We start from the raw sequence: 226203 nt of genomic DNA, 5'->3' as shown, positions 1-226203 counted from the left end.
ATGACGAACTACACCGCGAACGTCGCGCAGCCGCCGCTCGAGGCGCGGTTCGAGGCGCACGCGTGGGCGGCCTAGCGCGACGCGCGGGGAAGCCTGCGCTCGTCGCGCAGGCTTCGCGGTCAACTGTCGGTGCCGGGATTGTGCAGCGCCTGCGATATCGCCGCGCGCAATTCGATCGCCTGATACGGCTTGTGGAGCACCGGAAACTCCGTGCCGTCGATGTCGTTTCTCGCGATGGACGTGTCGGCGTAGCCCGTCGTCAGCAAGACGCGCAGCAGCGGCTTGCGGCGTTTCGCTTCCTGCGCGAGCATCACGCCGTTCATGCCTCCGGGCATGATGAGATCGGTAAAGAGCAGTTCGATCTGCGCGTCCCCGCCCAGTATCTCGAGTGCGTCATGCGCCCCGTGTGCGACGCGCGTCTTGTACCCGCCTTGCTGCAGGATCATCGCGGCGACTTCGGCCACATCGGGCCTGTCATCGACAACGAGGATCGTCTCGTTGTGCGCGGACTCGGCGACACGCCGGTGCCGCTGCTCGATGGATGGTTCCGCCGCCACCGCCGGAAAGTAGAGCCGCACTGTTGTGCCGTGGCCCGGCTCAGAGTAGATATCGACCGCGCCGCCCGATTGTCTCGCGAAGCCATAGACCATCGACAAACCCAGGCCCGTCCCCTTTCCTTCTTCCTTCGTCGTGAAGAACGGGTCCATCACATGCGCAAGAATATGGGCAGGAATGCCGGTGCCGTTGTCGCTCACCGACACCCAGACATACTCGCCGGGCGTCAGTTGCGCGAATCCGATGGGCCGTCTATCGGTCAGCGACAGATTGCCGGTGCGCACCGTGACTTGAGGCTTGTCCTTGCCGTGCAGCGCGTCGCGCGCGTTCAGAAGCAGATTGAGCACTGCCACTTCCAGTTGCGAAGCGTCGAGCTGACAATTGCGCAGCGCGGGGTCCGGCACGAAGTTGAGCGCTCCGCTGTCGCCGAACGTGTTTTCCGCAAGTTCCCGAATGTCGGCGAGCCGCGCGTTCAAGTTGATGACTCGGCCGCGCAGTTCCTGCTTGCGCGCGAATGCGAGCAGTTGCTGCGTCAGCGTGGATGCACGCGTGATGGCATCGCGCATCCGTTCCACCGGCATCACGAACCGGCTGAGATCGAACCGCTCTTCGATGCCGAGCTTCATCACATCGACATAGCCGCTCATCACCTGCAACAGGTTGTTGAAGTCGTGCGCGATGCCCCCAGTCAACTGCCCGAGTGCTTCCATCTTCTGCGATTGCCTCAGCGCCTCTTCCGCGTCGCGGCGGCGGCTGATATCGAGTTGAGAGGCGAAGAAATACACGATCTCGCCGGCCTCGTTCCTGACCGGCGAGATAAAGAGTGCGTTCCAGAAGGTCGATCCGTCCTTGCGATAGTTCAGCACCTCGATATTGATTTCGCGGCCCTGCTGGACGGCGTCGCGAATCTCGGACACGGTGGCCTGGCTCGTCTCCGGCCCCTGCAGGAGCCGGCAGTTCTGCCCGATCAATTCCTCGACGCTGAAGCCCGTCAGATTGAGGAATGCGGAGTTCACGAAGACGATCGGGTTGTCCGGCTGATTCGGGTCGGTGACGAGCATGGGCATGCGTGTCGTCGAAACAGCCGCGAAGAAGATATCGTTCGAATGGTCGCTGAAGGATGGCCGTACGTTGCTTACGGTGGGGCGCTCGATGTTCAATTTTTGTCCTCGTTTTAGCCGCATCCACCGTCTTGGCGGTGCGCGAGGACCGCCGAAACCCGGCGATGTGTCGACGAGGATTCTAGCTTGCGGCGCCGAACGTTGTTGCGTTCGCGTAGACGTGAATCACGCTCGCGGCGCGCCGCTCAACTGCTCGTCTATCGTCCTCGTCAGCGGCGACTGCACGTCGCCCGTGTGCTTCGTCTCGACAGGCTCGATCAGCACGATCCAGCATTCTTCGTCGGCGACCGGGTTATGCAGCGTGCCGCGCGGCACGACGTGCATGGAGCCCGCTGGCAAATGCACGGCTCGGCCGCCTTCGTATTCGATGGTGAGATTGCCGCGCACGACGAAGAAAAGCTCGTCTTCGTTCGCGTGGTCGTGCCACGCGAGTTCACCACGCACCTTGGCGACCTTCACATACTGATCGTTGACCTGCGCGACGACTTTCGGCGATCAATATTCGCGGACATCGCTGAACGCGGGATCACGGCAACTGATTAGCTTTACTGAATAACAGGCAAGACGTTTGGTCGAGCGTGACGCGGACTCTAGCGCATAAGCGGACGATCTGCCCGATTTACCGTCATTCGATGAGTGCCGCGAGTTCATCCGCAGTGCCCAACGGAAACGATGCCTTGAGGTGCGCGAGAAAAGCCGACACGCGCGTGCTCAACAAACGCCTCGACGGATACAGCGCCCACAACGCAATCTCCGGCCCGTCGACATCGCCCCAATGCGCCAGCTTGCCCGCGGCGATATCCCGGCTCACCAGCGACAGCGGCAGACAGGCGGCGCCCACGCCGAGGCGAACGGTGTCGCGCACCATGACGAGCGACGACAGCTGCGCGACCGGCTCGATGAGGATGCGCGCCTTTCCGCGCGCGCCGATCACGTCCCAATACGCCATGTCTTCGGGCGTGCCCCGAACGACCGCGCGAACGCTGGATTTCGCAGCGGGTCGCTTGAGTCCCGGCTTGGCCACGACGACGAGCCGGTCGCGCAAGAAGATGCGCCCGACGAGCGTCTCGTTCGGTTCGGGATTGACGCGGATCACGAGGTCATACCCTTCTTCGACCATATTGACCGGGCGATCTTCTGTCGTCACCTCGATGCGGACCTGCGGGTACTTGAGGACGAACGACGCGACCAGCTTTCCCATGGCTATCTGCGAGAAGAGCGCGGGCGCGCTGATGCGCAAGCGGCCGCGCGGCTCATCGCTACCGGATGCAATGGCGGCGGCGCTTTCGTTGAGTTCAGCGAGGAGCGCACCTGTGCGCTCGTAGAGCGCGCGGCCTTCCTGCGTGAGCACGACGCCGCGCGGCCCGCGTTCGAAAAGCCGAATGCGAAGGTCGTTTTCGAGTTCGGTGACGCGGCGCGAAAGCGTCGCCTTGGGCCGCTCGGACGCGCGAGCGGCTTCCCCGAAGCTGCCGTAACGCGCGACAAGATTGAAGTCAGCGAGAGCGAGAAGGTCCATGCGGGTCCTAGTCAGCGTTCCATGGGTGTTCCATGAGTGAGACGCCTCGTCTCTATATCACATCTTCCGGACAGTCAGCGGATCACTTACCTTAGGTGCATGCCAACCACTTGAAGGAGTTCCACCATGACTATTCTCGTTACCGGCGCCACCGGCCGCGTCGGCCGTCAGGTCGTCGAACAACTCGTCAGCCGCCATGCGGACGTTCGCGTGCTCGTGCGCGATCCATCGAAAGCGCAATTCCCGGCAGAAGTGACGGTCGCACTGGGCGATATGCTCGATATCGATTCGCTTCGCCGCGCCTTCGCCGGCGTGCGCACGCTGTTCCTGCTCAACGCGGTGGCGGGCGACGAGTTCACGCAGGCGCTGATTACGCTGAACATCGCGCGGGAGTCGGGCGTCGAGCGCGTGGTGTATCTGTCGGTCATGCACGCGGACCGGTTCGTCAACGTGCCGCATTTCGCCGTGAAGTCCGGCGCCGAGCGCATGATCGAGCGAATGGGTTTCAGCGCGACGATCCTGCGCCCGGCGTACTTCATCGACAACGAACTCATGATTCGGGACGTCGTCGTCGATCACGGCGTTTATCCGATGCCGATCGGGAGCAAGGGCGTCGCCATGGTCGACACGCGCGACATCGCGGAGGTCGCGGCCATCGAACTGTTGCGTCGCGACGAGGCGGCCGCGGATCTTCCCGTGGAGGTTATCGATCTCGTCGGACCGGACACATTGACGGGCTCCGCGCTGGCGTCCATCTGGTCCGACGTGCTCGGCCGGCCGGTGGCGTACGGCGGCGACGATCCGGGCGGGTTCGAGCAGAACCTTAGCAGCTTCATGCCGAAGTGGATGGCGTACGAGATGCGCCTGATGGCCGAGCGTTATGTCAGCGACGGCATGGTGCCGGAAGCCGGCGACGTCGAACGCCTCGTGCGCATGCTGGGGCGTCCGCTGCACACGTACCGCGACTTCGTCACGCAACTGGCGGGTTGAGCGGCGCGGTTGCCGATTGACGAGGACGAATCGGCATCCGCGGGTGCCGATGAAGGGAAGCGTCGGCGGCGCGTTGGGAAGCTATCGTGGTCCCCCCGACAGGAATCGAACCTGTATCTAGCGCTTAGGAGGCACTCGTTCTATCCATTGAACTACGGGGAGCGGACCGCACGTCCCGCCTAACCAATGCGCACTAAGCGTCGTCCGGGCGGGCGGGAGCGCAGAGTATAGCAAACGCATTCGACGGCCATGCGCACCCCGACCGAAAAAGCATCGGCGCAAAGGTTTGGCGACACAACTGCGGGTTTGTCCCTATCAAGTTCCACGCGAGCGCGCCGCCATCGGACACATGGACCCCACATCCGATATCAAGCCCCAGGGCGCGTTTTCGGCGTTGCTGGCAGACCAGGACCTCGCGCATCTTCAGAAGGTGCTGCGTCGTTCGCTGTCTTGCGATCTCGGCGGTCCATTGCTGCCGCCCTCGTATTGGCGCGAGCGGCTGGCTGCCATCACGCGGCAGGCACACCTGTCGCATACGCAGATTCAGATCGTCCACCGGCTGTATCTGGTGATCGATGCGTTCGAAGCCGCGTCGGCCAAGAGCGATGCCGATGCCGAACACCCCGCGCCCGACAATCCGCTCGCCGCGTCAGGCGCTTGAGCGGCCCTTCGGTCAGTGCCGGTGCCGGAGCCACCACTCGCGCAGCGAATGGCCCGGCGCGGCCGCGCGCGTCGCTGCTTTCCCGCGCTGCGCCCGCCTCTCGCGATATTCGTCGCGCCAGTCATGCGCGAGCAACACGAGGCCGATCGCGGCGAGCGCCGCGACGCCGATGAGGATGTCGGAGAAATCGAGCATGGCGCCCTCCCGCTTGCGGCTGCCGTCATGCTTTCATGATAGGCGGCGCGCGGCGCAAGTCGGTGGCATTTACGCGCCAGGTTTCCTATGCCGCCTGCCGAGCGCGCTGTTGCTGCGCGTGCGCCGCGAGCCGCACCGCCGCGTTCGCCGCGCCGTAGCCGTCGTAGCCGCCGCGCCGCTCGATCACTTCGAGAAAGAAGCGCTGATCGAGCTGCTCCGTGTAGGCGTGGAAGAACTCGCCGCCGCGCTCGTCCCGGTCGTAGAGGATGTTGTGCTCGCGCATCGCGTCGATCTGCTCGTCGGGCAGGCCGTAGCGCGCCACGAGATCGTCGTAGTAATTGCGCGGAATGCGCAGGAACTGCACGCCGTCCGCCTCCAAGCGGGGAATCGCGTCGAAGATGTCGGGCGTGCTGAACGCGACGTGATTCAACCCAGAGCCGCGATACGTCGAGAGCGATTCCGACACCGCCGTGAAGCGGTCCATCGACGCGTTGAGCGCAATGCGCACCGAGCCGTCGCGGCTTCGCACCGCGCGGCTGCGCACGAGCCCGTAAGGATCGGGCACGAGCACGCTCGCTTCCGTCTCGAAGCCGAACGCGCTGCGGAAGAAAAGCACCCACGTATCGAGCGCCTCGGCCGGCAGCGAAAGGCACACGTGATCGATGCGCGAAAGCGGCCCGACTTCGTAAGGGCCGTCGATATCCGTCAGCACGAAGTCCGATTCCCATAACGTCGGCGCGCCCGGCGCTTCATCGACGAGATAATCGAGGCTGCCGTCCGGCGACTGCACGCCCGGCACCACTCGCTCGTTCGGTCCCACGCGGCCCGAGAACGGCTTCGAGCCGTAAGCGGCGGCGCGCTCGAACGCGCATTTGGCGTCATCGACATGAAACGCCGACGCGCACAGCGACAAGCCGTGCTGCTGAAAGAACGCGCTCGCGAACGAATCGGCTTCCGCGTTCAGCACGATCGATCCCGCGCCGTGCCGATACAGCGTCACGTCCTTCGACCGATGCGTGCCCGCGAGCCGGAAGCCGAGCTTGCGCAGCCAGTCGGCGACGTGCTCGCGCGTCGTGTCGTCCACGGCGAATTCGAGGAACTGGAAGCCGATGTGCGCAGGCGGCGCGGGCGGATCGAAGAGTTCCGCGCGCGCGCGCTCGCCCATGCGCGCACGCGTCTGCTCTTCGAGAAAGCGCAACGAGCGATGCCCGTCCGCCGCGGTGATGGCGGTCGGCGCGGCGCGAAAGCCGTCGTTGAAGATTTCGAGCGACAGCGGCCCCGTGTAGCCCGCCTCGAGGACGCGCGCCGTGAATCCGGCGACATCGAATGCGCCCTGCCCCGGAAAACAGCGATAGTGGCGGCTCCATTCGAGCACGTCCATCGAGAGCACGGGCGCATCGGCGATCTGCACGAAGGCGATGCGATCGCCGGGAATAGCCGCGATTTCATCGACGGAATCGGCAATGGACAGCGTATGGAAGCTGTCGAGCACGAGACCCAGGCTCGGGTGATTCACGGCATCCACTAGCCGCCACGCGTGCTTGTACGAGTTGACGTGCCGGCCCCACGCGAGCGCCTCATAACCGACGATCACGCCGGCTTCCTCGGCGAGGCGTGCGAGCACGCCGAGCTGATCGACGATGAGCGCGTCGTCGGCGACGGTGTCCGGCGACACGTTGCTGCACGCGAGCATGCGGTCCGCGCCCAGTTCGTGCATCAGGTCGAACTTGCGTTTGGCACGCTCGACGTTTTTCGCGAGCCGCTCGCCGCTCACGCCCTCGAAGTCGCGAAACGGCTGGAACAGATAGATGGCGAGGCCCAGGTCGTCGCAGATACGCCGGACGTCGGCGGGCGTGCCGTCGAAGTAGAGCAGATCGTTTTCGAAGATCTCGACGCCATCGAAGCCCGCCGCGCGAATCGCCTTCAGCTTTTCGACGAGCGTCCCGCTGATGGATACCGTCGCGATGGATGTCGGGATGGAACGCGGCATCGCTGCCTCCTCTGCATTTCGTTGCGGGGTGAACCGTTAGAGTGTAGGCGCTCTGCACGCAGTCCACGTCATTGTGTGCGAGCATAACAAACTAACTAGATGGTACAAAATACGTGAAAATACCGAAGGACAGGATACGCGCGCACGCGCACACTGCGCTTGCAATCGCCGCACTGCACCATCGCGCCCTCTTTACTGCTGTACGCTACGTGCGAGCGTCTAGCCTCAAGCCTCTTCTCGCGGGAGCACTCGCATGACCAGCAAAACTTCGTATCTGATCGGACTGATCGGCTCGGGCATCGCCGGATCGCTGACGCCCGCCATGCACGAGCAGGAAGGCCGCGTGCTCGGGCTGAACTACGTGTATCGGCGCATCGACCTGCAGGCGCTGAAGCTCGAGCCGTCCGCGCTTCCCGACTTGTTGATCGCCGCCGAGCGCATGGGCTACGACGGCCTGAACATCACGTATCCGTGCAAGCAAAGCGTGATCCCATTGCTCGACGAGCTCGACCCCGACGCCCGCGCGCTTGGCGCCGTGAATACCGTCGTGCTCCGGGAGGGCAAGCGCATCGGCTACAACACGGACTGGTCTGGCTTCGCGCGCGCGTTCCAGCGCGGCCTGCCGGATGCGCCGCTCGGTCGCGTCGTGCAACTGGGCGCGGGCGGCGCGGGCGCGGCGGTCGCGCATGCGGCGCTCGTCACGGGGGCGAACGCGCTCACGCTGTTCGACTCGGACGAGGCGCGCGCATCGTCGCTCGCCGCGGAACTGGCGGCGCGCTTTCCGGATCGCGAAGTGACGAGCGGCGGCGACCTGCGCGAGACGTTGCGTCCGGCCAACGGCCTGATTCACGCGACGCCGACCGGCATGGCGAAGCTGCCCGGCATGCCGCTGCCCGCGGAGTATCTGCACAAGGACTTGTGGGTGGCGGAGATCGTCTACTTTCCGCTCGAAACCGAGCTGCTCAAGACGGCGAAGGCGCTCGGCTGCCGCACGGTGAGCGGCGGCGGCATGGCGGTGTGTCAGGCGGTGGATGCGCTGCGCATCTTCACGGGACGCGAGCCCGACGCCGAGCGCATGTTCGCCCACTTCCAGACCTTGCTGCCCGCTGACGCGAAGTAAGCGCGGCATCTAGAACAAAACGGCGGCCTCGCAAGAGAGCCGCCGTTTGTCTTTAGCCTTCGCGCCGCATGTAGCACAGCACCGCTTCGATAATCATCTCGCGATGCCGCGCCCGCGAGCGCGGCCCGGACGGATCGCGCCCGAATGCGGCACTCCACGTATGGCGGTTCGCCACGCGATGAAAGCAAAACGAGCTGATCATCAGATGCAGGTCGAGCGGCTCGACATCGTCCCGAAAACGCCCAGCCGCGACGCCTCGCGCGATGAGGTCTTCGAGTGTCTTGACGACTGTGGCATTGCGCGATTTGAAGGTCTTCGACTGCTCGACATACTTCGCGCCGTGCACGTTCTCGATCGTCACGAGGCGCACGAAATCGCGATGTTTGTCGTGGTAGTCGAACGTGAAACCGATAAGCTCGCGCAGCGCCTGTTCGGGGTCCATCTCCGCGAGTTCGAGTTCCTGTTCCAGCGCGCGGATATCGCCGTAGACTTGCTCCAGCACCGCCTCGTACAGCCCTTCCTTGCTGCCGAAGTAGTAGTACAGCATGCGCTTGGTAGTGTTGGTGCGCTCCGCGATGGCGTCGACGCGCGCGCCCGTGAGGCCCATCGCCGAAAATTCCTGCGTGGCGATGTCGAGAATATTGCGCTTAGTCTCCTCTGGATCGTACTTGCGTCGCCCCTCCGATCCGGCCGGCGTGGACGCAGCACTGGCGGCCTTGCTCACCTCGGTGGCGGCCTTGCTTGCTTTTTTCATGTTTGCGTCTGAGAACGGCATTGGGAAACGATTCTAGCATGGGGGTCATAGCCTTCTTGGCCAAGGAAAGCCCTTCTTTTCAAGGCTTCATCTATACTTTTTCGATGCCCGATTCCCTCACTCGATTTCACTCATTCCGCATGCCGCGTCCCGCAGTTTGCGCCGCATGCTTGGCCCTGTTTTGCACGCTCTGCGCAAGTGTGTCGGCGCAAACGCAGCTTCCGCCGGGCCATCCATCGAGGCCGCAACTGCTCGCGGCCGAAGGCGTGATGACGAGCGCGAACATCGCGCGCGGCGCGGCCGATATCTGCCACATCGATGCCGCCAAGGTCGCGCGCTTCAAGGACGCTGCGCGCGCCAATTTCGTGGACGCGCCTGACTTCGATGCCGAATGGACGCTCGGCTATCGCCAGGCGCAAGCGACGGTAGACCGCTTCGACAAGCTGAAGACGAGCAATCCGGCCGAGTACAAGAAGGAAATCGACGAGGCGTGTCCCGCGCTCAACCGCGGTATCGACGAAGTCACGCAGCCGCAATAGCGGCGGGCGCCTGTATCGAGCATCGCGGCATGGCGCCTCTTAATCCGCGTATATCGCCGATGAGCCGCCCGCAGTAATTCGGGGGCGGATGCTACACTCGACGCGCTCCCCCGGCGCTCGCTCTATTGCGGGCACATTCGCTGCGTGGCTTCGCGCAATCGAAGAAGCGCCACGCGCTGCGGGGCACGCTTCTATCGCTCATCAGGAGGCACGACTCTCATGGCTGATTTCCGCATCTGGTCCGACGAATTTCCAGCGAACGGTTTCATGACCCGCGCGCAGGAACTCGACATGCAGGCGTTCGGCACGTCGGGCGAGAACATCTCTCCCGCGCTCCAGTGGGAAGACCCGCCCGCCGACACCAAAAGTTTCGCGCTCACCGTCTACGACCCGGACGCGCCCACGGGCAGCGGCTTCTGGCACTGGGTCGTGGTCAATATTCCGGCCGATGCGCGCTCGCTGCCGCGCAATGCCGGCAAGGCCGATGGCAGTCTGCTTCCTGCGGGCGCGCTGCAACTGCGCAACGACTACGGCACGGTCGGCTTCGGCGGGGCCGCGCCGCCGCGCGGTGACAAGCCGCATCGCTACATCTTCCGCATTCACGCGCTGCAGGCGGAAAAGCTGCCGCTCGACCTCAACGCGACCAACGCCGTCGCGCGCTTCATGACGCACCTGAATGAAATCGATTCGGCGACCTACACGGGTCTCTACGAACTCAAGTAACGCGTGAGCCACGCATGCCGGGCCGCATGTTCGATCACGCGGCCCGACGCCACAAGCGATTTGAAAACGGCGCGACGTACAATGCGCCGCCTTGCCACTCAAGATCCGTCGATGGATTCCGATCAAGGCCTGCCCCTTCCCCAGCGCTATTGGGCGATTGTCGTCGTCGCGCTCGGCATCACGCTCGCGGTGCTCGACGGCGCGATCGCCAACGTGGCGCTGCCGACCATCGCGCGCAATCTGTCGGCGACACCGGCCTCGTCCATCTGGGTCGTCAACGCGTATCAACTCGCCGTCACCATCTCGCTGTTGCCGCTCGCCTCGCTCGGCGACCGGATCGGCTACCGGCGCGTGTATCTAGGCGGCCTCGCGCTCTTCACGCTCTCGTCGCTCGGCTGCGCGCTTTCCGGATCGCTGGTCGCGCTTACTCTCGCGCGCGTCGTTCAGGGCTTCGGCGCGGCCGGGATCATGAGCGTGAACACGGCCATCGTGCGCATCATCTATCCGCAGAAGCAACTGGGGCGCGGCGTCAGCATCAACGCCACGGTGGTCGCGATCTCGTCGGTGATCGGTCCGACCGTCGCGTCGGGCGTGCTGTCGGTGGCGTCGTGGCCATGGCTTTTCGCGATCAACGTGCCGATCGGGCTCGCGGCGCTCGCCATCGGCATGAAGTCGCTGCCGCGCACGCCGGGCCACCGGCAACCGTACGATTACGTGAGCGCCGTGCTCAACGCGCTGTTCTTCGGCATTGCGATCGTCGCGGTCGATGGACTCGGGCACGGCGAGCATCGCCCATTCGTGATCGCAGAATTCATCGCGACCGGCGTGATCGGCACGATCTTCGTGCGGCGGCAACTGAACCAGAGCGCGCCCCTCTTGCCCGTCGATCTGCTGCGCATTCCGGTGTTCGCGCTGTCGATCGGCACGTCGGTGTGTTCGTTCTGCGCGCAGATGCTCGCGTTCGTCTCGCTGCCGTTTCTGCTGCAGGACAGCTTCGGCATGAGTCAGGTCCAGACCGGCTTTCTGATGACGCCGTGGCCGTTCGTGATCGTGTTCGTCGCGCCGCTCGCGGGCGTGCTGTCTGACCGCTATCCCGCGGGGTTGCTCGGCGGCATCGGGCTGGCGGTGCTGACCGTGGGACTCGTTCTGCTCGCGACGGTCGGCGGGCATCCGGGAGCCTTCGACATCAGCTGGCGCATGGCGATCTGCGGGCTCGGCTTCGGCCTCTTTCAGTCGCCGAACAATCGCCAGATGTTGTCGTCGGCGCCGCGTCATCGCAGCGGCGGCGCGAGCGGCATGCTCGGCACCGCGCGCTTGACCGGGCAGACGCTCGGCGCCGCGCTCGTCGCGTTGATCTTTGGCGTGGAGCCGCATCGCGGGCCGTTGATCGCGCTCGGGGTCGCGGCGGTGTTCTCGGCGGCGGCGGCTGTTGTCAGCATGCTGCGGCTTGCCAGCAAGCAGAGCGTCGAAGCCGCGTGACGCGCGGCGCGCTTCTCTTTGACTGAAGCGCCATCGCGGGTCGCTTGATCGCTCGGCGTGGCAGCGGCATTTGCGGCGGCTGTCAGCATGCTGCGACTTGCCAGCAAGCAGAGCGTCGAAGCGGCGTGACGCGCCGCGCTCGTCTTTGACCGAGACCGCATCGCGGGTCGTTGGTCTCGCTCGGTGTCGCGGCCGCTTCTTTGGGGGCGGCGGTCATCAGCATCGTGCGTCTTGCGAGCAACCACAGCGTCAAAGCGGAGTGACGCGCCGCGCTCGTCTTCGACTAAGACCGCATCCTGGGCCATTGGTAGCGCTCGGCGTCGCGGCGGCGTTTTCGCCGGCGGCGGCTGTCCTCACCATTCTGCGGCTTGCCAGCAAGAGTAGCGTCGAAGCGGCGTGACGCGCGGCGCTCGTCTTTGACCGAGACCGCATCGGGGGTCGTTGGTCTCGCTCGGTGTCGCGGCCGCTTTTTTGGGGGCGGCGGTCATCAGCATCGTGCGTCTTGCGAGCAACCACAGCGTCGAAGCGGCGTTACGCGTCGCGCTCGTCTTCGACTAAGACCGCATTGTGGGCCATTGGTAGCGCTCGGCGTCGCGGCGGCGTTTTCGCCGGCGGCGGCTGTCCTCACCATTCTGCGGCTTGCCAGCAAGAGTAGCGTCGAAGCGGCATGACGCGCGGCGCTCCTCATTGACGAAATCCGCATCGCGGGCCGTTGGTCGCGCTCGGCGTCGCGGCGGCATTCTCCGCGGCGGCGGCCGTCAACATGCTTCGTCTTTCCAGCAAGCACAGCGTCGAAGCGTCGTGAGACATGCTGCTCTCGTCCTCCTACTTCGGCCGCATCGCGGGCCGTTGATCGCTCGGCGTCGCGGCGGCATTCTCTGCGGCGGCGGCTGTCGTCAGCGTGCTGCGCATCACCAGCAAGCACAGCGTCGAACCGGCCTGACGCGCATTCCCGCTGCAACTCGCCCGCCATCCATCACGCCCGCTTCTGCATCCATTGCAAGCAATAACGCGATCAATTGGGCACAACCCTTGCTCCCCTTTCGTTCGTGAATCCGCGCGTGAATCTGCCGCGCGACCATCCGAAACGAGCAATGACAGGAGTGTGTTCATGGCGATTTCCCTCAACGGCTACAAGGTAGCGATTCTCGCCGTCGACGGCTTCGAGCAGGCCGAACTCGTCGAACCGCAGCGCGCGCTGAAGGAAGCCGGCGCCCAGGTCGACGTCATCTCGCAGAAACCGGGCGAGATCCAGGGTTTCAAGCACGTCGACAAGGGCGACACCGTGAAGGTGGATCGCACGCTCGACGAAACGACCGCCGCAGACTACGACGCCGTCGTGTTGCCGGGCGGCGTCGTGAATGGCGACGCCATCCGCCTCGACGCGAAAGCGCAAGCCTTCGTCAAGGAAGCCGATCAGGCGAAGAAGCCGATCGCCGTCATCTGCCACGGCGGCTGGCTCCCGATCTCGGCGGGCATCGTCGCGGGCCGCACGATGACGAGTTGGCCGAGTCTTCAGGACGACGTGCGCAACGCGGGCGGCACGTGGGTCGATCAGGAAGTGCAGATCGACGGCAATCTCATCACGAGCCGCAAGCCCGACGACCTGCCGGCTTTCAATCAGGCGCTGATCGAGGCGCTCAGCAAAGCGCGCGCTGCCTGAATGCGCCGGCTCGACCCACGAACCGGAGCCACGCCGATGCCACGCCAAAGCCGTTTCATCGCCCGTCTCAGCGCCCTTCTGTTCGCGGCCTGCGCGACCATCGCTCAGGCGCAGACCGAAGACGCCGCGAGCGCCAGCACGCCTGCGAACGCGCCGCCATCGCAGAAGCTCTCGGCGACCGACCAGCAGTTCATCCAGGACGCCGGCACCGCGGGCGCGACCGAAATCGCGGCAAGCAAGCTGGCGCTCACGCGCTCGGGCGACAAGGACGTGAAGGACTTCGCACAGCGAATGATCGCGGATCACGCCAAGCTCGCGCGCAACCTCGATGTCATCGCGAAGCGCCACGGCATCACGTCGCCGCCGAGCGCGGATTCGTCGGTCACAGGCAGTCTGCAAAATCTCAAGGGGGCCGACTTCGACAGGGCCTATATTGAGAAAGTCGCGCTCGCCGCGCATCAGAAGGCGGTCGAGCTGTTCGCGAAGGAGAGCGAAAAAGGCAACGATGCCGCGTTGAAGGCGGCGGCGGCGAAGGCACTGCCGATCCTCCGTCACCACTACGCGATGGCGCAGCAACTAGCCAAGGCGAAGGCGTCATGAGCGCCGGGCACCTTCTCGACCGCGCGGACGCACCATGCGTTCGCGCGTCCGCCGGCCCTCGTCCGGCTTATGAGGACTCGACCATGCACATCACGTTTTCCGACGATCCCCCCGTCTACAACGGCGACGATCTTGCCATCCACTTCACGGCGCTCGTCGATGGCGAAGCGGTCGTCTGCTCGATCAGCGCCGAGGCGCTGGAAGACCACTTCGGCGCGAAGTCGCCGCGCGAGGAAGACCTGCTACCCGCGTTCGAAAGCGGCGCGGCGCGCATTCGCGCGGTGTGCGCCGAAGCGCTCGACGACAACGGCGGCCAGTCGGTCGTGTTGCGCAGCGGGCTCTTTCGCGTGGCCGGCATGGAGCCGGAATGATTCCGCGCGCGTCTATGAACGGCTCCGGCGCCGCGCGAGCCGCATTCGCGGGCCACATCCGCGGGCCACACCCGATTAACCGATACTAAAAAGGAGGAAACATGTCCCTGATCATCGCGGGCCGGTTCCAGACTTTTCCTGACGCCGAAACGGCTGCCCAGCGGCTCTTCGCGAACGGCTTCGTGGAAGAGGACGTCACGCTGTTCTTCGTGAACCCGAGCGGGCAGCACGCGCGCTTTCCAATCGGCGGCGACGTCCATACCGACAAGGGCGCGGGCGCCGCGCCCAAAGGCGCCGGCAAGGGCGTGACCATCGGCGCGGTGATCGGCGCGGTCATCGGCGCGGCGATCTTCGCCGTGTTCAAGGCGCCCCTGCTCGTGTCGGTCGCGGCTGCCGGCGTCGGCGCGTATATCGGCTCGCTCGCGGGCGCGATGTCGCACACGAAGAAGAAGCCGGGCGCGGCCGCGCAGCCCGAGGAAGAACCCACGCGTCACTCCGGCGTGCTGGTGGCCGTGCATGTATCGCCCGAGACGTATGACCGCGCCGCGAACATTCTGCGTGAAGCCGGCGGGCTGGACATCGAACGCGCGTCGGGCCGCTGGAAGCAAGGCCGCTGGAGCGACTTCGATCCGCTCAAGCCGCCGCAACCGGTCTGATTGTTACCGTCCGAATCGCATTCAGAAAAGCCGAAGCGCCCGGTTCTCGCCGGGCGCTTCTTCGTGATTCTTTGTTCTGCGCAGCCATGCGCCGCATCAGAGCCACAGCCGCTCGGTCTGCGTCGGCTCTATATGCGCGCGCGGGCGGCAATCTGCAGGGCGCGGGCGCGCTCGCGTCGAGCCGTGCGGCGACGGCTCGCATAGCTGCGAGTAGGCTGCACGCATAGCCGAAGCAGCCGCCGAAGCAGCGGACCGGTCGATCGCTTCTGCACGTACGTGCAGCGTGATCGCCGACGCCACGATCGCAATGAATACGAGAAGCTCGCGATTGGCGAGCGCGCGTGACCATTTCATCGTTTCTCCTGTTGCCTTGTCGCTGCGCGCCCTGCGTGGGACGCGTCGTGATATTTGCGGCAGACGGCCAGCAATGCCCGTGCCGAAGCATACGTCCGTCCGGGCACGCGACGTGCAATACGTACCCGGCAAGCGCGCGCCTCGCACTGGGGCTGCGTCCAACGCAACTTCGTTACTAAAAGGAGGTGTATATGAGCACGAACGTCGTATCGGTACTGAATGACCTCATCGAAACGTCGAAGGACGGCGAGAAGGGCTTCCTCAAGGCCGCTGAAGACACGCGTGACCCGAGCCTCAAGCTGTTGTTTCAGAACCGCGCGGAAGCCTGCGCGCAAGGCGCCATCGAACTGCAAGGTCTCGTGCAGCGTCTGGGCGGCAAGCCGGAAACCGGCGGCTCGATCTCCGGCGCGCTGCATCGCGGCTGGGTGGATGTGAAGTCGGCGGTGACGAGCCCGACCGATCACGCGGTTCTCGCGGAATGCGAACGCGGCGAGGACGCGGCGAAGAAGAACTACCGCCAGGCGCTCGACAAGGACCTGCCGGCCGATATCCGCGCCGTGGTCGAACGGCAGTATCAGGGCGTGGTCGAGAACCACGACCGCATCCGCGATCTGCGAGATCAGTACGCAGCTGCGAAGTCCTAAGCCGAAGTCCTAAGCGCTACCCGCTGTCATAGGCCATCGCCGCTTTCATGCGGCGATGAAAGCAAAACGGCCACTTACGTGGCCGTTTTGTCGAGCGCGCGCCGCAGGCTTAGTGCGGCTGGCCCTTGTCGTTCGTGCCGAGCGACGAAGCGGCAGCCGCCGCCGACGCGCCCTTCAGCTTGTGGCTCTTGTTCTGCTGATGCAGATACGTGCCCTTCTTCTTCGCATGCGCGCCGGAAGCCGCGTCCGTCGTCGCGGCGCTGTCCGATGCCTGCGCGAACGCCGTCGTCGCGAATGCGAGCGCCAGCGCGCCGACCAATGCCATCTTCTTCGTCTTCATCAAGAGCTCCTTTTGCCGGGGCCTTCCAGCGCCGCAGTACGGCGCTTCTTGCCGCCTCTAGTGACGCCTGAACGGGCCGTCTGTTTTTAGGGTGTCAACGATGCTGCGAGGTGATGCATCTTCTGCTTCGAGCCGCGAGCGGAATGACCGCCTGATGCGCAAACCCGCGCCCGGAGCCCGGAGTGCAGCCTTCTTCGGCCACACAACGGACCCCTGCGCGGGTTCGTTTGCTCGCGCCCTGACCCGCCGAGGCAGGCCGGGCATACGAACTATGCCATCACTTTCGTGTTAGTCGGCAGCAATTTTAAGATGGTTCTTCACGGATGCAACACCCGAGACTTCCTTGACAACCTGCTCGGCATTGGTCTTGTCTTCCGCCGACGGCACCGTGCCGGTCAGCGAAACGACGCCGCCGCGCGTCTTCACGTGGATGTGCGTCGACTTCACATTCTTGGCGCTGAGCAGTTCGGCCTTGACCTTGGTCGTGACCGCGCCGTCATCCACCTTCTTGCCGACCTGATCCATTTTCTGGCCAACGGACGATTCCGAGCCCGAGGAGGACGACGTCGAGTTGGTCTGGGCGCCTGCGTTGAGCGCGAACACGACGCACGCGATACCGCCGGCTGCTTTGAGGAATTGAGTCGTCTTCATAGTGATACTCCTTGTTTTCAGTTTTGGTCTTGCGCCCCGGTCTTACCCGCTCGTTGGCGGACATGGATGGAGCGCCCCGTTTGTGTTGCTGGTCTGGTGCGTGTTGCAGTTGCGTCATCTCGGCCGGCGTCGCCGCGCCGACCGCGAGGACCGTGACGCAACATGCGTGCCGGGTCGCGTCCGACGAAGGCAGCGTTCGGCGGCGAACACGTTGGCAAGGCTGAAGTCTGCGGGCTCTCAGCGTTTTCGATGACGTCGCGCGCCATGCCGCCGAGGGCGGCGACAACCCCGCGCGCTAAGCCTCGCCCGGCGCGGTGCTTTTGTCTGAGCCCGTGTAAAAACTGCGTGAAAGTGGCCTTCCGCACGCATCAATGTGGCGCTCGTCGAGAGAAAAAACTCAAGCTCAGCATGGCTTTAGCAATCGATGGCATAGCTGTTGCTTTAGGTGGTCGACACATACATCGACCCCGTCAAGAACATCGAGGATTAGCAAGCAATGCCGCCTTCACTCGAACTCCGCACCAAGCAAAGCCTTGCGCTCACCCCGCGCCTGCAGCAGTCGGTACGCCTGCTGCAGCTTTCGTCGCTCGAATTTCAGCAAGAGCTGCGTAACGCGCTGGATACCAACCCCTTCCTCGAATACGACGAGTCGCAAACCGAGGACAACGCGCTCGGCGCGGACAACGGCAACTCGATGAGCGACACCGCGCTCTCGCCCGCCGCCGACAGCCCCGCCGAGGCGCCGCTCGCCTCCGAAACCAGCATGGACGGCGATTCGGGCGCGGACAGCGGTTCGCGCGACGACGCCATCAGCGAATTCTCGTCCGACCCGTTCGGACGCAACGCCTCGCGCAATAACGGCGATGGCGAAGGCTCCGATCCGGCCGACTGGGTCCGTATCGAACCGTCGCTGCACGAAACGCTGCACGACGCGCTGCGTCTTTATCAGCTCAACGAACGCGATCGCGCGGTCGCGCAGCTCATCATCGAGGCGCTCGACGACGACGGCTATCTGCGTCAGGAATTGAGCGAACTGGCCGATGTCGTCGACATCGAGCCGGCGATCAACGAGGACGAACTCAATATCGCGCTCAAGCTCGTGCAGTCGCTCGACAAGCCGGGTGTCGGCGCGCGCAATCTGTCCGAATGCCTGACGCTGCAACTCGACGCGATGCCCGAAGACACGCCGGGCCGCGACGTGGCGCGAGAAATCGTCGGGCATCATCTCGAGCGGCTCGCGCGCCGCGAGCAGGCCGAGTTGCAGAAGAAGATCGGCTGCAGCGCCGAAGAACTGCGCATCGCGTGCGCGCTCGTGCGCCGTCTCGACCCGAAGCCGGGCGAGAACTACGGCCAGAGCGAAGACAACTACGTGGTGCCGGACGTGATCGTGCGTCAGGTCAAGAAGCAGTGGGTGGTGACCATCAATCCGGCGGTGCTGCCCCGCGCGCGCATCCATCGCATGTACGCGGAACTCTTCGCGCAGTCGGCCGGCGCGAGCCGTTCGCCGCTCGCGCAGCAGTTGCAGGAAGCGCGCTGGCTGATCCGCAACGCGCAGCAGCGCTTCACGACGATTCAGCGCGTGGCCGAATGCATCGTCTCGCATCAGAAGGCGTTCTTCGACTATGGCGAGATTGCGCTGAAGCCGCTCGTCCTGCGCGATGTCGCCGATGAGCTCGGCCTGCACGAATCGACCATTTCTCGCGCGACGGGCAACAAGTACATGTCGACGCCGCGCGGCATCTTCGAGTTCAAGCACTTCTTCCCGCGCGAACTCAGCACGGAAAGCGGCGGCACGTGCTCGGCCGCCGCGGTGCGCGCGCTGCTGAAGGAAATGATCGCGAAGGAAAACACGCGCGATCCGCTGTCAGACGTGAGTCTCGCGAAGATGCTCGCCGATCAGGGCGTGATCGTCGCGCGCCGCACGGTGGCGAAGTATCGGCATCTGATGAAGGTGCCGCCTGCGGAACTGCGCAGGCAGGCTTGACGGCAGAACGCCGCAAGCAGTTTCCGCGCTCCCTGCACTCAGCGAAGACCCGGTCAAGCGAATCGCAGAGCAGCACAGCAGGAAGCGCCATGTCGGGCCGCCCACATCGGGCGGCCTTTTTTTCGTCAGCGCCAGCCGGACTCGCGATGCGTGCGCTTGCGCGCCGCCGTCGCGGAAAGCTCGGCGCCTAGCAAGAAGACCGCCGCCGAGTAGTAGAGCCACAAGAGAATGACGGCGAGCGATCCCGCCGCGCCGAACATGTTCGCCGTGCCCGCGTGTTGCACGTAGAGCGCGAAAAGCCGCTTGCCGCCTTCGAACAGAAGCGCGGCGGCGGCTGCGCCGAGGGCGGCATCGCGCCAGCGCATGCGCGTCGTCGGCAAGAACTTGAGCAGAACGGAGAACGCGAGCATCAGCATGGCCAGCGAAATGGCGTGGCGCGTGAGGCTCGATAGCACGACGAACGGATTGCCGTCGCCGAGCGCCCAATGGCCGAGCACTTCGACGGCCGCGTCGAGAAGCAGCAGCGCGACGACGAGCAGCCCCGCGCCGACCACGAGCGCGAATGACATCACCCGCACGCGCAACAGGCCGACGATGCTCTCGCGCGTGCTGACGATAGGCGTCGGCCAGATGACGTTGAGCGCGCTGTGCAGCGACGAGAACGTGGCCGACGCGCCGACCAGCACGCCCGCGATGGACAGCACCGCCGTGCTGCGCGCCATGTCCGCGTGCCGCGCGTTCGCGACGATCGCTTCGAGCGTACGCGCGGCATCCGCGCCGACGATGCCGCTGATTTCATCGAAGAGGCGCCCCTGCACGGCGTCCGCGCCGAAGAAGATGCTCGCCACCGCGATCACGATGACGAGCGTCGGCGCAAGCGAGAACGCCGCGAAGAACGAGATAGCCGCCGAGAACATCAGGCAGTGGTCCTGAATCCACTGCGTGACGGGATCGGCGACCCACGAAAGCCAGCCGAAGCGCGTGGTGCGGCCTTCGGCGAGCGGTGTCATCGAGTCGGGAACGTGGCGGTTCATCGGCAAGGGCGGCGCAAGCGTGCGCTTTCGTGGTTCGACCGCCGATGTTAGCGTTCCCGGGCGATGCGCGCGTAAAAAGGCGCGAGCGGAATGATCCGCGCGCGCCTCTTTCTGCGGCCGGCCGGCCGCAACCGTCAGACGTCTTCCTCGTCGGCGTCCGGATCGACGGCTTCGTCGTCGGCCAGATCGGTGATCTCCGTTTCATCCTCCACGCCGTCGGGCAGGATGTCCGCGTTCGCGAAGAGATTGTTGTCGCCGTCGGCCGATGCGTCTTCGCCCGTGCCGGAGCGGTCGCTGTCGCTGTCGAGCTGCGCATCCGACAGGCCGAGCGCGTGGGCATCGAGTTCGTCTTCGATGTCGCCCGGACGGCGCATTTCGCCCTGCACGTCAGAGCCGGAGTCCGAAGAATCGCTCGGGCCGAGCGCGCCGGTGCCGTGCCCCTTGCCCCATTCCGTGCCGCCTTCTTCCGGTGGATTCAGTGTGCTTCCAGTCATCATCGATCTCCTTCGAGTGTGTCGCATAGGAGATCGCAAGGACCGTTCCGCGGTTGGCATCGCCCAAGTGAAAAGCCCCGCGCTTTTCGCAAAGCGCGGGGCCGGGAGGCGTCGAACGCGAGTCTTACGCGCGCGCGGCGCGTTTCGCTTCGGAAGCGCCCTGCTTCACCGTCTTGACTGTCTTCGCGGTGACGGACGTCGCCGTCGCGACGCTGCGCAGATCCGACAGGAAGGAATCGCGCCAGACGGAGAGGTTGTTCTTGCGCAAAGGCGCCATCATGTCGGCGTGGCGCGCCTGGCGTTCGGCGAGCGGCATCGAGAGCGCGCGCTCCAGCGCCTCGGACATCTGCGAGAGATCGAACGGATTGACGACGAGCGCGCCCGGCAACTGATCCGCCGCGCCCGCGAACTGCGAGAGCACCAGCGCGCCCGGGTCCTCCGGGTCCTGCGATGCGACGTACTCCTTTGCGACCAGATTCATGCCGTCGCGCAACGGCGTCACATAGCCGACCTGGGACAGCCGGAACAGCGCCATCAGCAGGTTGCGTTCGTATTTGCGATTGAGGTACTGAATCGGCGTCCAGTCGAGCTGCGCGAAGCGCCCGTTGATGCGCCCCGCCTCGCCTTCCAGATTCTGGCGGATGCGCTGGTACGTTTGCACGTCGGCGCGCGTCGGCGGCGCGATCTGCACGAGCGACACGCGGCCGTGCCAGCCGGGCGCGTTCAAGAGAAGCCGCTCGAACGCCTGAAAACGCTCGACGAGACCCTTCGAGTAATCTAGCCGGTCCACGCTCATGATGAGCTTGCGGCCGCGCATGGAGTCGCGCAGGCTCTTGACCTGCTTGCGCGTCGAGTACTGCTCGGCGGCCTTCGCGATCGCGTCCGGATAGATGCCGATCGGATACGCGCCCACCTTCAGCATGCGCCCGAACGCTTGCAACATGCCGTCGTCGCTAAAGTGGCCGCGGCCGCTGCGCTCGATGTAGTCGATGAACGACTGCTTGTCGCTCTCCGTCTGGAAGCCGACGACATCGAACTGGCATAGCGCCGTCATCAGCTCCTCGTGCGGCGGCACCGTGCGCATGACTTCGGGCACCGGAAACGGAATGTGCAGGAAGAAGCCGATAGGGTTCGTCACGCCGATCTTGCGCAACTCCTGCGCGAACGGCAGCAGATGGTAATCGTGGACCCAGATGATGTCGTCCGGCTGCAGCAGCGTCTTCAGCTTCGCGGCGAGCGTCGCGTTCACGCGCATGTAGCCCGCGTACTCTTCGCGGTCGAAGCGCGAGAGGTCGTTGCGATAGTGGAAGGTCGGCCAGAGCGTCGCATTGGAAAAGCCGCGGTAGTACTGGTCGTAGTCGCGCCGCGTGAGCCCGACGGTGGCATAGGTCACGTTGCCGTTTTTCTCGACAACGGGCGCGGCCGCTTCGCCGACGATCTCGCCGCTCCAGCCGAACCACACGCCGCCCGTCTCCTTGAGCGCGTCCAGCACGCCGATCGCGAGCCCGCCCGCGCTGGGCTTGCCTTCCTGGACCGGCGCGACGCGATTCGATACCACGATCAATCTGCTCATTACGGCGTCACTCCATCAGTTATTCGTTGCTGCTCGAATTGGCGACGTAGAAACATGCAAGTCTTATGCCTTTTTGCTCCGTATGGAGTGGGAAATTCGTATCGAGATGTTACGGGCGCACGAAAACACGCGGCGAGACGCGGCCGCGTAGAACTTTATGCTTGTGATGAATATGCCGAATGCGTCGGCGTTCACGCGTCCTGCTCGGAGCCGAGGTCGCGCTGATAGTCGATGCCTTCGGAGCGCACGCCGCCCTGGTTGTGTTCGCCATCGGGCGGAACGCCAGGCGCAGGGCGGTTCTGACCGGCCGGGTCATGATGCGCGGGCGGCGTGACCGACGTCGGCGCGGCGCCGTTTTTCGCGGCTTCGGCGCGGGCTTCGCGTTTGGACGAATGACGCGCGGAGCGTCGCAGTGCGGGATGCCTCATTGATGCCTCCAGAAAGAAGGCCGTCGCGAATGGACCTCGGCGGCGTCCGACCGATGCGCTGCTGGCGTTTGCCAGCAGTGCGTTTCAGAAGAAATGACCGGAAGCCATCGGCGTAGCCGGTCATTGGTACTTTGTCTGTTGTAATCCCTACGTTCGGGATGGAAGTTTGTTCAAGGTTTGCACGGCTTCGGTGAATTGGCCGAATAAACCTCAGCCGACGTGCGGCGTTTCGTTCGGCCCCGGCGGCGGGTCGCCGATCGGCTGCGTCGGCGGCTCGGGCGGGTCGCGCGTCGGGTCTGGATTCGTATCGGGCGGAATCGGCGTCGGCGGCGGCTGATCGGGCGGCGTCACCGGCGGGTCCGGCGGCTGTGGCGTCTGCGCACTGATCGGCGCGCGGTCGGAGGCGAAATCGGACATTGCGGGCTCCTTGCGGTCTTGTGATCGTGGTTGCATCCTCGTCCGAAGGGCGGCTGGGGTCCGGTCGAACGCGGATGTCGCATGGATCGGCAGCAAGGGTTATGCCCCTGATTTCACCTCGGCCGACGCGTCCATTCGTGTCATTATCGTTGCTGAAAGCGCGCCTGCCAACAAAAACGCCCGCGCTTTTTGCAAGCAGCGGACGTTGTTTTCATGTGAAGATAACCGACGTTCAGCGATTTTCGCTTTCCGATTCGTTCACGTCTCCGCCTTCGCCGACGGCCGCCTTGTTCGCATCTTCACCGTACTCCACGAGCCGGTTGTAGAGCGTTTTCAGGCTGATGCCGAGGATTTCCGCCGCCCGCGTCTTCACGCCGCCGCATTGTTCGAGCGTCGCGAGAATCAGCTGCCGATCCGCCTGCGCAAGCGAGGTCCCGAACGGAATCGTCACCGCCGTACCCGACGAAGGCCGCGATAACGAGATTTGCAGCGGGACGGTTGCCGTGCTGTCGGAATCGGAGCCGGACATGATGTAGGCGCGCTGCACATAGTTCTTCAGTTCGCGCACGTTGCCCGGCCAGTTGTACGACGCGAGCATCTCGCGCACCGCCGGCGGGAAGTCCTTCTTCGTGTTGTAACGCGCGTTCAGCTCGTCGAGGAACGCCTGTCCGAGCAGCTCCACGTCCTTGCCGCGTTCGCGCAGCGGCGGCAGGTTAATCGGGAACACGTTGAGCCGGTGGTACAGGTCGAGCCGCAGCTTGCCTTCGAGCACGGCCTGCTCCGGATCGCGGTTCGTCGCGGCGATCAGGCGCACGTCGGTCTCGATTTCCTTCGTCGTGCCGACGCGCATGAACATGCCCGTCTCCAGCACGCGAAGCAGCTTCACCTGCAGTTCGATCGGCATTTCGGTGATTTCGTCGAGGAACAGCGTGCCGCCGTTCGCCCGCTCGAAATAACCCTTGTGCTGACGATCCGCGCCCGTGAACGACCCGCGTTCGTGGCCGAACATTTCGGACTCGATCAGGTTCGGCGAGATCGCGCCGCAGTTCACCGCGATGAACGAATGCTTGCGGCGCAGGCTGAGTTCGTGCAGCGTCTGGGCGGCGACTTCCTTGCCCGTGCCCGATTCGCCGATCAGCAGTACGGAGGCCGCCGTCGGCGCGACGCGGCCGATCTGGTCATAGACCGTCTGCATGGCGGGCGAATTGCCGAGCATCAGCCCGAAACGGCCCATGCGCCGCAACTCGCCGCGCAGCGTGCCGATTTCCGCCTTCAGATCGCCGGCGCGCGGCAGGCGCGACAAAATCGCCTTCACGCGCTGCATGTTGATGGGCTTGACGAGGTAATCGGCGGCGCCCATCTTGAGCGCGCTCACGGCGGATTCCACCGTCGCATGCCCGGTGATGACGATGAATTCCACGCCGGAGCGCGGATCGAGATCTTCGAACAGGTCGACGCCCGTTCCGTCGGGCAGTTTCAGATCGGTGAAAACGACGTCCGGCGTCTGCCGCACGAGCTGGATGCGCGCTTCGCGCAGATCGCTGGCGGTGGCCGTGGTCAGTCCGTCTTCGCCGATGATCGCGGCTAGCGCCTCGCGGGTACTGGGATCGTCATCGACAATCAATACGTGTGGCATTGCGTCTCGAATTCTTCCAAAGCGTTTCAGGGTCACACGCCGCGTAGCAGCGTGGTCTTCTCCGGGCGACTGGGGCCGTCCGGGCCGGTGCGTCTGGCGGGTCGGGTGCCCGTAAGGCTAAAACCCGACCGCGAAGCGCAGAAAACAGATTAATTTCCGAAAGTTCCGCACGCTTGGGTCTCTGAGCCGTAAGTTTTTCCAATTCGCAACTTATGGCAGAGGTTCAATGATTATAAGGGTTTATCAAGATAAAAACGCACGCCGCGAGGGCGTGCGTTTTATTGCGTGAGGATCGCGAAGGATTCGGCGGATCAAGCCGATGCGCCAACCGCGTGGTGTCGATGCGAATTGCGCGATCAGCTTTTCGGGAAATGCCACGCGTCAGGCGTCCCGCCGACGACGTACTTGCCGCCGCGCGAGCGTGCTCCTTGCCAGCGGTTTGCGCCGCTGACGGCACGCCGCCCGTTTGCGTCCTGCGACTGCATCCATTTCCAGGCGAGTACGCTGCCGACCGCGAAAAGCGCCCCGAACACTCCAATCGATGACCGTGCCATTGTTCTTCTCCCCCGTGTCGTTAAGTTCGATGCCGCACGCCCGCTAGAACGGGCGAACGATCCGCGTGATTAACGCGAAATGATTGCGGCGAGCAGGAAACCCGCGGCAGCCGCCATGCCGAGCGATTGCCACGGATTCTCGCGCACGTACCGCTCGGTGCAGTCGATGCTCGCGCGATAGCGGCTCTGCGCGTTCGCCTGCGCGTCTTCGAGCGCGGCGCGGGCCGTGTCGGCGTGATCGCGCAGACGCGAGCGCAGTGCCTCGACGCCCTCGCCCGGCAGCGCCGACGACAGCCGCAACAACTCTTCCGAGTCGTTCAGCAGCACCTTGATGTCTTCGATGATCTTCTGCTTGCCCAACGCAAGCTGGACAGTCGTGTGACTCATGAATCAGTCCTCGCCAAGTGGGTCTTCCGCACGATTGCGGATCTCAATAAAGCTACAGCGGCCAGGCGACTACTGCGCCTTCGGCACCGTCACGGCCAGCGGCCGATGCGCGCCGCTCCCCGTCATGCGCGCGCGCAGCCGCCGGATGATGCCGCTCGCCGTCAGCGCGCCGCCTGCCACGCCGAACACGAGGCTCGTCACGTTGGCGGCGCGAGCGAGCGCGGGCGTGCCCGCCGCGTAGCCGAGCACCGCGCACATCAGCGCCGTCACCAGCGCGACGGCCGCCCAGTGATAGATGTCGATCGGTTCGCCCGCCGCGAGTTCCTGCCGATCGCCCGACGGCCGCGCGCCCCTGTCGCGAGCCAGCCGCGTTTGCGCCGAATCGCGGCGCTCGTCGGCGGCAACATCGAAATCGAAAATGTCTTCCATGATGTGCTCGACCTCTCCCGTTGCCCGTTTGTTCGGCTTCCCGTCGCGGGCATTCGAATAAGGATGAGTACGTAGGAGCAGCTTCTGTGCCATTCAGGCGAGGAGCGGCGCCCGCGTGCGGCGCAGTCGCAAAAGGCCAAAAAGAAAGCATGGTCGTCGGGTAAGTCTTACGCCGTGGCCTTGTAAATTCGCGGCGCGCACGGAGAACCTTTCCGGATATCGCGCACGGCCCCAAACGCAATCAGACAAATTGCCATCCGACCGACGGCACGCATTGCCGCAATATCGTCGCGAATGGTTAAATAGCGTTTATGAGATAGAGTCGCATGGCGAAACATCGAGTCGCGCCGCGACTCCGGACTGACGCTTTCGAGGGCAACCGGCTCATCGCCATCGGGCGCAAGGCAGCGCAGCGCGTCAGCACCACCGCGCCGCTGCCGACGCCCGACGCCACGGACCCGCCCGGCCGCGCCGGACATCAGCCGATTCGAGCGACCGCGCGCGTCCACGGGCGGCACGTCAGCCGAAGGCGCCGCGCGCCGCTCGCCCATCACATTCGCAGAACTCAGGAACTATCAGGACCTATGGCGTCAACCGATCTTGACCCGCCGCTTGTCGCAGGCGAAACACCGGCGCAGAAAAAGCGCTCTGCGGGGGACGTGCCGGGTTTGAAGTCTTACGGACTACTGTACGGCTCGTCGCCCGTCATGCTGGAGCTGTACGCGCAGATCGAGCGCGTCGCCGCCACCGACGCGACCGCGCTCATCATCGGCGAGTCGGGCACCGGCAAGGAGCTTGTCGCGCGGACGATTCACGACAACAGCGCGCGCAAGGACGCGCCGTTCATCGCCGTCAACTGCGGCGCGATTCCGGACAACCTGATCGAAGCCGAGCTCTTCGGCCACGAGAAAGGCAGTTTCACGGGCGCGGTGCAGGGACGCATCGGCTATTTCGAACATGCGAACGGCGGCACGTTGTTCCTCGACGAAGTGACCGAAATGTCGCCGGTGCGTCAGGTCAAGCTGCTGCGCGCGCTGGAAACCGGCACGTTCTTTCGCGTCGGCGGCAATGATCTGATCAGTTCGGACGTGCGCGTGATCGCCGCGACGAACCGCGATCCGGTCGCCGCGGTCAAGGAAAACGGGCTTCGCGAAGACCTGATGTACCGTCTCGCCGTGTTCCCGCTGCGCGCGCCGCCCCTGCGCGAGCGCGACGCCGACCGCGAACTGCTCGCCCAGCATTTCCTCTCCGAAATGAACGCGCAGGAAGGCACGAACAAGGTTTTCAGCAAGCGCGCGCTCGATGTGCTGCGCACGTATTCGTGGCCCGGCAACGTGCGCGAGTTGAAGAATACGGTCTATCGCGCGTTCATCCTCGCTGAGAAGACGGTCGAAATCGCGCATCCGCACCTGGCGTCGCGGGTGAAGAAGCCCGTCACGCAGGGCGATGCCATGAACGTGTGGGTCGGCACGCCGCTCGCGGACGCGCAGAAGCAGATCATCCTCGGCACGCTCAAGCACTGCGGCGGCGACAAGCGGCGCGCGGCCAAGGCGCTCGGCGTCAGTCTCAAGACGCTGTACAACCGCCTCGGCGCGTATGAAAACGAAGACACCGACGCGAGCGACACCCCTTCAACCAGCGAAAGCTGATTCTCGTCTCACCGCCGCAGGAGGCCGTCGCAGCCTCTCGCGGCGTCCTTCTCAGACGGCCCGCGTTACGAAATCCGCAACGCGTTCCCGCCGCTTGCAAATTCTTGCAATTTTCTCGAAGCGGTAATTAGAGGCATGCTTCAAAATGCCCGAAGCCCGCGACAGGACTCGCATCCGAGTGCCTGCTCGAAGGAACGTCGGCTGCGGCCTTTCGGAAGACCGCAGCGAGAAAAAACGGCAGACGAAGGAAAAGCAATATGCAGATTGGTGTCCCCCGGCGCGGCAAGCGCGCCGCCGCGCTCGCCGCGATCACGAGCGGCGTCATTGCGTGCCTGACGCTCAGCGGATGCAATTCCCTCTATAGCGAAGGCGCGACAGCCGGCGCGGGTATCGCGGGCGCGGCCGTAGCGGCCAAGGTGACGGACAACGCCGCCGTGGCGACCGGCATCGGCTTAGGCGCGGTAGCGGCGGCGCGGGCGGGCGTGCAGTATACGCAGCGCATCGTACACACGGATACGCAGGACAAGATCGCGGCTGTCGCCGGCCCGCTCGCGGTGGGCGCGGTGGCCCCGTGGGTCGTGACGCATTCAATCCCGCTCGAAGAAGACGAAAAAGGCCGCGTGACGGTCAGCCGCACGATCAGCAGCGGCGCGCTCGACTGCAAGGAAATCGTGTTCTCCGTCGATCGCGACGCCACCAAGGACCGCCCCGCCGACAGCGCGTTCTACGTCGCCTCCGTCTGCCGCGACGGAGCCAAGTGGAAATGGGCGTCGGCCGAACCCGCCACGCCGCGTTGGGGCTCGCTGCAATGACGGTGCGGCTCGCAGTTCATCCCGCGCTGCGCATCTCACTTGCCGTGGCGGTCGCCGCCGCGTGCGTGACGATGAGCGGATGCGCGTCCATCGGCGCGGCCACAGGCGCGGTCGCGGGCATCGCGACCGGCGCCGTGACGACGAATCCGGCGATCGGCTTAGGCGTCGGCATCGCGGTGCAGGCCGCCACCGACGAAGCCGTGAAGCGCGTGTCGAAGTCGCTGCATACGGATCAGCAAGTAGCCATCGCGGCTGCGGCGGGCGTATCGGCCGTCGGCGAGACGCGCCCGTGGAAGGTCAAGCACACGTTGCCGATCGAAAACGGCCACGGCGATGTGCGCGTGCTGCGCGAGTTCGACAACGCGCTCGCAAGCTGCAAGGAGTTCGCGTTCTCCGTCGCGGACGGCGACGATGCGAACGCGCACGCCGAGTGGTTCGTGGCGAGCGCGTGCAAGCAGACGGAAGGCTGGAAGTGGGCGTCGGCGGAGCCTGCGGTCGAGCGTTGGGGGAATTTGCAGTAGGCAACACGCGTGGCGTACGCAAAAAAGCGCGGCTTCCGTTTTCGGGAGCCGCGCTTTTTATTTGGGCCATAGAACCGCGTAATCTGGTTGGGCGTCTACTCGCGTTTTCCGTGGTGAAGGACGACGATGCAGACGCACCCACGCCACAAAAGCCGAGCGACAAACCGCCCGTTCAGGCCTCCACATCCTCCAGACTCAGCATCTCCGTCTGGTCGTTATACGAAAAGATCTCGCCATAACGCCCCCAGTCGATGACCGCATCGAGCGTCTCCTGCGCGGCTTTATCGGAGAGAAAGTCCTCGAGTTCCTGCTCGAAGCGCACGCGCGGCGCGCGATGCCCCGGCCGCTCGTTGAGCACCTTCTTGATGCGCGCGGCGAGCGGCACGTGCCGCAGCAAGTGCTCGGCGAACATCATCTTGCGTTCCTGCGTGCCGAATTCCGCGAACACGCGGGCCTGTGGCGTCAGGTAGATGTCGCCTTCGCGCACGTCCGCGAAACCGAGATGTTGCAGCACTTCGGCAATCGGAAAGAGGTCGTCCACTTCAAGATGCAGCGTCCGTGCGATTTCCGGCATGTCCGCGCGGCCGTGGTACGGCTCGGCGGCGAGCGTTTCGATCAGACCCGCCATCAGATTCGTCGACACGGACGGCAGCCAGCTTCCCAACTCAAGCCCCTTCCTCTTCGCGTCGTCGAGCTGGCGGGCGGTCATCTTCGCGTAGATGTCGTCCACCAGGCGCCGGAACGCCGGGTCCAGCCGGTTGCGCGGGTGCTTGAACGGCACCTTGATCTCGGCCATCACGCGGCCGGGATTCGACGACAGCACGAGAATGCGGTCGCACATGAACACCGCTTCTTCGATGTTGTGCGTCACGATCAGCACGGACTTGATCGGCAGACGCCCCTGCGTCCACAGATCGAGCAAGTCGGTGCGCAGGTTTTCGGCGGTCAGCACGTCGAGCGCGGAAAACGGCTCGTCCATCAGGAGCAGCGTCGGATCGACGACGAGCGCCCGCGCAAAGCCCACGCGCTGCCGCATGCCGCCCGACAATTCGCGCGGATAGGCGTTTTCGAAGCCGTCCAGACCGATCAGGTCGATAGCGGCGAGCGCCCGCTCGCGGCGCTCTCGCGCGCCCACGCCCTGCGCTTCGAGACCGGCCTCCACGTTTTGCAGCACGGTCAGCCACGGAAAGAGCGCGAAGGTCTGGAACACCATCGCGACGCCCTTCGCCGGGCCGCGCAACGGCTCGTTCAGATAGGTCACTTCGCCGTCGGTCGGCTCGATCAGTCCGGCGATGATGCGCAAAAGCGTCGACTTGCCCGAGCCCGAGCGCCCGAGCAGACCGACGATCTCGCCTTCGCGCAGCGAGAGATTCGCGTCGTCGAGCACGAGCAGTTCGCCCTGCGTCTTGTTGAAGCCGCGGCTCACGTTCTGCACGCGCAGAATCTCCGCGCCGAGACGCGGCGGCTTCTGCGACGCCGACGCAGGCGCGCCGGCGGGCGTGCCGGGAGTGCGCACCGCCGCCTGCTGGGCGGGCGTCTGAGTGTTTTTAAGGTTCTGCATCGGAACTCGTCCTCAATCCAGTCGAAGCCGCGCTTCGGCGTAGGCGTACAGCGGGCGCCACAACAGGCGGTTGAACAGCGTCACGAAGAGCGACATCACCGCGATGCCGAGAATGATCTTCGGGTAGTCGCCATCGGCCGTGTTCTGCGCGATATAGGCGCCCAGTCCGTGCGCGACGACGCTGGTCTTGCCCCACGACACCGCTTCCGCGACGATGCTCGCGTTCCACGCGCCGCCCGAAGCGGTGATCGCGCCGGTGACGTAGTACGGGAAAATGCCCGGCAGCATGGCCTTCTTCCACCACTGCCAGCCGCGAATCTGGAAATTCGTCGCGGCTTCGCGGTAATCGTTCGGATAGGCCGACGCGCCCGCGATCACGTTGAAAAGGATATACCACTGTGTCCCGAGCACGATGAGCGGCGACAGCCAGATGTCCGGGTTCAGATGCCAGCGCACGATCACGACGACGAACACCGGAAACAGCAGGTTCGCCGGGAACGCCGCAAGGAACTGCGCGAGCGGCTGAAACTTCTCGGCGAGCGCCGGGCGCAGGCCGATGAGCACGCCGATCGGCACCCAGATCACCGAGGCAATCGCGATCAGCACCACCACGCGCAACAGCGTGATGAAGCCGAGCACGAACACATGCCCGACCTCGCCCCAGGTGACGCCCGTCGCGACGAACGACACCACCTTCCAGACGACGTACGCGGTAATCACGAGCACCGCCGCGCCCCAGGCGATATCGCCGGCGCGCGTCGACGACACCGGCGCGCGCAGCGGCAGCTTCACGCCTTGCAGCGACGGCAGTTTGATCGGCACGCGCGCGGCTTTGGCGAGAATCCACCCCGCCGGAACGAGCAGGCGGTGAATCAGGCGCGTGCGGCGAATGAGGTCGAGCAGCCACGACTCCGGCGCGTTGCCCGAACTCGTGTTCTCCATGCGGAACTTGTCCGCCCACGCGACGAGCGGGCGGAACATCAACTGGTCGTAGGCGAGAATCACAACGGTCATCGCCAGAATCACCCAGCCGATCGCGCCGAGGTTGCGCTCGCCGATGGCCGCCGCGAGATATGCGCCGATGCCCGGCAGCACGATGCTGCGATTGCCGACCGTGATCGCCTCGGAGGCCACGACGAAGAACCAGCCGCCCGACATCGACATCATCATGTTCCAGATGAGGCCGGGCATCGAGAACGGCACTTCGAGCTTCCAGAAGCGTTGCCAGTTGGTCAGGTGAAAGCCGCGCGAGACTTCGTCCAGGTCGCGCGGCACCGTGCGCAGCGACTGGTAGAAGCTGAACGTCATGTTCCACGCCTGGCTCGTGAAGATCGCGAAAATGGCCGCGCACTCCGCGCCGATCACGCGCCCCGGGAAAAGCGCGAGAAAGAACGTGACGGTAAAAGAGATGTAGCCGAGCACCGGCACCGACTGAAGGATGTCGAGAATCGGCACGAGCACGAGCGACGCGCGCCGGCTCTTCGCGGCGAGCGTGCCGTAGGCGAGCGTGAAGACGAGCGACGCGACCATCGCGGCCAGCATGCGCAAGGTCGTTCGCAACGCATATTCGGGGAGATTCGCGGGGTCGAGCGAGATCGCCTGCGTCTGCAGGGTCGAGATGGGCGCGAGCGTTTCGTGAAAGCCGACAGCGGCGAGCGCGATGATGCAGATAATCATCGGGAACGCCACGAAGTCCCAGCGGTTGGGCAGGAGCCGCCAGGCGGACGCGTTCGCCGTGCGATTCAGATTGAAACCAAATTCCATTCAAGGCCCTCCCCGTAAGGCTGTGTTACGACCGCGCACGGCGCGGATGATGCTCGAGACGGCTAGTGCCGTCGTCCGGGCGAGCCCCCTCACCTTCGTTGCCGCGACGGCGCGCGATGGCGCACGACGGGTTCAACAGGTTCAACGCGTCCGGCCGCCCGGCGGACGACACGCGCTCGCGCTGAACCGAGCGACACTACACCACTCACGATGACAGGCACAACCTTCGCGCCGAACTTTGGCTCGCGGCGTGCGGCTTCTGTTGCTCATCGGCACGGCCGGGCCGAACTGAAGGGCCGGCGCAAACCGGCGCGCACCGCTTCATCCTTGCAGCGCGCTTTCGGCCCGCCATCGCGCCGAATGCAGGCACAAGCGAGCCGCCGCGGCAAGCAAACCGCGCGGTTGCGAGGCAATGTGTTGGGCGAACGCCGTTCGCATTAATAAGGCGCTTGATAGACGACGAAAAACATCGTCCAATCTGGGCTTGTCACAAACAATAAATGAGCGCCGATGCAATGCGAGACGCCAAGAACGAGTCGGAAGGCCGTCCGACGGACACGAGACACCTTTCTGGCCGCACGCCCGAAGCTCGCGCGCATGCACAGACCGCCGCCGCGCCTGACAGACGCAATGAACGCGCCCGGGCAAGCCGGCTGACCGCCCGCCTCAGGGCGGCGATTATCGCGTTTTTGGCCCGTGTCGGCGAGTCCCCGCGCGAATCGGAATCGGCCACGCTTGGGGCGCAGCTTCTCGCGGCCGCGTCGCGGGCACGCGCCGAACACCCGATGGCCGCGGCGTGACGCCGCGACACGGGCCAGACCGATGAAAAAGCTCCTCCTGCACCGTGCCATCGCGACGCTTTGCCTCGCGTTGCTCGCGCTCGGGTGCTGGGTCGCCGCCGGCCTGCTGTCGGACCGCATGGTACAGCAGGAGATGGCCGCCACCGTGCGCACCGAACGGCAGATGGCGGCTTCCATCGTCGACAACATGGCGCAGATCATCGCGAGCGACCTCGCCATGTCCCGCGCCATTCCCGCGACGCTCGCGCAGATGGACGTCACGCAGCGCGCGCTGTCGGAGTCGCGGCGTTACGCGTCGAGCGTGAAGGCGACGGAAACCGTGCGGCGCGAGCAATGGATGGCCCGGCCCGGACTCGACAAGGTGAACCGCTTCCTGCACGACGCGCAGGGCTTCTCCGGACTCGACTCCCTCTGGCTCGTGAACGAACAGGGTTACTGCATTGCGTCGAGCAACGCGGGCGAAGACAACAGCTTCATCGGCTACGACATGAGCGGTCGGGCCTATGTCGTGCGGGCGCTGCTCGGCGGTTTCGTCGAAATGTACGGCGTCGGCCGGCTGTCGGCCGAACCGGGCATCTTCATCGCCGCGCCCGTGTACCAGGACGGGCTCTTGGTCGGCGCGGTGATCGCGAAGGTGAGCATCGACCGGTTGCGGCACTGGGTGTCGCGCCCTGGAACCTTCGTCACCGACGAAAACGGCGTCGTGGTGATGGCGCACGACGGCCGGCTCGAATATCAGGCGATGCCGGATGCGGCTATCGCGCGCATGACCGCCCGCGAGCGCCTCGAACACTATCGACGCGACGCGTTCGCGCCGCTGCGCATAGAAAACGTCGGCGAGCGCATGCGGCAGTCGGCGCCCTGGCTCGCGCCCGCGCTCGCGAAAGGCTTCTTCGCCGTGAACGGCGACACCGTGCCCTCGCTGTACGACGAGCGCACCGGCCTCAACTCGGGCTTGTCGGCGCATATCGTCCACCCGCTCACCAGCTGGACCGAGATCACGCGCAACCATAGCCGCGACCGCCTGCTCGTGTTCCTTACGATGCTCGGCGTCGTGACGCTCGCCGTGGTGATCGCCACCTCGTATTCTCGCGAGCGCAGGCTGCATCGCGCAACGCGCGATCTGGCGGAGCAGTTGCAATCGGCCAATACGCTGTTGTCGGCCGAAGCGCGCCACGACGCGCTCACGGGCGCCCTGTCGCGCCGCTATTTCCTCGATACGCTGCGGCAAGAGGTCGAACTGGCGCGCTCGACCGGCACGCCGCTGTCGGTCGCCATTGCCGACCTCGACCATTTCAAGCAGATCAACGACCGCTACGGGCACGCGTCCGGCGATCGCGCGCTCGAGCATTTCGCGGAAGTCTGCCGCGAGCAGCTTCGTCCGAGCGACGCGATCGGGCGGCTCGGCGGCGAGGAATTCGGCATTCTGCTGCCGCAGACGTCGCTGGCCGATGCGCAAGCCGTGCTCGAACGGCTGCGCAAGCGCTTCCATCACGAACACTGCGCGCATTTGCCGGACGATGCGGTGCTCTCGGTCAGCATCGGCATCACCGAACAGGCGAGCGACGACGCGCTCGAATGGATGCTCTCGCGCGCCGATCTCGCGCTCTACGAGGCGAAGTCGCGCGGGCGCGACCGCAGCGAAGTGCGCCCCGCCGACCCGCCGCCCACGCGCCACACCGAAGACTCGCTCGCCGGCAAGTAGCGCCGCCGGCATCTCCCTCGTCGCCACGCGGACATGTCCGCGCAGGTATCATCGGTCCTGGGTATCGACTGCGTGGCTGTTATCGGGAGGAATGCATGAAGGGAAATCTGGTCATCGTGTGCCGCGATCAGGATGCTGAAACGTTCGACCAATTGCTCGCGGAGTACGGGTCGTTCCAGACGCGGCTGTCGTCCACCGCGTGGTATCTGAAAATCGACCTCGCGCCGGAAGTGATTCAGGAGGAAATCCTGTCGCGGCTCGGCAAGTACACGACGCACTACATCTTCGAGGCGTCCACCGTGACGTACAACACGGTAGATAGCGAGGCGGCCTCGGCGCTTCAGACGCTGTTCGACTGAGCCTCGCGGAATTACGGGCGCGTGGTCAGAACGCGCGCTCCTCGTGCGGCGATCCGGCGCGGCGCGCCGTGACCGTCCGCGCGGCGGGATCGAACGGGAAGGTCATCGCGACCTGCAAGCCGCCATCGACCTGATTGCCGATCTCGCACTCGCCGCCCGCGCGCCGCGCGAGCCGCTCGACGATGGCGAGCCCGAGGCCGCTATGCCCGCTGCCGCCGCGCGCCGGATCGAGCCGCACGAACGGGCGGCTCGCCTTGATGAGATCGTCGGGCGCAATGCCCTTGCCGTGGTCCGACACGGACAGCACCCAGCCTTTCGCCTCGCGCCGCGTCTCGATGACGATGGGCGGCGCGCCATAAGCATGCGCGTTATCCAGCAAGTTGGAGAGCAAGCGGTCGAGCGTCGCGGCCGGCAACACGAAGCCCGGCCCCGCTTCGAGCTTCAGACGCACGGTATCCGCGCCCGGCGCGACCGCGCGATACGCCCGCGCAACGCGCTCGCACTGCTGATCCACCGCGACGGGCTCGCTGCCGTCCGCGCGGTCATGCGCGAAGACCAGAAACTGATCGACGATATGCGCCATGGAATCGACGTCGCGCACCACGCCGTCGCGCGTCTTTTCGTCGTCCATCATCTCGGCGCGCAGGCGCAGGCGCGCAAGCGGCGTCTTCAGATCGTGCGCGACGCCTGCCAGCATCACGGCGCGGTCGCTCTCGCTTTGCGACACTTCGCGCACCATCTGATTGAAGCCGTGCGTGAGCTGACGCAACTCGCGCGGGCCGCGCTCAGGCACGGGCGGCGTGGGCTGCCCGCGTCCGAAGCGCGCGACCGCCTGCGCGAGCGAGCGCAGCGGCGACTGCAACTGCCACGCGGCGAAGAGCGCCGCCAGCACCGCCGTCAAAAAGATAATGGCAAGCCACACGAGCATGCGGTCGCGCGAGCGCGGCGGGCGCAGCGGCTGCACCGGCACGACGATCCAGCCCGCGTCCTTCGCGCCGTGGACCCAGACGCTCGGCGGCGCGCCGGGCGGGCCGGGGCGCACGTCGGTGCCGTCGGGCAAGCGGTCTTTCATGTCCTCGATGAAACGTGAGAGCGGACGCGGAAGCTCGTCGCCGCTCGCGGGCTGCGGCACATCCGCCGCTTGCAGTGGCACGATGCGCACGCGCGAGGGCAACGGCTGTTCCGGATTGTTCGCGATGTGCTGCCGCACCGCTTCGACCAGGAACGCCGCTTCCTCGACGGCATAGCGCGTTTGCGAGTAGTCGCGCTCGACGCGGATGACGGCGAACCACGCGAGGTGCGAGAGCACCAGCACGCCGATGACCAGAACGACCAGCCGGCCGAACAGCGAATCAATGGGCCGGCGCATTTTGCTCGCCGTCGGGCACGAACACGTAGCCGCGTCCCCGCACCGTCTGAATGAAGCGCGGCGCGGAAGGATCGCTTTCCAGAATGCGCCTCAGGCGCCACACCTGCACGTCGATGCCGCGGTCGGTGCCGTCGTATTCCGGACCGTGCAGCAGTTCGAGCAGGCGCTCGCGCGTGAGCGTGCGCATCGGGTGATTCACGAAAATCTTGAGCAGCGCGAATTCGCTGCCGGAGAGCGTGATCGGCTTTTCGTCGTGCTGCAGCGTGCGCGACTGGAAGTCCAGGCGGAAGCGGCCGAACGAATACGGCTCGCGCTGCTCGGGCGCGGCGGACGGAATGGTGCGGCGGCGGCGCAGCACGGCCTGCACGCGTGCGAGCAGTTCGCGCGGGTTGAACGGCTTGCCGAGGTAATCGTCCGCGCCGAGCTCCAGACCGACGATGCGGTCCACGTCGTCCGCGCGCGCGGTCAGCATGATGACGGGAATGTCGTCGCCCGATGCGCGGAGCTTCCGCAGCGCCGTCAGGCCGTCGACGCCCGGCATCATCAGATCGAGAACGATCAGATCGGGGCGCTCGCGCTCGATACGGCGTTCGAGCGAACCGGCGTCGTGCAGCACCGATACTTCGATGCCCTGCCGGACCAGATAGTCGCGCAAGAGGTCGCGCAGTTCGGCGTCGTCGTCGACGACAAGGATTTGTGTAGTCATGAGAGGGAGTTTAGCGCGTGAGTCCCGGCCGGTCGGCGGCCCGCGCACGGCAAAGGGTTACGGGGTGTTACGGCGAAAGCAGCGCGTAAACCAGCGTAATACGAAACGCCGAGCCGGTAACACGCGCGCCGGGACGAGCCACTACGCTGTGTCTCACCGACCAAGCGCGGCCTCAACGAAATCCGCGCATTCGGCTCCGACATCAATCAGGGAGTCTCACGATGAGCAAGCAATATCGCATTCTCGCCGCCGCTGCTACCGCACTCGCGCTGACCTTCGGCGCGGCCCACGCCGCCACCAACGACGCGCCGAACGCGCCGCCGCCCGGCGCCCCGGCCATGATGGGCGGGCCCGGCGGTCATCACATTGAAATGCGCATTCAGAAGCAGCTGGACGAGCTGCACGCTCAGCTCAAGCTGAATACGGATCAGGAAAGGCTCTGGCAAACGGCCATCGACACGATGAAGCAGAATCACAAGGCCATGCGCGAAAGCCATCGCCAGATGCGCGAGCAGTTCCAGTCGATGCAAAACCAGCCGATTCTGGATCTGAACGCGATGCACGCCGCGCATCAGAAGCTCGAGCAGCAGCAAATGCAGTTGCACGAGCAGACGGCGACCGCCTGGCTCAACTTCTATAACTCGCTGAACGACCAGCAAAAGACGACCGTAAGCACGGCGCTCAAGCAGCACTTCGCCCGCATGCGCGAGCACCAGCAGAAGATGCACGAACGCTGGGGCAAGCATCGCGGCGGGCCGGACGCGGCTCAGGGCGCGCCGGGCGCATCCGCGACCGCGAAACCGTAAGCGGTACTCGCAGGCGCAAAAAAACCGCGGGCGCGAGCCCGCGGTTTTTCACATCATCGACAGCCAATTACGCCAGATCGAACAGCAGCACTTCGGCCCGCTCGCCCCCGTCGATCGTCACTTTGGCGATGTCCTCGATCTTCGCGGCATCGCCCGCGCCGAGCGCCTCGCCGTTCACCGACACCTTGCCGCGCGCCACATGCACATACACGCGGCGGCCCGCCGGCACGTCGAACTCGGCGCGCTCGTCGCCATCGAACAGGCCCGCGAAAATCCGCGCGTCGGCGCCGATCTTCACCGAGCCGTCCGTGCCTTCGGGCGAAGCGATCACGCGCAGGCGGCCGCGCTTTTCGTCATCGGTAAAACGCTTTTCCTCGTAGCCCGGCGCGCCGCCCGGCGCATCCGGAATGATCCAGATTTGCAGGAAGTGCGCCGTTTCGGTCGGCGAGCCGTTGAACTCGCTGTGCCGCACGCCGGTGCCGGCGCTCATGCGCTGCACGTCGCCGGGGCGGATGGTCGATCCGTTGCCCATGCTGTCGCGGTGCGCGAGCGCGCCTTCCAGCACGTAGCTCACGATCTCCATGTCGCGATGACCGTGCGTGCCGAAGCCCTGTCCGCCCGCGACGCGGTCTTCGTTGATCACGCGCAGCGCGCCGAAGTGGACGTGCTCCGGATCGTGATAATCGGCGAACGAGAAGGTGTGATACGAGTCCAGCCAGCCGTGGTTAGCGTGACCGCGTTCGTTGCTGCGGCGAATCTCGAACATGTTGTGCTCCCGGTGTAGACGTTGAACTGCGATGGAGACAATGTAAGGGCGGCCGCCTGCCGGAACAACGAGCGCAACGGCACTACACCGTCCCGCCGATGGAGGTAATCGGACTTGTCCGGCTATCGCCGCGCGCACGCCGGGTTCGGGTAAAATACCGCGCTTTTCGGGTGGCGGCGTCGCGGCAGCGCCTTCGGAAACACGGGCATTCGGGACATTCGCGGCATCCACGACAATCGCGGCATTTGCGTTTTGGGCGTGCTCGCCAATTTTGGCCACCTAGAATACGGACCGCCGGCGCCCGCGCCACGAGCGGCGCCGGAAAGAAACGAGACCATCCGCGTCGGGGCTTCATCGAGGTAACGCCGGCGAGCCGCGCGTAGGCGGCCAAATTCGGCGGCCAATGCGGCGGCGAATTTCGGCAGCGAAGCGCGGCGGGCGAGCCGCTTCGTGCGCGCGTGGAATGGGCGCACCTTACCAAGGAATCACCATGTTGCAAGGCTACGGTCCGCTGATCCTCGCGGGCACCTGGCAGACCGTCAAGCTCGCGGTGCTGTCGCTGGCGTTCGCCTTCGTGATCGGCCTCATCGGCGCGGCGGCGAAGCTCTCCAAGAGCCGTATCGCGTCGGGCATCGGCACGGTCTATACGACGCTGATTCGCGGCGTACCCGATCTCGTGCTGATGCTGCTGCTCTTCTACAGCATCCAGATCTGGCTGAACCTGCTCACCGACCAGCTCGGCTGGGATCAGATCGATATCGATCCGTTCCTCGCGGGCATTCTCGTGCTCGGCTTCATCTACGGCGCGTATTTCACCGAGACGTTCCGCGGCGCGTTCCTATCGGTGCCGCGCGGCCAGCTCGAAGCGGGCGCGGCGTACGGCATGACGCCGTGGCAGACCTTCTCGCGCATCATGTTTCCTCAGATGATGCGCTTCGCGCTGCCGGGCATCGGCAACAACTGGCAGGTGATGGTGAAGGCGACCGCGCTCGTGTCGATCATCGGCCTCGCGGATGTGGTGAAGGCCGCCCAGGACGCCGGCAAAGGCACGCAGCGGTTCTTCTTCTTCACGCTGCTCGCGGGCGTCGTCTATCTCGCCATCACCACGATCTCGAACTTCGTGCTGATCTGGCTGGAGCGGCGCTACTCCATCGGCGTGCGCAAGGCGGACCTGTAACCAGCGGCATTCGGATATCCAGCCTTATTCCAGTATCAAAGAGCGGCGGACTTCATGATCGAAATCATCCAGGAATTCTGGAAGAACTACCTTTTCACCGACGGCTACCGAATTACCGGTCTCGCCATCACGATGTGGCTGCTCGTGGTGTCCATCGGCCTCGGGTTCTGCCTCTCCGTGCCGCTCGCCGTCGCGCGGGTGTCGAAGAACAAGCTGCTCTCGCGCAGCGTCTGGCTGTACACGTACGTGTTTCGCGGCACGCCGCTCTACGTGCAGTTGCTGCTCTGCTATACGGGCCTTTACAGCCTGCAAGTCGTGCGCGATCACGTACTGCTTTCCGAGTTCTTCCGCAGCGGCATGAACTGCACGCTGCTCGCGTTCACGCTCAACACCTGCGCGTACACGACGGAAATCTTCGCCGGCGCGATCAAGGCGACGCCCTATGGCGAGATCGAAGCGGCGCGCGCTTACGGCATGTCGAGCTTCACGCTGTATCGCCGCGTGATTTTGCCCTCGGCGCTGCGCCGTGCGCTGCCTTACTACAGCAACGAAGTCATTCTCATGCTGCACGCGACGACCGTCGCGTTCACGGCGACCGTGCCGGACATCCTGAAGATCGCGCGCGACGTGAACTCCGCGACGTATCAGTCGTTCCAGGCGTTCGGCATCGCTGCCCTGCTCTATCTCGTCATTTCGTTCGCGCTCGTGTGGCTGTTCCGCCGCGCCGAACATCGCTGGCTCGCGTACCTGCGGCCGCAAGGCAAATAAGTCAGGCAATCGGGCTACAGGACCGCACATGAATTCCCAGAAGCACAAGCTTTTCGTCGATGACATTCACAAGCAGTACGGCAGCAACGAAGTTCTGAAAGGCGTCTCGCTGAAGGCGAACGCCGGCGACGTGATCAGCATCATCGGGTCGTCGGGATCCGGCAAGAGCACGATGCTGCGCTGTATCAACTTTCTCGAGCAGCCGAATCGCGGGCGCATCTTCGTCGACGGCGCCGAAGTGCGCACGATGTTGGACAAGACCGGCGCCTTGAAGGTCGCGGACGCGAAGCAACTGCGGCAAGTCCGCTCGAAGCTCTCGATGGTGTTTCAGCACTTCAACCTCTGGTCGCACATGAACGTGCTGGAGAACGTGACGGAGGCGCCCGTGAACGTGCTCGGCCTGCCGAAGAAGGAAGCCGAGGATCGCGCCCGCACGTATCTGGAGAAGGTCGGGCTCGCGCCGCGACTGGAGAAGCAGTATCCGTCGCATTTGTCGGGCGGCCAGCAGCAGCGCGTGGCGATTGCCCGCGCCCTCGCCATGCACCCGGACGTCATGCTCTTCGACGAACCCACGTCCGCGCTCGACCCGGAACTCGTCGGCGAAGTGCTGAAGGTGATGCAGACGCTCGCCGAGGAAGGCCGCACGATGATCGTCGTCACGCACGAAATGGCGTTCGCGCGCAATGTGTCGAACCACGTCGTGTTTCTGCATCAGGGGCGTATCGAGGAGGAAGGTCGCCCGAACGAGGTGTTCGCTCAGCCGAAGAGCGAGCGGCTCAGGCAGTTTCTTTCGGGTAGTCTCAAGTAGCTGCCGCACACTCTTGGAAAGAAAAAGCGCCCGCGAGGCGCTTTTTTTTCGCCGCCGCGCCCCGCCCGGCGGCCCTTCCAGCCCATTTCTGCCACCTAGCGCCGACACGTTCGCGCGTCAATAGGCGTCAAACCTGACCCCGAAACTTTCCCAAGCGCGGAGCCTTGCTGGATAAGGCTTTGCAGGCCGTTTCCCATGCTTTGGGTCGCGTCCACGCCACAATGGCTTTGCGTTTTTGACACACCGCATCCGTGAGCGTCAAATTCCTTTGGCGAGTGTGACGTAATTTGTTAAATTGGTAACTAAAGTACCAAAACGAAGTGCACAAAAAGTAGTTTTACTTCAAAACAAAGTGAGGAAACGCCAGTCGACGGACCGGCGTCAGATTCGCGCCCACGACGCGCGAGTCGTCACGAGCACTGTCGTTACGCGTGTGTCGTTCCTCGAAAAACAATTTCCGGTTGGATGCGCCCGCATCGAACCGCACACGGCAGCACTTGGTTCTATTTCTTGACAGGGTTGGAGGAGATGATGAAGAAAGCTTTGCTCGCGGCAGCAGCACTGCTGACGTTCAGCGCGGTGGCTCAGGCTCAAAGCAGCGTGACGCTGTATGGCCGCCTGGACGCCGGCCTGGAGTACATGAACGGCGTGCCGACCGGCGTCGGCGCCAACGGCGCGGCCACCGGCTCGTCGCACCGCTTCCGTGCGGAAAGCGGCGACTGGGGTACGAGCCTCTGGGGCATGAAGGGCGTCGAAGATCTGGGCGGCGGCTATCGCGCCGTGTTCCAGTTGGAAGGCAGCTTCAACACCATGACGGGTCAAGGCCCGGGCGGCGGCGGCCTCTTCAATCGTTGGGCGACGGTCGGTATCGCGAACAACAACTTCGGTACGCTGCTGTTGGGCCGCGAACTCTTCATCGCTAACGGCGTGTGGGACTTCGATCCGTTCGGTCAGTCGAACTGGTCGTCGGCTTCGCTGGTGCGTGGCCGCAACTGGCCGCAGTCGAGCAACAACATTTCGTACCAGTCGCCGAAGTTCGCGGGCTTCGACTTCTACGGCCAGTACGCACTGTCCAACGCAACGAACTGGAACGGCAACGGCACGACGCCGCAAGGCCGCGAAGGTGGCGCGTACATCACGTACACCACGCCGCTCTTCCAGATTCGCGGCATGTACGACGAAATCCGCAACCCGGCCAACGGTACGCTCGGCGGCGCCTACAACGCGCTCAACGGCGGCACGAACAACGGCAACGGCGTCTACGCGTACTCGCGCGAATACACGGCGATGTTCAACTTGTTCCTCGGCCAGTTCAAGGTTCAGGGCGCTTACCAGGCGATCCGCTCGTCCGGCATGGTGGGCCAGTTGCCCGGCCAGCCGACTACGCTCGACCACGAATGGGGCGGCGTGACGTGGCAAGCAACGCCGGCGGCGGCACTGATCGGCGCGGTCTACCACGTGAACGGCAACAACGGCGCGGGTAACGCGACCATCTACACGGTCGGCGGCTCGTACAACCTGTCGAAGCGCACCCTGTTCGACCTGCAAGTCGCGACGGTGCAGAACAGCAAGAGCGCCAACTACGGCCTGAACGCCAACAACTTCGGCACGGCTGCCGCAACGGACAACCCGTTCGCCGGCCACAGCCAGACGGGCGTCTATGCCGGTATTCAGCACTCGTTCTAAGCAGCGAGTCTGAACCAAGAATAGTTCTATAAGGTTTTCACGCTGCTGCGAGAGGCGCGTATCGGTGCGGTGCCCGAAAGGGTGTCGCACCGTTTTTTATTGGCGGCTCGCCTAACGCATGCATGCGGCGGCTTGTTGCCGCGTTTGTCAAATTGAATCAAAAGTACGAAGGCCGCCCTCCGAAAATGTAGTTCTCCTTCAAAATTCCGATGGCAGTTGTGCCACTTTTGACAGGAGTTGGAGGAGATGCGGCGCTGCTGACGTTCGGCGCGGCGGCGCATGCCCAAAGCAGCGTGACGCTGTACGGCCGCCTGGACGCGGGACTCGAATACATGAACGGCGTGCCGACGGGCGCGGCGAAGAACGTCACGGCGAGCCGCATCCGCGCTGAAAGCGGCGACTGGGGCACGAGCCTGTGGGGCTTGAAGGGCGCCGAAGATCTGGGCGGCGGCAATCGTGCCGTGTTCCAGCTGGAAGGCAGTTTCAACACCATGACGGGTCAAGGCCCGGGCGGCGGCGGCCTCTTCAATCGCTGGGCGACGGTCGGTATCGCGAACAACAGCTTCGGTACGGTGCTGCTCGGCCGCGAACTGTTTGTGTCCAACGGCGTGTGGGACTTCGATCCGTTCGGTCAGTCGAACTGGTCGTCGGCATCGCTGGTGCGTGGACGTAACTGGCCGCAATCGAGCAACAACATCTCGTACCAGTCGCCAAAGTTCGCGGGCTTCGACTTCTACGGCCAATACGCGCTTTCGAACGCGACGAACTGGAACGGCAACGGCACGACGCCGCAAGGCCGCGAAGCAGGAGCGTATGTCACCTATTCGTCGCCCTACTTCCAGATTCGCGGCATGTACGACGAGATCCGCAATCCGGCCAACGGTCAGCTCGGCGGCGGCTATGGCACGACTCAGGGCGTCTACGCCTACTCACGCGAATACTCCGCGATGGCGAACGTGTTCCTCGGCCAGTTCAAGGTTCAGGCCGGTTATCAGGCGATTCGTTCTTCGGGCATGACCGGCCAGTTGCCGGGCGAGCCGACCACGCTCGACCACGAATGGGGCGGCGTGACGTGGCAGGCGTCGCCGGCTGCGGCGCTGACCGCCGCCGTCTATCACGTCAACGGCAACAACGGCGCAGGCAACGCGACCATGTACACCGTCGGCGGCTCGTACAACCTGTCTAAGCGCACCCTGTTCGACCTGCAAGTGGCCACCGTTCAGAACAGCAAGACGGCGAACTACGGCCTCAACGCCAACAGCTTCGGCACCGCTGCGTCGACGGACAATCCGTTCCCCGGCCGCAGCCAGACGGGCGTGTACGCGGGCATTCAGCACTCGTTCTAAGCAGCGCGTCTGATGCACGAAGCGGCGCGGCTCCCGCAAGGAGCCGCGCCGTTTTCTTGCCCGCCAGAGAAAAGGGCCACCGATTCACATCGGCGGCCCTTTTCGTTCGAACTGCTCGGGCGTTATTCCTTCGCCATGCCCGACGCACCGTGACTCAGCCAGTCGAGCACGGCGGCGGCTTCGTCGTCGCTGGACTCGCGCGCTTGCGCGACCGTCTCGCTGATCTTCGCACCCGGCTGCGGCGCCGCGCGGCGAATGGCCACGCCGACCGCGAGAATGTCGATGATCACGAGATGCAGAATGCGCGAGATCATCGACAACTGCGACTCGCGAATCTCGATGTGATCCGTCTCCAGCGCCACCGTCGCGCGCTTGGCGAGCGGCGTGTTGCTCGACGTGATCGCGATGACCGTCGCGCCCTGCTGCATCGCCACTTCCAGCACGCGCAGCAACTCGGGCGCGCGCCCGGACTTCGACACGGCCACGATCACATCGCCCTTGCCGAGCAGCGCCGCCGACGCCGCCTGCATATAGAGATCGCCGTAGGCAATCGTCGGGATGCCGAAGCGGAAGAACTTATAGTGCGCGTCCTGCGCGACGATGTTCGAATTCCCCAAGCCATAGAACTCGATGCGCCGCGCGCCGTTCAGAATGTCAATCGCGCGCTCGACGTTCTCGAAGTTCAGATGCTCGCGCAGCTGAAGGATGGCCGACACGGTGTTGTCCAGCACCTTCGCGCCGAAGTCGGTGGCCGTATCGCCGAGATGCACCTGGCTGTGGCTCACCGGAATCGTGCCGGTGAGACCCGTCGCGAGCTTCAGCTTGAAGTCGGAGAGGCCCTGACAGCCCAGCGAGCGGCAAAAGCGAATCACCGTCGGCTGGCTCACGTCGGCCTTGCGCGCGATGTCGATGATCGGATCGTTGATGATCGAGCGCGGATGATTCAGCGCGAGATCGGCCACGCGCCGCTCGGCGGGCGTGAGCGCATCGCGCATCTGGCGAATGCGCTCGAACACCGCCGACGACCCGCTGTTCGCCCGATTCGACAACTGCTCGGCAAGAATCGCGGAGACGCCGAGGAACGCCGGATATTCCGCGGTGATGACGTAGGTCGGAATGCCGGACAAATACTGCTGGAAGCGCCCTTTCGATTCGAACCGCTCGCGAAACGGCGACTTGTGGAACAATTCGCCCAGCTTCAGCACGATGCCGCCGCCGATATAGATGCCGCCCAGCGCGCCGAGCGTCACCGCGATATTGCCGGCGAACGTGCCGAGGATCGCGCAAAAGCAGTTCACCGTTTCGAGCGCGAGCGCCTCGCCTTGATGCGCGCGCGTGGTGACGTCGGCGGCGGTGAACGTGTCGGCCACCGCGACGTTGTCGCGCTCCGCGAATGCGCGGTAGATCAGCTCCAGCCCCTGGCCCGCGCACACGCGCTCGAACGACACGTGCGGGTACTTCCGGCGCGCATAGCGCGTGACGAGGTCTTCGCTTTCATCGAACGGCGAGAAGCTCGCGTGGCCGCCTTCGCTGCCGAGCGCGATCCAGCGATCGTCCGCAGGGATCAGACCCGACACGCCCAGGCCCGTGCCCGGCCCCAGGAGGCCGATCACGCTGTTCTGCCGGCGCGCGCCGCCGCCCACCTGCACGCGCTGCGCATCGGTGAGACCGGGCAGCGCCATCGCGAGCGCGGTGAAGTCGTTGACGACGAGCAGCGTGTCGAAGCCGAGCGCGCGGCGCGTCGCTTCGATCGAGAAGCTCCAGTCGTGGTTCGTCATTTTCACGTGATCGCCGTCCACCGGATTGGCGATCGCGATCGCGGCGTGATTGACGCGGCCGACTTTCGTGTCCTTCAGATACTGCTGCATGACTTCGGCGATGCCGGGGTAATCGGCGCCCGGATAAACGCGAATCTGCCCGATTTCGCCGGGCGCCGTCTCCAGCGCGAAGCGCGCGTTGGTGCCGCCGATGTCGGCGAGCAGCCTCGGTCCATCGGCGTGGCTCGCCGCCGGCGCGGCCTTATGCACACCAGTAGACATCGAGCTTCACTCCTTCATCGTTGGCCAGGGTCGAGATGGCATTCTTTTGGCGCGCGGCGAGCGCCGCGTTCAGCACGTCCAGTTTCTTCTGGCCGGAGATGAAGAGAAAAAGCTGCTTCACCTGCTTGAGCGCGGACATCGACAGGCTTACCCGCGCGTGCGGCGCGCTGCCCGGATGCACGGCGACGAAGCGGTCCTGCGTGGAAATGGCGAAGTCCCATTCGGGCGCGTCCGCGAAGATGGACGCGGTGTGGCCGTCCTCGCCCATGCCCAGCACGGCGACATCCGGCAGACGGCGGCGCGCGTCGGCGTTCAGCGCGGCGACGTGCGCGTCGAGCGTGGCGGACGTATCGACAAGCGGCAGGAAGTAGGCGGCCGCGCCCGCGTCTTGCAGCAGCGTCTCGCGCACGAGGCGCGCGTTGCTCGCGGAATCGGTTTCAGGCACCCAGCGGTCGTCGACGAGCGTCACGTCGATGTGCGCCCACGCGAGCGGCTCGTGCGAGAGCGTCTGCAAGAACGGACGCGGGCTCGTGCCGCCGGACACGGCGAGCGTGGCATGAGCGGACTGTCCTGATGCGGCTGCGCTGGCATCGGCCGATGCGGCGCCTCTGGCCGCGAGCGACGCGGCAAGCGCGTCGCTGACGGCCTTCGCCAGCGCGTCCGAGTGGGCGCGCGGGTCGTCGAAAGTGCGAAGCTCGATCACTGCTCCTCCATCCTGCTTGTCTTGGTTTATCGACCCGCCTTATGCCGCGAAGCCGCGAACGGCCCGCGAAGCGGTCTTATGTGCTGGCGTCGCGCGCGGCGTCTCTCTGAATGGAGCCGTCAGCGCGACGCCCTCAATTCTCTTCTTCCAGCCAGCACGTGCCATGCTGCGCGAGCATCGCGCTCGACGCCGCCGGCCCCCACGTGCCCGCCGCGTAGGGCTTGGGCTTGTTCGTCGACGATGCCCACGCGTTCAGAATCGGCTCGACCCAGCGCCACGCGGCTTCCTGCTCGTCGCGACGCACGAAGAGCGCGAGCCGCCCGTGGATCACGTCCAGCAACAGCCGCTGGTACGCCTCCATCTGCCCTTCCTTGAAGAACTGGTCGAACGCGAGGTCCAGATGGACGCTTGCGAGATTCATGCCCTCGCCCGGCTGCTTCGCGAGGCAGTAGAGGCGAATCGTCTCGTTCGGCTGCAAGCGGATCACGAGCCGGTTCGCGCCCGCGCGCAGCGCATTCGCGCCGAGCGCCGAATGCGGCACGGGCCGGAAATTCACGACGATCTCCGCGACGCGGTCCGCGAGGCGCTTGCCGGTGCGCAGGAAGAACGGCACGCCGGCCCAGCGCCAGTTTTCGATCTCGACTTTCAGCGCGACGAAGGTTTCCGTATTGCTGTCGGGGCGCACGCCGGCTTCCGTCGCGTACGCCGGCACCGATGCGCCGCGAATCACGCCCGCGTGATACTGCCCGCGCACGGCGACGCGGCTGATGTCGCGCTCGTCGATCGGCTTCAGCGCGCGCAGCACGCGCAGCTTTTCGTCGCGCACGGAGTCGGAATCCATCGAATGCGGCGGCTCCATCGTCACGATGGAAAGCAGTTGCAGCAGATGGTTCTGGACCATGTCGCGCAATGCGCCGGTGTTGTCGTAGAAGTCGCCGCGCGCTTCCACGCCAAGTTCTTCGGCGATGGTGATCTGGATGCTCTCGACCCATTCGCGCCGCCACAGCGGCTCGAAGAGCGCATTGCCGAAGCGCAGCGCGAGGAGGTTCTGCACCGGCTCCTTGCCGAGATAGTGGTCGATCCGGTAGATCTGCTCTTCCTGGAAGATCTCGCCGACGGCGTCGTTGATGGCGTTGGACGACTTCAGGTCATAGCCGAGCGGCTTTTCCAGCACGATGCGCGCGTTCTGGTTGAGGCCGACTTCCGACAGCGCGCGGCAAATGGGCACGAAGAGCGACGGCCCGGTCGCCAGATAGAAGACGCGCGTGCCGTCGTATCTGGCGAGCGCGTCGCGCAGCACCACGAAGTCTTCCGCGCGGCCCAGGTCGAGCTGCACATATTCGATGCGCTCAAGAAAGCTGCGCCACGCGGTCTCGTCGAGGCCCTTCTTCGACACGTGCCGCTTCACGTGTTCCTCGACCCACGCGAGGTATTCGCCGGGAGCCTGCGCGCCGCGCGCCACCGCGACGATCTTGCCCGACGCGGCCAGCATGCCCGCCCGGTGCGCTTCGAATAGCGCCGGAAGAATCTTGCGCATCGACAAGTCGCCGGTCCCGCCGAAGAGCACGAAGATGAAATTCGAGTCGCTTTGCATGGGTTTTGAGGCCGCCTGTGAAGTCGGTGGGACGTCGAACGAAAGGGTACCGTAGTTCGACAAAATTTTTTTTGACACTGAATTGTAGTTTAACTACAATCCAAATCAAGAGGAAATGTCACCCGGGAAAAAAATGGCTTGTCAATCAGAAGCTGAGTGTTTTCCCTAAGGCGACCGCGTACCCATGTTAGCGAAGACCGGAAATCGCTGCTTCCATGCACCGGCTGCGTTTCGCACGTGTACCGCCTCGCGCCTGCGCCCTCTCGTTTCGCGTTGCAATCGCGGCTCGTGTGCGCGGGTAAAAATCAAAAGCAATCACTAGCATGGGCCGGCACAGGCATGACGCCATCGGCTCGCAGAGGAGACAGTCGTTGCGATCTGACCTACTCATCTCTTGAGAGCCGAGCGGCCGACTATCGGATATCGGACTGCCGGCTTCGCACGCGCGCATGCATCGCCCGCGTGGCGCGCTTCTCCGCCGACACCCCCGACACCCGAGTCCCGGCCACCCAAGCATTGCCGTTGTGTAACCACCGTTTTTTCAACGCTTCCTGGCGACATCAGGGGCCACTCGTTACTTGTTCAGGTGCTGGAGGAGATAAACAATGAAAGTCCGTAAGCTCATGGGCGCGCTGTGCGCCGCAGGTCTTCTGTGCGGCGCGACGGCGTCGGCGGTGCAGGCTGCCGAGGCTGTTTCCGTGCTGCACTGGTGGACCTCGGGCGGCGAATCGAAAGCGGTCGGCGTGCTCAAGGACGACATGACCAAGCAGGGCTATCAGTGGAAGGACTTCGCGGTCGCGGGCGGCGCAGGCGCTGCGGCAATGACCGCGCTGAAGACCCAGGTGATCTCGGGCAACGCGCCGTCGGCGGCTCAGATCAAGGGTCCGCTGATCCAGGAATGGTCGGAGCAAGGCGTGCTGGTGCCGATCGACTCGGTTGCCGGCGACTGGAAGAAGAACCTGCCGCCGGAAATCGACAAGATCATCCACGCTGACGGCCACTACGTCGCCGCGCCGTTCTCGGTGCACCGCGTGAACTGGCTGTATATCAACAAAGCAGCGCTCGACAAGGCAGGCGGCAAAGTGCCGACGACCTGGGCCGAGTTCTTCCAGGTGGCCGACAAGATGAAGGCCGCCGGCATCATGCCGATCGCGATGGGCGGCCAGCCGTGGCAAGACCTGACGCTGTGGGAAGACGTCGTGCTGTCGCAGGGCGCGGACTTCTACAAGAAGGCCATCGTCGATCTGGACCAGAAGACGCTAACCTCGGACAAGATGATTCAGGTGTTCGACACCGTCCGCAAGATCCAGGGCTACTTCGATAGCGGCCGCACCGGCCGCGACTGGAACCTCGCCACCGCCATGGTCATCAACGGCAAGGCCGGCATGCAGTTCATGGGCGACTGGGCGAAGGGCGAATTCGCCGGCGCGAACAAGAAGGCCGGCACGGATTACATCTGCGCCGCGGTGCCGGGCACGGAGAAGGCGTACACCTTCAACGTCGACTCGTTCGTGTTCTTCCAGCAGAAGGGCCAGAAGGCGGCTACGCCGGGCCAGCTTGCGCTCGCGAAGACCATCATGTCGCCGGAGTTCCAGGAGCAGTTCAGCCTGAACAAGGGCTCGATCCCGGTGCGTCTCGGCGTGAAGATGGACAAGTTCGACGACTGCGCGAAGAAGTCCTACGCTGATGAACAGACGGCGATCAAGTCGGGCGGCTATGTTCCGTCGCTCGCGCACGGCATGGCTCAGGGCGACGCTGTCGCGGGCGCCATGACCGACGTCGTGACGAAGTTCATGAATTCGTCGCAGGATTCGAAGAGCGCGGTTCAGGCGCTCGCGAACGCCGCGAAGACGAAGTAAGGACGTAGCAGCGTGACGGGCGGCAGGCGGCGCAGCACGGCCGCCCGCCGCCCGAGCCACAGAAGCGTCACATAACGTCGTACCAAGCGCCGGTCGTGCCGAAGTCAGCCGATCCGAAAGCACACCTTCGCACCGCGCGCGCAAGTCAGCGTCATTCAAGCGCGTCATGGCGCAATTTAAGCGCCGGCGCATCTTCCAGGAGTCGAGTTGTGACTGCCTCCCTCAGCGGTACCGCGGAAAAGAGTCCGCACCAGCCTCGCCGCGCTTCGCCCACGGCGGCGCTCGCCGATCGCTGGATTCCCAAGCTGGTGCTCGCTCCCAGCATCTTGATCGCGCTCGTCTTCGTCTACGGCTTCATTGCCGTGACAGGCTATCTGTCGCTGTCCGAATCGCGACTGATGCCGCGCTACGAGTTCGCCGGCTTCGACCGATACCGGCAGCTTTTCGCCAACGACGTCTGGTGGACCTCCGCCGCCAATCTCGGCTGGTTCGGCATTCCGTTCATCGCCATTTGCGTCGGTCTGGGCCTCTTCCTCGCGATCCTGCTCGACCAGAAAATCCGCAACGAAGGCGCGCTGCGCGCGGTCTTTCTCTATCCGATGGCGCTGTCGTTCATCGTGACGGGCACCGCGTGGCAATGGATTCTGAACCCCGGCCTCGGCATCGAAAAGGTGTTCCACGACTGGGGCTGGACGAGCTTCACGTTCAACTGGCTCGGCGATCCCGACAAGGCAATCTTCTGCGTCGTGATCGCGGCGGTCTGGCAATCGAGCGGCTTCGTGATGGCGCTTTTCCTCGCCGGTCTGCGCGGCGTGGACAGCGAAATCTTCAAGGCCGCGCAAGTGGACGGCGCGACGCTGCCGACCATCTACCGCAAGATCGTGATTCCGAGCATGCGTCCGGTGTTCTTCTCGGTGCTGCTGATTCTCTGCCACATCACGATCAAGACCTTCGACCTCGTCGTCGCGTTGACCGCGGGCGGACCGGGCACGTCGTCGTCGCTGCCGGCCATCTTCATGTACACGTTCTCGTTCAACCGGGGACAACTGGGCGTCGGCGCCGCTTCGTCGATGATGATGCTCGCCACGGTCGTCGCGGTTCTCGTGCCGCTCATGTATCTGGAATCGAGGAGCACCCGCAATGCAGCCTAAGATGACGATCAGCCGCGCCGTCATTTACGCGGTGCTGATTCTTTTCGCGCTCTACTTCCTGTTCCCGATCTACGTGATGCTGTCCACGTCGTTCAAGGACCTGGACCAGCTTCGCACCGGCAACCTGCTCACGCCGCCCACGCACTTCACGCTCGCGCCGTGGGTGAAGGCGTGGCAGGAAGCGTGTACCGGCGTGCGCTGCGACGGCATGGAGCCGTTCTTCATGAACTCCGTGCGCATGGTGATTCCCGCCGTGCTGATCTCGTCGATCGTCGGCGCGTTCAACGGCTACGTGCTCACGCACTGGCGCTTCCGCGGCGCGGACGCGTTCTTCACGATGCTGCTCGTCGGCTGCTTCATCCCGTTTCAGGCCATTCTTCTGCCGATGGCGCGGCTGCAAGGCTTCCTCGGACTGTCGAACACGACGAGCGGCCTCGTGCTCGTGCACGTGATCTACGGCATCGCGTTCACGACCATGTTCTTCCGCAACTTCTACGTGAGCATTCCGGCTGAACTGGTGAAGGCGGCGCGCATCGACGGCGCGGGCTTCTTCACGATCTTCACGAAGATTCTGCTGCCCGTGTCGCTGCCGATCTTCATGGTCTGCCTGATCTGGCAGTTCACGCAAATCTGGAACGACTTCCTGTTCGGTATCGTGTTCTCGGGCGTGGATTCGATGCCGATCACGGTGGCGCTGAACAACCTCGTCAATACGTCGACGGGCGTGAAGGAATACAACGTGGACATGGCGGGCGCGATCATCGCGGCCTTGCCGACGATTCTCGTCTACATGATCGCAGGACGTTACTTCGTGCGCGGCCTGACGGCGGGCGCGGTGAAGGGTTGAGCGCAACGAACGCGCTTCCCGCTGAAGAGACAACATAGAGGATTCAAGCATGGCAAGCCTTTCCATCCGTGACGTGTACAAGACCTACCCGAACGGGGTGCCGGTTCTCAAGGGCGTCAACATCGACATCGAGGACGGACAGTTCCTGATCCTCGTCGGCGGCTCGGGCTGCGGCAAGTCCACGCTGCTCAACATGATCGCGGGGCTGGAGACCGTCACCAAGGGCGAGATCCAGATCGACGGCAAGACGGTCAACAACCTCTCGCCGAAAGACCGCGATATCGCGATGGTGTTCCAGTCGTACGCGCTCTACCCTTCCATGAGCGTGCGCGACAACATCTCGTTCGGCCTCAACATCCGCAAGGTGCCGAAGGACGAGCAGAAGAAGATCGTCGATCGCGTGTCGGAGACGCTGCAGATCGGCCACCTGCTCGACCGCAAGCCGGGGCAACTGTCGGGCGGTCAGCGTCAGCGCGTCGCCATGGGCCGCGCGCTCGCGCGCGATCCGGTGATGTTCCTCTTCGACGAGCCGCTCTCGAACCTCGACGCGAAGCTGCGTATCGAGATGCGCTCGGAAATCAAGCTGCTGCATCAGCGCCTCGGCACGACGATCGTCTACGTGACGCACGACCAGATCGAAGCGATGACGCTCGGCGACCGCATCGCCGTGATGAAAGACGGCATCGTGCAGCAGTTCGGCGCGCCGCAGGAAATCTACGATTCACCGTCGAACCTGTTCGTCGCGGGCTTCATCGGCGCGCCGCCGATGAACTTCATCAGCGGCAAGCTGGTCGAGGCCGGCGCGGGCGTCGGACTGGAACTGGACACGGGCGTCGCGCGCAATGTGCTGAAGCTGCCGTTCGATGCCGCGAAGCTGCGCGGCAGGATCGGTCAGGACGTGGTGCTCGGCCTGCGCCCGGAGCGCATCACCGACGCGCGCAGCGCGCACGACGTCGCAGACGCGAGCCTGCAACCGATAGACGTGCGCGTCGACGTGATCGAGCCGACCGGCCCGGACACGCTCGTGTTCGCGCAGGTGAACGGCAAGCGCATCGTGTCGCGCGTGCACCCGGCGAGCAATCCGCAGCCGTTGTCGAACATGACGCTGCTGTTCGATGTGTCGAAGGCAGTGCTGTTCGACCCGAAGACGGAAGAGCGGCTGGCCTGAGCGCCGTCGCCTATGTGCTTCCAAGCCGCGCCTCGTGCGCGGCTTTTTGTTTGATGGCGCGCCCGCGCCGATGCGGCACAATCAGCGTTTCGCTTTTGAATGCGCCGCGCCATGTCTTTTCTCTCGAAGCACCCTTCGCTCCTCTGGCCGCAAGCCGACAACCCCGATCCCTTCATCGGACTCGAATCGCTGGATGACGCCCGCGTGCAAACCTGGGTCGATGCGCAGAACCGCCGCACCGAAGCCGCGTTCGGCGAAACGCCCGACGCGCGCGCGCTCGCCGCGCGGCTCGAGAAGGCGTACACGTCGCAGGACCGCATCGTCACCTGCTCGCGCTACGGCGACTGGGCCTACAACACGTGGCAGGACGACGCGCATCCGCTCGGCATCGTGCGCCGCACGCCGTGGAGCGCGTGGCTTGCCGGCACGCCCGAATGGGACATCGTGCTCGATGTCGATGCGCTCGACCTGAACACGAGCGAGCACGACGACACGCGCTGGGCGCTCGCCGACTTCGACATGCTCTACCCCGGCTATGACCGCGCGCTGGTCTCGCTGTCGCCGGGCGGATCGGATGCGTGCATCGTGCGCGAGTTCGATATCGAGGAACGCCGCTTCGTCGAAAACGGCTTCGTGCTGCCGGACGTCGGCAAGCACGACATTTCGTGGATCGACCGCGATACGGTCTATGTCGGCTGGGACGACAGCAAGACGAGCGACCGGCCCGCGCTCACGACGTCGGGCTTTCCGCGTCAGGCGCGGCGCTGGAAGCGCGGCACGCCGCTCGCGGATGCGCCCGTTGTGTTCGAAGGCGCGCGCCGCGACGTGTCGGCGGGCGCCGACTACGATCCGCTCGAAAAGCTGCATCTCGCGTCGCGCGCCGTGACGTTCTACGACACGCTGCACTTCTGGCTCGACGAAACCGCGAACGAATGGCGTCAGTACGACCTGCCTCAGCACGTCGAGATCGAGCACTGGAACGGCTGGCTCTTCGTCACGCCGCGCAAGCAATGGAACGTGGGCGGCCGGCGTCACGCGGCAGGCTCGCTCACCGTGATCCGGCGCGACGCGTTTCTCGACGGCTCGCGCAACTTCACCGCGCTCTTTACGCCCGCCGAGCGGCGCGTGTTGGCGAGCATCGACTTCACGAAGCAATGGCTGATCGTCTCGCAGATGGACGACGGCACGCCGCGCGTCACGCTCTGGCGTCCGCCCGCGAATAACAACGGCGCGTGGCAATCGCGCGAGTTTGCGTTGCCCGAGGCGAGCCAGAGCTATGTCGATTCTGTCGATAGCGAGCGCGACGATACCGTGCTCATCCACGTCGAGCACTTTCTGATGCCGCCGTCGCTCTATCACGCCGATCTGGCCAGCGACGCCCCGTGGACCTTGCTCGCACGCCTGCCCGCGCAATTCGACGCGTCCGGGCTCACCGCCGTGCGCCGCCACGCGATTGCGCCCGACGGCGAGCGCATTCCGTACTGGCTGATCGGCCGCGATGTCGATGCGCAATCGCCGCAACAGGCGCGGCCGTGCCTGCTCTACGGCTACGGCGGCTTCGAAGTCGCGCTCGACCCGCATTACGACGCGACGACCGGCATCGCGTGGCTGGAACGCGGCGGCCTGTACGCTGTGGCGAACATTCGCGGCGGCGGCGAGTTCGGTCCGCAATGGCATCAGGCGGCGCTGCGCGAGTACCGGCAAGTCTCGTTCGATGATTTCGTCGCGGTCGCGCAGGCGCTCGTCGACAGCGGCGTCACCACGGCGAAGCAGCTTGCCATTCGCGGCGCGAGCAACGGCGGCCTGCTCACCGCCGTGTGCATGGTGCAGCGGCCGGAGTGCTTCGGCGCGGTGCTGTCCGAAGTGCCGCTCGTCGACATGGCGCGGTTCCATACGCTCTTGCAAGGCGCATCGTGGATCGACGAGTACGGCGATCCGGACGACGCCGCCGATCTCCCGCATCTGATGGCCTATTCGCCGTATCAGAACGTGAAGGCGGATGTCGCCTATCCGCCGGCGCTTTTCACGTCGTCGACGAGCGACGACCGCGTGCATCCGGGCCACGCGCGCAAGATGGTCGCGAAGATGCAGGCGCAAGGGCACGACAACGTCTGGTATCAGGAAACGGGCGAAGGCGGCCACGGCGCGGGCGTCGAGCCCGAAGCGGTCGCGCAGGCGGAGGCGGCGGCGTTCACGTTTCTCGCGTCGGTTATCGGGCCGCTGCCGCCACAGCCGTGATCGGCACGGGGCGCAACGGCGTGTTTCGGTGAAAAAGCGTCGCTCTCTTACGATTCGAATTCGTTCGATATAGCCGAGCTTACGGCCCGCCTATAGTTCAACCATTCCTTGTTGATCCGGCGGAACACCTTCCTCGACAGAAGGTTCGCAACAACGGGAATGGTTTGACTGACTTTCGACCGAAACCACGCGATCGGGAACACCTTTGACCCAGGCACCCGATTCTCGACAGGAGGAGACGCCTATCGCCCAAACCGAATCGAGCGAGTATTCACCTTTGACCCGGACGAATACTGCCCACGAAGAACGAATCGACCGCACTCACTTCTGACCCAAGGCACGTGTGAGCCGAGCTGTAAACACCTTTGACCCAAGGTTGACCTCGCCACTGCGCGAGGTTTTTTTTTGCTTGCGCGCCGCTGGCTGCCGCTTTCAGACCTGCGCGGGCGCGGCGTGCGAGCGCATCACGAGCGTACGACCGGCGAACGTCAGGACGCCGCACACGCCGATCACGATGCCCATGCCGTGCGGCGAGACGTCGTGAAAAAGGCCGACGGCAAGACTCGCCAGCGCGCCGAGCGCGAGCTGCATCGCGCCGAACACGGCGGCCGCCGCGCCCGCGTTGCGCGGATATCGGTGCATGAGTTCGGTCGTGCAGTTCGCCGACAGGAGCCCGACCACGCCGACCACGAAGAACAGGCTCGCCACGATCGACCACAAGCCGCCCCAGCCCGTCAGCGCGACGAGCGCGACCACCATGGCAGCCACGACGCTCACGAACGCCGCGCCGGAAATCATCTTCATCGCGCCGACGCGCCCGACGAGTTTCGTGTTGAGCACATTCCCGCCGATGATCCCGACGATATTGAGCCCGAACAAAAGCCCGTAATGCTGCGGCTTCACGTGGAAATAGTCGATGTAGACGAACGGCGTCGCGGTGATATACGCGAACATCGACGCGAACGCCATGCCGCCGCAGAGCACATGGCCCCACGTGACGGTATCGGTCAGGAGATGCCCGTACGCCGCGAACGACGTGCCGAGCGCCGCGCCCGCGCGTTTCTCCTTCGGCCATGTTTCGGGCACGCGCAGGAACGCGGTCACCGCGCACAGCGTGCCGAAGAGCGTGAGCGCAACGAACACGACACGCCAGCCGCCGAGCAGCAGCAATTGCCCGCCGATCAGCGGCGCGAGGAGCGGGCCGATGGACGTGACGATGGAGAGCATCGACAGGACGCGGGCGGCGTCGGTCGGCGCGTGCGCGTCGCGGGCGATGGCGCGCGCCAGCACGGACGCCGCGCCCGCGCCGAGCGCCTGCAGGAAGCGCACGAACACGAGTGCGTCGATGGAAAACGCCGTCGCGCAGCCGATGCTCGCGAGCGCGTACAGCGCGATGCCGCCCAGAAGAATCGGCCGCCTGCCGTAGGCATCGGACAGCGGGCCGTACAGCAGCATGCCGAACGAGAAGCCGAACATGAAGCTCGTCAGCGTGCTTTGCGCGGCGGCCGGGCTCGTCCCGAACGCGGCGGCGAGCGACGGCAGGCTCGGCAGATACATGTCGATGGACAGCGGACCGCATGCGGCGAGCGCGCCGAGCAACAGGATCAGCCGGCCATCGGGCCGGCGGCGGGTGGTGTCTGACATCGAGTGTGCAAGGATGAAGACAGGCGTCGTGCGGCCCGTCGGGGTGGTTGCAGCTATTCGGGCGAAGCGTTCGAAGCGAGCGGCCATTGTACGCGACACCCTGATTCGGCCGGGTACGCTAAGCTCGCCGCTCTATCCCTTCGCGCCCTGCCCCGACACGATGACCGCCTTTCTGCTGATCTGGAGCCCGAAGAAGTGGCCGTGGCCCGAGTTACCCGATATCGCGCGCCGCGTGGCGGCAGGCGAAGCCGTCGCCGATGTCTGGGGCTGCGGCACCGCGCGCGGCCTCATGCCGGGCGATCGCGTGTTCGTGCATCGCGTAGCGCAGGAACCGAAGGGCGTGTTTGGCTCGGGCTACGTGACGCGCGCGCCGTACGAGGTGCCCTACGCGCAGTCGAAGCGGGGGTATCGGCTGTGCATCGACTTCGTGTATGACTGGCTCGTCGATGCACACGAAGAAGTCGTCGTCACGCGCGACGAGTTGCGGGCGCACCCGTTCTCCGTGCAGACGTGGGATGCGCAAAGCTCCGGCACGCTCATCAAGCCGATGGCCGAGGGCGCGCTCGAAAAGCGCTGGACCGAGCGCACCGGCCGGCGCGGACGTCCGCCCGCGTTGAGCCAATCCGCCGTTCCCGCAGTGCCGAGCAAAGCGAGCGCGCGCCAGGCCCGCGCCGCCGACGACGCGCCGCCGCGCAAGCCCGCGCAAACGCGCCAGCCGTAACCGGCTCCCCGTCAACGAGTCCGGTACAATTTCAGGCAACATTTGTCGCACCGGACGCGCATCGGCGCCGTGCTTTCATCGCGCCGGGCGGCGTCTTTCGCCGCGTAAGCCGGTCGCGTGTCTTGCATCCACTTTCAGCGCAGGCTTTCTCCATGTCCAAGAACCAAGCCCTCTTCGAACGCGCTCAGCGAACCATCCCCGGCGGCGTGAATTCGCCGGTGCGGGCGTTTCGCTCGGTCGGCGGCACGCCCCGCTTCATCGAGCGCGCGCAAGGCCCTTACTTCTGGGATGCCGAAGGCAAACGCTATATCGACTACATCGGCTCGTGGGGGCCGATGATCGTCGGCCACGTGCACCCGGAAGTGCTCGAAGCGGTGCAGCGCGTGCTGGCCGACGGCTTCTCGTTCGGCGCGCCGACCGAAGCGGAGATCGAGATCGCGGAGGAAATCTGCAAGCTCGTGCCGTCGATCGAACAGGTGCGCATGGTGTCTTCCGGCACCGAAGCGACGATGAGCGCGCTGCGTCTTGCGCGCGGCTTCACGAACCGCAGCCGCATCGTGAAGTTCGAGGGCTGCTATCACGGCCACGCGGACAGCCTGCTTGTGAAGGCGGGCTCGGGCCTGCTGACTTTCGGCAATCCGACATCGGCGGGCGTGCCTGCGGATATCGCCAAGCACACGACGGTGCTCGAATACAACAACGTCGAGCAGCTCAACGAAGCATTTGCGGCCTTCGGCGCGGAGATCGCGTCGGTGATCGTGGAGCCGGTCGCGGGCAACATGAACCTCGTGCGCGCGACGCCCGAGTTCCTGAACGCGCTGCGTGAACGCTGCGACGAGTACGGCTCCGTGCTGATTTTCGACGAAGTGATGTGCGGGTTTCGCGTGGCGCTCGGCGGCGCGCAGCAGGTCTACGGCATCAAGCCGGACCTGACGTGCCTCGGCAAGGTCATCGGCGGCGGCATGCCGGCGGCGGCGTTCGGCGGACGACGCGACATCATGGCGCATCTCGCGCCGCTCGGCGGCGTCTATCAGGCGGGCACGCTCTCGGGCAATCCCATCGCGGTCGCGGCGGGCCTCAAAACGCTGCAACTGATTCAGCGCGAAGGTTTCTACGACGACCTCGCGAAGAAGACGCGCAAACTTGTCGACGGCCTGACCGCCGCCGCCGGCGAAGCCAAAGTGCCCTTCTGCGCCGACTCGATCGGCGGCATGTTCGGCCTGTACTTCATGGATTCCGTGCCGTGCAGCTTCGCGCAGATCCAGCAAGGCGACACGAAGCGCTTCAACGCGTTCTTCCACGCGATGCTCGATGCCGGCGTGTACTTCGCGCCGTCCGCGTTCGAAGCCGGGTTCGTGTCCAGCGCCCACGACGACGCCGTGCTCGACGCGACGCTCGACGCCGCGCGTGGCGCGTTCGCGTCGCTCGCGGTTTAAGGCCGCGTCTCGCAACGGGCCGCCGGGATGTTCTCGCAATCCGATTTCACCTACATGGAGCGCGCGCTCGCGCTCGCCTCGCGCGGCATGTACACGACGACGCCGAATCCGCGCGTCGGCTGCGTGCTCGTCAAGAACGGCGAAGTGATCGGCATGGGCTTCACGCAGCCGGCAGGTCAGGATCACGCCGAAGTGCGCGCGCTGAAAGACGCCCGCTCGCGCGGCAAGGACCCGCGCGGCGCGACCGCGTACGTGACGCTCGAACCGTGCAGCCACTTCGGGCGCACGCCTCCGTGCGCGCACGCGCTGATCGACGCCCGCGTCGAGAAAGTCATCGCCGCGATGGAAGATCCGAACCCGGCCGTCTCCGGCCGCGGCCTCGCGATGCTGCGCGACGCGGGCATCGACGTGCGCTGCGGGCTGCTCGCGAACGAGGCGCACGAGATGAACATCGGCTTCGTCTCGCGCATGACGCGCCGTCGCCCGTGGGTGCGCATGAAAGTGGCGGCGACGCTCGACGGACGCACGGGCCTGCCGTCGGGCGAAAGCCAGTGGATCACCGGCGAAGACGCGCGCGCCGACGGTCACGCGTGGCGCGCCCGCGCCTGCGCGATCCTGACCGGCATCGGCACCGTGCGCGAGGACGATCCGCAACTCACCGTGCGCGCGGTCGACACGCCGCGTCAGCCGCAGCGCGTTCTAATCGACAGCCGGCTCGACGTGCCGCTGGACGCGCGCATCCTCGACGGTGCGCCGCCGTGGATCTTCCATTCCGCGCACGCCGACGCCCAACGCGCCGAGTTGCTCCGCGACAAAGGCGCGCAATTGATTGAGTTGTCGAACGAGCACGGCAAGGTCGATCTTCCCGCGATGCTCACGGCGCTCGCGGATCGCGGCATCAACGAGTTGCACGTCGAGGCGGGCCACAAGCTGAACGGCTCGCTCTTGCGCGAAGGCTGCGTCGACGAACTGCTGGTGTATCTCGCGCCGAGCCTGCTCGGCAGCGCGCCGGGAATGTTCGACTTCGCGCCGCCCGCCACGCTCGACGCGCGGCCGCATCTCAAGTTTCATCGCATCGACCGGCTCGGCGACGATCTGCGCATTCTGGCGCGCTTCGCCGATGCGCACGTCGCTGGTCCCTTGCTCTAAACACGCTTCGATAAAGGAACGCGCTTCATGTTTACAGGAATCGTCGCGGCGGTAGGCCGCATCGAAAAGGTCACGCCGCTCGGCGCAGAGCCGCAAGCCGGCGTGCGTCTGCGGGTGGCGGCGGGCGGCCTCGATCTCGCGGACGTCGAACTGGGCGACAGCATCGCGATTCAGGGCGCGTGCATGACGGTGATCGAGAAGACGCCGGATGCGTTCGATGTCGACGTCTCGCGCGAAAGCCTGAACAAGACGGTCGGCCTGGGCGATGCGGGCGCGGAGGTCAATCTGGAAAAGGCGCTGCGCGCGCACGATCGGCTGGGCGGGCATTTGGTGTCCGGCCACGTCGACGGGCTCGGCACGGTGTCGCGCTTCGAGCGCGTGGGTGAATCGCATGAATTGCGGATCGTGGCGCCGAAGGACATCGGCAAGTATCTGGCCTATAAGGGCTCGGTGACGGTGAACGGCGTGAGCTTGACGGTCAACGCCGTGGAGGATCGCGCGGATGGCTGCGAGTTTTCGATCAATCTGATTCCGCATACGGTCGAAGTGACGACGTTGAAGGCGCTTCACGCGGGCGCGAAGGTGAATCTGGAGATCGACCTGATCGCGCGGTATGTGGAGAGGATGATGTCGGCGGGGTCGCTGGTGAATGGCGCGTAGCCTCGAAGCCGCACCATTCTTCGGCGATCGCAGACCGCTGCCGCATGTTGATTCAAATGCGCATAAATCCTTACATGGAGAGAGCGAACATGCGGCATGCGACGAGCGACTCCGTTCCGCGCCGGGCGACGAACATCAGCCTGCCCGAGACGTCTATAAGGACGCGAAAGCGCTCGGCATCAACTTCTCGCAGACGTGCGAGCGGGCGATCCGGCAGGCAGTACAGATGGAGAAGGATCGCCAGTGGGCGATCAAACATGCGGACTTCATCCAGGCGTACAACGACATGATCGAGCGCGACGGCTTACCGCTCGGGCAGTACCGGACGTTTTGATGGCCCGGTTCGACGTGTTCGCGAATCCAAGGGGACACGCCGGTACGCCTTACATTGCCGAGGTCCAGAGAAATCATCTGTCGGGGCTGGCAACCCGCATGGTCATTCCGCTGCGCCGGCTGGACCGGAGCGCTCCGATCCAGCTTCCGCCGATCTGATTCCCGTGTTCGTCATCGAGTGCATGCTCGATACCCCGACGCTTGCCGCCATTCCGCGCAGCGCACTGACCAAGCCAGTCAGCTCGCTCGTACATCGACAGGACGAGATCTTGTCGGCGCTAGACCGGTTGTTCGGCGGATGGTGAGCGTCTCGGCACGGGCATCTGTCTGCGCGGCGCTTGAGAAAGCGCGTCACCAAGGTCTTTCCGACGGCATACCGACGGCATACGCAAACGTCGCTGAAGCGCGCGTTGCCGGACATAGCGCGTTCGTCCGGCGCCGGCGCCTCCCGCAGCCCCACGCTCTACCGTAACCGACGCAACGCTCGGTAGCGTTGCAAGCAGCACGACACCCCGCCCCGCCCCCGCGTTTTCCCGACAACTGTCCATCGGCCGTGGCGTAAAATACAGGCCTTTCCCAAACAGACCTGCCGGGACGCCACCATGTCGATCGCTTCCACTCCAGAAATCATCGCCGAGCTCAAGGCCGGCCGCATGGTGATCCTCGTCGACGAGGAAGATCGCGAGAACGAAGGCGACCTGATCGTCGCCGCCGACTTCATCACGCCCGAAGCGATCAACTTCATGGCGCGCTACGGTCGCGGCCTCATCTGCCTCACGCTCACGCAGGAACGCTGCAAGCTGCTCAACCTGCCGCTCATGACCCAGCGCAACGGCACGCAGTACGGCACGGCGTTCACCGTCAGCATCGAAGCCGCCGAAGGCGTGACCACCGGCATTTCCGCCGCCGACCGCTCGCGCACTATCGCCACGGCGGTCGCGGCCCATGCGCGCGCCGAGGACATCGTGCAGCCGGGCCACGTGTTCCCGATCATGGCGCAGCCGGGCGGCGTGCTCGTGCGCGCGGGCCACACTGAAGCCGGCTGCGATCTGACCGCCCTCGCGGGCCTCACGCCCGCTGCCGTGATCTGCGAAGTAATCCGCGACGACGGCGAAATGGCGCGTCTGCCGGACCTTATCGAGTTCGGCGAGCAGCACGGCATCAAGATCGGCACCATCGCGGACCTGATCCACTATCGCAGCCGCACGGAATCCATCATCGAGAAAGTCAGCGAGCGCACCATGCAGACCGCGCACGGCACGTTCCGCGCGGTGCTGTATCGCGATGAACCGACCGGCTCGCCGCATATCGCGCTCGTGCGCGGGACGCCGTCGCCGGATCGCGAAACGCCCGTGCGCGTGCACGAACCGCTGTCGGTGCTGGATCTGCTCGAAATCGACGCGTCCACGCACTCGTGGACCATCGACGCCGCCATGAAGGAAATCGCCGCGCGCGATCTCGGCGCCATCGTGATGCTCAATTGCGGCGACAGCCGCGAGCATCTGGTCGAAACCTTCCGCGCGCTCGACGAAAGCGACAAAGCGGCCAAGCCGCAGCGCCGCCCGATCGACTTCAAGACCTACGGCATCGGCGCGCAGATTCTGCGCGATCTGGGCGTCGGCAAGATGCAGGTGCTCGCCAATCCGCGGCGGCTCGGCAGCATGTCGGGCTACGGGCTCGAAGTGACCGGCTTTATTCCGATGCCCGGCTGCCCCGCGACGGCGGCGAGCGCAACCGACGGCACGGTCGCGCATCTGCGTTCGGCCTGATTAACGACAGCCGCTGCATCCAACTTATTCCAAACCAACGGATCTCTACATGGAAATCGGACAATACCAGCCGAACCTCGACGGTGACGGCCTGCGCATCGGCATCGTGCAGTCGCGCTTCAACGAACCGGTATGCAACGGCCTCGCGGATGCATGCATCGAGGAGCTGGAACGCCTCGGCGTGATCGGCGAGGACGTGCTGCTCGTGACCGTGCCGGGCGCGCTCGAAATTCCGCTCGCGCTGCAAAAGCTCGCCGAATCCGGCCAGTTCGACGCCCTGATCGCGCTCGGCGCGGTCGTGCGCGGCGAGACGTACCACTTCGAGCTCGTGTCGAACGAGAGCGGCTCGGGCATTTCGCGCATCGCGCTCGACTTCGGCATTCCGGTGGCGAACGCGGTGCTCACGACCGAAAACGACGAACAAGCCGTCGCGCGCATGACCGAAAAGGGCCGCGACGCCGCGCGCGTGGCGGTCGAAATGGCGAATCTGTCGGTCGCGCTGGAACAGCTCGGCGGCGACGAAGAAGATGACGAAGACGAAGACGAGGACCGCGCATGAAGAGCGCACGACGCCGCTCGCGTGAACTCGCGACGCAAGGGCTTTACCAATGGCTGCTGTCGGGCGCGCCCGGCGGCGAGATCGACGCGCAACTGCGCAACGCGCAGGGCTTCGACAAGGCCGACCACGAACATCTGGACGCGATCCTGCACGGCGTGATCAAGGAAGCCGATGCGCTTTCCGCCGAACTGCAACCGTGCCTCGACCGCCCGATCGATCAGCTCTCGCCGGTCGAACGCGCGGTGTTGCTCGTCGCCGCGTTCGAGTTCAAGCATCACATCGACATTCCGTATCGCGTCGTGATCAACGAGGCGGTGGAGCTGACGAAGACCTTCGGCGGCTCGGACGGCTACAAGTACGTGAACGGCGTGCTGGACAAGCTCGCCGTCGCGATGCGCCCTGCCGAAGCGCAGGCGCGCGGGCGCGGCTAACGGGAAACGGGATCGACGGCATGAATACCGCTTCGGAGCCGCTCATGCGGCTCGCCTCCCGCGTCGACGCGATCGAGCCGTTCTACGTGATGGAGCTGATGAAGGACGCCCAGGCGCTCGAACGCGCGGGACGCGACATCATCCATATGGGCATCGGCGAGCCGGACTTCACGGCGCCTGCGCCTGTCACGCGCGCCGCCGCGGACGCGCTCACGCGCGGCGTCACGCAGTACACGAACGCGCTCGGCGTCACGGCGTTGCGCGAGGCGATCGCCGCCCATTATCGCGACGCGTTCGGCTTAACGGTCGATCCGGCACGCATCGTGGTGACGGCGGGAGCGTCGGCCGCCCTCTTGCTCGCGTGCATGGCGCTCGTCGACAACGGCGACGAAGTGTTGATGCCCGACCCGTGCTATCCGTGCAACCGGCACTTCGTGTCGGCGGCGGACGGCAAGCCGGTGCTGATCGCGAGCGGCCCGGCCGAACGCTTCCAGCTCACCGCCGATCAGGTCGAAGCGCACTGGACGCCCGCGACGCGCGGCGTGCTGCTCGCGTCGCCGTCGAATCCGACGGGAACCTCCATCGAGCCGGACGAACTACGGCGCATCGTCGGGAAGGTGCGGGAACGCGGCGGCTTCACCATCGTCGATGAGATCTACCAAGGCCTGAGCTACGACGCGAAGCCCGTGTCGGCGCTCTCCTTCGGCGACGACGTGGTGACGGTCAACAGCTTCTCGAAGTACTTCAACATGACCGGCTGGCGGCTCGGCTGGCTCGTGGTGCCGCATGCGATGGTCGGCGCGGTCGAGAAGCTCTCGCAGAATCTGTTCATCTGTGCGTCGGCGCTGGCGCAGCATGCGGCGCTGGCCTGCTTCGAGCCGGAAACGCTCGCCATCTACGAAGCGCGGCGGCTCGAGTTCAAGCGGCGGCGCGACTACATCGTGCCGGCGCTGCGCTCGCTCGGTTTCGGCGTGCCGGTGGTGCCGGACGGCGCGTTCTACGTCTACGCCGATACGACGAGCGTGCCGCATCCCGCCGCTGGCGACAGCGAAAGGCTCACGCGTTCCATGCTGCACGACGCCGGCGTGGTGCTCGTGCCGGGCGCGGATTTCGGCTTTCACGCGCCGGACCGTTACATCCGGCTCTCGTATGCGACGGCGTATTCGAAGCTGGAAGAAGCGGTGTCGCGGCTCGGGGACTTGTTCAGTCGCTGACTATTACTCGACGCAAACGAAAAAAAGGGCACCCGCTTGAGGTGCCCTTTTCTTTTGTCCGACCATCCGACTCACCGATCAGGCGCCCAATTCGGCGGACGCGCCGTGCTTCGAATCGCCGGAATCGCTCTCGTCCTGCGCGTCGGCCTTCTTCGCGCCGTCGATCGTCACGTGGACGCGCTTGGCCGTATCCGCCGAGGTGGACGCCAGCACCTGCTTCGGCGCGGCCTGAACCGGCGCCTGCGGCGCGTTGATCGGCACATTGCGGCCACGCGCGACATCGCGCAGACGCGCACGCTCGGCGAGCACCTTGGCGCCGTAGCCGCCGTCGTCCTGCGAGGTCGAGCCGACGTAGTAGCGCAGGCCGCCCGCCACGGAGCCGCCCCGCGCGATGCAATCCTTCAGCACCAGCGCGCCGACCTTGATGTTCGCGAGCGGATCGAGCGCCGCGTGGCTGCCGCCGAAGTACTCGAACTTGTCCGAGTGCACCTTCGACATCACCTGCATCAGCCCTTTCGCGCCGACGCCGCTTTCCGCGTACGGATTGAAACCCGATTCGATGGCCATCACCGACAGCAGCAGCAGGGGATCGAGACCGACTTCGCGGCCGGTGTCGAACGCGGCGCGCACGAGGTCGCTGACCGGCTCTTCGGCCACGCGATACCGCCGCGCGATGAAGGTCGCGACGAGCTTCTGCTCGCGCGTGGAGACGAGCACGCGGTCGTCGCGCGCATCGGCGACAATGCGCTGCGCCGGAATCGCGCTCGCCAGCAAGCTGACCGAAGGCATGGTGCGCGGATCGAGCCCGTTGGGCGACACGGCGAGACTGATGCCGCCGGTCAGTTGGCGCGTGCTCTCGTCGTCCGTGGCGGCGGCGCCGAGCGACGGCACCTGCGCCGCCGGCGCAGCGGTCCGGCCGGGGTTCGCGGCGAGGCTGATCGGCGCGGCGTCGGCCGGCTGGCGATGCACCGCCGAGAACGGCGGAAGCGGCTGGCCGGCCAGAAGCCGCGCAGGCCCCGCCTGGACCGCGGCGGACACGAACGGCATGATCCGTGCGGCAAAGGTGGTGCGCCAGGACGGCAGGAGCCACAGCGCGAGCGCCGTGACGATGGCCGCGCAACCGACCAGGCTGAAGAGATAGTGACTCATACGACTTCCACGACGCAGCGCGGTGCGCAAACTTTGTGCGACGCGAGTGTCGGGACGCCACGATAACCAAGCGTTCATCGATGCTCCCAATGTTGCATGATTTAGGCTGATGAATACCAATAAACCGGTGTTCGAAAGCGCAAATCAGACACCGCTCGCTCTTGGCAAGGCGTAAGCGGCATCGGGGAAACGGCATGCGCCGTCTGGAAAGCCGAACCGGCAAAAGCGGCCGGAGTGCGCGGCACGAACAGCATGCCCTTGATGCGCAGATGGCTTTCCACGCGAAAAACCGGCGTTCGATAACGCCGGCCGTGACAACCAACAGCCATGAATCGCCGGGCAGGTGCGGCGCAGGCGACGCATAGCGTCTGAGAAAAGACCTGAGGCTAAGGTAAAAAGTTTCAAAACCTGCAATGGATGCGAAGGGATTCTAGCAGGGTTTAATGATCCGTCAATGCTATACCGTTCCGTTTCAATTACTTACAGTAATAATGAACACTGTTTAGGAGCGCCAGCGCACGCCCCAAAGGCGGTTTCCAGCGGAATTTCCTGAATGTCTCCCAGCGCACGGACTGACACGCAGGTAAAATCGACAATCGCCTAGCGCGCAGCCGTCCCGCCCGTCCCGCTCCATGTAGCGGCCTCGAGTCCTCGTCCGACCATCGATGAAATATAAAGATCTGCGCGACTTCACCGCCCGCCTCGAAGCGCTCGGTGAACTGCGCCGCATCCGGCAGCCTGTTTCCCCTGTTCTAGAAATGACCGAACTATCCGACCGCGTGTTGCGCGCGGGCGGCCCGGCGCTGCTTTTCGAAGCGCCGACCGGTCACAGCATGCCAGTGCTCGCGAACCTCTTCGGCACGACGCGGCGCGTGGCGCTCGGCATGGGCATCGAAACCGAGGCGCAGACCGGCGCCGATGCGAGCCTCGGCAGCGACACCGCCGCGCTCAGTTCGCTGCGCGATATAGGCAGGCTGCTGTCAGCGCTCAAGGAGCCGGAGCCGCCGCGCGGCCTGAAGGACGCCGGCAAGCTGCTCTCGCTCGCCAAAGCCGTGTGGGACATGGCGCCCAAGTCGGTGAGCGCGCCGCCTTGCCAGGAGATCGTGTGGGAAGGCAACGACGTCGATCTCGCGCGTCTGCCGATCCAGACGTGCTGGCCGGGCGACGCCGGACCGCTGCTGACGTGGGGCCTGACCGTCACGCGCGGGCCGAACAAGACGCGGCAGAACCTCGGCATCTATCGGCAGCAACTCATCGGGCGCAACAAGCTCATCATGCGCTGGCTCGCGCATCGCGGCGGCGCGCTCGATTTCCGCGAGTTCGCGCTCGCCAATCCGGGCAAGCCGTATCCGGTGGCGGTCGTGCTGGGGGCGGACCCGGCGACCATTCTCGGCGCGGTCACGCCGGTTCCCGACACGCTTTCTGAGTATCAGTTCGCCGGCCTCCTGCGCGGTTCGCGCACCGAACTCGCGAAGTGCCTGACGCCCGGCGTCGATACCTTGCAGGTCCCGGCGCGCGCGGAGATCGTGCTCGAAGGCTTCATCTATCCGCAGGAAGGCGCGGTGCCGCCTGCGCCGGAAGGCGCGCCGCCGCGTCCGTCGACAGGCGCCGCCGCGCGTTACGAGCACGCGCTCGAAGGCCCGTACGGCGATCACACCGGCTATTACAACGAGCAGGAGTGGTTTCCGGTCTTCACCGTCGAGAAAATCACGCTGCGTCGCGACGCCCTCTTCCACTCGACCTACACCGGCAAGCCGCCCGACGAACCCGCGGTGCTTGGCGTCGCCCTCAATGAAGTGTTCGTGCCGCTCTTGCAGAAGCAGTTTCCCGAGATCACGGACTTCTATCTGCCGCCCGAAGGGTGCAGCTATCGCATGGCCATCGTGCAGATGAAGAAGAGCTACGCCGGTCACGCCAAGCGTGTGATGCTCGGCGTCTGGAGTTTCCTGCGGCAGTTCATGTATACGAAGTTCATCGTCGTGGTGGATGAAGACGTCAACGTGCGCGACTGGAAGGAAGTGATCTGGGCGATCACCACGCGCGTCGATCCCACGCGCGACACCGTCATGGTCGACAACACGCCGATCGACTATCTCGACTTCGCGTCGCCGGTCGCGGGCCTCGGCTCGAAAATGGGACTCGACGCGACCAACAAGTGGCCGGGCGAGACGAACCGCGAATGGGGCCGCCCGATCACGATGGATGCCGCCGTCAAGCGGCGCGTCGATGCGCTGTGGACCGAAATCGGACTGGACAACGCGGGGAAAAACGCATGATCGCAGCGACCTTGTATCGGGGAAACGCAGTCGAGAACACGCACGTCGCGCATGTCGCGGTGGTGGATGCCGACGGCCGACTGCTCTATTCGTTCGGCGATCCGCATCGCGTGACGCTGCCGCGCTCGGCCGCGAAGCCGGCGCAGGCGCTTGCCGTCATCGAAACGGGCGCGCTGGAACAGTTCGGCTTTGACGACGCCGATCTCGCGCTGATGTGCGGCTCGCACAGCAGCGAGCCGCGCCACATTGAACGCGCCCGCGCGATGCTGGCCAAGTCCGGCGCGAGCGAGAGCGATCTGCGGTGCGGCGGCCATCCGCCGATATCGGACGCCGTCTACGAGGACTGGATTCGCCGCGATTTCACGCCGACGCCCGTGTGCAGCAACTGTTCCGGCAAGCACGCTGGCATGTTGGCAGGCGCGCGTGCAATGAACGCGGCGCTCGACGGCTATCACCTGCCGGAGCATCCGCTGCAGGCGCGCGTGAAGCACGCGACGGCGCAGGCAGTCGATCTGCCGTTCGGCGACGTGCTCTGGGCCATCGACGGATGCAATCTGCCGACGCCCGCTTTTCCGCTCGACCGCCTCGCGCGGCTTTACATGAAGATCGCCGGCGCGCCGGACGGCTCGCCGCTCGGGCGCATTTATCGCGCGATGACGTCGCATCCCGAACTCGTCGCGGGCGAAGGACGCTTCTGCACGCGCTTGATGCGGGCGTACGGCGGCGCGCTCGTCGGCAAAACCGGCGCGGACGCGAGCTATGCGATCGGCGTGAAGCGGCCGGAAGGCGCGCTCGGCATTGCGGTGAAGGTCGAGGACGGCAACACGAACGTGCTGCATGCGATCGTCGCGCACGTGCTGGAATTGCTCGACATTGGCACGCGCGAGCAACGCGCCGCGCTCGACGATTTCCGTCACCCGCCGATGGTGAACACGATGGGCGTGCCGACCGGCCGTCTCGACGTGACGCTCGCGCTCACGGAGCACGCATGACGCATTCGTGGTCGTTGATGTCGGACGGCTTCTTCTTGTCGCTGTCGCTGTGTCTGGATATTGGGATCGCCAACGTCGCGATCATTTCGCTCGCGCTGTCGCACGGGTTCAAGCCGGGGCTCGTCCTCGGCCTCGGGACGTGCTTCGGCGACCTGTTCTACGCCGCGCTGGCGCTGGCCGGCATGTCGGCGCTGCTGCAGTTCTCTGCGGTGCGCTGGGTCGTGTGGATCGGCGGGGCCACCGTGCTGCTGTTTCTCACCTGGAAGATGGCGCGCGAGGCGATGAACCCCGCGTCCGCGCCGCCCGTCGAGGGCGAAGCGGATACGCGCGCCCCGCGCCAAAGCCATCTCAAGAGCTTCCTGCGCGGATGCCTGCTCGCGGTTTCATCGCCGAGCGCGATTCTGTGGTTCGCGGCGGTCGGCGGCGCGCTCATCGCGAAAGCCGGCGCAACGAGCCCGATCAGCGCGTCGGTGTTTCTGCTCGGCTTCTTTTGCGGCGGACTCGGCTGGACGCTCTTCGTCTGCACGCTCGCCGCCCACGGCCGCAAACGCGCCGGCACGCGCCTTCTGCGCGCGTGCCATGTGATGTCCGCCGTGCTGTTCGCCTATTTCGCTTACAGCGTGATCGTCAACGGCTACCGCGATCTGATCGTGCACGCGGCGTCCTGACGGCCCGCTTCACGCGATGAACTGCGCGAAGCGCGCCAGGTCGACATTGCCGCCGCTCACGATCACGCCCACGCGCTTGCCTTCCACCGGCACGACCTTCTGAAGCACGGCCGCTGCCGCCAGGCAGCCGGTCGGCTCAACAACCATCTTCATGCGCTCGGCGAAGAAGCGCAGCGTATCGACGAGCTGGGCGTCGCTCACCGTGACGATGCGCTCCACGTGCTTGCGGATGATCGGGAAGTTGTATTCGCCGACGTGCGTGGACGCCGCGCCGTCCGCGATAGTGCGCGGCACCTCAATATGCACGATCTCGCCGCGCGCGAGCGACTGCTGCGCGTCGTTGCCCGCTTCCGGCTCGACGCCGATGACCTTGCACGAAGGCGACAGCGCCGCCGCCGCGAGCGCGCAGCCCGCGATCAGCCCGCCGCCGCCGAGACACACGAAGAGATAATCGAGCGGCCCGGTTTCTTCGATCAACTCCTTCGCGGCCGTGCCCTGCCCCGCGATCACATGGGGATGGTCATACGGCGGAATCAGCGTCATGCCGCGCTCTTCGGCCAGCACGCGGCCGATCTCTTCGCGATTCTGCGTGTAACGGTCATACGTGATGACTTCGCCGCCGTACCCGCGCGTCGCCGCGATTTTCGCGGCCGGTGCGTCTTCCGGCATGATGATCGTCGCGCGAATGCCGGCGAGCTGGGCGGACAGCGCGATCGCCTGGGCGTGATTGCCCGACGAATACGTGATGACGCCGGCCGCGCGCTGAGCGTCGTCGAAATGCGAAAGCGCGTTGAATGCGCCGCGGAACTTAAAAGCGCCCATGCGCTGGAAGTTCTCGCACTTGAAAAAGAGCGACGCGCCGGCGATTTCGTCCGCCGTGCGGGACGTGAGAACCGGCGTGCGATGCGCGACGCCGTCTATGCGGCGGGCGGCATCGGCGACGTCATCGAAAGTCGGGGCAGGAAGTGGAAGCATCGGATATGAAGTGGCGTCGGAAAAACGCCATTCTCGCCAGTTCCGAAGCGAATCGGAATAGCCAGTTTCATCGATGCCAAAGAAAAGCCCCTTGCGGGGCTCGCGCGGTCGATCGCGGAAAACGGATTATTAGTGCCAGTGGCCGCGACCGTAGCCGTAACCGTGACCATACGGATGGCCATAATACCCGTGCCGCCAATAAGGACGGCCGTAATAACCGTATCCGTAGCCGCCCACGACGACTGCCGGCGGCGGCCCATAGACGACAGGCGGAGGCGGCGCGACATAAACCGGCTGCGGCGGAGCGACATAAACCGGCGCGGGCGGCGCTTGATACACCGGATACGCCGGCACGCTGATACCGACCCCGACCGACACATGCGCTTGCGCCAGACTCGCGACACCCAGGCCGAGGGCGCCGGCGACCAATAAACTACCGAGCTTTTTCACTTTGGTTCTCCTCGCCGCTTGAGGCCGACCGGTCCATCCGGTCGCGCGGCTGCGTACTCTGAATTTAGCGAAAAACGCGCGCGGCCGCTCGGGCCATTTGTTGCAAATTGCAAGGTCTGCGACCGCCGCTCGGGCAGGTTGGCGATGCTGCGGGCGAGGAGCAGTCCGAACGGCAAGGTGGAGGGCGCGCTGATGGTTTGTTTGCGTGGAGACAGCGTGCCGCTCGAGTAACGCATCTTTACAAATCAAATTAAAAGCCCCGCCGGACGGACCGTCCGGCGGGGCTGTGTATTGTGTCGACTCCTTTTGAGGCGATCAGCCTACTTTCACATAAGCGAATTCACGCGTGACATTGGGCGGGACATATGCTCCACCGATCACGACACGCGGCGTCAATCGCTTCTTCTGATCCCACCAGCGACGCCTTTGCGCCTGGCTCAAGAAACGCAGATGCTTTCGATAAGAGAAAATGCTCATGCGACCTCCGAACGTAGCGTTTTGAAAACGTCGAGAAAAGCAGCCGCTTAAAAGCGATGCCTTTCCGTTAATCACTCTTGTCTTTAGTATTCGCGCCCGGTTCGTTCATCAATGTTCGCAAAAGAACTAAAACACGCTAACCGCGTGCGGTGAACCACATAATCAGCAGAAAACATGCCATCGATTAAACGGCGCAATGCCGAAAGATCCGTAACGGCGTCTGATTCAATCGTTTTCTGTCATCCTATGCTGCCATCTTTGCGTGAAACGCGCTCGCGCAAAGCGTCGTGCGGCGGCAACATCAGGGTTTGCGGCAAGGCGTGCGCGCATGCGCTATGCTTGCGATCTGCTTTCAGTCGACTGTGAGAGGAAACGCTCGTCGTGGTTCGACAACGCGCCCAAGCCGCCCCGCAGCCATGTTAAGGTGACGTCCGGCGCCCCACCGGCATTGACGGTGGGCGGGGAATGCAAGGCGCCATTCGCTCGCAAGAGAAAGAAATCGCGGCGTTCGCGGGCTCCGGCCCGAGCGCAACGACTTCACATGACATCCAGTCCAGAGAACGAACAATGATCAAGGTCACTCACTACGACTCGCGCGACGCAGCGTGCGCGTTGGCGTCGCCAAGCCAGCCTCAGTCCCGGCGGCCGTCTTAGCGGCTGCCAGCGTCGTCTGTTCCTTCGCTTTTCCTGACCCCGGCGCGGCCTTCTCGCCGCGCACGTTTTCCAGAGGACCCGAGATGTTCGGCGATATCGCCCGTTTTCTGCTCAATACCGTCTTCACTCTGTTCGGCGCGGCGCTGCTCCTGCGCGCGTGGATGCAGGTCGTGCGCATGCCGCCGTACAACCCGGTTTCGAATGCCGTCATGCAGGCGACCAACTGGATCGTGCTGCCGCTGCGCAAGATTCTGCCGGGCGGCAAGATCGATTGGGCCAGCATTGTCGCCGCCTATATCGCGGCGCTCGTCTATGTGACGTTGATGGTCTATCTCGCCGGTGTCGACCCGACGGTCATGCTGCCGATGCTCCTGCTCGTCGCGGTGCTGACAGTCGTCAAGTGGGCGCTCAACCTCATCATCTGGATGACGATTCTGATGGCGCTGCTTTCGTGGCTGAATCCGCAGTCGCCGGCCATGCCGCTGCTCTATCAGATCACCGCGCCGTTTCTCGATCCGCTGCGCCGCATCTTGCCGCGTTTGGGCGGCATCGATTTGTCGCCGATCCTGCTTTTCGTGATCGTGCAGGTGCTGCTGATGGTCGTGACGCGCGTCGCGGTCTCGATGACGCTCTTCGGCATCTGAATCGGGCCGCGCCGCCCGCGATTGCGCGGCGGCGCGCGTTGCGCTTACAATAGTCGGCTCACGCGGGCGTCGTATAATGGCTATTACCGTAGCTTCCCAAGCTACTGACGTGGGTTCGATTCCCATCGCCCGCTCCAGATTCACGAGCAACACATAAGCAGCAAATAAGCGAAAGCCGCCTTCCATACAGCGAGGCGGCTTTTTAGTTTCCGCGCGACGCTTCTTCGCCTTCCGATCCCGCCATGAACGACCAATCCCACGATTCCCACGACGACGACGCGCATGCCGCCGTTGAGCGCACCGAGAGTGCGGCATCGCAGCCGCTGCATCATCGGCGCATTCGCAGTTTCGTGACGCGCGCGGGCCGCGTTTCGCCGGGGCAGCAACGCGCGATGGACGAACTGGGTCCGCGCTTTGTCGTGTCGTACGCGCCGGAACTCGCCGACTGGGACGCCCTCTTCGGCCGGCAGGCGCCGCGCGTGCTGGAAATCGGTTTCGGCATGGGCGCGACGACGGCGGAGATCGCGGCCGCGCGCCCCGGCGACGACTTCATCGGCGTCGAAGTGCACGAGCCGGGTGTCGGCGCGCTGTTGAAGCTGATCGGCGAGCAGCAGCTCGGCAACATCCGCATCCTCCAGCACGACGCGGTCGAGGTGCTCGAACACATGATCGCGCCCGCGAGTCTCGACGGCGTGCACATCTACTTTCCCGATCCGTGGCACAAGGCGCGGCATCACAAGCGCCGGCTCATCCAGCCGAAGTTCGTCTCGCTCCTGAGCTCGCGCGTGAAGCCGGGCGGCTACTTGCATCTCGCGACCGACTGGCAGAACTACGCGGAGCAGATGCTCGACGTGCTTTCGGCGGAACCGACGCTCGAAAATACGGCGGACGGCTACGCGCCGCGTCCGGATTACCGGCCGGTGACGAAGTTCGAGCGCCGCGGTTTGCGGCTCGGACACGGCGTCTGGGATCTGCTCTTTCGCCGCAAGTAAGTCGCGCTGAAAAGGACAACGCCACGGCTAGCCGTGGCGTTGTCCTTTGTGCGGCAAGCAAGCCGGATCAGTCCGCCCAGCTCAACCCGCCGCTATAGCCGACGATCAGAATCAGCAGCCCGAAGCCGATGCGATACCACGCGAAAGCCGTGAAATCGTGCGAGGCGACGTAACGGAGCAGCCAGCGCACGCAGATGAAGGCGCTCACGAACGCCGATACGAGCCCGACGGCAAAGAGCCCGAGATCGTTCACGGTGAGCGCGCGCCAGTACTTGGCCATCTCGTAGAGCGTCGCGCCGAAGATGATCGGAATGGCGAGGAAGAACGAGAATTCGGTGGCCGCGCGGCGCTCCAGCCCGAATAGCATGCCGCCGATGATCGTCGCGCCCGAACGCGAAGTGCCGGGAATCAGCGCGAGGCATTGCGCGAGGCCGACCTTCAGCGCGTCGGCGTACGAGAGGTCATCAACCGAATGCACGCGCGGCGGCGTCCCGCGATCGCGCTGACGCGCCTCCGCCCACAGAATGACGATCCCGCCGACGATCAGCGCGACCGACACCGGCACCGGCGAGAACAGTACCGACTTGATCTTCTTTTCGAGCAAGAGGCCCAAGACGATGGCCGGAATCGTCGCGATGATGACGTTAATTGCAAACCGCCGCGCGTCCGGACGGCTGCCGAGGCCGCCCACCACGGAGCCGATCTTGCCGCGATATTCCCAGCAGATCGCGAGAATCGCGCCGAACTGAATGACGACATCGAACGTCTTGGCTTGCGCGTCGGTGAAATTGAGCAGACTGCCCGCGACGATCAAGTGCCCCGTGCTCGACACCGGCAGAAACTCCGTCAAGCCTTCCACGACGCCCAGCACGAGCGCCTTCACCATCAGAATCCAGTCCATCCGTCAGCCCTTGTTCGCTTTTTTGCTGCAGGTGTGGAGCACTGCGCGCCGAGATTTCGGATCACTTCTCGACAATCTGAACGCGTATGCCGTTTGTAAGGACTGTGATTGTACCGGGTTCGTAAGACACGCCCGCAAATTGCAGCTCTTCCGGCTTGAAGGTGTAGATCGGATAGCGGTCGAGCAATTGCGCGGCGAGCAGCGCGCCGGCCGCCGCGATTTGTTGGTTGTACTGGGCAGCGTCGCCGGTTAGCTGCGAGTCGTCAACGGTTGGCGAGACGAGCACGACCGAGCGGCTCGGGGCGTCGTAGGCCAGTTGCGTCGACAAGGTGAACGCGCCGTTCACCGGGTTCGGCATGAAAGGCGTGGACAGCCGCGCGTCCACGCGCACCGTGACGCGGTTGCGGTCCGCCGCCATGCCGACCACAGGATTGCTGAGCACGACATCGAAAATCTGCCGCGCGGTGCGTTCCAGCGGAAACTTGCGCGCGACCGCTTCCTGCACCTGCTTTTGCGAAAATGTGTAGTGATCCGGAATAAACGGAAAGATGGATGCGGCATGCGCCGTCGATACGAGCGCGATTGCCGGCCACGCGGCGAGCGCGCCCAGCAGCAACCGGCGCCTGAGCGGCGCGAGGGGTCGTGGCATGCGGGAATCTCCTCTACTGGATGTCGTGACGGTGCTTGGACAAACGGAGTTCATTGCGGTTGCGTGTCGATTTCGAGCCGCGTGAGCCATTGAACGGCGTGCTCGCGCGTCTCGCCGCACATTTCGGCCGACGGCTGCAGGCCGCCGCAGCACGCGGGCCGGCGCGGATCGCCGAAGATCTGACAGCGCAGGTCATCGTCGAGCTGGACGCACCGCTCGCCCGCGGGCTTGCCGTTGGGCATGCCCGGAATGGCGCTCGTGATGGACGGCGCGATGCAGCACGCGCCGCATCGTTCGCGGCAGGCATGAGGGGACGAGGACGGAATTGACATGGCGAAAACGAGGCAGCGGACGATCCTCCATTCTCCCATGCCAAGCCAAAGCGGCTGCGACGTTATCACGCAAGGCGCGCGCGCACGCGCCCGCGTAAGATCGCCGCAACTCGAAGGCTGCCCATGACTCTCGCCGACACCATCTTTCGCCCGGACCTGCTCGCGCGCTACGACGCGCACGGCCCGCGGTACACGTCCTACCCCACGGCCGTCCAGTTCACGGAATCGTTCGATCCCGCGCACTACTTCGAAGCCGCAAGCCGAGGCGGCGCATCGGCGGATCTGTCGCTGTACTTCCACATTCCGTTCTGCGACACCGTCTGCTTCTATTGCGGCTGCAACAAGGTCGCGACGAAGAATCGCGCGCACGCCCGCCCGTATCTCGACCGCATGAAGCGCGAACTCGCGATGCAGGCCGCATGCTTCGATACGCGCCGCCCCGTCACGCAGCTTCATTGGGGCGGCGGCACGCCGACTTTCCTCTCACACCACGAGATGGCCGAGCTCATGGCCGCCACCGCCGAGCATTTCAACCTCGTGCCCAATGCGCGCGCCGAATATTCGATCGAAGTCGATCCGCGCGAAGCGTCCGCCGAAACCATCGCGGTGCTGCGCGAACTCGGCTTCAACCGGTTGAGCCTCGGCGTGCAGGACTTCGACGAGCGCGTGCAGCGGGCCGTCAACCGCATCCAGCCACGCGCGACGACCGAGGACGTGATGCGCGCGGCGCGCGAGCACGGCTTCGAGTCGGTGAGCGTCGATCTGATCTACGGCTTGCCGCATCAGAGCGTCGAGAGCTTCACGCGCACGCTGGATGCCATCATCGCGCTCGCGCCGGACCGCGTCTCCGTGTTCGGCTATGCGCACATGCCGACGCTTTTCAAGATGCAGCGTCAGATCGACGAAGCGGCGCTGCCTTCGGCCGCCGTGCGGCTCGCCATTCTGAAGCGCGTGATCGAGCGGATGAGCGATGCGGGCTACGTCTACATCGGCATGGATCATTTCGCGCTGCCCGGCGACGAACTCGCCCGCGCCTTTGAGGCCGGCACGCTCCAGCGCAACTTTCAGGGCTACAGCACGCACGCGGACTGCGATCTGATCGGCATCGGCGCGTCGTCCATCGGCAAGGTCGGCGACGTCTATGCGCAAAACGCGCGCGATCTTGCCGACTACGCCGCCGCCATCGACGCCGGGCGAATCGCGATCCGGCGCGGCGTGCGCCTCACCGCCGACGATCTCTTGCGCCGCGACGTCATCATGCGGCTCATGTGCGGCGGCGCGCTGCGTTTTTCGGACGTCGAGCGCGAACACGGCATCGTCTTCGCGGACGCTGTTGCCGATGAACTCGCGCGCCTCGCGCCGATGGCCGACGACGGCCTCATCGACATCACGCCGGACGCCATTCGCGTGCTGCCGGCCGGACGCATGCTCGTGCGCAACGTCGCGTCGGTGTTCGACCGCTATCTGGGACAGGCCAGCCTCCGGCGCTTCTCGCGGACGATCTAAACACACGACTCATCGCGAGCTCGCGTATTTCTTACTGCGCTGGCTTAGAATGACAGCCACCCTGGGCGTCCGGCTTCACTTCGCCACGACCGCCCGCCCTTTCACCGCCGATGCGCCGCGCCGCCGCCCGCATCGGACCGCCGCCGGCACGATCAACGAAGCCCGTCGCACGCTTCGCCTGCGCCGCCGCCGGCAACGCCACTGCTCGATGCCATGCCGACCACTTCGCCGCAGTTCCCCCCGCTAGCCCTCCTCGCCGCAGAACTGAAGTGCGGCCGCACGACGAGCCGCGCGCTCGTCGAGACCGCGCTGGAACGGATCGCCGATCCCAACGGCCAAGGCTCGACCGTGTTCCTTCAGGTCGATGCCGAACACGCCCGCGCCGCCGCCGACGCCCACGACGCGCTGCGCCGCGCGGGCACGGTGCTCTCGCCGCTCGCGGGCATTCCGGTGTCCGTGAAAGATCTCTTCGATGTCGAAGGTCAGGTGACGCGCGCCGGATCGCGCGTGCTCGCGAACGCCGAGCCGGCCCGCGCCGATGCCGTCACGGTCGCGCGCCTGCGCCGCGCGGGCGCGGTGATCGTCGGACGCACGAACATGAGCGAGTTCGCGTTTTCGGGGCTCGGGCTCAATCCGCACTATGGGACGCCGCGCTCGCCGCACCGCGCGAACGTGCCGGACGACGCGCGCATCGCGGGCGGATCGTCGTCGGGCGCGGCGGCATCGGTCGCGGACGGCATGGCCGCCGTCGCGCTCGGCACCGATACCGGCGGTTCGCTGCGCATTCCCGCTGCGTTCTGCGGCCTGACCGGCTTCAAGCCGACCGCGAGCCGCATTCCGAAGCAAGGCGGCGTGCCGCTTTCCAAGACGCTGGATTCGTTCGGCCCGATCGGCGCGACGGTCGCGTGTTGCGCGCTCGTCGACCGCATTCTCGCGGGGCGCGAGCCGGATGTGCCCGCCACGCGCCCGCTCGACGGCGTGCGCCTCGGCGTGCTCACGAATTACGTGACGGACGGCGTGGAAGCGCCTGTCGCGCAGGCCGTGCAGGCGGCGGTCGATCATCTCGCCGCCGCGGGCGCGCTGGTGGAAGACGTGCGCTTCGCGCCGCTCGACCGTCTGCCGGAAATCAACCGCTTCGGCTTGGTGGCGATCGAGGCGTACGCGTGGCATCGCAAGCTGATTGCCGAGCACGCGAGCGAATACGATCCGCGCGTGCTCGCGCGTCTGATGCGCGCGGAAACCGCGAGCGCCGCGGACTATATCGAACTGTGCGAGGCGCGCGCCGCGATGATCGAGGCCGCGCGCACGACGCTCTGGCAACGCTTCGACGCCATCGTCTGCCCGACGGTGCCCGTGCTGCCGCCGCGCATCGCCGATCTCGAAGCCGACGACGATCATTTCGCGCGCACCAACGCGCTCGTGCTGCGCAACCCGACGACCTTCAATTTTCTCGATGCCTGCGCGCTGTCGCTGCCGTGTCATCGCCGTGGCGAGGCGCCGGTCGGCCTCATGCTCGCAGGCGCGCCGAACGCCGACGACACGCTGCTGTCCATCGGCCGCGCCGTAGAAGCCGTGCTGGAGACGACGCGCTGACACGCCGCATCATTCAGAAAATCCGGCTGTGTTTCGCACCGGGCGATCGCGCTAGAATTTCTGCGCGATGCCCGCCCGGTCAGGTGCTTCCTTCTCGAAACGTTGCGAAATAATGAACAACCATCTACATCAATTTACGATGCACGAGGACGACCGCGCGCTGCGCCGCGAGCGGCGGCTTTTGACGCTCCTGGGCTTCGTATGTCTCGCGCTCGTCGCCGGGGCGCTGTATCTGCAGTTCTTCCGTGGCGAGGACCCGTGTCCGCTTTGCATCATCCAGCGCTACTTCTTCGTGCTGATTGCCGTGTTCGCGTTTCTCGGCGCGGGCTTCAACGGCTGGCGCGGCGTCGCGCTGCTGGAGGCGCTCGTCGCGCTTTCGGCGCTCGGCGGGCTGGCCACGGCCGCGCGGCACGTCTACATTCAGGCGAATCCCGGCTTTAGCTGCGGCTTCGACGCGTTGCAACCGGTCGTCGACAGCCTGCCGCCCGCGCGCTGGCTGCCGCAAGTCTTCAAGGTAGCGGGGCTTTGCGAGACGGCTTATCCACCGATTTTCGGGCTCTCGCTGCCGCAGTGGTCGCTGGTCGCGTTCGCGATCATCTTCGCGCTGGTCGCGTTGAGCCTCCGGTCGCGGCGCAAGACGCGGGCGGCGGCGCTTTAGGATTGCCTTCGGCGCGGGCATTCACGTCCCGCGCGTCTTACCTTTCTCTCGCATTTCACTTCCCCGCATCACCGCTTCCGCATAATCTGAATACGATCCCATAAATATTTTCGGGATATTGCGGTGCTATGGTCGAGGCTGGATGGCGATCTACGTGCGCGCAGTCCGCGCTGCATGCCCGAATGTCGGGATGCAGGCGGAAACCGCGCAACGCGCGCCTGGTCCGCAATGTCCCTGCCCGGCTCATGACAACGCACACCATCCGCTTCCTGCACCGCGGCGCCGTCCGCGACATCGCCGATGCGCCCGCCACGCGCACCGTGCTTCAGCATCTGCGCGCGAACGACTGCACCGGCACGAAAGAAGGCTGCGCCGAAGGCGATTGCGGCGCGTGCACCGTGGTCGTCGGCGAACTCGATTCAGCGGGCGAACTCGCGCTCAAGGCCGTCAACGCGTGCATCCAGCTTCTGCCGACGCTCGATTCGCGTGCGCTGTTCACCGTCGAAGACCTGCGCGGCGCGGACGGCGCGCTGCACCCGGTGCAGCAGGCGCTCGTCGATTGTCACGGCTCGCAATGCGGCTTCTGCACGCCGGGCTTCGTCATGTCGCTCTGGGCGCTGTACCACGCCCATCCGCGCGATGCCGGCCCGCCCTCGCGCGACGAAATCGCCGCCGCCATTTCCGGCAATCTGTGCCGCTGCACCGGCTACCGGCCGATCATCGATGCCGCCGAGCGCATGTTCGACTATCCGCCGCCCGCTTTCGACCGCGATGCGATCCGCGACGCGCTCGCCGGCCTGCGCCGCACGCAGACGTTCGAATACCGCGCGCCCGACGCGCGCGGCGAAGCCTTCGGCACCCCGGCATTTCATGCGCCCGTCACGCGCGCCGAATTCGCCAGCCTTCGGGCAGCGAACCCGGACGCGCGTCTGCTCGCGGGCAGCACGGATATCGGCCTGTGGATCACCAAGCAGTTTCGCGATCTCGGCGACATCCTTTTTATCGGCAATGTCGAGGAACTGAAGCGCATCGAGCGCGACGCGCAGACGCTGACGATCGGCGCGGCGGCATCGCTCGAAGATGCGTACGCCGCGCTTACCGCCGATTACCCCGAACTCGCCGAGCTATGGACGCGCTTCGCGTCGCGCCCGATCCGCAATGCCGGTACGCTCGGCGGCAACGTCGCGAACGGCTCGCCGATCGGCGATTCGATGCCCGCGCTCATCGCGCTCGACGCCGAACTCGTGCTCCAGCACGGCGACAAGATCCGGACGATACCGCTCGACGCGTTCTACCTCGCGTATCAGAAGACCGCGCTTCAGCCAGGCGAATTCGTCGCGGCCATCCGCGTGCCGCGCCCCGGCTCGGACTTGCGGTTCCGGACGTACAAGGTGGCCAAGCGCTACGATCAGGACATCTCCGCCGTCTGCGGCGCTTTCGCGATCCGGCTGGACGACAGCCATCGCGTGACGAGCGCGCGGATTGCGTTCGGCGGCATGGCGGCGACGCCCAAACGCGCGGCTCAGGTCGAAGCGGCGCTGATCGGCGCGCAATGGAGCGACGACACCGTGCGCGCCGCCATGAACGCGCTCGATGCCGACTTCCAGCCGCTCACCGACATGCGCGCATCGAGCGCGTATCGGGCGAAGGTGGCGCGCAACCTGCTGCGGCGCTTCCATCTGGAGACGCGCGCCGACGCGCCGCTCGCGCTAGCCCAAGTGAACGCGTTCGCCTACGCCGCGCATGCGTCGATCTCCGAGGAGCAGCCATGAACAAGGCGAGCGAACCGATCGCACTCGATGCCGCAGCCCGTCCCGCCAACGTGGACGCCGACGCCGCGGGCGCCGCGCTGCCGCACGAATCGGCGGCGCTGCATGTAAGCGGCGAGGCGGTCTACACCGACGACATCCGCGAATTGCGCGGCACGCTGCACGCGGCGCTCGGGCTGTCGCGATACGCGCACGCGCGCATCGTCTCGATGAATCTCGATGCCGTGCGTGCCGCGCCCGGCGTCCTCGCGGTTCTGACCGCCGCCGACATTCGCGGCGAGAACAACTGCGGCCCGGTGCTGCACGACGACCCGATCCTCGCCGCCGACGAAGTGCAGTACCTCGGGCAGCCGGTGTTCGCGGTCATCGCAGAGACGCACGATCTGGCGCGCCGCGCCGCCGCGCTCGCCAAAAGCGACGATGTCGTGCGCTACGAGCCGCTCGAAGCCGTCCTGACGCCGCGCGAAGCCAAGGCGCGCAAGCAGTTCGTGCTGCCGCCGCTGCATCTGAAACGCGGCGATCCGGACGCGCGCATCGCGGGGGCGAAGCATCGCATCGCCGGGGAATTCGAGGTCGGCGGGCAGGAGCAGTTCTATCTCGAAGGCCAGGTGGCGTATGCCGTGCCGAAGGAATCGGACGGCATGCTCGTCTACAGCTCGACGCAGCATCCGAGCGAAATGCAGCAGGTCGTCGCGCACATGCTCGACTGGCCGACGCACGCGGTCGTGTGCGAATGCCGGCGCATGGGCGGCGGCTTCGGCGGCAAGGAATCGCAATCGGCGCTCTTCGCGTGCGTCGCGGCGCTCGCAGCGCACGTGCTGAAACGCCCGGTGAAGCTGCGCGCCGACCGCGACGACGACTTCATGATTACCGGCAAGCGCCACGACGCGGTCTACGAATACGAAGCGGGCTTTGACGACGACGGGCGCATCGTTGGCGCGCGCGTCGAGATCGCGCTGCGGGCCGGCTATTCGGCGGACTTGTCGGGCGCGGTCGCGACGCGCGCCGTGTGCCATTTCGACAACGCGTACTACCTGAGCGATGTCGATATCCGCGCGTTCTGCTGCAAGACCAACACGCAGTCGAACACGGCGTTTCGCGGCTTCGGCGGCCCGCAAGGCGCGCTCGTGATGGAAGTGATGCTCGATGAAATCGCGCATCGGCTCAAGCGCGATCCGCTCGATGTGCGGCGCGCGAACTACTACGGCATCGACGCGCGCAACGTGACGCCGTACGGCCAGACGGTCGCGGACAACGTGCTCGCGCCGCTCACCGACGAATTGATCGCGTCCAGCGATTACCACGCGCGCCGCCAAGCGATCGCCGCGTTCAACGCGACGAACGACGTGCTCAAGCGCGGCATCGCGTTCACGCCAGTCAAGTTCGGCATCTCGTTCAACGTGCCGTTTCTGAATCAGGCCGGCGCGCTCGTGCACGTCTACAAGGACGGCTCGGTGCTCGTCAATCATGGCGGCACCGAAATGGGCCAGGGGCTCAACACGAAGGTCGCGCAAGTGGTGGCTAGCGTGCTCGGCATCGGCCTCGCGCGCGTCCGGGTGACGGCCACCGATACGTCGAAGGTCGCGAATACGTCGGCGACGGCGGCATCCACCGGAAGCGATCTCAACGGCAAGGCGGCGGAAGCGGCGGCGCTGACCATCCGCGCGCGCCTCGCGGAACTCGCCGCGAAGCAGCTCGGCGGCGCAGCCGCGGACGTGCGCTTTCACGGCGGCGTGGTCGAGGCGAACGGCGGGCAGATGCCGTTCGATCAACTCGTCGCGGCGGCGTATCTGGCGCGCGTGCAGTTGTGGTCCGACGGCTTCTACGCCACGCCCAAAGTGCATTGGGACGCGAAGACGCTGACCGGCCACCCGTTCTACTACTTCGCGTACGGCGCGGCGGTATCCGAGGTCGTCGTCGACACGCTCACCGGCGAATGGAAGCTGCTGCGCGCCGACGTGCTTCACGACGCGGGGCGCTCGATCAATCCGGCCATCGACCTGGGACAAGTGGAAGGCGGCTTCATTCAGGGCATGGGCTGGCTCACGACCGAGGAGCTGTGGTGGAACCGCGACGGACGTCTGATGACGCACGCGCCTTCCACCTACAAGATCCCCGCCGTCAACGACACGCCCGCCGCGTTCCACGTCGCGCTCTTTCGCGGCGCGGGCAACGAGAACGTCGAGCCGACCATCTTTCGCTCGAAGGCGGTCGGCGAGCCGCCGCTGTTGCTCGCGTTTTCGGTGCTGCTCGCGATCCGCGCGGCCATCGCGGGCGCTTCGCCCGACGCGCCCGACGCGCCGAAGCTGCGCGCGCCCGCCACGCCCGAAGCGATTCTCGACGCGCTCGCTTCCGTCGCCGCCGAGGCTCAGTCCGCCGCCCCGGTAAACTAGCGCCTGCGACGACGCAATAACCCGATTCTCTCCCGGAGCCTCATCCATGCAAGTTTGGCTGAACGACCTGCAACACCTGCTCGCGCACGGCGACGCCGTCGTGCTCGTGACGGTCGCGCGTGTCGAAGGCTCCGCGCCGCGCGAGCCGGGCACGAAGATGATCGTCACGCGCGAGGACGCCCGCTACACCATCGGCGGCGGCCATCTCGAATGGAAGGCGATCGAAACCGCCCGGCAAGTGCTGAAGGACGGCATGCGCAGCCCGCGCATGCGCCGGCTCGAACGTTTCGCGCTCGGTCCGAGCCTCGGCCAGTGCTGCGGCGGCGCGGTCGTGCTCGCGTTCGAGCGGCTCGACGTATCGGACCTGAACTGGGTGACTTCGCTCGCCAAACGCACGGCGGCCGGGCTTTCGACGGTGCGCAGCGTCTCCTTCGCGCCGATGCCCGACGCCGTGATGCTGTCCGATCCCGAGCCGGGCGCCGACACCGCCGACTGCCTGTTGTGGGACGGCGCCGGCTTCGACGAGAGCGGCGCGCTGCTCACCGAAACCATCGCGCCGCGCGACTTTCAGGTGGTGCTGTTCGGCGCGGGTCACGTGGGCGCGGCGCTCGTGCGCGTGCTCGCCACGCTGCCCTGTCACGTGCGATGGGTCGACGAGCGCGACGCCGCGTTTCCGGCCGCGCAGTTCGTGCCGGACAACGTGACGATCGAGCCGAACGACGCGCCCGACGAAGCCGTCGACAACGCGCCGGCCGGCACGTACTTCATCGTCATGACGCACAACCATGCGGTGGATCTCGTGCTGGCCGAACGCATTCTCGCGCGCGGCGACTTCGCGTTCTTCGGCATGATCGGCTCGCACACGAAGCGCCGGCAGTTCGAGCACCGGCTCGCGGCGCGCGGCATCGACCCGGCGCGCATCGCGAGAATGGTGTGTCCGATCGGCATCGACGGCATCGTCGATAAGGCCCCCGAAGTGATCGCCGTCGCAGCAGCCGCCCAGCTGCTGCAGGCCGTGGAAGCGCGTGCCGAGCTTTCCGCGTCGTCGCAACAGACCGCTTGATTTCGAGCGGAAGCCCCTAGCATCGACATAAGAACCCCAAGCCCATGAATCCCACACTCGCCGACAAGATCGCGCGCGCGCCGAAGGCGGAACTGCACATTCACATAGAAGGCTCGCTCGAGCCGGAACTCATCTTCGCGCTTGCCGAAAGGAACGGCGTGAAGCTCGCGTACGACTCCATCGACGCGCTGCGCGCCGCGTACAAGTTCACGGATCTGCAGTCGTTCCTCGACATCTACTACGCGGGCGCGAGCGTCCTGCTGCATGAGGCCGATTTCTACGACATGACGATGGCCTACGTCGAGCGCGCGCTCGCCGACCACGTCACGCACGCGGAGATCTTCTTCGATCCGCAAACGCATACGGAGCGCGGCGTCGCCATAGAAACGGTCGTCGCGGGCATCGAGCGCGCGCTTGCCGAAGGCGAGAAACGCGGCCTCACGTCGAAGCTGATTCTCTGCTTCCTGCGTCATCTTTCCGAGGAAGACGCGCTCGCCACGTACGAAAGCGCGCTGCCGCTCTTCGACCAGTACGCGCATCGGCTGATCGGTGTCGGGCTGGATTCGTCGGAACGCGGGCATCCGCCGTCGAAATTCGAGCGCGTCTTCGCGAAGGCGCGCGAGCGCGGGCTGAAGCTCGTCGCGCATGCGGGCGAGGAAGGTCCGCCCGCGTATGTCTACGAGGCGCTGGATGTGCTCAAGGTGGATCGCGTCGATCACGGCGTGCGCAGCATCGAAGACGCGGCGCTCGTCGCGCGTCTCGCGGATGCGCGCATCGCGCTGACCGTGTGCCCGCTCTCGAACATCAAGCTCTGCGTGTTCGACGACATGACCAAGCACACGCTGAAAGACCTGCTGGATCAGGGCGTCGCGGTGATGATCAATTCGGACGATCCCGCGTACTTCGGCGGCTACGTCAACGCCAACTACTTCGCCATCGTCGATGCGCTGAAGCTCTCGGACAAGGAGGTCTACACGCTGTTGAAGAACAGCCTGGAAGCCTCGTTCGTCACCGACGAGGAACGCGCCGCGATGGTCGCGCGCCTCGACGCGTATTGGAAGCAGTAAAGCCAAGCACTAACCGTACTAAACGCAATAAAGATGGATACCACAGCAACAACACAACGCGACACCACCGCCCTCGAACGATTCTTCGGCATTCGCGCGGCCGGCTCGCGCACGAAAACCGAGATCGTCGCGGGCATCACGACCTTTCTCACGGCGATGTACATCATCGTCGTCAACCCGGGCATTCTTTCGCAGGCCGGCGTGCCGTTTCCGGCAGCGCTCACGGCAACGGTCATCGTCAGCTTTCTCGGCAGCTGCGCGATGGGCCTCTACGCGCGCAACCCCGTGCTCGTCGCGCCCGGCATGGGCATGAACGCGCTCTTCGCCTTCGTGATGGTCCACGGCGGCAAGATGCCGTGGCAGACGGCGCTCGGCTGCGTGTTCTGGGCCGGCGTGATCTTCGCGGTGCTCGCGGTGTTCAACGCGCGCAAGCTCGTCGTGGATGCGATTCCCGCGAACCTGCGCCATGCGGTGTCGTGCGGCATCGGCTTGTTCATCAGCCTCATCGGGCTCGTGAACGCGAAGTTCGTCGTCGGCGATCCGGTGACCATCGTGCATTCGGCCTCGCTCAATCCGGTGGTCATTACGTTCCTGATCGGCCTCGCCGTCACGACGATTCTCGTCGCGCGCAAAGTGACCGGCGCGCTGATGCTCGGCATCGTGTTCACGACGATCATCGCCATTCCGATCGGCCGCGTCTGGGGCGACGGCACCGCGTACTGGCCCGCCGCCATCGCCACGAAAACGCTCGTGAACTGGAACGGCCTCTTCGCCGCGCCGGACTTCTCGGGCATCTGGCAACTGGACCTGACGGGCGCGCTCAAGGTGGTCTACTGGCCGTTCATCTTCGTGATGCTGTTCACGTCGTTCTTCGACGCGCTCTCCACGTTCATGGCGATTTCCGAGGCCGGCAAGCTGTTCGACGCGAACGGCAACCCGCGCAACATCCGCCAGTCGATGATGGTCGACGCGTTCTCCGCGCTCGTTTCCGCGCCGCTCGGCACGAGTCCCGCGAACGCGTATATCGAATCGGCGGCGGGCATTTCGGCGGGCGGGCGCACCGGGCTCGTCGCCGTGGTCGCGGGCTTGTGCTTCCTGCCGTTCCTGTTCCTCTCGCCGCTCCTGTCGCTCGTTCCGGCGATCGCGACCGCGCCCGCGCTCGTGCTCGTCGGCGTGTTCATGATGGAAGCGATCACGCAGATCGAATGGCATCGCTTCGATGAAGCCATTCCCGCGTTCCTCGCGATGATCCTGATTCCGCTGACCTACTCGATCACCGACGGCGTCGCGTACGGCTTTCTCGCGTTCGTCGTGCTCAAGTCCGCGACCGGGCGCTTCAACGAGATCAAGCCGGCGATGTGGATCATCGCGGCCTTCTCGCTCGTATTGCTTTCGCAGTTGTAGACATCACTAGAAATCGGAGACGTTGCACCATGACTCAGACCGCCTACCGCGCCCAGTTGCTCACCTTCCGCGAAGACCCCGCGCTCGCCGCCGACGGCGCGGTGTACGAGGCCGACGGCCTGTTGATCGTCGAGGACGGCAAAGTGGCCGCGGCGGGCGAGTATGCGTCGCTGCGCGACACGCTCGGCGCGGACGCGACCGTGCACACCATGCGCGACAAGCTGATCGTGCCGGGCTTCATCGACTCGCACATTCACTTTCCGCAGACGGACATGATCGCGTCGCCCGCGCCGGGTCTGTTGCCGTGGCTCAACACGTACACGTTTCCGACCGAGCGCGGCTTCGAGAACCCGGCCGTCGCGCGCGAGACGGCGAGCTTTTTCCTCGATGAACTGCTCGCGTGCGGCACGACGACGGCGCTCGTCTACTGCACGGTGCACAAGCAATCCGCCGATGCGTTCTTCACCGAAAGCGAGGCGCGCAATCTGCGCATGGTGGCGGGCAAGGTGCTGATGGATCGCAACTGCCCCGAGTTCCTGCGCGACACGGCGCAATCCGGCTACGACGACAGCGCCGAGCTCATCGCGCGCTGGCACGGCCGCGGCCGACAGCATTACGCGCTGACGCCGCGCTTTGCGCCGACATCGACCGAAGCGCAACTGGAAGCGTGCGGCGCGCTCGCGCAGCAACATCGCGATGTGTTCATTCAGACGCACGTCGCCGAGAACACCGACGAGATCAAGTGGGTCGAGAGCCTGTTTCCGGGCCACCGCAGCTATCTGGATGTCTACGATCACTACGGCCTCCTGCGGCGGCGCGCGGTGTACGGCCACTGCATCCATTTCGACGATACCGACCGGCAGCGCATGGCCGAAACGGGCGCGGTGGCGTCGCATTGCCCGACGTCGAACCTGTTTCTCGGCAGCGGTTTGTTCGATTTCGAGAAAGCTGGCGCGTCAAAGATGCCCGTGGCGCTCGCGACGGACGTGGGCGGCGGCACCTCGTTTTCGATGCTCCAGACGATGAACGAAGCGCACAAGGTCGCGCGTCTGACGGGGCATCACTTAAGCGCGACGCGCATGTTCTGGCTCGCGACGACGGGCGCGGCGCAAGTGCTCGAACTCGACGACAAGATCGGCACGCTCGCGCCCGGCAGCGAAGCAGATTTCGTCGTGCTCGATCCGGCCGCGACGCCGCTGCTCGCCCGGCGCACGGCGCGCGTGGAATCGCTCGAAGAACTCCTGTTCGCGTTCGCGCTGCTCGGCGATGACCGCGCCGTGTTCGAGACCTACGCGGCAGGCAAGCGCGTGCACGAGCGCGAGCGGCGCAGGACGACGGCGCTGGAACTGGCGGCTTAAGTGTTCGAGAAGCGCCCTTCGCACGAAGGGCGTTTCCCTTTGCGATGCCGAGAAAGCGCTGATCCGAGCACAAATTTTGCGCGCTCGCTAAAGTGCAAGCTTTCGTCCGTCACCGTGAAGATTCGTTATGAAGGCCGCCGCGCTTTTCTTTCGCCTAGCCGCATCCCTCGCGCTCGCCATGTCGGCCGCGCCGTCGCATGCACGCGCAATCGAAGCGCAACTCGACTGCCACTCCACCGCGCACGACTTCATCGCGCCGCTTCAGCAAGAAGGATTGATCGAGAAGAAGCCGATGCGCGTGGAGCCGAACTCCGTCAACGCGTTCAAGGCGGTCAAAGGCGCGACGCTGACGGCATACGGATTCAAGGTGTATGCGGTCGTCGGCTACCAGAAGGACGATCCCATCTTCAAACAGGGCAACGGTGAGCCGATCGCGGATTCGGCTTACGGCGTGGTCGTCTGGGCGAGCGATGACGCCGTGAAGGAAAAGGTCGACGCAGCGGGCAGCGACGCAGACGTACACCACGTCGCGCCCTTCATCACGGCGATCTTCTGCAAAGGCCCCTGACGCTTACGCTCAACGCAGCAGTTCCGCGACGGATGCGATCAGGCGATCCATGTCGCTGGCGTCGAGCGCGCCCATCGTCGAGATGCGGAACAAAGTCTTCGACAAGCCGCCCTGCCCCGCGTAGATCACGAAGCCCTTGGCCTTCAGCGCATCGTGCAGCGTTTCGTAGCTGATGCCCGCCGGCAGCCGGTACGCGCGCAGCACGACCGACGACTCGTCCGCCGGCAACGCGCTCTCGATGCCGAGCGCCGCAAAGCCCGCTCGCACTTGCTCGGCCAGCGTCGCATAGCGCGCGTGGCGCTTGCGCCAGCCGCCTTCGTCCTCGAACTCGCGCAACGCCTCGACGAGCGCGTAGTACGCATGCACCGACGGCGTGAACGGCGTGTTGCGCGCGTCCTGCAACTTCGCGAGCCGCGCGATGCCGAGGTAGTACGTGCGGCTCGCGGCCTTCGCCAGCGCGTCGCGCCGCGCGATCACGAACGCCGCGCCCGGCACGCCGTGCAGGCACTTGTTCGCCGTCGCCGCCACCGCGACGATACCGCCGCCGTCGAAGTCGATCGCTTCGGCGCCAAAGCTGCTCACGCCATCGACCAATAGGCCGACGCCGCGTTCGGCGCACGCCCGCGAGAGCGCATCGAGCGGATTCAGGCGGCCCGTCGTCGTTTCATGATGAATGATCGCGACGTGCGTGAACGCCTTCTCGTCGATCATACGGACGATCGCGTCGGTGTCCGGCGCCTGCATCCATTCGTACTTCAGCACTTCATGCTCGATGCCGTACTGCGCCGCGATCTGCGCGATGCGGTCGCCATACACGCCGTTTTCCACGACGAGCAGCCGCCCGCCTTCCGGCACGAGGCCCGCGATCATGCTTTCGACGGCAGCCGTGCCGGAGCCGGTCATCAGCACCGCCGTCCACTTCGCGGGATCGAGCTCGTATGCCGCGACGAGCCGCGTTCTCGCTTCGTCCTGCAAGTCGAAGAACTCCGGCTCGCGATGGCACAAGTCTGTCTGCAACAGGCTGTTGCGCACGCGTTCGGTGAGCGTGACGGGACCGGGATTGAGCAGCAGCATCAGCGTTCTCCGATGTGTCGTTGCAGACGCGCGCGCACGTCTTCCGGCGTGATCTTCGGGCGCGGCAGGTCGGCGGGCGTGCCGGTGCGGATCGACAGCCGCGCGAAGCGCGCGCCTTCGGGCGCTTGCGCGTCGAAGAGGCGGTCGATCACGCCGATGTCGTCGCCGTCGAGCGCGAGCGCGTAGCCGCACGCCGACGCGATCGACGCGAAATCGACGCCGCGTGAGACGGTCGCCTGTCCGCCGGTCGATTCGTGCGCGCCGTTGTCGAGCAACAGGTGGATCAGGTTCGCCGGGCCGTAGGCGCCGAGCGTCGAGAACGCGCCCATGCGCATGAGCGCGGCGCCGTCGCCGTCGAGCGCGACGACGGTCAGATCGGGTCGCGACAGCGCGAGCCCGAGCGCCATCGGCGTCACGCAGCCCATTGAGCCGACGAGATACAGCTGGTTCTCGCGGTCGTCGATGGCGTACAGCTCGCGGCCGCAGAAGCCGGTCGAGGCCAGCACGACCGTCGAATCCTTAGGCGTGCGTGCGATCACGCGCTCCAGCGCGGCATGACGCGTCACGCGCTCGCCTTCGAATCGGTCGACCGGCGCGTGCGCTTCGGTCGAGCGCACGCCCGACAGCCCGATCTTCTTCAGTTCATACGGCGCGACGCTGCCCTTCTGCATCACGAGCGCATACGGACGGCCGGTGCGGTCCATGTATTCGGTCGCGCGGTCGAGCGCCGGACCGATGGCGTCCGCTTCCGTCGGGAAAAGCTCCCACGGTATCTCCATCGTGTCGAGCATCTGCGGCGTGATCGGGCCCATCAGCGCGTGCTGCGGCTCGTCGGCGACGCCCGGCTGGCCGCGCCACGTCACGATTAGAAGCTGCGGCAGCCGGAACGTCCAAGTGAGCGAGGTCAGCGGGCTCACCGCGTTGCCGAGCCCGGAGTTCTGCATCATCGCGATGCCGCGACGTTTGCGCTCGCCGCTTCCCGCGCCAAGCGCCACGCCCGCGAGCAGCGCGACGGCATCGCCTTCATTCGCCGCCGATACGTAATGGAGCGATTCCTCCTGCAGCACGTAGTTGATGAACGGGGTGAGAAACGAGCACGGCACGCCCGCATACCAGTCGAAGCCGCGCGCGCGCGCCGCCTCGACGAACTGGGCGGCCTCAATCACGCGCGTTCTCCAGACCTTCCGAGCCGATCGGCGTTTGACCGTGCGCGAAGTCGCCCGCGCGGCGGAAATCGTCGAGGTCGTTCACGCCGCGCCAATGGCCGTGCACGTACTGCACCTCGATCTTTTCGCCCGCCGCGACGAGCGCATTCAGCAGCGCGGCCATGTCGAGCGTATCGAAGTCGGGGCGCGCCTGAAGCTGCGCGAGCACCGCGAGCAGACGGTCACGCGCGCCGCCGCGCACATTGATGAGACCCATCCAGCGGCCCTGCGGCGCGCGTCCTTCGGTCAGGGCGTGTCCCGCGCCGACGACGCTTTCCAGCCACACCTTCTGGCCGAAGAGCGCGCGGTCATCCGGTTGCGAGCAGTAAGCGAAGTCGGTCGCGGAGGCGCCCGATTGCGGCGTCTGCGACGAATCGACGACGACGCAGAAGTCGCTCGGCGATTCGACGAGATCGCGCAGGATATAGCTGCGGAACAGCAGGTCGCCGTAGGAGAGCACCGTGTCGCCGGTGATGTGCTTCGCGGCGCACGCGAGCGATGCCAGTTCGCCCGTCGACGCGTGCTTGTCATTCACGACGAGCCGTACGCCCGACGTATCGATCGCATCGGCACGGTAGCCGCCGACGACGGTGATGTCGTTGATGCCTTCCTTCTTGAACGCCTCGACGAGATGGCGCAAAAGCGGCTTGCCCGCGACCGGCAGCATCACTTTCGGACGATCCGCCGTCACGGCTTCGAGGCCCGCGCCGCGGCTCGCCGCCAGCACGACCGCGCTGCGCTTCTCGTTGGCGGCCGTCAGATAGATGTTCTCCGCTGCGGAGTACTCGTCGGCGTCTTGCAGGCGGAAAATCTCGTTGACCGTCGCAATGCGGTCTTCCACATTGACGAGCGTTTCGCTGTCGTGGATTTCCTTTGCGATGGCCTGCATCGCCGAAACGGCGCCGCGAATCAGATGGTTCGCCCAGATCACGCAGCTGATGCCCGCCTGACGGAACGCGTCGGTCGGCGTGCTGTAGTACTTCGTCGGCACGATCACGAGCGGACCGCGCCCGGCCCATTCGCGCGCGAAGGTCAGGATTTCGTCGGGCTTCGAGAGCTTGCTGTGGATCAGGATCGCGTCCGCGCCCGCCTGGCGATACGCCTCGGCGCGCTTGAGCGCCTCCTCCATGCCCCAGCCCGCGATCAGCGCCTCGACGCGCGCCACGATCGAAAAGTTAGGATCGCTTTGCGAATCCTTGCCGGCCTTGATCTTGCCGCAGAATTCGTCGATGTCCGCGAGCGGCTGCGCTTCGCCGTTGATGAAGCTATTGGTCTTCGGGAACTGCTTGTCCTCGATGCACACGCCCGCGATGCCGCGCTGCTCCAGCTTCTTCACCAGCCGGCGCACGTTGTTGAAGTTGCCGTAGCCGGTGTCGCCGTCGAGCAGGATCGGCAGATCGCTCGCGTCGGCCATGAATTCGAGGTTATCGACAACCTGCGTCCAGCTCGCTTCGTTGTTGTCGCGCACGCCGAACTGCGCGGAGATCGAGAGGCCCGAGCCCCAGATCGCCTTGAAACCGGCTTCCTTCGCGATGCGCGCGGATATGCCGTTGTGCGCTTCCATCAGGAATTCGAGGCGGCTGCTTTGCAGCATCTCGCGCAGGCGCATGGTGCGCGAGTAGCCGACGGGAATGGTGCGGGGTGCGTTCATTGTTGGGAGGCTCCTGCAAACTGACGTAGCGGTTGCAACTGCGGCAGCACTTCGTCGGCTGCGCGCTTCACGTCGTTCTGAAAGTCGATTTCGATCCACGGCGCGCCTGTGACATCGGCGATATCGAACACGTGGGCTTTTTCCAGCAGCAGGTCGCGCACCGCTTCTTCGTGCGGCATCTTCGCGCGGCCCGTTTCGACATAGTTCGCGACGATATCGGCCAGACGCGCGGCCGTCTTCGCGTCGAAGCGGAAGAAGCCGACCGATTCGCCGATGGTGTCGTAGTTCAGGCCCGCCGCGACCTGCTTGCGCAGTTCCACCGGCACGCCTTTTTCTACGCACAGCTTCACCGGCTCATCGCCGGCTTCGAAGTCACGGTCGATCAGCAGGCGATTCACGGCGCCGCCCGCGACCAGCGGTTCGATGATGCGCTCGTCGTAGAGCACGTCGGCGTCCATCAGCAGCACGTCGCCGCCGCGCGTCATCGCTTCGCGCGCGGTATGCACGGACAGCACGCTGCCGAGCGTGAATTCCTCGTTCACGACGATTTCCGTTTTCGGCTTCCAGTCGATCGACGCGAGTTCGGCCTCGATCTGTTCGTGCTTGAAGCCGGTGACAAAGACGATTTCATCGACGCCCGCGCCCTTCAGATAATGAAGATGGCGTTCGAGGAGCGAGGCGTCGCCAAAGCGCAGCAGGCATTTCGGCTTTTGCTGGCCTTCGGGCTGAACAAGACGCAGTCCCATCCCGGCCGCAAGAATAATTGCGCGCATGGTTGTTGTTCCCTTCGAGGGTGAATCAGTCGATATCCGGCACGCGCGCAAGACGACGGCGCTGCCAGCCTTTTTCAACGAAATGCAGATAGACGATGCCCGGCACGCCGAGCAAGAGCTCGCGGGCGCGCTTAGCGAGCGAGAGCGCCAGCGCCGTTTCGGGCGGCAGGCCGACGAGGCGCGCGAGCAGCAGATAACCGCCTTCCTGCACGCCGAGCGAACCGGGAATGGCGAACGCGGCGCCGCGAATCGCCTGGCCGAGACTTTCGAGCAGCAGCGCTTCGGTCCAGCCGACCGGATGCCCGAGCAGATCGAGCACGATCCAGACTTCACCCGTGCCGACGATCCAGCCGAGAAGGCTCAGGCCGAAGCTCGCCGCCACCTTGCCGCGCTCGCGATACAGCGCGTGCACTGCCGTATCGACCGCCTCGGCGCGCGTGACGAGCGACGACCAGTCGCGCTTCTTCGAAAAGCGCGCGGCGATGCCGGACGCAAAGCGCATCGCGCGGCCGAAGAGACCGCGCCGCTGCGCGAGGTAGAAACCGAAGATCATCGCGCCGATCACGCCGACGACCGCGAGCACCGCAATCGACACGACCGTCGACGAGCCGCCCGCCGCGTAGCTCGTCAGCAGCACGACGCCGACGAGCGCGAAAAGGAGCTGCGCGACGGTCTGCATCGTCGTGCTCACGGTGATGACGGCGGCGGCGTCGCGCGCGCGCATGCCGCGCTGCGAGAGATGGCGGACCATCAGCATGGGCCCGCCGATTTGTCCGGCGGGCATCAGGCTATTGACGGATTCGCCCGCCCAGCGCGCGAGCAGCGCGTCGCGCAGCGTGACGTCGCGTTCATTGCGGGAGAAGAGCACGCTGATCGCGCCCGCGTCGAGCACGAGCGGCGCGAAGTGAAACGCGGCCACCGCGAAGATGCCCCAGCCTGCGGCGGCGAGCGTCGACGCCACCGAGCCGAAGCCTTGCCAGCCGAGCAGCGCGATGAACAACACCACGCCGATCGACAGCAGAAACGTGCCCGCGCGGCTCATGCCTGTCCGTTCTTGCCGCCTTTGCGGCGAAAGACCTGCTTAAAGCCAAAGTACGCGATGGAGTCCTTCATGTTCGAGATGAACCGCTGGAACGGCCGCATCTCCGGGTTCGTGACGTACTCGAACGTGAGCGACACGCGCATCTCGTTTTCGCCGAGCGGCGTGACGCGATGCCGGAGCTTGTCGCCATCGAAGAACACCAGCGCGCCGGGCGGATACTGCACGGAGCCTGGCTGCGGCGTCGCGTTCGGCGTGCGCGTGTGCAGTTCGTAGTCGAGACGGCACGACGAGTCGTCGATCACGCCGAGCAGCATGGTGTAGCGGCGGCCGTTGTAGTACGACGTGTCGTAGTGCCAGCCGATGTGATCGCCGGGGCGCGTGTAGAAATAAAGCGCGTAGGCGTGAGGATCGTCTTCGGGCGAGAGTTGCAGCTTGTCGCCGCTCACCGCCTCCAGCCACTTGATGAGCGCTTCCGAGCGGTACAGGTCCGCGATGAACGGCGCGAGCTTGTCGAGCGTGTGTCGGCTTACGCTTCCGCCCGCCTTGTGGCCCGGCAAGTAGTTGCGGTTCACGGCCGGCATCACGTCGTGCACGGCGGAGATCAGGCGTTCGGTGTAGTCGCGCGGCAGGAAGTCGTCGAGATAGAGGAAGGAGCCTTGTTTCTCGTAGTCCGCATGCAGCTTCGGCGTGGGCAGGGAGGCTAGGCGCCCGTTGAGGGTCGCGTCGATATCGCGTGGCGACGGGCGGCCCGCGTGGTCCGCCTGTGCGTGTCGAGGTTGCTGGTTGACCGGAGTTGCCGTATCGCTCATCTCACCGCCTGAAAATCGTTGCCGTCCTTGCGCGCGGCGTGCGCCGTCTGTGCCGTCTGTGCCTTCGCGCGTACGGTGGCTTCGGCGCGCACGCGGCGCGTCACGCGCCGGTAGTCCACCGCGACGAACACCGCGAACAACGGCGCGCCGATGGCCGCCGCGATCAAGAACGGCGTCATGCCGTTCAGCACCGTCACGACCGGCAGCAGATACAGCACGTCTTCGGTTTCGAAGCCGGCGACCGTTGCCTGCTTGGTGCCGGACTTGCCGACCATCGACTCGATGCGCATGCGCAGGAAGAAAATGAGCGCGACTGCGACGCCCGCCACGCCGCCGAGCCACTGCGCGGCCGTCGCATACGTAGGATGATGCACCGCGACGTAAAAACCGATGCCGGCGAAGAGCAGCACGGTCACGAGCGCGTCGCACGCAAGGTCGTAAAAGTGTCCGATCTTACTCGACTGACCGCTGATGCGCGCAAGCTCGCCATCCGTGTGATCGACGAAATTTGACAGCGCGATCAAGAGCGCGCCGAGCGAGCACAGCCAGAAGTCGCCGAGCGAAAGGTAGTACGCGCCGCCGAGCCCGATGGCGAGGCGAACGGTCGTCAGATGATTCGGCGTGACGGGCGTGCCGACGAGCGGCGTGACGAGGCGGCGGGCGAGCCGGGCGTCCCATGTGGCGGGCTCGGGAACGGCTTTCGGACGGGGCGGACACGGTTTTGTCATGACCGCGAATATATCGCTTATTGACCGCCGCTGCATATATTGCGGCGCGGCCGAATGCCCTGTCCTGGCGCGTCTCGGCGTGCCGCGAGCCACCGTCACTCCGCGGTTTTGGGCGCTGTTGCAGGCGCCGGCGCGGCGCCGCTCGCCGTCGAATCGAGCGATGCCGCCGTCTCGTTGCCGACGCCGCCGTTCTTGTCCACCGGCAGCGTCACCGTGCGCACCGTGCCGTTGCCGAGCGGGAAGTCGGCGAGCGCGCTGCGGGCGAGATACGGCATCGCGCGATACAGCGAGGCGTCGTCGGTCGAATTGACCGCCGTCACCTTGTAGACCTCGCGTCCGGTCGCGCGCTCGGTCATGCGGATCTGCAGCGCGTGAATATAGACGGGGTAACTCTGGTCCACATAGCCCGTCGGGCCCCACGGGCCGTATGGACCGAAGCCGCCCCACGGCCCCCAGAACGGGCGGCCGTAGTAGCCATAGTACGGCCACGGATCGTAATAGACGGGCCTGCGCACCGTCACGAGGTCGCCGCGTACAGAATACGCGAGCGCCACCTGATAATGCGCGCCCGCTTCCGGCGTCTGCTTGAACGCGTATTTCGCCAGTTCGCTCGCGACGAGCGTCTCGTAAGTCTTCTGCTCGATGCTGTTCTGCTGGTCGTCACCGCGGGCGAACGCATAGGTGCGCGTGGCGTCGCTGCCGGTCCAGTCCGAGAACGCGGTCACCTGCGTCTGGACGTAGGTCGTGCAGCCCGCGAGCCACAACGCGCCGGGCAGGCAGGCGGCGCGCATCAGCCGATGGGTCGAGACGTTCATGGCCATCCTCATTTCGTTGACTGCGCTTGGGCGAGCGTCGAACGGCGGCGCCGGACTCACCGGACTCACGATAGCCAACCGTTTTGTACAATGGTTCGACCTGCGGAGCCCGCGTTCGTGCCGTACTTCTGTCGCACATGATCGAGCGGGCCGCCACTCTCACCGAGATGATCTTGCCATGTCCAACACGCCCGCACCGACCGCATCCGCTGTGATTCGCCGCGAGGACTATACGCCGCCTGCTTTTCTCATCGATTCGGTCGCGCTGGAATTCGAGCTCGTGCCGTCGCGCACGGTCGTGAAGAACACCATGCGCCTGCGCCGCAACCCGGACGCGCCCGGCCATGCGCCGCGCCTCGAACTGATCGGCGAGCAACTGGAGTTCGTGCGCGCGGCGATCAACCGCGCGGCGCACGCGGATGTTCAAATCAACGAGAACGGCCTGTCGATCGGCGATCTTCCCGGCGACGCGTTCGAACTCAGCATCGAAAGCATCTGCAATCCGGAGCAGAACACGACGCTCTCCGGTCTTTATGTGTCGAGCGGCAACTTCTTCACGCAATGCGAGGCCGAAGGCTTCCGGCGCATCACCTACTTCCTCGACCGTCCGGACGTGATGGCCACCTACACCGTCACGCTGCGCGCCGACAAGGCGGCGTATCCGGTGCTCTTGTCCAACGGCAATCTGATCGAGGAAGGCGATCTGCCCGACGGCCGTCACTTCGCCAAGTGGGAAGATCCGTTCAAGAAGCCGAGCTATCTGTTCGCGCTCGTCGCGGGCAAGCTCGTCGCGCTGGAAGAACGCATCAAGACCGGCTCGGGCAAGGAAAAGCTGCTGCAGGTGTGGGTCGAGGAACACGACCTCGACAAGACGCGCCACGCGATGGATTCGCTCATTCACTCGATTCGCTGGGACGAGAAGCGCTTCGGGCTGGAACTGGATCTCGACCGCTTCATGATCGTCGCGGTGAGCGACTTCAACATGGGCGCGATGGAGAACAAGGGTCTCAACATCTTCAACACGAAGTACGTGCTCGCCAATCCGGAAACGGCGACGGACACGGACTTTTCGAACATCGAGGCGGTGGTCGGCCACGAGTACTTCCATAACTGGACCGGCAACCGCGTGACGTGCCGCGACTGGTTCCAGTTGAGTCTGAAGGAAGGGCTGACGGTGTTCCGCGATCAGGAATTCTCCGCCGACATGGCCGCAGGCGACGCCGATGGCGCGGCGAGCGCCGCGGCCCGCGCGACCAAGCGCATCGAGGACGTGCGCGTGCTGCGGCAGATGCAGTTCGCCGAAGACGCCGGCCCGATGGCGCATCCGGTGCGCCCGGAGAGCTACGTCGAGATCAACAATTTCTACACGATGACCGTCTACGAGAAAGGCTCGGAAGTCGTGCGGATGTATCAGACGCTGTTCGGCCGCGACGGCTTCCGGCGCGGCATGGACCTCTACTTCCAGCGCCACGACGGCCAGGCCGTGACCTGCGACGACTTCCGTCAGGCGATGGCCGACGCGAATCATCGCGACCTCGCGCAATACGAGCGCTGGTACAGCCAGGCGGGCACGCCGCGCGTCACCGTGCGCGCGTCCTACGACGCCGCCAACAAGAAGTACACGCTGACGCTGACGCAAGGCTACGGCGAGACGTCCGAAGCCGCCCGCGCGACGCAGAAGGGGCCGCTTCTGATTCCGTTCGCGGTCGGTCTGATCGGCGCGAACGGGGCGGATCTGCCGCTGCGTCTTGAAGGCGAAAAGGAGCCGAGGGGCACGACGCGCGTGCTCGAATTCACGGAGCGCGAGCAGTCGTTCACCTTCGTCGATGTCGCCGAGGCGCCCCTGCCCTCGCTGTTGCGCAATTTCTCGGCGCCGGTGATCGTCGAATTCGACTACACCAACGAACAGCTCGCCTTCCTGCTCGCGCACGACAGCGATCCGTTCAACCGCTGGGAAGCCGGCCAGCGCCTCGCCACGCGCGAGTTGCTCGCGCTCGCCGGGCGCGCGGCGAAGGGCGAGACGCTTTCGATCGACGACGAAGTCATCGCGGCGTTCGCGCAGGTGCTCGACGACACCACGCTCACGCCCGCTTTCCGCGAACTCGCGCTGATGCTGCCGTCCGAGAGCTATCTCGCCGAGCAGATGAGCGTGTCGGACCCGGCCGCCGTTCATGCGGCGCGCGTGTTCATGAGCCGCCGGCTCGCGTCGCAGTTGCGCGACAAGTGGCTCGCCGTCTACGAGGCGAACCGGACGCCGGGCGAGTACCGGCCGACGCCCGAAGACGCCGGCAAGCGCGCGCTCAAGAATCTGGCGCTCGCGTATCTCAGCCAAGTCGACGATCCGAGCGACGCCGTGCGTCTCGCGCAAAAGCAGTACGACGACGCGAATAACATGACGGACCGCTCCGCCGCGCTTTCGGCGCTGCTGCTTGCCAGCGCGACGGCAGGCGCGGACCCGACCGTCGCTGATGCGGCGCTCGCGGACTTCTATCGCCGGTTCGAGAAGGAGGCGCTGGTGATCGACAAGTGGTTCGCGCTTCAGGCGACGCAGCGCGGCGGCGACGAGCGTAAGGTGATCGAGATCGTGCGGCAGCTGATGCAGCATCCGGCGTTCACGCTGAAGAACCCGAACCGCGCGCGCTCGCTCATCTTCAGCTTCTGCAGCGGCAATCCCGCGCAGTTCCACGCGGTCGACGGCTCCGGCTACGCGTTCTGGGCCGAGCAAGTGATCGCGCTTGACGCGCTGAATCCGCAGGTCGCGGCCCGCCTCGCGCGCGGGCTCGAAATGTGGCGGCGCTTTACTCCGGCGCTGCGCGAGAAGATGCACGCGGCGTTGAGCGAAGTCGCGTCGAAGGCGAAGTCGCGCGACGTGCGCGAAGTGGTCGAAAAGGCGTTGGCGGCGTAACCGCGCTCTACCCGATCAGTGGCCGTCGCGCGATGTTTCGCGCGACGGCCATTCTTGTTTATGGCGGCCACGGCCGGTGCTGTCACATAGGCGAGCAGGATCGAGCGGTTAGAATCGTGAATATTCGTCTAACGCTCACCGGAGCCCAGCATGTCCTCCATTTCCAGCCGTACCACGCTCACGAAGTATCTGATCGAGCAGCAGCGCGAACACCAGAACCTGCCGGCCGACCTGCGTCTTCTGATCGAAGTCGTCGCGCGGGCCTGCAAGCAAATCGGCTATCAGGTGAGCAAAGGCGCGCTCGGCGATGCGCTCGGTTCCGCCGGCAGCGAAAACGTGCAGGGCGAAGTGCAGAAGAAGCTCGACGTGCTCTCGAACGAAATCCTGCTCGAAGCCAACGAATGGGGCGGCAACCTGGCCGCGATGGCATCGGAAGAGATGGAAAAGATCTTCCCGATTCCGAACCGCTATCCGAAGGGCAACTATCTGCTGACGTTCGATCCGCTCGACGGCTCGTCGAACATCGACGTCAATGTGTCGATCGGCACGATCTTCTCGGTGTTGCGCTGCCCGGACGGCGCGGACCCGACGGAAGCGGTCTTCATGCAGCCGGGAAGCGCGCAAGTGGCCGCGGGTTATGCCGTGTACGGGCCGCAGACGGTGCTGGTGCTGACCACGGGCAATGGCGTCAACTGCTTCACGCTCGACCGCGAACTCGGCTCGTGGGTGCTGACGCAGCGCGACATGCAGGTGCCGACCGAAACGCGCGAATACGCGATCAACGCGTCGAACAGCCGCCACTGGTACGAGCCGGTGCAGCGCTACGTCAACGAACTGAACGAAGGTAAGGACGGTCCGCGCAAGGAAGACTTCAATATGCGCTGGATCGCGTCGATGGTCGCGGACGTGCATCGCATCCTGAATCGCGGCGGCATCTTCATGTACCCGGCCGATAAGCGCACGCCGGATCGCCCGGGCAAGCTGCGCCTCATGTACGAAGCGAACCCGATGGCGTTCATCGTCGAGCAGGCGGGCGGCGCGGCGACCGACGGCGAGCGGCGCATTCTCGATATCGTCCCGACGAGCCTGCACCAGCGCGTGCCGGTGTTCCTCGGCTCGAAGAACGAGGTCGACCGCGTGACCCGCTACCATCTCGAAAAGAAAGTTTGATTCAGGGTCTTGCCAAATCGAGAATGTGGTCGCTATAATCTTGTTTCTCTGATGCCGGAATAGCTCAGACGGTAGAGCAGCGCATTCGTAATGCGAAGGTCGGGGGTTCGATTCCTCTTTCCGGCACCACAAGATTCGAGCAGCAAACCAAAACCCGCGTTCATGCAAATGACGCGGGTTTTTGTTATTGGCGGTCTCGTACGCCCGGTGCGAGCCGCCCCTCCCCCTCAGCGCGCACTTTCCCACACTTCTCGTCTGACTTCGATTTCGGTTCGCGGCGCAAATACGCAAACGCATTTCGCATTTGCGCAGCCGGCTTCTCTGAATCGCGCGATATGTGCGCTTTCGTACAACGACGAGCCATTTTCCGCTTTGCACCACAGCGACAACGAAGGTTTCCCGGTATCGTTATATCCATAGAGGAAAGGCTTCGAGTTAGCGTGGACAGAGCGCAGAGCCCGGCGCGACGGGGCTCTCCGGCGTCTCAGCGGCTCGGTCCACTGCGGTTGTTTTTGCTAAAACTTAAGTAAGCTGACTCGCGTATCAGCGCAAATTACCGACCGCCGCACGAACGGTCATATGCTTGATCGGTTCCCGCGGTTTCGCGCTCAAGCCGAACCCACTCCGAACCGATAATGCTTAATCAGAGGATCAGCTAAATCGGTCATTGCGGCGGCGCACGAGAAAGATGGCAGCCGCAATCGCCAGTAATCGATGTCGATGTCACCCGAGGAGAGAACCATGGACGCCAAACCGACGAAAATCCCGACGCCCGACAAGGTGCATTGTCCGGACCCGGAGCCGGTAGCCGTCGAGTTTCTCGCGACCGAACTGCCCGAGCACGTGCGCGCGTTCTTCGACGAACAGCGCAAGCTGGCTTCGGTCAAGTAGGCGGTCGCGCTGAACCATCACGCCGCCGTCGTGAAGACGACGCCCGGTGCGCGCGGCGCGCACGGACTTCGCAGTCCGCATATGGCGCTCGCCAGGAAGCGTCACGCCCTCTCCTTCTGAAACGAGTCGGGCTGACGCCTGGCTTCGCTCGTCCGATCTCCCGCCCGCACGACTCCGCGCCTGCGCTATGCTGGCGCTTTTGCGAGCCGCCCAGACGATGCGCCGATCGGCCCTCTCTCCTCTTTCTCGCCTGACCATCGCCTGCACGCTGCTGTTCGCGGCCGCCGCGCCCGCGCAAGCGGACGGCGACGACACCGCGTTCACCAATCTCATCGCACTGGTCTCGCAACGCTTAGCACTCGCAGAACCGGTCGCCCGCTACAAGTGGGCGCGCCACGAGCCGATCACCGACGCGCCGCGCGAAGCTGCACTGCTCCGGCATGTGGACGAAAGCGCGCGCGCCGCGGACATCGATCCAGAATTCGCGCAGCAGTTCTTTCGCGATCAGATCGACGCGAGCAAGGACGTGCAGAACGCGCTGTTCGCGAACTGGCGGGCGCTCAAGGCCGCGCCCGAAGGTTCGCCGCCCGATCTCGCCACCGAGACGCGCCCGAAGCTGGATCGGCTGACGAGCGCGCTACTGACCGCGCTCTCGCGTATCGAGCCGATGCGCCACGCCGATGACTGTCCGCTGCGCCTTGCCGACAGCCTCGCGCGCTGGAAGCACGTAACGCGTTATGACTCGTCGATGAACGCGCCGCTCGGGCGCGCGTTGTCGCACGTGTGCGCGGCCGGGGGCGTCGGCGCGGTCGGCTGACGTTCGAAAGTCAAGCTCGTCGCCACATCTTGCCGCAACGGCACGAACGCGAGACCGCGAGCCAGACGTTCGCCGAGAATACGGTAGATGGCCAAGTCGAAACGCGCAGGTTCGCCCTTCCCCCGCAACTCGCGCGCTTGATCGAGCGTCCCGGCGGCGCCGAAGTACTGCCAGTTGTCGATCACATGCCATGCTCGTTGCCCGCTCGCCGCGTCGCGTTCCTCGATCGCGATGCCGCCTGCGTGCGGCCACGGCATGCCGCGCGCGTCACCGGCACGGGAATTCGGCGCGCGGTTGAGCGATGGTTGCAGCGTCGCGATCATCTTCGCTTCGGCAAGCATCGCGCCGATTTCGCCGCCCGTCGCCTTCCATTCGACGCGCCGCACGAGGGCGGCCAGGCGCAGGTCCTTCGCTGACCGGCGCGGTCCCGTCAGATGCGAACGCACGCGCTGACGCAAGCGCACGCTGCGGCCGACATAGAGCGGCGCGTCGTCGTCGCCGAAGAACACGTACGCGCCGCAGCCGGCCGGAATGCGCTCGATAGTGTCTTCGTCGATCTGCGCCGCGAGCCGGAAGCGGCGCGTCACCCGGCCCACGTGCTCCGCCAGTGTCTCGGGCGCGTGCGCCCGATGCAGATGCTGCCAGAACTGCCACAGCAGATCCGCATCGGCGAGCGCGCGATGCCGGGCGGCGGGCACGAGCGCGTGACGTTCGACGAGCGCATCCAGACCGTGCCGTGTTTCGGCCGGATACACCGCCCGCGACAGTTGGACCGTGCACAGCACGTCCGGCACGAAGCGCATGCCGATGCGCCTGAACTCGCTCTTCAGAAAACTGTGGTCGAAGTGCGCGTTGTGCGCGACGAAGAGCCGCCCGTCCATCCGGTCGAGCAAGCCGGCCGCGAGTTCGGCGAAGGTGGGCGCGGCTCGCACCATCGCGTCGTCGATGCCGGTCAGCTGCTGAACGAATGCGGGAATCGGGCGCTCCGGATTCACGAGCGACGTCCACTGCGACACCCCTTGCGGCCCGGCCTCGACGATTCCGATTTCAGTGATGCGATCGACGCCGAACGTGCCGCCTGTGGTTTCGAGATCGACGAAAACGAGAGGAGTGGAAGGCAGTGCGAGCGCGGGAGGGAATTGAGGGTGCATCGTGATCGGAGGCAATGCGGCGGCTGTTTGGCCGTGCAACGGGGTTTTCTGAATTGCCCATTCTAACGCACTGGTATCTCGGAGGCGTCGGTCGAGCGGGCGTCGTAGGCATTTCACCGAATATCTTGAGGGTATCAGCGTAAGTAGTTTCACGGATTTACCCGGATATTATGGAGTCGCAGCGGCGAGGGCCTGCGTTGACCAGTTGCGGAATACCTAGGATTTCGTGGTTTGCAATTTCGTATAAACCCCGAGTCGCTAGATTCACACTCGAATACTGTCCGGAAATTCGGCGTGGTAGGGGCGCCGCGGCCTTGCGCGGCCGGAGCCGCCGTACGCTGCAGGCCCACTGGGCCGTTGCCCGTGCGCCGTGACCCCGCAAGGACGAGCGCTAAAATCGCCAGCCCGATTAACTTCGCATTAACCGTGAGCGCGAATATCCGATCTGTCGTTGCTTTGACTCGCTTAATTATCCGGAGCGATGATACACAACGGCTCTAATCGTGTTAATCGATCCAGTCGACTCCTGACCGATTAAGTCTCACAAGTTCTGAATTCCGCTTCGAAAGAATAAGTGTTAACTCGCCTTGCCCGATTCTCTCCGCGAGAGGATCATCGAAATCAGAATGCCATGCAATGAACGGGAGGATCGACGATGAAGCACTTAACGCGATTCGCGCAATGGCTGACATCACTTGTCGGTCCGTCTATTTCGCCGGATGCGCCGTCGATATCGCCATTCGCGTTCGAACCCGGATGGCATGGCGACCACTGGCAGAACCTGCTTGCATCGCCGATGGACGCCCGCCGCTACGTGATGGAGGACTGGGCGACGCCGTTGGACGACGACCTGGTGCCGGACTCGGACCGAGCCGTCGGCTTGCAGCCGCTTTGATGGCGCACCACGCAGAGAAACCGGCAAAAAAAAGCGCGACCGATAGGCCGCGCTGACAAAGTTTGGAGATCTTTTCCGTCAACGAAAAAGTCTGCTTCGAAAAGCAGAAATGACAGTATAGCCACGGCCATCGCAATCATTACCCTCAAGCGCAGCAAACTTCTGTTGCCGATTCCTCAACAATCCCTTTTCTGGACTTGTCCGATTGCCTAAGCACGCAAACCGTGTCGCACATCTGCAACGCGAATTGGTTGACACTTAATCGCGGGACACTTTATTCGACGATAAATCACTGAAATAAAAGAAGAAAAACGCCTCTTCCGATCATTGCTAATCGGAGAATGATTTATTGCGCGAAGTGGAACGCTCCGTCTGTAACGCCGTCTTTACACTTCGTCTGGTCCGGAAACAAATGTGTCGCCGTCTGCGGCACGTTGCTCCTCCGACCGCGCCTCTCGCAGCCGGTCGCAGGGAGGTTTCCTCAAAGCCTGGGTTCCTTAGGCCCAATCTGCTCTCGGAGTTACAAAGATGAAAAAGACTCTCATGGTGGCAGCCCTCACGGGCGTCTTCGCTACCGCCGCTCACGCGCAAAGCAGCGTCACGCTCTACGGCCTGATCGATGCGGGCATCACCTACACGAACAATCAGAACGGCCACAGCAACTGGAAGGCGACGAGCGGCTCGGTCAACGGCAGCCGTTGGGGCCTGCGCGGTTCGGAAGACCTGGGCGGCGGCCTGAAGGCGATCTTCACGTTGGAGAACGGCTTCAACATCATGAACGGCCAAGCCGGTCAGAACAGCCGTGAGTTCGGCCGTCAGGCATACGTCGGTCTGTCGAGCAACCAGTTCGGCGCCGTGACTCTCGGCCGTCAATATGACTCCGTGGTCGACTTCCTCGGGCCTCTGGCTCTGACGGGCACGCAATACGGCGGCACGCAGTTCGCCCACCCGTTCGATAACGACAACCTGACCAACACGTTCCGCGTCAACAACTCGGTCAAGTACACGAGCGCGAACTACGCTGGCCTGAAGTTCGGCGCGCAGTACGGCTTCTCGAACGCCGCTGGCGGCTTCTCGAACAACCGCGAATACAGCGCGGGCGTGTCGTATAACTATGGTCCGTTGAACATCGCGGGCGCTTACCTGCAACTGAACAACGGTAACAACCCGCTGCAAGCCGGCGGCGCAGTGAGCAACGACGCTCCGTTCGTTGCAGGCCGTCAGCGCATCTTCGGCGGCGGCATCAACTACGCGTTCGGCCCGGCGACGGTCGGCTTCGTCTTCACGCAGACGATGCTCGACAACGCGACGCAGATCAGCTCGGTCGGCACGCAAGGCGCCGCGCCGCTGAACCTGACCAACGGTCACGTCCGCTTCACGAACTACGAAGTCAACGGCCGTTACAACCTGACGCCGGCTCTGTCGCTCGCAGCGAACTACACTTACACGAACAGCCGTATCGACGGCGTGGCGCCGAAGTGGCACCAGGTCGATCTGCAGACGGCATACGCGCTGTCGAAGCGTACGGACGTGTACCTGCAGGGCGAATACCAGCACGTGTCCGGCACGGACGGCACGAACCTGGGCGCGACGATCAACGGCGTTGGCGTGTCGTCGACGGAAAACCAAGTCTCGGCAACGGTTGGCGTTCGTCACCGCTTCTAAGCCTCGACTGCAGTTCTGCTTGGCAAAAAGCCGCTCTTCGGAGCGGCTTTTTTTCGTCTGTACGCCGACGCGACGCGCGAACTAGCGCGGATACCGCACGTCGAGAATATCGATCTGCTGCACGCCCGCCGGCGTGTGCAGCGGCACCGTATCGCCGATACGCGCCTTCAAAAGCGCCCGCGCGACCGGCGAGATCCAGCTCACGTGCCCGCGGTCCAGATCGACCTCGTCGACGCCGACGATCGTCACCGTATGCACGATGCCGTCGTCGCCCGCATAGTCCACCGTCGCGCCGAAGAAGACCTGATCGACGTTCTCCTGCTTGCGCGCATCCACGACCTCCGCGAGATCGAGCCGCTTCGTCAGAAAGCGGATGCGTCGGTCGATCTCTCGCAGGCGCCGCTTGCCGTAGATGTAATCGCCATTCTCCGAGCGATCGCCGTTCGACGCCGCCCACGACACGAGCTTGACCACTTCGGGGCGCTCGTTGTCGAGCAGTTGCAGCAACTCGTCGCGCAGCCGCTGATGGCCTGCAGGCGTGATGTAGTTCTTCGCGCCGGCCGGCACATCCGGCTGGGCCAGTTCGAGATCGTCGTCACTCTCGTCCGATTCTTTTACAAATGCCTTGTTCATGGTGCAAACCGATTCCGGAATTCCGCGCATTGCGCGCTGAGTGTGTAGAGGCGTGTAATCGTCAACTTACCACGACGCTCGCCGGTCTCAGCCACTTTTCGGTCAACGCCTCTTCCCTTTTCAAACAGGCTTGGCTATAATTCCGCTTCTGCGTGCGGCTGTAGCTCAGTTGGATAGAGTACTTGGCTACGAACCAAGGGGTCGTGGGTTCGAATCCTGCCAGCCGCGCCACTTATTCCGGTGTTTCGCTTTCAAGCGGCGCACCAAGCGCTTAACCAAAAGCGCGTTGAAGTCACGAGTAGTAGTACCGTTTTGCGTGCGGCTGTAGCTCAGTTGGATAGAGTACTTGGCTACGAACCAAGGGGTCGTGGGTTCGAATCCTGCCAGCCGCGCCACTTTTGAAGGGCCTTCCATCCGGAAGGCCCTTTTTGTTTTGGCCGCGCGTTTTGCGACGCTGACCGTCAGGGCCGTGGCGGCGACTTGATATCGCCGATGCGCGCGTTGGGCGCCGGCACGTCCTCCGCCGAGATGAACGCCGTCGGCTCGCTGATCGCTTCCGCGCGCGTGCCGAGCAAGGTCTGCGGATGCCGCAGGTAGACATCCTCGACCGTATCGCCGAACGAATGCCGCACGAACGCGCGCAAGAGCGCCACGCGCAGCGACGGCCCCCGCGCGTGCACCGGCTCGCCGTCCTTGCCGAACGTCGCCGTGCATTCCACTTCCCCGCGCCCCACGTCGCTCATTTCGAGCCGGCAGGCGCGCTCCAGCACGACAGAGGCGGCCTCCCACGACGTCGACGGCAGAAACCGCCCGTCCCACGCCTTGCCGCGGTCGTTACCGCGGATCGAGAGCGTCGTGCCGCTGTCGGTGAAGTGGATTTCCCTGATGAAGTCGTGAAGGCCGCGCGCCACCCAGTAATCGAGCGTGGGGCCTTCGAGGTCGGATGTATTCATTTCGGCGCTCTCCATGCTTTCGGTCGACTGACGACCGCATGCACGCCGCGTTCCCGCGCCGGATCAGTAGTCGGCGCGTTCCCGGTCGATGCGCATGCCGCCGTCCTGATTGCGATGATGCGGCTCGTCGCTCGGACGCTCGCGCGCAATGCGCATCACGTCCAGATTCGTGCGCACGCGACGCATCACATTCGCGAGATGCACGCGATCGCTCACCTGAATGACGAAGCGCAGCAGCTTCGCTTCCTGCGAGACGTCCTCGTCCATCGCGATGTGAACGATGTTCGCGTCCGCCGACGTGATATCCGCCGCCACGCGCGCGAACACGCCCTTCGTGTTCTTCACGAGCACCTTCACGGCGACGTCGAAGAGACGCCCCGGCTGCGGCGCCCACGCCACATCGATCCAGCGCCCCGGATCGCGCCGATGGATGCGCTGCGCGACGCGGCATTCGGTCGTGTGGATCGCCATGCCGAGCCCGATGCCGATATAGCCCATGATGTCGTCGCCGGGAATCGGGCGGCAGCACGGCGACAGTTGCACCGACATGCCTTCCGTTCCCGTGATGACCACGGGCGGCGCGGTATTGGTGTTGTGGTGCTCGCGATGCGGATGATCCTCGTCGTCCGCGATGCCGTTCATCAACACTTCGATGCGCTTGGCCATCACGGCCGCCACGCGCCGGCCGAGACCGATATCCGCGAATATTTCCTGGCGCGTCTTGTTGCCGGTCCACAGCACGAGCTTTTCCCAGACCTCCGGCGTGACGTCCGACAGCGCGAGACCGTAGCCTTTTAGACTTTGATCGACGAGCCGCTCGCCGAGCTGCACGGATTCGTTCAGGCGCATCGTCTTCAGATAATGACGGATGGCCGAGCGCGCCTTGCCGGTGCGCACGAAGCCGAGCCACGCGGGATTCGGCTTCGAGTACGGCGCGGTGATCACTTCGACGATATCGCCGCTCTTCAACTCCGTGCGCAGCGGCAGCAGTTCGTTGTTGATCTTCACCGCGACGCATTGATTGCCGAGGTCGCTGTGAATCGAATACGCGAAGTCGAGCGCCGTCGCGCCGCGCGGCAGCGGCATGATCTTCGACTTCGGCGTGAACACATAGACCGCGTCCGGGAACAGGTCGATCTTGACGTGTTCGAGGAACTCACTCGAATCGCCCGCTTCGCTCTGGATGTCGAGCAGCGACTTGAGCCATTGATGCGCGCGCTTCTGCACGTCGTTCAGATCCGCGCCGCCGTTCTTGTAGAGCCAATGCGCCGCGACGCCTGCCTCGGCGATCTCGTGCATCTTGCGCGTGCGAATCTGGAACTCGATCGGCGCGCCGAACGGCCCGACGAGCGTGGTGTGCAACGACTGATAGCCGTTGACCTTCGGAATCGCGATGTAATCCTTGAACTTGCCCGGCACGGGCTTGTAGAGCGCATGCAGCGCGCCGATGCACGTATAGCATTCCAGCGCGCTTTCCACGACCACGCGAAAGCCGTACACATCCAGCACTTGCGAGAACGACAACTGCTTGTCCCGCATCTTCTTGTAGATGCTGTAGATGGTCTTTTCGCGGCCGGTGACTTCGGCGCTGATCTTCGCGTCCGCGATCGTGCGCTGCACCGCTTCGAGAATCTTGCCGACCACTTCACGCCGATTGCCGCGCGCCGCCTTCACCGCTTTTTCGAGCGTGGCGTAGCGGTTCGGATTGAAGTTCGCGAAGCTCAAGTCCTGCAACTCGCGATACGTGTTGTTAAGGCCGAGCCGATGCGCGATCGGCGCGTAGATATCGAGCGTTTCGCGCGCGACGCGCCGACGCTTCTCCGGCGGCACCGCGCCGAGCGTGCGCATGTTGTGCAGCCGGTCGGCGAGCTTCACCAGAATGACGCGCACGTCGCGCGCCATCGCGAGCAGCATCTTGCGGAAGTTTTCCGCCTGCGCTTCCTCGCGGTTGCGAAACTCCATCTTGTCCAGCTTGGACAAGCCGTCGACCAGTTCCGCGACCTTCGCGCCGAAACGCTCGGCGATTTCCGTCTTGGTCACGCCCTGATCTTCGATCACGTCGTGCAGGAGCGCGGCCATGATCGATTGCGCATCCAGCTTCCAGCCCGCGCAGATTTCCGCGACCGCGACCGGATGCGTGATGTACGGCTCTCCGCTCTGGCGATATTGCCCGAGGTGCGCTTCGTCGCTGAAATGGAAAGCCGCCTTGACTTCCTTGATCTCGTCGGCGGAGATGTAGCTTGCCAGCGCGTTCGTCAGATTCGCGATGGAAACGACATCGTGCTTGCGCGGCTGCTCCGGCGTGGCGGTCGGCCCGAACAGATGGCGAAACGACTGTTCGAGCACCGCGTCGATGTACTTGCGCGCCGCGTGCGGCTTGTCGGCATCGAGAAGCGAATCCTGATCGATCTCGATGTCCGGGTCCACTGAAGCGGAGACGGGCAGCGGTGTCTGACTCATGTTCGCCTCCGTGTTCGTCTGACGCGCCGCTTATCCATCAGTTGCGCCGGGTTTGCAAAAAGTGAAACGGATGAAACGGGTAAAAGAGGTCGAAAGAACCGCCCGTCAGACGGGCACTTTCTTCAGCATTTCGACGCCCACCTGCCCCGCTGCGATTTCGCGCAGCGCGACGACGGTCGGCTTGTCGCGGCTTTCGATCTTCGGGGTGTGGCCTTGCGCGAGCTGACGCGCGCGATACGTTGCCGCGAGCGCGAGCTCGAAGCGGTTCGGAATTTGTTTCAGGCAGTCTTCGACAGTGATGCGGGCCATGTTTGTATCCTTCTCGATGTGGGTTTTATTCTACCTTATGTGACCGATACGACTCGGCCACCGCTCGCGTCATTGCGGGTGCGTGGGATGAATGCCGAGCTCGACGAAAAGCTGCGTGTGACGCGCGTATTGCGAGGTGAAGCGCAGGCGCGTCGCGGCAACGAGACATCGCAGTTCGTTGAGCGCGCGATCGAAATTCTCGTTGATGACGACATACTCCGCTTCCGACGCATGCGCCATCTCGCTGCCTGCCGCGAGCAGCCGCCGCACGATCACGTTCGGCGCATCCTGGCCGCGCTTCTTCAGGCGGTCTTCGAGCGCATCCAGCGAAGGCGGCAGAATAAAGATCTCGACCGCATTGCGAAAGCGTTTCTTGACCTGCTGCGCGCCCTGCCAGTCGATTTCGAGCAGCACGTCGTGGCCCATTTTCATCTGGTCCTCGATCCACAGGCGCGAGGTCGCGTAGTAGTTGCCGTGCACTTCCGCGCTTTCCAGAAACTCGCCCTTGTCGTGCCGCTCCATGAATTCATCGACGGACACGAAGTGATACTGCACGCCGTTGGTCTCGGCCGGGCGCGGGTCGCGCGTCGTGTACGAGACGGACAGGCGAATGGCCGGGTCCTGCGCGAGCAGCGCGTTCACGAGCGTGGACTTGCCCGCCCCCGACGGCGCGACGACCATGAACAGGTTGCCGGGATAAATGCCCGTGTACGTGCTATGCGAGCGGTGCGTGGTGTTCGGCATGATCGAGCGTTACTCCAGATTCTGTACTTGTTCGCGCATCTGTTCGATGAGCAGCTTCAGCGTCATCGACGCATCCGCGAGTTCCTTGGCGGCCGCCTTCGAGCCGAGCGTGTTCGCTTCGCGATTGAGCTCCTGCATCATGAAGTCGAGCCGCTTGCCGACCTTGCCGCCCTTTTGCAGCACGTGGCGCGTTTCCGTGAGATGCGCGCTCAGGCGCTGCAACTCTTCCGCGATGTCGATGCGAATGCCGTACATCGTCACTTCCTGACGAATGCGCTCGGCGATTTCATCGCGCGGCACGCTCGTCGTCGTGGCGTTGTCCGACGTCGCGATGCCGAGCGCGTCCTGCAGGCGCTCGACGATCTTCTGCTGATGCTTCGCGATCAGTTCGGGCACGAGCGGCGTGATGCGCGCGACGATCGCTTCCATCTCCGTCACGTTGTTGATGAGCACATTGGCGAGCGCCGCGCCTTCGCGCGCGCGGACTTCGATGAGATCCGCGATCGCCTGCTTGGCGCACGCGAGCACCGCTTCGCGCAGCGTGTCCTGCGAGACCGAGCTTTCCGCGAGCACGCCCGGCCAGCGCAGGATCTCGCCGGTGCGCATGCGTTCGGCATCCGGGAAAATATCGAGCACCGCTCGCTCCAGCGTGGCGAGTTGCGTGAGCGCGTCGCGATTGAGCGCGCCGGCATTGGCCGTCTGCTCGACGCGATTCAGGTTGATGCGAATATCGACCTTGCCGCGCGAGAGCTTCGTCATCAGCATTTCGCGCATTTGCGGCTCGGTGGCGCGCACGTCTTCGGGCATGCGGAAGTTCAGGTCGAGAAAGCGCGAATTCACCGTGCGCAATTCCACCGAAACGCCGACGCCTGCGCCGCCCGCGCCGTCCGCGACGACTTCGCGCGTCGCGCTGGCATAGCCTGTCATGCTGTAGATCATGGTACGTCTCGCGATGTGCGCCTTCGCTTGCAGAAGGCCGGTTCAACGAAACGCCCGGCGCGAATGAAGGTGCGCTGGGATTGGCACGCGTTTGGCCGCCGGGCGATGAACCCGCATTATCCCATTTTTACCGCGCGCGCCGTCCGCCCGAACGCGCGCCGCGCATTCCGCGACCGGCAACGCCGCCCGGTGATTGACGATAAAATCGCACCACCTGGCGCACCGGACATTCGAATCGCGCCCGACTCTTTCTTTCCTCGCTCATCATGACCGACTCTCCCCTGCTCAAGCCTTCCATTGCCCGCCCGAGCGGCCGCCGCGCGAGCCAGTTGCGCGACGTGCGCATCACGCGGCACTACACGAAGCACGCGGAAGGCTCGGTGCTCGTCGAGTTCGGCGATACGAAGGTGATCTGCACGGCGAGCATCGCCGAACGCGTGCCGGCGTTTCTTACCGGACGCGACCAAGGCTGGCTCACCGCCGAATACGGCATGCTGCCGCGCGCGACGCACACGCGCAGCGACCGCGAAGCCGCGCGCGGCAAGCAGACCGGCCGCACGCAGGAGATTCAACGGCTGATCGGCCGGGCGCTGCGCTCCGTGTTCGATCTGAACGTGCTCGGCCCGCGCACGCTGCATCTCGACTGCGACGTGATTCAGGCCGACGGCGGCACGCGCACCGCGAGCATCACGGGCGCGTTCGTCGCCGCGCACGATGCCGTGACGAAGCTGCTCGCGAGCGGACGCATCGCGCAATCGCCGGTGAAGGATTTCGTCGCGGCCATTTCGGTCGGCATCTTCGACGGCTCGCCCGTGCTCGACCTCGACTACGAGGAAGACTCGCAGTGCGATACCGACATGAACGTCGTGATGACCGGCGCGGGCGGCTTCGTCGAAGTACAGGGGACGGCCGAAGGCGCGCCGTTCTCGCGCGACGAAATGAACGCGCTGCTCGATCTCGCCGACAGCGGCATCAAGGCGCTGATCGCGAAGCAAAAGGCCGCGCTGGAGATCGAAGGTGTCTGATCCACATGGCATCGGGCATGGCATCGGACATGGCGTCGGCCGCGTCGTGCTCGCGTCGAATAACGCGGGCAAGCTGCGCGAGTTCGCGTCGCTGCTGAACGCGGCGGGCATCGAACTGATCGCGCAGGGCGAACTCGGCGTGCCGGAAGCCGAAGAGCCGCATCCGACGTTCGTCGAAAACGCGCTTGCGAAGGCGCGTCACGCGTCGGCGTTGACCGGCCTGCCCGCCCTCGCCGACGATTCCGGCCTCTGCGTGCGCGCGCTGAGCGGCGCGCCCGGCGTGCACTCGGCGCGCTACGCGATGAAGCACGGCGGCGAAAAGAGCGATGCCGCGAACAACGCGCGACTCGTCGCCGACCTGGCGAACGAAGCGGATCGTCGCGCGTATTACTTCTGCGTGCTCGTGCTCGTGCGTCACGCCGACGATCCCGAGCCGCTCATCGCGGAAGGCCGTTGGCACGGGGAAGTGATCGACACGCCGCGCGGCGCGCACGGCTTCGGCTATGACCCGCACTTCTTCCTGCCCGCGCTCGGCGCGACCGCCGCCGAACTCGATCCGGCGCGCAAGAACGCGGTGAGTCATCGCGCGCTTGCATTGCGCGATCTGCTGCAACGACTAAAGGAACTCGCGTGAGCAGCGGACCGAAGACGATCAACATCGTGCAGGCGTTCACGTCGCCCGGAAGCATCCGGCTGACGTCGCTGCCGCCGCTTTCGCTGTACGTCCATTTTCCGTGGTGCGTGCGCAAATGCCCGTATTGCGACTTCAACTCGCACGAGTGGAAGGACGATACGTTCCCCGAAGAACGTTATCTCGATGCATTGCGCGCCGACCTCGAACGCGCGTTGCCGCTCGTCTGGGGACGGCACGTGCATACCATTTTCATCGGCGGGGGCACGCCGTCGCTGTTGTCGGCCAAGGGCCTCGACAGGCTGCTCTCGGACGCGCGCGCGCTCTTGCCCATCGACGCCGACGCCGAAATCACGCTCGAAGCGAATCCCGGCACGTTCGAAGCGGCAAAGTTCGCGTCGTTCCGCGCGAGCGGCGTGAATCGGCTGTCGATCGGCATTCAGAGCTTCAACGAGGCGCATCTGAAGGCGCTCGGCCGTATCCATGACGCGACGCAGGCTCAGCGCGCTGTCGAGATCGCGGCGAAGCACTTCGACAACTTCAATCTCGACTTGATGTTCGCGCTGCCGCAGCAGTCGCTCGACGAATGCCGGCGCGATATCGAGACTGCGATTGCGTTCGCGCCGCCGCATTTGTCGCTGTATCACCTGACGATGGAGCCGAACACGCTCTTCGCCAAATACCCGCCCGCTCTGCCCGACGACGATGCCGCCGCCGACATGCAGGAATGGATTCACGAGCGCACGCGCGATGCCGGCTACGAGCGCTACGAAGTGTCGGCGTATGCGAAGCCGCATCGGCAGAGCCGCCACAATCTCAACTACTGGCGCTTCGGCGATTACCTCGGCATCGGCGCAGGCGCGCACACGAAGCTGTCGTTTCCGTCGAAGATCGTGCGGCAGGCGCGCTTCAAGCATCCGGCGACGTACATGGATCACGCGCTGTCGACCACGGAAAGCGCGATCCAGGAAGAGCGCGAAGTCGGCCCGCGCGATCTGCCGTTCGAGTTCATGCTGAACACGCTGCGGCTGGTCGAAGGTTTTCCGGTGCATGCGTTCGTCGAGCGCACGGGACTCGCGCTCTCGGCCATCGAGCCGGCGCTCGTGGACGCAGAGAAGCGCGGCCTCATCACGCGGAATTTCGAGCGCATTGCGCCGACCGAGCGCGGCCAACGCTTCCTGAACGATCTGCAAGAGCTCTTTCTGGACGATTCGGCACGATGAGCGCACCGACGATGGCGCCGGGCTCGATCATGCGGCATCGCCCGTTCGCGCTTTTCTGGACGGCGCGCGTGATGTCGTCCGTCGCGTTTCAGATGATGTCGGTCGCGATCGGCTGGCAAGTCTATTCGATCACGCACAGCGCGTTCGCGCTCGGTCTCGTCGGCCTCGCGCAGTTTCTGCCGATGTTCGTGCTGACGCTCGTCGTCGGGCACGTCGCGGATCGCTATGACCGCCGCACGATTGCGTATGTCTGTCAGACGGTCGAGAGCGTCGCGGCGCTCATGCTGTGTCTTTACGCATGGCGCGGCTGGAATCACGCCGGCCCGATCTACGCGATCGCCGCGATCACGGGCGCGGCGCGCGCATTCGAATCGCCGTCGATGGCGGCGCTCCTGCCGAACCTCGTCGCGCGAAACCAGCTGCAGCACGCGAGCGCCTGGTCGACGTCCGCGAACCAGACCGCGCAGATCCTCGGCCCCGCAATGGGCGGCCTGCTCTACGGCCTGGGCGCGCTGACGGTGTACGGCGCGGTCTGCGTGGCGTTTCTCGTTGCGGCGTGCGCGGTCGCCGCGATCAAGATCGAGAACGCCGTGCGCGTGCGCGCGCCGTTGTCCTTCGAGGCGCTGTTCTCGGGCATCGGCTTCATTCGCAGCAAGCCGGTGATTCTCGGCGCGCTTTCGCTCGATCTGTTCGCCGTGCTGCTTGGCGGCGCGACGGCGCTGTTGCCGGTCTTCGCGCGCGACATCCTGCATACGGGGCCGTGGGGACTCGGCATTCTGCGGGCGGCGCCGGCCGTGGGCGCGCTCTGCGGGTCGATCTGGCTCGCGCATTTTCCGCTGCGACGGCGCGCGGGCACGGCGCTCTTTGCCGGCGTGATTGCGTTTGGCATCGCGACGATCGTGTTCGGGCTCTCGCGCAACGTTTATCTTTCGCTGATTGCGCTGGCGGCGCTCGGCGCATCCGATGTGATCAGCGTGGTCGTGCGCATGTCGCTCGTTCAGTTGCAGACGCCGGACGAGATGCGCGGTCGCGTCGGCGCGATCAACTCGCTTTTTATCGGCACGTCGAATCAGCTCGGCGAATTCGAATCGGGCATGACGGCGGGACTGTTCGGCGCGGTGCCGGCGGTGCTGATCGGCGGATTGGGGACGATCATCGTCGCGCTTCTGTGGATGAGGCTTTTTCCTGCGCTCAGGGCGACGCGCACACTCGAAGGCTGAGGTCCTCGACGCGGGCGAGTTGCGCTACAATACGCGCCTTGCTGGAGGTGTGGCCGAGCGGTTTAAGGCACCGGTCTTGAAAACCGGCGAAGGAGCGATCCTTCCGTGAGTTCGAATCTCACCGCCTCCGCCAGAATCTTCGATCCGCGCTTTCCTCCTTCCGCCTTAATGATCTCTAAAGCGCACGGCGGGTAGGGCTCCCCGGCCAAAACGCCTTTCGTTGATGGGCCGCGCCCTCCCTGGCGATGTCGCCTCATATCCGCGCTCTCGCGGCTAGATTTACCCATCCAAAACGGCCCCGAAGGGAGTTTCCATGAGCTCCTCTTTCGGCGGGCATCCGCGCTTCGCCGCTATGCGGTCGGCGGTAGCGGTATGAATCGGGCAACCGTTTCCATCATTGAGCCCGCGTTGATCTTCGGTGAATTTGGGGCAGGCATCCATCGCGCAGCTAGTTAGAAGCGGGTCAGGCGTTAGTGGCTGGGAACACGGTGAGGCCGTATAAGCCAACGCGCGAATTCGGGCACTCTAAAGCGGGAACAGCGAGATCAACGCCAGCGCGGGTCGCACGAAAGGCGGTAAAAGAGTTGGCCGCACGGGTGCAGCTTCGACCGCGCATGGGCTGCGGCTGGACGCGAGACGGCCAACTCCCACTGGAACGGAGCGCAATCGACGGACGTCTGCTGAATCAATCGAACTCCTCTGTCGAAGCGCAATAGTCCGCTGACGTGATGACAGCCCGCTGCCCAACGACGTCGTAAACGCAGCGATAAGCTGACCGTCCCGTCACCGTAGTAACAAAGTCAGCCCGAACCAGGGAACCCAGTATGCCGGCATTCGCGTTCGCGGCGGCCAAGGCAAGCGTCACAGTCGGCAGCAAAAGAGCGAACCGACGCATCGCGTCCTCCTTCAGAAAACGCAAAGGTTGCCTCTTCGTCACAACGCCGTCCACACGATGATTCCCAATTGCACGGCCAAACTTGGGGGTGCCCTATCGATCGCGGATTCCTTGCGGGCTCAAACGGGCCATGCAGGGGACAACTGAGCCGATCGCCTCTCTCAGAGTAAGGGCTTATTGAATGTGCGCGAGGATGACGAGGACTGGCGCCGCTTCGGATGCCCTGCACCACAAGTTTGGACTCCTTCGCCTCTCGCTCAGACGGGCCGTTCACATTGCAAAGAAGAACCACCCCAACATTCAGACAAACCGCATTGCGCCCCCACTCGCCCCCAAGTATCGTCGCAAAGCTTCTTCACGCGTTCCCCCGTATCCGCGTGACGGGAGCCTTCAATGGTAGGTTGGCTTGAGCCTCGCCGAGCGCGAGGCTTTTTTTCGCCGCCACCGTCTGTTCGCAGCACCGATTGAACGCCCCGCCCGCTGCTGCATCTAACCGCGCTCACGATTCAGCGCGGAGACTTGCCGATGCACCGCACTCGCAGCATCACCCTTCTGTTGGCGCTTGCCGCATGCTGCGGCGAAGCGTCGGCCCAGGCGGACGCATTGCCCAACGCCCAATGGCGCCGCGCCGACACCACGCTCTTCGATCTGGTCCAAAACGGCTACACCATCGTCGCAGTGACGAGCGCGCCCTCGCGCGACTCGGCGTCGCCCGAAGACACATACATTCTGCAGAGGACGAACAGCGTGTACCGCTGCGTCGAAACGCGCGAAGCGACGCGTTCCACGTCGCCGCTGCGTTGCGCCGAGCTCGTCAAGCCCTACTCCGACTAGCCCGGCGGCGCGGAACCGCGCTCAACCCACGGGCGGTTCGCCCTCGCCGGGCTGCTGGCCCGGGTTGTCGTGCGGCGCCTGCTTGCGCCCCTGATCGTCGCGCTCCGGCAGCTTGCTCTTCTCGTTATCGCTATGTTCGGCAGGCTGCGCGTCGTCGGGACGATTCGTTTCACCAGTCATGGCTCCCTCCTTGTACGTTCGAAGTATCTGGCTAGGAGAGCAAGATCCGCACCCGGAAAGCGCTAATACCGGCCCGCTGCGGCAGCGGCTAGTATTGGATCATCGCCATGCGCGCCACTTGTTCTCACGAATCATGATCGCGACGTCCGCTTCGCCCGTTCGGATCGCCGCTGCCTGGCTCGGCATCGCGCTGATCCTCGCGACGACCGCCTGCACGTTCACGCCGCCGCCGAGCGTCGTTCAGGCGCGCGCGGCCGCCCCGTCGGCAGCGCCGGGGCTGACGCTCGATCAGTACAAGGCGCGCATCGCGGAGAGAATTTTCGAGCGCAATCCGTCGCTCGTGCTGCACGGCACGCCGCAGGCGATGCTGCGGTCGTTCGTGCTCGTCGCGTTCACGGTGGACCGTAGCGGGCGGCTCGTGCAATCGTCCGTGTATCGGACCAACGGCGACGACGAAGCCGAAGCCACCGCGCTCGCCTCGCTGCGCCGCTCCGCCCCGCTGCCCGCGCCGCCCGCCCGCCTGCTAAACGGCAAAGGTCAGGTCGAATTGTTCGAAGGATGGATGTTCAACGACAACGGACAGTTCCAGTTGCAGACGTCGCACTCGCCGCAAGCGACGAGCATCGACTAGCGCGGATCGGCGCGCGTCGGTGCGCGTCGGTGCGCGTCGGTGCGGATTGGCGCTCGCCGGACACGATCGTTATAATTTTTGGCATCCCTTGCCGGTTCCACACCGGCCGGCCTTCGCCACGCGCTTACCCCGCGCGCCGTGCGAAGCGCCTCCAGGCATGGCCCGCTCGCCCCCGTCTCGCGCACCACGCCTCGCGCGAGCCCGAGCCATCGCGCCCGATTCCCCAGACGCACGACGCAGCGCCCATCGGACACGTCCCGCGAATGCGAGCGTGCAGCAACAGACACTACAACGCAATAAACGGAGACAGCATGTCATCACCCTCGCTTTCCGCCGCCAAGCCCGGCGACGGCGCCCAAAGCACATCGCGCGTGATCTTCGCGAGTTTCATCGGCACCGCGATCGAGTTCTACGACTTCTACGTCTACGCGACCGCCGCCGCGCTCGTCATCGGGCCGGTGTTCTTTCCGCACGGATCGCCCGCCGCGCAGGCGCTCTCCGCGTTCGTGACCTTCGGCATCGCGTTTCTCGCGCGGCCGGTCGGCTCGTTCCTGTTCGGGCATTTCGGCGATCGCGTCGGCCGCAAATCGACGCTCGTCGCGTCTTTGCTGGTGATGGGTCTCTCGACGACGCTCATCGGCTTTGTTCCCGGCTACGCGTCGATTGGCAGCCTCGCGCCCGTGCTGCTGTGCATCCTGCGCTTCGGGCAGGGCATCGGACTCGGCGGGGAATGGGGCGGCGCGGCGCTGCTCGCTACCGAATACGCGCCGCAAGGCAAGCGCGGCCTGTTCGGGATGTTCCCGCAACTCGGGCCGTCGGTCGGCTTTCTGGCGTCGAACGGTCTTTTCTTCGGCCTCGCGCTCTCGCTGTCGGACGAGCAGTTTCGCAGCTGGGGCTGGCGCGTGCCGTTCCTCGTCAGCGCGGTGCTGGTGGCGCTTGGCCTCTACGTGCGATTGAAGATTGCCGAGACGCCCGCGTTTCGCGCCGCACTGGAGCGTCACGAGCGCGTGAAAGTGCCGATCGCGACGCTGTTCAGCCGCTATCTCGCGCCGACGCTGCTGGGCGCGCTCGCGATGGTCGTCTGCTACACGCTCTTCTACATCTCGACGGTGTTCTCGTTGTCGTACGGCGTCGCGACGCTGCACTTCTCGCGCGAGAAGTTCCTCGGGCTGCTCTGTTTCGCGGTGCTGTTCATGGCGATCGCCACGCCGATTTCGGCCATCGCCAGCGATCGGTTCGGCCGCAAGCCGGTGCTCATCGTGAGCTGCATCGCGGCGATTTTGTCCGGTTTCGCGATGTCTCCGCTGCTCGGCAGCGGCAACACGGCTTACGTGGCGCTCTTTCTCACGATCGAGCTGTTCTTGATGGGCGCGACGTTCGCACCGATGGGCGCGCTCCTTCCCGAGCTTTTCCCGACGAACGTGCGCTACACCGGCGCGGGCGTAGCCTACAACCTCGGCGGGATACTGGGCGCGTCGGTCGCGCCGTATATCGCGCAATTGCTCGCCAATCGCGGCGGGCTGACGTGGGTCGGCGGGTATGTGTCAGCGGCAGCGGCGGTCAGCCTGCTCGCGGTGCTAGCCATGCGGGAGACGCGCGACATCGTGATGGAGTGAGGGCGGCAGCGGCGGTCGCGCGCCGGTCGCGCTAGACGGCGCGGGTCGGCTGTCGCCGTTCTGCGGGCGACGCGGGCGGTCGCGAAATCACGCTATTCGTCGGCGATCGTCTGTCGATCGCTTCCGCAGGCCGTCGCGTTGCCAGGCCGGCGTGTCGGTTCTCGCAGAATCGCGGTCGAACGAATGCGAGGCGGCTTCAGCCATAGCGCCCGACACGGGCCCTCTCTTCTCAGGCGGCGTGCTGGTACTCCCGATATCGCGCCTGAGTGATGCCGTGGCCGCGTCCGACGATCGCGCCGATCGACGTCGTGCGCAGCGCCAGCCGCGCCGTTCGTTTGCGTGCGGCTGAGTGCGCTCCTTGCGCCGCTCGATGAAAGCCGCGGCGCGTCCGACAATCGCGGCGATCAACGTCGTGCGCAGCGCAAGCCCGCGCCATTCGTATGCGCGCGCCCGAGTGCGCTCCTTGTGCCGCTCGATGAAAGCCGCGGCGCGTCCGACGATCGCGCCAGTCAACGTCGTGCGCAGCGCAAGCCCCGCGCCATTCGTATGCGCGCGCCCGAGTGCGCTCCTTGTCCCGCTCGATGAAAGCCGTGGCGCGTCCGACGATCGCGGCGATCAACGTCGTGCGCAGCGCAAGCCGCGCCATTCGTATGCGTGCGCCTGAGTGCGCTCCTTGTCCCGCTCGATGAACCCGCACGCCGCTCAACGATCCCGTCAGCTAACGAGATGTCCGCGCACAAAAGCTCGCCGCTTCTTGGCTCGCCTGCAGATTCCTGGAAGGTCGACAGTCGACGCGCCGCGACCGGAGATTCATCGGCGTCTCGCGGCCACCGCGCTGACACGCGCGCGGCCGCTCCGCCTCACCGATCGCGCCGATTCACCGCATGCGCCGGCACGGGCCGCCGTTCGATGAGCGCACGCCGCCGCGCCGTCTCACGACACGCACGCGCCGCCTTGCGCTCGGCCCAAAACCGCGCGAGCCACAGCAGAAAGCCGACGGCGATCGCATCCGCAACCATCCCCGCCAGCCAGTGCGACGGATACCGCCCGAGGTTCTCGACGCCCATCGCGCGCAACGCCGAATCCAGCACGAGCGACACGGCCGCGCCCGCGATAAAGCATACGAGTCCCTGCTGCCCGACCGTCACGATGCCCGGAGATCGACGAGCGAGCGCCCCGATCCAGCCCGCATAGACCGCGCGCGCGATGATCCACGCCACTGCGCCGAAACTAACGATGCGCAGCGTCGCGAGATTCTGCTTCATGTATCCGGGCGGCGCCTGCGTTTCGAGAAAGAGCTTCGCGAACGCGAAAGTCAGCGCGAAGGCAACGGCCAGGCAAGTCAGCGCGCGGGCGACGCGGCCCGCGTGGAAGTCGTCGCTGATCGGCTGCACGCGCGCGAGCACGCCCGTCACGAACATCAGCTGCCACGCAAACGGATTGAAGGACCACGCCTGCGCATACGAAGCCGGAAGCGCGTTGGCGAGCGGTGCCGCCGCGAGCCAAAGCAGCAGGCTGCCGAACATCGCGATGACGGGCCTGCGCGCGGCGAGCGGCACGACGACCGGCACCGCGAGCGCGAAAAGCGAATACATCGGCAGCACCGACGATAGATACGGCTGCTGCCGCAGCAGCGCGACATCGAAGAGCAGGCCGAACGGGCGCGCGAGAAACGCCGGCCATTCGGTGTACTGGAGCATCGGCGAATCGATCCGCAGCAGCATCAAGAGCGCGCCGCCGATGAGCATCAGCACCGCCGTCAGCAGATACGCGCGATAGATTTCCCAGCTTCGCCTGAAAAAGCGACGGCGAGCGGCCGAATCACTCCGGCGCGTCGCAAGCGCCGTGTAAGCCGCCGCCGACGCGTAACCGCCCAGAAACACGAAGACTTCTGCGGAATCGCAAAAGGCGTATTGATGCAGCGTGAAGCGCGACAGCACGCTTCCCGATATGTGGTCCACCGCGATGATCAGAACCACGATTCCCCGAAAGAAATCGACTTCGAGCGAACGTGCCGGCGGGGAAGTCATCTGTCGAATGCTCCTCGGACTGCGGTCGGGCGCGCCTGTCGGAAGCGATCGCGCGCATACGGGGTTTGTACCTAGCGTCGAAACAAAATTCCCGTGGCAACGTATTCAGGTACGTACTTTCAAGGTAACACCGGCAGACGGTCGGCAAGCTGGCGGCGAGATGGCTTTTTCGCCGGTTTCGCCGTGCGCGGTTCGACTGATCCTGGACAACAACAGACGTTGCATCGAGACCATCATGTCCCTTCACCTGACCAGCTCCCATCTCGTCGCGATGATCGCCATCGCGCTCTCGGTCGCGTTGCTGCTCGCTATTAAGTTTCGGCCCGCGACGTGGCGCGGCGTGGTGTGCGAAGCGCTTCTCGCCAACCTGAGCGCGATCGCGGCGGTCGTCGCTTTCGAAATGCTGACGGCCTGACGTTTTTTCGCGAGCCGTCGCGATTCGGTTGAACTCTCGTAAAGAGGCGCGGTCGGAAGAAGTAATGCCGTTTGTGTCGCTGATTGCGGCGCGCCCGGCTCTCTTCTCCTCTCCGCTCCTGATTGATAGGAGCGTTTCCTGGGCGCCTGGCGAAAGCCTCGCGCCTGTTCTTTTTTCCCCGCCCGCTTTCTGTCGTCAGCCCGGCGACGCGAATTCCGTTTTTCGGATCGTCGTTATAATCGGCGCTTTGCCGACGGCCTTCGCATGATCCGCGCGCTTCGTTCCCTCTCCACCCTCACCACGCGCCGAACGCGCAGCCTCTGGCGCCGCTACGGCATCTTCTGGCTGGGCGCGATTCTCGTCGGCCTCGTCGCCGTGTATTACGCGCGGCTCATCGACTGGGGATACGGCCTCTTCATGGGCTTTCGCGCGGAACATACGTGGCTGCCGCTCATCGTGACGCCGGCCGTGGCGGCGCTCTGCGTGCTTCTCACGCGCGCGTTCTTTCGCGGCTCGGAAGGCAGCGGCATTCCGCAGGTAATCGCCGTGCTGCATAGCCCGACGTCGGCGGCGGGCGGGCGGCTGCTCACGCTCAAGATTCTCGCTAGCAAGATCGCCGTTTCGTTCCTCGCGATTCTCGGCGGCTTCACCATCGGTCGCGAAGGGCCGACGGTGCAGGTCGGCGCGGCGCTCATGTTCAACATGCGGCGCTTCTATCCACGCTCGAATTCGCTGATCGAGCGCCAACTCGTGCTCGCCGGCGCGGCGGCCGGATTGTCCGCGGCATTCAACACGCCGCTCGCGGGCATCGTGTTCGCCATCGAGGAACTCACGCGCAGCTTCGAAGTGCGCGCGAGCGGCGTGCTGATCACCGGCATCATCATCGCGGGTATTGTTGCGCTCGGGCTCAACGGCAACTACACCTACTTCGGCACCATCGACGTCGGCGCGCATTTTCCGAAGGTGCTGGCCGTGGCCGTCGTCGTCACGGCGATCGTCACCGGCATCGCGGGCGGCGTGTTCTGCTGGCTGCTGCTCAACACGAGCAAGTGGATTCCCGCGCCGTTGCGCAAGCTTCATGCATCGCAGCCCGTCGCGTTCGCCGCGCTGTGCGGGCTCGTGATCGCGGCGGTCGGCATCGTGTCGGGCGGCAATACGTTCGGCAGCGGCTACGCGGAAGCGCGTGGCCTGCTGGAAGGACGCGAGCATCTTTCGGCGTTCTATCCGCTCTTGAAGATGGTTTCGATGATCGGCTCGTATCTGCCCGGCATTCCAGGCGGAATTTTCGCGCCGTCGCTGTCCATCGGCGCGGGCTTCGGCAACGTCCTGCACATGATGTTCTCGGACATGCAGTTGCCCATGCTGATCGCGCTCGCGATGGTCGGCTATCTCGCCGCCGTCACGCAATCGCCGATTACCGCGTTCGTGATCGTGATGGAGATGATCAACGGGCACGCGCTCGTCATCTCGCTGATGGCCACCGCGCTGATTTCGAGCCGCGTGTCGCGCGTGTTCGCCCCGCCGCTCTACGAGGCGCTGTCGGAGCGTTACATGACGCCGCTCGCGCATCCAGCCGCGCCTTCGCCCGAAGTGCCGGACCCGGAGACGGAGGCCGCTGCTGAGGCGGCCGCTTCGCAGAAATAGCGCGCGCAAACGATAGCGCGCCCAAACAAAAAGCCAGGATCGCCCGATCCTGGCTTTTTCGTTTGCGAGTCCGCGACAGCAGGCGCCGCGCGGACCGACGGCGGCGCTAGGCCTGTGGAATCTCGATCTTGACTTCCAGCACTTCGAGATCGTCCTGACGTTCGAGGCTCACCCGAATATCGTCATCGGAAATCTTCACGTATTTCGAAATCACGGCAACGAGTTCTCGTTGCAACGCCGGCAGGTAATCGGCGGCGGCTTTGCCACCCGCGCGCTCGTGCGCAATGATCAACTGCAAGCGTTCCTTCGCGACCGAAGCGGACTTCTTCTTCTCGCCCAGCAAAAACGAAAGAATCGACATTGCGTCCCCTTACTTGGTGCCGAAGATGCGTTGCAGCAGACCAGGCTTTTGATAGTCGGTGAAACGCAGCGCCTTGTCCTCGCCGAGGAAACGCGACACCACGTCCTTGTAGGCTTCCGCGACATCCGTGCCGTCGAGATGCACGGCCGGCAAGCCCTGATTCGATGCATGCAGCACCGCTTCCGATTCCGGAATCACGCCGATCAGGTCGATGCGCAGAATCTCCTGAATGTCGTTGAGCGACAGCATCTCGCCTTCGGACACGCGCTTCGGGTTGTAGCGCGTGATGAGCAGATGCTCCTTCACGGGCTCCTTGCCTTCCATCGCGCGCTTCGTCTTCGACGCGAGAATGCCGAGAATGCGGTCCGAGTCGCGCACGGACGACACTTCCGGATTCGTCACGATGAGCGCTTCGTCGGCGAAGTGCATGGCCATCAGCGCGCCCGACTCGATACCGGCCGGCGAATCGCACACGATGTACTCGAAGTCCATCTTGATCAGTTCGTTGATGACCTTCTCGACGCCTTCGAGCGTGAGCGCGTCCTTGTCACGAGTTTGAGACGCCGGAAGGATGTAGAGGTTCTCGCACTTCTTGTCCTTGATGAGCGCCTGATGCAGGTTCGCCTCGCCCTGGATCACGTTGATGAGGTCGTACACCACGCGGCGTTCGCAGCCCATGATGAGGTCGAGGTTGCGCAGACCGACGTCAAAGTCGATCACGGCCGTCTTGTGGCCGCGAATCGCGAGCGCCGATGCGAAACTCGCGCTCGTGGTCGTCTTGCCGACGCCGCCCTTCCCCGAAGTCACCACAATGATTTTTGCCATACAAGTACCTTGTGTTCGTCAAATGGGTCCGCCTGCGCTCCCTGCATGAGCGCGCGCCATCGCACCGGGCGCGCGGCTTCAGGTCAGCCGCAGCGGTTCGATCATGAGTTTTTCTTCGTCCAGCCAGATTTGCACGGGCTTGCTCGCCACGTCGGCGGGCAGCGGGTTTTCGGTCGTCCGGTAGATCCCCGCGATGGAGATCAGTTCCGGTTCGAGACACGTGCAGAAGATGCGCGCGTCGAGATTGCCGTGCACGCCGGCGAGTGCGCGGCCCCGCAGCGGCGCATAGACGTGGATGTTGCCTTCCGCGATGACTTCCGCCCCGTAGGACACGAGCCCGAGCACGATGAGATCGCCCTTCGCGTAGACCTGCTGCCCCGAGCGCAGCGGCCGGTCGATGATGGTCGCCGGTTGTGGAACGGCCGGCGGCGGTTCCTTGGCGACAGCCGCTTCGATGACGGCTGCGGCTTCGGTGTTGGGCTTGGCTTCGTCCACCGACGGCTTCGGCGCGCCGCGGCGATCGCGTGCTTCGAGAATTGGCAGGCCGCCCGAATTCGCCCATTGGATCGCCCACGTCTGCGCGGGCAGCGCGACGACGCCCACCGGCCGCATGCGCACGCTTTTGAGCAGCGCTTCGAGGTCCGCGAGCGAGATGCGTTCGCCTTCGCCGCCGTTGCCCGAAGCCGCGAGACGCCGCACGTCGATGGCGACGACATCATTAGCAAAGAATTCGGGAGTCGCCTCGAAGCGCCGCGTGAGTTCGGTGCGCAGGGCATCGAGGTCTGGAGTCTTGACGACGAAGAGAAGCGTGTCGACGGAGCCGCTGCGCAGTTCGAAGAAGGGCGTTTTGTTGAGCGACATAGGAACGGCCAAAAATTTTGCGTATTTTACAGGCGTACACGCTCGCGGCCATAGTTTTTAAGACCGATTTTCAGCCACTGGAAAGGAAGAACGCGCGACGAGATGCGCCCGAAAGTCTCAGGCGTCGTGCCCGGGCTTCACGTGACGCACGTAGAGCGATTCGGCTTCCTGCTCGCTCGGAGGCATGGCGCGGCGATCGCCCGTGGGACCGAAGCCGAGCCGTTCGTAGAAGCGCATCGCGGTGCGGTTTTCATCGGCGATCCAGGCATGCACTTCGGATACGCCCTGCTCGGCGAGCCATTGCGACGCGACGTTTACGAGCAGTTCACCGCCGCGCAGATGACGCACAGCCGGCGCGACCCACAGCGCGCTCACGAACGCGCGCTTGTCGCCGCTCTCCTCGATGTACGCATGCACGAGCCCCGCGGGATGACCTTCGGTGTACAGCAGAAACGTCGCGAGCCGGGGCGAGCTGGCGTGCAGCGCGGCGGTCTGATCGAACGATGCGGGATCGACGAGCAGTGCATCTTCGAGCGTCTCGCCGAACGCGTAGGGCGCTTCGCGCAGCGACGCAGTGCGAAGCTCGCGCAGGACCGAACCCTGTTGCGCGGCAATGCGGCTGACGGTCAGTGAGGGACTCATGCGGGCAATTATCTCTCTGGCTTGCTGGCTGTGCTTCGAACGCTGGCAGCGGCTCGGACACATGGCCCATTGGCGTAGCTTCAACCGAACGGGCGAACCCGTCAATTCCTAAATCGTCGGTAAGTGCCTTACAGCGCACACCGCCTCCTCGCGGCGGGGCTCACGGCATCTGATACGCGCCCGTGCCATCCGGCCACGGCGTGAGCACTTCGTAGCCGTCGTCGGTGACGGCGACCATGTGCTCCCACTGCGCGGAGAGCGACCGGTCCTTGGTGGTCACCGTCCAGCCATCGCGCGATTGCTGCGTGGCCGCGCGGCCCGCGTTGATCATCGGCTCGATGGTAAAGACGAGGCCCGGCTTCAGTCGCAGACCGGCGCCCTTCTGGCCGTAGTGCAGCACTTGCGGGTCTTCGTGATACACGCGCCCGATGCCGTGCCCGCAGTACTCCCGCACGACCGAAAAGCCTTCGCGATGCGCGACCGACTGAATCGCGAAGCCGATATCGCCGAGCGTCGCGCCGGGACGCACCTCGCGGATGCCTGCGAGCATCGCTTCGTAGGTCGTCTCGGTGAGGCGGCGCGCTTCCTTGCCGGGCGTGCCCGCGTAATACATGCGGCTCGTGTCGCCGAAGTAGCCGTCCTTGATGATGGCGACGTCGATGTTGATGATGTCGCCGTCTTTCAGTTCCTTCGGTCCCGGTATGCCGTGGCAGACGACATGATTCACCGAGGTGCAGACGGTCTTCGGAAAGCCCATATAGCCGACATTAGCCGGCACGGCCTTGAGTTCGTTGACGATGAACCGGTTGCAGATGGCGTCGAGTTCGTCCGTGGTGACGCCGGGGCGGACGTGTTCGGCGATCATCGCGAGAACTTCGGCGGCCATGCGGCCAGAGATGCGCAACTTTTCGATGTCGGCGGGGGTCTTGAGCGTGATGGCCATTGAGCGATGCGGATGGATTCGTGCCGCCTGCATGCGGGCGCCGGGCCGCCGTTCGCGAACGTTCGACGCGCGCCGCGCACGAGGACAATGAGGCCGATGATAGCATTCCCGCTTTCGTCGCCGGCTGCTTTCGGGCTGCATCTCTCGCCCGATCGCTGCCCTTGCGATGCGTCTTCGTCTGTGTTCAAGTGCGACGAATCGACTTTTCGTACGGAGCGTTATGAGCTTGTATCGCTTGAGTTTGGCTTGTGTGTTGGCGTCGGCTGCGGCGGCGCTCGCCGCGTGTGGATCGACGAGTGGCCCGGAACTGCGGGCATCGAAACCTGTGATCTATGTGTCCTCGGCGCGCACGGCGTCGGATGTATCCAGTTGCCTTCAGCGCATGCTGCCATCGGCGCAGATGACGCGCGATCAGGGCTCGACGGAGCTTCTCGTAGGATCGAACGCGTGGCTCGTGACGCTGACGCCGTCGGGCTACGGGTCGATCGTCAAAGTGCAGCACGCCGCGTCGGACGACGGTGGCGTGCCCGAGCCCGAACTGCGCTTCGATGTGGCGCGCTGCGCGGTTTGAGGGCGCTACAAGCGATACGCGCGCCCGCCTGTTGAAAGATGAACGCATGACATCCATGCGTTCCGACGGCAGCCCCAAAAAGGAAAAACCCCGCAAGCCTGACGACTTGCGGGGTTTTGAATTTTGGCGGAAAGGGTGGGATTCGAACCCACGGTACGGGGAAACCGTACGCCTGATTTCGAGTCAGGTACATTCGACCACTCTGCCACCTTTCCGTCTACCAGCTTGCTGCTGCCGGCCTTCGCTGAACGGGTCGTTGCTCAACGAAGAATCGAAGTATATCGAAGTCGTGAAAGGTTTCCAAGCACCTTTTTGCAAATAAACATCACGCAGCCGGCGCTTCAATCCGCTCCGCGCCGCGCATGTAGGGACGCAGCGCGGCCGGAATGGTCACTGAGCCGTCCGCATTCTGGAAGTTCTCCAGCACGGCGACGAGCGTACGGCCGACCGCGAGCCCCGATCCGTTGAGCGTGTGCACGAACTCCGGCTTGTTCTGCGCGTTGCGAAAGCGCGCCTGCATGCGCCGCGCCTGGAACGCTTCGGTGTTCGAGCAGCTCGAGATCTCGCGATACGTGTTCTGCGCCGGCAGCCACACTTCCAGATCGAACGTCTTCGCTGCCGAGAAACCCATGTCGCCCGTGCAGAGCGTGATCACGCGATACGGCAGCTCGAGCTTCTGCAAAATGGCTTCGGCCTGCCCGACCATCTCGTCGAGCGCCGCGTACGAGTGTTCGGGCGCGACGACCTGCACCATCTCCACCTTGTCGAACTGATGCTGGCGAATGAGACCACGCGTATCGCGGCCATACGAACCCGCCTCCGAGCGGAAGCACGGCGAATGCGCCGTCAGCTTCACCGGCAGCGCGCTCGCTTCGAGAATGCTGTCGCGCACCGTATTCGTCAGCGAAATCTCGGACGTCGAAATGAGGTACTGCGTGACGGTATTCTCGTCGCCGCCCTTCTCCACGCGGAACATGTCGTCGGCGAATTTCGGCAACTGGCCCGTGCCGTACAGAATTTCCGGGTTCACGATGTACGGCGTGTACGCCTCGGTGTAGCCGTGCTGTTCCGTATGCGTGTCGATCATGAACTGCGCGAGCGCGCGATGCAGCCGCGCAATCGGCCCGCGCAGCAGCGTGAAGCGCGCGCCCGAGAGTTTCGCGCCGGTCTCGAAATCGAGTCCGAGCGGCGCGCCGACGTCCACGTGGTCCTTGACCTCGAAGTCGAACGCGCGCGGCGCGCCCCAGCGCCGCACTTCGACGTTCTGCGTCTCGTCCTGGCCGACGGGCACGCTTTCGTGCGGCAGGTTCGGCACGGTCAGCATGAGGTCCGACAGGCGCTTCTGAATGTCTTCGAGCTTCGCCGCCGATTCCTTCATCGTGTCGCCGATGCCGCTCACTTCCGCCATCACCGCCGACGTGTCCTCGCCGCGGCCCTTCATCGCGCCGATCTGCTTCGACAGGCTATTGCGGCGCGCCTGCAGTTCTTCGGTGCGCGTCTGAATCTCGCGGCGCTCGGCTTCGAGCGCGGCGAAGGCGGCGACGTCGAGCGTGTAGCCTCGATCGGCGAGGCGCTTCGCGACGCCGTCCAGGTCTTTGCGAAGGAGTTGAATGTCGAGCATGGCGGGGCTGCGTTTGTTAAGTATCCGGAAACGCCGATTCTAGCGCACGGGCTCAGGCGTTCGCGGGCATCGCGGGATCGCTTCGCGAAATGCGCGTCGTGCCGCAGCGAAACGACGCTCAACGCTTCTTCGGGTCCGGATGCTCGCGGCGCCAGGCTTCGTCGAGCTCGGAAAGCCGCGCGAGCTTCTCGCCGATCTTGCCTTCGAGGCCGCGCGGCGTCGGCTGATACCAGTGCGGATCGCGCATGCCGTCCGGCAGATACGTTTCGCCCGCGGCGTACGCGTCCGGCTCGTCGTGCGCGTAGCGGTACTCGTGACCATAGCCGAGTTCTTTCATCAGCTTGGTCGGCGCGTTGCGCAGATGCACCGGCACGCCACGCGACTGATCCCGGCTGACGAACCGCCGCGCCTCGTTGTACGCGTTGTAGCCCGCGTTCGATTTCGGCGCGACGGCGAGATAAATGAGCGCCTGCGCGATCGCGAGTTCGCCCTCCGGCGTGCCGAGACGCTCGTACGTTTCGGCGGCGTCGAGCGCGATGCGCGCGCCGCGCGGGTCGGCGAGCCCGATGTCCTCCCACGCCATGCGCACGATGCGCCGCACGAGATAACGCGGGTCCGCGCCGCCGTCGAGCATGCGGCAGAACCAGTACAGCGCGGCGTCCGGATTGCTGCCGCGCACCGACTTGTGCAGCGCGCTGATCTGGTCGTAGAACGCGTCGCCGCCCTTGTCGAAACGGCGCAGATTTTCGGCAAGCGCGCTGCCGAGCAGCGCGCCGTCCACCTCGGTCTTCTTCTGCTGCGCCGCCGCCCGCGCGACGATCTCCAGATTGTTCAGCAGTTTGCGGCCGTCGCCGTCGGCCGAACCGACGAGCGCCTCGCGCGCTTCGTCCGTGAACGTCAGTCCGCCGAGCTCGGCCGTCGCCCGTTCGAGCAGTTCCTTCAGCTCGTCGGCATCGAGACTCTTCAGCACATACACGGCCGCGCGCGACAACAACGCGCTGTTCACTTCGAACGACGGATTTTCCGTCGTCGCGCCGACGAACACGAAAAGCCCCGACTCGACGTGCGGCAAGAACGCATCCTGCTGGCTCTTGTTGAAGCGATGCACCTCGTCGACGAACACGAGCGTCTGCCGCCCGTTCGCGCGATGAATCTGCGCCGTCTCGACGGCCTCGCGGATATCCTTCACGCCGGAGAGCACCGCCGACAGCGAGATGAACTCGGCGTCGAAGGCCGCTGCCATGAGGCGCGCGAGCGTGGTCTTGCCGACGCCGGGCGGGCCCCACAAAATCATCGAGTGCGCCTCGCCCGACTCGAACGCGACGCGCAGCGGCTTGCTCGGCCCGAGCAGATGCTTCTGCCCGATGACTTCGTCGATGGTGCGGGGACGCAGACGCTCCGCGAGCGGAACGGTGCCACGGTTTTCTTCGAACATGTGCTGTGGACGCAATTTCAGGCGATTGAAGCAAATGGATGCGGGCTCGCGCGCAGAATCCGCAGGCGGCGATAATGTTGCGCTTTTTACCGGGCACTTGGCATCGGCCGTTCGGCCTAGTTTTCAAGCCGAGCGACGGCAGGCACAATCGCGCACGATTCGGGTGATTATGACAGCCGCGCGCCGGGCGCGAACGGCGCCGCTCCAACCGACTTCTATAGGCAGACCTTTCGATGCAGCAAGAGAACACCTCCACCTACGCGCCGCTCGTGCCGGTGCCCTCCGAGCGCCGCGCCTTCGGCGTGAGCGACGCCTTCGCGCTGTGGTTCTCGCTCGGCATCGGCTTGCTCGTCGCGCAGGCGGGCGCGCTGCTGGTGCCGGGACTGTCGCTGCCGCATGCGCTCGCCGCGATCGCCATCGGCACGGTGATCGGCGTCGTGCTGCTGGCGCTCGCGGGCGTGGTCGGCACGGATACCGGGCTCGCGGCCATGTCCTCGCTGCGCCCGACGCTCGGCGTGCGCGGCGCGTCGGTGCCCGCCGTGCTCAATGCGGTGCAACTGGTCGGCTGGGGATCGTTCGAGATCATCGTGATGCGCGATTCCGCCGACGCGCTCGCCAAACAATCCTTGCATCTCTCGATGCCGCTCGTCTGGACGCTCCTTTTCGGCGCGCTCGCGACGCTGCTCGCGGTGAGCGGGCCGCTCTCGTTCGTGCGGCGCTTCTTGCGCACCTGGGGCATCTGGCTCCTGCTCGGCGGGGCCGGCTGGCTGACGTGGAATCTGCTGTCGAAGCACGATTTCGCCGCGCTGATGGCGCGCCCCGGCACCGGCGAAATGGCGTTCGGCGCGGGCATCGACCTCGTGGTGGCGATGCCGCTGTCGTGGCTGCCGCTCATCGCCGATTACACGCGCTTCGGCCGCAGCGCGAGCGGCACGTTTCGCGGCACGCTGCTCGGCTACGGCATCGCGAATCTCTGGTTCTATGCGCTCGGCGCGGTATATGGGCTGGCGGCGGGCGGCGGCGACACGCTGCTCACCGTCGCGCTCGCGCAGGCGGGCGGCGGCATTGCTCTGCTGCTGATTCTGATCGATGAAATCGACAACGCCTTCGCCGACATCCACTCGGCGGCCGTGTCCACCGGCACGTTCTGGGCGCGCGCGAGCGTGCCGATGTTGTCGGCGGCGTTCGGCGCGCTGTGCACGCTGGTCGCGCTCGTCGTCGCGATGGGCAAGTATCAGAACTTCCTGCTCTTGATCGGCTCGGTGTTCGCGCCGCTTTTCGGCGTCGTACTGGCGGATCACTTCATCGTGCGAAAGCGCCGCGTGGATGCCGCCGCGGTCGGCCGTCTCGACGGGCGCTACGGCTACTCGGGCGGCTGGCACGTGAGCGCGTTCATCGCGTGGGCGGTCGGGATCGCGGCCTATCACGGTATCAATACATGGCTGCCGAATCTCGGCGCGACGCTGCCGGCGCTCGCCCTCGGCGCGGTGTGCTATCTGCTGCTGGTGTCGACGCGGCGGGCTGCGGTCGCTTCGTGACCGGAATGCCAGCGCGCGCGGATTCGGCTCGCGAATCAACGCCCTAGGCGACTTGTCAGGCGCTTTTCCACAGGGCGCTGCACAGAAGCTGTGGAGAAGTGCTTGGGTGCGCTGTGATTTCCGTTAAGGCGGTTGAGAAGCGATGCCCCCATCGCGAGTCTAGCGACGGCGCTCGCGTATCGTGATTGCAGCTTCTTAGCAGTCGAAACTATCTAACATCTGCCTGGGCAACACGCACCGCACTTTTTTCAACCGTGCAAACGAAAAGTCATTGCCGAATCAATCGGAGTCCTCTTATTATCGTCTGACGCATTGAAGGATCGAGTAAGGCCGTATCCGCCGATGCGCGTCGTATCGAACCGCGATAACACGAGCAATAAGGGGAACACGATGAGCAACATGACGCTGCGCAGAGCGGGAAACTGGCGAATCGCAATGGCGGGCATGACGGCCTGCTTCGCCCTATCGGCGAACGCGTACACGATGCCGGGCGGCACGATCACGTTCCGAGGCGCGCTAGTCTCACCGCCGTTCGCAGTATCGGCGGGCCCAGCCATGCACGCAGGCGCATCGACCACACTGAGGCAAAGCGGACGAACAGCGACCGTCGCGTTCGACGCCTTTCCGAACAGCACCCCGAAAGCCGTCGTTTCGCTGATGGTCGACAACCATCATGCAAAACCGGATGCCTTGGTCACGGATTTCGTGGACGGGAACGGCCATCGCATCGCGGCAGCGAGCGACGGCGCATTTCGCGTCGGCGCTTCGGGCGGACTGTTGTCGATGCAAAACAGATCACCGTCAGCGATGCGCGTGACGCTCGTCACGGAATATCGCTAGACGTGCCACAAGCGACGCGCGGCTCCGAAGAGCCGCGCCGCGACATCATCCGTTGATGACGTCCGCGCCTTTCGGCACGCTGAACTTGAAGGTGTCGGCCTTGACCGGCGGATTCGTCTGGATGTTCGAGAACGTGAGCAGCGTCACGTTGCCGAATACGTCGTGCAGTTCCATCGCTTCGAGATTGCCGTCCTTGAAGCCGATGCCGACCGTCTGGAACTGCGTGTCCTTCGCCTTCGGCGTGAGTTCGAGCCAGTCGATGCCGCCTTTCACGCCCGCATCGCGCAACGTGAAGTTCTTCTCCAGATCGTTGCTGCCGAAGAGAATGGCCGCCGGGCTCGCGCCGAGCGCGCCGCCGAGACTGCGCACCGTCACCTGATTCAGGTCCTTGTCGTAGACGTAGAGTTTGTCGCCGTCGGCCTGCAACAATTGCGAATACGGCTTGTCGTAGGACCAGATGAACTTGCCGGGCCGCGCGAACATGAACGTGCCGCTCGATGTCGCGCCCTTGGTCGGCGTCGTGGTGCTGCTCGCGCCGTTGTTGACCTTGCCCGGCGCCTTGACTTCCTGCTGCGTGAAGTCGCCGCGCGCCGCGTGAACCTGCGACACGAACATCTTCAACTGCTCGGTGCCGCTCGCGAATGCGTGCGATGCAAACAGCATCGACGCCGACAGCAGCGCCGCGCCGAGTGCCTTCTTCCCCGTGTACTGCTTCATGCTGTTGTTCTCCTTCCGTAGCCGCCCGCGCTATTCCGACTCGCGCGCGGGCGTGAGGATCTCGCGGTTGCCGTTCGACGACATGGCGGACACGAGACCCGAATTCTCCATCTGTTCCAAGAGGCGCGCGGCGCGGTTATAGCCGATGCGCAAGTGCCGCTGCACGAGCGAAATCGACGCGCGCCGGTTCTTGATGACGACCTCGACCGCCTGATCGTACAAAGGATCGGACTCGCCATCGGTCGAGCCGGTTCCGCCCGCGCCCGCCGCGCCTTCGTCGCCCTCGCCCGCCAGGCCGCCTTCGAGAATACCTTCGATGTAATTCGGCTCGCCGTGCTCCTTCAGCTTGTCGACCACGCGATGCACTTCCTCGTCCGACACGAACGCGCCGTGCACGCGCACCGGCAGGCCCGACCCCGGCGGCAGATAAAGCATGTCGCCCATGCCGAGCAGCGATTCGGCGCCCTGCTGATCGAGAATCGTGCGAGAGTCGATCTTCGACGACACCTGAAACGCCATGCGCGTCGGCACGTTCGCCTTGATGAGGCCGGTGATTACGTCCACCGACGGGCGCTGCGTCGCGAGAATCAGATGGATGCCCGCCGCCCGCGCCTTCTGCGCGATACGCGCGATGAGTTCTTCCACCTTCTTGCCGACGACCATCATCAGATCGGCGAGTTCGTCGATCACCACGACGATGTTCGGCAGGCGCGTGAGCGGCTCAGGATCGTCGGGCGTCAGGCTGAACGGATTCGGGATCTTCTCGTCGCGTTTCTTCGCTTCGTCGATCTTCGAGTTGAAGCTCGCGAGATTGCGCACGCCCATCTTGCTCATCAGCTTGTAGCGGCGCTCCATCTCGGCGACGGCCCAGTTCAGCGCGTGACCGGCCTGCCGCATGTCGGTGACGACCGGGCACAGCAGATGAGGAATGCCTTCGTAGACGCTCATTTCGAGCATCTTCGGATCGATCAGGATGAGCCGCACCTGCTCCGCGCTCGCCTTGTAGAGCAGCGAGAGGATCATCGCGTTGATGCCGACCGACTTGCCCGAACCCGTCGTGCCCGCGACCAGCAAATGCGGCATTTTCGCCAAATCGGCGCAGACCGGATTGCCGCCGATGTCCTTGCCGAGGCCCATCGTGAGCGGCGAGGCCGCCGCCGCGTAGACTTCGGAACCGAGAATCTCGGAGAGCTTGACCGTCTGGCGGCGCTGATTCGGCAACTCCAGCGCCATGTAGTTCTTGCCCGGAATCGTCTCGACCACGCGAATCGACACCAGCGACAGCGAGCGCGCCAGATCCTTCGCGAGCCCGACGATCTGGCTGCCCTTCACGCCCGTCGCCGGCTCGATTTCATAGCGCGTGACGACCGGCCCAGGATACGCCGCGACCACGCTCACTTCGACGCCGAAGTCCTTCAGCTTCTTCTCGATCAGGCGCGACGTGTATTCGAGCGTATCGGCGGCAATGGTTTCCTGCGTCTTCGGCGGCGGATCCAGCAACGCGATGGCCGGCAACGTGGAATCGCCCGGCAAATCGGCGAAAAGCGGCACCTGCTTTTCCTTCTCGACGCGCTCCGAGCGCGGCGGCGTCGCGACCGGCGGCACGATCACGATCGGCTCGTGATCCTCGCTCTTCACGCGCGAACGCACGACCTTGCCTTCGCGCTTCGATGCGGCTTCTTCGCCGAGCTTGCGATCGCGGCCCGCTTCGCGGCGCAGTTGCGCGCCGGTAATGGCATTGAGAATGCCCTCGCCGACCTTCTCGCACACCGAGAGCCACGAGAAGCGGAAATACAGCGACAGACCGATGGCAAGCGCAATCAGCAAAAACAGCGTCGCGCCCGTGAAGCCGAGCGCATGCGACACGTGACGCGCGATCATGTCGCCGACCACGCCGCCCGGCGCGCGCGGCAGCGGCACCTTGAGCGACCACATGCGCAGCGCCTCGATGCCGTCCGTTGCGAGCAGCACGAGCACGAATGCGAACGCTTCGGCAAGCCAGGTGCGGTCGCGCGGCGCGCCTTCATCGTCCGACGATGCTTGCGCCGCCGGCTCCGCGATGCGCCGGTAATTCGCGACGATGCGCCGCCCGAGCAGCACGACGAGCCAGTACGACGACAGCCCGAACACCAGCAGCAGAATGTCCGACGTGTACGCGCCGACGCGCCCGGCCCAGTTGGAAATGTGATCGACGCTCACCGCGTGCGTCCAGCTCGGATCTTTCCGGCTGTACGAAATGAGCGCCATGACGAGGAAGAGCCCGAGGGCGACCTGGAGAATCCAGCGAATCTCGGTGAAGAGCCGCGACATGCGGTGCGGCAACGCCTGCGGGCTCGCGGAATAGGATGCTTTGGCCATTGATTCGGTGTCGCTTGTCGCGGCCGCCGCCGGTTAGATCGGGGCCGCATGAACGGTGACCTATTGTAAACGCTGCATTGCGGTGAAAGGCGCAAAAACGGCCGCGTTCTTGCAACCTGTAACACTCCTCACATGCCGTTCATCGCGCGTTTCTGCGTGAAATCTGCGACGCGCGCCTATCAAAGCGATTGAAAGGTTCACTCGGAACGCTTTCGCAGCGGCCTTTATAATCGAGGTTTCGCATCCAACTACGGGTCATCGGCGGCACGCATCAGGTGCCGAACTTGCTGCGCGAAGCAGAGCGCATGCACTGCCGATCCGACCATCCATAACGGACCACCATCATGTCATCACCGCAACCCGCGCCCAAACACGCCAAAGTGCTGATTCTCGGTTCCGGCCCCGCCGGCTATTCCGCCGCCGTCTACGCGGCCCGGGCGAATCTGGCGCCGCTGCTCGTCACCGGCCTCGCGCAAGGCGGCCAGCTGATGACCACCACCGACGTCGAAAACTGGCCGGGCGATCCCTCGGGCGTGCAGGGTCCGGAACTGATGCAGCGCATGGAAGAGCACGCGCGCCGGTTCAACACCGAAATCGTCTTCGACCACATCCATACCGCAAAGCTCAACGAGCGTCCGCTGCGGCTGATTGGCGACGCCGGTGAGTACACGTGCGATTCGCTCATCATCGCGACGGGCGCGTCGGCGCAATATCTCGGCAATCCGTCGGAACAGGCGTTCATGGGCAAGGGCGTGTCGGCCTGCGCGACCTGCGACGGCTTTTTCTATCGCAACGGCGAAGTTGCTGTGATCGGCGGCGGCAACACGGCCGTTGAAGAAGCGCTGTATCTGTCGGGCATCGCGAAGAAAGTGACGGTCATTCACCGCCGCGACAAGTTCCGCGCCGAGCCGATCCTGATCGACCGCCTGCTCGCGAAGGAGAAAGAAGGCGTCGTCGACATCAAGTGGAATCACGTGCTCGACGAAGTGACCGGCGACGAATCCGGCGTCACGGGCCTGCGCGTCAAGCACACGCAGACCGGCGAAACCACCGACATTCCGCTGCAAGGCGTGTTCGTCGCGATCGGCCACAAGCCGAACACCGAGCTCTTCGCGGGTCAGGTGGAAATGAAGAACGGCTACATCATCACCAAGGGCGGCACGAGCGGCAACGCGACGGCAACGAGCATCCCCGGCGTGTTCGCCGCGGGCGACGTGCAGGACCACATCTACCGCCAGGCCATCACCAGCGCGGGAACCGGCTGCATGGCCGCGCTCGACGCGCAGCGTTATCTGGAAGCGATCGACGAAACGCCGACGCCGCACTCGATGAGCCACGAAAAGGATCGGTAAGCACGAGGGCGCGGCGCGCCTTCACCCTTGACGACCCATTTCGTCGAAGAACGGGCCCCGGTTCGCGCCGCGGCCCGTTTTTTGTTTCCAGCATTGTCAAAGGCTATTTCCCGCCGGCGCATTCGGCGACGACCGCGCCCGTGGCACAATCGGCGCGCTGCGTCGGATCGCGTCTCCCGTCCGCCGCTGCCCGCGCAGTCGTACTTTCTGGCCGAACGATGCCGAAAAATCATCCTCACCCGAACGAACCGAAGCCTCGCCGTCCGCAGACGCCGCGCGCGGCCGCTGTCGAAAAGCCGCCGGCCGCCGATCCGCGCGATGTCAAGGACGCAGTCAAGCGCGACGGGCTCGCGGGGCTGGCCGCGCTGAAAACCGCACTGGAAGCCGACGCCGACAAGCGCGCCGCCGAACGCGCCGCAGCGGTGCTCGCCGAGCGTGAAGCGGCCGCGCACGCGGATGAGTTTCGCCGCTCCATCGGCCAGATCGAGCCGCTCAAGACGCCGCCGCGCATGACCGTGACGCGCGTGCCCCCGCCGCCGCTTCCGCTGCAAAGTCGCCGCGACGAGGAAGCCGTGTTGCAGGAGGCGCTCTCCGATGAGTACGACCCGGAAAGCCTGCTCGATATCGACGAGACGCTTTCTTACTGCCGGCCGGGCATCAGCCAGGAAGTCGTGAAGAAGCTGCGGCGCGGCGCGTGGATCGTCCAGGCGCAGCTCGATCTGCACGGCATGCGGCGCGAAGAAGCGCGCGAGGCGCTCGCGGAATTCATCCGCGAATCGGTGAAGCGCGGCCTGCGCTGCCTGCGCGTGATTCACGGCAAAGGGCTCGGCTCCATCGGCAAGGAACCGATTCTTAAAGGCAAAGTGCGCGCGTGGCTCACGCAGAAGGCGGAAGTGATTGCCTTCTGTCAGGCACGTCCGCACGACGGTGGCGCGGGCGCCGTGCTCGTCCTATTGCAGCCGGGCGGCACGCCGCGGCATCACAATCATCCCCAAGACAAGACCCGCTGACCGAACGACCGTGCATCCGAGACTCACCCTCGCCATTTCCATCATGGAGGCGTTCGCGATCTTCGCGTATGCGCTCTCCGGCCTCATCGAAGCACGAAAGCGGCGGCTCGACGCCGTGGGCGCCTTTCTCGTGGCGCTCGCGACCGCTTTCGGCGGCGGCACGGTGCGCGACGTGCTGCTCTCGCGCCGCCCGTTCTACTGGGTCGAGCATCAGGATTACGTGCTCGCGATCTTCGCGATGGCGATCTTCGCGCCGCTTTTTCTGCGGCTGACTTCGCGCCTGTTCGACCAGCGCGCGCTCCTCGTCACCGATGCGATCGGGCTCGGCCTCTTCAGCGTGTCGGGCACGTCCATCGCGCTCGATGCGCAGATGCCCGCGTTCACCGCGACGATGATGGGCGTCACGACCGGCGTCTTCGGCGGCATCATGCGCGACGTGCTGTGCAACGAGATTCCGCTGATTCTGCGCGATTCGCGGCCCTACGCGGTGTGCGCCTTCGCGGGCTGCTGGATCTATCTCGGCCTCGCGCAACTGGACGTCGACACGATCTACAACGTGCTGCTTTCGACGGCGTTCATCCTCGTCGCGCGGCTCGCCACGTTCAAGCTCGACATTCGCCTGCCGCATTAGGGCGGGCGGGAAAACCCGTCGGTTTGCTACAATCGCGAAGTCAATCCGCCCCGTCCGGCCGCTCGCGCCGGGGCTTCGGGGCACCGGTTTCCTGTCGTCAACACGCACACAGAACATGAACATCGAGCAAGCGCGTTTCAACATGATCGAGCAACAGATTCGTCCCTGGGATGTGCTGGACCTGGACGTGCTCAACCTGCTGTCGATCGTCAAGCGCGAGAACTACGTTCCCGCCGCCTATCGCAACATCGCTTTCGCGGACCTCGAAATTCCGCTGCCGGGCGGCGAGCGCATGCTGGCCCCGAAGATCGAAGCGCGCATCCTGCAAGAACTAACGGTGCACAAGGGCGAAACGGTGCTCGAAATCGGCTCGGGCTCGGGCTACATGGCCGCGCTCCTCGCGCATCGCGGCCGCAGCGTGACGACCGTCGAGATCTCGCCGGAACTCGCCGAATTCGCGAAGCAGAACCTCGCGGCCAACGGCGTGACGAATGCTGAAGTGGTCGTCGGCGACGGCGCGCGCGGCTGGAGCCAGGGCGCGCCGTTCGACGTGATCTGCGTGTCGGGCGGCCTGCCCGTGATGCCGCAGGAATTTCTGGAACTGCTGAACATCGGCGGGCGCATCGCGGCCTTCGTCGGCACGGCGCCGGTGATGGAAGCGCAGATCATCACGCGCATCGACGAGAAGCAGTTCCGCGTGTCGGCCGTGTTCGAGACGTTCGTCGCGCCGCTGAAGAACGCGCTGCATCCGCCCGCGTTCAAGTTCTAAGAGCTCCTGTCTCACCGCCGGGCCGCCGGGCCTTTCCCGCGCCCGGCGTCCGCTTCGCCCACTTCTTCCGCGCCCGCCATTCCATGCAAAACCTGACCGCATCCGAACTCGCCGCGTGGCTCGCGGATTCTTCTCGCCCCGCTCCCGTTTTGCTCGACGTGCGCGAGCCGTGGGAGCTTCAGACCGCGAAGATGGAGAACGTCGTGTCCATTCCGATGCGCGACATTCCCGCGCGCAGCGAAGAACTGGAAGACGACGCGCAGATCGTCTGCATCTGCCATCACGGCGCGCGCAGCGCCCAGGTTGGCATGTTTCTCGAATCGCGCGGCTTCACGAACATCTTCAATCTGTACGGCGGCATCGACGCGTGGTCGCGTCAGGTGGATCCTTCGGTTCCGACGTATTGAAGCTCGGCGGGCGTCCTCGCCCGCGTCTCATACTGCTATTTCGGCGCTCCACAAAACTAAGCCGCATACGCTCGCACGCATGCGGCCTTGTCACGCTGAACCCACGCCCTAGACGACGTTCATCGCCAGCGCGCTCGCCCGATAATGCTCGGCGGCCTTCTCGGTATCGCCCAGTTGCTCATGCAGGCGCGCGAGCGCGCGATGCGTCCGGATCTTGAGCGGCTCGTTGTCGGCCAGTTTGAGCGCCGACTCCAGAAACGCCTGCGCCTTGCCCCACAACTGCTGATGCAGGCACAAGCGCCCGAGCGTGAAAAGCAGGTCCGCGTCCTCGGTGCGCTCCTTCTGCCACGCCTCGGCGCGCTGAATGAGCGGGAACGCATCGCCGCCCACCACGCAATCCGGATAGCGCCGCAGCAGGCGCGCGTCCCAATTATGCGCGAGCGCCTCCTCGACGATCTTCCTCGCCTCCGCGCGGCGATCGAGCGCGATCAGCAATTCCGCGGCGAGATCCGCGAGCCGCGGCGACTGGCGCTCCGTCGCGGAGAGCGACTGCCAGAATTCGAGCAGCGCGTCCGGATTGTGCCGCCGGTCACGCAGCAGATTCTCCGCCGCCACCTGCCGCAAACGCACGGCGACCGCCGGATGCAACGCCTCGCGCTTCTCCAGCATGCGCACGAGCTTCAGCACTTCGGCCCAGTTCTTCAACTGCTGCTGCGCGCGCAGCGCGATCTGCTGCGCGTGAATGCGCCGCCCGCCTTGCGCCTGAATTTCCGTCAACGCGACGAGCGCGCCGTCCGCGTCGCGGCCATCGGCGCGCATGTCGGCGGTAGCCATCAGACGCGCGTCCTGCCAGTCCGCGCCGCTGATCTGCGCGAGCCATTCATCGCGACGCCCGTATTCATGCAGCCGATGCGCCGCATTCGCGCCGATCAGCCCCGCCGCGCCCTGGTTTTCCGCGACGGAAAGCGCATCGCGCGCGGCCTTCTCCGCCTTCGAGAAACGCCCGGCGTACAGGTGGCCGATAGCATCGCGCAACGAAGCGTTCGCCTTCGCGAGCCGGCTGCGGGCGCGGTAAGCGGCCACGCGCTGCGGCATTTTCCAGACGCCGCGCGCCGCCCGAATCAGCGCGTAAAGCGCGATGAACAGCACGACGAGCGCCACCGCGAACAGATTGAGCGACACGTCCACGCGATACGGCGGAACGACGATCAATACCTGCCCACCGTTGAAGCCGCCGACCGTCGCGACGATCACCGCGACCGCGAACAGCAGCGCGAGCCAGATGAGTCCTCGAATCGTCATCATCCGCCTCGCTTGAACTGATGAACGGCGGCAAGGCTCGCGTCCAGGTTCGGCACGGCGACCGCGAGCGACGCCTGATCGACCTGCTTCACGAGATCGCGCACGGCGGCGACCTTTTTGGACGACGGATCGAAGTAGCGGCCGAGCGCGGCATCCGCTGCCGCGAGATCCGACTTCAGCGTGGATTCGCTGCGCGAAAGCAGCGACAGACGCGCCGACAACAGCCGCAGCTTCACGTTCTCCCGCACGAAGTAGCCTTGATCGGGCGAGGTCAGCATGGCGTCCGCATTGTCGATGCGCCGCACCGACACGAGACTCGACAACTGTTGTCCGATGCCGCTCGTGATCTGCCGCCACAGCACCTTCCAGCGCGGCTCGCCGGTGGCCGCCGCGATCGACGCGCTGTCGCCCGGCGCGGCGGCCTGCGCCCGCGCGCGCTCGATCGGCGCCTCGCCTGCGAGCGGCAAGCCGTCGACCTGCTCGATGGCCGTGTCCAGCTTGATGGCGAGACCGGTGAGGTCGGTGGTTTGCGTCGACTTCAGCTTGTCGATGTCCTGCGCGATGGCCTTGCGGATCGCGACGACTTGCGGCCCGGTCGTCGCGGCGAGGCGCGTGTCGGCGCTTTGCAGCGCGAAGAGCGCGAGCTGGACATTGCCGGTCAACTGCAACTGCTGGCTTGCGCTGGAGAGAATCTGCTCGACTTCCGCGATCGTCCAGTCGTCGCGGTTGCTCGCGAGATCCTGATACTGCTGCTGCAACGCCTGGCTGTGCGCTTCCGCATCGGCGAGCTTGCCCTGCAACTGGATCAGCTGCGTGTTGAGCGCGGAGGTAGCGCTCGCCGCCTGATCGGCCTTCGCGCGCAGAGCGGCGTTCTGGGCATCGGCTTCTTCGACGCGCTGCGCCATTTCCTGTTCCTTGCGGTCCATTTTGCGGTTCAGCGCGTAGCCGCCCGCGCCCGCCGCCACCGCCAGAATGACGACGAGAAACCACAACAACACAGTGCCCGCGCCGGCGCGCCGCTTCTGCTGTTCATACGGCGTGAAGGGCGTGTTCGGCGGCAAGGGCGGTGTCACGTTCGGCTGAGGTGAAGCTTTCTTGGAATCGTTCGAGTCAGTCATGCGTGATTGAGCCGTTTGGTGGGCCGGCGGCGTGGCCGGCGATGTGTCGGTCGCTCGAGAGAATGCGCCGGCCGTCGCCTGCGCGTCGGGCTCCTGATCCGCTGCCGAGGCGTAGGGAAACAGCGCCTCCAGCGTATGCACGATGCGTTCGTCGCCGGCGCCGGACACCGTAATCCTATCAAAACCCGTTTGGCGCGCGGCTTCGGCAATGCGCGGGTGTGGGCAGACGACGCGTGCGTGCTTGAGCCGCGCGATCTCGTCGGCGGTGAGATGCTCACGGGCGAGCTCGTCCAGATTGCGCACGCCTTCCGAACTGGTCAGCAGCCACGCGTGATCCCCGCCAAGCAGCGCGTGGATGCGCTCCCACTTTCGCATCGACGGCTCGGGCAGCAGACGCCGGTAGGCCGCGACCTTCGTCACCCTGGCGCCGGCCTGTTCGAGCCGTTCGGCGAGCCACTCGCGCCCGCCGTCGCCGCGCACGATCAGGACGCGCCGGCCGTCGAGCCCGTTCGCGCCGAAGTGCGACTCGATGGCGGCGTAGAGCGCCTCGGAATCGAAACGTGGATCGTCAGCTTCTTCCGACGGGCTGATCACGCGATGCGCCGGCGCATGCACGCCTTGCCGCGCGAGCGCCGCGACGCTGCCCGGGCCGACGACTGCCACCGGCACGTCCGCCGGCCACGGGGCGAAGAGGCGGCCGAACGCATGATCGACCGCGTTCGGCGACACGAACACAACAAGCGCGTAGCGCTCGGGCGCGTACAGCTCGTCGAGCGCGGCGCGAAGGGGCGCGTCGTCGGCGACCGGCGCGATGTCGATCAGCGGGAACTCGAACGCATTGAAACCGGCGCGAGCGAGCCGCTCGACGAGCGCCGACGACTGCCCGCCCGGACGCGTGATGACGACGGTGGCGCGGACCGCGCTCGCCATCATCGCCATCAGGATGCGTTCGCCGCGGGCGGCGGCTCGTTGGGCGCGTCGGCGCGGCTCATGGTCGAAAGCGCGTTCACGATCTCGCTCGCGCCCTGCGCTTCGAGATCGGCCGACACCCGCTGACCGAGCGCAAGCGCGCCGGCCAGATCGGGCGCGCGCACCGATTCTTCCGCGCGCAGCATGCGCTTGCCGTCAGGCATCGACACCGCGCCGCGCAAAAACAGCGCGCCGTCGCGCCAGTGCGCGAACGCGGCGAGCGGCACTTCGCAGCTTCCGCCGAGCGCGCGCGACACCGCGCGTTCCGCTTCGACGGCGAGCGCGGTCGCTTCGTCATGCAGCGGCGCGAGCCACGCGGCGAGTTCCGGGCGATCCGCGCGGATCTCGATGCCGAGCGCGCCCTGCCCCGCCGCCGGCAAGCTCTCGGACTCATCGAGTAAAGCGCGAATACGCGATTCGAGGCCGAGCCGCTTCAGACCCGCCGCCGCCAGAATGATCGCCGCGTAATCGCCGCGATCGAGCTTGGCAAGACGCGTGTCGAGATTTCCGCGCAGCGGCCGCACTTCGAGATGGGGGAAGCGCGCGCGGATCATCGCTTCGCGGCGCAGGCTGGACGTGCCGACGACACTGCCCGCAGGCAAGGCATCGAGCGATTCGAAATGCGGCGACACGAACGCATCGCGCGGGTCTTCGCGTTCGAGAATGGCGCCGAGCGTGAAGCCTTCGGGCAACTGCATCGGCACGTCTTTCAGCGAATGCACCGCGAGGTCGGCGCGGCCTTCCGCGAGCGCGGCTTCCAGTTCCTTCACGAAAAGACCCTTGCCGCCGACCTTGGACAGCGTGCGGTCCAGAATCTGATCGCCGCGTGTCGTCATTCCGAGAATTTTGACGTCGCAAGATGGATATAATTTGTGCAGCGCACACCGCACATGCTCGGCTTGCCACATCGCGAGCCGGCTCTCCCGCGAAGCGATCACAAGCGTGGCGGGCGGTGTCGTTGAATGCGTCTCGGAATTCATTGATGCTCGATCGAATACGGGATGAAATAACAAACAATGGTAGCACGCACGCCACGGTCCATTCGGGCATGGGCGGCGCGCGAGAGCCTTGTCCGGCGCGCCTTTCCGAGCGCCGGGAAGCGGGCTCGGCGCATGGGGAGACACATGCGCCGGGCGCGGACGCCGCGCACACGTTCATCTTGCTGGTCCGCATGACTTGCTTCGGGCGGCGCCGCACAGGCCGCCGTTTCGCCGATGGTCCCTGGCTTCGCCTATCAGAGAGCAGAGAGAGGAACTCAACGTGACGTCTTCCGCATCGGCCCGCCCGGCGCGCCGCAACGCCGCATCGCCCGACTCATCCTCCGACACGTCCATCGCGGCTGCGTCGCCTTCCATTCCGAAGACGCGGGCCGCAGGCGCCGCGAAAGCGTCCACGGCGGCCGTCGCCGTCCAGGAGAAGCCGGGCGTCGAAGTGATGGTGAAAGCGCCGAAGCCGGCGAAGGCGTCGAAGAAGGCGAAGGCCTCTTCGCCCGCCGATGACAGCGCCGCCGTTGAGTTCGCCGATTCCGCTGACCGCGCGAAGCCCGCGAGCCGCGCCCGCGACGACAAAGACCGCCCGCTGTTTGAAGACATCCGCTTTCTCGGCCGCGTGCTGGGCGAAGTGCTGCGCGAGCAGGAAGGCGACGCCGTGTTCGATATGGTCGAGGCGATTCGTCAGACCGCCGTCAAGTTTCGCCGCGAGGACGACGTGGACGCCTCGCAGACGCTCGAAAAGCGCCTGCGTGCCTTGTCGCCGGAGCAGACGGTGTCCGTCGTGCGCGCGTTCAGCTATTTCTCGCATCTCGCGAACATCGCGGAAGACCGTCACCACAACCGCCGCCGCCGCATCCACGCGCTCGCGGGCTCGGCGCCGCAGCCGGGCACCATCGCCTATGCCATCGAGCGCATGCGCGAGCAGAAGAACGTCAGCGCCACGCGCAAGATGCTGCAGAAGTTCTTCGACGACGCGCTGATCGTTCCGGTGCTCACCGCGCACCCGACCGAAGTGCAGCGCAAGAGCATCCTCGACGCGCAACACGACATCGCGCGTCTGCTCGCCGAGCGCGATCAGGAACTGACCGCCCGCGAACGCGCGCAGAACGAGGCGGTGCTGCGTGCGCGCGTGACGTCGCTCTGGCAGACGCGCATGCTGCGCGACGCGCGCCTGACCGTCGCCGATGAAATCGAGAACGCGCTCTCCTACTATCGCGCGACTTTTCTCGCGGAGATTCCCGCGCTGTACGCCGACATCGAAGCCGCGCTCGCCGAGCACGGCCTGCCCACGCGCCTGCCGCCGTTCTTCCAGATGGGAAGCTGGATCGGCGGCGACCGCGACGGCAACCCCAACGTCACGGCGGAAACGCTCGACGCCGCCATCACGCGGCAGGCGACCGTCATCTTCGAACACTATCTCGAAGAGGTGCACAAGCTCGGCGCGGAACTGTCGGTGTCCAATCTGCTTGCCGGAGCGAGCGATGCGCTGCTCGCGCTCGCCGATGCGTCGCCTGACCATTCGCCGCATCGCACGGACGAGCCGTACCGGCGTGCGCTGATCGGCATTTACACGCGGCTCGCCGCGAGCGCGCGCGTGCGGCTCGGCGAAGGCGTGGTGGCCGTGCGCAGCGCCGGGCGCGGCGCGGCGCCGATTCGCGCGACGCCGTATGCCGACGCCGCCGAATTCACGCGTGATCTGAATGTGCTGATCGAATCGCTTGCGCAGAACCACGGCGCGTCGCTGGCGGCGCAGCGCCTGTCGCCGCTCGCGCGGGCGTCCGAAGTGTTCGGCTTTCATCTGGCAAGCATCGACTTGCGGCAAAGCTCGGATATCCACGAAGCGGTCGTCGCGGAGCTGCTCGCGCGCGGCGGCGTCGTCGCCGATTACGCGTCGCTCGACGAAGCGCAGAAGCGCGACGTGCTGCTGAAGGAGCTCGGCCAGCCGCGGCCGCTGCGCCTGCCGTATGCGCAATACTCCGATCTCGCGAAAAGCGAACTCGGCGTGCTGGAAGCAGCGCGGGAAATCCGCGAGAAGTTCGGCGCGCGGGCGGTGCGCAACTACATCATTTCGCACACGGAAACCGTCAGCGATCTGCTGGAAGTCATGCTGCTGCAGAAGGAAACCGGCGTGCTGCAAGGCTGTCTCGGCAGCAAGGACGACGCCGCGCGCGACGGCCTGATGGTCATTCCGCTCTTCGAAACCATCGCGGATTTGCGCAATGCGCCCGTCATCATGGGCGAATTCTTTGCGCTGCCGGGCATCGACAAGCTGATCGAGAATCAGGGCCAAGAGCAGGAAGTCATGCTCGGCTATTCGGACAGCAACAAGGACGGCGGCTTTCTCACGTCGAACTGGGAGTTGTATCGCGCGGAACTGGCGCTCGTCGCGCTGTTCAAGGAACGCAAGACGACGCTCAGGCTCTTTCACGGGCGCGGCGGCACGGTCGGGCGCGGAGGCGGTCCGACGTATCAGGCGATTCTGTCGCAGCCGCCCGGCACCGTCGACGGCCAGATTCGGCTGACCGAGCAGGGTGAAGTGATCGCGAGCAAGTTCGCAAACGCGGAAATCGGACGGCGCAATCTGGAGACGGTCGTGGCCGCGACGCTCGAAGCAACGCTCTTGCCGCACGAGAACGCGCCCGCGCAACTGCCGCAGTTCGAAGCGACGATGCAGACGCTTTCGGATGCCGCGATGTCGGCGTATCGCGCGCTCGTCTACGAGACGCCCGGCTTCACCGATTATTTCTTCTCGTCGACGCCGATTGCGGAAATCGCGGAACTGAACATCGGCAGCCGGCCGGCGTCGCGCAAGCTGCAAGACCCGAAGCATCGGAAGATCGAAGATTTGCGCGCGATTCCGTGGGGCTTCTCGTGGGGCCAGTGCCGGCTGCTCTTGACCGGCTGGTACGGCTTCGGCAGCGCGGTGACCGCTTATCTCGATGAAGCCGGATCGGATGCCGAGCGCGCCCGGCGTCTTGCCGCGCTTCGCAAGATGCACAAGACCTGGCCGTTCTTCAAGAATCTGCTGTCGAATATGGACATGGTGCTCGCGAAGACCGACCTCGCGGTGGCGTCGCGTTACGCGCAGCTCGTCAGCGACAAGAAGCTGCGCAAGCTCGTGTTCGACAAGATCGTGGCCGAGCACGAGCGCACCTGTCACGTACTCACCGAGATCACCGGCCGAAGCGAGCGGCTCTCCGACAACCCGCTGCTCGCTCGTTCGATCAAGAACCGCTTCCCGTACCTCGATCCGCTGAATCACCTGCAGGTGGAACTGCTCAAGCGCCACCGCGCGGGCGATCAGAACGTGCGGCTGCGGCGCGGGATTCATTTGACCATCAACGGTATCGCGGCGGGGCTGCGTAACACCGGCTGATGGTCGCCGCCAGGCAAAGCGGCTTCAGTCGCGCCGCTTTGCCTCGATCATCAACGCGTCCAGCTCGAACGAAAAGTCGTCCTTCACACCGAAGTACTGGCGCACTTCCTCGGGCGCGCTCGTCCACATCGACTTGATCGCCGTCACGCGCTCGGCCGGCGTGCGCATTCTCGTCACCCATGCTTCGAATTCCAGCGGAAGGCGCCAGCGTTCGGTCACGCGCGCGTCGAAGCCGGCGGCGTCGAGCATCGCAATCCACTCGTCCGGGCGATAGTCGCGGATATGCGATGCGTCGCGCAGCACTTCGATCGCCTGAATGTGCGTGTCGAAAAGCGGATCGTCGATGCCCGCGATGTCGATGAACTTGAGCCGCCCGCCCGGCTTCAGCACGCGATGCACTTCGGCGAGCGCCTTCGGCACGTCGCGCCAGTGATGCGCGCTCATGCGGCTGATCGCCCAGTGAAACGAGGCGTCGTCGAAAGGCAGCGTTTCGGCCGCGCCCTGCTGCGTGCGGATGGTCGTCAGCCCGCGCTCTTTCGCGGCGGCTTCGACGGTGGCGAGCATCTGCGGCGCGATGTCGTAGGCCACGACTTGCTTCACATGCGGCGCGACCGCAAAGCTCGCGTGACCCGCGCCGCAGCCCATGTCCAGCACCGTCGCGTTGCCGCAGGTCGCGGCGAGGTTCTGCAAATCGGCGCCGGTCGCGTGGACCTGGCTCGTGAGATACGCGGCGGCAGTGCTGCCGAAGGCGTCGGCGACCTGTTCGTGGTGTTTCATCGTGACTCCGCATGGTGGACGTGTTGTGCATCGGATACCGGTCGTAGCAGCGCCGGCCTGCCGATACAATAGAGCCCGCCTTGTACCGGTACAAGTTGACTGGTTATCCTGGTATCCGAAACACCCGTCGCGCGCCGACGTTTGTGTCCGAAGTCCGCATGAACCGAACCGAAAACAAGCCCGCCGAACCGCTCGCCGGACCGCTCCCTGATACGCCCGCCCGCGCGCTCGGCGATTTCATCCGCACGCATCGCGAGCGTCTGTCGCCGCTCGCGGTCGGTTTGCCGCCGGGTCCGCGCCGCCGCACGCCCGGCCTGCGCCGCGAGGAAGTCGCGCAACTGTGCGGCGTGAGCCCGACCTGGTACACATGGATCGAGCAGGGCCGGCCGGTGTCCGCTTCCGCCGACGCGCTCGCGCGCATCGCCGTCGCGCTGCAACTGTCGCGCGCCGAACGCGCGTATCTCTTCGAACTCGCCGCGCAACGCGATCCCGCCGAGCCCGATCCCGCCGCGCAGGACGTCCCCGCCGCGCTGTTGCAGACGGTCGGCCTGATCGACGCGCCCGCCTACGTGCTCGACCGCCAGTGGAACGCGCTGCGCTGGAACGCGCCGGCGGCGGACCTTTTCGTCGGCTGGCTCGACGGCGAGCATGACCGCAATCTCTTGAGTTACACGTTCACGTCGCCGGCGGCGCGAACGCTCATCGTCGACTGGGAAACGCGCGCGCGGCGCCTCGCCGCCGAATTTCGCGCCGATTCCATCCGCCATCTGAACGATCCGCCGACGCGCGCATTGATCGACGCGTTGAGCGCCGCAAGCGATGCCTTCGCGCGCTACTGGGCCTCGCAAGACGTGTTCGAGCGCGAAGGCGGCGAGCGCGCGTTCGACCATCCGTCGCGCGGGCGCGTGGTGTTCAATCAGATCACGTTCAAGCCGGCGCATCGCGAAGACCTGAAGCTCGTGATTCTGGTCGGGGACGCGTAGCCCCGAATGTTAAAATTCTCGTCTTTCTGACGCCTCGAACGCCGAAAACACACCATGACGTCCCAACTTCACAAAAAAGGCGAAGCCTGGTCGGCTCGCTTCTCCGAGCCGATGTCCGAGCTCGTCAAACGCTATACGTCGTCGGTGTTCTTCGACAAGCGGCTCGCGCTGGTCGACATTCAAGGCTCGCTCGCGCATGCGTCGATGCTCGCGGCGCAGAAGATCATCGGCGCGGACGACCTCGCGGCCATCGAGCGCGGCATGGCACAGATCAAGGGCGAGATCGAGCGCGGCGAGTTCGAGTGGAAGCTGGATCTCGAGGACGTGCACCTGAACATCGAGGCGCGGCTCACCGCGCTGATCGGCGATGCGGGCAAGCGGCTGCACACGGGCCGCTCGCGCAACGATCAGGTCGCGACCGATATCCGCCTGTGGCTGCGCGGCGAGATCGACCGCATCGGCGAGTTGCTGAAGGACCTGCGCCTCGCGCTCATCGACATGGCGGAGAAGCACGCGGACACCATCATGCCCGGCTTCACGCATCTGCAAGTGGCGCAGCCGGTGACGTTCGGGCATCACCTGCTCGCCTACGTCGAGATGTTCACGCGCGATGCCGAGCGCATGCGCGACTGCCGCCGTCGCGTGAACCGGCTGCCGCTCGGCGCGGCGGCGCTCGCGGGCACGAGCTATCCGATCGACCGTCACGCCGTGGCGGCCTCGCTCGGCTTCGACGGCATCTGCGCCAATTCGCTCGATGCGGTGTCCGACCGCGATTTCGCGATCGAATTCGCGGCGGCGGCCGCGCTCATCATGACGCACGTCTCGCGCTTCTCCGAGGAACTGGTGCTGTGGATGAGCCCGCGCGTCGGCTTCATCGATCTGGCGGACCGCTTCTGCACCGGTTCGTCCATCATGCCGCAGAAGAAGAACCCGGACGTGCCGGAACTGGCGCGCGGCAAGACGGGCCGGGTGAACGGGCATCTGATGGCGCTGCTCACGCTGATGAAAGGTCAGCCGCTCGCGTACAACAAGGACAACCAGGAAGACAAGGAACCGCTCTTCGACACGGTCGATACGGTCGCCGACACGCTGCGCATCTTCGCCGAAATGGCCGCGGGCATCACGGTGAAGCCGCAGGCCATGCGCGCCGCCGCGCTGCAAGGCTTCGCAACCGCCACCGATCTCGCGGACTATCTCGTGAAGCGCGGCCTGCCCTTTCGCGATGCGCACGAAGCGGTGGCGCACGCGGTGCGCATCTGTGACGAGCGCGGCTGCGATATCGCGGACCTCTCGCTCGACGCGATGCGCATCGAACTGCCGAACGTCGCGCATCTCATCGGCGAGGACGTGTTCGACTATCTGACGCTCGAAGGCTCGGTCGCGAGCCGCAATCATCCGGGCGGCACCGCGCCGGATCAGGTGCGCGCGGCGGCCAAGGCGGCACGCGAGGGGCTCTGAACGCCGTCATCTACCACGCATCGGAAGTGACATGACCCGCGCAACGCGGGTCTTTTTTTGGCGGCATTCGCGCAACCGAGCGCGCCTTGCCATGCGCGCGATTGCGTTTCGCAGATTCGTTGTGCGATTGCAATCGCGTCTATATCGACGTGTTCCGAATCCGCCAACCTGCGCCTTCGCCATAAGATCGAATCGATAAACGGATGCGCGGTACGTGGCGCGTCGACGCTTGGATTCGAATTCCAGCGATGCCTGTTCTTCTTTTGAAACTTGCTTAGCGTAGGTCGTTCGGCTATCAATACATCGCACGATCTTGCGCCGGCGATCCGCATATCAAGTCGAACACCACGGCTAACTCGAAGATCGAAACGAACAACGCAGAATAAAGTGGCAGGGGCGTTCCATGAATCGTCTTGTTAAGCAATCCAAACTTTTATCGCTGATCTTGTCTGCGCTCGTCGCCTACTCGGGGCCCGCATCAGCTGCCGAGTGGCAAGAAGGCGCTACCTATCCGGCAGGCACGACGGTCACATACAACGGCCACACGTATCAGGCGCTGCAAACACACACGGCTTATGCAGGCGCCGGGTGGACGCCGTCTTCCACGCCGACATTGTGGAAAGACCTGGGGACGTCGGGCGGAACGCCTGCGCCTGCGCCTGCGCCTGCGCCTGCGCCGACGCCTGCGCCTACGCCGACGCCTGCGCCTACGCCGACGCCGACGCCAACGCCAGCGCCAACGCCAGCGCCAACGCCAACGCCAACGCCAACGCCAACGCCAACGCCAGCGCCAACGCCTACGGCGTGCTTCTCGGCGTGGTCGGCATCGCAGGTTTATGCGAATGCGGGCAGTCGTGTGACGTACAACGGGCGCAACTATCAAAACAAGTGGTGGACCCAGGGCGAAAACCCGACACAGTCGGGGCAATATGGCGTGTGGCAGGACATCGGCGCATGCTCCGGCGGTTCGACGCCGACGCCAACGCCGACGCCTGCGCCAGCGCCAGCGCCAACGCCAACGCCAACGCCAGCGCCAGCGCCAGCGCCAACACCGACGCCAACACCAACACCAGCGCCAACACCAGCGCCAACGCCAACACCGACGCCAACACCAACACCAACACCAACACCGACGCCGACGCCAAAACCAACACCAACACCAACACCGACCCCAGCGCCGACACCAACTCCGGCCCCCGCTCCCGCCCCTGTCGGCGGCCGTGAAATCGGTGCGTACTTCGCGCAGTGGGGCATCTACGACCGCAATTACAGGGTGAGGGACGTCGACGCGTCCGGCTCCGCGAAACTGCTCACGTTCATCAACTACGCGTTCGGCAACCTCTATCAGAAGAACGGCGGTTTCGAGTGCGGAATCGTCAACAAGGCAGAACCCGGCGCGTCGAATCCGAGCGCGCCGGATGCAGGTACCGGCGGCGATGCATGGGCCGACTATCAGAAAGGCTTCTCCGCGAACGAAGCCGTCAGCGGCGCCGCCGATAGCTGGGACTTCCCGCAAAGCGATCCGCGCTATGGCGGCGGCAAGGCGGGGCCGCTCAAAGGCAACTTCAACCAGCTGAAACAGTTGAAGGCCAAATACCCGAACTTAAAAGTCATCATCTCGATCGGCGGCTGGACGTGGTCGAAGTGGTTCGGCAAGGCGGCATCGACCGATGCGATGCGCAAGCAACTCGTCGCCTCGTGTATCGATGTCTACATCAAGGGCAATCTGCCGTTCGATGCCGGCTCCAACGCGGGCGGCGAAGGCATCGGCGCGAACGTGTTCGACGGCATCGACATCGACTGGGAATTCCCCGGCGGCGGTGGCCAGCCCTACAACATCGTCGATCCGAACGACAAGAAGAACTACACGCTCCTGCTCGCCGAATTCCGCAAGCAGCTGGATGCGATCGGCTCGCAGAACGGCAAGCACTACTACCTGACCGTGGCCATCGGCGCGGGCGGCGACAAGATCGCGATGACCGAACCCGCCGAGTACAGCAAGTCGCTCGACTGGATCAACATCATGTCCTACGACTTCCACGGCGGCTGGGAAGCGAACGGCCCGACGGACTTTCAGGCGCCGCTCTATGGCGATCCGGACAGCCCGAGCTACAAAGCCGGCCAATACGCGCCGACCTACAACGTCGACGGTGCAGTGAAGAATCTGCTCAACGCGGGCGTGCCGACCACGAAGATCGTCGTCGGTATCCCGTTCTACGGACGCGGTTGGTCGGGCGTGAGCGCGGGACCGTCCGGCAACGGTCTGTATCAGAAGGCGACGAAACCCGCGCCGGGAAAGTACGAGGAAGGCATTCAGGACTACCGCATTCTGAAGAGCGCGGCGGGCACACTCTACGAGCACCCGGTCGCGAAGACGTCCTACAAGTTCGACGGCAACAACTGGTGGTCCTACGACTCGCCGACTGCCGTGCGGCTGAAGATGGACTACGTCAAGGCGCAAAGCCTGCGCGGCTCCTTCGCCTGGGAACTGGACGGCGACGGACCCAACGCTGAGTTGCTGAAGATCATGAGCGACGGACTGAAGTGATTCGTCGCGCAAAGCGCGCGTCTCGCACGCACTGACGCGGCGGCCGCGCGTATTGCGACGATGTATCGCGACGCATCGCGATGTATCGCGCCGTATCGAATTCTGCCGGGAGCAGCCATGCACGGACCTTCTTTCAATATCGCAGGCGCGACGGCGGCGGCTGCGCGCGCGCGGCTCGCGCATCGCGCAACCGGCTGGCGGCAGCGCGGATTCACGCTGCTCGAGCTGCTCGTGGTGTTGCTCATCATCGCGCTGCTGGCGGGGTATGTCGGCCCCAAGCTCTTCGGCGAAGTGGGCAAGGCTCGCAGCAAGACGGCCGCCTCGCAGATGAAAGGCATCGAGAGCGCGCTCGACCGTTACCGGCTCGACACCGGACACTTTCCGGGCACGGACGCCGGCCTCGCGGCACTCATGACCAACGTGGGCAACGCGACCGGCTGGGAAGGCCCTTACATGAGCAGCGCAATTCCAAACGATCCGTGGGGCAAGCCGTACATCTATCGCTCGCCGGGCGAAGGCGGCAAGGACTACGACCTGATGACTTACGGCGCCGACGGCAAGCCCGGCGGCTCGGGCGAGGACGCGGATATCGTCAACAAATGACGAGCGCACCGGTCATCATGCGATATCGCGCCCGGGTGGATACCGAAAGCGGCCCGCAGGATCTCGAACTCGACGCCGACGACGAGGCGCAGTTGCGCATGCGGCTCGCGGAGATGGGTCTTTCGCTCGTCGATGCCACGCCGCTCGGCACGAAGAAGCGCGGCTTCGCGTTGCGCAAGCCCGTGTTCGAGCGCGCGCTCTTCACGCAGGAACTCATCGCGTTGCTCGAAGCAGGACTGAGCCTCGTCGAAACAGTGGAAACGCTGCGCGACAAGAGCGAGGAAGGGCTGAACCGGAACGTGCTGCAAGGCATCGTCGCTGCGCTTTACGAAGGCGAGCCGCTCTCACGCGCGCTCGAACGTCAGCCGGACCACTTTCCGCCGCTCTACGTGGCGACAGTCGCATCGGCGGAGCAGACAGGGCACCTCGCCGAGGCACTCAGACGTTATCACCACTACGACGCGCGGCTCTCCACCGTGCGCAAGAAAGTCGTGTCGTCGATGGTGTATCCGTGCATCGTCATCGGAACGGGCGCCATGATCATCCTCTTCATGGCTTTCTACGTGATCCCCAAGTTCAGCCAGGTGTTCGCGACAATGAAGGACATGCCCTTCACGGTGCGCTTGATGCTCGCGTGGGGCGATCTCGTGGAAGCGCACGGCGGCGTGCTGCTTGCGGCGCTCTTCGCGGCGATCGTCGGCGCGGGTCTCTCGCTGCGCAGCGCGGCAGTGCGCGAGCGGCTGATGTCGGCGCTCTTCAGCCTGCCGAAGCTCTCGGATTATCAGCGCCTCTTCGGCCTCACGCGTTTCTATCGCACGCTCGGGCTGCTGCTCGCGGGCGGCATGTCGATGGTGACGTCCCTCGAACTCGCCGCGCAAGTCTTGCCCGCGCAGTTGCAAAACGCACTGTCGCAGGCGCTCGACGAGATTCGCGCAGGCAAGCCGCTGTCCGGCGCGCTGCCCGCCGCCAACCTGACGACGCCCGTCGCCGAGCGGCTGATTCGCGTAGGCGAACAGAGCGGCGAACTCGCCGGCATGGTGACGCGCTCGGCCGAGTTCTGCGACGAGGAACTCGACCGCGCCATCGACACGCTGATGCGAGTGGTCGAGCCGGTGCTGATGCTCGCGGTGGGCGGCATCGTCGGAACCATCATCTTCTTGCTGTACATGCCGATCTTCCAACTGGCCGGCGCCGTGGGGTGACATCATGAACGAGGTCGCAAGCGCACCGGCTCGCCCGCGGCAGCAACAGGTCTGGGACGACGCCGGGCACGACTCCGCCGACTACCTGGCGACGGTCGCGCGCATCCTGCACCTGCGCGGCTTCGACGCCGCCGCGCTCGAAACGCTCGAGCCGCGCTTCGACCTGCTCGCTTTCGGCGACGCCGTATCGCGCAAATGCGTGCTCGCTGCCGATTCGCAAAGCACGGAAGCGAAACTCTGGCTGGTGCTTGCCGATCCCTTCGATCCGCTGCTGCGCGCCTGGGCGATGAACCGCGTCAAGAAGCCGTTCGCGTTCGCTTTCTGCGTGCCGTCGGAGTTGATGGCGTTCCTCGCGCTGCACGAGTCGGCGCATCAGGCGCTCACGCAGATCAGCGTCGAAGGCCAGCCGGCGGCCATCGCGGATGCGGGCGTCGAGATCACGCTCGCGACGCTCGCCGCCGACGTGCATCCGGTCATACGGCTCGTCAATTCGTCGCTGTACGACGCGCTCAAGGCTCGCGCATCGGATATTCACATCGAGAGCACGGCGACGGGACTCGTCATCAAATACCGCATTGACGGCGTGTTGCAGGAGACCGCGACCGCGAGCGGCATCGACACAGCGGAACAAGTGCTCTCGCGCCTGAAGGTGATGGCGGACCTCGACATCGGCGAGCGCCGCATTCCGCAGGACGGGCGCTTCAAGGCGATCATCAATCAGCGCGAGATCGATTTTCGGGTGTCCATCATGCCGTCGATTCACGGCGAGGACGCCGTCTTGCGCGTGCTCGACAAACAGCGCGGCGAGGCGAGCGCGAGCGCGCTGCGGCTCGATTCGATCGGCCACGAGCCGGAGATCGTCAGCGCGATCCGCCAGATCGCGCGCGAGCCGTACGGCCTGCTCCTCGTGACCGGACCGACCGGCTCCGGGAAGTCGACGACGCTCTACGCCACGCTCACCGAGATCAACACCGGCGACGAGAAGATCATCACCATTGAAGACCCGGTGGAGTACGAACTCGCGGGCGTGCTGCAGATTCCGATCAACGACAAGAAAGGACTGACGTTCGCGCGCGGGCTGCGCTCGATTCTGCGCCACGATCCGGACAAGATTCTCGTCGGCGAGATTCGCGACGGCGAGACGGCGAACATCGCGGTGCAGGCGGCGCTCACCGGACACCTCGTGCTCACCTCCGTGCATGCGAACAACGTGTTCTCCGTGCTCGACCGTTTCCTGCACATGGGCGTCGACATGCACAGTTTCGTCGACGCCCTGCTCGGCGCGGTCGCGCAACGGCTCATGCGCAAGAACTGCCCGCATTGCATTCGCGACGACGATCCGCCCGACGACGCGCTGCTGCGCGCCTCGGCGCTTACCCGGGAACAAGTCGCGCACTGGCGCTTCAGGCGCGGCGCGGGCTGCGACATGTGCCGGCGCACGGGCTACCTCGGGCGTCAGCCGATCGCGGAGGTGCTGCGTCTGAACGATGCGATCAAGCAGTGCTTCGTCGAACGTCGCCCGATCATGGAACTGAAGCGGCTCGCGCTCGACAGCGGCTTCGTGCCGATCCGGCAGATCGCGTTGCGCGCGGTGGCGGACGGGCGCACGACGCTCGCCGAAGTCAATCGCGTCACGATCGTCGAGAACTAGGCGAAAAGGCGCAATGATGACGCGTTTCTCCGATCACATCGATTCCCTGCGCGCGAAGGCGGCGGCATCGACGGCCGCCGCTTCCGGCCTTTTCAGCCGCACGACGATACTGCTCGAAGGCGGTCGTGCGCGCGTGCCCGGCACGGCCCGCATCGCCGGTCCGTTCACGCCGGGCGATGCCGCCGCGGCGCTCAAGGCCATTGAAACACTGGCGCCGAAGCCGGCGGGTTTCGGCCTGCATATGCTGCGCGTGGTGGCCGGCGCGCCGTTCGCCCGCTATCACGCGCTGCCGTGGCAGCCGCTCCCGAAGCCGCAGGACTGGGTAGCGCTCGCACGCGTGCAGGCGATGCAGACCGGCGCCGGCAACGAAGCATCGCGCTTTGCCGTGACGGACGAAAACTGGCAGCGCGGACGCCTCGCCGCCGCGATGCCCGAGGCTCTGTGCTCCGGCATCGAGAAGACATGCAAGACCCGCAGGCTGATGCTGAGCGGCATCGAGCCGGCTTACACGTTCGCGCTGCAGCGGCACGCCGCGCGGATTCGCGACGGCTCCATCGCCATCGTCACGCTGGACACGGTGGACGACGGCGCGGCCATCGCGCAGATCGGACTACGAAACCGCGGCGGCTGGACCGGATTCATCGCGCTGCCGGTCGCGGGCACGCTCGACGACGTGCTGCGCGATGCCTTCGCGCTCTGCGCCGATGTGCCGCCCGAGCGCCGCTACGTGATCGGCCCGGGCGACGGCGCGCGCTGGCTGGCGCAGGCGCCGGGCATCGAATGGCTCCGCGTTCCGTGGGACGACGCGCCATGAAAGCGCCGCGCATGGACCTGCATCGCGCGAATCGTCCGGGGGCGGCGGCGGGACTGCTCGCGCTGATGGTGGGCGCCGCCGCCTTGATCGCCGCAATGCAGGTCCGCGATGCGCTTCACGCGCAAGGCGAGACGCTCGACGAACGCGAGTCGGTCATCGCGAAGAAGGAGGCGCACTTCACGCGTATCAGCAACGCGCATCGCGGCGGCACCGACGCGCGCAGCGCCGCGCTCATGGCTCAACAACGCTATGCGGCCGAACCGGCGCGCGATCTGATCGAAGCGGGATGGCATCCGAATATCGCGTTCCTCACCATCGACATCGTGACGGCATCGCGCCAGATCAACATGCAGTTCGAGACGCGCTCGGTGCAGGAAGCGATCTCTTACGCCGACTGGTTTCAGGCGCAACCCCAAACCGAGAGCGTGACGCTCAAGCGGCAGACGCAGAAGCCAGGGCCGCCGGCGCCGTCGGTGCAGACGTCGTTGCAGGTGATATGGAAGCCTTTCGGCGGTGCCTTTGCGGCGTTGCCCGCGCCGATATCTTCCACGACGGCCTCGCCGGCATCTTCCGCGAGCGCCTCGCCTGCATCTTCTGCGAGCGCCTCGCCTGCATCTGCGCCGGCTTCTTCTCCCGCATCCGCGCCAGTGTCCGCGTCACCCGCGCCAGTGTCGAACCCGCCCGCCCGGCAGCCGCCCATGGGACACGCATCCGGAGGACGTCGATGAACCGCTGGCTCTGGGAACTGCGCCGCCTGCAATGGCGTCTTGGCACATTCGGGCTGATCGCGCTGCTGCTGCTCGGCGGCGCAGCAATGATCGCGCTCGCGGACATTCTGCCGCTGCGCCGCGACATCGCCGCGCGCGAAGCCGATCTGAACGCGCGCGCCGCGAGGCTCACGCAACCGCCGCCGTCGTCGCCCGACGAAGCCGTCGCGCCCGTTAGCGCCGAGCAGCGTTACTTCGTATTCCTGCACAGCATGCACGCCATCGCCGCCAGGAACGGCCTGTCCATTCCGCAGGTCACGTATCAGCTCTCCGCGCAGGACAAGGAATCGTCGCTGCGCCGGTATGTCGTGGAGGCGACGTTCACGAGCCGCTATCTCCCGCTGCGCGATTTCGTCTTCGAGATGCGGACCTTGCCGGGCATCCGCTGGGAGCGCGTCACGATCTCGCGGCCCAACATCGGCGCGACGGATCTGGAAGTGCGTCTGCAATGCGCGTTCGTCGTGGAAGCGTCGAAATGAATGCACGCGACGTCCGCGCCTTGAAAGTCTCGACGCCGGTCTTGCTGCTGCTCGCGCTGACGCTCGGGCTGATGGTGTTCGTGCACTTTCGCGGCGAAAGAGACGAAGCCGCGCCGCCATCGACGCCATCGACGCCTCATGCAGCCGCGCCGGCGTCCGCCGCCAGCGTGCCTGACGCCAGCGCGCCTCAAACCGTCGCGGATGCCGCGAGCGCGCCGGTCGATCTGTTTCCGAGCCAGAACTGGCAACCGCCTCCTCCCCCGCCGCCGCCCCCGCCGCCGCCCGGTTCGGTCAAGCCGCCTCCACCGCCCGAACCGCCGCCGCTGCCGTTTACCGTGCGCTCGCTGTGGCTGGATTCGCGCGGCGTGTTTTATGTCGTGCTCGCCGGCACCGGACGCGAGTTCCGGCTCTGCGCGGACTGCCAGAACAAGGGCTTCCTGCACCGTGGCGACACGATTCTCAACGCCTACCGGATCGACGAACTCGATCGCAAGCAAGTCCGCTTCACGTATCTGCCGCTCAAACGACAGCAAACGCTGCCACTCGGAGACATCAAATGATCCGGCTGAAAGACGTGGCCGTATGGCTGCTGCTGCCGCTTCTGACCTCGTGCGCGGGAGAACTGCATCGCCAGGGCCTTCAGAATCGGCTCGCCGGCATGCCGCCCGATGCGCAGCTCGATCTGCTCGCGCAGCAGACGGCGGAATATCCCGACGATCTGGAGATCAGGAACTGGTACATGGGCCTGCGACGCCGTCTGTCGGCCGAATACCTGCAACGCGCGACGGTCGCGTACCGCGCGGGCGACTCGGCGCAGGCGCTCGCGTGGGCGCGCCGTGCGCAGGCCGCCGCGCCCGGCGACGATCAGCCTCGCGAGCTGATCGAGTGGATAAACCGGCAGGCGGCTATCGACGGCGCGCTGCGATACGCCGAGTCGATCTGGATGGAACAGCCGCAGGCGGCACTCGCCATCGCCACGGACACGCTCGCGAAGCAACCGGAAAACGCCCGCGCCGCGCGCCTGCGCGACGAACTGCTCACGCCGCGAGCAGCCGATCTCGCGCCCAAGCTGAACAAGGACATGGATCAGCCGATCACCGTGCAATTTCGCGATCAGCCGCTCATCAGCATCTTCGAACTGATGTCGAACATCACGGGACTCAACTTCACCTTCGACCACGACGTGCAGTCGAGCGCGCCCACCACCATCTACGCCAGCAACACGCCCGTCAAACAGGTGCTCACGATGGTGCTCCAGGCGAACCAGCTTTCGAGCAAGGTCGTGGGGGACAACGCGATCCTCATCTATCCGAAGCGGCCGGACAAGGAAACGGAGTACCGCGACCTCGTCGTGCGCACCTTCTATCTCACGAACTCGTCCGCGGCGCAGGTGCTCGGCGTGCTCAAGCAGATGGTCAAGACGCGCGATGCCGTGCTCGACGAGCGCACCAACGCCATCGTCATGCGCGACGCGCCGGAGACACTCAAGGTCGCCGAGCGCATTATCCGCGCGCTGGACGTGACGCCCGCCGAAGTCGTGATCGATGCGCAGATTCTCGAAGTGTCGTCGTCCGACTTGTTGCATCTGGGCATTCAGTATCCGGACAGCATCGTGTTCGGATTGCAGTCCGGCACCGCCGCCGATCAGACCACGCTGCCGCCGAACACCGTCACGCTCCAGCAACTGCATAACCTCAACAGCAGCGATGTGCTCGTGCGCATCGGGCCGGTGGGCATCGACTTCCTGCAGACGCAGGGCAAAACGCGCACGCTGGCGAATCCGAGCATCCGCGTGAGAAACCGCGAGAAGGCGAAAGTGCTGATCGGCGATCGTCTGCCGGTGGTGACGACCACGCTGTCGAGCAACTTTAGTTCGGAGAGCGTCAACTATCAGGATGTCGGGCTGTCGCTGGAAGTCGCGCCGGTGATAGCCGGCAACGACGAAGTGCAGGTCAAGCTGCACATGGAAGTGTCGAACGTGACCGATACGATCACGACATCGACTGGACTCGTCGCCTATCAGATCGGCACGCGATCGGCGGATACGGTGATGAGCGTGCGCAACAACGAAACGCAGATGCTCGCCGGGCTGTTACAGCGCAACGAGCGCGCCGCCGCGAGCGGGCTGCCGGGACTGAGCCGCATTCCGGTGCTCGATCGTATCTTCGGCGACCGCACCAACGACGCTCACGAGACCGAGCTCGTGCTCTTGCTCACACCGCGCATCGTGCGCGGTCAGGCAATGCCGGCGGGCAATGTCGTGCAATTCGATTCAGGCACGGAAAGCCGCATCACGACCGAGCGCGATGTCGTCGGTGGCAATGCGGCCGCGCGCCTGCCGCCGCCCGTCGCGCCGCAGATGCCCCCGCCGCCTCAGCCTCAGCCTCAGCCACCGCAGCCGCCGCAGCCCGCGAGCGCCTTGCCGCCGCCTTTGCCGCGCGTATCGCCGCCCGACGCGCCCGACGCGCCCGATACGCCGCGGCCCACGCAGCCTTGAACTCCGACATGAGCCGATGACGATGCAACGAGGCTTCACGATCATCGAACTGCTGGTGACGCTCGCGATTCTCGCCGCGCTCGCGATGGTCGCGGCTCCGCTCGTCCAGGTCGCGGCCCAGCATCAGCGGGAAGACGAGCTGCGTCGGGCGCTGTGGAGCATTCGTGACGCGATCGACGCGTACAAGAAAGCCGGCGACGAAGGAAAGATGGATCGCGCGCCGGGCGATTCGGGCTATCCGCCGAAACTCGAGACCCTCGTCGAAGGCGTGGTCGACAAGACCAATCCGACGCACGCGCGCATCTACTTCCTGCGGCGCGTGCCGCGCGATCCGTTGTGCGACTGCCCAAGCCGTTCCGACGAAGCAACGTGGGGCAAGCGCAGCTACGCGAGCGACGCGGAATCGCCCGCCGAAGGCGACGATGTCTACGACGTCTATTCGCTTTCGGAAGGCACGGGGCTCAACGGCGTCCCCTACAGGAGATGGTGATGCTCGGAAAGCTGCGTCGCGCGTTCACCCTCATCGAGCTGCTCGTCGTGCTGGCGATCATCGCGACGCTGCTCACGGTCGTCGTGCCGCGCTACTTCGGCCAGGCGGACAAGGCCAAGGAAACCGTGCTGCACGAGAATCTCGCCGCCATGCGCGATTCGATCGACCACTTTCGCGCGGATCAGGGCCGCTATCCGCAGTCGCTCGACGAACTGGTGCAGAAGCACTATCTGCGCGAGATTCCGCTGGACCCGGTTTCCATGAGCCGCGCGACGTGGACGGTCGAGCAGCCCGCCGACGGCACGCCGGGCGTCTACAACGTGCGAAGCGGCGCGAAAGGCAAGGCGAAAGATGGCACCGATTACAGCGCGTGGTAGGCAACGCGGCTTCGGCATGTTGTGGGCGCTCATGTCCGTGGCGCTCATCAGCATCTATCTGATGAAGGTCGGCGAAGTCTGGAGCACGCAGGCCCAGCGCGTGAAAGAAGACGAGCTTCTGCGTCGCGGCGACGCGATACGCGCGGCCATCGAAGCCTATGTCAAGGCGGACAAGGGCGGTGCGTTCCCGAGGGATTTGAAAGACCTGACGCGCGATCCGCGCGCGTCGTTCGTGCGGCGCTATCTGCGCCAGGCCTATGACGATCCGATGACCGGCGGCGAGTGGCAGACCGTGCGCGGGCCGGGCGGCGAACTGTACGGCGTCTACAGCGCATCGACGGAAGCGCCGCTCAAGAAGGACGGATTTTCCGACAGCGACGCGAGCTTCGCGACGCAGACGAGCTATTCGGAGTGGAAGTTCACCCACTTCCCCGACAGAGGCATGACCCGGCGTTGATGGACGCCGGGCGTTCGCGTGTGGAGGACCGAGATGTCATCGATTGGAAGAAAACTGGCCGTGCTGCCCGCCGCGTTGCTGCTCCATGCCGGCGCGGCGCTTGCACAGGAAGCGTGGCGCGAGGGCGCGACGTATCCGTCCGGCGCGACCGTGACCTACAACGGGCGCGTGTATCAGGCGTTGCAGACGCACACGGCGTATCCCGGCGCGGGATGGACGCCGCCGTCGACGCCGACGCTATGGCGTGATGTCGGCGCTGCTGGGGGGACGCCAGCGCCAACGCCTGCGCCCACGCCAACGCCGACACCAACGCCAACGCCAACGCCAACGCCGACGCCGACGCCCACGCCAACGCCAACGCCGACGCCGACGCCCACGCCAACGCCAACGCCGACGCCAACGCCAACGCCAACGCCGGCAGGATGCTATGCGGCGTGGTCGGCGAGTCAGACGTATGCGCAACCCAACATGCGCGTGACCTATGGCGGCCGGAACTATCGCAATAAGTGGTGGACGCAAGGCGACAACCCCGCGCAATCCGGCGCGTATGGAGTCTGGGAAGACCTCGGCGCGTGTGGCGGAGCACCGGCCCCTGCGCCTGCGCCGGCGCCCGCACCTGTCCCCGCACCTGTGCCTGCACCTGTGCCTGCGCCTGCGCCCGCACCTGCACCGGCGCCTACGCCCGTGCCGACACCATCGCCAGCCCCTGCACCGGCGCCGAGCCCGACTCCAACGCCGACGCCCACGCCCGCGCCAACCGCCGCGTACAAACCGAAGATCACCTACATCCCCGAACCTGCGGGCTATCCGACGCCCGCCCAGTTCAGCGCGACCGAGAAAAAGCTCGTCGATCAGACCAACGGCCTTATCGCGATCGTGCGCGACGCCCTGCGCGTCCTGCCCGACGACGACGTCAACGCTGTCGTTCCGGGCCGCGCGGCGAATCCGTCGAACGTGCGGCGCGTCGAGTCGATCGTCGACGAGCAGAAGTTCGATCAGCTCTTTCCCGTGCGCGACATCCACTATTCGTATGTGAACTTCCTGCGCGGTGTCGCCAAGTTCCCGGCGTATTGCGGCGACTATTCGGACGGACGCGATGCGCTCGCCATCTGCCGCAAGCTGCTCGCGACGTCGTTCGCCCACTTCACGCAGGAAACGGGCGCGAACTGGCCGTCGCTCACGCCCGCGCAGGTGCGCTCGGGCTATCCCGATCACAACAACGCCGTGCTCTCGAAGATGCCGCAGGACACGCCGATCCCGTTCTGGCAGCAGGCGCTGTGGTTCCTGCGCGAGTCGGGCTATCAGGAGGGCTCGGCGGTCGGCGCGTACCAGCAATGCGAACCGGGCTCGCATGCGACCAACTGGATCTTCTACGCGTGCGCGAAGAATGCGGCGGGCCGATATCTCGATTACTTCGGACGCGGCGCGAAACAGTTGTCGTGGAACTACAACTTCGGGCCGTTCTCGCAGGCGCTCTATAACGATCCGGCCATCCTGCTCGACAACCCCGGCCGCGTCGCGGACACCTGGCTCAACTTCGCGTCGGCGGTCTGGTTCGCGGTGACGCCGCAAACGCCCAAACCGCCGATGACCTGGGCCATCGACGGCACGTGGAAGCCAAACGCCGTCGATCTCGGCAACAACATGAAGCCCGGCTTCGGCGCGACGGTGTTCATCATCAACGGCGGCATCGAGTGCGGCAAAGGCGGCGCGGAGCAGCCGCAGGTGACCAACCGCATCAACGCGTACAAGGAGATGGCGCGCGAACTCGGCGTCACGATCGCGCCAGACGAACCGCTCGGCTGCGCCAACATGCGCGGCTTCAACGAAGGCTCGGCGGCGGCGCTCAAGGCTTACCTCGACAAGGACTACGCCTGGGCCGACGGCAAGCCCGTGACCGCATGTAAGGTCGTCGATTACGGCATGCCCTTCTCGCTCGTCAATCCGGGCGACTACAAGGCCTGCACGGACTACTTCTTCCGGGGCAAGGTCGAGTACAACGGGCAGATCGTGATCGACAACACGAAGTAAGACGTGACGCGCCGCGCGTTCGAGAAGACGAATCGGAAGTACGGCTAGCGCGCGGCGCGATAACGATCCACGAGAATCTTCACGCGCGACACGTATGCCTCAGTCTCGGCGTAAGGCGGCACGCCGTCGTAACGCGCGACCGCGCCCTCTCCGCTGTTGTACGCGGCCAGCGTCCGGTCGATGTCGCCGTGAAAGCGCCGCAAGAGCCAGGCGAGATAGCGCACGCCGCCGCGAATGTTCTGCGCCGCGTCGAACGCGTCTTCGACCTGGAAGCGCGCCGCCGTCGCCGGCATCAGTTGCATGAGACCCTGCGCGCCTTTTCCCGAGATGGCGTCGGCGCGATACCCGGATTCCGCGTGAATCACGGCTCGCACCAGCGCGCGATCCACGCCGAACGATGCCGCCGCCGCGTCGATTTCGCGTTCGTATGCACGCGTGTCGAGCGAAAGCGCGGCGACGTTCACGTCGGCGGCCTCGCACAGGTTGCAGGTCTCGATGAAATGCAGCTCGATCACCGACACGCTTGCCGCGATACCTTCCGGCTTGCGCGTGAGATAGTGCCGCACGCCATTCTCGATGTAGCTGTAGATGCGCGCCGTGGCTTCGCGCCGCCGCAACGCGACGGGACGCGGCACGACAGGCGAAGACGCGCTCGGCGCCGACGACGCCGGCTCGCGCCAGTTCATCGGCAAACGCGTGCATCGCGCGTGTTCGATGCGCTCGGTGACGTAGCTCACCGCGTTGTCGTCGGACTCGCAGCGGAGCATGCTCGCCGCGTTCGCGTGGCAAGCGCAGGTCGCGCAGGCGACCACACACGCTCGCAATATGCCGCGCGCTGTTTCAAGAGGATCGTTGTGACGCGCGCGCTTTTGTGCTTCGATGAATGGGCGTTCCGTCATTCCCGACAGGCTGCCATGAACTCCCTTCCCCGCTTCGACGCCGCGTGGAAAACGTGGCTGGACCAGAACATTCATCGCGGTTGCACGCATCAATCGCTGATCGACGCCATGGTCGCCGCGGATTTCCATCCGAACACCGCGCGGCTGATTCTCGCGCGCCATCTCGCGGGTGATGCGTGCGACACGCCCGCTGCCGCCGCTGCCGCCGCTGCCGCCGACGCGTCCGGCTACGTCTACGGCACGCCGATGCTGCCACCCGGCCGCGTACTCGTCGCGAGCGACTGCGAAGCGCCCAAGCTCTTGAGTTGCGCGCAGCCCGTCGTCGCGCTGCTTGCCAATGTGCTCACGCACGACGAATGCGACCGTCTCATCGAGATCGGTCGCGAACGGGTGCGACGCTCGTCCGTTGTCGATCCCGATTCGGGCAACGAAATCACCATCGACGAACGTCAGAGCGAAGGCGCGTTCGTCAATGCATCGACGGATGCGCTTGTCGGCACCATCGACCGGCGGCTCGCGGAACTGTTCCAACAGCCCGCCGAGAACGGCGAGGACCTTCATATTCTTCGTTACGGCGTCGGCGGCGAATATCGTCCGCATTTCGACTATTTTCCCGAGGAGCAGGCCGGCAGCCGGCACCACATGCAGCGCGGCGGACAGCGCGTGGCGACAGTCATTCTCTATCTCAACGAACCGGCGCGCGGCGGCGACACCACATTTCCGGCCGCCGGACTCACGATACATCCGCGGCGCGGCTGCGCGCTCTATTTCGAATACCTGAACGAATTGGGCCAGAGCGATCCGAAGACGCTGCATGCCGGCACGCCCGTCGAACATGGCGAGAAATGGATTGCGACGAAATGGATTCGACGCGAACGCTTTCGGGCGCAGCAGTAAGCGCATCGCGCGGGACGCTTCCCCCGCGCGCCGCGCCCTTCGGATTCACTTGCACGGTCCGATCTTCTCCCATGCGCCGTCGGAGTTCGTCGCTGGATCGATATTGGCCGACCACCACTTGTTGCGATAGTTGGAGCCGTTGTAACTCACGGTGGTTCCGGCGTTCGCGTAGGTCTTGCTCGCGCTCCAGGGCGCCGCGCACGATAGTGACGTTTGTCCCGAACATGTGCCGAGGTCCTGCCAGGCCTTGCCGCTGCCGGAGTTGGTAACCGGGTTGTCGCCGTTTTCCCAGCGCGCGGTGTAGTTGTGTCCGTTGGCCGAGACCTGTTCCTTCGACTTGTAGATGGTGCCCGCCTGCCACGGCACCGCGCATGTGCCGCCCGCGCTCGGCGAAGGTGCGGGCGTCGGTGCGGGTGCTGGTGCTGGTGCGGGTGCTGGTGCCGGTGTCGGTGCGGGCGTCGGTGCCGGAGATGGCGTCGGTGTCGGTGTCGGCGTCGGTGTCGGTGCCGGTGCGGGTGCCGGAGATGGAGACGGAGATGGAGTCGGTGTCGGAGACGGCGCGGGTGTCGCCGAGCCGGTGTAGTCCACCATGAAGGTGTAGTCCGTCGGACCATCGACATAGATTCGGTTCGCCGACGGCTCCTTCTGCGGCACGATATTGCCGTTGTTATCGATCAAACCCACGTGCACTCGCTTCGACTGGTTGTTGATGGTCGTTGCCATCGCATACATCCAGTCCGCGGCGTTCGTGGTCTGAGTCGTCACCGTGTAGCTGATCGATTCGAGATCGTGACCGTCCGGGTCGAATACGCGCAGGGTGATCTTCATGCCGGCGGGCTGGTTCTGCGCGGTCGTGGGCACGGGGCGCAACTCGCGCCACGTCGACTTGACTCCGTTGATGACCACGTCCGTGCATGCATAAAACGCCTCTGCGCTGTCGTTGCGCTGCCAGATCACATAGATGATGCGCTTGCCCGTCTTCCCCGCTGGCAGTTTGCACTGCATCTTGTAGCGGCCGTTGTCGAGCGTGACGTTGTTGATTTCGCAAAACGGCTTGCTGTCGAGATCGGACCATTTCAGCGGCTGATTGAAGTCGTAGTTGTCGTTCGTCATGTAGAACTGGAAGTACCGCGTCACGTGCGGCGCCGTTGCATTCCAGACGAACGTGAAGTTGCCGCTGAGATCGGCGGCGATCGAGGTCGCTGGCCAGTCGTTGCGGGCGAGGTCCAGTCCGTAGTAGTTGGACTTGTTGCCGCTGCATAGATGCCCATCCGGCACGAACGCCTTGTGATCGCCATTAGGTAACTGGTTGACGCCCGCCCAGTCGTACAGGAAAGCCGGCCCCGCGACAGCCACTGCCGCCTGGCATGCGGCGGACTTCGGATTTTCAGGCCCTTCGAGGTAGCACCAATACACGCGGCTCAGCGGCGTCTCGAGTGTCCCGTGCGCCGATACGGCACACGGAACAGAAAGGGGAACCAGCACCAGAAACACGTTGCGCCTGACTGCGAGCATGAATGCCTCCTTGTTGTTGTCGGCAGAATGGCTTCTCGAAAGGTGTCGCGATTCGTTCATCGCCGCAATCATCGGCGAATTTATTTCGAATACCTAACTTAATAGCTGCAGCTGAATTTGGCTGCCTTTCATTCTAGTAGGTGCTCGAACGAGGCGTTAGCACGAAGACGTCGAGAAGGACCGTCATCGACTCGCGCGGCGCATCAGTCGCGCGGTATCGCGCCGCGAGTCGATTCATCGCAGGCGAACGCACACGGGACCGATCGTTCAACAACCCGATACGGCGGCGCGCTGACTTAGAATGGATGTCCCGCTGCGCCAGGCCGCGTCGTCATTCATTCCGAGAGTTGACCCCAAACATGATCATCCGCCCCAGGCTCAACTGGTTCCGACTCCTGTTCGTGTGGCGCGGCTCGGTGCTCCCGCAACTGCTGCCGCGCCTTGCGCTGATCTTCGCGCTGTCGGTGGCGGCGATCTTCATGCACGATCACATGCGCCACTATCCGATCGGGCTCGGCACGCCGCCGTTCGCGCTCGTGGGTATCGCGCTCGCCGTCTTTCTCGGCTTTCGCAACAGCGCGAGCTACGAGCGTTGGTGGGAGGGCCGCAAGCTCTGGGGCGCGCTGCTCAATACGTCGCGCGCGCTCGCGCAGCAAGTGCTCTCGTTGCCGGAGCCACGCGAGCCCGGTCATTCGCGTCGTTTTCTCGCGGCGCTCGGGGCCTTGGCGCATGCCCTTCGACATCAACTGCGCGGCACCGACGCGCTGACGGATCTCGCGCTGCGACTGCCATCCGATTTGCATGCGCGCGCGGCGGCGGCGAAGTATCGGCCTGCGCTCATCCTGCTCTTGCTCGGCGAATGGGTGGCCGAGCGCAGGCGGGAAGGCGCGATCGACGGTTATGCGATGGTCGCGATTCAGCACAATCTGAACGCGCTTTCCGACGTCATCGGCGGGTGCGAGCGCATCGCGACCACGCCGCTGCCGTTCTCGTACTCGGTGATGATTCACCGCACGATCTATCTGTTCTGCGTGCTGCTGCCGTTCGGCCTCGTCGATGGCGCGGGCCTGTTGACGCCGCTCTTCTCGCTGCTGGTGGCGTATGCGTTCATGGCGCTGGAGGCGATTGCCGCGCAGATCGAAGACCCGTTCGGACAGGAAGAAAACGACCTCGCGCTGAATGCGATGTGCGCGACGCTCGAAGCGGCGCTGCATGACATGGCCGCCGATCCGGAGTTTGCTCTCGCGCCGAAGCCGGTCTCGCCTTCTCGCCACTTCATTCTCGACTGACGAGCGTCTAACGCGCTTCAGCCGGTGGGCGTTTCGCAACGCGATCTTTCGCCGAACGAGATAAGTCGTTTCGTCGCCCAGGATATTTTGGGCGCCGGGGATCGGTCATAATGTCCCGCGGTTCAACCTGGAGAATCTGACTTGAAACTGTTTTACAAAGCCGGCGCCTGTTCGCTTGCCTCGCATATCGTCCTCGAAGAATCCGGCCTGCCTTACGAGATCGAAGCCGTCGACCTGAAGACGAAAGTCACCGCAAGCGGCGCCGATTTCATGGCGATCAATCCGAAGGGCTACGTGCCCGCGCTTCAGCTCGATAGCGGCGACGTGCTGACCGAAGGCCCGGCGATCATGCAGTACATCGCGGATCAGGTGCCGGCCAAGCACCTCGCGCCGCTCGCCGACGCCATGTCGCGCTACCGCCTGCAAGGGTGGCTGACGTTTATCGGCACCGAGTTGCACAAGAACTTCTCGCCGTTCTTCAACCCGGCCGCGACGAGCGAGTGGAAAGCCGCCGCGATGGCCAATCTGGAGCGCCGTCTCGCCTACGTGGCGAAGCACATCGACGACAAGCAGTATCTGCTGGGCGACGAATACGGCATCGGCGACGCGTATCTCTTCACCGTGCTTGGCTGGGCGCCGTTCATCGACCTCGATCTGAACAAGTGGCCGGCGTTGACCGCGTATCAGGCGCGCGTCGCGGCGCGCCCGGCGGTGCAGGCGGCGATGAAGGCGGAAGGCCTGATCTAAGCGATCGGCGCTTGCCCCAAACGACAAACGGCCCTATGAAGGGCCGTTTGTCTTTGCAGCAGCGAATCACGCGATATCAGTCGCGCACGCAATCGACGAAATACTCGATGCGCCCGTTGATCATCTCACCGACGAGCCCGTGAATATCCGTGTGGAAGCCCGGGAAACGCTCGTTGAACTCCCGCGCGAAACGCAGGTAATCGACGATGGTGCGGTTGAACCGCTCGCCCGGAATCAGCAACGGAATGCCCGGCGGATACGGCGTCAGCAGAATGCTCGTCACGCGGCCTTCGAGTTCGTCGATCGGCACGCGGTCGATCTCGCGGTGCACGAGCTTCGCGTACGCTTCGGACGGTTTCATCGCGGGCTCCATGCTCGACAGATACATCTCGGTCGTGAGCCGCGCGATGTCGTTCGCGCGATAGACGCTGTGAATCTGCTCGCACAGATCGCGCAGGCCGATGCGCTCGTACGACGGATGCTGCGCGATGAACTCCGGCAGCACGCGCCACAGCGGCTGATTGTTGTCGTAGTCGTCCTTGAACTGCTGAAGCTCGGTGACCATCGAGTTCCAGCGGCCTTTCGTGATGCCGATGGTGAACATGATGAAGAACGAGTACAGCCCCGTCTTCTCCACGATGATGCCGTGCTCGGCCAGATACTTCGTCACGATGGCGGCCGGAATGCCCGTTTCACCGAATTCGCCGTCCACGTCGAGCCCCGGCGTGATGATCGTCGCCTTGATCGGGTCGAGCATGTTGAAGTTCTCGGCGAGCGCGCCGAAGCCGTGCCACCGGTCGTTCGGCTTCAGCATCCAGTCCTCGCGGTCGCCGATGCCTTCTTCGGCCAGCGCGTCCGGGCCCCAGACCTTGAAGAACCAGTCGTCGCCGTATTCGGCATCCACCTTGCGCATCGCGCGGCGGAAATCGAGCGCCTCGGCGATCGACTCTTCCACGAGCGCGGGGCCGCCCGGCGCTTCCATCATCGCGGCGGCCACGTCGCACGACGCGATGATCGCGTATTGCGGGCTCGTCGACGTGTGCATGAGATACGCCTCGTTGAAACGATGGCGGTCGAACGTGCTGTTCTCGCTGTCCTGCACAAGAATCTGCGATGCCTGCGAAATGCCGGCGAGCAGCTTGTGCGTCGAGTGCGTGGCGAACACGAGCGCGCCGGTGCGCGGCCGGCCCGCGCCGATCGCGTGCATGTCCTGATAGAACGAATGGAACTCGGCGTGCGGCAGCCACGCTTCGTCGAAATGCAGCGTGTCGAGCATGTCGCCGAGCAGATCCTTGATCATCTCGACGTTGTAGATCACGCCGTCGTACGTGCTCTGCGTGATGGTCAGGATGCGCGGCTTGACCTTCGGGTTCTTCGCGAGCGCCTCGCGCGCGAACGGGTTCGCCTCGATCTTGCGGCGAATGTTCTCGGGCTTGAATTCGTCGCGCGGAATCGGCCCGATGATGCCGAAGTGATTGCGCGTCGGCGTGAGGAACACGGGAATCGCGCCCGTCATCGTGATGGCGTGCAGAATCGACTTGTGGCAGTTGCGGTCCACGAGCACGATATCGCCCGGCGCGACGGTCGCGTGCCACACGATCTTGTTCGACGTCGACGTGCCGTTGGTCACGAAAAAGAGATGATCCGCGCTGAAGATGCGCGCCGCGTTGCGCTCGGAGGCCGCGACCGGACCGGTGTGATCGAGCAGCTGGCCGAGTTCATCGACCGCGTTGCACACGTCCGCGCGCAGCATGTTCTCGCCGAAGAACTGGTGGAACATCTGCCCGAGCGGATTCTTCAGGAACGCGACGCCGCCCGAGTGCCCCGGACAGTGCCACGAATACGAGCCCTCTTCCGCGTACTGCACCAGTTCCTTGAAGAACGGCGGCGCGAGCGAATCGAGATACACCTTCGCTTCGCGAATCACATGACGCGCGACGAACTCCGGCGTGTCCTCGAACATGTGAATGAAGCCGTGCAGCTCGCGCAGGATGTCGTTCGGCAAGTGCCGCGAGGTGCGAGTTTCGCCGTACAGGAAGATCGGGATGTCGGCGTTGCGGCGGCGCACGGCGTTGATGAACGCGCGCAACGCGACGATGGCCGACGCCAGTTCGGGCGTGTCGCCTTCGACGACGACATTGTCGGCGTAAGGCAGCAGCTCGTCGTCGTCGATCGACAGAATGAAGCATGACGCGCGGCTCGACTGCTGCGCGAAGGCGGCGAGATCGCCGTAGCTCGTGAGACCGAGCACTTCGGCGCCTTCGCCCTCGATCGCCTCGGCCAGCGCGCGAATGCCGGAACCCGAGATGTTCTCGGAGCGAAAGTCTTCGTCGATGATGACGACGGGGAAGCGGAACTTCATGAGGCGAATCTCCAAATGGAACGACCGCCGCCCGAGACTTTTTCCCGGAGCCAGCGGTCCTTCGACAAGCGCGTGCCGTGTGCGGTTCTAGGGACGCGGAGCGATCAGGTTTTCGGCAGCGTCACGCCGTGCTGCCCTTGATACTTGCCGCCGCGGTCGGCGTAGGACGTCTCGCAGATCTCGTCGCTTTCGAAGAAGAGAACCTGCGCGACCCCTTCGTTCGCGTAGATTTTGGCGGGCAATGGTGTCGTATTCGAGAATTCGAGCGTCACGTAGCCTTCCCACTCCGGCTCGAACGGCGTGACGTTCACGATGATCCCGCAGCGCGCGTAAGTCGACTTGCCGAGACACACGGTCAGGCACGAGCGCGGAATGCGGAAATATTCGACGGTGCGCGCGAGCGCGAAGGAATTCGGCGGAATGATGCAGACATCACCCTTGAAGTCCACGAACGATTTCTCGTCGAACGCCTTCGGATCGACGATGGTCGAGTTGATGTTCGTGAAGATCTTGAATTCGTCAGCCACGCGGATGTCGTAGCCGTAGCTCGACGTGCCGTAGCTCACGATCTTGCGGCCGTCCTCGGCCACGCGCACCTGATCGCGCACGAACGGCTCGATCATCTTGTGCTCTTCGGCCATGCGCCGAATCCACTTGTCGGACTTGATGCTCATAGGGGACGTACCCAACGTTGCGGCGTGAAGTCGCGCACTTGGCGCGACTGCAGGCCTGCGGTGAAACGGCGCATGGCCTCGTGCGGCCAGACGAAAATGGAAGCGCGTATTTTACGCGGAACGACGCCCGCCGCGAGATCGGCCGTTCGGACGATGCCGTTATCGCCGGATGACGCCGCACGCAAGCGTCGGACCCACGTTGTGCGGACTCAGCGCGTAGGGGTCGGCCGCTTCCCGGTGCAGCATGATCGCGCGGGAGATGACCGAGCGCACGCCGTCGAGCGACACGTCCGTCGCGACGATGAAGCCGGTGGCCGCGCCCGTGGCGTCGGCGTGAATGTTGCCGAGTTCGCCTTCGAGCCGGCTGCCTGCGCGTCCGCGGTCGGAGGGCAGCGCGAAGACCGGGCTCGCGTCTCCGTTCACCGCGATGCAGTCGCCGCGTTCGTGAACTTGCAGCGCGTGGTCGCTATTGGGCGGCATGTCGACGAGGTTGTACGAAATCTGCACGCCGTCCGCGCGCTCGATGAGCGTCACCGTGCCGCGCGCGGTGTTGCCGGGCGTGGGCGTCAGCGTGGCGTCCGCGCGTTTCTCGTGATTCTGGAAGATGATGCCGCAGCCGCCGAGCAGCACGCTGCACACCGCCGCGGCCACGGCGAACAAGGCGAACCAGGCGGAGCGCGTCCGCCCGTTGACTCTGTCTCTCATGCGATCCTCTCGGCGGCACGCCGACACCCGTTGCGTCGACGCTGCCGCGTCTCGAAGGCGACATGATACCGCGAGCCGCGCTGCACAAGGCTCGCGCGAGAGGGCCGCTTTGCGGCGGATCAGGTGTTCTGCACGACGATGCTCGGGAACTTCGAAGTCATGTCGCGCTGACGCTCGGCAACCGAAATCGCGACGCGCCGCGCAATCGCGCGATACGTCTCCGCAATCCGGCTTTCCGGCTGCGATACGACGGTCGGCTGGCCCGCGTCGGTGCGCTCGCGGATGGAAATGTCGAGCGGCAGCGAACCGAGAATCTGCACGCCGTATTCCTTCGCCATGCGCTCGCCGCCGCCCGCGCCGAAGATATGCTCCTCGTGGCCGCAGTTCGAGCAGATATGCGTGCTCATGTTTTCGACGATGCCGAGAATCGGAATGCCGACCTTCTCGAACATCTTCAGGCCCTTCTTCGCGTCGAGCAGCGCGATGTCCTGCGGCGTCGTCACGATCACCGCGCCCGTCACCGGCACCTTCTGCGACAGCGTGAGCTGGATGTCGCCCGTGCCCGGCGGCATGTCGACGACGAGGTAATCGAGATCCTTCCAGTTCGTCTGGCGCAGCAGTTGTTCAAGCGCGGACGTGACCATCGGGCCGCGCCAGACCATCGGGTTGTCCTGCTCGATCAGAAAGCCGATCGAGTTTGCCTGAATGCCGTGGCCGGTCAGCGGATTCATCGACTGATTGTCGGGCGATTCGGGCCGGCCGGAAATGCCGAGCATCATCGGCAGCGAAGGGCCGTAGATGTCGGCGTCGAGCATGCCGACCGAGGCCCCTTCCGCCGCGAGCGCGAGCGCGAGATTCGCGGCTGTCGTGCTCTTGCCGACGCCGCCCTTGCCCGACGCCACCGCGATGATGTTCTTGACGTTAGGCAACAGCTTCACGCCGCGCTGCACCGCATGCGCGACCACTTGCGAAGAAACGTCGACGGCGGTATCGGTGACGCCTGGCACCTGACGCAGCGCGTCCTCGACGAGTTTGCCGATCAACGCGAACTGCGTCTTGGCCGGATAGCCCAGCACGACGCTTACCGACACCTTGCCGCCTTCGACCGATACGTTGCGGATGCTCTTGGTGTCGACGAACTTGCGGTTGGTGTTGGGATCGGTCAGGTTAGCGAGTGCAGTGTCGATCTGCGCGCGGTCAATGCTCATTGATACTCCGTGGAACGAGGGTTGCTGCCGTGCGTCGCCGTGCAACAAACTGAGGAAATTGCAAGTAATTGTTAGCGCCGTTGCGCGTGACTTGCTTCGCGCTGCACTATGCCGCTGCTGTCGTTTTCCGGGGACGTATCGCCGCGGGAAAACGGACGTTTCTCAATATTGTAGAGGCTCGTCCGAAAGCCCGTCCGAAGACCCTTTCGCACTGTCGGCGCGTGGCGTCGAACCGCTTGTTGAATTAAGGAGATCAAGATGAAGATGAAGATGTTGACCCGTTTGTCCGTGTTCGCCGTCGCGGGCGCGCTCGTCGCAGGCTGCGCGACGCAGCAAGGCAATAACGCGGCGGTCGGTACGGGCGTCGGCGCGGCCACGGGCGCGGGCATTGGCGCGATTTTCGGCGGCGGCAAGGGCGCGGCGATCGGCGCGGCCACGGGCGCAGCGGTCGGCGGCATCACCGGCTACAACTGGCAGGCCATCCGCAACAAGATTTCCGGCGACTCGAAGGGCACCGGCACCCAGGTGACCGAGCAGCAGGACGGCTCGCTGAAGGTCAACATCCCGAATTCCATCTCGTTCGATACGAACAGCTACGCGATCAAGCCGTCGTTCGACCCGGTTCTCAACTCGGTCACGCAAACGTTGCAGCAGCATCCTGAGCTGATTGCGAGCGTCATCGGCCATACGGACAACACCGGCACGGCCGCGTACAACCAGACGCTGTCGCAGAACCGCGCGCAGAGCGTGGCGTCGTATATTTCGAGCCACGGCGTCGCGGCGCAGCGTCTGTCGGCGCAGGGCATGGGCCAGAACCAGCCGATCGCCGACAATTCGACGGAAGCCGGCCGCGCGCAGAATCGTCGCGTGGAAATCTATCTGCGCGCGACGGCGCAGCCGGGTCAGGTTCAGTAAGGCTCGAATATGAGGCGACGACCGACAAGCGCGTGATCTGACACCGTTTCAGAGGCGAGTGAGAAATTTTTGAAACTTGCCGGCGCGCCGCTTGTCTGTCGTTATGGTGGGTGGATGGCTGGGCCATCGCCTGCCATTCTCCTCTTGTCGTTGTTGCTCCGGGGCCCGATTGGACCCCGGTTTTTTTTGGGCGGCGAATTCTGCCCACTTTCGTTCGTCGATCCCGGAGCGGAGCGAACGAAGCAATCCGCTGGCCGACGACAGATAATCGCGCCTGCGCACCTTCGCAGACTGTCTGTTTGGCCAGCAAGACTTCGGCTCGATCACCACGCACCGCTGTTGCCTTCGCGAAGCACAGGGCGCTTTTATTTGTCGCTCTTCCTGCACGGACTCGCTACTGGCAGTGCGTGCCGCAGCGGCGCGTGCTGCCCGCCCTGCTAAAATCGACATTCCCCTTTTCACCCGCTTTCAGCACTCCTCCGGGCCGCGCCTCCATGTCAGCATCGTCAGCACCGATTTCCGCCACCGCGTCCGCCGCTTCGGCCAACGAAGGCGGCCGCCGCCAGATTCTCGTCACGTCCGCGCTTCCGTATGCGAACGGCCAGATTCATATCGGCCACATGGTCGAGTACATCCAGACCGACATATGGGTGCGGACGCTGCGCATGCACGGCCACGAGGTCTACTACGTCGGCGCCGACGACACGCACGGCACGCCGATCATGCTGCGCGCCGAAAAGGAAGGCATCACGCCGAAAGCGCTGATCGAGCGGGTCTGGAAGGAGCACAAGCGCGATTTCGACAGCTTCGGCATCTCGTTCGACAACTACTATTCGACCGACGCCGAAGAAAACCGCGTGCTGTGCGACTCCATCTACACCGCGCTTCAGCAAGCTGGGCTGATCGAAGCCCGCGATATCGAGCAAGCCTACGATCCGGTCAAGGAAATGTTCCTGCCGGACCGCTTCATCAAGGGCGAATGCCCGAAATGCGGCGCGAAAGACCAATACGGCGACAACTGCGAAGTCTGCGGCTCGACGTATCAGCCGACCGAGCTCATCAATCCGTATTCGGTGGTGTCGGGCGCGACGCCCATCCGCAAGACGTCGACGCATTACTTCTTCCGCCTGTCCGATCCGCGTTGCGAAGACTTCCTGCGCGGCTGGGTCGGCGGACTCGCGCAAGCGGAAGCGACCAACAAGATGCGCGAATGGCTCGGCGACAAGGGCGAAGCCAAGCTCGCCGACTGGGACATTTCGCGCGACGCGCCGTACTTCGGCTTCGAAATTCCCGGCGCGCCGGGCAAGTATTTCTACGTGTGGGTGGACGCGCCCGTCGGCTATTACGCGAGCTTCAAGAATCTGGCGGATCGCATCGGCGTGAATTTCGACGCCTGGGTGAAGCCCGGCTCGAAGGCCGAGCAGTATCACTTCATCGGCAAGGACATTCTGTATTTCCACACGCTGTTCTGGCCCGCGATGCTTCAGTTCTCCGGCCACCGCACGCCGACAAACGTCTTTGCGCACGGCTTTCTGACCGTGGACGGCGCGAAGATGTCGAAGTCGCGCGGCACGTTCATCACCGCGCAAAGTGTGATCGACACGGGCATCAATCCGGAGTGGCTGCGCTATTACTTCGCGGCGAAGCTGAACAGCACGATGGAAGACATCGACCTGAACCTCGACGACTTCCAGGCGCGCGTGAACAGCGATCTGGTCGGCAAGTACGTGAACATCGCGAGCCGCGCGGCGGGCTTCCTCATCAAACGCTTCGATGGCGGCGTGCAGGACAGCGCGATGCAGCATCCGCTTATCGCGCAACTGCGCGGGGCGATTCCGCAAATCGCGGCGTTCTATGAATCGCGCGAATACGGCCGCGCGCTGCGCACGACGATGGAACTGGCCGATGCCGTCAACGCGTACGTGGATACCGCGAAGCCGTGGGAACAGGCGAAAGATCCCGCGAATGCGGTCGCGCTGCATGAGACGTGCAGCGTGAGCCTCGAAGCGTTCCGGCTGCTTTCATTGGCGCTCAAGCCTGTGATGCCGAAGCTCGTGGAATCCGTGGAAGCGTTCCTCGGCATCGCGCCGCTCGCATGGGCCGATGCCGAGCGCCCGCTCTCGTCCGCGCATGCGATCAACGCGTACAAGCATCTCACCACGCGCGTCGATCCGAAGCAGATCGAGGCGCTGCTCGCGGCGAACCGCGAATCGCTGCAACCGGCCGCGCCGGAAGCGAGCGCAGCTGCGCCGAAGGCCGCGGCAACAAAGGAGCCGAAGCAACAGGACAACGGCGTCATTTCCATCGACGATTTCGCGAAGGTCGATTTGCGCATCGCGAAGATCGTCGACTGCAAGGCAGTGGAAGGCTCCGACAAGCTGCTGCAACTGACGCTCGACATCGGCGAGCAGAAGACGCGTAACGTGTTCTCCGGAATAAAGTCGGCGTATCAGCCGCAGGACCTCGTCGGCAAGCTGACGGTGATGGTCGCCAATCTCGCGCCGCGCAAGATGAAGTTCGGCATGTCGGAAGGCATGGTGCTCGCCGCGTCCGCCACGGACGAAAAGGCGGAACCGGGCCTTTACATTCTGGAGCCGCATAGCGGCGCGAAGCCGGGCATGCGCGTGAAGTAACGCGTATCGGCGGACAACAGGCAAAGGGCACGCGAGCGATCGCGTGCCCTTTTGTTTTGGTTCTTCGTTGATTTGCGGGATGGACGCAACGCGACCATGATTGGCCAGTCAACTCGTCTCGAGATAGACGGTCATTTCAGGTTGAAGCAGTCATTCGCCGGGTCGCGAACAAGCGCAATGGAACGCCCCGATAACTCAAACAAGCAAATATTTCTAAAGTTTTCCGTCGAAATGTCGAAAAGACGGGCTGGAAGAAAAACTCCTGAGGTCAATCTTGCTCAACATCCGAGGATTCGCACTCGCATTGGTCGCCGTTTCGGCGCTCTCTGCATGCGCACCGACAATTCAGGTTCAGACATCGCAATTGACGGCTCAGAGTACGCCGCAGCAGGTGATTCGCATCGTCAGGCCGGCAGTCGTAAGGCTCGCGACCGGATACTCGCGCAAGCTGCGTGCGGGTTCCACTTGGCGTTCCGTCGGGGTGCTGCCGCAAGGTTCGGTCTATCGGCCAGTGGGCTCCGAATTCACCATCGAAGGACGTCAGGTGCATGAAGCGTATCTCGTCATCGACGCAGATCGGCTGGTGGGTTTCTACTTGCCCGGCGAGTCCAATTTCTCCGCGTTAGAACCACCTCAATCCATACAAATCGAGAAAATAAATGGCTAAGCTGTTTCGTGCATTGTTGACCGGCTGCTTCGTGGCGCTCGTAGCATCGGGGTGCGCCAGCGGTCCGCAATACAAGGAGCTCGCCTCGTCGATTCCGACATTGAAGGAATCGCAAGGCCGGATTTACTTCTACCGCTCCAATTCGATGGTCGGCTCGGCCACGCAACCGAACATCCGACTGAACGGCACCGTAGTGGGCGAATCCAAGCCTGGCGGCTTCTTTTATGTAGATGAGCCCGCCGGCACGTACGTTGTGTCGACGGCAACGGAAACCGAAAAAACCGTCACGTTCACGCTTGATGCAGGCGAGACGAAATACGTGAGGACGCGCATTGGCTTAGGCCTGCTCGTTGGACGCATCATCCCTTCGCTGGAATCCGCCGAGGAAGGCGAGAAGGCCCTGCAAGACTCGCATTACATCGGCACGCCGATGACTGCTGCGTCGAAGTAATCACGTAGATGCCCTCGTCGCGAGGGCATCAACCACGCGTCAGCTTCAGCGGCGAGTCGGTCGACAACGTCACGCTCTCCCACGAACCGCGCGCCACGTACAGCGCCGCGAGCGTACCCGCTGTGACTGCAGAAACTCACTCCAGGATGGTCCGCTGTAGATATCACCTCGGAGGGGCGATCGCCAATATTTTGCGCAAGCTACCAAAAGGTAAGAATCAAAGCTTGGAAATCTCGCATTGGCCAAAGATTAGATTTATCCGCAATTTCCATAGCTGCAGACAGTTCGACTACGGCGATTCGGGCGTCGCAGGCCACACATAGAGCGAGTTACACGAGAGCACGGCACTTTCGACGAAGCGCGCGAGCTCCGAGTCAACCTCGCCGGACCTGCGCAACGGCTCAAGTTTGCCGCTTACTAGGGGCAGCTGACATCTGGACGTCCGATCGACGTGACGGACGAACGTCGCTTCATGGCCGAATGAGCCTGTCACAAACGATACCGAAAGGCCTGCCAAGAACCTGTCTTTCTCCGCGACGCGCGCCGCTCACTCCGAATCCACCGCCGTCGCCGATGCCCCGAACGGCGCCGACACGCCCGACGCGCCCGATGCCGCCGAAGGCTGCTCCGCCGAACGCGAGTCCGACGAGGTCGATGCAAAGAGCCGCATCCACGAATTGAAACGCCGCGTATAAGACAGATCGACGCCCTGATACGTGCCGCCATACGCCGTCACTGACCAGAAGCGCGACAGGCTCAACGTCGCCTTGACCGCGTTGGCCGCCGACTGCAGCCCCTGCTCGTAGCCGATCACGAGCCGCTCGTTGATCGCTTTCGAAATCAGCACGACCTGCTGGTCGGTCAGGCCGACTTCGCTCGATCCGATGGAGAACTCGTCCAGCCCGAAGGTCTGCGCGATGCGCTTGCCGCTCGACCCGCCAAGAAGCGCGAGCGCGCTCGTCATCGCGCTTTGCTGACCGATGTTGTTACCCTGATCCGTGCCGTGGCCGAAGAGCAGCCACGAGAGCTTTTCGTTGTCCGGCACGTTCGGCTCCGAAATGAGCTTCGCCACCGGCGACTGCACGGTGCCCGTCACCTGCACGCCCGCCTCGATTTCCTGATTGCGGCGCATCGCGAGAATATTCAGGCCGGGATTCGTCACCGGGCCGTTGAACGTGAAGAAGCCGTTCTCGATGTTCAGCTTGCGGCCGAACGCCGTGTAGGTCGATCCGGGCGTCACGCGCACGTTGCCCACCGCGCGCAGCGGCATGTTCGGCGCGCTCATCGCGGTGATCGTGCCGGCAAGCCCGAGGTCGGCGCCCGCGCCCTTGAAGCGGAACCGCTGCCCGAGGTCGATATCGATATTCGCGCGCGGCGTGAACGGCCCGACCGGTTTCTCCGTCGCGGCTTCGAACGATTTCCCGTTCTCGCCCTTCACGGTGCCGTCCGGACGCATGACCACGACGTCGTCCCCCAGCGCGGGCGCCGAGCTTTCCGGCAAGTCGAACAATCCGTGATCGACGGTGAACTTGCCGTTGATCGCCATGCCGCCCTGCAGGCCCGCATTCGCGATGCTCGCGCTGCCCGAGAGCATGAGTTGCCGGTCCGGCGACGCGAAAAGTTCGAGCTTGTCCGCGATGATGCTCGCCGTCAGATCGGGCTGCTGCTGATCCAGCCGCACCTTGCCGGTCGCGCGCAAGGTGCCGCTCGCGCCGTGGAACTCCACCTGCCGGAAGTCGACGAGATTCTCCGACAGCGCAATCCGGATGATGCCGTCCTTCAACTGCACGCCCTGATCCACGACCGTCGCCGACACGTTGTCGCCCGTCAGCGAACCGGAGAGCGTGGGCTTCGCGACGATGCCCGCGATCGTCAGTTTCAGCGCAATCTTGCCGCCAAGCAGATAGTTGGCGCCGAGCAGGCCGCCGGTCGTGCGCAGTTCGGGAATGTTCGCGTCGATGGCGCCGGTGAGCGGCGCTTCGTCCGCGACGGTGAGCGCGCCGTCGCGGGTAACGAGCGTCGTGTGCGCGTTCGCGTCGATCACGCCGATGCGGCTTGCCTGCGCGTGCAGGGCCGCGTTCAGGCGATTGCCGCCGGTGAAATCCGCGCGCGCGACGATATCCGAAATGCCGAGCGCCGCGACGCCGCGCGTGCCGTCGATGGTCACGTCCCCGGCGCGGCGTTTGATCTGCGCGTAGCCGGTCGCCGTCGAGCCGAGCGAGAAGTTCCAGTCGCCGTCGAAAACGAGGTCCGTGCGCAGCGACGATTCCTCGCCGGTCATCTCGCGCCGCACTTCCATCAAACGCGGCACTGAGAGATTCGTGAGCGTGCCGGCCGATTGCATGCGCCCGTTCTCCAGCGCGAACGACTTGAGATTGAGCACCGCGCCCTCCGCGACGAGCCGCGTCGCGCCGAGCACGATGCGCTTTGGCCCGTAGCTCACCGCGAGCGGCGCTTCGAGATTCACCGACGGCGTGCCCTTGTTCGACAGCTTCGTGATGGCGCCGTCCCAGTGCGGGCCGTCGGCGGCGTCAGTGAACTTGCCGTTTGCGCCGAGCGCCAGATTCACCGCCTGACCCTGCACCTTGCCGGTGGCGGTGACCGCGAGCGTGTGCTGCATGCGCGTGCCGTTGAGATTGGCGTCGAGCGTGGCGACTTCGATGCCCGTCGTGCTCGCGTCGCGCGCCTTCAGCGTGAAGTTCAGCGCGCCGTTTGCGCCGTCGCGGATATCGGCGCGGCCTTCCGCGTGGCCGAGCCGGTTCGCGCCGAACACGACGCCATCGGCCTGATAGTTGGCCGCGACATTCGGATGCGCGAGCGAGCCCGTGAGATCGCCGTCCGCCTTCACGGTGCCCGCGATGCCGAAGCCGAGCCGCTCCAGCTGCGGCGCGTCGACGCGAAAGCGCAGCCGGTCGCCGGGCGCGCCGAAACTGCCGTTCAGGTCGACATCGTTGCCAGCAATCGAGAGCTGCGCCGTGCTCGGCAGCAGGCGCATGCCCGCCACCTGTACCGTGCCCGCGCCGGTGAGCGGCAGGTTGTCGTAGGTGCTGTCGTTCAGCTTGAACGTGGCTTTCGTCGTGAGCGTCGGCGCAAGCATGCCCGTCGCCGCGAGCGTGCCGTTCACGCGAGCCTCGATCACGCGCGGCGGCGGTCCTTTCTTCGCGGCGGGCTTCGGCTGAATGAGTTGCTGCGTCAGTTGCAGCGGATTGAAGTCGATAAACTTCGCTTTCACGTCGTAGCTCGAATTCGCGTCTTTCTTCAGCGCGCCGCTCGCCTCCACACGGCCTTTCCCGACGATCAGCTTCACGTCGTCGAGCGTGGTCGCTTTCGGATCGAGTTTCACCTTCGCCTGCGCGCGGATCGCGGCGCGCGGATCGTTCAGATCGGCGGTGACGGTTTGCGTATCGCCCGCCAGCACGACGCGCACCGGACCCGCGAAGTCCGTCGGCCGCACGCTCGGCTCGATGGCGTTCAGATCGAGCTTCGCCACGTTCAGGTCGAACTGTCCGTTGCCGCCCGACAGCGCGCCGCCGCCCGTGATCGTCGCGTTCTTCAGAAGCCGCACGTTCAGGTCCGCGATGCGCTGCGCCGACGCGTCGAGCCGCACGTTGGCGCGGGCGTCGATGAGCGGCAGCAGCTTCTTGTCGATGGAACCGGGCTTCGCATTGACGATCGACACCGGCCCGCTCACCACGAAGGTTTTCGCGTCCGGCTCAGGCTTCACTTCGGCGCGCACGGCGAGATCGGCGGCGGGCGCGCCCGCGCTGAACGCCTGCGGATTGATGTGATCGGCGGTGACGATGGCGAGCTTGAGCGGCACGTCGGCGAAGGGCGTCGCTTCGACGTGCGCCTGGCCCGCGAGCTTGAGGCCGCTCGCATTCACGTCGGCGACGAGGTCTTCGAGCGAGCCCGAAAGGCGCGCGCCGACCTGCACCGTCTCGCCGCTGACCTTGCCCGCGTAGGTCACATCGCCCGTGAGCGGAAACGGCCGCGCGCCGCCGTCGAGCTTCGCGGCCGCCGTCACGGCGCCGAACGGCGTGTCGAGACGCTGCACCGTCGCCTCGTGATGCCGTCCGTCGCTGCGCCCGTTGAAGAGCAGGCGCGAGAACTCAGTGGTCGTCGTCCCCTGATGCAGCCGCAGCTTTTCGACGCTCAGATCGCGGATCGCGAGCTGGATCGGCAGGCGCAAATCCTTCGGCAGTTCCGTCTTCTTGCTCGGCTCGTTCGATGGCGCGATGCGCGCGTCGATGGTGCCGACATGCAGATAGTCGATGGTAAAGCGCAGCGGATCGCGCGTGAGCGACCAGCGGCCCGACACGCTGTCGACGGCGATGTCGGTGCCCTTGCCGTCGAGACTCTTCCAGTGGACATCGCGCAATTGCAGGCCCGTGGCGACCGCGCCGCCGTCCAGCTTGCCGGTCAGCCGGCCGCCGAGGAGCGAGGTCGCCGCCTGCCACAGATAGCGCGTGCCCTGCTCGGTCGTGAGCGCGAAGAAGACCGTGCCGAGCGCCAGCACGACGATAATCAGAGTGACGAGCACCAGCGCCGCGAGCCAGCGTAGCGCGCGCCGCCCGCCGCTGCGGCGCGGCGTCTTCGGCGCGTTGTCAGCGTCATTGCCGTTGCCGCCGGCCTGCGCGTCGGGTTCCGTCATGCGTTCGTTGTCGGGAAGATCGCTCATGGCGTGCTCAGAACGCGATGCCGAGCGTCAGATACGGCTTGATGCTCTTGTTCTTCAGGCCGTAGGCGACGTCCACGTTGACCGGCCCGACCGGGCTGCGCCAGCGCGCGCCGACGCCCACGCCCGGCTGGAACACGCGCTCGTGCCACGTATCGGTCGCCGTGCCGATGTCGAAGAACACCGCGCCGCCCCAGTCGTGCGTGAACCAGTGCTGATATTCGCTGCTGCCCGTCACCATGTACTTCGTCGGCAACACCGAACCGGACAAATTGTGGCCGATACCCAGATAGCTATAACCGCGCACCGAATTCGCGCCGCCCGCGCGGAACAGCAACGATGCCGGCACGCCGCTCGACGGCCCGGTGGTGAACACGCCGCCGAACTCGGCGCGAAACACCAGCAGATCGTTCTTGCCGAGCGGCAGGTACTGCTGCGCGTTCGTGTAGAGACGCGCGAACGTCTGATCGGTCATGACATTCTTCACCGCAAATCCCGCTTCCGCCCGTATCACGTTGCCGCGGCGCGGGAACAGCGGATCGTCGACGTCGCGGCGCACCCACGTCCACGCCGGCACGAGCGCGCGCGCGGTCGACGGGTTCGGCTCGTTCTGCGTGAGACGGTCGTCGTAAAAGGTCAGCGAATACGTGGTGTCGATGTTCTGCGTCGAACGCGAACGCTGCACGCCGACGCGCGCGCTGTAGATCTTCGTATCGGATACGTCCGTGATCGTGTAGGAGCCGAACACGGCGTTGACCCAGCCGCGCGAATCCGGCGGCATGGCGAGCTGCACGCGGCCGTACTGCTGCGTCTGGTCGAGGCGTCCGGAAATGGTGAACGGATACGCCGCGCCGAACGTATTCAGATAGCTGTAAGCGCCCTGAATGTGAAAGCCCGTGTCCGTCGCGTAGCCGACGCCGTAGCGCACGCTGTTGTACGGATACTCGCTCACCTTGATATGCAGCGGCGTCTCGATAGGCTTCGTGACGTCGTTGCTCGCGTCGATCGCGACGCTCGCGTAATACGGCGTGTTCTGCACCTGCCGCTGAAGCTCGTTGACGCGGGCGATGTCGTAGATCTCGCCTTCGTGGATCGGATTCACGTTTTCGATGATCTTCTGCGGATAACGCTTCGTGCCGCTGATATCGAGCTTGCCGAAGGTGAAAGTCGGGCCGCTGTCGAACGTGACCGAGAGATCCGCCATCTGCGTGCGCGGATTGATGCGCGCCTGCGACCGCACGATGCGCGCGCCGAGATAGCGGCGCGATTGCAGCGCGCGCAGCGCCGCGCTCTTTGCGTCGTCCCAGGCGTGCTGGGAAAAGGCGTCGCCTTCGTTGACCGAAAACGCGAAACGCGCGGCGTTTTCCTGTGCGCGGTCTTCCGTCGTCACCGCGCCCGTGAACTTCAGGTCCACCGAAGCGACTTTCGTCTGCGGACCCGGATCGACGCTGACTTTCACCGAACGCTTCTCGCCCGCCGTGTTGACGTCCGTGCGCACGACCGGCGTGAAATAGCCCTCGGTCGCGACGAGATCGCGCACGTCTTTCGGCGTCGCGGTGACGAGGAACTGGAACTGGTCGTCGCTCACGTCGTCGCGCTTGGCGAAACGCGCGAGGTCGAGATGATCCTGCAACAGCTTCTTGATGCTGCGCGGGGCGTCGATGTCCACGTCGTATTTCGCGAAGGCGGGCGTCGCGGCCGCGAGCAATGCAAGCACCGCGAGCGCAGCCGACGCCAGACGGAACCCGGCGACGGCGGCCGGGCGATGGCGGCCAGGAGGCGCAAACGGTTTCGCTGTGCGCGGGGTTGCGGCCAGGTTGCGCAGCGCGCGCAGCGAATCAGACAAACGCCCCGCCAAACGTGACCTCCGGCATCGGGATGAGTGGGAATCGAAAGGTGAAGCGGTCCAGCGGGTGCGGCTTCGGCGCGGTTCGCGCGGCTTCGGTGCGGCTCGCGCCGCACGGCGCAGGCGCTATTTCACCACATCGATGCGCGCGGGCGACGTAAAAAAGCACGGTACGGCGCGAGAGCCGTGCGCCGTTGGACGGCTCGAGGGCCCGGCGGGTTCCGTACGCAAGCGCGGCAAGCGCCGATATGCGTGGACCGCGCCTCTCCTTGCGGTAAAATCGCCGACGAACTCGCGCGCCCGTTTGCCCGGGCGCGCCGCCCTCATCGAACCGAATCGACTCAACGGAAGCCGGATCATGTATCAGTCGGACATCACCCAGTTCATCAATCAGCTGAAAGCGCAGAAACCCACGCTGGAAGACGAACAGCGCCGCGGCCGCGCGCTCTTGTGGGACAAACAGCCCGTCGATCTGGACGAGCGCGCGCGTCAGCAGACCTCGCGCGTGAAGCAGACGCCTTACGTGTACTACCAGAACTTCTGAACGTGAACGCCGGCCACGAGCCGCAAGCAGCGCGGGAAGATGCGCGCGATGCACGCGAAACTCGCGACGTGGCGCTCGCCGCGCCCGCGACCGATTCGACGCCCGACACCATCGACGGCGTCGCGATCGCGCATCTGTACGGCGAGCCGCTCTGGAAGCTGCCGACGGATCTCTACATCCCGCCCGACGCGCTCGAAGTCTTTCTGGAAGCGTTCGAAGGCCCGCTCGACCTGTTGCTCTACCTGATCCGCAAGCAGAATTTCAACGTGCTCGACATTCCGATGGCGGATGTCACCGCGCAGTATCTCGGCTACGTGGACCAGATTCGCCAGTCGAATCTGGAACTGGCGTCGGAATATCTGCTGATGGCGGCCATGCTCATCGAGATCAAGTCGCGCATGCTGCTGCCGGTCAAGAAGGCCGACACCGGCGAGGACGCCGAAGACCCGCGCGCCGAACTCGTGCGCCGGCTGCTCGAATACGAGCAGATGAAGCTCGCGGCGCAGCGCATCGACCAGTTGCCGCAACTCGGCCGCGACTTCCTGCGCGCGGAGGTGTATATCGAACAGGCGTCGGTGCAACGGTTCCCGGACGTGGACATGAACGACCTGCGCGCCGCCTGGGCCGACGTCATCAAGCGCGCGAAGCTCGTGCAGCATCACAAGATTTCGCGCGAAGAGCTTTCGGTGCGCGAGCACATGAGCATCATCCTGCGCCGCCTGCAAACTGCGCGCTTCATGGAGTTCACGGAGCTTTTCGATACGTCGCGCGGCGTGCCGGTGGTCGTCGTGAACTTCATCGCGATGCTGGAGTTGTCGCGCGAATCGCTGCTCGAAATCACGCAGGCCGAGCCGTATGCGCCCATCTACGTCCGGCTGGCGTACTCTCCTGCCTAAGAACCCGCTTTTCTCCCACATTTGCCCCGGGGCAGCCGATTTTTTCGCCGCCCGCCAGGAGACACCCGCTCGATGAAAGTCATCAGCTCGATCCATGAACTGCGCGACCAGTTGCGCGGCCAGAACCGAACCGCCTTCGTCCCGACGATGGGCAATCTTCACGAAGGCCATCTCTCGCTGATGCGGCTCGCGCGTCAGCACGGCGATCCCGTGGTCGCGAGCATCTTCGTGAACCGCCTGCAATTCGGGCCGAACGAAGACTTCGACAAATATCCGCGCACATTGCAGGACGACATCGAAAAGCTGCAAAGCGAGAACGTCTACGTGCTGTTCGCGCCGACCGAAAAAGACATGTACCCGGAGCCGCAGCAGTATCGCGTGCATCCGCCGCACAATCTCGGCGACATTCTGGAAGGCGAATTCCGCCCCGGCTTCTTTCATGGCGTGTGTACCGTCGTGATGAAGCTGATGTCGTGCGTGCAGCCGCGCGTCGCGGTATTCGGCAAGAAGGACTATCAGCAGTTGATGATCGTGCGGCAGATGTGCCACCAGTTCGCCCTGCCGACGGAGATCGTCGCTGCCGAAACCGTGCGCGACGAAGACGGCCTCGCGCTGTCATCGCGCAACCGCTTTTTGTCGCCTGCCGAACGCGCCGAAGCGCCGCAGCTTGCCGCGCAACTGCAGCGCGTGCGCGAAGCCGTGCTGTCGGGCAATCGCGATATCGCCGCGCTGGAACGCGACGCCATGAACGCGCTCGCCGAGCGCGGCTGGAAGCCCGACTACGTGAGCGTGCGCAAGCGCGCCGACCTGCTCGCGCCGGGCGAGGCAGACGCGGATGCGCCGCTCGTCGTGCTCGCGGCGGCCAAGCTCGGCGCGACGCGCCTCATCGACAATCTGGAAATCTGAAGGAAGTCCGCAACATGCAACGCACCATGCTCAAATCGAAGATTCATCGCGCGACGGTCACGCACTGCGAGCTGCATTACGAAGGCTCGTGCGCCATCGACGAGGATCTGCTCGAAGCGGCGAATCTCCTGGAGAACGAGCAGATCGACATCTGGAACGTGAATAACGGCGAGCGCCTGACCACGTACGCGATCAAGGGCGAGCGCGGCAGCGGCATGATTTCGCTGAACGGATCGGCCGCGCGGCGCGCGCAACTGGGCGATCTCGTCATCATCGCGGCATTCGCGCAGGTGGACGAACAAGAGATCGCGGCGGGCTGGAAGCCGAATCTCGTGTTCGTCGATGACAACAACCGCATCAAGGGGAGCCGCGATCACGTGCCGACGCAGAACTGGACGTAAATCGTCGGAGCTTTGCCCGCACGAAGCCGGCGCATCCGTCATGGAGCGCCGGCTTTTCATTTCTTCTGCGCCCAGTCGATGATCGGCTGCCACTGCTCCAGATCTTTCTCGACGCGGCTTTGCGCGACATCCCAGATGGTGAGACCGTGCGCGGCGAGTTGCACGTAGTTCTGCGTATCGCGCAGAAAGGCCAGCACCGGCAGATCAAGCCCTTCCACGAAACGATGCAATTGGTCCGCCGAGCGCGTGCGCGCATCGACGCGCATGCCGACCACGCCCACTTGTATCGAACCTTTGCGCACCGCCTTTTCCTTCGCCAGCTTCGCGAGAAAGTCCTGCGTCGCGAGAATGTCGAACATGGACGGCTGCAACGGCACGATGACCTTGTCGGCCAGTTGCAGCGCAAGCGCGAGCCGGTTGCCGTGCACGCCGGCCGGTGTATCGACGATGGCTTTTTCCAGACCTTTCGGCGGCTTCGCGGGCGCATCGGGATTCACGTCCCATTCCTCGATTTTCGGCAGCGTGTCGACGCGCAGCGAAAGCCAGCCGTGCGCCGAGCGCTGTTTGTCGAGATCGGCGAGCGCGACCCATTCGCCGTTCGCGGCGAAATAGCCTGCCAGATTCGTTGCGAGCGTGCTTTTGCCGACGCCGCCTTTCGGATTTGCCACCACGATCACGGTCATGGAATGTCCTGATATTTGTACGGCGCGCGAGAAAGTGCGGAAGCCGCGCGCACGGTTTCGTCGTTATAGAACGGATACATGATTCGAGCCGTTGATAATATCGGCAAACGACACGCGCGGCACGCTAGCCGGTTGGCCAATGGCGCGCGCTTTCTCTACTCGACCGGATGACCGCTCATGCCGCTACGCCCCGACGTCACGCTCGATTTCCTGCGCAACCGCCAGAAAGGCCGCCTGCCCGATCTGCTCGGCATTCAGTTGCTTTCGCTCGATGAAGGCGCGCTCACCGGCGAACTCGTGATCCGCCCGGAACTGCTCGCGCCCAACGGCTTTCTGCACGCGGCGACCGTCGTCGGGCTCGCGGATACCTGCTGCGGCTACGCGTGCATCGCGCATCTGCCGGAGAAGGCGCAGAACTTCACGACGCTCGAACTCAAGAGCAACCACGTTTCGACGGCGCGCGAGGGGAAGATCGTCGCGAAGGCAAGCGCCGTGCATCTCGGACGCAGCACGCACGTCTGGGACGCGACGGTGACGAACGGCGACGGCAAGCTGATCGCGATGTTTCGGTGTACGCAGATGATTTTGTATTGACGCGTTCAGGCGAACAACGCCGCCACCGCATCCATATCGAGCGACTTCGCGAACGCATCCGCGAGCCGGTCCAGCGACGCCTCGCGCAGCGCGGGATAGTCGAGCGGCACGGCATCATCGACGCCCGCCCACGCGAGCAGCGCGGCGCAGGCTTCGGGCGTATCGAAGACGCCGTGCAGATACGTCGCGGCGATTTGTCCATCGTCCGATACGGCGCCATCGACGCGCCCCGAATCCAGCGCGACCAAAGGCCGGTCCAGCGCCGCGCCGCTCGTGCGGCCCATGTGAATCTCGTAGCCGCGCACGGGCGCTTTCATCGTGCCGATCAGGAGCCGTCCAGTGACGTTCTCCAGCTGCTTCTGCGGCGTGAGCACCGTGTACAGATCGAGCAGGCCGAGACCCGCAACACGCCCCGCCGCGCTTTCCACGCCATCCGGATCGTCGATCTCGCGGCCGAGCATCTGCATGCCGCCGCAAATACCGAGCACTTTCCCGCCGTATCGAAGATGCCGGGTAATCGCGCGATCCCAGCCGTGCTCGCGCAGCCACGCGAGATCGCGCTGCACGCTTTTCGACCCCGGCAGCACGATCAGATCCGCAGGCGGCGGCGCGACGCCCGCGCGCACATACTCGAAATCGACCTGAGGATGCGCCCGCAGCGCATCGAAGTCCGTGTGATTGCTGATGCGCGGCAACGCGGGCACGATCACCTTCAGCGCCGCGTTTTCGCTCGGCGTACGGGAATCACGCGGCAGCATGTCTTCGGCATCGAGCGTCAGGCCGTGCAGATACGGCAGCACGCCGAGCACGGGCTTGCCGGTCTGCGCTTCGAGCCAGTCGAGCCCCGGCTTCAACAGGCCGATATCGCCGCGAAACCGGTTGATGACGAAGCCGCGCACGCGCGCACGCTCGCTCTCCGACAAGCACGCGAGCGTGCCGACGAGATGCGCGAACACGCCGCCGCGATCGATGTCCGCCACCAGCACGACCGGACAATCGACGCGCTCGGCGAAGCCCATGTTCGCGATATCGCGGTCGCGCAAGTTGATCTCGGCGGGACTGCCCGCGCCTTCCACGATCACCGCGTCGAACTCGGCCTGCAAGCGCGCGTACGACTGCAAGACGGCATCGAAGGCAATGCTCTTGTACGCGTGATAAGCGCGCGCGTCGAGATTGGCGTGCGCGTGGCCGTGGATGATGACCTGCGCGCCGCGATCGCTCGTCGGCTTGAGCAGCACCGGATTGAAGTCGATGCGCGCCGGCACGCCCGCCGCCACCGCCTGCAACGCCTGCGCGCGGCCGATCTCGCCGCCGTCGATCGTCACCGCGCTGTTGAGCGCCATGTTCTGCGGCTTGAACGGCGCGACGCGCGCGCCGCCGCGCCGCGCGAGACGGCACAGGCCCGCGACGAGCGTGCTCTTGCCGGCATCGGACGTAGTGCCCTGAATCATCAACGTGCCGCGCGGAGTGAAGGGCATCGGAGGATTCCCATGAAGAACGACGCGCTATCTTAGCCCGTCAGTACAATATTGCGATGATCCCCGACATCACGTTCATCCTCGGCGGCGCCCGCTCCGGCAAGAGCGCGCACGCCGAACGCCTCGCCGACGAAAGCGGCCTGCCCGTCACGTACATCGCGACGGCGCGTATCGGCGATGCCGAGTTCGCCGAGCGCGTGCGGCATCATCGCTTGCGCCGGCCCGCGCACTGGACGCTCGTCGAAGCGCCGCTCGACCTCGCGGGCGCGTTGCGCGAGGCGGATCGCGCGGGACGGTGCGTGCTGATCGACTGCCTCACGCTCTGGCTCGCCAACTTGCTCTGTCCTCCCGATTCCTCCTTCGACGAGCCCGCCACGCTGCCGCCCGCCGCCACCCAAGCATTCGATGCCTTCGACCGCGCCCTCGCCGATGCGCGCGGCAAGGTCATCGTCGTGAGCAACGAGATCGGGCTCGGCGTGGTGCCGCTCGGCTCGGTCACGCGCCTCTATGTGGACGAGCTCGGCCGGCTGAACCAGCGCGTCGCGGCCGCCAGCACGCGCGCCATGTTGATGGTGGCGGGCCTGCCGCTCGCGCTCAAAGGCTGAAGGCCCGAACGTCATGCTCCTTCTTTCCGTCTACGCGATGTCGCTGCTCGCCGTGCTCGGCGTGATCGTCGATCGCATCGTCGGCGAGCCGCGCGGGCGGCATCCGCTCGTCGCGTTCGGCCAGTTCGCGACGAAGCTCGAAGCGCGGCTCAACACCGGGCGTCGCGCGCGGCCGGCCGGGATTCTCGCGTGGGTCTTGGCGGTCGCGCCGCCGGTTTGCATCGCGTGGCTCGTCGTGAGCGTGCTGCCGTTCGCGTATGCATGCATCGTGCATGTGATGCTGCTGTGGTTCGCGCTCGGCGCAAAGAGCCTGCGCGAACACATCGCGCCGATCGCGCGGGCGCTCAGTCTCGGCGATCTCGACAGCGCGAGAACGCTCACGTCGCGCATCGTGTCGCGCGATACGTCGCAGGCGGACGAGCTGGCGTTGTCGCGAGCGGCGGTCGAATCGGCGCTGGAGAATGGCAACGACGCGATCTTCGGCGCGCTCTTCTGGTTCGCGATCGCGGGCGGTCCCGGCGCGCTCGCGTTCCGCCTTGCGAACACGCTCGACGCGATGTGGGGTTATCGCACGCCGCGCTATCTGCGCTTCGGCTGGGCGGCGGCGCGCTTCGACGACGTGCTCAACTTCGTTCCCGCGCGTCTCACGGCCGCGAGCTACGCGCTCACCGGCGACACCGGCATGGCGTGGCATTGCTGGCGCACGCAGGCGCGTTCGTGGGACAGTCCGAACGCCGGCCCGGTGATGGCCGCGGGCGCGGGCAGCCTGAACGTGCTGATCGGCGGCGCGGCGATCTATCACGGCGTGCTCGAAGCGCGGCCGACGCTCGGCGCGGGCCATAACGCGACGCCACGGCATGTCGTGGCGGCGCTGCGGCTCATCGACCGTTCGGTGCTGCTGTGGCTCGCTGTGTTTCTGGTCCTTGCTGTTTTGAGTGTGACGACGAATGCCTGATCCGATTCCGCACGGCGGCAATCTGCGCTACGCCGCGCGCCGCTATTCGATACCGCTCGACGACTGGCTCGACCTCTCGACGGGCATCAATCCGCGCGGCTATCCGGTGCCGCCCGTGCCGCCGGACGCCTGGCGACGCCTGCCCGAAGACGACGACGGCCTCGCCGATTGCGCCGCGCGTTACTACGGCGCGCCGCTCGCGCTGCCGGTGGCGGGCTCGCAAGCGGCGATCCGCGCGCTGCCGTATCTGCTCGATCGCGGCACGGTGGGCGTCGCGCCGCTGACGTACGGCGAATATGCGCCGGCGTTCGCGCGCGCGGGGCATCGCGTCGTGCCGCTCGATATCGCTTGCGCGGAGTTGCCTGCGTCGCTCGATCACGTGATCGTCGCCAATCCGAATAACCCGACGGCCGAGCGGCTCGACCGGGAGACACTGCTGCGCTGGCACGCGCGGCTGGCTTCGCGCGGCGGCACGCTGATGGTCGATGAAGCGTTCGCCGACGCCGATCCCGCCGCGTCGCTCGCCAGTGACACCGCCCGCGATGGTCTCATCGTGCTGCGTTCGGTCGGCAAGTTCTTCGGGCTCGCGGGCATCCGCGCGGGCTTCGTGCTGGCCGCGCCCGCGTCGCTCGACGCACTGCGCGACATGCTGGGCGCGTGGACGGTCGGCGGGCCGGCGCGGCATGCGGTGATGGCCGCCTTTGCCGATCATGCGTGGCAGGCGGAGACGCGCGAGCGTTTGCAGCGCGACGGCGCGCGACTCGCTGCAATCCTCGCGCGACATGGGTTCGAGGTGCGCGGCACGCCGTTGTTCGCATGGACGCAAACGCCGCGGGCGCGGTCGCTGCAACACGAACTGGCGATGCGCGGAATCTGGACGCGGCTGTTCGAGCCGTCCGATATGACGCCGAGTGTGCGCATCGGTTTGCCGGGCAGCGAAGGCGATTGGGCGCGGCTCGAACGGGCGCTTGCGGAGATCGTCGGATGAACGTACGGCTGTATCTTTGCGCATGCGCCGCCCTCTTCGCGATGAATCACGCGCACGCGTCCATAACCGTCACTGACGACACGGGCGCTCCCGTCACGCTGCCTGCGCCCGCGACGCGCGTCGTGAGTCTCGCGCCGCACGTCACCGAGTTGCTGTTTGCGGCGGGCGGCGGCGCGCGCATCGTCGGCACGGTGAGCTATAGCGATTATCCGAAGGAAGCGCAGTCGATCCCGCGCGTCGGCGACAACAAGGCGCTCGATCTCGAGCGAATCGTCGCGCTGCATCCGGATCTGATCGTCGTGTGGCGGCATGGCAATGCGGCGCGTCAGACGGATAAGCTCAAGGCGCTCGGCATCCCGCTCTTCTTCAGCGAGCCGAAGCACCTCGCCGATATTCCCGCGAGCATCGACAAGCTGGGCGCGCTGCTCGGCACGGAAGACACGGCGCGCGCCGCATCGACGGCTTTCACTCGCGATATCGCGGCACTGCGCGCGCAGTACGCGCAACTGCCGCCGGTGCGCGTGTTCTATCAGGTCTGGGACGATCCGCTGATGACGCTCAATCGCGACAATGTGTTCAGCGAAGTGATCGCACTATGCGGCGGCGTGAACGTGTTCGCTGCCGAAGCGCCGCGCGTGCCGACCGTTTCGACCGAAGCCGTGCTCGCGGCGAACCCCGAAGCGATCGTGACCGCGACGCCCGGCGCGACGAAGCCCGAGCGCCCGTTGCCCGCGCTCGACCGGTGGAAGCAATGGACGTCGCTGACGGCGGTCGCGCATGGCAATTTGTTCGGCATCGACGGCGATCTGATCAATCGGCCGACACCGCGTCTTGCGCTCGGCGCGGCGCAGCTTTGTCGTGATCTGGATTTGGCGCGGAAGCGGCGTTAGCAAAGCGCTACACATTCCACCGCACGAGCCCCCACCCCATATCAAACCGCCGAAGCTGCACGATCCCACCGAACGCGAGCGGCCATTGCAACACGCTCGCCCGATCTACGCGCAGCAGATACGCCGCGAGCACCCGCACCACGCCCGCGTGCGCGACCACATGCACCGCATTCGACGCGTTCGCGCACGTCTCATCGAACCAATTCGTCAGGCGCTCGCTGAACTGCGCGAGACTTTCCCCGCCGTGCGGACGCGCGTGCTCGATATCGGCGGCCCACGCGTCGATGAGCGCGCGGTCGATATCGTTCCACGCCCGGCCTTCCCATGCGCCGAAATGCAGTTCGGAGAGCCGCGCGTCGATGCGGGCCGCGCCGAGCGCCTGGGCCAGCAAAGCGCATCGACGTAAAGGACTCGTGTGCCATCCATCGACGCATGCGGGAACATCGAGCGAACGCATACGCGCGTCGATCTCATGCGCCGAAGCGCGCGCATCGCGGGCAAGCGGCACATCGGTCTGGCCGTAGCAGACGCCCTCATCGACGGCCACAGCCGGGTGACGTATCAGTACGAGGTCCATGCGACCCCGACGAGATAGATCGCAATTTCGAAAACCTGCTGCGCGCAGCCGAGGCAATCGCCCGTATAACCACCGATGCGCCGCACGAAGTAACGCCCCGCGACCACGCGCAGCAACGCGAGCACCGCAATCGCGACACAGGCGAAGCTCCAGCCGAAGCAAAAGAGCCACGGCAAGCCGAAGAGCATCGCGATCGCGAAGGACGTCGCGCTCATGCGCTGCGCGACCGGCTTCGCCTTGCCTTCGGCGCGCACGTAATCGAGCGTCAGGAGATAGCTGATCGCGAACACGCGGCTCGCAGCGTGTCCAGCAATCATCAGGACTACTGCGCGCATCGGCGGCAACGCCGCGAGGCTTTGCCACTTCAGCGCAAGCGCGATGACGAGCGCAATCGCCCCGAAAGCGCCGATGCGCGAATCGTGCATGATGCGCAGCACGTCATCGCGCGTGTAGCCTCCGCCGAAGGCATCGGCGCAATCGGCGAGTCCGTCTTCGTGGAAAGCGCCGGTGAGGGCAAGCGTCGCGGCCATCGAAAGCAGCACCGCAATGCCTGCGGGAAACACGCGCAGCGCGGCGAGATACACGAGCGCCGCGACGCCGCCGACCATCGCGCCGACGAGCGGAAAGTACCGCGCCGCCGCGTTCAGATAGTCGCGCTCGAAGCCGACCCAACGCGGCACCGGCACGCGCGTGAAATAGCCGAGCGCCGTGAAGAAATAGCGCAGTTCGTCGAGCGGCCGGTTCATGTCAGGCGTGCTTGTTCGAGACGCCCGCCGCATCGAAGCTCGCCATCTCATCGACGAAAGCCACGGCCGCGCGCAGGATCGGCAGCGCGAGCGCCGCGCCCGTGCCTTCGCCCAGACGCATGTCGAGTTGCAAGAGCGGCGCGGCGTCCAGATGCGCGAGCATGCGCTGATGCCCCGCTTCGTTCGAAGCATGCGCGAACACGCAGTACTCGCGCACGTCCGGCGCGATCCGCGACGCGACCAGCAGCGCGGACGTCGCGATGAAGCCATCGACGAGAATGGTCATGCGCGCTTCTGCCGCCGCGAGATACGCGCCCGTCATCATCGCGATTTCGAAGCCGCCGAAGGTGGCGAGCGTGTCGATCGCGTCGCCGCTCGCCGCATGGGATGCGAGCGCGCGCCCGAGCACATCGCGTTTATGCGCGAGGCCGCGATCGCCGAGGCCCGTGCCGCGTCCCACGCATTCGTCGATCGGCAACGCGCACAAGCGGCTCATCAGACACGCCGCCGCCGACGTGTTCGCGATGCCCATTTCGCCGAAGCCGATCACGTTCGTCCCGAGCGACGCGTGGTGTCGCACGCGCGCCGCGCCCCGCGCGATCCCTTCGAGCGCTGTCTCGCGCGACATCGCCGGTTCGTGCGCGAAGTTGCGCGTGCCGAGGCCGAGCGACAGGCGCTCGTAGCCATGATCGACCGGAATCGGCGTCGCGACGCCTGCATCGACCACTTCGAGCGCCATGCCGACCGAGCGCGACAACGCATTGATCGCCGCGCCGCCCGCCAGAAAATTCGCGACCATCTGCGCCGTCACTTCCTGCGGATACGGGCTCACGCTTTCGGCCGCGATGCCGTGATCGCCCGCGAAGACGATCATCGCGGGACGCTCGATGCGCGGCTTCGTCGTCTGCTGGATCAGCCCCATTTGCAGCGCGAGCGTTTCGAGCCGGCCGAGGCTGCCGGGCGGCTTCGTCTTCATGTCGATGATGCGGCGCAGCTCCGGTTCGATGCTGCGATCGAGCGGGCGGGGCTTGGGCAGCGCGTGGGCGGTGGACATCGGCGTTCCTCGTCAGAAAGGGTGAAGCGAAGGCACGAGCGCTTCGTGCTCGCCATCGCGGATCAATACCAATGGATAGCCGAACGCCGCGCTCGCGCGCGCGGGCGTCAGCACGTCGGCGACAGGACCGACATGCGCGCCGCCCTTGCCGTCGAGCAAGAGCGCATGCGTGGCGAAGCGGCGCGCGAGATTCAGGTCGTGGCACGAAAAGACGATCGCGCGTCCCTCGTCGCGCGCGGCGGCGGCGAGCGCATGCAGGCAGTCGATCTGATGATGCAGGTCCAGATGCGCGAGCGGTTCGTCGAGCAGCAGGAGCGGCGCTTGCTGACACAGCGCGGCGGCGAGCGCCACACGCTGACGTTCGCCGCCGGACAACGTGAGCACGTCGCGCGAAGCCAGGTCGGCGAGACCGAGCGCGGCGAGCGCAGCGTGCGCGGCGGCGCGGTCGTCTTCGCTTTCCCAGCCCCAGCCCGTCAGATACGGAAAGCGGTTGAGCAGCACGGTGTCGAGCACGGTTGCGCTGAAGGCGTCGTGCGTGCTTTGCGGCATCAGCGCGCGTTCGCGCGCGAGGTCCGCCGCGCGCCACGACGCGAGCGCGCGGCCGCCGAGCGTGATCGCGCCCGAGGCCGGCTTCGCGAGTCCCGCGAGCACGCCGATGAGCGTGGTCTTGCCCGCGCCGTTCGGCCCCGCGATACACCAGACTTCGCCCGCCGCGATGGTCGCAGAGAGGCCATCGACGAGCGTTCGGGCGCCCGCGCGCAAGACGAGATTGTCGATCGAGAGCGGCTTCATCGCGGCCTTCGCAGCAGCATCCACAAGAACATCGGCACGCCGATCAGCGCCGTGACCACGCCGACCGGCAACTGCGCCGGCGCGATGACCGTGCGCGCGGCGAGGTCCGCGCTCATCACGGCGAGCCCGCCCGCGAGCGCGGCGGCAGGCACGAGCATGCGCTGGTCGTTGCCGAACGCGAGCCGCAGCAGATGCGGCACCACGAGCCCCACGAAGCCGATAGTCCCCGCCGTCGTGACGGCCGCCGCCGCCGCGAGCGATGCCACGAGATACACGCGCAGCCGCACGCGTTCCACCGGCACGCCGAGCGAACGCGCCGTGGCTTCGCCGCGCAGCAGCGCGTTCAGTTGCGGCGCGCACGGCACGATCAACGCGAGCGCCACGCCGAGCGCGATCATCGCGGGCCACGGCGTCGATGCGCCGTTGAGGTCGCCGGTGAGCCAGAAGATCATGCCGCGCAGCCGGTTCTCGGGCGCCACGCTGAGTATCAGCGTGATGAGCGCGCCCCAGCCCGCCGCGACCACGACGCCCGTGAGCAAGAGCCGTGGCGATGCGTCCTGTTCGCCGTGCCACACGTGCGTGCGCGCAAGACCGAGCACCAGAACGATGGATGCGAGCGCGCCCGCGCACGCGGCGAGATCGACGCCCCACCACGGCATCGACGCGAGCATCGCGGATAGCGCGAACGCCGCCGCGCCGCCGGATACACCGAGCACGTACGGTTCGGCGAGCGGATTGCGCAGCAGCACTTGCAGCAGCGCACCGGCAAGCGCGAGCAGCGCGCCCGATGCGAAGCCCGCGAGCGCGCGCGGCAATCGCAGGTTCAGCACGATTTCATCGGCGATATCGGGCGTGGCCGCATGCGCATGCAGCAGCGCGGCGATGGCGCGTGATGGCGGCAGCGCGACGCTTCCGAGCGCGAGCGACGCCGCCAGCACGATGACGACCGCCGCGCCCAACGCGAGCCAGATCGCGGCGGCGCGGCCTGCGTGCATCGCCTTCATCGGGCGGCGCGCGTCAGCGGCGTGGCTCACGACGGATGCCAGCCGATCGTGACGTAAGCGCCGCGACGCGGCGTGTTGTACGAGTAAGCCAGTTCATAGTTGCGGTCGAACAGGTTGTCGATGCGCGCATTCACGTACCACGACTTCGTGATGTCGTATTGCGCCGAAAGATTGACGACGCCGTAGCCCGCGAGCGTCGAATCGTAGTCGCTGCGCGCGCCGCTCACGATCCACTCGCCGCCCACGCGCCAGCGCCCGGTCGACCGATGCGCCGACAGCGACGCGAAGCGCCGCGCGCGACGCGCGAGGTCTTCGTGATTTGTCTCGTCGACGGGATTCTGGAACGTCACGCTCGCGCGCACGTCGGTTGCGCCCACGTGTCCCGCCCACGATGTCTCGACGCCCTGCACCTTCGCGCGCCCCACGTTCTGCGCGGTATAGAAGCCGCTGCTGTCGCCCACGTAGTCGATCAGATTCGAATAGCGCGTCTCGAACGCCGTCACGCGCACCACGCCGATCTTCTCCGATGCGTACTGCAACGCGGCCTCGGCCGAATGGCTGCGCTCCGGCTGTATCGACGGATTGCCGCTGAACGGATAGTAGAGGTCGTCGAAACTCGGCGCGCGGAACGATGCCGCGTAGCTCGCGCTCGCGCGCCAATGCGAATCGAAGTTGTACGCGTAGCCCAGATAGTAGCTGTTCGCGCCGCCGAAGTCGGAATACTGGTCGCGGCGCACGTTGGCCTGCACTTCGCTCGGACCCAAGCGGCCGACATAGCCCGCGAACACCGAGTTCACATGCCGGTCGGGCGCGCTGAACTGATCGGAGTCGAGCGACTGGTCGAGATGCTCGTAGCCGAACACGAGCTTATGCGCCTCGGTGAGCCGGAAGTCGTTCTGCCACAGATACTGATGATTCTCCGAGTCGAAGCGGCTCGTATAGACGCCGTTTTTCTCGATGTTCGCGCGGTCCTGCCCTTGCGCGATGGTGAAGTGCGTCGTCCAGTTGTCGGTGAGCTTGCCGTTCGCGAAGACGGAGGCCGAGCGCACGCGATCATGCGATTCGTTGAGATCGGTCGGCACGCCGTAGGGATCGTCGAAGCTGTTCACGCCGTTCGATTGCAGGAAGCGCACGCCTGCGTCCCACTTGTCGCTGAACTTGTGGCGCAGCGTCGCGGCGACGCTTTCGTTCAGATAACCGTTCGCGTTCGGATTCGCGGCGGGCGCGAGCGCGGGATCGATCGACGAGAAGCCGTCCGTCTTCTCGCGCGACACGTTGAGGCTGAACGTGGTGCGGCCCTCGGCATCGAGCGCGCCGTCGACGCCCGCCGACTGCCGCTGCGTGTGATAGCTGCCGTATTCGGCTTCGAAGTGAAAGCGTGGCGGATGTGCTTCGCCCTCCTTCGTGAAAATCTGCACGACGCCGCCGATCGCGTTCGATCCATACAGCGCCGACACGTTGCCGTTGACCACTTCGACGCGGCCGGTCTGATCGAGCATCAGTTGCGACAACTGCGCCGCGCCGAGCGACACCGATTCAACGCGCACGCCGTCGATCAGCACCAGCGACTGCGTCGACGACGCGCCGCGTATGAACACGCCCGAGGTCGCGCCCGGCCCGCCGTTGCGCGTGATCTGCACGCCGGGCGCAAGCGCGATGAGCCCGAGCACATCGTTTGCATTGCTGTCGGCGATGTCTTGCGCGTCGAAGAGCGTCGCCTGCGGGATGGAATCGGCGAGCGGTTGCGCGCCGCGCGTCGCCGTGACGACGACGGGCGCGAGTGTCTGCGACGGAGAATCGGAATCGGCGTGCGCGGCCTGTGCAAGCGGCGCACTCGCGGCGGCGCACATCACGACGCGCGCCGCGCGACGAATGAGGCCCGACGAAGGCAAGAGCATGGGTGAAGCGTTTCCGTTGGAGACTGGCGCGTGCCCCGCTCCCCGCGAGGTCTGTGCGCGACGCGCGCGCCGTCTTGCAAAGCATCGGCGCGCTGGACGATTGGCCGGTATCCGGGCTGGCGACGCATCGTCCCGCCTTCCCGCGCTTCGAAGCGCAGTGGCGCCGACACGTTTCTTGCAGTCGCGTGTCCGATGGCAAACGACCACGGAGCAACACGTAGAAACGCGCGAGGGACGACTTGCAACTTGCGTTGCGGTCGCTTACCGTTGCGGGGGCAGCACAGGTTGGCGAGCCGCGCGAGGCGAGACAGCGCTTCCTGTTTCCCGTTTGACTGCGCCGCAAGAAAGGCGGCGCGAGCACCAAAAGTGCGGCAAGTGTAGGAGCGCGCATTAGGGCCGTCAAGAAGGCGCGCGCCCGTCATCGCGAGGCTTGAGCGACGAGCGAGCGACGAGCAAGCGACAAGCGAGCGACGTCAGCCGCGCATCCGAGTGCGTCACGCGCGGCCATTCCGCACATGAATACGCGGCGATGCGCGCAAGATCGCGTGTTGTTACGTCTCGAAACGAGACAATTATCGGAAGCACCGTTGAACCGCGCTAAAATGCCAGGTCTTTAGAGGACGCAGCACATGCTCAACGAACTCGAATCACTGTCAGGAAACATCGGCCGGCTGATCAAGATCAGCGAGCGCCACAATCAGGCGCGTCTCGCGCTCGAAGCACAAATCGAACAGCTGCGCGCCGATTACGCCGGCGTTCAGGCCGAACTCGCGCAGGTTCGCCACGAGCGCGACACGCTGCAAGGCGAACGCGATTCGCTGTCCGCGAAGATCGACGACGCGCAAGTGCGCCTCAACGCGATCCTCGAAAAGCTGCCGCGCGGCAAAGCGCATCATGCCGAAAGCGACAATCAGCTCGATCTTCTGAACGCCGAATCCAGCGCGTCGCGCGAAGCGCAGCACGAACATGCGCACGCGGAAGAAGTGCACGGCGAGCATCATCAAGGAGAGAAGGCATGACGACCACGCAGATCGAAGTATCCATTCTCGGCCAGCAGTATCGCCTCGCGTGCTCGCCGGAAACCGAAGCCGCGCTGCGCGAAGCGGTGGCCCGCGTGGATGCCGAAATGAACAAGGTCCGCAACGCAAGCAGCGTGCGCGGCACGGACCGCATCGCGGTGATGGCCGCGCTCTCGCTGGCGTCCGAATTGCTCAAGCTGCAGGAAAGCGTGCGTCACGGCGAAGCATTTCCGGCCGAGGAAATCCGCCGCACCATGCATTCGATGAACGAGCAGCTCGGCGCTGTCATTGCACAATACGAAGCGCACTGAGCGAAGCGCACTGACGGTCATGCGCTGATCTAATCAGCGTTGCGGTATCCATCAAAAAAAGATACCGCGAGAAACGTAGGCAAGGGCTGCAAGGACCAAACGTTTGGTGTACAGTGAGGTCTCCCTGCCTGGTACGCCAAGGTCATATATTCCTTGAACCAATGCTACATTGGCACGGTTGCGGAACGTTGCAGCACGGGCGCGCGCGTCACTCTGTCTGATGTACCCGAAGTGTTGCTTACCGCGACCAATCTTGAACCCAGGTTCAGGATGCCGGCCTAGCGGCTGAGGCGGGGACCTTATTTCTGGAAGCACGAACGGCATCGGTTCTTACCGGTGCCGTTTTTGTTTGCATCGCCCAAAACCGCACGCACACTCCTTCACGCCGAACTCATGCGCTACTGGCTGATGAAGTCCGAACCGGACGAAGCGAGCATCGATCATCTCGCGCACGCGCCCAAGAAGACGCTGCCGTGGACCGGCGTGCGCAACTATCAGGCGCGCAACTTCATGCGCGACCAGATGCAGATCGGCGACGGCGTGCTCTTCTACCATTCGAGCTGCCCCGAGCCCGGTATCGCGGGGATCGCGAAGGTCTGCTCGACGGCGTATCCCGACCCCACGCAGTTTGATCCCAAGAGCGCCTACTACGATCCCAAATCCAAGCAGGACACGCCACGCTGGATGCTCGTCGATGTGCGCTTCGTGAAGAAGACACGGCTCATTCCGCTCGCCGAACTGCGCGAGCATGCGGAACTCGCCGGCATGCAAGTGCTCGCGCGCGGCAACCGCCTGTCGATCACGCCGGTCACCGAGGACGAATGGCGCTTTATTACCGAACGCCTCGTCTAGAGCAGGAACTAAGGACTGGAGGCGGACGCCTAAGTGCGGTCGCGAATCACGCGACGCCTTGCGTTGGAGTCCTTCGATGATGAACAAGAAAATCGCCGCCGCCCTCGCCCTCGCGATGTCGAGCGCCACTCTCGCCTATTCCGCCTCCGTCGCCGCGCAGACGGTCATCGCCAATCCGCAGCCCGCGGGCGTGCTTTCGCTTTCGGCACAGGCCAGCGCGCAAGTGCCGCAGGATGTCGTCACCATCACGCTCTTCTACGAGCAGGAAGCCGCCGATCCTTCATCGCTCACCGCGACGCTCAATCAGCGCGCCGAAGCTGCGTTGCGCGAAGCGAAGGGTGTCGATGGCGTCACCGCGAAAAGTGGCTCGTTCACCGTGTATCCGTCGACCGACCGCGACGGCAAGATTTCCGCATGGCGCGGGCGCACGGAGATCGTGCTCGAATCGCACGACTTCGCGGCCGCCTCGAAGCTCGCGGGCAAGATGAGTTCGTCGATGCAGGTCGGCAACGTCACGTTCTCGCTGTCGCCGGAAGCGCAGCGCGCCGCGGAGCAGAAGCTCTCGACGCAGGCCATCGATTCGTTCCGCAAGCAGGCGCAAGCCGCCTCGCAGGCGTTCGGCTACAGCAGCTATTCGATTCGCGAGGTGAACGTCGGGCATAGCGGCGTGGCGCCGCGCCCGGTGATGATGATGCAGTCGCGCGCCATGGGCGCCGATGCCAAGATGGCCGCGCCGATGGCGCTCGAAGCCGGCACGACGACCGTGACCGTCGACGTGTCCGGCTCGGTGCAGATGGGCCGCTGACCGAGCGAGGCCAAGCGAACCCAAGCGGGACCGCAAGCGCGGCCCCGCGCGAAATTACGCCGCGTTCGCCGCCACGCGACGATGCCGCTTGTACGCCCACACCATCATGATGACGCCGGCGACGATCATCGGCAGCGAAAGCCACTGGCCCATCGAGAGGCCGAGCGCGAGCAGGCCGAGATAGTCGTCCGGTTCGCGGGCGAATTCGACCGTGAAACGCGCGAGTCCATAGCCAATCAAAAAGAGCGCGGAGATGGCGCCGACCGGGCGCGGCTTGCGCGAGAACGTCCAGATCACGATGAATAGCACGATGCCTTCCAGCGCAATCTCATACAACTGCGACGGATGGCGCGGCAGCATGTGATAACGCTGGAAGATGTCCATCAGATGCCACTTCGCGTCGAGTTGCGGGTTCTTCGCGAGCCAGATGGCGTCGTCGTTCGTCGAGTTCTGGAACAGCATCGCCCAGGGCGCGGCCGGGTCGGTCACGCGGCCCCACAGCTCGCCGTTGATGAAGTTGCCGAGACGCCCCGCCGCGAGGCCGAGCGGCACCATCGGCGCGACGAAATCGGTCACTTGCAGCCACGTGCGTTTGCGCTGGTACGCGAACAGCACCATCGCGAAGGTCACGCCGAGAAAGCCGCCGTGAAACGACATGCCGCCTTCCCACACCTTGAAGATATCGAGCGGATGCGCCGCGTAATAGCTCGCCTTGTAGAACAGCACATAGCCGATGCGCCCGCCGAGAATCGTGCCGAGCACGCCGTAGAACAGCATGTCGTCGATGTCCTTCGCGCTCCAGCCTTGCGCGGCGACATACGGCAGCCGCAGCCGCAGTCGTCCGATGACGATGGCGGAAATGAACGCGACCAGATACATGAGGCCGTACCAGCGCACGGCGAGCGGTCCGAGGTGAATCGCGACGGGATCGAAATTGGGGTGAATGAGCATCGTAGAGTTCTTGAGCCAAGCGAAGTCAGGCACGAATCATAAAGCAGAGACGGCGGCGGCCCGCGCGCGCACGATCTCGATGAAGCCGGCGAGCACCGGACTCACCTCGGCCGCGCGCCACACGAGTCCGGTTTCGACGACCGGCGCATCCGCCACCGGCCGCAGCGGTCGATACACCACGCCCGTGCGCCGCAAATGCCGCAGCGACTGCGGCACGAGCGCGACGCCCATGCCGGCGGACACGAGGCTCACGATGGTCTGCATCTGGATCGCCTCCTGCCCGATGCGCGGCGTGAGTCCCGCCGCGCCGTAGCAGCCCATAATGATGTCATACAAACCCGGCGCGAGACGCCTCGGAAACACGACAAGCGGCGCGGCGGCGAGATCGCGCAGATCAACGGGCGTGTCGGCCCATTCGGCCGTGCCCTGCTGCAATTGCTCGGCGGCGTCCGAGGACATCGCGACGACGAGCGGCTCGCGGGCAATCGCAAGATACGACAGCGACATCGCGTGCCGCGGCGGCAGCGGCGGAATGACGAGCCCCGCGTCCACGCGACCGGCGACAAGTTCTTCGATCTGCACGTCGCTCGTCGCTTCGGTCAGTTGCAGGCGCACGCCGGGATAGCGCGCGCCGAAGTCGCGCAGCAGCGCGGGCAACAGGCCGTAGTCCGCGGTGGACACGAACGCGAGCGACAGCACGCCCGCCTCGCCGCGCGAAAGCGACTGCGCGAGCGGACGCAGCGCATCGGCGGCGGCGAGAATGCGCCGCACCTCCGGCAGCAGATCCTTGCCGACCGGCGTCAGTTCGACCGTGCGCTTCGTGCGCGCGAAGAGCGCGACGCCGAGCGCGTCTTCGAGCGCGCGAATGGCCTGCGAAAGCGGCGGCTGCGTCATCGCGAGACGCGCGGCGGCGCGGCCGAAATGCATTTCTTCGGCGACCGTCACAAAGTAGCGCAGCAAACGCAGTTCGATCGGCGCGTTTCGCTCGTCCATCAATATCTTCTCCGACCTAATAGACCCTGAATAATATATTGGACAGATACAAGCCGACGCTGCATTCTTGCGCCACTAGACAAAAGAATCTTCAAGGAGCCCCAACATGGCCTTCAATCGCCGCTCGAAAAACGTGACGCAGGGCGTCGCGCGTTCGCCCAATCGTTCGATGTACTACGCCCTCGGCTACAAGGAAGAGGATTTCGACAATCCGATGATCGGCGTCGCCAACGGCCACTCGACGATCACGCCGTGCAACGCCGGCCTGCAGCGCCTCGCCGATGCCGCCATCGCGGCGATCAAACAGTCGAACGCGAATCCGCAAGTGTTCGGCACGCCGACGATCTCCGACGGCATGTCGATGGGCACCGAAGGCATGAAGTACTCGCTGGTGTCGCGCGAGGTAATCGCGGACTGTATCGAGACGGCCGTGCAGGGCCAGTGGATGGACGGCGTCGTGGTGATCGGCGGCTGCGACAAGAACATGCCGGGCGGCATGATCGGCCTCGCGCGCATGAACGTGCCGGGCATCTACGTGTACGGCGGCACCATTCGTCCGGGCAACTGGAAGGGCAAGGACCTGACTATCGTGTCGTCGTTCGAGGCGGTCGGCGAGTTCACCGCAGGCCGCATGTCGGAAGAGGACTTCAAGGGCGTCGAGAAGAACGCGTGCCCGTCCACCGGCTCCTGCGGCGGCATGTACACGGCCAACACCATGAGCTCGTCGTTCGAGGCGCTCGGCATGTCGCTCCTGTATTCGTCGACGATGGCGAATCCCGACGACGAGAAAGTGGACTCCGCCGCCGAATCGGCGCGCGTGCTCGTCGAAGCCGTGAAGAAGGACCTCAAGCCGCGCGACATCATCACGAAGAAGTCGATCGAGAACGCGGTCGCGCTGATCATGGCGACGGGCGGCTCGACCAACGCCGTGCTGCACTACCTCGCCATCGCGCACGCGGCGGAAGTGGAATGGAGCATCGACGACTTCGAGCGCATGCGCAAGAAAGTGCCGGTCATCTGCGATCTGAAGCCTTCGGGCCAGTATGTCGCGACGGACCTGCACAAGGCCGGCGGCATCCCGCAAGTGATGAAGATCCTGCTCGACGCGGGTCTGATGCACGGTGACTGCATCACGATCACGGGCCGCACGCTCGCGGAAGAACTGAAGGACGTGCCGAGCAAGCCGCGCGCGGATCAGAAGGTGATTTTCCCGATCGAGCAGGCGCTCTACAAGGAAGGCCACCTCGCCATTTTGCGCGGCAATCTCGCGGAAGACGGCGCGGTCGCGAAGATCACGGGCCTCAAGAACCCGGTGATCACCGGCCCGGCGCGCGTGTTCGACGACGAGCAAACCGCAATGGAAGCGATTCTCGCCGACAAGATCAAGGCCGGCGATGTCGTCGTGCTGCGCTATCTCGGCCCGCAGGGCGGCCCCGGCATGCCGGAGATGCTCGCGCCGACATCGGCGATCATCGGCAAGGGGCTGGGCGAATCAGTCGGGCTCATTACCGACGGGCGTTTTTCCGGCGGCACGTGGGGCATGGTGGTCGGCCACGTCGCGCCGGAAGCGTACGCGGGCGGCACGATCGGGCTCGTGCAGGAAGGCGACTCCATCACCATCGACGCGCACAAGCTGCTGCTTCAACTGAACGTGGACGACGCGGAAATCGCGCGCCGCCGCGCCGCCTGGAAGAAGCCCGCGCCGAAGTACACGCGCGGCGTGCTGGCGAAATTCGCGGCGCTCGCGCTGCCGGCGAATCGCGGAGCGGTGACAGGCTGAAGCTGATCGACAGTCTTCGCTAATCAAAGCAAAAGGGGCGCTCGATGCGCCCCTTTCGTCGTTCCCGGCAACGCGAGACTCAGCCGCCCCGCTGCCGCTGCAACTCTTCCTCCACCGCCACGGCCACCCACTCGCGCATCTTGCTTTCGAGCGCCAGCGACACTTCGCGCGTGATCTCCTGCACCATCTTCGCCGAATGCTCGCGCAGCACGTCCTGGCAACGCGCCTCGATGATCGCGCGGGCATCGCCGCTCAGGAACTGCGTGACACGGCCTTGCAGCCGCTCGCCGACGCGTTGCGCTTCGTAGGCCGCAGCGGCGTCGTTGACGCCCGCGGCGCGCGCGAATTCCGGCTTGCCGGGCACGACGACATCGGTGAGAACGGGAATGGACGAATCGAACGATTCGGGCGTGTGCGTGTTGTCGGTCATGATGTCGGATGGTTTCTCAGTGGTCTCCACGCGCCGATGCTAACGCGGCGCGTGGCTTGCGCACTGTTCGCTCAACCGCCTTGCTTGTGCGTTTCGATGGCGTAGCCGCGATCGCGATAGAAGCGAAAGCGCTCCCGCCCCGCCGCGAGTTCGTCGGCGTCGTCGCCGATGATTTCCACCAGACGCTCGAAGCGCGCGAACTGCGCGGACACCGGCGCGCCCAGATTCACGAGCACCTGATGATGCGGCACGTCGTCGAGATCGGCGGCGAGCACGACCGGCGTTTCCTGCGCGAGCGCGCTCTTCGCCATGCAGTGCGGCACGAACTCGAGCGGCGCGAAGGTCCACAACTGTTCGTCGAACGCGGCGAGGCGCGCCGGGTCCGCGAGCACGACGAGCGAGCGCCCGCTCGCATACGCCTTGCGCGCGAGGCGGCAGGCATAGGCGAGCGGATCGCCGACGTTCGTGTGAAAGTCAATGCGCGTCATGGCGCGATCACTGCCCCGCGCGGTCGATCAGGAACTGCGAGAGGAGCGGCACCGGACGGCCCGTCGCGCCCTTCGCCGCCCCGCTCTTCCAGGCGGTCCCGGCGATATCCAGATGCGCCCACGGATAGTTCTGCGCGAAGCGCGACAGGAAGCACGCCGCCGTCACGCTGCCCGCCGGACGCCCGCCGATGTTCGCGACATCCGCGAAATTCGACTTCAACTGATCCTGATACTCCTCGTCGAGCGGCAGACGCCACGCCGGATCGACCGCCTCGCGCGATGCGTCGAGCAACTCGCCCGCGAGCGCGTCGTCTTTCGAGAACAGGCCCGTGTTGTGATGGCCGAGCGCGATGATGCACGCGCCCGTCAACGTGGCGATGTCGACGACCGCAGCCGGCTTGAAGCGTTCCGCGTAGGTGAGCGCATCGCACAGAATGAGGCGGCCTTCGGCGTCCGTGTTCAGCACTTCGATGGTCGTGCCGTTCATCGCGGTGACGATGTCGCCCGGTTTCAGCGCGTTGCCCGCGGGCATGTTCTCGCACGTCGGCACGATGCCGATCACGTTCAGCTTCAGGCCCATTTCGGCGACGGCGCGCATAGTGCCGAAGACCGAGCCCGCGCCGCACATGTCGTACTTCATCTCGTCCATTGCCTCGCCGGGCTTGATCGAGATGCCGCCCGAATCGAACGTGATGCCCTTGCCCACGAGCACGATCGGCGCGTTCTTGTTCTTGCCCTTGCCCGATTCGCCCGAAGCCGCGCCCGCGCCCTGATACTGCATGACGATGAACTGCGGCGGCTGCACCGAGCCCTTCGCCACGGACAGGAACGAGCCCATGTTGAGCGCTTCGATCTGCTTGAGGCCGAGCACGTCTACTTTCAGCTTCCAGTCGCGGCCGAGTTGCTTCGCGGTCTGGCCGAGATAGGTCGGCGTGCAGACGTTCGGCGGCAGATTGCCGAGATCGCGCGTCAGGTCCATGCCGTTCGCGATAGCAACGCTCTGCTTGATCGCCGTGCGGCCGGCTTTCTCGTCCGCCGCGTCGATGCTGAAGACGATCTTCTTCAGCGAGCGCGCGCCGTTTTCGGGCTTGCTCTTCATCTGCGTGAACTTGTAGGTAAGTTCACGCAGCGCGAGGATGGCGGCGCGCACCGCCCAGTCGCCGCTGCGCTCCTGGATGGGCAGTTGCGCGAGCGTGAACGTGACTTGCGCGATCTTCGTGCCGAGAATGACGCGCCACGCGGCGCGAACCGCTTCGCCATACGCCTTCTGATTGAAGGCGTCCTGCTTGCCGAGGCCGACGAGCAGCACGCGCGCCGCGCCGATGCCCGTGACTTCCGGCACCAGCAGCGTGGTGCCCGCGCGGCCGTTCATGTCGCCTGCCTTCACGATGCGCGAAATCAAGCCTTTCGTCGCGAGATCCAAGGCGAGGGCCGCGCCCGAGAGCGTCTGCGCTTCGAAGACGCCGAGCACCACGACATCGGCCTTTCCGGTCAGGAAACCATTTGACTCGCCTTTGCTCCAATCACAGGCTTTTATGCTAAAGTCCATCGCGCTTATCCTCGGTAAAATCCAGGCTGAAGGATGAAAGCCGCAATTATCCGCTATTTTTACCGCGGCGGTCACAGGCTCGCGGCGCCGGGGAACGAAGCTGCGTTTCCCGGGTCAGTCAACGCGTAGCCGCATCGCCGCCGGCCTCAAGCAGAAATCAATGATCTTCGAACGCTCCCTGCAGCGCGAACTCGCGTATACGGCCGGCGCCGTATTCATGGTGCTGCTCACGATCATGCTCACGACGATGATGATCCGCATCGTCGGCTTCGCGGCTCAAGGTCAGGTCGACCCGCGCGATGTCGTCGTGCTGATCGGCCTCACCGTCATCGGCTATCTCGCCGTCATGCTGATCGTGACGCTCTTCGTCTCGATTCTTTTCGTGCTCACGCGCTGGTATCGCGATTCGGAGATGGTCGTGTGGCTCGCCTCGGGCGTGAGCCAGACCCAGCTCATCAAGCCGATCGCCGTTTTCTCCACGCCGATCATCATTCTCATCATCTTCTTCGCGTTCATCGGCTGGCCGTGGTCGAATCAGCAGAGCAAGCTCATCAAGGCGCGTTTTCAGCAGCGCGACGAAGTGTCACTGCTCGCGCCCGGCCAGTTCCGCGAATCGCCGTCGAGCCACCGCGTCTTCTTCATCGAGAAGATGTCGCCGGATCAGGGGCATGTGGAAAATGTGTTCGTCACGAGCACCGAAGGCGGGAAGGTCAACGTGATCGTGTCGGAGAACGGCCACACGGAAACGCGCGCGGACGGCGACCGCTTCATCGTGCTGGAAGACGGGCGGCGCTACGACGGCACGCCGGGCCAGCCGAACTTCCGCATCACGGAGTTCGCGCGATATGGCGTGAAGATCATGAGTCATCAGGTGGTCAATACGCCGACCACGACCGGCATCTCCACGCCCGATCTGCTCGCCAATCCGACCAAGGAAAATCTCGCCGAATTCGCCTGGCGCATGGGCCTGCCGCTCATCGCCATCAACCTGATGCTGCTTGCCATTCCGCTGTCTTATCAGAACCCGCGCCGCAGCCGGACCATCAATCTCGTGATGGCCGTGCTGATCTATCTCACGTACTCGAACTTGCTGAACGTCGTGCAGTCGTGGATCGAGCAGGGCAAGCTCTCGTTCGGCGTCGGCATTGTCGGACTGCATGTGCTGGTGCTCGCGCTCGTCGCGTTCATCTTCTGGCTGCGCGTGCGCAACCGGCCGCTCTTCACGCGAGCGAGCTTCACGCGCTCGAAGGGAGCCTGAGCCCATGCGCATCTACGAACGATACTTCGCGCGCCAGATTTATCTCGCCTTCATCTTCATTCTGTTCGCGTTCTCGGGCCTGTTCTTCTTCTTCGACCTGATCAACGAGCTGAACACGGTCGGGCACGGCAACTACAAGTTCACGCTCGCGGTGCTGCGCGTGGCCTTGCAGACGCCTTCGCGCTTCTACGAAATCATTCCGGTCGCCGCGCTCATTTCCGCCATCTACGTGTTCGCGCAGATGGCGGCGGCCTCCGAGTTCACCATCTTTCGCGTGTCCGGGCTTTCGACCGGCGCGGCGCTGCGCTCCCTTTTGAAGATCGGCGTGCCGCTCGTGCTCGTGACGTACATCATCGGCGAAGTGGTCGGGCCGTACGCCGATCAATTGTCCGAGCGCGTGCGGCTGGAGGCGCTGGGCTCGTCGGTGTCGTCCAATTTCGAATCGGGCGTGTGGGTCAAGGACACGCTCTCCGCGAAGGAAAACGGCGAACAGGTGACGCGCTTCGTCAATGTCGGCACGCTGAACCCGGATACGACGATCGCCAACGTGCGCATCTACGAATTCGATTCGAAGTTCCGGCTTTCGAGCGTGCGCATTGCGAAAAGCGGCGTGTATCAGCCGCCGGGCCACTGGAAGCTGACGGGCGTAACGGAGACGCAACTGGTCGATGCGCAACCGCAAAGCGCGAACTCCGCCGATGCGCTCAACCCGGTGTATCGCGCGAAAGAGACGACGCTGCCGCAGTTCTCGTTGCGCTCGGAGCTGACGCCGCAGATTCTTTCGGTGCTGCTGGTGTCGCCGGATCGCATGTCGATGTTCAATCTCTTCCGCTATATCCAGCACTTGACGGAGAATCATCAGGACACGCAGCGGTATCAGATCGCGTTCTGGCGCAAGATTCTGTATCCGTTCGCGGTATTCGTGATGCTGGTGCTGTCGCTGCCGTTCGCGTATCTGCATACGCGCGCGGGCGTGGTGGGCGTGAAGGTGTTCGGCGGCATCATGATCGGCATGAGCTTCCAGTTGTTCAATACGCTGTTCTCGCATATCGGCACGCTGAACACGTGGCCCGCGCCGATCACGGCGGCGGCGCCCGCGCTGGCATACCTGGCAATCGGCTTGCTGGGTCTCAAATGGGTCGAGCGGCACTGACGGCCGCTTAGCGGAGGACAACGCGATGAGCAGACACGGCATCATCCTCTTCGGACACGGCGCGCGCGATCCGCGCTGGGCCGAGCCGTTCGAACGGCTCGCCGCGAAGCTGCGCGCGTTGCGGGGCGATCCGGTGTCGCTTGCGTTTCTCGAATTGATGACGCCGGATTTGCCCGCAGCGGTCGCCGCGCAAGTCGCGGACGGGTGTGATGCGATCACCGTCGTTCCGGTGTTCTTCGGGCAAGGCGGACACGTGCGGCGGGATCTGCCCGAAGTCGTGGCGAAGTGTCGGGAGGCGCATCCGGATGTGGCCATCCACTGCGCAACGGCGGTTGGTGAGGACGATGCGGTGCTCGATGCGGTGGCCCAGTATTGCTTGAAACAGACCTAAGGCCTCGCTAACCGCCGCCCTTAGCGCGACCGAGGAAAGATTCGGACTGCGGCAGTTATTTAGGGATGCAGACGATGCTAGGATTGATTACGTACTAGGCGTCGACGTTATGACTGCGTCGACAAAACAGCCGTTTTCGATCACTGTTCCCTACACGCATGGAACGTTTGCTTTACAACTGCTTTGTCCGAGTGTTCACGTACACGCTGCCCTTCTGGCTCGGCGTTTTTGAACTTACTGTGCACCAGGCAATGAAGGAAAAGAGTCCCGCAGCGTTTCTCGCGCCGGGGCTCATGCTCAGTTCCATTGCAATGCTCATCCCGCTTTGTCTCGTCGGGGCTGCGCCAGGACCGTATGCAACGCCCGTCGACAAGTTCCGATACCGGTGCGACATTGCGCTCATCACCGTTGCGGCGAGTCTTGCGGTGGGAGGGATGCCTCTCTGGCACCGCATGCTGGGCGCCTCGTTGTCCGAGGTTCAAGACATTGGAATACCCTTCTCCCTGTTCGACTGGGGAGCGGCCAAGACCGTCGCGGTCGTGTATTATTTTCTAACGGTCGGCTTGTCCGAAATTAAACGTCTGACGACATGATCGATATTCTGGCATCGCTTCGGCAAGGCTACGGCGTCTTCGTTATCGCTAGCGTCACGCTTTTGACGGTTTGGAGCGTCGCTTATTTCTTTCGAAGACAGGTAGCGCGGTTAGAGGCTTGTCGCCCGGCCACGCAGACGGCATCACTGTCCGAGATCTGGCGGGATGAACAGCATGTGGTGATCGGCGACCTTAGCCAGAAGTTGCAGGAAATGACTCGCCTGCAGAACGACCTGCTCAGCTTGCGGGATGAGTTGGTCGGCGTCGAAGCGCGATTGGAAGCCGAAGCTGTCTCGTTCTCAAGAAGCGGCGCAAAGACGTCCGCGGCGACAACAAAAAGTCGATATGTCGGCGCTCTGCGGCATAAGCGAACCCGCGTCTCCTCAGCCGGCTAGCGTCCCCACAACTTAAGCCGCCGCCTGCATCCCCTTAAGATGCACCTTCGGCTTTCCCGCCGACGCCCTTTCCTTGAACGCCTCGCCGATCATCAACAGACTCGGCTGCGACGGGTCCAGCCACGCCTGCGCCTCGCCGAGGGCCATGCGCGCGAGCGTCAGCGTGAGCGTGCGTTCGCGCGGCGTGCTGCACGCCTCCACGATCGCTACCGGCGTCGAACCCGGCCGCCCCGCGTCGATCAATTGCTGCGCGATATCCGCCGCGCTGTCGCGGCCCATGTAGAAGACGAGCGAATCGGCCTTCGCCTGCTCGCGAATGTCCTCGCTGTCGGCGGCGCGGCTGTGCGTCGCGAGCGCGACACTGCGCGACACGCCGCGTAATGTGAGCGAGCGACGCAGCGTCGCGGCGCTCGCGAGCGCCGCCGTGATTCCCGGCACCACTTCGTACTCGATGCCCGCCGCGTCCAGCGCGCGCATCTCCTCGTCAGCGCGGCCGAAGAGCATCGGATCGCCGCCCTTCAGACGCACGACGACGCCATGCTCGCGTGCCGCATCGACGATCTGCTTGTTGATGAAATGCTGGGCGGTCGACCGCTGTCCGCAGCGCTTGCCGACCGCGATCCGCTTCGCATTCGGCGCGTAGTCGAGCATGGCCGGCTCGATCAGCGCGTCGTGCAGCACGACATCCGCCTGTTCGAGCAAGCGCATGCCGCGCACGGTGATGAGATCCGCCGCGCCCGGTCCCGCTCCGATCAGATAGACCTTACCCATGTGCATTTCGTCCGTCATCAAGCATCAAGCCGCAATTTCGCGGATCATACCGGCCGCGACCGTGTGATGCGTCGCCTCGTCGATCAGCACGAACGCGCCGGTGCCCTGATGCGTATCGTACTCGTCCGCGACGATCGGCTTTTGCAGCGTGAGCGCCACGCGGCCGATGTCGTTCATCGCGAGCGTCGTGCGGTCCACCGAGTGCGACAGCGTGTGCACGTCCAGCACCTCTTTCACCGCGCCGATGCGCGCGAACACGGTATTGGTCGTCTGCTTCAGCAGATACTTGCGCTGCGCCGAAAGCGGCTCTTCGTCGAACCAGCACAGGTCGGCTTCGAGCTTCTTCGCCGGAGTCACAGCAGCCGTCGCCGGGACGAACGTATCGCCGCGCGACACGTCCACGTCTTCGGCAAGACGAACGGTCACCGTCTGCCCCGCGAACGCGCGATTCACCGACGCCACGCCGCCCGGCACCGGCGCGATGATTTCCGCGACCGTCGCCTGGCGATTCGCCGGCAGCACGTTGATCGCATCGCCCACGCGCACTTCGCCCGCCTCGACGCGGCCCATGTAGCCGCGGAAGTCGTCGGCCTGCGAGCCGTCCTGACGCGCGACCCATTGCACCGGGAACCGCAGCGCCTGTTCGTTCGGCTGCGCGACCGGCAGCGATTCGAGCAGATCGAGCAGCGGCTCGCCCGCGTACCACGGCATGCGCTCGCTCGCGCTCACGATGTTGTCGCCCTTCAGCGCCGACACCGGCACGAAGCGCACATGCTCGAGACCGAGTTGACGCGCGAGCGCGACATACGCGTCGCGAATCTCGTTAAAGCGCGTCTCGCTGTACTCGACCAAATCCATTTTATTGATCGCGACGATCACGTGCTGCAAGCCCAGCAGCTTCACGATGGCGCTGTGGCGCTTGGTCTGCGGCAGCAGTTGCGCTTCGCCGTTTTCGAACGTGACGCGCGTCGCGTCGACGAGAATGATCGCGGCGTGCGCCGTCGATGCGCCCGTCACCATGTTGCGCGTGTATTGCTCGTGGCCCGGCGTGTCCGCGATGATGAACTTGCGCTTGGCGGTCGCGAAATAGCGATACGCGACGTCGATGGTGATGCCCTGCTCGCGCTCGGCTTCGAGACCGTCCGTGAGCAGCGACAGGTCGATTTCATCGCCGACGGTGCGCTTGTTTTTCGCGCGCGAGATGGCCGACAACTGGTCGGACAGAACCGCCTTGCTGTCGTACAGCAGGCGGCCGATCAGCGTGCTCTTGCCGTCGTCGACGCTGCCCGCCGTGATGAAGCGCAACACGCCCAGGTCTTCCGCTTGATAGATGCTCATGATTCGTTGGTTCCTCGGAGCGTGATGCTTAGAAATAGCCTTGCTTCTTGCGCTGTTCCATCGCGGCTTCGGACGCTTGGTCGTCCATGCGCGTGGCGCCACGCTCGGTAATCTCGGTCACGGCCGTTTCGGCGATGATCTTCTCGACGTCGTCGGCGTCGCTCGCCACCGGGCACGTGCAGCTGATATCGCCGACGGTACGGAAACGCACCTGCGCGATCTCCGGCGTCTCGCCTTCGCGCACCGGCGTGAGCGGCGTCACCGGCACGAGCAGCCCGTTGCGACGCACGATTTCGCGATCGTGCGCGTAGTAGATGGACGGCAGTTCGAGCTTCTCGCGCGCGATGTACTGCCACACGTCGAGCTCGGTCCAGTTCGAGATCGGGAACACGCGCAGATGCTCGCCCGCATGCAGACGCGCGTTGTAGATGCTCCACAGTTCCGGGCGCTGCGCCTTCGGGTCCCACTGGCCGAATTCGTCGCGGAACGAGAAGATGCGCTCTTTCGCGCGCGCCTTCTCTTCGTCGCGGCGCGCGCCGCCGATCATCGCCGTGTAGCCGTATTGCTCGATAGTTTCGAGCAGCGTGACCGCTTGCGCGGCGTTGCGCGAATCCGTCTCGCGGCGCAGGCGCACGGTGCCCTTCTTGATCGAATCCTCGACGTGGCCGACGACCAGTTCCGCGCCGATTTGGGCCGCGCGACGGTCGCGGAAGTCGATCACTTCCTGGAAATTGTGGCCCGTGTCGATATGCACGAGCGGGAACGGCAGCACCGTCTTGCGGTTGCCGCCGAGGCCGAACGCCTTCAGCGCGAGCGCCAGCACGACGACCGAATCCTTGCCGCCCGAGAACAGCAGCGCGGGCTTGCTGCACTCCGCGACGAGTTCGCGCAGGATGTGGATCGACTCGGCTTCGAGCCAGTCGAGGTGGTCCATCCGCGTCGCCTGATTGACGATCGGGGCGGTGACGTTGGGGTCGAGCGTGGTGCTCATGTTCGTCGATCCTTTTTTGTGCGGCATGGTTCGCCAAGCCGCGTTCAGTAACAGGGTTCAGCCGGCGTCTGTGCGCCTTGTCAGATCGCGGAGCTCGGCGCTTCTTCGACGATCTTGATGCTGCTGATGTTGGTCATGTGCAGGCCGCATTCCTTCGTATCGCGCGATTCCCACCACCAGCGGCCCGCGCGGCTGTCCTCGCCGGGACGCACGGCGCGCGTGCAGGGTTCGCAGCCGATGCTCGGATAGCCGCGCGCATGCAGCGGGTTCACCGGCACGTCGAAGGCTTTCAGGTAGTCCCACACGTCCGTCTCCGTCCAGTCCGCGAGCGGATTGAACTTGGCGATGCCGCGCGGCGCGTCGTGCTCTTCTTCGTGCAGTTCGGCGCGCGTCACCGACTGCTCGCGGCGCTGGCCCGTGACCCACGCGGAGACATCGGCGAGCGCGCGGTTGAGCGGCTCCACCTTGCGGATATGGCAGCAGCTTTTGCGCAGGTCGATGCTCTCGTAGAACGCATTCAGGCCGTGATCGCGCACGTATTCATCGACAGCGGCTTGCTGCGGATGAAACTGCTCGATGTCGTAGCCGTAGCGTTCCTTCACGCGGTCGATCATGCCGAGCGTTTCCGCATGCAGACGGCCCGTGTTCAGCGAGAAGATGCCGATGCCGACCTTGCGCGAAAGAATGGCGTGCGTGAGCACCATGTCTTCGGCGGCGAGGCTGCTGGCTAGCTTGACGCGCTCATGGCGCGCTGCGATCGAATCGAGCAGCGCGTCGAGGCGTTCAACCTTGGCTTGCAGTTCTGGCGTCATGCCTCAGGCTCCGAGCGTGGCGAGCACCGCGGCGCGGCGGCGGAAGAGCGGTTCCGGGTTGTCGGTCGCGCCCTGATACAGCTCGCTGAATTCGTTGAACGCGTTGAGCGCGTCGTTGATGTCCTTGTCCGCGCGCACGGCAAAAGCGTCGAAGCCGCAGCGGTAGTGGAAGAACACCTGATCGCGCAGCACGTCGCCGATGGCGCGCAACTCGCCCTTCCAGTTGTAGCGCTCGCGCAGCAGGCGGCCGATGGAAAAGCCGCGGCCATCGCGAAACACCGGGAAATCGACCGCGATCACCGCAATCTTGTCGAAATCCGGCGCGAGATCGGCGGGTTCGTCGTCGGGCGCGAGCCACACGCCGAGCGATTCCTTCGCGCGCGATGCCACGAGCGCGTCCTTCACGTCCTTCCACAGCGCGAACGGCACGATCACGCTGCCTGCGGGAAGCGCATCGACTGCCGGCAGCGCGCCGTCTTCGCCTGCGCGCACGACGGTAAAATCGTCTTCGACGACCGCGCGGTTTTTGATAATCAACGTCATCTGCAGATCCTTAAGCGTGGGCTTGGCGCGATGCGTACACGCGCTCCTTGAACGGCGCGATGCCGATGCGGCCGAACGTCTCGATGAAGCGCTCGCCTTCCAGGCGGTTCTCGACGAAGGTGTCGATCACGCTCGAGACGACGTCCGGCATTTCATGCGCCGAGAACGACGGCCCGATGACCTTGCCGAGATGCGCGCCGGTCGCGCCCGAGCTTTGCTCGCCGCCGAGCGTCACCTGATACCACTCGGAGCCGTCCTTATCGACGCCCAGCACGCCGATGTTGCCGACGTGGTGATGACCGCACGCGTTCATGCAGCCCGAAATGTTGATCGACAGGTCGCCGAGGTCGTAGACATAGTCGGCGTTGTCGAAGCGTTCCTGAATCGCTTGCGCGATCGGGATCGACTTCGCATTCGCGAGCGAGCAGAAATCGCCGCCCGGGCACGAGATGATGTCCGTCAGCAGGCCGATGTTCGCCGCCGCGAGACCGATCGCCTTCGCGCGCTCCCAGACGGCGTACAGATCGCGCTTCTTCACGTTCGCGAGAATCAGGTTCTGCTCGTGCGAGACGCGGATTTCGCCGTAGGAGAACTCGTCGGCGAGATTGGCGACTTCGTCCATCTGTTTGTCGGTGGCATCGCCGGGCGCAACGCCCGTCGGCTTCAGCGACAGCGTGACCGCCGCGTAGCCGGCAATCTTGTGCGGGCGCACGTTGCGCTCGACCCAGCGCGCGAACGGCTTGCTTTCGATCAGGTGCTTCTCATATGAGGCGTCCGTGTCCGGCAGCTTTTCGTAGACGGGCGGCGCGAAGAACTTCGACACGCGGTCCACTTCGTCCTGCGTGAGCGTCGAGGGACCATCCTTCAGATGCGCCCACTCTTCTTCCACCTGCTTCGCGAACTTCTCGGGCGACAGCGCCTTCACGAGAATCTTGATGCGCGCCTTGTACATGTTGTCGCGGCGGCCGTAGCGGTTGTACACGCGCAGCACGGCTTCGCAGTATGTCAGCAGATGCTGCCACGGCAGGTCTTCCTTGATGACCGCGCCGATGATCGGCGTGCGGCCGAGCCCGCCGCCCGCGAGAATGCTCGCGACGACTTCGCCCTCTGCGTTCTTCTTCAGATAGACGCCGAGATCGTGGATCTGCACGGCCGCGCGGTCTTCCGCCGAGCCGCACACCGCGATCTTGAACTTGCGCGGCAGCCACGCGAATTCCGGGTGGAACGTGGACCATTGGCGCATGATTTCGGCCCACGGACGCGGATCGACGGTTTCGTCCGGGGCCACGCCCGCGAACTGGTCCGCCGTGATGTTGCGGATGCAGTTGCCCGACGTCTGGATCGCGTGCATCTGCACCGATGCCAGCTTGCGCAGGATTTCCGGCGTTTCTTCCAGTTCGATCCAGTTGAACTGGATGTTGGTGCGCGTCGAGAAGTGGCCGTAGCCACGGTCGTGCTCCCGCGCGATGGTGGCGAGCATGCGCAACTGGTCGCTGCGCAGGTTGCCGTACGGAATCGCGATGCGGTGCATGTATGCGTGGCGCTGCATGTACAGGCCGTTTTGCAGCCGCAGCGGACGGAACTCTTCCTCGCTCAACTCGCCCGACAGACGCCGGCGAACCTGATCGGCGTACTGCGCGACTCGTTCGTCAACGATTCGCTGGTCGATCTGATCGTATTGGTACATTCGGGGGCCCCAAGTTTTTGTTTAGCCGCCGGCGCCCTAGGTTGCGCCGCGCGTCAGATATCCATTGATTCGCCGGCGCGCACAGCGTTCAGATGGAACGCTCATTTGCTAATGACGAAAACAGCTATGGATATTGGAAAAATTGGACTGATAGTAATAAACCTGCTATATATTGCAAACGACTGAAAAATTACTTTGATATGCGCGTGGGTTATAAATGAATCTGCATCAGTTCCGCTTCGTGCGCGAGGCCGTGCGGCAGAACTTCAACCTGACCGAAGCCGCGAAGGCGCTGTATACATCGCAGCCGGGCGTGTCGAAGGCGATCATCGAGCTGGAAGACGAGCTGGGCGTCGAGATCTTCACGCGGCACGGCAAGCGCGTCCGGTCGCTGACGGAGCCGGGGCGCATCATTCTCGCTTCCGTCGAGAAAATCCTGCAGGAAGTGGAAAGCCTGAAGCGCGTCGGCAAGGATTACGCGGCGCAGGATCAGGGCAATCTCGTGATCGCCGCAACCCACACCCAGGCGCGCTACTCGCTGCCGTCGGCCATCGCGGAATTCAAGAAACGCTTCCCGAAAGTGCATCTGTCCATTTTGCAAGGCAGCCCGACGCAGGTTGCCGAGATGGTCATTCACGATCAGGCCGACATCGCCATTGCCACCGAAGCCATCGCCAACTATAAGGAACTGGTGTCGCTGCCCTGCTTCCAGTGGCAGCATCTGGCGGTCATGCTGCCCGAGCATCCGCTCCTCGAACGCAAGCTTCTCACGCTCGACGATCTCGTGCAGTACCCGCTCATCACGTACGAAGCGGCGTTCGCCGGGCGTACGAAGATCAACCATGCGTTTCAGCTGCGCAATCTGACGCCGGATATCGTGCTCGAAGCCATCGACGCGGACGTCATCAAGACTTACGTCGAACTGGGGCTCGGCGTCGGGATCATGGCGGATATCGCGTTCAATCCCGAGCGCGACCGCCATTTGCGCGCGATGCCGGTCGGGCATCTGTTCGGCACGAACGTCACGCGGCTCGCGCTCAAGCAAGGCGCTTATCTGCGCAGCTATGTGTATACGCTCGTCGAGCTGCTGTCGCCGTCGATGAACCGCAAGCTGATCGAACAGGCGCTTTCCGGCGAGCACGAAAGTTACGAACTCTGACTCTGAAGGCGACGGCGCAACGCCGATCACAAAAACACGAACTTCCCTGGAGAGCTTTCCGATGACGTTGTCGAAATTCACGCGCCGGCTCGCCGCCGGCGCCGCGCTGGCTGTGCTGTCCGCCGCCGCGCACGCGCAGATCAAGGTGGGCGTGGACTTGTCGAGCACGGGGCCTGCCGCCGCCATCGGCATCACGAGCAAGAACGCGATGCTGATGTGGCCGAGGACCATCGCGGGACAGGACGCGCAGTACATCATTCTCGACGACGGCTCGGACCCCGGCGCGGCAGTGCGCAATATCCGCAAGCTGATTACCGAGGACAAGGTCGACGTGATCGTCGGGCCGAACATCACGCCGGCCGCGCTCGCGGCGCTCGATCCGGTCGCCGAATATCAGACGCCGATGATTACGCTGATCGGCTCGGCGTCGGTGGTCGAACCGCAGGAAGGCAAGAAGGTCTGGGCGTTCAAGATGGCGCAGACCGACCGCGCGATGGCCGACGTGATGACGCGCTACATGTCCAACCACGGCGTGAAGACGGTCGGCTTCATCGGTTTCGCGGACAGTTACGGCGATAGCTGGCTGTCCGAATTCACCAAGTTCGCGGATCTTCGCCATATCAAGATAGTCGCGACCGAACGCTTCAACCGGACGGACGCGAGCGTCACCGGCCAGATTCTGAAGCTGATGGCCGCAAAGCCCGACGCCGTCTTGATCGCGGGCGCGGGCACGCCGACCGTGCTTCCGCAGCGCACGCTCGTCGAGCGCGGCTACAAGGGCGCGATCTATCAGACGCACGGCATCGCGACGCCGGAGTTCATCAAGCTCGGCGGCAAGGACGTGGAAGGCACGCTCTTTCCGACGCAGCCGGTGGTCGTCGCGCGCACGCTGCCGGCGGATCATCCGTCGAAGAAGGCCGCGCTCGCATTCGTCGATGCTTACGAGGACAGGTACGGCAAGGGCACGGTGACGCAGTTCGCCGGCGACGCCGCGGGCGTTTATCCGCGATTGCAGGACGCGGCGACGCGCGCGCTGAAGGCGGGCAAGCCGGGAACGAAGGAATTTCGCGTCGCGCTGCGCTCGGAACTGGAGCACGCGCATGAGCTGGTGGTGCCGAACGGCGTCGTCAATACGAGCGCCAGCGACCACGTCGGACTGGATCAGCGCGCGAGCGTCATGG

General features: G+C 65.0%; 213 protein-coding genes, 7 tRNA genes, 1 other RNA gene, 1 pseudogene and 1 riboswitch (2 of these 223 only partly in view). Of the genes and pseudogenes, 128 read left to right on the top strand and 94 right to left on the bottom strand.

All coding sequences use genetic code 11. The features are described from left to right. Positions 1 to 75 carry the end of a carboxymuconolactone decarboxylase family protein gene (locus HWX53_RS05840; protein ID WP_175939850.1) on the top strand. Its footprint begins 474 nt before the window's first position, so 75 of the gene's 549 nt are visible here — the last part of the coding sequence; the start codon falls outside the window, past its left edge; it ends in the stop codon at positions 73 to 75. 44 nt (positions 76 to 119) lie between these two features. Here HWX53_RS05840 and HWX53_RS05835 read toward each other — a convergent pair whose 3' ends face one another. From HWX53_RS05835 to HWX53_RS05825, 3 genes and pseudogenes are all read right to left on the bottom strand, one after another. Next, positions 120 to 1739: a histidine kinase famiy protein gene (locus HWX53_RS05835; RefSeq protein ID WP_175939849.1), complete on the bottom strand. Its 1620-nt coding sequence runs from the start codon at positions 1737 to 1739 to the stop codon at positions 120 to 122. 102 nt (positions 1740 to 1841) lie between these two features. Next, positions 1842 to 2216 (bottom strand): annotated as a pseudogene (locus HWX53_RS05830) (cupin domain-containing protein). Between the two features lie 85 nt (positions 2217 to 2301). Further along, positions 2302 to 3192, bottom strand: a complete 891-nt coding sequence (locus tag HWX53_RS05825) for a LysR family transcriptional regulator (protein WP_175939848.1) — start codon at positions 3190 to 3192, stop codon at positions 2302 to 2304. A gap of 126 nt (positions 3193 to 3318) precedes the next feature. On the opposite strand from HWX53_RS05825, the gene HWX53_RS05820 reads away from it, so the two are divergent. Continuing rightward, entirely contained in the window at positions 3319 to 4182 is an 864-nt protein-coding gene (locus HWX53_RS05820; RefSeq protein ID WP_175939847.1) for an NmrA family NAD(P)-binding protein, read from the top strand. 87 nt (positions 4183 to 4269) lie between these two features. On the opposite strand, the gene HWX53_RS05815 is transcribed toward HWX53_RS05820, so the two are convergent. Next, a tRNA-Arg gene (locus HWX53_RS05815) sits at positions 4270 to 4344 on the bottom strand. A gap of 187 nt (positions 4345 to 4531) precedes the next feature. Between HWX53_RS05815 and HWX53_RS05810 the strand changes: the two genes are divergently transcribed. Beyond that, positions 4532 to 4843 (top strand): hypothetical protein, encoded by a 312-nt coding sequence (locus HWX53_RS05810; RefSeq protein WP_241269843.1) that lies wholly within the window; start codon positions 4532 to 4534, stop codon positions 4841 to 4843. Between the two features lie 12 nt (positions 4844 to 4855). On the opposite strand, the gene HWX53_RS05805 is transcribed toward HWX53_RS05810, so the two are convergent. Beyond that, positions 4856 to 5038 carry a hypothetical protein gene (locus tag HWX53_RS05805; RefSeq protein WP_175939846.1) on the bottom strand — a complete coding sequence of 61 codons (183 nt, stop codon included), beginning with the start codon at positions 5036 to 5038 and terminating at the stop codon, positions 4856 to 4858. An 85-nt stretch (positions 5039 to 5123) separates the two neighbouring features. After that, complete coding sequence (locus HWX53_RS05800; RefSeq protein WP_175940622.1) at positions 5124 to 7016, bottom strand: sugar phosphate isomerase/epimerase and 4-hydroxyphenylpyruvate domain-containing protein; 1893 nt, start codon at positions 7014 to 7016, stop codon at positions 5124 to 5126. Between the two features lie 265 nt (positions 7017 to 7281). Between HWX53_RS05800 and HWX53_RS05795 the strand changes: the two genes are divergently transcribed. Beyond that, entirely contained in the window at positions 7282 to 8148 is an 867-nt protein-coding gene (locus HWX53_RS05795) for a shikimate dehydrogenase (RefSeq protein WP_175939845.1), read from the top strand. 52 nt (positions 8149 to 8200) lie between these two features. Here HWX53_RS05795 and HWX53_RS05790 read toward each other — a convergent pair whose 3' ends face one another. Next, positions 8201 to 8902, bottom strand: a complete 702-nt coding sequence (locus HWX53_RS05790) for a TetR family transcriptional regulator (protein ID WP_175939844.1) — start codon at positions 8900 to 8902, stop codon at positions 8201 to 8203. Positions 8903 to 9102: 200 nt separating this feature from the next. Between HWX53_RS05790 and HWX53_RS05785 the strand changes: the two genes are divergently transcribed. The 7 genes from HWX53_RS05785 to HWX53_RS05755 all read left to right on the top strand — a co-directional run bounded on the left by HWX53_RS05785 (position 9103) and on the right by HWX53_RS05755 (position 14933). Continuing rightward, positions 9103 to 9441: a hypothetical protein gene (locus HWX53_RS05785; RefSeq protein ID WP_175939843.1), complete on the top strand. Its 339-nt coding sequence runs from the start codon at positions 9103 to 9105 to the stop codon at positions 9439 to 9441. 219 nt (positions 9442 to 9660) lie between these two features. Next, positions 9661 to 10164, top strand: a complete 504-nt coding sequence (locus tag HWX53_RS05780) for a YbhB/YbcL family Raf kinase inhibitor-like protein (protein WP_175939842.1) — start codon at positions 9661 to 9663, stop codon at positions 10162 to 10164. Between the two features lie 111 nt (positions 10165 to 10275). Further along, positions 10276 to 11643 carry an MFS transporter gene (locus tag HWX53_RS05775; RefSeq protein ID WP_175939841.1) on the top strand — a complete coding sequence of 456 codons (1368 nt, stop codon included), beginning with the start codon at positions 10276 to 10278 and terminating at the stop codon, positions 11641 to 11643. A gap of 1111 nt (positions 11644 to 12754) precedes the next feature. Beyond that, positions 12755 to 13306, top strand: coding sequence for a type 1 glutamine amidotransferase domain-containing protein (locus HWX53_RS05770; protein ID WP_175939840.1), 552 nt, complete (start codon positions 12755 to 12757; stop codon positions 13304 to 13306). Positions 13307 to 13342: 36 nt separating this feature from the next. Continuing rightward, positions 13343 to 13906: a DUF4142 domain-containing protein gene (locus HWX53_RS05765; RefSeq protein WP_175939839.1), complete on the top strand. Its 564-nt coding sequence runs from the start codon at positions 13343 to 13345 to the stop codon at positions 13904 to 13906. Positions 13907 to 13989: 83 nt separating this feature from the next. Continuing rightward, positions 13990 to 14277 (top strand): DUF1488 domain-containing protein, encoded by a 288-nt coding sequence (locus tag HWX53_RS05760; RefSeq protein ID WP_175939838.1) that lies wholly within the window; start codon positions 13990 to 13992, stop codon positions 14275 to 14277. A gap of 101 nt (positions 14278 to 14378) precedes the next feature. Continuing rightward, positions 14379 to 14933: a hypothetical protein gene (locus HWX53_RS05755; RefSeq protein ID WP_175939837.1), complete on the top strand. Its 555-nt coding sequence runs from the start codon at positions 14379 to 14381 to the stop codon at positions 14931 to 14933. Between the two features lie 96 nt (positions 14934 to 15029). Here HWX53_RS05755 and HWX53_RS05750 read toward each other — a convergent pair whose 3' ends face one another. Further along, complete coding sequence (locus HWX53_RS05750; RefSeq protein ID WP_175939836.1) at positions 15030 to 15287, bottom strand: hypothetical protein; 258 nt, start codon at positions 15285 to 15287, stop codon at positions 15030 to 15032. Positions 15288 to 15478: 191 nt separating this feature from the next. On the opposite strand from HWX53_RS05750, the gene HWX53_RS05745 reads away from it, so the two are divergent. Further along, positions 15479 to 15931: a PA2169 family four-helix-bundle protein gene (locus tag HWX53_RS05745; protein ID WP_175939835.1), complete on the top strand. Its 453-nt coding sequence runs from the start codon at positions 15479 to 15481 to the stop codon at positions 15929 to 15931. A gap of 109 nt (positions 15932 to 16040) precedes the next feature. Here the strand turns inward: HWX53_RS05745 and HWX53_RS05740 are convergent, their stop codons facing one another. Continuing rightward, the gene (locus HWX53_RS05740) at positions 16041 to 16271 is read right to left on the bottom strand and encodes a hypothetical protein (RefSeq protein ID WP_175939834.1); all 231 of its coding nucleotides are present in this window, start codon (positions 16269 to 16271) and stop codon (positions 16041 to 16043) included. A gap of 288 nt (positions 16272 to 16559) precedes the next feature. Next, the gene (locus tag HWX53_RS05735; protein WP_175939833.1) at positions 16560 to 16922 is read right to left on the bottom strand and encodes a BON domain-containing protein; all 363 of its coding nucleotides are present in this window, start codon (positions 16920 to 16922) and stop codon (positions 16560 to 16562) included. A 496-nt stretch (positions 16923 to 17418) separates the two neighbouring features. Here HWX53_RS05735 and HWX53_RS05730 point away from each other — a divergent pair, with 496 nt between their 5' ends. Continuing rightward, a complete protein-coding gene (locus tag HWX53_RS05730) occupies positions 17419 to 18906 on the top strand; it encodes an RNA polymerase factor sigma-54 (RefSeq protein WP_175939832.1) in 1488 nt (495 codons plus the stop codon). A 125-nt stretch (positions 18907 to 19031) separates the two neighbouring features. Here HWX53_RS05730 and HWX53_RS05725 read toward each other — a convergent pair whose 3' ends face one another. From HWX53_RS05725 to HWX53_RS05690, 8 genes are all read right to left on the bottom strand, one after another. Beyond that, on the bottom strand, positions 19032 to 19940 hold the full coding sequence (locus HWX53_RS05725; protein ID WP_175939831.1) for a YihY/virulence factor BrkB family protein: 909 nt from the start codon (positions 19938 to 19940) through the stop codon (positions 19032 to 19034). A gap of 134 nt (positions 19941 to 20074) precedes the next feature. Beyond that, positions 20075 to 20437: a chemotaxis protein gene (locus tag HWX53_RS05720; protein WP_175939830.1), complete on the bottom strand. Its 363-nt coding sequence runs from the start codon at positions 20435 to 20437 to the stop codon at positions 20075 to 20077. Positions 20438 to 20558: 121 nt separating this feature from the next. Beyond that, on the bottom strand, positions 20559 to 22007 hold the full coding sequence (gene otsA, locus HWX53_RS05715; protein ID WP_175939829.1) for an alpha,alpha-trehalose-phosphate synthase (UDP-forming): 1449 nt from the start codon (positions 22005 to 22007) through the stop codon (positions 20559 to 20561). Positions 22008 to 22198: 191 nt separating this feature from the next. After that, positions 22199 to 22435, bottom strand: coding sequence for a hypothetical protein (locus tag HWX53_RS05710; RefSeq protein WP_175939828.1), 237 nt, complete (start codon positions 22433 to 22435; stop codon positions 22199 to 22201). Between the two features lie 210 nt (positions 22436 to 22645). Next, positions 22646 to 22852: a hypothetical protein gene (locus HWX53_RS05705; protein WP_175939827.1), complete on the bottom strand. Its 207-nt coding sequence runs from the start codon at positions 22850 to 22852 to the stop codon at positions 22646 to 22648. Positions 22853 to 23084: 232 nt separating this feature from the next. After that, on the bottom strand, positions 23085 to 24488 hold the full coding sequence (locus tag HWX53_RS05700; RefSeq protein WP_175939826.1) for a sigma-54 dependent transcriptional regulator: 1404 nt from the start codon (positions 24486 to 24488) through the stop codon (positions 23085 to 23087). Between the two features lie 623 nt (positions 24489 to 25111). Further along, positions 25112 to 25429, bottom strand: a complete 318-nt coding sequence (locus HWX53_RS05695; RefSeq protein WP_175939825.1) for a DUF883 family protein — start codon at positions 25427 to 25429, stop codon at positions 25112 to 25114. Between the two features lie 69 nt (positions 25430 to 25498). After that, complete coding sequence (locus HWX53_RS05690) at positions 25499 to 25858, bottom strand: hypothetical protein (protein WP_175939824.1); 360 nt, start codon at positions 25856 to 25858, stop codon at positions 25499 to 25501. Between the two features lie 584 nt (positions 25859 to 26442). Here HWX53_RS05690 and HWX53_RS05685 point away from each other — a divergent pair. From HWX53_RS05685 to HWX53_RS05675, 3 genes are all read left to right on the top strand, one after another. After that, the gene (locus HWX53_RS05685; RefSeq protein ID WP_175939823.1) at positions 26443 to 27507 is read left to right on the top strand and encodes a sigma-54 dependent transcriptional regulator; all 1065 of its coding nucleotides are present in this window, start codon (positions 26443 to 26445) and stop codon (positions 27505 to 27507) included. 257 nt (positions 27508 to 27764) lie between these two features. Further along, complete coding sequence (locus tag HWX53_RS05680) at positions 27765 to 28319, top strand: hypothetical protein (RefSeq protein ID WP_175939822.1); 555 nt, start codon at positions 27765 to 27767, stop codon at positions 28317 to 28319. Between the two features lie 71 nt (positions 28320 to 28390). Next, positions 28391 to 28840 carry a hypothetical protein gene (locus HWX53_RS05675; RefSeq protein ID WP_244140047.1) on the top strand — a complete coding sequence of 150 codons (450 nt, stop codon included), beginning with the start codon at positions 28391 to 28393 and terminating at the stop codon, positions 28838 to 28840. 172 nt (positions 28841 to 29012) lie between these two features. Here HWX53_RS05675 and HWX53_RS05670 read toward each other — a convergent pair whose 3' ends face one another. Next, entirely contained in the window at positions 29013 to 30401 is a 1389-nt protein-coding gene (locus HWX53_RS05670; RefSeq protein ID WP_244140005.1) for a nitrate/sulfonate/bicarbonate ABC transporter ATP-binding protein, read from the bottom strand. 12 nt (positions 30402 to 30413) lie between these two features. Beyond that, a complete protein-coding gene (locus HWX53_RS05665; protein WP_175939821.1) occupies positions 30414 to 32165 on the bottom strand; it encodes an ABC transporter permease subunit in 1752 nt (583 codons plus the stop codon). Between the two features lie 500 nt (positions 32166 to 32665). On the opposite strand from HWX53_RS05665, the gene HWX53_RS05660 reads away from it, so the two are divergent. The 3 genes from HWX53_RS05660 (at position 32666) to HWX53_RS05650 (ending at position 35029) form a co-directional block, all read left to right on the top strand. Further along, positions 32666 to 32965, top strand: a complete 300-nt coding sequence (locus tag HWX53_RS05660; RefSeq protein ID WP_175939820.1) for a hypothetical protein — start codon at positions 32666 to 32668, stop codon at positions 32963 to 32965. A 22-nt stretch (positions 32966 to 32987) separates the two neighbouring features. Continuing rightward, positions 32988 to 34670, top strand: coding sequence for a sensor domain-containing diguanylate cyclase (locus HWX53_RS05655; protein WP_175939819.1), 1683 nt, complete (start codon positions 32988 to 32990; stop codon positions 34668 to 34670). Between the two features lie 95 nt (positions 34671 to 34765). Beyond that, positions 34766 to 35029: a hypothetical protein gene (locus tag HWX53_RS05650; protein ID WP_175939818.1), complete on the top strand. Its 264-nt coding sequence runs from the start codon at positions 34766 to 34768 to the stop codon at positions 35027 to 35029. Between the two features lie 25 nt (positions 35030 to 35054). Here HWX53_RS05650 and HWX53_RS05645 read toward each other — a convergent pair whose 3' ends face one another. Both HWX53_RS05645 and HWX53_RS05640 read right to left on the bottom strand, forming a co-directional pair. After that, positions 35055 to 36398 (bottom strand): ATP-binding protein, encoded by a 1344-nt coding sequence (locus HWX53_RS05645; protein WP_175939817.1) that lies wholly within the window; start codon positions 36396 to 36398, stop codon positions 35055 to 35057. Further along, positions 36382 to 37104 carry a response regulator gene (locus HWX53_RS05640; protein WP_175939816.1) on the bottom strand — a complete coding sequence of 241 codons (723 nt, stop codon included), beginning with the start codon at positions 37102 to 37104 and terminating at the stop codon, positions 36382 to 36384. The genes HWX53_RS05645 and HWX53_RS05640 overlap by 17 nt, the downstream gene beginning before the upstream one ends. Before the next feature lie 221 nt (positions 37105 to 37325). On the opposite strand from HWX53_RS05640, the gene HWX53_RS05635 reads away from it, so the two are divergent. Next, positions 37326 to 37910, top strand: coding sequence for a periplasmic heavy metal sensor (locus tag HWX53_RS05635; RefSeq protein ID WP_175939815.1), 585 nt, complete (start codon positions 37326 to 37328; stop codon positions 37908 to 37910). A 67-nt stretch (positions 37911 to 37977) separates the two neighbouring features. On the opposite strand, the gene HWX53_RS05630 is transcribed toward HWX53_RS05635, so the two are convergent. Further along, complete coding sequence (locus tag HWX53_RS05630; protein WP_175939814.1) at positions 37978 to 38676, bottom strand: pirin family protein; 699 nt, start codon at positions 38674 to 38676, stop codon at positions 37978 to 37980. 490 nt (positions 38677 to 39166) lie between these two features. Here HWX53_RS05630 and hisQ point away from each other — a divergent pair, with 490 nt between their 5' ends. The 5 genes from hisQ to HWX53_RS05605 all read left to right on the top strand — a co-directional run bounded on the left by hisQ (position 39167) and on the right by HWX53_RS05605 (position 44461). After that, positions 39167 to 39853, top strand: a complete 687-nt coding sequence (hisQ, locus tag HWX53_RS05625) for a histidine ABC transporter permease HisQ (protein ID WP_175939813.1) — start codon at positions 39167 to 39169, stop codon at positions 39851 to 39853. 54 nt (positions 39854 to 39907) lie between these two features. Then, positions 39908 to 40621: an ABC transporter permease gene (locus HWX53_RS05620; RefSeq protein WP_175939812.1), complete on the top strand. Its 714-nt coding sequence runs from the start codon at positions 39908 to 39910 to the stop codon at positions 40619 to 40621. Between the two features lie 28 nt (positions 40622 to 40649). Then, a complete protein-coding gene (locus HWX53_RS05615) occupies positions 40650 to 41429 on the top strand; it encodes an ATP-binding cassette domain-containing protein (RefSeq protein ID WP_175939811.1) in 780 nt (259 codons plus the stop codon). A gap of 531 nt (positions 41430 to 41960) precedes the next feature. Next, a complete protein-coding gene (locus tag HWX53_RS05610; RefSeq protein WP_175940619.1) occupies positions 41961 to 43115 on the top strand; it encodes a porin in 1155 nt (384 codons plus the stop codon). Between the two features lie 209 nt (positions 43116 to 43324). Then, the gene (locus HWX53_RS05605) at positions 43325 to 44461 is read left to right on the top strand and encodes a porin (protein ID WP_175939810.1); all 1137 of its coding nucleotides are present in this window, start codon (positions 43325 to 43327) and stop codon (positions 44459 to 44461) included. Between the two features lie 122 nt (positions 44462 to 44583). On the opposite strand, the gene HWX53_RS05600 is transcribed toward HWX53_RS05605, so the two are convergent. The 3 genes from HWX53_RS05600 to zwf all read right to left on the bottom strand — a co-directional run bounded on the left by HWX53_RS05600 (position 44584) and on the right by zwf (position 48797). After that, positions 44584 to 46500 (bottom strand): bifunctional transcriptional regulator/glucokinase, encoded by a 1917-nt coding sequence (locus HWX53_RS05600; protein ID WP_175939809.1) that lies wholly within the window; start codon positions 46498 to 46500, stop codon positions 44584 to 44586. After that, positions 46481 to 47203, bottom strand: coding sequence for a 6-phosphogluconolactonase (pgl, locus tag HWX53_RS05595; RefSeq protein WP_175939808.1), 723 nt, complete (start codon positions 47201 to 47203; stop codon positions 46481 to 46483). The genes HWX53_RS05600 and pgl overlap by 20 nt, the downstream gene beginning before the upstream one ends. 133 nt (positions 47204 to 47336) lie before the next feature. Next, positions 47337 to 48797 carry a glucose-6-phosphate dehydrogenase gene (zwf, locus tag HWX53_RS05590; RefSeq protein ID WP_175939807.1) on the bottom strand — a complete coding sequence of 487 codons (1461 nt, stop codon included), beginning with the start codon at positions 48795 to 48797 and terminating at the stop codon, positions 47337 to 47339. A gap of 605 nt (positions 48798 to 49402) precedes the next feature. Between zwf and HWX53_RS05585 the strand changes: the two genes are divergently transcribed. From HWX53_RS05585 to HWX53_RS05565, 5 genes are all read left to right on the top strand, one after another. Further along, positions 49403 to 50656, top strand: a complete 1254-nt coding sequence (locus HWX53_RS05585) for an ABC transporter substrate-binding protein (protein WP_175939806.1) — start codon at positions 49403 to 49405, stop codon at positions 50654 to 50656. Positions 50657 to 50865: 209 nt separating this feature from the next. Next, positions 50866 to 51807 (top strand): sugar ABC transporter permease, encoded by a 942-nt coding sequence (locus HWX53_RS05580; protein WP_175939805.1) that lies wholly within the window; start codon positions 50866 to 50868, stop codon positions 51805 to 51807. After that, positions 51797 to 52654, top strand: coding sequence for a carbohydrate ABC transporter permease (locus HWX53_RS05575; protein WP_175939804.1), 858 nt, complete (start codon positions 51797 to 51799; stop codon positions 52652 to 52654). The genes HWX53_RS05580 and HWX53_RS05575 overlap by 11 nt, the downstream gene beginning before the upstream one ends. Before the next feature lie 49 nt (positions 52655 to 52703). Then, positions 52704 to 53822 (top strand): sn-glycerol-3-phosphate ABC transporter ATP-binding protein UgpC, encoded by a 1119-nt coding sequence (gene ugpC / locus HWX53_RS05570; protein WP_175939803.1) that lies wholly within the window; start codon positions 52704 to 52706, stop codon positions 53820 to 53822. A gap of 111 nt (positions 53823 to 53933) precedes the next feature. Next, the gene (locus HWX53_RS05565) at positions 53934 to 56060 is read left to right on the top strand and encodes a prolyl oligopeptidase family serine peptidase (protein ID WP_175939802.1); all 2127 of its coding nucleotides are present in this window, start codon (positions 53934 to 53936) and stop codon (positions 56058 to 56060) included. Between the two features lie 432 nt (positions 56061 to 56492). Here HWX53_RS05565 and HWX53_RS05560 read toward each other — a convergent pair whose 3' ends face one another. After that, positions 56493 to 57704 carry a Bcr/CflA family multidrug efflux MFS transporter gene (locus tag HWX53_RS05560; protein WP_175939801.1) on the bottom strand — a complete coding sequence of 404 codons (1212 nt, stop codon included), beginning with the start codon at positions 57702 to 57704 and terminating at the stop codon, positions 56493 to 56495. A gap of 160 nt (positions 57705 to 57864) precedes the next feature. Between HWX53_RS05560 and HWX53_RS05555 the strand changes: the two genes are divergently transcribed. The 11 genes from HWX53_RS05555 to HWX53_RS05510 all read left to right on the top strand — a co-directional run bounded on the left by HWX53_RS05555 (position 57865) and on the right by HWX53_RS05510 (position 65976). After that, on the top strand, positions 57865 to 58425 hold the full coding sequence (locus HWX53_RS05555) for a hypothetical protein (RefSeq protein ID WP_175939800.1): 561 nt from the start codon (positions 57865 to 57867) through the stop codon (positions 58423 to 58425). A gap of 152 nt (positions 58426 to 58577) precedes the next feature. After that, positions 58578 to 59861 (top strand): glutamate-1-semialdehyde 2,1-aminomutase, encoded by a 1284-nt coding sequence (gene hemL / locus HWX53_RS05550; RefSeq protein ID WP_175939799.1) that lies wholly within the window; start codon positions 58578 to 58580, stop codon positions 59859 to 59861. A 27-nt stretch (positions 59862 to 59888) separates the two neighbouring features. After that, complete coding sequence (gene ribD, locus HWX53_RS05545; RefSeq protein ID WP_175939798.1) at positions 59889 to 61010, top strand: bifunctional diaminohydroxyphosphoribosylaminopyrimidine deaminase/5-amino-6-(5-phosphoribosylamino)uracil reductase RibD; 1122 nt, start codon at positions 59889 to 59891, stop codon at positions 61008 to 61010. Between the two features lie 27 nt (positions 61011 to 61037). Then, the gene (locus HWX53_RS05540; RefSeq protein WP_175939797.1) at positions 61038 to 61670 is read left to right on the top strand and encodes a riboflavin synthase; all 633 of its coding nucleotides are present in this window, start codon (positions 61038 to 61040) and stop codon (positions 61668 to 61670) included. Continuing rightward, complete coding sequence (locus tag HWX53_RS05535) at positions 61660 to 62004, top strand: type II toxin-antitoxin system CcdA family antitoxin (protein ID WP_244140004.1); 345 nt, start codon at positions 61660 to 61662, stop codon at positions 62002 to 62004. Before HWX53_RS05540 ends, HWX53_RS05535 begins: the two co-directional genes overlap by 11 nt. Next, positions 62004 to 62162: a CcdB family protein gene (locus HWX53_RS27570; protein ID WP_244140003.1), complete on the top strand. Its 159-nt coding sequence runs from the start codon at positions 62004 to 62006 to the stop codon at positions 62160 to 62162. The genes HWX53_RS05535 and HWX53_RS27570 overlap by 1 nt, the downstream gene beginning before the upstream one ends. Positions 62163 to 62185: 23 nt before the next feature. Beyond that, the gene (locus HWX53_RS27885; protein ID WP_241269839.1) at positions 62186 to 62308 is read left to right on the top strand and encodes a CcdB family protein; all 123 of its coding nucleotides are present in this window, start codon (positions 62186 to 62188) and stop codon (positions 62306 to 62308) included. Between the two features lie 297 nt (positions 62309 to 62605). Further along, positions 62606 to 63772, top strand: coding sequence for a bifunctional 3,4-dihydroxy-2-butanone-4-phosphate synthase/GTP cyclohydrolase II (gene ribBA / locus HWX53_RS05525; protein ID WP_175939796.1), 1167 nt, complete (start codon positions 62606 to 62608; stop codon positions 63770 to 63772). A 49-nt stretch (positions 63773 to 63821) separates the two neighbouring features. Beyond that, positions 63822 to 64331, top strand: a complete 510-nt coding sequence (ribH, locus tag HWX53_RS05520) for a 6,7-dimethyl-8-ribityllumazine synthase (RefSeq protein ID WP_175939795.1) — start codon at positions 63822 to 63824, stop codon at positions 64329 to 64331. Further along, a complete protein-coding gene (nusB, locus tag HWX53_RS05515) occupies positions 64328 to 64762 on the top strand; it encodes a transcription antitermination factor NusB (RefSeq protein WP_175939794.1) in 435 nt (144 codons plus the stop codon). The genes ribH and nusB overlap by 4 nt, the downstream gene beginning before the upstream one ends. A gap of 20 nt (positions 64763 to 64782) precedes the next feature. Next, complete coding sequence (locus HWX53_RS05510; RefSeq protein WP_175939793.1) at positions 64783 to 65976, top strand: pyridoxal phosphate-dependent aminotransferase; 1194 nt, start codon at positions 64783 to 64785, stop codon at positions 65974 to 65976. A 78-nt stretch (positions 65977 to 66054) separates the two neighbouring features. On the opposite strand, the gene HWX53_RS05505 is transcribed toward HWX53_RS05510, so the two are convergent. Then, positions 66055 to 67203, bottom strand: a complete 1149-nt coding sequence (locus tag HWX53_RS05505) for a lytic transglycosylase domain-containing protein (protein WP_175939792.1) — start codon at positions 67201 to 67203, stop codon at positions 66055 to 66057. Positions 67204 to 67790: 587 nt separating this feature from the next. Between HWX53_RS05505 and HWX53_RS05500 the strand changes: the two genes are divergently transcribed. From HWX53_RS05500 to HWX53_RS05490, 3 genes are read left to right on the top strand one after another with little or no spacing between them, the layout of a single operon-like run. Next, positions 67791 to 69401 (top strand): UbiD family decarboxylase, encoded by a 1611-nt coding sequence (locus HWX53_RS05500; protein WP_175939791.1) that lies wholly within the window; start codon positions 67791 to 67793, stop codon positions 69399 to 69401. Then, positions 69398 to 70393: an asparaginase gene (locus tag HWX53_RS05495; protein ID WP_175939790.1), complete on the top strand. Its 996-nt coding sequence runs from the start codon at positions 69398 to 69400 to the stop codon at positions 70391 to 70393. Before HWX53_RS05500 ends, HWX53_RS05495 begins: the two co-directional genes overlap by 4 nt. Continuing rightward, positions 70390 to 71061: a LysE family transporter gene (locus HWX53_RS05490; RefSeq protein WP_175939789.1), complete on the top strand. Its 672-nt coding sequence runs from the start codon at positions 70390 to 70392 to the stop codon at positions 71059 to 71061. The genes HWX53_RS05495 and HWX53_RS05490 overlap by 4 nt, the downstream gene beginning before the upstream one ends. A gap of 9 nt (positions 71062 to 71070) precedes the next feature. Here HWX53_RS05490 and HWX53_RS05485 read toward each other — a convergent pair whose 3' ends face one another. From HWX53_RS05485 to HWX53_RS05475, 3 genes are all read right to left on the bottom strand, one after another. After that, a complete protein-coding gene (locus HWX53_RS05485; protein WP_175939788.1) occupies positions 71071 to 72036 on the bottom strand; it encodes a threo-3-hydroxy-L-aspartate ammonia-lyase in 966 nt (321 codons plus the stop codon). Positions 72037 to 72165: 129 nt separating this feature from the next. Then, positions 72166 to 72486 carry a hypothetical protein gene (locus HWX53_RS05480; RefSeq protein WP_175939787.1) on the bottom strand — a complete coding sequence of 107 codons (321 nt, stop codon included), beginning with the start codon at positions 72484 to 72486 and terminating at the stop codon, positions 72166 to 72168. 315 nt (positions 72487 to 72801) lie between these two features. Continuing rightward, entirely contained in the window at positions 72802 to 72963 is a 162-nt protein-coding gene (locus HWX53_RS05475; RefSeq protein WP_016344705.1) for a hypothetical protein, read from the bottom strand. Positions 72964 to 73700: 737 nt separating this feature from the next. On the opposite strand from HWX53_RS05475, the gene HWX53_RS05470 reads away from it, so the two are divergent. The 3 genes from HWX53_RS05470 to trmB all read left to right on the top strand — a co-directional run bounded on the left by HWX53_RS05470 (position 73701) and on the right by trmB (position 75253). After that, positions 73701 to 74261, top strand: coding sequence for a YggT family protein (locus HWX53_RS05470; protein WP_175939786.1), 561 nt, complete (start codon positions 73701 to 73703; stop codon positions 74259 to 74261). 62 nt (positions 74262 to 74323) lie between these two features. After that, positions 74324 to 74398, top strand: a tRNA-Gly gene (locus tag HWX53_RS05465). Positions 74399 to 74503: 105 nt separating this feature from the next. Further along, positions 74504 to 75253 (top strand): tRNA (guanosine(46)-N7)-methyltransferase TrmB, encoded by a 750-nt coding sequence (gene trmB / locus HWX53_RS05460; RefSeq protein WP_175939785.1) that lies wholly within the window; start codon positions 74504 to 74506, stop codon positions 75251 to 75253. 67 nt (positions 75254 to 75320) lie between these two features. Here trmB and HWX53_RS05455 read toward each other — a convergent pair whose 3' ends face one another. The 3 genes from HWX53_RS05455 to HWX53_RS05445 all read right to left on the bottom strand — a co-directional run bounded on the left by HWX53_RS05455 (position 75321) and on the right by HWX53_RS05445 (position 77135). Next, positions 75321 to 76154, bottom strand: a complete 834-nt coding sequence (locus HWX53_RS05455) for an undecaprenyl-diphosphate phosphatase (protein ID WP_175939784.1) — start codon at positions 76152 to 76154, stop codon at positions 75321 to 75323. Positions 76155 to 76215: 61 nt separating this feature from the next. Continuing rightward, positions 76216 to 76803, bottom strand: coding sequence for a DUF1439 domain-containing protein (locus tag HWX53_RS05450; protein WP_175939783.1), 588 nt, complete (start codon positions 76801 to 76803; stop codon positions 76216 to 76218). A gap of 50 nt (positions 76804 to 76853) precedes the next feature. Continuing rightward, positions 76854 to 77135 carry a YkgJ family cysteine cluster protein gene (locus tag HWX53_RS05445; RefSeq protein WP_175939782.1) on the bottom strand — a complete coding sequence of 94 codons (282 nt, stop codon included), beginning with the start codon at positions 77133 to 77135 and terminating at the stop codon, positions 76854 to 76856. A gap of 123 nt (positions 77136 to 77258) precedes the next feature. On the opposite strand from HWX53_RS05445, the gene hemN reads away from it, so the two are divergent. The 10 genes from hemN (at position 77259) to HWX53_RS05395 (ending at position 90514) form a co-directional block, all read left to right on the top strand. Continuing rightward, on the top strand, positions 77259 to 78641 hold the full coding sequence (gene hemN, locus HWX53_RS05440; protein WP_175939781.1) for an oxygen-independent coproporphyrinogen III oxidase: 1383 nt from the start codon (positions 77259 to 77261) through the stop codon (positions 78639 to 78641). A gap of 213 nt (positions 78642 to 78854) precedes the next feature. After that, a complete protein-coding gene (locus tag HWX53_RS05435) occupies positions 78855 to 80234 on the top strand; it encodes an amidase (RefSeq protein ID WP_175939780.1) in 1380 nt (459 codons plus the stop codon). Between the two features lie 139 nt (positions 80235 to 80373). Next, positions 80374 to 80892, top strand: coding sequence for a disulfide bond formation protein B (locus tag HWX53_RS05430; RefSeq protein ID WP_175940618.1), 519 nt, complete (start codon positions 80374 to 80376; stop codon positions 80890 to 80892). A 245-nt stretch (positions 80893 to 81137) separates the two neighbouring features. After that, positions 81138 to 82664 (top strand): xanthine dehydrogenase small subunit, encoded by a 1527-nt coding sequence (gene xdhA, locus HWX53_RS05425; RefSeq protein ID WP_175939779.1) that lies wholly within the window; start codon positions 81138 to 81140, stop codon positions 82662 to 82664. After that, positions 82661 to 85054 (top strand): xanthine dehydrogenase molybdopterin binding subunit, encoded by a 2394-nt coding sequence (gene xdhB / locus HWX53_RS05420; protein WP_175939778.1) that lies wholly within the window; start codon positions 82661 to 82663, stop codon positions 85052 to 85054. The genes xdhA and xdhB overlap by 4 nt, the downstream gene beginning before the upstream one ends. A gap of 46 nt (positions 85055 to 85100) precedes the next feature. Next, on the top strand, positions 85101 to 86117 hold the full coding sequence (gene xdhC / locus HWX53_RS05415) for a xanthine dehydrogenase accessory protein XdhC (RefSeq protein ID WP_175939777.1): 1017 nt from the start codon (positions 85101 to 85103) through the stop codon (positions 86115 to 86117). 44 nt (positions 86118 to 86161) lie between these two features. Continuing rightward, positions 86162 to 87184, top strand: a complete 1023-nt coding sequence (locus HWX53_RS05410) for an adenosine deaminase (protein ID WP_175939776.1) — start codon at positions 86162 to 86164, stop codon at positions 87182 to 87184. Between the two features lie 33 nt (positions 87185 to 87217). After that, positions 87218 to 88588: an NCS2 family permease gene (locus tag HWX53_RS05405; protein WP_175939775.1), complete on the top strand. Its 1371-nt coding sequence runs from the start codon at positions 87218 to 87220 to the stop codon at positions 88586 to 88588. A 29-nt stretch (positions 88589 to 88617) separates the two neighbouring features. After that, the gene (gene guaD, locus HWX53_RS05400) at positions 88618 to 89946 is read left to right on the top strand and encodes a guanine deaminase (RefSeq protein ID WP_175939774.1); all 1329 of its coding nucleotides are present in this window, start codon (positions 88618 to 88620) and stop codon (positions 89944 to 89946) included. 127 nt (positions 89947 to 90073) lie between these two features. After that, positions 90074 to 90514 carry a hypothetical protein gene (locus HWX53_RS05395; protein ID WP_175939773.1) on the top strand — a complete coding sequence of 147 codons (441 nt, stop codon included), beginning with the start codon at positions 90074 to 90076 and terminating at the stop codon, positions 90512 to 90514. 9 nt (positions 90515 to 90523) lie between these two features. On the opposite strand, the gene HWX53_RS05390 is transcribed toward HWX53_RS05395, so the two are convergent. The 8 genes from HWX53_RS05390 to HWX53_RS05355 all read right to left on the bottom strand — a co-directional run bounded on the left by HWX53_RS05390 (position 90524) and on the right by HWX53_RS05355 (position 98611). Beyond that, positions 90524 to 91588 carry a 2-aminoethylphosphonate aminotransferase gene (locus HWX53_RS05390; RefSeq protein ID WP_175939772.1) on the bottom strand — a complete coding sequence of 355 codons (1065 nt, stop codon included), beginning with the start codon at positions 91586 to 91588 and terminating at the stop codon, positions 90524 to 90526. Then, positions 91588 to 92754, bottom strand: a complete 1167-nt coding sequence (aepY, locus tag HWX53_RS05385; protein ID WP_175939771.1) for a phosphonopyruvate decarboxylase — start codon at positions 92752 to 92754, stop codon at positions 91588 to 91590. The genes HWX53_RS05390 and aepY overlap by 1 nt, the downstream gene beginning before the upstream one ends. After that, complete coding sequence (gene aepX, locus HWX53_RS05380) at positions 92747 to 94444, bottom strand: phosphoenolpyruvate mutase (RefSeq protein ID WP_175939770.1); 1698 nt, start codon at positions 94442 to 94444, stop codon at positions 92747 to 92749. The genes aepY and aepX overlap by 8 nt, the downstream gene beginning before the upstream one ends. Beyond that, the gene (locus tag HWX53_RS05375) at positions 94441 to 95217 is read right to left on the bottom strand and encodes a phosphocholine cytidylyltransferase family protein (protein ID WP_175939769.1); all 777 of its coding nucleotides are present in this window, start codon (positions 95215 to 95217) and stop codon (positions 94441 to 94443) included. The genes aepX and HWX53_RS05375 overlap by 4 nt, the downstream gene beginning before the upstream one ends. Positions 95218 to 95242: 25 nt before the next feature. Further along, entirely contained in the window at positions 95243 to 96259 is a 1017-nt protein-coding gene (locus HWX53_RS05370) for a flippase-like domain-containing protein (protein WP_175939768.1), read from the bottom strand. Then, positions 96256 to 97068, bottom strand: a complete 813-nt coding sequence (locus HWX53_RS05365; protein WP_175939767.1) for a 2OG-Fe(II) oxygenase — start codon at positions 97066 to 97068, stop codon at positions 96256 to 96258. Before HWX53_RS05365 ends, HWX53_RS05370 begins: the two co-directional genes overlap by 4 nt. Then, positions 97065 to 97796, bottom strand: a complete 732-nt coding sequence (locus HWX53_RS05360; RefSeq protein WP_175939766.1) for a CDP-alcohol phosphatidyltransferase family protein — start codon at positions 97794 to 97796, stop codon at positions 97065 to 97067. The genes HWX53_RS05365 and HWX53_RS05360 overlap by 4 nt, the downstream gene beginning before the upstream one ends. A 95-nt stretch (positions 97797 to 97891) precedes the next feature. Further along, positions 97892 to 98611, bottom strand: a complete 720-nt coding sequence (locus HWX53_RS05355) for a DUF4136 domain-containing protein (protein WP_175939765.1) — start codon at positions 98609 to 98611, stop codon at positions 97892 to 97894. A gap of 178 nt (positions 98612 to 98789) precedes the next feature. On the opposite strand from HWX53_RS05355, the gene pepN reads away from it, so the two are divergent. The 5 genes from pepN (at position 98790) to HWX53_RS05330 (ending at position 104394) form a co-directional block, all read left to right on the top strand. Next, entirely contained in the window at positions 98790 to 101516 is a 2727-nt protein-coding gene (gene pepN, locus HWX53_RS05350) for an aminopeptidase N (protein WP_175939764.1), read from the top strand. A 150-nt stretch (positions 101517 to 101666) separates the two neighbouring features. Further along, on the top strand, positions 101667 to 102686 hold the full coding sequence (locus HWX53_RS05345; RefSeq protein ID WP_175939763.1) for a class 1 fructose-bisphosphatase: 1020 nt from the start codon (positions 101667 to 101669) through the stop codon (positions 102684 to 102686). Positions 102687 to 102739: 53 nt separating this feature from the next. Further along, positions 102740 to 102815: transfer RNA gene (locus HWX53_RS05340), tRNA-Thr, on the top strand. A gap of 612 nt (positions 102816 to 103427) precedes the next feature. After that, a complete protein-coding gene (locus tag HWX53_RS05335; protein WP_175939762.1) occupies positions 103428 to 103577 on the top strand; it encodes a hypothetical protein in 150 nt (49 codons plus the stop codon). Between the two features lie 217 nt (positions 103578 to 103794). Next, entirely contained in the window at positions 103795 to 104394 is a 600-nt protein-coding gene (locus HWX53_RS05330) for a chorismate mutase (protein WP_175939761.1), read from the top strand. Here the strand turns inward: HWX53_RS05330 and HWX53_RS05325 are convergent. Next, entirely contained in the window at positions 104313 to 105545 is a 1233-nt protein-coding gene (locus tag HWX53_RS05325) for an exonuclease domain-containing protein (protein WP_175939760.1), read from the bottom strand. The two genes, HWX53_RS05330 and HWX53_RS05325, sit on opposite strands and share 82 nt — an antisense overlap. Before the next feature lie 655 nt (positions 105546 to 106200). Here HWX53_RS05325 and HWX53_RS05320 point away from each other — a divergent pair. Both HWX53_RS05320 and HWX53_RS05315 read left to right on the top strand, forming a co-directional pair. Further along, complete coding sequence (locus HWX53_RS05320; protein WP_175938248.1) at positions 106201 to 106440, top strand: hypothetical protein; 240 nt, start codon at positions 106201 to 106203, stop codon at positions 106438 to 106440. Positions 106441 to 106968: 528 nt separating this feature from the next. Next, positions 106969 to 108105 (top strand): porin, encoded by a 1137-nt coding sequence (locus HWX53_RS05315; protein WP_175939759.1) that lies wholly within the window; start codon positions 106969 to 106971, stop codon positions 108103 to 108105. Positions 108106 to 108186: 81 nt separating this feature from the next. On the opposite strand, the gene greB is transcribed toward HWX53_RS05315, so the two are convergent. Then, positions 108187 to 108738: a transcription elongation factor GreB gene (gene greB, locus HWX53_RS05310; protein WP_175939758.1), complete on the bottom strand. Its 552-nt coding sequence runs from the start codon at positions 108736 to 108738 to the stop codon at positions 108187 to 108189. 154 nt (positions 108739 to 108892) lie between these two features. Between greB and HWX53_RS05305 the strand changes: the two genes are divergently transcribed. Both HWX53_RS05305 and HWX53_RS05300 read left to right on the top strand, forming a co-directional pair. Continuing rightward, positions 108893 to 108969: transfer RNA gene (locus HWX53_RS05305), tRNA-Arg, on the top strand. An 87-nt stretch (positions 108970 to 109056) separates the two neighbouring features. Further along, positions 109057 to 109133: transfer RNA gene (locus HWX53_RS05300), tRNA-Arg, on the top strand. Positions 109134 to 109199: 66 nt separating this feature from the next. On the opposite strand, the gene HWX53_RS05295 is transcribed toward HWX53_RS05300, so the two are convergent. From HWX53_RS05295 to HWX53_RS05275, 5 genes are all read right to left on the bottom strand, one after another. Continuing rightward, entirely contained in the window at positions 109200 to 109691 is a 492-nt protein-coding gene (locus HWX53_RS05295; RefSeq protein WP_175939757.1) for a phage protein NinX family protein, read from the bottom strand. Between the two features lie 63 nt (positions 109692 to 109754). Then, complete coding sequence (locus HWX53_RS05290; RefSeq protein ID WP_175939756.1) at positions 109755 to 112151, bottom strand: bifunctional (p)ppGpp synthetase/guanosine-3',5'-bis(diphosphate) 3'-pyrophosphohydrolase; 2397 nt, start codon at positions 112149 to 112151, stop codon at positions 109755 to 109757. A 105-nt stretch (positions 112152 to 112256) separates the two neighbouring features. Beyond that, positions 112257 to 112460 carry a DNA-directed RNA polymerase subunit omega gene (gene rpoZ / locus HWX53_RS05285; RefSeq protein ID WP_006025620.1) on the bottom strand — a complete coding sequence of 68 codons (204 nt, stop codon included), beginning with the start codon at positions 112458 to 112460 and terminating at the stop codon, positions 112257 to 112259. Positions 112461 to 112529: 69 nt separating this feature from the next. Beyond that, the gene (gene gmk, locus HWX53_RS05280) at positions 112530 to 113204 is read right to left on the bottom strand and encodes a guanylate kinase (protein ID WP_175939755.1); all 675 of its coding nucleotides are present in this window, start codon (positions 113202 to 113204) and stop codon (positions 112530 to 112532) included. Between the two features lie 9 nt (positions 113205 to 113213). Then, on the bottom strand, positions 113214 to 114143 hold the full coding sequence (locus HWX53_RS05275) for a YicC/YloC family endoribonuclease (protein WP_175939754.1): 930 nt from the start codon (positions 114141 to 114143) through the stop codon (positions 113214 to 113216). Positions 114144 to 114409: 266 nt separating this feature from the next. Between HWX53_RS05275 and rph the strand changes: the two genes are divergently transcribed. The 6 genes from rph (at position 114410) to HWX53_RS05245 (ending at position 119971) form a co-directional block, all read left to right on the top strand. Continuing rightward, positions 114410 to 115168, top strand: coding sequence for a ribonuclease PH (gene rph / locus HWX53_RS05270; RefSeq protein ID WP_175939753.1), 759 nt, complete (start codon positions 114410 to 114412; stop codon positions 115166 to 115168). Beyond that, complete coding sequence (gene rdgB, locus HWX53_RS05265) at positions 115161 to 115802, top strand: RdgB/HAM1 family non-canonical purine NTP pyrophosphatase (RefSeq protein ID WP_175939752.1); 642 nt, start codon at positions 115161 to 115163, stop codon at positions 115800 to 115802. Before rph ends, rdgB begins: the two co-directional genes overlap by 8 nt. Continuing rightward, positions 115799 to 117022 (top strand): radical SAM family heme chaperone HemW, encoded by a 1224-nt coding sequence (gene hemW, locus HWX53_RS05260; protein WP_175939751.1) that lies wholly within the window; start codon positions 115799 to 115801, stop codon positions 117020 to 117022. Before rdgB ends, hemW begins: the two co-directional genes overlap by 4 nt. Continuing rightward, a complete protein-coding gene (locus HWX53_RS05255) occupies positions 117019 to 118242 on the top strand; it encodes an MFS transporter (protein ID WP_175939750.1) in 1224 nt (407 codons plus the stop codon). Before hemW ends, HWX53_RS05255 begins: the two co-directional genes overlap by 4 nt. Before the next feature lie 43 nt (positions 118243 to 118285). Beyond that, positions 118286 to 118375 (top strand) — tRNA-Ser (locus HWX53_RS05250). 1287 nt (positions 118376 to 119662) lie between these two features. Next, positions 119663 to 119971 (top strand): hypothetical protein, encoded by a 309-nt coding sequence (locus HWX53_RS05245; protein ID WP_244140002.1) that lies wholly within the window; start codon positions 119663 to 119665, stop codon positions 119969 to 119971. Between the two features lie 21 nt (positions 119972 to 119992). On the opposite strand, the gene HWX53_RS05240 is transcribed toward HWX53_RS05245, so the two are convergent. Next, on the bottom strand, positions 119993 to 120151 hold the full coding sequence (locus HWX53_RS05240) for a hypothetical protein (RefSeq protein WP_175939749.1): 159 nt from the start codon (positions 120149 to 120151) through the stop codon (positions 119993 to 119995). Positions 120152 to 120284: 133 nt separating this feature from the next. On the opposite strand from HWX53_RS05240, the gene HWX53_RS05235 reads away from it, so the two are divergent. Both HWX53_RS05235 and HWX53_RS05230 read left to right on the top strand, forming a co-directional pair. Then, positions 120285 to 120782, top strand: coding sequence for a TonB family protein (locus HWX53_RS05235; protein ID WP_175939748.1), 498 nt, complete (start codon positions 120285 to 120287; stop codon positions 120780 to 120782). Positions 120783 to 121093: 311 nt separating this feature from the next. Beyond that, on the top strand, positions 121094 to 122398 hold the full coding sequence (locus HWX53_RS05230) for an MFS transporter (RefSeq protein ID WP_175939747.1): 1305 nt from the start codon (positions 121094 to 121096) through the stop codon (positions 122396 to 122398). A 229-nt stretch (positions 122399 to 122627) separates the two neighbouring features. Here the strand turns inward: HWX53_RS05230 and HWX53_RS05225 are convergent, their stop codons facing one another. Together HWX53_RS05225 and opgC are read right to left on the bottom strand one after the other, a co-directional pair. Beyond that, positions 122628 to 123044 (bottom strand): hypothetical protein, encoded by a 417-nt coding sequence (locus tag HWX53_RS05225; protein ID WP_175939746.1) that lies wholly within the window; start codon positions 123042 to 123044, stop codon positions 122628 to 122630. A gap of 214 nt (positions 123045 to 123258) precedes the next feature. Next, positions 123259 to 124428, bottom strand: coding sequence for an OpgC domain-containing protein (opgC, locus tag HWX53_RS05220; protein ID WP_175939745.1), 1170 nt, complete (start codon positions 124426 to 124428; stop codon positions 123259 to 123261). Between the two features lie 235 nt (positions 124429 to 124663). Here opgC and HWX53_RS05215 point away from each other — a divergent pair, with 235 nt between their 5' ends. Both HWX53_RS05215 and HWX53_RS05210 read left to right on the top strand, forming a co-directional pair. Next, positions 124664 to 124843 (top strand): hypothetical protein, encoded by a 180-nt coding sequence (locus HWX53_RS05215; protein WP_175939744.1) that lies wholly within the window; start codon positions 124664 to 124666, stop codon positions 124841 to 124843. Positions 124844 to 125107: 264 nt separating this feature from the next. Then, positions 125108 to 126487: a chloride channel protein gene (locus HWX53_RS05210; RefSeq protein WP_175939743.1), complete on the top strand. Its 1380-nt coding sequence runs from the start codon at positions 125108 to 125110 to the stop codon at positions 126485 to 126487. Between the two features lie 106 nt (positions 126488 to 126593). Here HWX53_RS05210 and minE read toward each other — a convergent pair whose 3' ends face one another. From minE to map, 5 genes are all read right to left on the bottom strand, one after another. Continuing rightward, positions 126594 to 126848 (bottom strand): cell division topological specificity factor MinE, encoded by a 255-nt coding sequence (gene minE, locus HWX53_RS05205; protein WP_106855712.1) that lies wholly within the window; start codon positions 126846 to 126848, stop codon positions 126594 to 126596. A gap of 9 nt (positions 126849 to 126857) precedes the next feature. After that, positions 126858 to 127673, bottom strand: coding sequence for a septum site-determining protein MinD (gene minD, locus HWX53_RS05200; RefSeq protein ID WP_175939742.1), 816 nt, complete (start codon positions 127671 to 127673; stop codon positions 126858 to 126860). 78 nt (positions 127674 to 127751) lie between these two features. Beyond that, positions 127752 to 128534, bottom strand: coding sequence for a septum site-determining protein MinC (minC, locus tag HWX53_RS05195; RefSeq protein WP_175939741.1), 783 nt, complete (start codon positions 128532 to 128534; stop codon positions 127752 to 127754). A 117-nt stretch (positions 128535 to 128651) separates the two neighbouring features. After that, on the bottom strand, positions 128652 to 129176 hold the full coding sequence (locus HWX53_RS05190; RefSeq protein WP_175939740.1) for a GNAT family N-acetyltransferase: 525 nt from the start codon (positions 129174 to 129176) through the stop codon (positions 128652 to 128654). A 160-nt stretch (positions 129177 to 129336) separates the two neighbouring features. Next, positions 129337 to 130119 carry a type I methionyl aminopeptidase gene (gene map / locus HWX53_RS05185; protein ID WP_175940617.1) on the bottom strand — a complete coding sequence of 261 codons (783 nt, stop codon included), beginning with the start codon at positions 130117 to 130119 and terminating at the stop codon, positions 129337 to 129339. Positions 130120 to 130339: 220 nt separating this feature from the next. Between map and HWX53_RS05180 the strand changes: the two genes are divergently transcribed. Then, positions 130340 to 130690 (top strand): hypothetical protein, encoded by a 351-nt coding sequence (locus tag HWX53_RS05180; protein WP_175939739.1) that lies wholly within the window; start codon positions 130340 to 130342, stop codon positions 130688 to 130690. A gap of 124 nt (positions 130691 to 130814) precedes the next feature. Here the strand turns inward: HWX53_RS05180 and HWX53_RS05175 are convergent. The 3 genes from HWX53_RS05175 to HWX53_RS05165 all read right to left on the bottom strand — a co-directional run bounded on the left by HWX53_RS05175 (position 130815) and on the right by HWX53_RS05165 (position 133746). Further along, positions 130815 to 130905, bottom strand: a tRNA-Ser gene (locus tag HWX53_RS05175). Positions 130906 to 131015: 110 nt separating this feature from the next. Beyond that, positions 131016 to 132311 carry a serine--tRNA ligase gene (gene serS, locus HWX53_RS05170; RefSeq protein WP_175939738.1) on the bottom strand — a complete coding sequence of 432 codons (1296 nt, stop codon included), beginning with the start codon at positions 132309 to 132311 and terminating at the stop codon, positions 131016 to 131018. A gap of 118 nt (positions 132312 to 132429) precedes the next feature. Next, positions 132430 to 133746 (bottom strand): replication-associated recombination protein A, encoded by a 1317-nt coding sequence (locus tag HWX53_RS05165; protein WP_175939737.1) that lies wholly within the window; start codon positions 133744 to 133746, stop codon positions 132430 to 132432. Between the two features lie 233 nt (positions 133747 to 133979). Here HWX53_RS05165 and cytX point away from each other — a divergent pair, with 233 nt between their 5' ends. Beyond that, entirely contained in the window at positions 133980 to 135284 is a 1305-nt protein-coding gene (gene cytX / locus HWX53_RS05160; protein WP_175939736.1) for a putative hydroxymethylpyrimidine transporter CytX, read from the top strand. 248 nt (positions 135285 to 135532) lie between these two features. Here the strand turns inward: cytX and HWX53_RS05155 are convergent, their stop codons facing one another. From HWX53_RS05155 to HWX53_RS05145, 3 genes are all read right to left on the bottom strand, one after another. Beyond that, positions 135533 to 135952 (bottom strand): hypothetical protein, encoded by a 420-nt coding sequence (locus HWX53_RS05155; RefSeq protein ID WP_175939735.1) that lies wholly within the window; start codon positions 135950 to 135952, stop codon positions 135533 to 135535. A gap of 217 nt (positions 135953 to 136169) precedes the next feature. Further along, a complete protein-coding gene (gene lolA, locus HWX53_RS05150) occupies positions 136170 to 136841 on the bottom strand; it encodes an outer membrane lipoprotein chaperone LolA (protein WP_175939734.1) in 672 nt (223 codons plus the stop codon). Between the two features lie 30 nt (positions 136842 to 136871). Continuing rightward, positions 136872 to 139199, bottom strand: a complete 2328-nt coding sequence (locus HWX53_RS05145) for a DNA translocase FtsK (protein WP_175939733.1) — start codon at positions 139197 to 139199, stop codon at positions 136872 to 136874. Between the two features lie 344 nt (positions 139200 to 139543). On the opposite strand from HWX53_RS05145, the gene trxB reads away from it, so the two are divergent. From trxB to HWX53_RS05120, 5 genes are all read left to right on the top strand, one after another. Further along, positions 139544 to 140551, top strand: a complete 1008-nt coding sequence (trxB, locus tag HWX53_RS05140; protein WP_175939732.1) for a thioredoxin-disulfide reductase — start codon at positions 139544 to 139546, stop codon at positions 140549 to 140551. A gap of 218 nt (positions 140552 to 140769) precedes the next feature. Beyond that, on the top strand, positions 140770 to 141561 hold the full coding sequence (locus HWX53_RS05135; RefSeq protein WP_175939731.1) for a Smr/MutS family protein: 792 nt from the start codon (positions 140770 to 140772) through the stop codon (positions 141559 to 141561). A gap of 10 nt (positions 141562 to 141571) precedes the next feature. Further along, the gene (locus tag HWX53_RS05130; RefSeq protein ID WP_175939730.1) at positions 141572 to 142192 is read left to right on the top strand and encodes a trimeric intracellular cation channel family protein; all 621 of its coding nucleotides are present in this window, start codon (positions 141572 to 141574) and stop codon (positions 142190 to 142192) included. 115 nt (positions 142193 to 142307) lie between these two features. After that, positions 142308 to 142961 carry a protein-L-isoaspartate O-methyltransferase gene (locus tag HWX53_RS05125; protein WP_175939729.1) on the top strand — a complete coding sequence of 218 codons (654 nt, stop codon included), beginning with the start codon at positions 142308 to 142310 and terminating at the stop codon, positions 142959 to 142961. Between the two features lie 83 nt (positions 142962 to 143044). Then, positions 143045 to 143368 (top strand): rhodanese-like domain-containing protein, encoded by a 324-nt coding sequence (locus tag HWX53_RS05120; RefSeq protein ID WP_175939728.1) that lies wholly within the window; start codon positions 143045 to 143047, stop codon positions 143366 to 143368. A 108-nt stretch (positions 143369 to 143476) separates the two neighbouring features. On the opposite strand, the gene HWX53_RS05115 is transcribed toward HWX53_RS05120, so the two are convergent. From HWX53_RS05115 to hemC, 3 genes are read right to left on the bottom strand one after another with little or no spacing between them, the layout of a single operon-like run. Then, positions 143477 to 144670, bottom strand: a complete 1194-nt coding sequence (locus tag HWX53_RS05115; RefSeq protein WP_175940616.1) for a heme biosynthesis protein HemY — start codon at positions 144668 to 144670, stop codon at positions 143477 to 143479. Further along, the gene (gene hemDX, locus HWX53_RS05110) at positions 144670 to 146718 is read right to left on the bottom strand and encodes a fused uroporphyrinogen-III synthase HemD/membrane protein HemX (RefSeq protein ID WP_175940615.1); all 2049 of its coding nucleotides are present in this window, start codon (positions 146716 to 146718) and stop codon (positions 144670 to 144672) included. Before hemDX ends, HWX53_RS05115 begins: the two co-directional genes overlap by 1 nt. Before the next feature lie 8 nt (positions 146719 to 146726). After that, positions 146727 to 147737, bottom strand: coding sequence for a hydroxymethylbilane synthase (hemC, locus tag HWX53_RS05105; protein ID WP_175939727.1), 1011 nt, complete (start codon positions 147735 to 147737; stop codon positions 146727 to 146729). A 280-nt stretch (positions 147738 to 148017) separates the two neighbouring features. Between hemC and ppc the strand changes: the two genes are divergently transcribed. Further along, positions 148018 to 151125, top strand: a complete 3108-nt coding sequence (ppc, locus tag HWX53_RS05100) for a phosphoenolpyruvate carboxylase (RefSeq protein WP_175939726.1) — start codon at positions 148018 to 148020, stop codon at positions 151123 to 151125. A gap of 24 nt (positions 151126 to 151149) precedes the next feature. Here ppc and HWX53_RS05095 read toward each other — a convergent pair whose 3' ends face one another. After that, on the bottom strand, positions 151150 to 151902 hold the full coding sequence (locus tag HWX53_RS05095) for a class I SAM-dependent methyltransferase (RefSeq protein WP_175939725.1): 753 nt from the start codon (positions 151900 to 151902) through the stop codon (positions 151150 to 151152). A 158-nt stretch (positions 151903 to 152060) separates the two neighbouring features. Here HWX53_RS05095 and HWX53_RS05090 point away from each other — a divergent pair, with 158 nt between their 5' ends. The 15 genes from HWX53_RS05090 (at position 152061) to HWX53_RS05020 (ending at position 168259) form a co-directional block, all read left to right on the top strand. Beyond that, complete coding sequence (locus tag HWX53_RS05090; RefSeq protein WP_175939724.1) at positions 152061 to 152885, top strand: helix-turn-helix transcriptional regulator; 825 nt, start codon at positions 152061 to 152063, stop codon at positions 152883 to 152885. Between the two features lie 54 nt (positions 152886 to 152939). Beyond that, positions 152940 to 154343, top strand: coding sequence for an argininosuccinate lyase (gene argH, locus HWX53_RS05085; RefSeq protein ID WP_175939723.1), 1404 nt, complete (start codon positions 152940 to 152942; stop codon positions 154341 to 154343). Positions 154344 to 154746: 403 nt separating this feature from the next. Then, the gene (locus tag HWX53_RS27565; RefSeq protein ID WP_175939722.1) at positions 154747 to 156891 is read left to right on the top strand and encodes a glycosyl hydrolase family 18 protein; all 2145 of its coding nucleotides are present in this window, start codon (positions 154747 to 154749) and stop codon (positions 156889 to 156891) included. Positions 156892 to 157008: 117 nt separating this feature from the next. Further along, on the top strand, positions 157009 to 157494 hold the full coding sequence (gene gspG / locus HWX53_RS05075; RefSeq protein ID WP_244140001.1) for a type II secretion system major pseudopilin GspG: 486 nt from the start codon (positions 157009 to 157011) through the stop codon (positions 157492 to 157494). Continuing rightward, entirely contained in the window at positions 157491 to 158696 is a 1206-nt protein-coding gene (locus tag HWX53_RS05070) for a type II secretion system F family protein (RefSeq protein WP_244140000.1), read from the top strand. The genes gspG and HWX53_RS05070 overlap by 4 nt, the downstream gene beginning before the upstream one ends. Before the next feature lie 4 nt (positions 158697 to 158700). Further along, positions 158701 to 160347, top strand: a complete 1647-nt coding sequence (locus tag HWX53_RS05065) for a GspE/PulE family protein (protein ID WP_175939721.1) — start codon at positions 158701 to 158703, stop codon at positions 160345 to 160347. A gap of 16 nt (positions 160348 to 160363) precedes the next feature. Next, positions 160364 to 161161 carry a hypothetical protein gene (locus HWX53_RS05060; RefSeq protein ID WP_175939720.1) on the top strand — a complete coding sequence of 266 codons (798 nt, stop codon included), beginning with the start codon at positions 160364 to 160366 and terminating at the stop codon, positions 161159 to 161161. Beyond that, positions 161158 to 161889 carry a hypothetical protein gene (locus tag HWX53_RS05055; protein WP_175939719.1) on the top strand — a complete coding sequence of 244 codons (732 nt, stop codon included), beginning with the start codon at positions 161158 to 161160 and terminating at the stop codon, positions 161887 to 161889. Before HWX53_RS05060 ends, HWX53_RS05055 begins: the two co-directional genes overlap by 4 nt. After that, complete coding sequence (locus tag HWX53_RS05050) at positions 161886 to 162407, top strand: hypothetical protein (RefSeq protein WP_175939718.1); 522 nt, start codon at positions 161886 to 161888, stop codon at positions 162405 to 162407. Before HWX53_RS05055 ends, HWX53_RS05050 begins: the two co-directional genes overlap by 4 nt. Then, positions 162404 to 162967, top strand: coding sequence for a hypothetical protein (locus HWX53_RS05045; RefSeq protein ID WP_175939717.1), 564 nt, complete (start codon positions 162404 to 162406; stop codon positions 162965 to 162967). Before HWX53_RS05050 ends, HWX53_RS05045 begins: the two co-directional genes overlap by 4 nt. Next, positions 162964 to 164904, top strand: a complete 1941-nt coding sequence (locus tag HWX53_RS05040) for a secretin N-terminal domain-containing protein (protein ID WP_175939716.1) — start codon at positions 162964 to 162966, stop codon at positions 164902 to 164904. The genes HWX53_RS05045 and HWX53_RS05040 overlap by 4 nt, the downstream gene beginning before the upstream one ends. A 22-nt stretch (positions 164905 to 164926) precedes the next feature. Beyond that, positions 164927 to 165394: a type II secretion system protein gene (locus HWX53_RS05035; protein WP_175940612.1), complete on the top strand. Its 468-nt coding sequence runs from the start codon at positions 164927 to 164929 to the stop codon at positions 165392 to 165394. After that, a complete protein-coding gene (locus HWX53_RS05030) occupies positions 165388 to 165771 on the top strand; it encodes a prepilin-type N-terminal cleavage/methylation domain-containing protein (RefSeq protein ID WP_175939715.1) in 384 nt (127 codons plus the stop codon). The genes HWX53_RS05035 and HWX53_RS05030 overlap by 7 nt, the downstream gene beginning before the upstream one ends. After that, positions 165746 to 166228 (top strand): type II secretion system protein, encoded by a 483-nt coding sequence (locus tag HWX53_RS05025; RefSeq protein WP_175939714.1) that lies wholly within the window; start codon positions 165746 to 165748, stop codon positions 166226 to 166228. Before HWX53_RS05030 ends, HWX53_RS05025 begins: the two co-directional genes overlap by 26 nt. A 33-nt stretch (positions 166229 to 166261) precedes the next feature. Continuing rightward, positions 166262 to 168259 (top strand): glycoside hydrolase family 19 protein, encoded by a 1998-nt coding sequence (locus tag HWX53_RS05020; RefSeq protein WP_244139999.1) that lies wholly within the window; start codon positions 166262 to 166264, stop codon positions 168257 to 168259. Positions 168260 to 168303: 44 nt separating this feature from the next. Here HWX53_RS05020 and HWX53_RS05015 read toward each other — a convergent pair whose 3' ends face one another. Continuing rightward, positions 168304 to 169026 carry a lytic transglycosylase domain-containing protein gene (locus HWX53_RS05015; protein WP_244139998.1) on the bottom strand — a complete coding sequence of 241 codons (723 nt, stop codon included), beginning with the start codon at positions 169024 to 169026 and terminating at the stop codon, positions 168304 to 168306. A 147-nt stretch (positions 169027 to 169173) separates the two neighbouring features. Between HWX53_RS05015 and HWX53_RS05010 the strand changes: the two genes are divergently transcribed. Continuing rightward, on the top strand, positions 169174 to 170055 hold the full coding sequence (locus tag HWX53_RS05010) for a 2OG-Fe(II) oxygenase (RefSeq protein WP_175939712.1): 882 nt from the start codon (positions 169174 to 169176) through the stop codon (positions 170053 to 170055). Between the two features lie 45 nt (positions 170056 to 170100). On the opposite strand, the gene HWX53_RS05005 is transcribed toward HWX53_RS05010, so the two are convergent. Further along, entirely contained in the window at positions 170101 to 171570 is a 1470-nt protein-coding gene (locus tag HWX53_RS05005; RefSeq protein WP_175939711.1) for a lytic polysaccharide monooxygenase, read from the bottom strand. 359 nt (positions 171571 to 171929) lie between these two features. Here HWX53_RS05005 and HWX53_RS05000 point away from each other — a divergent pair, with 359 nt between their 5' ends. After that, a complete protein-coding gene (locus HWX53_RS05000) occupies positions 171930 to 172859 on the top strand; it encodes a bestrophin family ion channel (RefSeq protein ID WP_175939710.1) in 930 nt (309 codons plus the stop codon). A gap of 141 nt (positions 172860 to 173000) precedes the next feature. After that, positions 173001 to 173606, top strand: a complete 606-nt coding sequence (gstA, locus tag HWX53_RS04995; protein ID WP_175939709.1) for a glutathione transferase GstA — start codon at positions 173001 to 173003, stop codon at positions 173604 to 173606. Between the two features lie 76 nt (positions 173607 to 173682). Here the strand turns inward: gstA and HWX53_RS04990 are convergent, their stop codons facing one another. The 4 genes from HWX53_RS04990 to apbC form a co-directional block, all read right to left on the bottom strand. Next, positions 173683 to 175968, bottom strand: coding sequence for an arginine/lysine/ornithine decarboxylase (locus HWX53_RS04990; protein WP_175939708.1), 2286 nt, complete (start codon positions 175966 to 175968; stop codon positions 173683 to 173685). 104 nt (positions 175969 to 176072) lie between these two features. After that, the gene (gene dcd, locus HWX53_RS04985; RefSeq protein ID WP_014190693.1) at positions 176073 to 176642 is read right to left on the bottom strand and encodes a dCTP deaminase; all 570 of its coding nucleotides are present in this window, start codon (positions 176640 to 176642) and stop codon (positions 176073 to 176075) included. A 159-nt stretch (positions 176643 to 176801) separates the two neighbouring features. Further along, entirely contained in the window at positions 176802 to 177347 is a 546-nt protein-coding gene (locus tag HWX53_RS04980) for a superoxide dismutase family protein (protein ID WP_175939707.1), read from the bottom strand. Positions 177348 to 177466: 119 nt separating this feature from the next. Continuing rightward, positions 177467 to 178555, bottom strand: a complete 1089-nt coding sequence (apbC, locus tag HWX53_RS04975) for an iron-sulfur cluster carrier protein ApbC (RefSeq protein WP_175939706.1) — start codon at positions 178553 to 178555, stop codon at positions 177467 to 177469. A 258-nt stretch (positions 178556 to 178813) separates the two neighbouring features. On the opposite strand from apbC, the gene HWX53_RS04970 reads away from it, so the two are divergent. The 4 genes from HWX53_RS04970 (at position 178814) to HWX53_RS04955 (ending at position 183221) form a co-directional block, all read left to right on the top strand. Next, on the top strand, positions 178814 to 179470 hold the full coding sequence (locus HWX53_RS04970; RefSeq protein WP_175939705.1) for an OmpA family protein: 657 nt from the start codon (positions 178814 to 178816) through the stop codon (positions 179468 to 179470). Between the two features lie 494 nt (positions 179471 to 179964). Next, on the top strand, positions 179965 to 182103 hold the full coding sequence (metG, locus tag HWX53_RS04965) for a methionine--tRNA ligase (RefSeq protein WP_175939704.1): 2139 nt from the start codon (positions 179965 to 179967) through the stop codon (positions 182101 to 182103). Between the two features lie 274 nt (positions 182104 to 182377). Next, positions 182378 to 182770: a hypothetical protein gene (locus HWX53_RS04960; protein WP_244139997.1), complete on the top strand. Its 393-nt coding sequence runs from the start codon at positions 182378 to 182380 to the stop codon at positions 182768 to 182770. Then, positions 182763 to 183221, top strand: coding sequence for a DUF2846 domain-containing protein (locus HWX53_RS04955; RefSeq protein ID WP_175939703.1), 459 nt, complete (start codon positions 182763 to 182765; stop codon positions 183219 to 183221). The genes HWX53_RS04960 and HWX53_RS04955 overlap by 8 nt, the downstream gene beginning before the upstream one ends. Positions 183222 to 183768: 547 nt before the next feature. Here HWX53_RS04955 and HWX53_RS04950 read toward each other — a convergent pair. Both HWX53_RS04950 and HWX53_RS04945 read right to left on the bottom strand, forming a co-directional pair. Further along, the gene (locus HWX53_RS04950) at positions 183769 to 187899 is read right to left on the bottom strand and encodes a translocation/assembly module TamB domain-containing protein (RefSeq protein WP_175939702.1); all 4131 of its coding nucleotides are present in this window, start codon (positions 187897 to 187899) and stop codon (positions 183769 to 183771) included. Positions 187900 to 187906: 7 nt separating this feature from the next. Further along, a complete protein-coding gene (locus HWX53_RS04945) occupies positions 187907 to 189613 on the bottom strand; it encodes an autotransporter assembly complex family protein (protein ID WP_244139996.1) in 1707 nt (568 codons plus the stop codon). Positions 189614 to 190097: 484 nt separating this feature from the next. Between HWX53_RS04945 and HWX53_RS04940 the strand changes: the two genes are divergently transcribed. From HWX53_RS04940 to panD, 4 genes are all read left to right on the top strand, one after another. Continuing rightward, positions 190098 to 190286, top strand: a complete 189-nt coding sequence (locus tag HWX53_RS04940; RefSeq protein WP_175940608.1) for a DUF3460 family protein — start codon at positions 190098 to 190100, stop codon at positions 190284 to 190286. A 68-nt stretch (positions 190287 to 190354) separates the two neighbouring features. Further along, positions 190355 to 191182, top strand: coding sequence for a ScpA family protein (locus HWX53_RS04935; RefSeq protein WP_175940607.1), 828 nt, complete (start codon positions 190355 to 190357; stop codon positions 191180 to 191182). 72 nt (positions 191183 to 191254) lie between these two features. Then, positions 191255 to 192088 carry a pantoate--beta-alanine ligase gene (gene panC / locus HWX53_RS04930; protein WP_175939701.1) on the top strand — a complete coding sequence of 278 codons (834 nt, stop codon included), beginning with the start codon at positions 191255 to 191257 and terminating at the stop codon, positions 192086 to 192088. A 14-nt stretch (positions 192089 to 192102) separates the two neighbouring features. Beyond that, complete coding sequence (panD, locus tag HWX53_RS04925; RefSeq protein ID WP_175939700.1) at positions 192103 to 192489, top strand: aspartate 1-decarboxylase; 387 nt, start codon at positions 192103 to 192105, stop codon at positions 192487 to 192489. Between the two features lie 56 nt (positions 192490 to 192545). Here the strand turns inward: panD and HWX53_RS04920 are convergent, their stop codons facing one another. Beyond that, positions 192546 to 193172 (bottom strand): ParA family protein, encoded by a 627-nt coding sequence (locus tag HWX53_RS04920; protein WP_175939699.1) that lies wholly within the window; start codon positions 193170 to 193172, stop codon positions 192546 to 192548. Between the two features lie 177 nt (positions 193173 to 193349). Here HWX53_RS04920 and HWX53_RS04915 point away from each other — a divergent pair, with 177 nt between their 5' ends. Further along, a complete protein-coding gene (locus HWX53_RS04915; RefSeq protein WP_175939698.1) occupies positions 193350 to 193766 on the top strand; it encodes a PaaI family thioesterase in 417 nt (138 codons plus the stop codon). A 5-nt stretch (positions 193767 to 193771) separates the two neighbouring features. On the opposite strand, the gene HWX53_RS04910 is transcribed toward HWX53_RS04915, so the two are convergent. Then, positions 193772 to 195244: a cobyric acid synthase gene (locus HWX53_RS04910; protein WP_175939697.1), complete on the bottom strand. Its 1473-nt coding sequence runs from the start codon at positions 195242 to 195244 to the stop codon at positions 193772 to 193774. A 56-nt stretch (positions 195245 to 195300) separates the two neighbouring features. On the opposite strand from HWX53_RS04910, the gene cobU reads away from it, so the two are divergent. The 4 genes from cobU to HWX53_RS04890 are packed head-to-tail and all read left to right on the top strand — an operon-like array spanning position 195301 to position 198682. Continuing rightward, entirely contained in the window at positions 195301 to 195849 is a 549-nt protein-coding gene (gene cobU / locus HWX53_RS04905) for a bifunctional adenosylcobinamide kinase/adenosylcobinamide-phosphate guanylyltransferase (protein ID WP_175939696.1), read from the top strand. A gap of 13 nt (positions 195850 to 195862) precedes the next feature. Beyond that, positions 195863 to 196804: an adenosylcobinamide-phosphate synthase CbiB gene (gene cbiB, locus HWX53_RS04900; protein ID WP_175939695.1), complete on the top strand. Its 942-nt coding sequence runs from the start codon at positions 195863 to 195865 to the stop codon at positions 196802 to 196804. Continuing rightward, the gene (gene cobD, locus HWX53_RS04895; RefSeq protein WP_175939694.1) at positions 196797 to 197792 is read left to right on the top strand and encodes a threonine-phosphate decarboxylase CobD; all 996 of its coding nucleotides are present in this window, start codon (positions 196797 to 196799) and stop codon (positions 197790 to 197792) included. Before cbiB ends, cobD begins: the two co-directional genes overlap by 8 nt. Continuing rightward, entirely contained in the window at positions 197789 to 198682 is an 894-nt protein-coding gene (locus tag HWX53_RS04890) for a cobalamin-binding protein (protein WP_175939693.1), read from the top strand. Before cobD ends, HWX53_RS04890 begins: the two co-directional genes overlap by 4 nt. A gap of 7 nt (positions 198683 to 198689) precedes the next feature. On the opposite strand, the gene cobC is transcribed toward HWX53_RS04890, so the two are convergent. The 6 genes from cobC to HWX53_RS04860 are packed head-to-tail and all read right to left on the bottom strand — an operon-like array spanning position 198690 to position 204705. After that, positions 198690 to 199259 carry an alpha-ribazole phosphatase gene (gene cobC / locus HWX53_RS04885; RefSeq protein WP_175939692.1) on the bottom strand — a complete coding sequence of 190 codons (570 nt, stop codon included), beginning with the start codon at positions 199257 to 199259 and terminating at the stop codon, positions 198690 to 198692. Further along, positions 199244 to 200005, bottom strand: a complete 762-nt coding sequence (locus tag HWX53_RS04880) for an adenosylcobinamide-GDP ribazoletransferase (protein WP_175939691.1) — start codon at positions 200003 to 200005, stop codon at positions 199244 to 199246. Before HWX53_RS04880 ends, cobC begins: the two co-directional genes overlap by 16 nt. 1 nt (position 200006) lies before the next feature. Beyond that, positions 200007 to 201059 carry a nicotinate-nucleotide--dimethylbenzimidazole phosphoribosyltransferase gene (gene cobT / locus HWX53_RS04875; RefSeq protein WP_175939690.1) on the bottom strand — a complete coding sequence of 351 codons (1053 nt, stop codon included), beginning with the start codon at positions 201057 to 201059 and terminating at the stop codon, positions 200007 to 200009. A 12-nt stretch (positions 201060 to 201071) separates the two neighbouring features. Continuing rightward, entirely contained in the window at positions 201072 to 201851 is a 780-nt protein-coding gene (locus tag HWX53_RS04870) for an ABC transporter ATP-binding protein (RefSeq protein WP_175939689.1), read from the bottom strand. Further along, positions 201848 to 202855: an iron ABC transporter permease gene (locus tag HWX53_RS04865; protein ID WP_244140046.1), complete on the bottom strand. Its 1008-nt coding sequence runs from the start codon at positions 202853 to 202855 to the stop codon at positions 201848 to 201850. Before HWX53_RS04865 ends, HWX53_RS04870 begins: the two co-directional genes overlap by 4 nt. A 26-nt stretch (positions 202856 to 202881) precedes the next feature. Further along, on the bottom strand, positions 202882 to 204705 hold the full coding sequence (locus tag HWX53_RS04860; RefSeq protein ID WP_244140045.1) for a TonB-dependent receptor: 1824 nt from the start codon (positions 204703 to 204705) through the stop codon (positions 202882 to 202884). 132 nt (positions 204706 to 204837) lie between these two features. Beyond that, positions 204838 to 205133, bottom strand: a riboswitch (cobalamin riboswitch). A gap of 249 nt (positions 205134 to 205382) precedes the next feature. Here HWX53_RS04860 and HWX53_RS04855 point away from each other — a divergent pair. From HWX53_RS04855 to HWX53_RS04835, 5 genes are all read left to right on the top strand, one after another. After that, complete coding sequence (locus tag HWX53_RS04855) at positions 205383 to 205772, top strand: ATPase (RefSeq protein WP_175939687.1); 390 nt, start codon at positions 205383 to 205385, stop codon at positions 205770 to 205772. Then, entirely contained in the window at positions 205769 to 206083 is a 315-nt protein-coding gene (locus tag HWX53_RS04850; protein ID WP_175939686.1) for a cell division protein ZapA, read from the top strand. Before HWX53_RS04855 ends, HWX53_RS04850 begins: the two co-directional genes overlap by 4 nt. Positions 206084 to 206201: 118 nt before the next feature. Next, positions 206202 to 206384: non-coding RNA, 6S RNA (gene ssrS / locus HWX53_RS04845), on the top strand. A 92-nt stretch (positions 206385 to 206476) separates the two neighbouring features. Beyond that, positions 206477 to 206935: an EVE domain-containing protein gene (locus HWX53_RS04840; protein WP_175939685.1), complete on the top strand. Its 459-nt coding sequence runs from the start codon at positions 206477 to 206479 to the stop codon at positions 206933 to 206935. 79 nt (positions 206936 to 207014) lie between these two features. Next, positions 207015 to 207740 (top strand): SIMPL domain-containing protein, encoded by a 726-nt coding sequence (locus tag HWX53_RS04835; protein ID WP_175940605.1) that lies wholly within the window; start codon positions 207015 to 207017, stop codon positions 207738 to 207740. A 54-nt stretch (positions 207741 to 207794) separates the two neighbouring features. Here the strand turns inward: HWX53_RS04835 and lgt are convergent, their stop codons facing one another. Then, a complete protein-coding gene (gene lgt / locus HWX53_RS04830) occupies positions 207795 to 208691 on the bottom strand; it encodes a prolipoprotein diacylglyceryl transferase (protein WP_175939684.1) in 897 nt (298 codons plus the stop codon). Between the two features lie 36 nt (positions 208692 to 208727). Further along, a complete protein-coding gene (locus HWX53_RS04825) occupies positions 208728 to 209684 on the bottom strand; it encodes a LysR family transcriptional regulator (RefSeq protein WP_175939683.1) in 957 nt (318 codons plus the stop codon). Between the two features lie 106 nt (positions 209685 to 209790). On the opposite strand from HWX53_RS04825, the gene ilvD reads away from it, so the two are divergent. Next, positions 209791 to 211464, top strand: a complete 1674-nt coding sequence (gene ilvD, locus HWX53_RS04820; RefSeq protein ID WP_175939682.1) for a dihydroxy-acid dehydratase — start codon at positions 209791 to 209793, stop codon at positions 211462 to 211464. 79 nt (positions 211465 to 211543) lie between these two features. Here the strand turns inward: ilvD and HWX53_RS04815 are convergent, their stop codons facing one another. The 3 genes from HWX53_RS04815 to HWX53_RS04805 all read right to left on the bottom strand — a co-directional run bounded on the left by HWX53_RS04815 (position 211544) and on the right by HWX53_RS04805 (position 213931). Next, positions 211544 to 211894, bottom strand: a complete 351-nt coding sequence (locus HWX53_RS04815; RefSeq protein WP_175939681.1) for a DUF2486 family protein — start codon at positions 211892 to 211894, stop codon at positions 211544 to 211546. 71 nt (positions 211895 to 211965) lie between these two features. After that, positions 211966 to 212382: a DNA polymerase III subunit chi gene (locus HWX53_RS04810; protein ID WP_175939680.1), complete on the bottom strand. Its 417-nt coding sequence runs from the start codon at positions 212380 to 212382 to the stop codon at positions 211966 to 211968. 7 nt (positions 212383 to 212389) lie between these two features. Then, positions 212390 to 213931: a leucyl aminopeptidase gene (locus HWX53_RS04805; RefSeq protein ID WP_175939679.1), complete on the bottom strand. Its 1542-nt coding sequence runs from the start codon at positions 213929 to 213931 to the stop codon at positions 212390 to 212392. Positions 213932 to 214091: 160 nt separating this feature from the next. Between HWX53_RS04805 and lptF the strand changes: the two genes are divergently transcribed. The 5 genes from lptF to HWX53_RS04780 all read left to right on the top strand — a co-directional run bounded on the left by lptF (position 214092) and on the right by HWX53_RS04780 (position 217721). Continuing rightward, positions 214092 to 215189, top strand: a complete 1098-nt coding sequence (gene lptF, locus HWX53_RS04800) for an LPS export ABC transporter permease LptF (RefSeq protein ID WP_175939678.1) — start codon at positions 214092 to 214094, stop codon at positions 215187 to 215189. A gap of 4 nt (positions 215190 to 215193) precedes the next feature. Continuing rightward, a complete protein-coding gene (lptG, locus tag HWX53_RS04795) occupies positions 215194 to 216342 on the top strand; it encodes an LPS export ABC transporter permease LptG (protein ID WP_175939677.1) in 1149 nt (382 codons plus the stop codon). Between the two features lie 25 nt (positions 216343 to 216367). Then, a complete protein-coding gene (locus HWX53_RS04790; protein ID WP_175939676.1) occupies positions 216368 to 216733 on the top strand; it encodes a CbiX/SirB N-terminal domain-containing protein in 366 nt (121 codons plus the stop codon). Between the two features lie 158 nt (positions 216734 to 216891). Continuing rightward, positions 216892 to 217326 (top strand): hypothetical protein, encoded by a 435-nt coding sequence (locus HWX53_RS04785; protein ID WP_175939675.1) that lies wholly within the window; start codon positions 216892 to 216894, stop codon positions 217324 to 217326. Next, on the top strand, positions 217323 to 217721 hold the full coding sequence (locus HWX53_RS04780) for a hypothetical protein (protein WP_175939674.1): 399 nt from the start codon (positions 217323 to 217325) through the stop codon (positions 217719 to 217721). The genes HWX53_RS04785 and HWX53_RS04780 overlap by 4 nt, the downstream gene beginning before the upstream one ends. A 12-nt stretch (positions 217722 to 217733) precedes the next feature. Here HWX53_RS04780 and cobA read toward each other — a convergent pair whose 3' ends face one another. The 6 genes from cobA to HWX53_RS04750 all read right to left on the bottom strand — a co-directional run bounded on the left by cobA (position 217734) and on the right by HWX53_RS04750 (position 223863). Beyond that, positions 217734 to 218492 (bottom strand): uroporphyrinogen-III C-methyltransferase, encoded by a 759-nt coding sequence (gene cobA, locus HWX53_RS04775; protein ID WP_175940604.1) that lies wholly within the window; start codon positions 218490 to 218492, stop codon positions 217734 to 217736. A gap of 24 nt (positions 218493 to 218516) precedes the next feature. After that, positions 218517 to 219833 carry a GTP-binding protein gene (locus HWX53_RS04770; RefSeq protein WP_175940603.1) on the bottom strand — a complete coding sequence of 439 codons (1317 nt, stop codon included), beginning with the start codon at positions 219831 to 219833 and terminating at the stop codon, positions 218517 to 218519. Positions 219834 to 219858: 25 nt separating this feature from the next. Then, positions 219859 to 220821 (bottom strand): sulfate adenylyltransferase subunit CysD, encoded by a 963-nt coding sequence (cysD, locus tag HWX53_RS04765; protein WP_175939673.1) that lies wholly within the window; start codon positions 220819 to 220821, stop codon positions 219859 to 219861. Between the two features lie 80 nt (positions 220822 to 220901). After that, positions 220902 to 221633: a phosphoadenylyl-sulfate reductase gene (locus tag HWX53_RS04760; protein ID WP_175939672.1), complete on the bottom strand. Its 732-nt coding sequence runs from the start codon at positions 221631 to 221633 to the stop codon at positions 220902 to 220904. 3 nt (positions 221634 to 221636) lie between these two features. Continuing rightward, positions 221637 to 222176: a DUF934 domain-containing protein gene (locus tag HWX53_RS04755; protein WP_175939671.1), complete on the bottom strand. Its 540-nt coding sequence runs from the start codon at positions 222174 to 222176 to the stop codon at positions 221637 to 221639. Positions 222177 to 222186: 10 nt separating this feature from the next. Next, positions 222187 to 223863 carry a nitrite/sulfite reductase gene (locus tag HWX53_RS04750; protein WP_175939670.1) on the bottom strand — a complete coding sequence of 559 codons (1677 nt, stop codon included), beginning with the start codon at positions 223861 to 223863 and terminating at the stop codon, positions 222187 to 222189. Positions 223864 to 224080: 217 nt separating this feature from the next. Here HWX53_RS04750 and HWX53_RS04745 point away from each other — a divergent pair, with 217 nt between their 5' ends. Both HWX53_RS04745 and HWX53_RS04740 read left to right on the top strand, forming a co-directional pair. Then, positions 224081 to 225022 (top strand): CysB family HTH-type transcriptional regulator, encoded by a 942-nt coding sequence (locus tag HWX53_RS04745; RefSeq protein ID WP_175939669.1) that lies wholly within the window; start codon positions 224081 to 224083, stop codon positions 225020 to 225022. A gap of 61 nt (positions 225023 to 225083) precedes the next feature. Continuing rightward, positions 225084 to 226203 carry the 5' portion of an ABC transporter substrate-binding protein gene (locus HWX53_RS04740; RefSeq protein ID WP_175939668.1) on the top strand. The gene runs 41 nt beyond the window's last position, so the window shows 1120 of its 1161 coding nt (coding positions 1-1120); it begins with the start codon at positions 225084 to 225086; its stop codon lies beyond the right edge, outside the window.

The sequence above is a fragment of the Caballeronia sp. BCC1704 genome (genome assembly GCF_902833455.1).
In the GTDB taxonomy this organism is placed as follows: Bacteria; Pseudomonadota; Gammaproteobacteria; order Burkholderiales; family Burkholderiaceae; genus Caballeronia.
The sequence above is the reverse complement of the archived record's forward strand: the minus strand, read 5'-3'. Positions and strand labels throughout refer to the sequence as shown.

Coding starts and splice junctions, on each gene's coding strand:
- HWX53_RS05835 (WP_175939849.1), bottom strand. CDS start 1,739: ATGCGGCTAAAACGAGGACAAAAATTGAACATCGAGCGCCCCACCGTA.
- HWX53_RS05825 (WP_175939848.1), bottom strand. CDS start 3,192: ATGGACCTTCTCGCTCTCGCTGACTTCAATCTTGTCGCGCGTTACGGC.
- HWX53_RS05820 (WP_175939847.1), top strand. CDS start 3,319: ATGACTATTCTCGTTACCGGCGCCACCGGCCGCGTCGGCCGTCAGGTC.
- HWX53_RS05810 (WP_241269843.1), top strand. CDS start 4,532: ATGGACCCCACATCCGATATCAAGCCCCAGGGCGCGTTTTCGGCGTTG.
- HWX53_RS05805 (WP_175939846.1), bottom strand. CDS start 5,038: ATGCTCGATTTCTCCGACATCCTCATCGGCGTCGCGGCGCTCGCCGCG.
- HWX53_RS05795 (WP_175939845.1), top strand. CDS start 7,282: ATGACCAGCAAAACTTCGTATCTGATCGGACTGATCGGCTCGGGCATC.
- HWX53_RS05790 (WP_175939844.1), bottom strand. CDS start 8,902: ATGAAAAAAGCAAGCAAGGCCGCCACCGAGGTGAGCAAGGCCGCCAGT.
- HWX53_RS05780 (WP_175939842.1), top strand. CDS start 9,661: ATGGCTGATTTCCGCATCTGGTCCGACGAATTTCCAGCGAACGGTTTC.
- HWX53_RS05775 (WP_175939841.1), top strand. CDS start 10,276: ATGGATTCCGATCAAGGCCTGCCCCTTCCCCAGCGCTATTGGGCGATT.
- HWX53_RS05770 (WP_175939840.1), top strand. CDS start 12,755: ATGGCGATTTCCCTCAACGGCTACAAGGTAGCGATTCTCGCCGTCGAC.
- HWX53_RS05765 (WP_175939839.1), top strand. CDS start 13,343: ATGCCACGCCAAAGCCGTTTCATCGCCCGTCTCAGCGCCCTTCTGTTC.
- HWX53_RS05760 (WP_175939838.1), top strand. CDS start 13,990: ATGCACATCACGTTTTCCGACGATCCCCCCGTCTACAACGGCGACGAT.
- HWX53_RS05755 (WP_175939837.1), top strand. CDS start 14,379: ATGTCCCTGATCATCGCGGGCCGGTTCCAGACTTTTCCTGACGCCGAA.
- HWX53_RS05750 (WP_175939836.1), bottom strand. CDS start 15,287: ATGAAATGGTCACGCGCGCTCGCCAATCGCGAGCTTCTCGTATTCATT.
- HWX53_RS05745 (WP_175939835.1), top strand. CDS start 15,479: ATGAGCACGAACGTCGTATCGGTACTGAATGACCTCATCGAAACGTCG.
- HWX53_RS05740 (WP_175939834.1), bottom strand. CDS start 16,271: ATGAAGACGAAGAAGATGGCATTGGTCGGCGCGCTGGCGCTCGCATTC.
- HWX53_RS05735 (WP_175939833.1), bottom strand. CDS start 16,922: ATGAAGACGACTCAATTCCTCAAAGCAGCCGGCGGTATCGCGTGCGTC.
- HWX53_RS05730 (WP_175939832.1), top strand. CDS start 17,419: ATGCCGCCTTCACTCGAACTCCGCACCAAGCAAAGCCTTGCGCTCACC.
- HWX53_RS05725 (WP_175939831.1), bottom strand. CDS start 19,940: ATGAACCGCCACGTTCCCGACTCGATGACACCGCTCGCCGAAGGCCGC.
- HWX53_RS05720 (WP_175939830.1), bottom strand. CDS start 20,437: ATGATGACTGGAAGCACACTGAATCCACCGGAAGAAGGCGGCACGGAA.
- otsA (WP_175939829.1), bottom strand. CDS start 22,007: ATGAGCAGATTGATCGTGGTATCGAATCGCGTCGCGCCGGTCCAGGAA.
- HWX53_RS05710 (WP_175939828.1), bottom strand. CDS start 22,435: ATGAGGCATCCCGCACTGCGACGCTCCGCGCGTCATTCGTCCAAACGC.
- HWX53_RS05705 (WP_175939827.1), bottom strand. CDS start 22,852: ATGTCCGATTTCGCCTCCGACCGCGCGCCGATCAGTGCGCAGACGCCA.
- HWX53_RS05700 (WP_175939826.1), bottom strand. CDS start 24,488: ATGCCACACGTATTGATTGTCGATGACGATCCCAGTACCCGCGAGGCG.
- HWX53_RS05695 (WP_175939825.1), bottom strand. CDS start 25,429: ATGAGTCACACGACTGTCCAGCTTGCGTTGGGCAAGCAGAAGATCATC.
- HWX53_RS05690 (WP_175939824.1), bottom strand. CDS start 25,858: ATGGAAGACATTTTCGATTTCGATGTTGCCGCCGACGAGCGCCGCGAT.
- HWX53_RS05685 (WP_175939823.1), top strand. CDS start 26,443: ATGGCGTCAACCGATCTTGACCCGCCGCTTGTCGCAGGCGAAACACCG.
- HWX53_RS05680 (WP_175939822.1), top strand. CDS start 27,765: ATGCAGATTGGTGTCCCCCGGCGCGGCAAGCGCGCCGCCGCGCTCGCC.
- HWX53_RS05675 (WP_244140047.1), top strand. CDS start 28,391: ATGAGCGGATGCGCGTCCATCGGCGCGGCCACAGGCGCGGTCGCGGGC.
- HWX53_RS05670 (WP_244140005.1), bottom strand. CDS start 30,401: ATGCAGAACCTTAAAAACACTCAGACGCCCGCCCAGCAGGCGGCGGTG.
- HWX53_RS05665 (WP_175939821.1), bottom strand. CDS start 32,165: ATGGAATTTGGTTTCAATCTGAATCGCACGGCGAACGCGTCCGCCTGG.
- HWX53_RS05660 (WP_175939820.1), top strand. CDS start 32,666: ATGAGCGCCGATGCAATGCGAGACGCCAAGAACGAGTCGGAAGGCCGT.
- HWX53_RS05655 (WP_175939819.1), top strand. CDS start 32,988: ATGAAAAAGCTCCTCCTGCACCGTGCCATCGCGACGCTTTGCCTCGCG.
- HWX53_RS05650 (WP_175939818.1), top strand. CDS start 34,766: ATGAAGGGAAATCTGGTCATCGTGTGCCGCGATCAGGATGCTGAAACG.
- HWX53_RS05645 (WP_175939817.1), bottom strand. CDS start 36,398: ATGCGCCGGCCCATTGATTCGCTGTTCGGCCGGCTGGTCGTTCTGGTC.
- HWX53_RS05640 (WP_175939816.1), bottom strand. CDS start 37,104: ATGACTACACAAATCCTTGTCGTCGACGACGACGCCGAACTGCGCGAC.
- HWX53_RS05635 (WP_175939815.1), top strand. CDS start 37,326: ATGAGCAAGCAATATCGCATTCTCGCCGCCGCTGCTACCGCACTCGCG.
- HWX53_RS05630 (WP_175939814.1), bottom strand. CDS start 38,676: ATGTTCGAGATTCGCCGCAGCAACGAACGCGGTCACGCTAACCACGGC.
- hisQ (WP_175939813.1), top strand. CDS start 39,167: ATGTTGCAAGGCTACGGTCCGCTGATCCTCGCGGGCACCTGGCAGACC.
- HWX53_RS05620 (WP_175939812.1), top strand. CDS start 39,908: ATGATCGAAATCATCCAGGAATTCTGGAAGAACTACCTTTTCACCGAC.
- HWX53_RS05615 (WP_175939811.1), top strand. CDS start 40,650: ATGAATTCCCAGAAGCACAAGCTTTTCGTCGATGACATTCACAAGCAG.
- HWX53_RS05610 (WP_175940619.1), top strand. CDS start 41,961: ATGAAGAAAGCTTTGCTCGCGGCAGCAGCACTGCTGACGTTCAGCGCG.
- HWX53_RS05605 (WP_175939810.1), top strand. CDS start 43,325: ATGGCAGTTGTGCCACTTTTGACAGGAGTTGGAGGAGATGCGGCGCTG.
- HWX53_RS05600 (WP_175939809.1), bottom strand. CDS start 46,500: ATGTCTACTGGTGTGCATAAGGCCGCGCCGGCGGCGAGCCACGCCGAT.
- zwf (WP_175939807.1), bottom strand. CDS start 48,797: ATGCAAAGCGACTCGAATTTCATCTTCGTGCTCTTCGGCGGGACCGGC.
- HWX53_RS05585 (WP_175939806.1), top strand. CDS start 49,403: ATGAAAGTCCGTAAGCTCATGGGCGCGCTGTGCGCCGCAGGTCTTCTG.
- HWX53_RS05575 (WP_175939804.1), top strand. CDS start 51,797: ATGCAGCCTAAGATGACGATCAGCCGCGCCGTCATTTACGCGGTGCTG.
- ugpC (WP_175939803.1), top strand. CDS start 52,704: ATGGCAAGCCTTTCCATCCGTGACGTGTACAAGACCTACCCGAACGGG.
- HWX53_RS05565 (WP_175939802.1), top strand. CDS start 53,934: ATGTCTTTTCTCTCGAAGCACCCTTCGCTCCTCTGGCCGCAAGCCGAC.
- HWX53_RS05560 (WP_175939801.1), bottom strand. CDS start 57,704: ATGTCAGACACCACCCGCCGCCGGCCCGATGGCCGGCTGATCCTGTTG.
- HWX53_RS05555 (WP_175939800.1), top strand. CDS start 57,865: ATGACCGCCTTTCTGCTGATCTGGAGCCCGAAGAAGTGGCCGTGGCCC.
- hemL (WP_175939799.1), top strand. CDS start 58,578: ATGTCCAAGAACCAAGCCCTCTTCGAACGCGCTCAGCGAACCATCCCC.
- ribD (WP_175939798.1), top strand. CDS start 59,889: ATGTTCTCGCAATCCGATTTCACCTACATGGAGCGCGCGCTCGCGCTC.
- HWX53_RS05540 (WP_175939797.1), top strand. CDS start 61,038: ATGTTTACAGGAATCGTCGCGGCGGTAGGCCGCATCGAAAAGGTCACG.
- HWX53_RS05535 (WP_244140004.1), top strand. CDS start 61,660: ATGGCGCGTAGCCTCGAAGCCGCACCATTCTTCGGCGATCGCAGACCG.
- HWX53_RS27570 (WP_244140003.1), top strand. CDS start 62,004: ATGGCCCGGTTCGACGTGTTCGCGAATCCAAGGGGACACGCCGGTACG.
- HWX53_RS27885 (WP_241269839.1), top strand. CDS start 62,186: ATGCTCGATACCCCGACGCTTGCCGCCATTCCGCGCAGCGCACTGACC.
- ribBA (WP_175939796.1), top strand. CDS start 62,606: ATGTCGATCGCTTCCACTCCAGAAATCATCGCCGAGCTCAAGGCCGGC.
- ribH (WP_175939795.1), top strand. CDS start 63,822: ATGGAAATCGGACAATACCAGCCGAACCTCGACGGTGACGGCCTGCGC.
- nusB (WP_175939794.1), top strand. CDS start 64,328: ATGAAGAGCGCACGACGCCGCTCGCGTGAACTCGCGACGCAAGGGCTT.
- HWX53_RS05510 (WP_175939793.1), top strand. CDS start 64,783: ATGAATACCGCTTCGGAGCCGCTCATGCGGCTCGCCTCCCGCGTCGAC.
- HWX53_RS05505 (WP_175939792.1), bottom strand. CDS start 67,203: ATGAACGCTTGGTTATCGTGGCGTCCCGACACTCGCGTCGCACAAAGT.
- HWX53_RS05500 (WP_175939791.1), top strand. CDS start 67,791: ATGAAATATAAAGATCTGCGCGACTTCACCGCCCGCCTCGAAGCGCTC.
- HWX53_RS05495 (WP_175939790.1), top strand. CDS start 69,398: ATGATCGCAGCGACCTTGTATCGGGGAAACGCAGTCGAGAACACGCAC.
- HWX53_RS05490 (WP_175939789.1), top strand. CDS start 70,390: ATGACGCATTCGTGGTCGTTGATGTCGGACGGCTTCTTCTTGTCGCTG.
- HWX53_RS05485 (WP_175939788.1), bottom strand. CDS start 72,036: ATGCTTCCACTTCCTGCCCCGACTTTCGATGACGTCGCCGATGCCGCC.
- HWX53_RS05475 (WP_016344705.1), bottom strand. CDS start 72,963: ATGAGCATTTTCTCTTATCGAAAGCATCTGCGTTTCTTGAGCCAGGCG.
- HWX53_RS05470 (WP_175939786.1), top strand. CDS start 73,701: ATGTTCGGCGATATCGCCCGTTTTCTGCTCAATACCGTCTTCACTCTG.
- trmB (WP_175939785.1), top strand. CDS start 74,504: ATGAACGACCAATCCCACGATTCCCACGACGACGACGCGCATGCCGCC.
- HWX53_RS05455 (WP_175939784.1), bottom strand. CDS start 76,154: ATGGACTGGATTCTGATGGTGAAGGCGCTCGTGCTGGGCGTCGTGGAA.
- HWX53_RS05450 (WP_175939783.1), bottom strand. CDS start 76,803: ATGCCACGACCCCTCGCGCCGCTCAGGCGCCGGTTGCTGCTGGGCGCG.
- HWX53_RS05445 (WP_175939782.1), bottom strand. CDS start 77,135: ATGTCAATTCCGTCCTCGTCCCCTCATGCCTGCCGCGAACGATGCGGC.
- hemN (WP_175939781.1), top strand. CDS start 77,259: ATGACTCTCGCCGACACCATCTTTCGCCCGGACCTGCTCGCGCGCTAC.
- HWX53_RS05435 (WP_175939780.1), top strand. CDS start 78,855: ATGCCGACCACTTCGCCGCAGTTCCCCCCGCTAGCCCTCCTCGCCGCA.
- HWX53_RS05430 (WP_175940618.1), top strand. CDS start 80,374: ATGCACGAGGACGACCGCGCGCTGCGCCGCGAGCGGCGGCTTTTGACG.
- xdhA (WP_175939779.1), top strand. CDS start 81,138: ATGACAACGCACACCATCCGCTTCCTGCACCGCGGCGCCGTCCGCGAC.
- xdhB (WP_175939778.1), top strand. CDS start 82,661: ATGAACAAGGCGAGCGAACCGATCGCACTCGATGCCGCAGCCCGTCCC.
- xdhC (WP_175939777.1), top strand. CDS start 85,101: ATGCAAGTTTGGCTGAACGACCTGCAACACCTGCTCGCGCACGGCGAC.
- HWX53_RS05410 (WP_175939776.1), top strand. CDS start 86,162: ATGAATCCCACACTCGCCGACAAGATCGCGCGCGCGCCGAAGGCGGAA.
- HWX53_RS05405 (WP_175939775.1), top strand. CDS start 87,218: ATGGATACCACAGCAACAACACAACGCGACACCACCGCCCTCGAACGA.
- guaD (WP_175939774.1), top strand. CDS start 88,618: ATGACTCAGACCGCCTACCGCGCCCAGTTGCTCACCTTCCGCGAAGAC.
- HWX53_RS05395 (WP_175939773.1), top strand. CDS start 90,074: ATGAAGGCCGCCGCGCTTTTCTTTCGCCTAGCCGCATCCCTCGCGCTC.
- HWX53_RS05390 (WP_175939772.1), bottom strand. CDS start 91,588: ATGCTGCTGCTCAATCCCGGTCCCGTCACGCTCACCGAACGCGTGCGC.
- aepX (WP_175939770.1), bottom strand. CDS start 94,444: ATGAACGCACCCCGCACCATTCCCGTCGGCTACTCGCGCACCATGCGC.
- HWX53_RS05375 (WP_175939769.1), bottom strand. CDS start 95,217: ATGCGCGCAATTATTCTTGCGGCCGGGATGGGACTGCGTCTTGTTCAG.
- HWX53_RS05370 (WP_175939768.1), bottom strand. CDS start 96,259: ATGAGCCGCGCGGGCACGTTTCTGCTGTCGATCGGCGTGGTGTTGTTC.
- HWX53_RS05365 (WP_175939767.1), bottom strand. CDS start 97,068: ATGAGCGATACGGCAACTCCGGTCAACCAGCAACCTCGACACGCACAG.
- HWX53_RS05360 (WP_175939766.1), bottom strand. CDS start 97,796: ATGACAAAACCGTGTCCGCCCCGTCCGAAAGCCGTTCCCGAGCCCGCC.
- HWX53_RS05355 (WP_175939765.1), bottom strand. CDS start 98,611: ATGAACGTCTCGACCCATCGGCTGATGCGCGCCGCCTGCCTGCCCGGC.
- pepN (WP_175939764.1), top strand. CDS start 98,790: ATGTCCAACACGCCCGCACCGACCGCATCCGCTGTGATTCGCCGCGAG.
- HWX53_RS05345 (WP_175939763.1), top strand. CDS start 101,667: ATGTCCTCCATTTCCAGCCGTACCACGCTCACGAAGTATCTGATCGAG.
- HWX53_RS05335 (WP_175939762.1), top strand. CDS start 103,428: ATGGACGCCAAACCGACGAAAATCCCGACGCCCGACAAGGTGCATTGT.
- HWX53_RS05330 (WP_175939761.1), top strand. CDS start 103,795: ATGCGCCGATCGGCCCTCTCTCCTCTTTCTCGCCTGACCATCGCCTGC.
- HWX53_RS05325 (WP_175939760.1), bottom strand. CDS start 105,545: ATGCACCCTCAATTCCCTCCCGCGCTCGCACTGCCTTCCACTCCTCTC.
- HWX53_RS05320 (WP_175938248.1), top strand. CDS start 106,201: ATGAAGCACTTAACGCGATTCGCGCAATGGCTGACATCACTTGTCGGT.
- HWX53_RS05315 (WP_175939759.1), top strand. CDS start 106,969: ATGAAAAAGACTCTCATGGTGGCAGCCCTCACGGGCGTCTTCGCTACC.
- greB (WP_175939758.1), bottom strand. CDS start 108,738: ATGAACAAGGCATTTGTAAAAGAATCGGACGAGAGTGACGACGATCTC.
- HWX53_RS05295 (WP_175939757.1), bottom strand. CDS start 109,691: ATGAATACATCCGACCTCGAAGGCCCCACGCTCGATTACTGGGTGGCG.
- HWX53_RS05290 (WP_175939756.1), bottom strand. CDS start 112,151: ATGAGTCAGACACCGCTGCCCGTCTCCGCTTCAGTGGACCCGGACATC.
- rpoZ (WP_006025620.1), bottom strand. CDS start 112,460: ATGGCCCGCATCACTGTCGAAGACTGCCTGAAACAAATTCCGAACCGC.
- gmk (WP_175939755.1), bottom strand. CDS start 113,204: ATGCCGAACACCACGCACCGCTCGCATAGCACGTACACGGGCATTTAT.
- HWX53_RS05275 (WP_175939754.1), bottom strand. CDS start 114,143: ATGATCTACAGCATGACAGGCTATGCCAGCGCGACGCGCGAAGTCGTC.
- rph (WP_175939753.1), top strand. CDS start 114,410: ATGACCGACTCTCCCCTGCTCAAGCCTTCCATTGCCCGCCCGAGCGGC.
- HWX53_RS05255 (WP_175939750.1), top strand. CDS start 117,019: ATGAGCGCACCGACGATGGCGCCGGGCTCGATCATGCGGCATCGCCCG.
- HWX53_RS05245 (WP_244140002.1), top strand. CDS start 119,663: ATGCACCGCACTCGCAGCATCACCCTTCTGTTGGCGCTTGCCGCATGC.
- HWX53_RS05240 (WP_175939749.1), bottom strand. CDS start 120,151: ATGACTGGTGAAACGAATCGTCCCGACGACGCGCAGCCTGCCGAACAT.
- HWX53_RS05235 (WP_175939748.1), top strand. CDS start 120,285: ATGATCGCGACGTCCGCTTCGCCCGTTCGGATCGCCGCTGCCTGGCTC.
- HWX53_RS05230 (WP_175939747.1), top strand. CDS start 121,094: ATGTCATCACCCTCGCTTTCCGCCGCCAAGCCCGGCGACGGCGCCCAA.
- HWX53_RS05225 (WP_175939746.1), bottom strand. CDS start 123,044: ATGGCGCGGCTTGCGCTGCGCACGACGTTGATCGCCGCGATCGTCGGA.
- opgC (WP_175939745.1), bottom strand. CDS start 124,428: ATGACTTCCCCGCCGGCACGTTCGCTCGAAGTCGATTTCTTTCGGGGA.
- HWX53_RS05215 (WP_175939744.1), top strand. CDS start 124,664: ATGTCCCTTCACCTGACCAGCTCCCATCTCGTCGCGATGATCGCCATC.
- HWX53_RS05210 (WP_175939743.1), top strand. CDS start 125,108: ATGATCCGCGCGCTTCGTTCCCTCTCCACCCTCACCACGCGCCGAACG.
- minE (WP_106855712.1), bottom strand. CDS start 126,848: ATGTCGATTCTTTCGTTTTTGCTGGGCGAGAAGAAGAAGTCCGCTTCG.
- minD (WP_175939742.1), bottom strand. CDS start 127,673: ATGGCAAAAATCATTGTGGTGACTTCGGGGAAGGGCGGCGTCGGCAAG.
- minC (WP_175939741.1), bottom strand. CDS start 128,534: ATGTCGCTCAACAAAACGCCCTTCTTCGAACTGCGCAGCGGCTCCGTC.
- HWX53_RS05190 (WP_175939740.1), bottom strand. CDS start 129,176: ATGAGTCCCTCACTGACCGTCAGCCGCATTGCCGCGCAACAGGGTTCG.
- map (WP_175940617.1), bottom strand. CDS start 130,119: ATGGCCATCACGCTCAAGACCCCCGCCGACATCGAAAAGTTGCGCATC.
- HWX53_RS05180 (WP_175939739.1), top strand. CDS start 130,340: ATGAGCTTGTATCGCTTGAGTTTGGCTTGTGTGTTGGCGTCGGCTGCG.
- serS (WP_175939738.1), bottom strand. CDS start 132,311: ATGCTCGACATTCAACTCCTTCGCAAAGACCTGGACGGCGTCGCGAAG.
- HWX53_RS05165 (WP_175939737.1), bottom strand. CDS start 133,746: ATGTTCGAAGAAAACCGTGGCACCGTTCCGCTCGCGGAGCGTCTGCGT.
- cytX (WP_175939736.1), top strand. CDS start 133,980: ATGCAGCAAGAGAACACCTCCACCTACGCGCCGCTCGTGCCGGTGCCC.
- lolA (WP_175939734.1), bottom strand. CDS start 136,841: ATGAAGCAGTACACGGGGAAGAAGGCACTCGGCGCGGCGCTGCTGTCG.
- HWX53_RS05145 (WP_175939733.1), bottom strand. CDS start 139,199: ATGGCCAAAGCATCCTATTCCGCGAGCCCGCAGGCGTTGCCGCACCGC.
- trxB (WP_175939732.1), top strand. CDS start 139,544: ATGTCATCACCGCAACCCGCGCCCAAACACGCCAAAGTGCTGATTCTC.
- HWX53_RS05135 (WP_175939731.1), top strand. CDS start 140,770: ATGCCGAAAAATCATCCTCACCCGAACGAACCGAAGCCTCGCCGTCCG.
- HWX53_RS05125 (WP_175939729.1), top strand. CDS start 142,308: ATGAACATCGAGCAAGCGCGTTTCAACATGATCGAGCAACAGATTCGT.
- HWX53_RS05120 (WP_175939728.1), top strand. CDS start 143,045: ATGCAAAACCTGACCGCATCCGAACTCGCCGCGTGGCTCGCGGATTCT.
- HWX53_RS05115 (WP_175940616.1), bottom strand. CDS start 144,670: ATGACGATTCGAGGACTCATCTGGCTCGCGCTGCTGTTCGCGGTCGCG.
- hemDX (WP_175940615.1), bottom strand. CDS start 146,718: ATGGCGAGCGCGGTCCGCGCCACCGTCGTCATCACGCGTCCGGGCGGG.
- hemC (WP_175939727.1), bottom strand. CDS start 147,737: ATGAATTCCGAGACGCATTCAACGACACCGCCCGCCACGCTTGTGATC.
- HWX53_RS05095 (WP_175939725.1), bottom strand. CDS start 151,902: ATGAAACACCACGAACAGGTCGCCGACGCCTTCGGCAGCACTGCCGCC.
- HWX53_RS05090 (WP_175939724.1), top strand. CDS start 152,061: ATGAACCGAACCGAAAACAAGCCCGCCGAACCGCTCGCCGGACCGCTC.
- argH (WP_175939723.1), top strand. CDS start 152,940: ATGACGTCCCAACTTCACAAAAAAGGCGAAGCCTGGTCGGCTCGCTTC.
- HWX53_RS27565 (WP_175939722.1), top strand. CDS start 154,747: ATGAATCGTCTTGTTAAGCAATCCAAACTTTTATCGCTGATCTTGTCT.
- gspG (WP_244140001.1), top strand. CDS start 157,009: ATGCACGGACCTTCTTTCAATATCGCAGGCGCGACGGCGGCGGCTGCG.
- HWX53_RS05070 (WP_244140000.1), top strand. CDS start 157,491: ATGACGAGCGCACCGGTCATCATGCGATATCGCGCCCGGGTGGATACC.
- HWX53_RS05065 (WP_175939721.1), top strand. CDS start 158,701: ATGAACGAGGTCGCAAGCGCACCGGCTCGCCCGCGGCAGCAACAGGTC.
- HWX53_RS05060 (WP_175939720.1), top strand. CDS start 160,364: ATGACGCGTTTCTCCGATCACATCGATTCCCTGCGCGCGAAGGCGGCG.
- HWX53_RS05055 (WP_175939719.1), top strand. CDS start 161,158: ATGAAAGCGCCGCGCATGGACCTGCATCGCGCGAATCGTCCGGGGGCG.
- HWX53_RS05050 (WP_175939718.1), top strand. CDS start 161,886: ATGAACCGCTGGCTCTGGGAACTGCGCCGCCTGCAATGGCGTCTTGGC.
- HWX53_RS05045 (WP_175939717.1), top strand. CDS start 162,404: ATGAATGCACGCGACGTCCGCGCCTTGAAAGTCTCGACGCCGGTCTTG.
- HWX53_RS05040 (WP_175939716.1), top strand. CDS start 162,964: ATGATCCGGCTGAAAGACGTGGCCGTATGGCTGCTGCTGCCGCTTCTG.
- HWX53_RS05035 (WP_175940612.1), top strand. CDS start 164,927: ATGCAACGAGGCTTCACGATCATCGAACTGCTGGTGACGCTCGCGATT.
- HWX53_RS05030 (WP_175939715.1), top strand. CDS start 165,388: ATGGTGATGCTCGGAAAGCTGCGTCGCGCGTTCACCCTCATCGAGCTG.
- HWX53_RS05025 (WP_175939714.1), top strand. CDS start 165,746: ATGGCACCGATTACAGCGCGTGGTAGGCAACGCGGCTTCGGCATGTTG.
- HWX53_RS05020 (WP_244139999.1), top strand. CDS start 166,262: ATGTCATCGATTGGAAGAAAACTGGCCGTGCTGCCCGCCGCGTTGCTG.
- HWX53_RS05015 (WP_244139998.1), bottom strand. CDS start 169,026: ATGCTCCGCTGCGAGTCCGACGACAACGCGGTGAGCTACGTCACCGAG.
- HWX53_RS05010 (WP_175939712.1), top strand. CDS start 169,174: ATGAACTCCCTTCCCCGCTTCGACGCCGCGTGGAAAACGTGGCTGGAC.
- HWX53_RS05005 (WP_175939711.1), bottom strand. CDS start 171,570: ATGCTCGCAGTCAGGCGCAACGTGTTTCTGGTGCTGGTTCCCCTTTCT.
- HWX53_RS05000 (WP_175939710.1), top strand. CDS start 171,930: ATGATCATCCGCCCCAGGCTCAACTGGTTCCGACTCCTGTTCGTGTGG.
- HWX53_RS04990 (WP_175939708.1), bottom strand. CDS start 175,968: ATGAAGTTCCGCTTCCCCGTCGTCATCATCGACGAAGACTTTCGCTCC.
- dcd (WP_014190693.1), bottom strand. CDS start 176,642: ATGAGCATCAAGTCCGACAAGTGGATTCGGCGCATGGCCGAAGAGCAC.
- HWX53_RS04980 (WP_175939707.1), bottom strand. CDS start 177,347: ATGAGAGACAGAGTCAACGGGCGGACGCGCTCCGCCTGGTTCGCCTTG.
- apbC (WP_175939706.1), bottom strand. CDS start 178,555: ATGAGCATTGACCGCGCGCAGATCGACACTGCACTCGCTAACCTGACC.
- HWX53_RS04970 (WP_175939705.1), top strand. CDS start 178,814: ATGAAGATGAAGATGTTGACCCGTTTGTCCGTGTTCGCCGTCGCGGGC.
- metG (WP_175939704.1), top strand. CDS start 179,965: ATGTCAGCATCGTCAGCACCGATTTCCGCCACCGCGTCCGCCGCTTCG.
- HWX53_RS04955 (WP_175939703.1), top strand. CDS start 182,763: ATGGCTAAGCTGTTTCGTGCATTGTTGACCGGCTGCTTCGTGGCGCTC.
- HWX53_RS04950 (WP_175939702.1), bottom strand. CDS start 187,899: ATGAGCGATCTTCCCGACAACGAACGCATGACGGAACCCGACGCGCAG.
- panC (WP_175939701.1), top strand. CDS start 191,255: ATGAAAGTCATCAGCTCGATCCATGAACTGCGCGACCAGTTGCGCGGC.
- panD (WP_175939700.1), top strand. CDS start 192,103: ATGCAACGCACCATGCTCAAATCGAAGATTCATCGCGCGACGGTCACG.
- HWX53_RS04920 (WP_175939699.1), bottom strand. CDS start 193,172: ATGACCGTGATCGTGGTGGCAAATCCGAAAGGCGGCGTCGGCAAAAGC.
- HWX53_RS04915 (WP_175939698.1), top strand. CDS start 193,350: ATGCCGCTACGCCCCGACGTCACGCTCGATTTCCTGCGCAACCGCCAG.
- HWX53_RS04910 (WP_175939697.1), bottom strand. CDS start 195,244: ATGCCCTTCACTCCGCGCGGCACGTTGATGATTCAGGGCACTACGTCC.
- cobU (WP_175939696.1), top strand. CDS start 195,301: ATGATCCCCGACATCACGTTCATCCTCGGCGGCGCCCGCTCCGGCAAG.
- cbiB (WP_175939695.1), top strand. CDS start 195,863: ATGCTCCTTCTTTCCGTCTACGCGATGTCGCTGCTCGCCGTGCTCGGC.
- cobD (WP_175939694.1), top strand. CDS start 196,797: ATGCCTGATCCGATTCCGCACGGCGGCAATCTGCGCTACGCCGCGCGC.
- HWX53_RS04890 (WP_175939693.1), top strand. CDS start 197,789: ATGAACGTACGGCTGTATCTTTGCGCATGCGCCGCCCTCTTCGCGATG.
- cobC (WP_175939692.1), bottom strand. CDS start 199,259: ATGGACCTCGTACTGATACGTCACCCGGCTGTGGCCGTCGATGAGGGC.
- HWX53_RS04880 (WP_175939691.1), bottom strand. CDS start 200,005: ATGAACCGGCCGCTCGACGAACTGCGCTATTTCTTCACGGCGCTCGGC.
- cobT (WP_175939690.1), bottom strand. CDS start 201,059: ATGTCCACCGCCCACGCGCTGCCCAAGCCCCGCCCGCTCGATCGCAGC.
- HWX53_RS04870 (WP_175939689.1), bottom strand. CDS start 201,851: ATGAAGCCGCTCTCGATCGACAATCTCGTCTTGCGCGCGGGCGCCCGA.
- HWX53_RS04865 (WP_244140046.1), bottom strand. CDS start 202,855: ATGAAGGCGATGCACGCAGGCCGCGCCGCCGCGATCTGGCTCGCGTTG.
- HWX53_RS04860 (WP_244140045.1), bottom strand. CDS start 204,705: ATGTGCGCCGCCGCGAGTGCGCCGCTTGCACAGGCCGCGCACGCCGAT.
- HWX53_RS04855 (WP_175939687.1), top strand. CDS start 205,383: ATGCTCAACGAACTCGAATCACTGTCAGGAAACATCGGCCGGCTGATC.
- HWX53_RS04850 (WP_175939686.1), top strand. CDS start 205,769: ATGACGACCACGCAGATCGAAGTATCCATTCTCGGCCAGCAGTATCGC.
- HWX53_RS04840 (WP_175939685.1), top strand. CDS start 206,477: ATGCGCTACTGGCTGATGAAGTCCGAACCGGACGAAGCGAGCATCGAT.
- HWX53_RS04835 (WP_175940605.1), top strand. CDS start 207,015: ATGAACAAGAAAATCGCCGCCGCCCTCGCCCTCGCGATGTCGAGCGCC.
- lgt (WP_175939684.1), bottom strand. CDS start 208,691: ATGCTCATTCACCCCAATTTCGATCCCGTCGCGATTCACCTCGGACCG.
- HWX53_RS04825 (WP_175939683.1), bottom strand. CDS start 209,684: ATGGACGAGCGAAACGCGCCGATCGAACTGCGTTTGCTGCGCTACTTT.
- ilvD (WP_175939682.1), top strand. CDS start 209,791: ATGGCCTTCAATCGCCGCTCGAAAAACGTGACGCAGGGCGTCGCGCGT.
- HWX53_RS04815 (WP_175939681.1), bottom strand. CDS start 211,894: ATGACCGACAACACGCACACGCCCGAATCGTTCGATTCGTCCATTCCC.
- HWX53_RS04810 (WP_175939680.1), bottom strand. CDS start 212,382: ATGACGCGCATTGACTTTCACACGAACGTCGGCGATCCGCTCGCCTAT.
- HWX53_RS04805 (WP_175939679.1), bottom strand. CDS start 213,931: ATGGACTTTAGCATAAAAGCCTGTGATTGGAGCAAAGGCGAGTCAAAT.
- lptF (WP_175939678.1), top strand. CDS start 214,092: ATGATCTTCGAACGCTCCCTGCAGCGCGAACTCGCGTATACGGCCGGC.
- lptG (WP_175939677.1), top strand. CDS start 215,194: ATGCGCATCTACGAACGATACTTCGCGCGCCAGATTTATCTCGCCTTC.
- HWX53_RS04790 (WP_175939676.1), top strand. CDS start 216,368: ATGAGCAGACACGGCATCATCCTCTTCGGACACGGCGCGCGCGATCCG.
- HWX53_RS04785 (WP_175939675.1), top strand. CDS start 216,892: ATGGAACGTTTGCTTTACAACTGCTTTGTCCGAGTGTTCACGTACACG.
- HWX53_RS04780 (WP_175939674.1), top strand. CDS start 217,323: ATGATCGATATTCTGGCATCGCTTCGGCAAGGCTACGGCGTCTTCGTT.
- cobA (WP_175940604.1), bottom strand. CDS start 218,492: ATGGGTAAGGTCTATCTGATCGGAGCGGGACCGGGCGCGGCGGATCTC.
- cysD (WP_175939673.1), bottom strand. CDS start 220,821: ATGAGCACCACGCTCGACCCCAACGTCACCGCCCCGATCGTCAATCAG.
- HWX53_RS04760 (WP_175939672.1), bottom strand. CDS start 221,633: ATGACGCCAGAACTGCAAGCCAAGGTTGAACGCCTCGACGCGCTGCTC.
- HWX53_RS04755 (WP_175939671.1), bottom strand. CDS start 222,176: ATGACGTTGATTATCAAAAACCGCGCGGTCGTCGAAGACGATTTTACC.
- HWX53_RS04750 (WP_175939670.1), bottom strand. CDS start 223,863: ATGTACCAATACGATCAGATCGACCAGCGAATCGTTGACGAACGAGTC.
- HWX53_RS04745 (WP_175939669.1), top strand. CDS start 224,081: ATGAATCTGCATCAGTTCCGCTTCGTGCGCGAGGCCGTGCGGCAGAAC.